Source organism: Methylovulum miyakonense HT12 (assembly GCF_000384075.1).
Classification (GTDB): Bacteria; Pseudomonadota; Gammaproteobacteria; order Methylococcales; family Methylomonadaceae; genus Methylovulum; species Methylovulum miyakonense.
The window spans coordinates 2,303,351-2,534,036 of the sequence record NZ_KB913025.1 but is presented as its reverse complement, the minus strand read 5'-3'; the positions used below and the strand labels follow the sequence as shown (position 1 = coordinate 2,534,036).

At 49.9% G+C, this 230,686-nt stretch carries 191 protein-coding genes, 1 tRNA gene and 6 pseudogenes (1 of these 198 only partly in view); 55 read left to right on the top strand and 143 right to left on the bottom strand.

All coding sequences use genetic code 11. The features are described 5' to 3' along the window. Together METMI_RS0112725 and METMI_RS23955 are read right to left on the bottom strand one after the other, a co-directional pair. Positions 1-46: the start of a hypothetical protein gene (locus tag METMI_RS0112725; protein ID WP_019866681.1), read on the bottom strand. It extends 1,277 nt beyond the left edge of the window; 46 of the gene's 1,323 nt are visible here — the first part of the coding sequence; it begins with the start codon at positions 44-46; its stop codon lies off the left edge, out of view. Between the two features lies 1 nt (position 47). Beyond that, on the bottom strand, positions 48-737 hold the full coding sequence (locus METMI_RS23955; protein WP_019866680.1) for a PspA/IM30 family protein: 690 nt from the start codon (positions 735-737) through the stop codon (positions 48-50). A gap of 282 nt (positions 738-1,019) precedes the next feature. Here METMI_RS23955 and METMI_RS0112715 point away from each other — a divergent pair, with 282 nt between their 5' ends. Next, positions 1,020-2,495, top strand: a complete 1,476-nt coding sequence (locus tag METMI_RS0112715; RefSeq protein ID WP_019866679.1) for a sigma 54-interacting transcriptional regulator — start codon at positions 1,020-1,022, stop codon at positions 2,493-2,495. A 151-nt stretch (positions 2,496-2,646) separates the two neighbouring features. Here the strand turns inward: METMI_RS0112715 and METMI_RS0112710 are convergent, their stop codons facing one another. From METMI_RS0112710 to METMI_RS0112645, 14 genes are all read right to left on the bottom strand, one after another. Continuing rightward, positions 2,647-3,162, bottom strand: coding sequence for an ArsI/CadI family heavy metal resistance metalloenzyme (locus tag METMI_RS0112710; protein WP_019866678.1), 516 nt, complete (start codon positions 3,160-3,162; stop codon positions 2,647-2,649). Between the two features lie 271 nt (positions 3,163-3,433). After that, positions 3,434-3,718 (bottom strand): hypothetical protein, encoded by a 285-nt coding sequence (locus METMI_RS0112705; RefSeq protein WP_019866677.1) that lies wholly within the window; start codon positions 3,716-3,718, stop codon positions 3,434-3,436. Positions 3,719-3,772: 54 nt separating this feature from the next. Beyond that, positions 3,773-4,162 (bottom strand): type II toxin-antitoxin system tRNA(fMet)-specific endonuclease VapC, encoded by a 390-nt coding sequence (vapC, locus tag METMI_RS0112700; RefSeq protein WP_198007921.1) that lies wholly within the window; start codon positions 4,160-4,162, stop codon positions 3,773-3,775. 5 nt (positions 4,163-4,167) lie between these two features. Beyond that, positions 4,168-4,392: an AbrB/MazE/SpoVT family DNA-binding domain-containing protein gene (locus tag METMI_RS23950; RefSeq protein WP_019866675.1), complete on the bottom strand. Its 225-nt coding sequence runs from the start codon at positions 4,390-4,392 to the stop codon at positions 4,168-4,170. Positions 4,393-4,401: 9 nt separating this feature from the next. Further along, the gene (locus METMI_RS23945; RefSeq protein ID WP_198007920.1) at positions 4,402-4,710 is read right to left on the bottom strand and encodes a type II toxin-antitoxin system VapB family antitoxin; all 309 of its coding nucleotides are present in this window, start codon (positions 4,708-4,710) and stop codon (positions 4,402-4,404) included. A 99-nt stretch (positions 4,711-4,809) separates the two neighbouring features. Further along, a complete protein-coding gene (locus METMI_RS0112685) occupies positions 4,810-6,108 on the bottom strand; it encodes a three-Cys-motif partner protein TcmP (protein ID WP_019866673.1) in 1,299 nt (432 codons plus the stop codon). Continuing rightward, positions 6,108-6,854 carry a DUF5131 family protein gene (locus METMI_RS0112680; RefSeq protein ID WP_019866672.1) on the bottom strand — a complete coding sequence of 249 codons (747 nt, stop codon included), beginning with the start codon at positions 6,852-6,854 and terminating at the stop codon, positions 6,108-6,110. Before METMI_RS0112680 ends, METMI_RS0112685 begins: the two co-directional genes overlap by 1 nt. A 118-nt stretch (positions 6,855-6,972) precedes the next feature. Next, on the bottom strand, positions 6,973-7,305 hold the full coding sequence (locus METMI_RS0112675) for a helix-turn-helix domain-containing protein (RefSeq protein ID WP_019866671.1): 333 nt from the start codon (positions 7,303-7,305) through the stop codon (positions 6,973-6,975). Next, on the bottom strand, positions 7,289-7,549 hold the full coding sequence (locus METMI_RS0112670; RefSeq protein ID WP_019866670.1) for a type II toxin-antitoxin system RelE family toxin: 261 nt from the start codon (positions 7,547-7,549) through the stop codon (positions 7,289-7,291). The genes METMI_RS0112675 and METMI_RS0112670 overlap by 17 nt, the downstream gene beginning before the upstream one ends. Positions 7,550-7,636: 87 nt before the next feature. Beyond that, entirely contained in the window at positions 7,637-8,053 is a 417-nt protein-coding gene (locus tag METMI_RS23940; RefSeq protein WP_019866669.1) for a PIN domain-containing protein, read from the bottom strand. Beyond that, positions 8,040-8,294: an AbrB/MazE/SpoVT family DNA-binding domain-containing protein gene (locus tag METMI_RS26975; protein WP_019866668.1), complete on the bottom strand. Its 255-nt coding sequence runs from the start codon at positions 8,292-8,294 to the stop codon at positions 8,040-8,042. Before METMI_RS26975 ends, METMI_RS23940 begins: the two co-directional genes overlap by 14 nt. Before the next feature lie 112 nt (positions 8,295-8,406). Continuing rightward, positions 8,407-8,976 (bottom strand): class I SAM-dependent methyltransferase, encoded by a 570-nt coding sequence (locus METMI_RS0112655; RefSeq protein WP_019866667.1) that lies wholly within the window; start codon positions 8,974-8,976, stop codon positions 8,407-8,409. Then, positions 8,954-10,012: an NAD(P)/FAD-dependent oxidoreductase gene (locus tag METMI_RS27875; protein ID WP_019866666.1), complete on the bottom strand. Its 1,059-nt coding sequence runs from the start codon at positions 10,010-10,012 to the stop codon at positions 8,954-8,956. The genes METMI_RS0112655 and METMI_RS27875 overlap by 23 nt, the downstream gene beginning before the upstream one ends. Before the next feature lie 352 nt (positions 10,013-10,364). Next, the gene (locus METMI_RS0112645) at positions 10,365-11,201 is read right to left on the bottom strand and encodes a hypothetical protein (protein ID WP_019866665.1); all 837 of its coding nucleotides are present in this window, start codon (positions 11,199-11,201) and stop codon (positions 10,365-10,367) included. Positions 11,202-11,398: 197 nt separating this feature from the next. Here METMI_RS0112645 and METMI_RS0112640 point away from each other — a divergent pair, with 197 nt between their 5' ends. From METMI_RS0112640 to METMI_RS0112615, 5 genes are all read left to right on the top strand, one after another. Beyond that, a complete protein-coding gene (locus METMI_RS0112640) occupies positions 11,399-12,298 on the top strand; it encodes a LysR substrate-binding domain-containing protein (RefSeq protein ID WP_029151672.1) in 900 nt (299 codons plus the stop codon). A gap of 421 nt (positions 12,299-12,719) precedes the next feature. Beyond that, complete coding sequence (locus tag METMI_RS0112630; RefSeq protein WP_019866663.1) at positions 12,720-14,111, top strand: CmpA/NrtA family ABC transporter substrate-binding protein; 1,392 nt, start codon at positions 12,720-12,722, stop codon at positions 14,109-14,111. A gap of 211 nt (positions 14,112-14,322) precedes the next feature. Continuing rightward, positions 14,323-15,339 (top strand): ABC transporter permease, encoded by a 1,017-nt coding sequence (locus METMI_RS0112625; RefSeq protein ID WP_019866662.1) that lies wholly within the window; start codon positions 14,323-14,325, stop codon positions 15,337-15,339. A gap of 52 nt (positions 15,340-15,391) precedes the next feature. After that, positions 15,392-17,107 (top strand): ABC transporter ATP-binding protein, encoded by a 1,716-nt coding sequence (locus tag METMI_RS0112620; RefSeq protein ID WP_051102418.1) that lies wholly within the window; start codon positions 15,392-15,394, stop codon positions 17,105-17,107. 132 nt (positions 17,108-17,239) lie between these two features. Beyond that, on the top strand, positions 17,240-18,574 hold the full coding sequence (locus tag METMI_RS0112615; protein ID WP_029151671.1) for an alginate export family protein: 1,335 nt from the start codon (positions 17,240-17,242) through the stop codon (positions 18,572-18,574). A gap of 198 nt (positions 18,575-18,772) precedes the next feature. Here METMI_RS0112615 and METMI_RS0112610 read toward each other — a convergent pair whose 3' ends face one another. The 10 genes from METMI_RS0112610 to METMI_RS0112560 all read right to left on the bottom strand — a co-directional run bounded on the left by METMI_RS0112610 (position 18,773) and on the right by METMI_RS0112560 (position 30,692). Continuing rightward, positions 18,773-19,384: a TetR/AcrR family transcriptional regulator gene (locus METMI_RS0112610; RefSeq protein WP_019866659.1), complete on the bottom strand. Its 612-nt coding sequence runs from the start codon at positions 19,382-19,384 to the stop codon at positions 18,773-18,775. Between the two features lie 82 nt (positions 19,385-19,466). After that, the gene (gene pgsA, locus METMI_RS0112605) at positions 19,467-20,030 is read right to left on the bottom strand and encodes a CDP-diacylglycerol--glycerol-3-phosphate 3-phosphatidyltransferase (RefSeq protein WP_019866658.1); all 564 of its coding nucleotides are present in this window, start codon (positions 20,028-20,030) and stop codon (positions 19,467-19,469) included. Then, positions 20,020-21,858: an excinuclease ABC subunit UvrC gene (uvrC, locus tag METMI_RS0112600; protein WP_019866657.1), complete on the bottom strand. Its 1,839-nt coding sequence runs from the start codon at positions 21,856-21,858 to the stop codon at positions 20,020-20,022. Before uvrC ends, pgsA begins: the two co-directional genes overlap by 11 nt. A 26-nt stretch (positions 21,859-21,884) precedes the next feature. Next, entirely contained in the window at positions 21,885-22,793 is a 909-nt protein-coding gene (locus METMI_RS0112595; RefSeq protein ID WP_019866656.1) for an Rpn family recombination-promoting nuclease/putative transposase, read from the bottom strand. A 26-nt stretch (positions 22,794-22,819) separates the two neighbouring features. Beyond that, positions 22,820-24,067: a diaminopimelate decarboxylase gene (lysA, locus tag METMI_RS0112590; RefSeq protein ID WP_019866655.1), complete on the bottom strand. Its 1,248-nt coding sequence runs from the start codon at positions 24,065-24,067 to the stop codon at positions 22,820-22,822. Between the two features lie 5 nt (positions 24,068-24,072). Beyond that, positions 24,073-24,198, bottom strand: a complete 126-nt coding sequence (lptM, locus tag METMI_RS27870) for an LPS translocon maturation chaperone LptM (RefSeq protein ID WP_156829846.1) — start codon at positions 24,196-24,198, stop codon at positions 24,073-24,075. A gap of 88 nt (positions 24,199-24,286) precedes the next feature. Then, positions 24,287-25,636, bottom strand: coding sequence for an adenosylmethionine--8-amino-7-oxononanoate transaminase (locus METMI_RS0112580; RefSeq protein WP_019866653.1), 1,350 nt, complete (start codon positions 25,634-25,636; stop codon positions 24,287-24,289). Positions 25,637-25,763: 127 nt separating this feature from the next. Continuing rightward, positions 25,764-26,843 carry a fatty acid desaturase gene (locus METMI_RS0112575; protein WP_019866652.1) on the bottom strand — a complete coding sequence of 360 codons (1,080 nt, stop codon included), beginning with the start codon at positions 26,841-26,843 and terminating at the stop codon, positions 25,764-25,766. A gap of 958 nt (positions 26,844-27,801) precedes the next feature. After that, positions 27,802-29,298, bottom strand: coding sequence for a lysine--tRNA ligase (lysS, locus tag METMI_RS0112565; RefSeq protein WP_019866650.1), 1,497 nt, complete (start codon positions 29,296-29,298; stop codon positions 27,802-27,804). A gap of 41 nt (positions 29,299-29,339) precedes the next feature. Next, positions 29,340-30,692: a cryptochrome/photolyase family protein gene (locus METMI_RS0112560; RefSeq protein WP_019866649.1), complete on the bottom strand. Its 1,353-nt coding sequence runs from the start codon at positions 30,690-30,692 to the stop codon at positions 29,340-29,342. A 230-nt stretch (positions 30,693-30,922) separates the two neighbouring features. On the opposite strand from METMI_RS0112560, the pseudogene METMI_RS27865 reads away from it, so the two are divergent. Next, positions 30,923-31,300 (top strand): annotated as a pseudogene (locus METMI_RS27865) (helix-turn-helix domain-containing protein); the annotation flags it as partial. Beyond that, complete coding sequence (locus tag METMI_RS26965; protein ID WP_232215281.1) at positions 31,216-31,950, top strand: IS630 family transposase; 735 nt, start codon at positions 31,216-31,218, stop codon at positions 31,948-31,950. The pseudogene METMI_RS27865 and the gene METMI_RS26965, both read left to right, overlap by 85 nt. On the opposite strand, the gene METMI_RS0112540 is transcribed toward METMI_RS26965, so the two are convergent. The 11 genes from METMI_RS0112540 to METMI_RS0112485 all read right to left on the bottom strand — a co-directional run bounded on the left by METMI_RS0112540 (position 31,951) and on the right by METMI_RS0112485 (position 44,356). Continuing rightward, positions 31,951-32,370 (bottom strand): hypothetical protein, encoded by a 420-nt coding sequence (locus tag METMI_RS0112540; protein WP_019866646.1) that lies wholly within the window; start codon positions 32,368-32,370, stop codon positions 31,951-31,953. It lies immediately after the preceding gene. Next, a complete protein-coding gene (locus METMI_RS0112535) occupies positions 32,349-32,765 on the bottom strand; it encodes a HEPN domain-containing protein (protein ID WP_019866645.1) in 417 nt (138 codons plus the stop codon). The genes METMI_RS0112540 and METMI_RS0112535 overlap by 22 nt, the downstream gene beginning before the upstream one ends. Positions 32,766-32,810: 45 nt before the next feature. Then, a protein-coding gene (prfB, locus tag METMI_RS0112530; protein WP_156829844.1) for a peptide chain release factor 2 occupies positions 32,811-33,909 on the bottom strand; the annotation gives its coding sequence in 2 pieces (ribosomal slippage) (positions 32,811-33,833 and positions 33,835-33,909; 1,098 coding nt in all). A gap of 148 nt (positions 33,910-34,057) precedes the next feature. Next, positions 34,058-34,237: a hypothetical protein gene (locus METMI_RS0112525; RefSeq protein ID WP_019866643.1), complete on the bottom strand. Its 180-nt coding sequence runs from the start codon at positions 34,235-34,237 to the stop codon at positions 34,058-34,060. A 262-nt stretch (positions 34,238-34,499) separates the two neighbouring features. Continuing rightward, positions 34,500-35,255 carry a proteasome-type protease gene (locus tag METMI_RS0112515; protein WP_019866641.1) on the bottom strand — a complete coding sequence of 252 codons (756 nt, stop codon included), beginning with the start codon at positions 35,253-35,255 and terminating at the stop codon, positions 34,500-34,502. A 68-nt stretch (positions 35,256-35,323) separates the two neighbouring features. Continuing rightward, positions 35,324-36,127: a transglutaminase-like domain-containing protein gene (locus tag METMI_RS0112510; RefSeq protein WP_019866640.1), complete on the bottom strand. Its 804-nt coding sequence runs from the start codon at positions 36,125-36,127 to the stop codon at positions 35,324-35,326. 59 nt (positions 36,128-36,186) lie between these two features. Continuing rightward, positions 36,187-36,882 carry a P-loop NTPase family protein gene (locus METMI_RS0112505; RefSeq protein ID WP_019866639.1) on the bottom strand — a complete coding sequence of 232 codons (696 nt, stop codon included), beginning with the start codon at positions 36,880-36,882 and terminating at the stop codon, positions 36,187-36,189. A 126-nt stretch (positions 36,883-37,008) separates the two neighbouring features. Continuing rightward, positions 37,009-37,908: a transglutaminase family protein gene (locus METMI_RS0112500; RefSeq protein ID WP_019866638.1), complete on the bottom strand. Its 900-nt coding sequence runs from the start codon at positions 37,906-37,908 to the stop codon at positions 37,009-37,011. Beyond that, entirely contained in the window at positions 37,905-40,466 is a 2,562-nt protein-coding gene (locus METMI_RS0112495; protein ID WP_019866637.1) for a circularly permuted type 2 ATP-grasp protein, read from the bottom strand. The genes METMI_RS0112500 and METMI_RS0112495 overlap by 4 nt, the downstream gene beginning before the upstream one ends. 126 nt (positions 40,467-40,592) lie before the next feature. Beyond that, complete coding sequence (locus METMI_RS0112490) at positions 40,593-40,895, bottom strand: putative quinol monooxygenase (protein WP_019866636.1); 303 nt, start codon at positions 40,893-40,895, stop codon at positions 40,593-40,595. 62 nt (positions 40,896-40,957) lie between these two features. Continuing rightward, on the bottom strand, positions 40,958-44,356 hold the full coding sequence (locus METMI_RS0112485; protein ID WP_029151668.1) for a transglutaminase family protein: 3,399 nt from the start codon (positions 44,354-44,356) through the stop codon (positions 40,958-40,960). An 835-nt stretch (positions 44,357-45,191) separates the two neighbouring features. Between METMI_RS0112485 and METMI_RS0112465 the strand changes: the two genes are divergently transcribed. The 4 genes from METMI_RS0112465 (at position 45,192) to METMI_RS0112450 (ending at position 51,066) form a co-directional block, all read left to right on the top strand. Then, entirely contained in the window at positions 45,192-46,832 is a 1,641-nt protein-coding gene (locus METMI_RS0112465; RefSeq protein ID WP_019866631.1) for an OFA family MFS transporter, read from the top strand. Between the two features lie 931 nt (positions 46,833-47,763). Next, positions 47,764-47,907: a hypothetical protein gene (locus METMI_RS26960; protein WP_198007919.1), complete on the top strand. Its 144-nt coding sequence runs from the start codon at positions 47,764-47,766 to the stop codon at positions 47,905-47,907. 508 nt (positions 47,908-48,415) lie between these two features. Further along, positions 48,416-49,882, top strand: a complete 1,467-nt coding sequence (locus METMI_RS0112455; protein ID WP_019866629.1) for a choice-of-anchor Q domain-containing protein — start codon at positions 48,416-48,418, stop codon at positions 49,880-49,882. 149 nt (positions 49,883-50,031) lie between these two features. Next, a complete protein-coding gene (locus METMI_RS0112450; protein WP_019866628.1) occupies positions 50,032-51,066 on the top strand; it encodes a Gfo/Idh/MocA family protein in 1,035 nt (344 codons plus the stop codon). A 156-nt stretch (positions 51,067-51,222) separates the two neighbouring features. Here the strand turns inward: METMI_RS0112450 and METMI_RS25490 are convergent, their stop codons facing one another. From METMI_RS25490 to METMI_RS0112320, 24 genes are all read right to left on the bottom strand, one after another. Continuing rightward, a complete protein-coding gene (locus METMI_RS25490; protein WP_019866627.1) occupies positions 51,223-53,394 on the bottom strand; it encodes a M4 family metallopeptidase in 2,172 nt (723 codons plus the stop codon). 144 nt (positions 53,395-53,538) lie between these two features. Further along, positions 53,539-54,099, bottom strand: coding sequence for a hypothetical protein (locus METMI_RS0112440; protein ID WP_019866626.1), 561 nt, complete (start codon positions 54,097-54,099; stop codon positions 53,539-53,541). A 172-nt stretch (positions 54,100-54,271) separates the two neighbouring features. Continuing rightward, a complete protein-coding gene (locus METMI_RS0112435) occupies positions 54,272-56,161 on the bottom strand; it encodes an XrtA/PEP-CTERM system amidotransferase (RefSeq protein ID WP_019866625.1) in 1,890 nt (629 codons plus the stop codon). A 13-nt stretch (positions 56,162-56,174) separates the two neighbouring features. Next, positions 56,175-57,311 carry a TIGR03088 family PEP-CTERM/XrtA system glycosyltransferase gene (locus METMI_RS0112430; protein WP_019866624.1) on the bottom strand — a complete coding sequence of 379 codons (1,137 nt, stop codon included), beginning with the start codon at positions 57,309-57,311 and terminating at the stop codon, positions 56,175-56,177. Positions 57,312-57,314: 3 nt separating this feature from the next. After that, positions 57,315-58,517, bottom strand: coding sequence for a TIGR03087 family PEP-CTERM/XrtA system glycosyltransferase (locus METMI_RS0112425; RefSeq protein ID WP_019866623.1), 1,203 nt, complete (start codon positions 58,515-58,517; stop codon positions 57,315-57,317). A 4-nt stretch (positions 58,518-58,521) separates the two neighbouring features. Further along, a complete protein-coding gene (locus tag METMI_RS0112420; protein ID WP_019866622.1) occupies positions 58,522-59,541 on the bottom strand; it encodes a FemAB family XrtA/PEP-CTERM system-associated protein in 1,020 nt (339 codons plus the stop codon). A gap of 14 nt (positions 59,542-59,555) precedes the next feature. Then, positions 59,556-60,389 (bottom strand): XrtA system polysaccharide deacetylase, encoded by an 834-nt coding sequence (locus tag METMI_RS0112415; RefSeq protein ID WP_019866621.1) that lies wholly within the window; start codon positions 60,387-60,389, stop codon positions 59,556-59,558. Between the two features lie 328 nt (positions 60,390-60,717). Continuing rightward, entirely contained in the window at positions 60,718-61,680 is a 963-nt protein-coding gene (locus tag METMI_RS0112410) for an XrtA/PEP-CTERM system-associated ATPase (protein WP_019866620.1), read from the bottom strand. Positions 61,681-61,682: 2 nt separating this feature from the next. Continuing rightward, positions 61,683-63,209 carry a TIGR03016 family PEP-CTERM system-associated outer membrane protein gene (locus METMI_RS0112405; RefSeq protein ID WP_198007918.1) on the bottom strand — a complete coding sequence of 509 codons (1,527 nt, stop codon included), beginning with the start codon at positions 63,207-63,209 and terminating at the stop codon, positions 61,683-61,685. 140 nt (positions 63,210-63,349) lie between these two features. Then, entirely contained in the window at positions 63,350-64,510 is a 1,161-nt protein-coding gene (locus tag METMI_RS25485) for an XrtA-associated tyrosine autokinase (RefSeq protein WP_019866618.1), read from the bottom strand. A gap of 19 nt (positions 64,511-64,529) precedes the next feature. Beyond that, positions 64,530-66,104: an XrtA system polysaccharide chain length determinant gene (locus METMI_RS23910; protein WP_019866617.1), complete on the bottom strand. Its 1,575-nt coding sequence runs from the start codon at positions 66,102-66,104 to the stop codon at positions 64,530-64,532. Positions 66,105-66,134: 30 nt separating this feature from the next. Further along, positions 66,135-66,857 (bottom strand): polysaccharide export protein, encoded by a 723-nt coding sequence (locus tag METMI_RS0112390; protein WP_019866616.1) that lies wholly within the window; start codon positions 66,855-66,857, stop codon positions 66,135-66,137. A 113-nt stretch (positions 66,858-66,970) separates the two neighbouring features. Continuing rightward, positions 66,971-68,263 (bottom strand): nucleotide sugar dehydrogenase, encoded by a 1,293-nt coding sequence (locus METMI_RS0112385; RefSeq protein WP_019866615.1) that lies wholly within the window; start codon positions 68,261-68,263, stop codon positions 66,971-66,973. Beyond that, the gene (locus METMI_RS0112380) at positions 68,263-69,276 is read right to left on the bottom strand and encodes an NAD-dependent epimerase (protein WP_019866614.1); all 1,014 of its coding nucleotides are present in this window, start codon (positions 69,274-69,276) and stop codon (positions 68,263-68,265) included. Before METMI_RS0112380 ends, METMI_RS0112385 begins: the two co-directional genes overlap by 1 nt. Positions 69,277-69,323: 47 nt before the next feature. Continuing rightward, complete coding sequence (locus tag METMI_RS0112375) at positions 69,324-71,747, bottom strand: tetratricopeptide repeat protein (protein WP_019866613.1); 2,424 nt, start codon at positions 71,745-71,747, stop codon at positions 69,324-69,326. A gap of 291 nt (positions 71,748-72,038) precedes the next feature. Then, positions 72,039-74,810, bottom strand: a complete 2,772-nt coding sequence (locus METMI_RS0112370; RefSeq protein ID WP_029151665.1) for a FimV/HubP family polar landmark protein — start codon at positions 74,808-74,810, stop codon at positions 72,039-72,041. A 47-nt stretch (positions 74,811-74,857) separates the two neighbouring features. Then, positions 74,858-75,880 carry an aspartate-semialdehyde dehydrogenase gene (locus METMI_RS0112365; RefSeq protein ID WP_019866611.1) on the bottom strand — a complete coding sequence of 341 codons (1,023 nt, stop codon included), beginning with the start codon at positions 75,878-75,880 and terminating at the stop codon, positions 74,858-74,860. Beyond that, entirely contained in the window at positions 75,880-76,965 is a 1,086-nt protein-coding gene (gene leuB, locus METMI_RS0112360; protein ID WP_019866610.1) for a 3-isopropylmalate dehydrogenase, read from the bottom strand. The genes METMI_RS0112365 and leuB overlap by 1 nt, the downstream gene beginning before the upstream one ends. A 38-nt stretch (positions 76,966-77,003) precedes the next feature. After that, on the bottom strand, positions 77,004-77,642 hold the full coding sequence (leuD, locus tag METMI_RS0112355) for a 3-isopropylmalate dehydratase small subunit (RefSeq protein ID WP_019866609.1): 639 nt from the start codon (positions 77,640-77,642) through the stop codon (positions 77,004-77,006). Between the two features lie 170 nt (positions 77,643-77,812). Next, positions 77,813-79,222 (bottom strand): 3-isopropylmalate dehydratase large subunit, encoded by a 1,410-nt coding sequence (leuC, locus tag METMI_RS0112345; RefSeq protein WP_019866607.1) that lies wholly within the window; start codon positions 79,220-79,222, stop codon positions 77,813-77,815. A gap of 67 nt (positions 79,223-79,289) precedes the next feature. After that, positions 79,290-79,928, bottom strand: a complete 639-nt coding sequence (gene adk / locus METMI_RS0112340) for an adenylate kinase (RefSeq protein WP_019866606.1) — start codon at positions 79,926-79,928, stop codon at positions 79,290-79,292. A 156-nt stretch (positions 79,929-80,084) separates the two neighbouring features. Further along, a complete protein-coding gene (thiE, locus tag METMI_RS0112335; RefSeq protein ID WP_019866605.1) occupies positions 80,085-80,726 on the bottom strand; it encodes a thiamine phosphate synthase in 642 nt (213 codons plus the stop codon). Further along, positions 80,723-81,514, bottom strand: a complete 792-nt coding sequence (thiD, locus tag METMI_RS0112330; protein ID WP_019866604.1) for a bifunctional hydroxymethylpyrimidine kinase/phosphomethylpyrimidine kinase — start codon at positions 81,512-81,514, stop codon at positions 80,723-80,725. Before thiD ends, thiE begins: the two co-directional genes overlap by 4 nt. A 272-nt stretch (positions 81,515-81,786) precedes the next feature. Then, entirely contained in the window at positions 81,787-82,536 is a 750-nt protein-coding gene (locus METMI_RS0112320) for a hypothetical protein (protein WP_019866602.1), read from the bottom strand. Between the two features lie 495 nt (positions 82,537-83,031). On the opposite strand from METMI_RS0112320, the gene METMI_RS0112310 reads away from it, so the two are divergent. Both METMI_RS0112310 and METMI_RS0112300 read left to right on the top strand, forming a co-directional pair. Continuing rightward, entirely contained in the window at positions 83,032-84,246 is a 1,215-nt protein-coding gene (locus tag METMI_RS0112310; RefSeq protein WP_019866600.1) for a PepSY-associated TM helix domain-containing protein, read from the top strand. A 511-nt stretch (positions 84,247-84,757) separates the two neighbouring features. Beyond that, the gene (locus tag METMI_RS0112300; protein ID WP_019866598.1) at positions 84,758-85,084 is read left to right on the top strand and encodes an antibiotic biosynthesis monooxygenase family protein; all 327 of its coding nucleotides are present in this window, start codon (positions 84,758-84,760) and stop codon (positions 85,082-85,084) included. 61 nt (positions 85,085-85,145) lie between these two features. Here METMI_RS0112300 and METMI_RS0112295 read toward each other — a convergent pair whose 3' ends face one another. The 3 genes from METMI_RS0112295 to METMI_RS0112280 form a co-directional block, all read right to left on the bottom strand. After that, positions 85,146-87,065 (bottom strand): ABC transporter substrate-binding protein, encoded by a 1,920-nt coding sequence (locus METMI_RS0112295; RefSeq protein WP_019866597.1) that lies wholly within the window; start codon positions 87,063-87,065, stop codon positions 85,146-85,148. Between the two features lie 299 nt (positions 87,066-87,364). After that, on the bottom strand, positions 87,365-89,137 hold the full coding sequence (locus tag METMI_RS25480) for a sigma 54-interacting transcriptional regulator (RefSeq protein ID WP_269634424.1): 1,773 nt from the start codon (positions 89,135-89,137) through the stop codon (positions 87,365-87,367). A gap of 213 nt (positions 89,138-89,350) precedes the next feature. Then, positions 89,351-89,740: a hypothetical protein gene (locus tag METMI_RS0112280; RefSeq protein WP_019866594.1), complete on the bottom strand. Its 390-nt coding sequence runs from the start codon at positions 89,738-89,740 to the stop codon at positions 89,351-89,353. Between the two features lie 390 nt (positions 89,741-90,130). Here METMI_RS0112280 and METMI_RS0112275 point away from each other — a divergent pair, with 390 nt between their 5' ends. Continuing rightward, entirely contained in the window at positions 90,131-90,589 is a 459-nt protein-coding gene (locus METMI_RS0112275; RefSeq protein WP_040572788.1) for a MarR family winged helix-turn-helix transcriptional regulator, read from the top strand. Positions 90,590-90,780: 191 nt separating this feature from the next. Here METMI_RS0112275 and METMI_RS0112270 read toward each other — a convergent pair whose 3' ends face one another. The 8 genes from METMI_RS0112270 to METMI_RS0112235 all read right to left on the bottom strand — a co-directional run bounded on the left by METMI_RS0112270 (position 90,781) and on the right by METMI_RS0112235 (position 100,163). Further along, a complete protein-coding gene (locus METMI_RS0112270; protein ID WP_019866592.1) occupies positions 90,781-91,101 on the bottom strand; it encodes a Rieske 2Fe-2S domain-containing protein in 321 nt (106 codons plus the stop codon). Between the two features lie 86 nt (positions 91,102-91,187). After that, on the bottom strand, positions 91,188-91,973 hold the full coding sequence (locus METMI_RS0112265) for a class I SAM-dependent methyltransferase (RefSeq protein WP_029151663.1): 786 nt from the start codon (positions 91,971-91,973) through the stop codon (positions 91,188-91,190). 21 nt (positions 91,974-91,994) lie between these two features. After that, positions 91,995-92,795 carry a hypothetical protein gene (locus METMI_RS23900; protein WP_019866590.1) on the bottom strand — a complete coding sequence of 267 codons (801 nt, stop codon included), beginning with the start codon at positions 92,793-92,795 and terminating at the stop codon, positions 91,995-91,997. Positions 92,796-92,823: 28 nt separating this feature from the next. After that, complete coding sequence (gene sufU, locus METMI_RS0112255; RefSeq protein WP_019866589.1) at positions 92,824-93,276, bottom strand: Fe-S cluster assembly sulfur transfer protein SufU; 453 nt, start codon at positions 93,274-93,276, stop codon at positions 92,824-92,826. 265 nt (positions 93,277-93,541) lie between these two features. Continuing rightward, a complete protein-coding gene (locus METMI_RS0112250) occupies positions 93,542-94,543 on the bottom strand; it encodes a CobW family GTP-binding protein (RefSeq protein ID WP_019866588.1) in 1,002 nt (333 codons plus the stop codon). Positions 94,544-94,675: 132 nt separating this feature from the next. Then, complete coding sequence (locus METMI_RS0112245; protein ID WP_019866587.1) at positions 94,676-95,833, bottom strand: M20 aminoacylase family protein; 1,158 nt, start codon at positions 95,831-95,833, stop codon at positions 94,676-94,678. Between the two features lie 107 nt (positions 95,834-95,940). Next, complete coding sequence (gene glk / locus METMI_RS0112240) at positions 95,941-96,921, bottom strand: glucokinase (protein ID WP_019866586.1); 981 nt, start codon at positions 96,919-96,921, stop codon at positions 95,941-95,943. Further along, positions 96,918-100,163 carry a glycoside hydrolase family 15 protein gene (locus METMI_RS0112235; protein WP_019866585.1) on the bottom strand — a complete coding sequence of 1,082 codons (3,246 nt, stop codon included), beginning with the start codon at positions 100,161-100,163 and terminating at the stop codon, positions 96,918-96,920. Before METMI_RS0112235 ends, glk begins: the two co-directional genes overlap by 4 nt. Before the next feature lie 471 nt (positions 100,164-100,634). On the opposite strand from METMI_RS0112235, the gene METMI_RS0112230 reads away from it, so the two are divergent. The 4 genes from METMI_RS0112230 to METMI_RS0112215 all read left to right on the top strand — a co-directional run bounded on the left by METMI_RS0112230 (position 100,635) and on the right by METMI_RS0112215 (position 106,398). Beyond that, positions 100,635-102,809, top strand: a complete 2,175-nt coding sequence (locus tag METMI_RS0112230; RefSeq protein WP_029151661.1) for a glutamine synthetase III family protein — start codon at positions 100,635-100,637, stop codon at positions 102,807-102,809. A gap of 264 nt (positions 102,810-103,073) precedes the next feature. Then, complete coding sequence (locus tag METMI_RS0112225) at positions 103,074-103,871, top strand: SHOCT domain-containing protein (protein ID WP_019866583.1); 798 nt, start codon at positions 103,074-103,076, stop codon at positions 103,869-103,871. Between the two features lie 351 nt (positions 103,872-104,222). Beyond that, on the top strand, positions 104,223-105,287 hold the full coding sequence (locus tag METMI_RS23895; RefSeq protein ID WP_232215218.1) for a M23 family metallopeptidase: 1,065 nt from the start codon (positions 104,223-104,225) through the stop codon (positions 105,285-105,287). A 1-nt stretch (position 105,288) separates the two neighbouring features. Then, positions 105,289-106,398: an anhydro-N-acetylmuramic acid kinase gene (locus METMI_RS0112215; RefSeq protein WP_019866581.1), complete on the top strand. Its 1,110-nt coding sequence runs from the start codon at positions 105,289-105,291 to the stop codon at positions 106,396-106,398. Between the two features lie 75 nt (positions 106,399-106,473). Here METMI_RS0112215 and erpA read toward each other — a convergent pair whose 3' ends face one another. Then, positions 106,474-106,806, bottom strand: coding sequence for an iron-sulfur cluster insertion protein ErpA (erpA, locus tag METMI_RS0112210; RefSeq protein WP_019866580.1), 333 nt, complete (start codon positions 106,804-106,806; stop codon positions 106,474-106,476). Positions 106,807-107,020: 214 nt separating this feature from the next. Here erpA and METMI_RS0112205 point away from each other — a divergent pair, with 214 nt between their 5' ends. The 4 genes from METMI_RS0112205 (at position 107,021) to METMI_RS28300 (ending at position 110,083) form a co-directional block, all read left to right on the top strand. Continuing rightward, positions 107,021-108,694, top strand: a complete 1,674-nt coding sequence (locus METMI_RS0112205; protein ID WP_019866579.1) for a formate--tetrahydrofolate ligase — start codon at positions 107,021-107,023, stop codon at positions 108,692-108,694. 251 nt (positions 108,695-108,945) lie between these two features. Further along, a tRNA-Leu gene (locus tag METMI_RS0112195) sits at positions 108,946-109,032 on the top strand. 89 nt (positions 109,033-109,121) lie between these two features. Then, positions 109,122-109,928 carry a tyrosine-type recombinase/integrase gene (locus METMI_RS23890; RefSeq protein ID WP_198007917.1) on the top strand — a complete coding sequence of 269 codons (807 nt, stop codon included), beginning with the start codon at positions 109,122-109,124 and terminating at the stop codon, positions 109,926-109,928. Further along, on the top strand, positions 109,925-110,083 hold the full coding sequence (locus tag METMI_RS28300) for a tyrosine-type recombinase/integrase (protein ID WP_019866576.1): 159 nt from the start codon (positions 109,925-109,927) through the stop codon (positions 110,081-110,083). The genes METMI_RS23890 and METMI_RS28300 overlap by 4 nt, the downstream gene beginning before the upstream one ends. A 471-nt stretch (positions 110,084-110,554) precedes the next feature. On the opposite strand, the gene METMI_RS0112180 is transcribed toward METMI_RS28300, so the two are convergent. The 10 genes from METMI_RS0112180 to METMI_RS0112120 all read right to left on the bottom strand — a co-directional run bounded on the left by METMI_RS0112180 (position 110,555) and on the right by METMI_RS0112120 (position 129,891). Next, positions 110,555-111,034: a FlhC family transcriptional regulator gene (locus tag METMI_RS0112180; protein WP_019866574.1), complete on the bottom strand. Its 480-nt coding sequence runs from the start codon at positions 111,032-111,034 to the stop codon at positions 110,555-110,557. Between the two features lie 16 nt (positions 111,035-111,050). Further along, a complete protein-coding gene (locus tag METMI_RS0112175; RefSeq protein ID WP_019866573.1) occupies positions 111,051-111,647 on the bottom strand; it encodes an STAS-like domain-containing protein in 597 nt (198 codons plus the stop codon). Positions 111,648-111,719: 72 nt separating this feature from the next. Then, a complete protein-coding gene (locus METMI_RS0112170) occupies positions 111,720-112,313 on the bottom strand; it encodes a FlhC family transcriptional regulator (RefSeq protein WP_019866572.1) in 594 nt (197 codons plus the stop codon). Then, positions 112,291-112,596 carry a flagellar transcriptional regulator FlhD gene (locus tag METMI_RS0112165; RefSeq protein ID WP_019866571.1) on the bottom strand — a complete coding sequence of 102 codons (306 nt, stop codon included), beginning with the start codon at positions 112,594-112,596 and terminating at the stop codon, positions 112,291-112,293. The genes METMI_RS0112170 and METMI_RS0112165 overlap by 23 nt, the downstream gene beginning before the upstream one ends. 793 nt (positions 112,597-113,389) lie before the next feature. Then, positions 113,390-114,064, bottom strand: a complete 675-nt coding sequence (locus METMI_RS0112150; protein ID WP_156829842.1) for a hypothetical protein — start codon at positions 114,062-114,064, stop codon at positions 113,390-113,392. A gap of 204 nt (positions 114,065-114,268) precedes the next feature. Further along, complete coding sequence (locus tag METMI_RS0112145; protein WP_198007916.1) at positions 114,269-116,170, bottom strand: autotransporter family protein; 1,902 nt, start codon at positions 116,168-116,170, stop codon at positions 114,269-114,271. A 504-nt stretch (positions 116,171-116,674) separates the two neighbouring features. Further along, positions 116,675-126,154: a PKD domain-containing protein gene (locus METMI_RS0112140; RefSeq protein ID WP_019866566.1), complete on the bottom strand. Its 9,480-nt coding sequence runs from the start codon at positions 126,152-126,154 to the stop codon at positions 116,675-116,677. Positions 126,155-126,798: 644 nt separating this feature from the next. Continuing rightward, complete coding sequence (locus METMI_RS27480; RefSeq protein ID WP_019866564.1) at positions 126,799-128,400, bottom strand: ATP-binding protein; 1,602 nt, start codon at positions 128,398-128,400, stop codon at positions 126,799-126,801. Between the two features lie 170 nt (positions 128,401-128,570). Further along, complete coding sequence (locus METMI_RS0112125) at positions 128,571-129,071, bottom strand: hypothetical protein (RefSeq protein ID WP_019866563.1); 501 nt, start codon at positions 129,069-129,071, stop codon at positions 128,571-128,573. A 184-nt stretch (positions 129,072-129,255) separates the two neighbouring features. Then, positions 129,256-129,891 carry a hypothetical protein gene (locus METMI_RS0112120; RefSeq protein WP_156829841.1) on the bottom strand — a complete coding sequence of 212 codons (636 nt, stop codon included), beginning with the start codon at positions 129,889-129,891 and terminating at the stop codon, positions 129,256-129,258. A gap of 243 nt (positions 129,892-130,134) precedes the next feature. Here METMI_RS0112120 and METMI_RS0112115 point away from each other — a divergent pair, with 243 nt between their 5' ends. Then, the gene (locus METMI_RS0112115) at positions 130,135-130,434 is read left to right on the top strand and encodes a hypothetical protein (RefSeq protein ID WP_019866561.1); all 300 of its coding nucleotides are present in this window, start codon (positions 130,135-130,137) and stop codon (positions 130,432-130,434) included. On the opposite strand, the gene METMI_RS0112110 is transcribed toward METMI_RS0112115, so the two are convergent. The 3 genes from METMI_RS0112110 to METMI_RS0112100 all read right to left on the bottom strand — a co-directional run bounded on the left by METMI_RS0112110 (position 130,412) and on the right by METMI_RS0112100 (position 132,117). Then, on the bottom strand, positions 130,412-130,948 hold the full coding sequence (locus tag METMI_RS0112110) for a BAR domain-containing protein (RefSeq protein WP_019866560.1): 537 nt from the start codon (positions 130,946-130,948) through the stop codon (positions 130,412-130,414). The genes METMI_RS0112115 and METMI_RS0112110 overlap by 23 nt on opposite strands. Before the next feature lie 330 nt (positions 130,949-131,278). Then, entirely contained in the window at positions 131,279-131,434 is a 156-nt protein-coding gene (locus METMI_RS26955; protein ID WP_198008003.1) for a hypothetical protein, read from the bottom strand. A 191-nt stretch (positions 131,435-131,625) separates the two neighbouring features. Beyond that, positions 131,626-132,117 carry a vWA domain-containing protein gene (locus METMI_RS0112100; RefSeq protein ID WP_232215217.1) on the bottom strand — a complete coding sequence of 164 codons (492 nt, stop codon included), beginning with the start codon at positions 132,115-132,117 and terminating at the stop codon, positions 131,626-131,628. Between the two features lie 104 nt (positions 132,118-132,221). Here METMI_RS0112100 and METMI_RS26210 point away from each other — a divergent pair. Continuing rightward, positions 132,222-133,390, top strand: a protein-coding gene (locus METMI_RS26210) for an IS630 family transposase (protein ID WP_198007987.1) whose coding sequence is annotated in 2 segments (ribosomal slippage) — positions 132,222-132,684 and positions 132,684-133,390 — 1,170 coding nt in all. Because the reading frame shifts where the segments join, the coding sequence is not laid out codon by codon here. A gap of 566 nt (positions 133,391-133,956) precedes the next feature. Here the strand turns inward: METMI_RS26210 and METMI_RS0112085 are convergent. The 7 genes and pseudogenes from METMI_RS0112085 to bet all read right to left on the bottom strand — a co-directional run bounded on the left by METMI_RS0112085 (position 133,957) and on the right by bet (position 141,603). Next, on the bottom strand, positions 133,957-135,798 hold the full coding sequence (locus METMI_RS0112085; protein WP_156829839.1) for a hypothetical protein: 1,842 nt from the start codon (positions 135,796-135,798) through the stop codon (positions 133,957-133,959). 186 nt (positions 135,799-135,984) lie between these two features. Then, positions 135,985-136,719: an IS630 family transposase gene (locus METMI_RS26950; protein ID WP_232215307.1), complete on the bottom strand. Its 735-nt coding sequence runs from the start codon at positions 136,717-136,719 to the stop codon at positions 135,985-135,987. Next, positions 136,635-137,012: pseudogene (locus METMI_RS27860) on the bottom strand (helix-turn-helix domain-containing protein); the annotation flags it as partial. The pseudogene METMI_RS27860 and the gene METMI_RS26950, both read right to left, overlap by 85 nt. Positions 137,013-137,064: 52 nt before the next feature. Next, positions 137,065-139,194, bottom strand: a complete 2,130-nt coding sequence (locus tag METMI_RS0112070; protein ID WP_019866552.1) for a P-loop NTPase family protein — start codon at positions 139,192-139,194, stop codon at positions 137,065-137,067. After that, positions 139,191-140,096, bottom strand: a complete 906-nt coding sequence (locus tag METMI_RS0112065) for a YqaJ viral recombinase family nuclease (protein ID WP_019866551.1) — start codon at positions 140,094-140,096, stop codon at positions 139,191-139,193. Before METMI_RS0112065 ends, METMI_RS0112070 begins: the two co-directional genes overlap by 4 nt. Continuing rightward, on the bottom strand, positions 140,096-140,428 hold the full coding sequence (locus tag METMI_RS0112060; protein WP_019866550.1) for a hypothetical protein: 333 nt from the start codon (positions 140,426-140,428) through the stop codon (positions 140,096-140,098). The genes METMI_RS0112065 and METMI_RS0112060 overlap by 1 nt, the downstream gene beginning before the upstream one ends. Positions 140,429-140,550: 122 nt before the next feature. Then, the gene (gene bet / locus METMI_RS0112055) at positions 140,551-141,603 is read right to left on the bottom strand and encodes a phage recombination protein Bet (RefSeq protein WP_019866549.1); all 1,053 of its coding nucleotides are present in this window, start codon (positions 141,601-141,603) and stop codon (positions 140,551-140,553) included. Positions 141,604-141,637: 34 nt separating this feature from the next. On the opposite strand from bet, the gene METMI_RS0112050 reads away from it, so the two are divergent. From METMI_RS0112050 to mcrC, 13 genes are all read left to right on the top strand, one after another. Continuing rightward, positions 141,638-141,829, top strand: coding sequence for a hypothetical protein (locus METMI_RS0112050; RefSeq protein WP_198007915.1), 192 nt, complete (start codon positions 141,638-141,640; stop codon positions 141,827-141,829). Between the two features lie 210 nt (positions 141,830-142,039). Next, positions 142,040-142,696 (top strand): hypothetical protein, encoded by a 657-nt coding sequence (locus tag METMI_RS0112045; RefSeq protein WP_019866547.1) that lies wholly within the window; start codon positions 142,040-142,042, stop codon positions 142,694-142,696. 320 nt (positions 142,697-143,016) lie between these two features. Continuing rightward, positions 143,017-143,280, top strand: coding sequence for a UPF0175 family protein (locus METMI_RS0112040; RefSeq protein ID WP_019866546.1), 264 nt, complete (start codon positions 143,017-143,019; stop codon positions 143,278-143,280). Between the two features lie 73 nt (positions 143,281-143,353). Further along, positions 143,354-145,771: an EcoAI/FtnUII family type I restriction enzme subunit R gene (gene hsdR, locus METMI_RS0112035; RefSeq protein ID WP_019866545.1), complete on the top strand. Its 2,418-nt coding sequence runs from the start codon at positions 143,354-143,356 to the stop codon at positions 145,769-145,771. A 48-nt stretch (positions 145,772-145,819) separates the two neighbouring features. After that, the gene (locus METMI_RS0112030; RefSeq protein ID WP_019866544.1) at positions 145,820-147,574 is read left to right on the top strand and encodes a class I SAM-dependent DNA methyltransferase; all 1,755 of its coding nucleotides are present in this window, start codon (positions 145,820-145,822) and stop codon (positions 147,572-147,574) included. Next, entirely contained in the window at positions 147,571-148,626 is a 1,056-nt protein-coding gene (locus tag METMI_RS0112025) for a PDDEXK nuclease domain-containing protein (protein ID WP_019866543.1), read from the top strand. Before METMI_RS0112030 ends, METMI_RS0112025 begins: the two co-directional genes overlap by 4 nt. Next, positions 148,626-150,608, top strand: a complete 1,983-nt coding sequence (locus METMI_RS0112020) for a restriction endonuclease subunit S (RefSeq protein ID WP_019866542.1) — start codon at positions 148,626-148,628, stop codon at positions 150,606-150,608. Before METMI_RS0112025 ends, METMI_RS0112020 begins: the two co-directional genes overlap by 1 nt. Continuing rightward, positions 150,608-151,180, top strand: coding sequence for a zeta toxin family protein (locus tag METMI_RS0112015; protein ID WP_019866541.1), 573 nt, complete (start codon positions 150,608-150,610; stop codon positions 151,178-151,180). The genes METMI_RS0112020 and METMI_RS0112015 overlap by 1 nt, the downstream gene beginning before the upstream one ends. After that, on the top strand, positions 151,177-151,368 hold the full coding sequence (locus METMI_RS0112010; protein ID WP_019866540.1) for a hypothetical protein: 192 nt from the start codon (positions 151,177-151,179) through the stop codon (positions 151,366-151,368). Before METMI_RS0112015 ends, METMI_RS0112010 begins: the two co-directional genes overlap by 4 nt. 13 nt (positions 151,369-151,381) lie before the next feature. Beyond that, positions 151,382-153,001, top strand: coding sequence for an AAA family ATPase (locus tag METMI_RS0112005; RefSeq protein WP_019866539.1), 1,620 nt, complete (start codon positions 151,382-151,384; stop codon positions 152,999-153,001). Continuing rightward, positions 152,998-153,852, top strand: a complete 855-nt coding sequence (locus tag METMI_RS0112000; protein ID WP_019866538.1) for an HNH endonuclease family protein — start codon at positions 152,998-153,000, stop codon at positions 153,850-153,852. Before METMI_RS0112005 ends, METMI_RS0112000 begins: the two co-directional genes overlap by 4 nt. A 42-nt stretch (positions 153,853-153,894) precedes the next feature. Beyond that, complete coding sequence (locus METMI_RS0111995) at positions 153,895-155,343, top strand: McrB family protein (protein WP_019866537.1); 1,449 nt, start codon at positions 153,895-153,897, stop codon at positions 155,341-155,343. Between the two features lie 20 nt (positions 155,344-155,363). Then, complete coding sequence (mcrC, locus tag METMI_RS0111990; RefSeq protein WP_029151656.1) at positions 155,364-156,503, top strand: 5-methylcytosine-specific restriction endonuclease system specificity protein McrC; 1,140 nt, start codon at positions 155,364-155,366, stop codon at positions 156,501-156,503. Positions 156,504-156,610: 107 nt separating this feature from the next. Here mcrC and METMI_RS0111985 read toward each other — a convergent pair whose 3' ends face one another. Continuing rightward, entirely contained in the window at positions 156,611-156,808 is a 198-nt protein-coding gene (locus METMI_RS0111985) for a hypothetical protein (protein ID WP_019866535.1), read from the bottom strand. A gap of 192 nt (positions 156,809-157,000) precedes the next feature. On the opposite strand from METMI_RS0111985, the gene METMI_RS0111980 reads away from it, so the two are divergent. After that, the gene (locus METMI_RS0111980; RefSeq protein ID WP_269634488.1) at positions 157,001-157,291 is read left to right on the top strand and encodes an HU family DNA-binding protein; all 291 of its coding nucleotides are present in this window, start codon (positions 157,001-157,003) and stop codon (positions 157,289-157,291) included. 17 nt (positions 157,292-157,308) lie between these two features. Here METMI_RS0111980 and traN read toward each other — a convergent pair whose 3' ends face one another. The 25 genes and pseudogenes from traN to mobH form a co-directional block, all read right to left on the bottom strand. Continuing rightward, complete coding sequence (traN, locus tag METMI_RS0111975) at positions 157,309-160,080, bottom strand: conjugal transfer mating pair stabilization protein TraN (RefSeq protein WP_232215216.1); 2,772 nt, start codon at positions 160,078-160,080, stop codon at positions 157,309-157,311. Between the two features lie 12 nt (positions 160,081-160,092). Continuing rightward, positions 160,093-161,124 (bottom strand): TraU family protein, encoded by a 1,032-nt coding sequence (locus tag METMI_RS0111970; protein WP_019866532.1) that lies wholly within the window; start codon positions 161,122-161,124, stop codon positions 160,093-160,095. A gap of 2 nt (positions 161,125-161,126) precedes the next feature. Then, complete coding sequence (locus METMI_RS0111965) at positions 161,127-162,296, bottom strand: TrbC family F-type conjugative pilus assembly protein (RefSeq protein ID WP_156829836.1); 1,170 nt, start codon at positions 162,294-162,296, stop codon at positions 161,127-161,129. A gap of 73 nt (positions 162,297-162,369) precedes the next feature. Then, on the bottom strand, positions 162,370-162,927 hold the full coding sequence (locus tag METMI_RS0111960; protein WP_156829835.1) for a S26 family signal peptidase: 558 nt from the start codon (positions 162,925-162,927) through the stop codon (positions 162,370-162,372). Next, positions 162,905-163,222 (bottom strand): hypothetical protein, encoded by a 318-nt coding sequence (locus tag METMI_RS0111955; protein ID WP_019866529.1) that lies wholly within the window; start codon positions 163,220-163,222, stop codon positions 162,905-162,907. The genes METMI_RS0111960 and METMI_RS0111955 overlap by 23 nt, the downstream gene beginning before the upstream one ends. After that, entirely contained in the window at positions 163,212-165,626 is a 2,415-nt protein-coding gene (gene traC, locus METMI_RS23875) for a type IV secretion system protein TraC (RefSeq protein WP_019866528.1), read from the bottom strand. Before traC ends, METMI_RS0111955 begins: the two co-directional genes overlap by 11 nt. Beyond that, positions 165,623-165,805, bottom strand: coding sequence for an RRXRR domain-containing protein (locus METMI_RS26205; protein ID WP_232215215.1), 183 nt, complete (start codon positions 165,803-165,805; stop codon positions 165,623-165,625). Before METMI_RS26205 ends, traC begins: the two co-directional genes overlap by 4 nt. Positions 165,806-165,905: 100 nt before the next feature. Then, a complete protein-coding gene (traA, locus tag METMI_RS0111945) occupies positions 165,906-166,205 on the bottom strand; it encodes a TraA family conjugative transfer protein (protein WP_029151653.1) in 300 nt (99 codons plus the stop codon). 129 nt (positions 166,206-166,334) lie between these two features. Further along, positions 166,335-166,832 carry a TraV family lipoprotein gene (locus METMI_RS23870; protein WP_232215214.1) on the bottom strand — a complete coding sequence of 166 codons (498 nt, stop codon included), beginning with the start codon at positions 166,830-166,832 and terminating at the stop codon, positions 166,335-166,337. Between the two features lie 35 nt (positions 166,833-166,867). Beyond that, positions 166,868-167,689 (bottom strand): DsbC family protein, encoded by an 822-nt coding sequence (locus METMI_RS0111935; protein WP_019866525.1) that lies wholly within the window; start codon positions 167,687-167,689, stop codon positions 166,868-166,870. A gap of 92 nt (positions 167,690-167,781) precedes the next feature. Next, positions 167,782-168,405, bottom strand: a complete 624-nt coding sequence (locus METMI_RS23865; protein ID WP_232215213.1) for a TraB/VirB10 family protein — start codon at positions 168,403-168,405, stop codon at positions 167,782-167,784. Between the two features lie 115 nt (positions 168,406-168,520). Further along, positions 168,521-169,535 (bottom strand): annotated as a pseudogene (locus tag METMI_RS23860) (IS5 family transposase). 57 nt (positions 169,536-169,592) lie between these two features. Then, complete coding sequence (locus tag METMI_RS23855; RefSeq protein WP_051102342.1) at positions 169,593-170,354, bottom strand: hypothetical protein; 762 nt, start codon at positions 170,352-170,354, stop codon at positions 169,593-169,595. Continuing rightward, on the bottom strand, positions 170,354-171,322 hold the full coding sequence (locus METMI_RS0111915; RefSeq protein WP_029151652.1) for a TraK domain-containing protein: 969 nt from the start codon (positions 171,320-171,322) through the stop codon (positions 170,354-170,356). The genes METMI_RS23855 and METMI_RS0111915 overlap by 1 nt, the downstream gene beginning before the upstream one ends. After that, positions 171,319-171,930 (bottom strand): TraE/TraK family type IV conjugative transfer system protein, encoded by a 612-nt coding sequence (locus tag METMI_RS0111910; protein ID WP_019866523.1) that lies wholly within the window; start codon positions 171,928-171,930, stop codon positions 171,319-171,321. The genes METMI_RS0111915 and METMI_RS0111910 overlap by 4 nt, the downstream gene beginning before the upstream one ends. Beyond that, a complete protein-coding gene (gene traL, locus METMI_RS0111905) occupies positions 171,927-172,208 on the bottom strand; it encodes a type IV conjugative transfer system protein TraL (RefSeq protein WP_019866522.1) in 282 nt (93 codons plus the stop codon). Before traL ends, METMI_RS0111910 begins: the two co-directional genes overlap by 4 nt. A 236-nt stretch (positions 172,209-172,444) precedes the next feature. Next, positions 172,445-173,200 carry an ABC transporter permease gene (locus tag METMI_RS0111900; RefSeq protein ID WP_019866521.1) on the bottom strand — a complete coding sequence of 252 codons (756 nt, stop codon included), beginning with the start codon at positions 173,198-173,200 and terminating at the stop codon, positions 172,445-172,447. Then, positions 173,197-173,958, bottom strand: coding sequence for an ABC transporter ATP-binding protein (locus METMI_RS0111895; RefSeq protein WP_019866520.1), 762 nt, complete (start codon positions 173,956-173,958; stop codon positions 173,197-173,199). The genes METMI_RS0111900 and METMI_RS0111895 overlap by 4 nt, the downstream gene beginning before the upstream one ends. Then, on the bottom strand, positions 173,955-175,541 hold the full coding sequence (locus METMI_RS0111890) for an asparagine synthetase B family protein (RefSeq protein WP_083930282.1): 1,587 nt from the start codon (positions 175,539-175,541) through the stop codon (positions 173,955-173,957). The genes METMI_RS0111895 and METMI_RS0111890 overlap by 4 nt, the downstream gene beginning before the upstream one ends. A gap of 12 nt (positions 175,542-175,553) precedes the next feature. Then, a complete protein-coding gene (locus tag METMI_RS0111885) occupies positions 175,554-176,897 on the bottom strand; it encodes an ABC transporter substrate-binding protein (RefSeq protein WP_019866518.1) in 1,344 nt (447 codons plus the stop codon). Next, complete coding sequence (locus METMI_RS0111880; RefSeq protein WP_019866517.1) at positions 176,894-177,913, bottom strand: ABC transporter substrate-binding protein; 1,020 nt, start codon at positions 177,911-177,913, stop codon at positions 176,894-176,896. The genes METMI_RS0111885 and METMI_RS0111880 overlap by 4 nt, the downstream gene beginning before the upstream one ends. Before the next feature lie 469 nt (positions 177,914-178,382). Next, a complete protein-coding gene (locus METMI_RS0111875) occupies positions 178,383-179,492 on the bottom strand; it encodes a Fic family protein (RefSeq protein WP_019866516.1) in 1,110 nt (369 codons plus the stop codon). 111 nt (positions 179,493-179,603) lie between these two features. Next, positions 179,604-180,236: a DUF4400 domain-containing protein gene (locus METMI_RS0111870; RefSeq protein WP_029151651.1), complete on the bottom strand. Its 633-nt coding sequence runs from the start codon at positions 180,234-180,236 to the stop codon at positions 179,604-179,606. Positions 180,237-180,238: 2 nt separating this feature from the next. Next, positions 180,239-182,065, bottom strand: coding sequence for a conjugative transfer system coupling protein TraD (gene traD, locus METMI_RS0111865; RefSeq protein WP_019866514.1), 1,827 nt, complete (start codon positions 182,063-182,065; stop codon positions 180,239-180,241). Beyond that, the gene (mobH, locus tag METMI_RS23850; protein WP_232215212.1) at positions 182,062-184,371 is read right to left on the bottom strand and encodes a MobH family relaxase; all 2,310 of its coding nucleotides are present in this window, start codon (positions 184,369-184,371) and stop codon (positions 182,062-182,064) included. Before mobH ends, traD begins: the two co-directional genes overlap by 4 nt. Here mobH and trfA point away from each other — a divergent pair. The 4 genes from trfA to METMI_RS0111840 all read left to right on the top strand — a co-directional run bounded on the left by trfA (position 184,349) and on the right by METMI_RS0111840 (position 190,741). Then, positions 184,349-185,203, top strand: a complete 855-nt coding sequence (gene trfA, locus METMI_RS0111855) for a plasmid replication initiator TrfA (RefSeq protein WP_029151650.1) — start codon at positions 184,349-184,351, stop codon at positions 185,201-185,203. The genes mobH and trfA overlap by 23 nt on opposite strands. A gap of 942 nt (positions 185,204-186,145) precedes the next feature. Beyond that, entirely contained in the window at positions 186,146-187,267 is a 1,122-nt protein-coding gene (locus METMI_RS0111850) for a hypothetical protein (RefSeq protein ID WP_156829834.1), read from the top strand. Positions 187,268-187,478: 211 nt separating this feature from the next. Further along, the gene (locus METMI_RS0111845; protein WP_019866509.1) at positions 187,479-188,426 is read left to right on the top strand and encodes a trypsin-like serine protease; all 948 of its coding nucleotides are present in this window, start codon (positions 187,479-187,481) and stop codon (positions 188,424-188,426) included. A 14-nt stretch (positions 188,427-188,440) separates the two neighbouring features. Continuing rightward, positions 188,441-190,741, top strand: coding sequence for a S8 family serine peptidase (locus METMI_RS0111840; RefSeq protein WP_083930276.1), 2,301 nt, complete (start codon positions 188,441-188,443; stop codon positions 190,739-190,741). Positions 190,742-191,139: 398 nt separating this feature from the next. Here the strand turns inward: METMI_RS0111840 and METMI_RS23845 are convergent, their stop codons facing one another. From METMI_RS23845 to mobI, 3 genes are all read right to left on the bottom strand, one after another. After that, positions 191,140-192,477, bottom strand: coding sequence for a HipA domain-containing protein (locus tag METMI_RS23845; RefSeq protein WP_019866507.1), 1,338 nt, complete (start codon positions 192,475-192,477; stop codon positions 191,140-191,142). Continuing rightward, positions 192,474-192,773: a helix-turn-helix transcriptional regulator gene (locus METMI_RS23840; RefSeq protein ID WP_019866506.1), complete on the bottom strand. Its 300-nt coding sequence runs from the start codon at positions 192,771-192,773 to the stop codon at positions 192,474-192,476. The genes METMI_RS23845 and METMI_RS23840 overlap by 4 nt, the downstream gene beginning before the upstream one ends. A 208-nt stretch (positions 192,774-192,981) precedes the next feature. Continuing rightward, positions 192,982-193,443, bottom strand: coding sequence for a conjugative transfer protein MobI(A/C) (gene mobI, locus METMI_RS0111825; RefSeq protein ID WP_019866505.1), 462 nt, complete (start codon positions 193,441-193,443; stop codon positions 192,982-192,984). 449 nt (positions 193,444-193,892) lie between these two features. On the opposite strand from mobI, the gene METMI_RS0111820 reads away from it, so the two are divergent. From METMI_RS0111820 to METMI_RS0111810, 3 genes are all read left to right on the top strand, one after another. Continuing rightward, positions 193,893-194,885: a conjugal transfer protein TraF gene (locus METMI_RS0111820; RefSeq protein ID WP_019866504.1), complete on the top strand. Its 993-nt coding sequence runs from the start codon at positions 193,893-193,895 to the stop codon at positions 194,883-194,885. Continuing rightward, the gene (locus tag METMI_RS23835) at positions 194,882-196,345 is read left to right on the top strand and encodes a conjugal transfer protein TraH (RefSeq protein ID WP_019866503.1); all 1,464 of its coding nucleotides are present in this window, start codon (positions 194,882-194,884) and stop codon (positions 196,343-196,345) included. The genes METMI_RS0111820 and METMI_RS23835 overlap by 4 nt, the downstream gene beginning before the upstream one ends. An 84-nt stretch (positions 196,346-196,429) precedes the next feature. Beyond that, positions 196,430-199,627 (top strand): conjugal transfer protein TraG N-terminal domain-containing protein, encoded by a 3,198-nt coding sequence (locus METMI_RS0111810; protein ID WP_019866502.1) that lies wholly within the window; start codon positions 196,430-196,432, stop codon positions 199,625-199,627. 3 nt (positions 199,628-199,630) lie between these two features. Here the strand turns inward: METMI_RS0111810 and METMI_RS23830 are convergent, their stop codons facing one another. From METMI_RS23830 to METMI_RS28405, 6 genes and pseudogenes are all read right to left on the bottom strand, one after another. After that, positions 199,631-200,047, bottom strand: a complete 417-nt coding sequence (locus tag METMI_RS23830; RefSeq protein WP_019866501.1) for a hypothetical protein — start codon at positions 200,045-200,047, stop codon at positions 199,631-199,633. Between the two features lie 241 nt (positions 200,048-200,288). Continuing rightward, the gene (locus METMI_RS0111800; protein WP_019866500.1) at positions 200,289-200,894 is read right to left on the bottom strand and encodes a FlhC family transcriptional regulator; all 606 of its coding nucleotides are present in this window, start codon (positions 200,892-200,894) and stop codon (positions 200,289-200,291) included. Beyond that, a complete protein-coding gene (locus tag METMI_RS0111795; protein WP_019866499.1) occupies positions 200,884-201,198 on the bottom strand; it encodes a flagellar transcriptional regulator FlhD in 315 nt (104 codons plus the stop codon). The genes METMI_RS0111800 and METMI_RS0111795 overlap by 11 nt, the downstream gene beginning before the upstream one ends. A gap of 13 nt (positions 201,199-201,211) precedes the next feature. Next, on the bottom strand, positions 201,212-201,841 hold the full coding sequence (locus tag METMI_RS0111790; protein WP_019866498.1) for a lytic transglycosylase domain-containing protein: 630 nt from the start codon (positions 201,839-201,841) through the stop codon (positions 201,212-201,214). A gap of 250 nt (positions 201,842-202,091) precedes the next feature. After that, positions 202,092-202,823: an IS5 family transposase gene (locus tag METMI_RS23825; protein WP_083930274.1), complete on the bottom strand. Its 732-nt coding sequence runs from the start codon at positions 202,821-202,823 to the stop codon at positions 202,092-202,094. Between the two features lie 307 nt (positions 202,824-203,130). Further along, a pseudogene (locus METMI_RS28405) lies at positions 203,131-203,533 on the bottom strand (transposase); the annotation flags it as partial. On the opposite strand from METMI_RS28405, the pseudogene METMI_RS0111770 reads away from it, so the two are divergent. From METMI_RS0111770 to METMI_RS23820, 5 genes and pseudogenes are all read left to right on the top strand, one after another. Continuing rightward, positions 203,525-203,809: pseudogene (locus METMI_RS0111770) on the top strand (efflux RND transporter permease subunit); the annotation flags it as partial. The pseudogenes METMI_RS28405 and METMI_RS0111770 sit on opposite strands and share 9 nt — an antisense overlap. Before the next feature lie 248 nt (positions 203,810-204,057). Further along, positions 204,058-204,486 carry a hypothetical protein gene (locus tag METMI_RS0111765; protein WP_156829833.1) on the top strand — a complete coding sequence of 143 codons (429 nt, stop codon included), beginning with the start codon at positions 204,058-204,060 and terminating at the stop codon, positions 204,484-204,486. 507 nt (positions 204,487-204,993) lie between these two features. Further along, positions 204,994-205,503 (top strand): RNA polymerase sigma factor, encoded by a 510-nt coding sequence (locus METMI_RS0111750; RefSeq protein ID WP_019866493.1) that lies wholly within the window; start codon positions 204,994-204,996, stop codon positions 205,501-205,503. A 64-nt stretch (positions 205,504-205,567) separates the two neighbouring features. Continuing rightward, complete coding sequence (locus METMI_RS0111745; RefSeq protein WP_019866492.1) at positions 205,568-206,545, top strand: FecR family protein; 978 nt, start codon at positions 205,568-205,570, stop codon at positions 206,543-206,545. A 106-nt stretch (positions 206,546-206,651) separates the two neighbouring features. Then, entirely contained in the window at positions 206,652-207,596 is a 945-nt protein-coding gene (locus METMI_RS23820; protein WP_029151647.1) for an IS1595 family transposase, read from the top strand. A gap of 12 nt (positions 207,597-207,608) precedes the next feature. On the opposite strand, the gene METMI_RS0111735 is transcribed toward METMI_RS23820, so the two are convergent. Next, positions 207,609-208,778 (bottom strand): IS4 family transposase, encoded by a 1,170-nt coding sequence (locus METMI_RS0111735; RefSeq protein ID WP_198007914.1) that lies wholly within the window; start codon positions 208,776-208,778, stop codon positions 207,609-207,611. A gap of 80 nt (positions 208,779-208,858) precedes the next feature. Between METMI_RS0111735 and METMI_RS23815 the strand changes: the two are divergent. After that, positions 208,859-209,233: pseudogene (locus METMI_RS23815) on the top strand (transposase); the annotation flags it as partial. 16 nt (positions 209,234-209,249) lie between these two features. Beyond that, positions 209,250-209,915 (top strand): IS1595 family transposase, encoded by a 666-nt coding sequence (locus METMI_RS23810; protein ID WP_019866489.1) that lies wholly within the window; start codon positions 209,250-209,252, stop codon positions 209,913-209,915. Positions 209,916-210,008: 93 nt separating this feature from the next. Here the strand turns inward: METMI_RS23810 and METMI_RS0111720 are convergent, their stop codons facing one another. The 9 genes from METMI_RS0111720 to METMI_RS26195 form a co-directional block, all read right to left on the bottom strand. After that, the gene (locus tag METMI_RS0111720; protein ID WP_019866488.1) at positions 210,009-210,980 is read right to left on the bottom strand and encodes an IS1595 family transposase; all 972 of its coding nucleotides are present in this window, start codon (positions 210,978-210,980) and stop codon (positions 210,009-210,011) included. Between the two features lie 270 nt (positions 210,981-211,250). Next, entirely contained in the window at positions 211,251-211,994 is a 744-nt protein-coding gene (locus tag METMI_RS0111715) for a hypothetical protein (RefSeq protein ID WP_156829832.1), read from the bottom strand. A 184-nt stretch (positions 211,995-212,178) separates the two neighbouring features. After that, entirely contained in the window at positions 212,179-213,033 is an 855-nt protein-coding gene (locus METMI_RS0111710; protein WP_019866486.1) for a DUF1566 domain-containing protein, read from the bottom strand. 59 nt (positions 213,034-213,092) lie between these two features. Beyond that, the gene (locus METMI_RS23805; RefSeq protein ID WP_019866485.1) at positions 213,093-213,608 is read right to left on the bottom strand and encodes an Lcl C-terminal domain-containing protein; all 516 of its coding nucleotides are present in this window, start codon (positions 213,606-213,608) and stop codon (positions 213,093-213,095) included. A gap of 49 nt (positions 213,609-213,657) precedes the next feature. Next, positions 213,658-214,773 (bottom strand): Lcl C-terminal domain-containing protein, encoded by a 1,116-nt coding sequence (locus METMI_RS0111700; RefSeq protein ID WP_019866484.1) that lies wholly within the window; start codon positions 214,771-214,773, stop codon positions 213,658-213,660. Between the two features lie 74 nt (positions 214,774-214,847). Continuing rightward, a complete protein-coding gene (locus METMI_RS23800) occupies positions 214,848-217,451 on the bottom strand; it encodes a TonB-dependent receptor (RefSeq protein WP_156829831.1) in 2,604 nt (867 codons plus the stop codon). Between the two features lie 113 nt (positions 217,452-217,564). Further along, positions 217,565-218,509 (bottom strand): FecR family protein, encoded by a 945-nt coding sequence (locus METMI_RS0111690; RefSeq protein ID WP_051102334.1) that lies wholly within the window; start codon positions 218,507-218,509, stop codon positions 217,565-217,567. 74 nt (positions 218,510-218,583) lie between these two features. Next, positions 218,584-219,099 (bottom strand): RNA polymerase sigma factor, encoded by a 516-nt coding sequence (locus tag METMI_RS0111685; RefSeq protein WP_019866481.1) that lies wholly within the window; start codon positions 219,097-219,099, stop codon positions 218,584-218,586. 346 nt (positions 219,100-219,445) lie between these two features. Beyond that, positions 219,446-219,898, bottom strand: coding sequence for a TonB-dependent receptor domain-containing protein (locus METMI_RS26195; RefSeq protein ID WP_198007912.1), 453 nt, complete (start codon positions 219,896-219,898; stop codon positions 219,446-219,448). A 64-nt stretch (positions 219,899-219,962) separates the two neighbouring features. Here METMI_RS26195 and METMI_RS0111670 point away from each other — a divergent pair, with 64 nt between their 5' ends. Continuing rightward, positions 219,963-221,093 (top strand): ISAs1 family transposase, encoded by a 1,131-nt coding sequence (locus METMI_RS0111670; RefSeq protein WP_019866478.1) that lies wholly within the window; start codon positions 219,963-219,965, stop codon positions 221,091-221,093. Between the two features lie 393 nt (positions 221,094-221,486). Here the strand turns inward: METMI_RS0111670 and METMI_RS0111665 are convergent, their stop codons facing one another. From METMI_RS0111665 to METMI_RS0111650, 4 genes are all read right to left on the bottom strand, one after another. Beyond that, positions 221,487-223,946: a TonB-dependent siderophore receptor gene (locus METMI_RS0111665; RefSeq protein ID WP_019866477.1), complete on the bottom strand. Its 2,460-nt coding sequence runs from the start codon at positions 223,944-223,946 to the stop codon at positions 221,487-221,489. A gap of 114 nt (positions 223,947-224,060) precedes the next feature. Then, entirely contained in the window at positions 224,061-225,029 is a 969-nt protein-coding gene (locus METMI_RS0111660; protein WP_019866476.1) for a FecR family protein, read from the bottom strand. Positions 225,030-225,131: 102 nt separating this feature from the next. Continuing rightward, positions 225,132-225,686 carry an RNA polymerase sigma factor gene (locus METMI_RS0111655; protein WP_019866475.1) on the bottom strand — a complete coding sequence of 185 codons (555 nt, stop codon included), beginning with the start codon at positions 225,684-225,686 and terminating at the stop codon, positions 225,132-225,134. Positions 225,687-225,864: 178 nt separating this feature from the next. Then, complete coding sequence (locus tag METMI_RS0111650; protein WP_019866474.1) at positions 225,865-227,100, bottom strand: PepSY-associated TM helix domain-containing protein; 1,236 nt, start codon at positions 227,098-227,100, stop codon at positions 225,865-225,867. A gap of 353 nt (positions 227,101-227,453) precedes the next feature. On the opposite strand from METMI_RS0111650, the gene METMI_RS0111645 reads away from it, so the two are divergent. Next, complete coding sequence (locus tag METMI_RS0111645) at positions 227,454-228,200, top strand: IS5 family transposase (protein ID WP_232215211.1); 747 nt, start codon at positions 227,454-227,456, stop codon at positions 228,198-228,200. Positions 228,201-228,322: 122 nt separating this feature from the next. On the opposite strand, the gene METMI_RS23795 is transcribed toward METMI_RS0111645, so the two are convergent. Continuing rightward, positions 228,323-230,686 (bottom strand): TonB-dependent siderophore receptor (locus METMI_RS23795; RefSeq protein WP_019866472.1); only part of this gene is annotated, 2,364 nt, incomplete at its 5' end.

Sequence of the window (230,686 nt, the reverse complement as noted above, 5' to 3'; positions counted from 1 at the left end):
CGGGTTGCCAAGCGGTTGGCTGGCTATCAAATTTATAAGCGGACATATCAATTCTCCTGTTCAGGATCAGTTTTAACGGCGACGTTTTTTGCCGGACTGGCCTTAGCCGTCAATTCATCCAACAGTATTTTCAACGCCAACGCATCTTCTTCTTGGGCAAAACTGTCGGCGAACGGATCGGTGTTGATGGGTTCGGGGCTGGTCAATTCCGCCCCGGCAATGGCTTCTTCCCAACGGCTGAATATTTTCTGCGCTTGCTCCACGGGATTGTCGCGCCCGCCCTTTAAGCCAGATTGCAACTGGATACGGTTTTGCCGCGCTGCAAACACCGCTTTTTGGGTGCTTAAGGTGTGCAACTGGTTTTGGATATTGGCCAGATCAGACTCCATCTTCGCGTATTGTTGTTGCGTGGCTTGCAATTGCGTGGCGACCAACTTGCTTTGCTGCTGCGCCCGCACCATGCGCTTGACACATTCCAAGGCCTTTTGCTCGTCGGCCTCCCTGACTTTCACGGCACGCGCCGACCACGTTGCCGCCTCGTCCGCCAATTCCGCCAGTTGGCTTTCAAATTGCCCCATCATTTTTTGCAGGCGGTGTTGGTGGATGCGGGTATTGCTGCGCCAAGTTTCCAAATCTTTAATCGCCACGCCCGCGACGGCTTCGTGGTTTTCAAAATCATCGACGATGCCGTCCAATTGGGTTTTTACGGTGATAAATAAGCGTTTTAAACTGTGCATGTCTTGCTCCTGTTCGGTTAAAGTACTATTGACTAAAGCAAAACAGATGCCAGCTTACGAATGCTTTAAAAACAAATAGTTAGCAATTATTTTTTATAATATCTATAATTTATGTACAAAAATTGCCGACATAAAAAACAAAAAACGCACACATGGTAGGGTGGGCACGCTGTTTTGCCCACCATTTAATATTGTCAGCCGAGTTAAACCTATGATCTTGTTAAGGTGGGCAAAACAGCGTGCCCACCCTACAACCACCCACTCGCCTATACCGCCTAAACTATGTACACACTCACTGCTGAACAAAACCGTTTCTTCGCCCAAATTGCCGATTTGGCCTTTCTCAACCCATTCAGCGTGGGGCGGGAACAAGCCGACTGGCAGGCGCTGGATTTGGCACCTGAGGCAATGGACTTTGCCGACAGGCTGGCATTAATCGAAGCCAAATTGGAAAACATCTTCCAAGAACTGGAGCGGCAACGCGGTTTTAACATCCGCGATTACCCAGAAAAAAACCAAGACAATATGCGCTTGGCGTGGCTGTTTTATATCTTCCACCGCTATCGCCAGCCGTTTAACGAGCACATCAAGGCGCAACAACAAGCAGGCGACAAAACCGTGGAACTAGCCTTTGCCCGCGCCCTCATCAGCCAGTTTGAACAAGCCGGATTCACGCCGCCCGAAACCGCACACTATATTGCGCTGTTGTTCCAAGTGCAGCGGGCGTTTTCGTTTATTGACGAAGCGGTTTCCGGCGATTGCCCGGCGATTTACGAACTGCGGATGCGGCTCTGGAACAATATTTTTACGTTCAATCCGGCCTGGTATCTCAACCATTTGTTTGAGCGCATGGAGGATTTTTCCCTACTGTTGCTGGGCGAAACCGGAACGGGCAAAAGTTTGGTGGCCAAAGCGGTGGGCTGTTCCGGCTACATCCCGTTTGATCTCAGTACGCGGCGCTTTGTCGAAAGCTTCACCGCCTCGTTCCGGGCGATTAACCTGTCCGAATATTCCACCAGCTTGCTGGAATCGGAATTGTTCGGGCATAAAAAAGGCGCGTTTACCGGCGCGATAGACAACCATCCGGGTTTGTTCGCCAAATGCAGCCGCCACGGCTCGGTGTTTATTGATGAAATCGGCGATGTCGACGTGACTATCCAAGTGAAATTGCTCAACGTCATCCAAGACCGCGTCTACAGCCCCGTCGGCAGCCACGAAAAACACCGCTTCGAAGGCCGCGTCATCAGCGCCACCAACCGCCCGATTGCGCAATTGCTCGAACAAGGCTTGTTCCGCGCCGATTTGTATTACCGCCTATGCTCCGATGTCATCACCCTGCCCAGCTTACGGCAACGTATCCGCGAAAACCCTAACGAATTGCATAGCCTAATCGCCCGCCTGCTGCACCGCGTCATCCCAACACCCGACGAGGATTTGCTAAGCCGCATCGAAACCAAAATCCGCGCCACCGTACCGCCCGACTACCACTGGCCCGGCAACGTGCGCGAATTGGAGCAATGTATCCGCCGCATCTGCCTGACCGGAAGCTATCAGGCCAAACCCTTGGCGGTTGTGGTTCAAGATGATTTTGCCTTGTACCGCGCAGAAAATGGTGGCTACCTTTCGTCACAACAGCTCATGCAAAACTATTGCCGGTTTTTGTATGGGGAATTAGGCGGGTTTGAGGCGGTGGCTAGGGTGGCGGGGGTGGATAGGCGGACGGTTAAGAAATATATGGATTGGGATAGCCCAGATTAACCTGCGTCCAATCGGCTGTATTCCCAAGGATTAGCCTGGTGGGCAGAACCGCGTTGCCCACCCTACGACTTGTTTACGCAAATACCCCACCAAGCCCTGCCGCAAGCTGACGAATGCCGCACCTAATAGCTCGGCATCGGCGGATGGGTACTTAGTTGCAACAGGCATCTGGATCGCTGGCTTCAGGATTAGGAACGCAGCAGGCCGATTTGCTTTTGCCGATGCTGGTGATGGGGATATGCACAGGCACGCAACACGCGGTTGTGGCTTCAGGTACGGGGATATTGTCTTCGCCAAAGGTGGGCGCGTCGGATAAGGTCAGGAAATGTTCCCAAGCCAGCCCTTGTGGGTCTATCGTCCAATGCTTTTCGCTATTGGCGTAACAACACGCAGTTTCGCCTTCATCCAGCAGATTACCCGCTGATGCGCTTTGCGCGTGTTGTTTCAGTTCCGCCAATTCTTCGCTGGTTTCCACCTGAAACCCCAAATGGTTTAAGCCCAGCGCGTGGCCTCGGGCGGAAATGGCAAAATTCACTTTCGGGTCTTCCAGCATCCATTTGGCATAATCGTCCTGTTGCTTACTAGGCGGCTGACCGAACAGTTTGCTGTAAAAATCGACACTTTCTTGGATGTTGTTAACGGTAATGTGGACGTGGAAACGTTTCATGGGGTGTTCCTGTAGGTAAGAAAAGGGATTATCTCAAGGAGATGTAGATAAGACGGAGAAATGAGGAAAAGGTCGCAAGCGGGGAGGTTACATTTAGCAAAGTTTTGCTGAGTTGCCGTTCGTCCGCTCGTTCCCAAACTGCGGCTCACCCATAGGGCATAAATGGGAATGCAGTATCGGAAGCTCCTGCTTCCAGTCATTCTCGAAGCTAGAGCCTCTGAGACCTGGGGTTACCAAGCTGGAGCTTGGTAACCAGCGTAAGCCCATCCGGTCAATTCAAGTCAACAATCCCAAAAATCTGATGTTTTTGGTTCTCACTTTCCATACCGACATACATAAACCCAGCTGGCAAAGCCACAGTTCTGGTGTGCATTTCGACAATATGGATCACATCATCCGCTGAAAAATCGCCATCATCTTCCAGTTGGTTTAAATCTTGCCGATAGCCTTCATCGAGTAAATCTAAAGACGTGGCTACGGTAAAAGCCGTATAGGTTTCAGCAACGCCTAATTGTTGGGCGGCGGATTGGTTTTGTGTGGGGGTTAGTATGCTCATTATTCTTCTAAATTAGGTTTCGATTCAGATTTACGGTGTCGCAATAATTAAAAATTAAACCCAATTTTCAGTCTGCAAATTTTTTACTCGATTAAATTCGCGTAGATTATTTGAAATCAAAATACACTTTTCACTGAGTGCGTGAGCGGCAATTAAAAAATCATTGGAGCCAATGACTAAACCTTGCTTTTCTAAATCAGCCCGAATTTCGCCATACTTTTCTGCGGCTGGCTCATCAAAATTTAAAACAGGGATAGCATTTTTCAAGGCAATAATTTGTTCGATATTTTTAATGGGCTGTTGGCTTTTCATTGCACCGTAAAATAGTTCTGCATAAGTAATAGATGATATACAAACTTGATCGGCATTCAGGGATTGCAGTTTTTCCAATACGCACGGTGGTTTGTTATTTTTAATGTAAATGCAAATATTGGTATCGAGCATGTACATTAAAAGTCTTCCCGCATTTGTAAGGGTAATTGATTCCTGCCTTCGTTCATAAAATCATCAGATAATTGGCTGAGTATTTTAAAAACGCTATCGGCTTTAGGTTCTGCATCAATTTTATCTGGCGTTAAATTTAAACGAAAATTATGAAGAATATCATATATTTCTGGGTATTTTTCAACAGGGATCAATTCGATTTCTTCTAACAACTGTTCTTGTAGAATCATGGTGGTTTCCTATGGTTTATTCTGAAATGCCGCATTCGTAGGCGCACTTTGAAATAAGACAAAATCCGCCAAACGCGGTGGCTCAAAATCAAATTCAGCGGCATCCGACATTGCCAATAATTCGGCAATATTGGCTTGTTTTTTCTGAGCTAAATAATCCGCCAAAATTTTAACCACCGCTTCTTGGGCATTTTGATAATGGCTAACGGCTATCACTTCATTAATTAATAAGTCATCTATGCTAATGGTAGCCATGGCTTGCTCTGCTTGGTTGTTAGATTGGTTTGAAAATGGTGATCCGTGAAGTGGGGTAGGCACATGCTGTTTGTGCCTACGCGGAACAAATCAGCTCAATAAATGTGCCTATAAAACTGCCTGGCCCTCTACTGGGCTTCGTTCTTAAGTAAGTCCTATGTACTAATTTTCATCTGGAAAACAGAAATATATGCTCGTTTGTTTTGAAGGCTCGATAACGTCGCTGAGTTGGTAGGCTTTATTTATCCTTTTTAATTTATTGTCTTTCGATGTGACAATTACTTTTTTTGATTGGTGATCTAATCTTAACGAATCCATTAAAAGTGCCTCGTTAGCCGTAGTGTTTGTTATTACTTGTTTAAACAAATCACGAACCATTACAGGCTGATTGAGCTTAAAAAGCACTTCTCCAAGATGCTCAGCTACTCCACTAACGCAAGACTCTTTGGACGCTTCGCTACCAAACTCAAACGTTTCTTGACCTGTATATGAAAAATCATGGTTAGCGTCATAGCCCAGTAGGAAATGGCCTGGCTCCAATTCGTGGGCAAATTCTGTTGAGTGTTTCCAATGCAATGTTTTCATAACGTCATGTGCGCGGTAGTTGTTTGATAAATGGATAAGCCAGTATGACCAAGTATTGTCACCAAACGGCTTAACAAAAAACAATGTCATATTGTCAGCACAAGTTTCTTTCTTTATTCCATCAGCCAAATATTTCTGTAATATTTGCCGCCATTCTCTTTTATGGGTCGCTTTGAGCAACTTAATGTCTTGCCATGGGATATATTTATCCAAACCAATTTCATTGATTGGCTTACGGTTGGCCGCCCTATCAGCCAAATAGGTTGTAAGGTTATCTACACCAAAAGTCATTAGCACTTCGGCACTCTTTAGATTGGCTAAGATGCCCTTAATTTGCGGAAGAGGTATATCTTTATAGCAATATTGATCGAGTAAAAATAGTGCGTGTTCTCCACCTTTACGCTGCTTTATTTTTTGAACAATCGAAGGTAGTTGTTCAAAAAAACTACTTGTGACAACATTTGTCCTATCGAAATCTTCTTTGTCGATTTTGCTTTCGTCTAATTTCGCCTGCAAAAAATTTTTCAGGTAAGCTGTTGTGTCGGGAGAGATGTCTACAAAATGATAATCCACGTTGATGGTTCTTGGGTTATTCCTTGTTAAATTAAGCTCCGCTCTCGATTCCCTGACAGCTCTCATAACCAGAAGAGGTGAGCCATCAGTCAATTCGTTATCTTCCGTGAGATAGCAACCACCGCCACAAAAACCATCAACAATGGTCAGTTTTAGCTCAGGAATATTTGCTGGCTTCATTAAAGTCAACACATAACGCCTAACATACTCTTCTATAATGGTATGTTTAGTTAAGCTATGTCTGTCAATATCTGGTGGGGGGAAGCCAATTCGCCATTGGTATTTTTCTTCTTTTTTAGCCATTAGATACCTTGTTCTGAAAGAGGCATTTCATCCCAAACCCGTCCATGTAATTCTCGTCCATTATCTTTTTTCGTGCGTTTTTTTCCGTCCGCACCCCAGCCCCCCCATTGCTTAAAGAAAAAAGCAATGTTGGCGGACTCACATTGATCTCTGATTCTATCAACCCATTCTTGTTGCATTGGCCTAGCTTTAGGGCCAGATTCCCCGCCCACAATAACCCAATGGATGCCTTTCAAGTCTATTTCACCTAAGTCTTCTAATAAAGGTTCGATAGATAGAAAGCGAATTTGAGTATTAACTTGCCGCAAGTGGGCTATTCTTGGCAGCCCGTATTTTTGATCTTCAACAGAAACCCCCAGCCAAGCGTTTACCGGACACTTTCGGGTGGAAAAATAATCGGGCAACCGCTCTGATCTTTTGGAAAGGATTTGGTAGGTATGTTGTGGTGTTTGTCTAATGATAGAGAAAACTTCGTCCAAGTAGCTGTCAGGTATGGCTTCATGAAACAAGTCGCTCATTGAGTTAACAAAATAAAGTGTAGGTTTTTTTCTTTTTAAGGGCTGCATTAGCCTATGATCCTGCAATGTAAGCTCAAATCCCTTTTCATAGCCTTTGGTTTTCATTGCTTTGAGTCTTGTGGACATTATTTCAGCATAACAAAACTTGCAGCCAGGAGAAATTTTGCTACATCCCGAAGTCGGATTCCAAGTTTGTTCAGTCCATTCAATGCGTGACTTGCCGCCCATACACCCTCCAATATTTCATTAGGTCAAAATTTATTGTTTTTTAATTATAATCGGCTATTGTTAAACCCGTAATTTTCAATAACCAACTGGCATTGCTCCGCACGTTGGATATTTCAAATCAATACCCCAACTGCTCCAACGAAATCCCCAGCGCATCGGCAGCTTTTTGCAATGTCGCTTTCCGTGGGCGTTTGGCGGCTTCTATTTGGGCGTATCCGGCTTGGCTGATGCCCATGCGTTCCGCCATTTCGGTTTGCGTCAGCATCAGGTGTTCGCGCCATGCTTGTAGCATACTGACTTCATCCATGATACGCCTGCCAACTACAGCGTTAGGAATCGTGCCCGATGCTACCGCACCAGGTAGTTTGATAAAATCGGCATAGGGCAATACGACAAAGGCGGGTTTGCCGTCGCTGCCTAAGATGGTTTGGTAATTAGTAAGTGCGTTCATCTCGTTTTTTTACCTCTTCAATGCTGACAATGTGGACTTCGCCATTAAATTCAAAAAACACACGGTAATCGCCAATCCGCAAACGGTAGCTGTAGTCGTGATTGACCAGTTTTTTAACGTTTGGGCAATTCGGGAAATCAGCTAAAGATTGGGCTTCGCTATAAATCCGTTTGCGCTTGACCGCATCTTTAATTTTTTCAAGCTGTTTTAAGGCTTTAGGCTGCCAAGTGAGTGTGTTTGCCATAAAATATAAGTTTTTTATAAGTATTGTCAAGACACAAAGGCGCAATAACCAAGGGGCATTGCACTATCGCTACAAGAGCAAATCCGACTACGGCTTTTTAATACTTGTAACAATCGGCAAAGCTCCCAACTTTTTTTCGCTTTCAAAGGTAAACAAAGTTGTCGCGCCTGCTTTTTGTGCCACCCTTGCAATCAGGCAATCTGACAGGTCAACTGAAGCAAATTCCTGATAATCCAACAATGCACAGTTAAGCACAGCCCAATCTTCAAATTGGAATTGAGTGTTGCTTGCCAGTTCGTGCAACACGGTATGGATTTCTTGGCGGGTGCAGCTAAACACGCTTTCCAACACCCATTCCATTTCGGCAATGACAATAGTAGAAACAAATACCTTATCGGCTTGATTGATGATGGCTTGGGCACGCGCCACTTGCCACTCTGGATTTTTGGTGTCGATGGGCTGGAATAAAAAGCGCAGCAAGACATGGGTGTCAACTGCAATCATGGCTGAGGAATTTGTTGGCGGTGCGTTTTTTGATGGCGGTGCTGATGTCTTCGTCTGACGGGAAGTCATTGCCTTTGAGCAGGTGGCTGAATTTGCCCGCAAGATTGTCTGTTTTCATCTTGACGATATGTGCCACACCGTCACGGGCGAAGACTTCGACATAATCGCCGGGTTGTAGGTTTATCGCCTGACAAACGGCTTGCGGCAATGTCACTTGCCTTTTGCTGGTTATTTTGTGCATGGGCTGTCTCCTTGGTATTACTATTGTAAAAATAGTAATACCAAAGTGAGGGTAGGTCAATTTTAGCGGGGTTTGTTGGGGCTTATGTGTTTTGCGCCCCAACCACCTCTTATTAAGCGCAAATCTTGTCAACCAACCACAAGCGTGGAGCTGCTGGATTTTTCGTATCGCTGTCAAACACTCGGCAATTAAATTGTTCTTGCGGCAGCCCCGTGCACCATTTAGCAACTTGTGCGGTTTCTTGGTCGCCATCGGGATGGCCAGGATAAGCCAGCACCGTTAAGATGCCGCCGACCATCAATACTTCACACGCCGCATCCAAAGCCTGCAAAGTCGATTTGGTTTGGGTGATGATGGCTTTGTCGCCGCCTGGCAAATAGCCCAGATTAAACAGGCAGGCTTTGATTTTACCGATCTGTTGGGCAGGGATGTAGTCGGCGAGTTTGGCGTGGCTATCGGGTATTAAAGTAAGGTTTTCGGCGTTGGCGCAGTGTTGGCGCGTTGATTCGATAGCCGAGGCTTGGATGTCAAAACCGTAGACATGGCCTTTTTTACCTACTTTTGCCAGTAAAAATGCGGTGTCGTGACCATTGCCGACGGTGGCGTCAATGGCGACGTCACCTTTTTTTAAATACGCGCTTAACCGTTCGTGGGCTAACTTAGGTAGGGAAATGCGTGGCATAGTGGCGTTGGATAGTAGCGGGTGGTGGTGAGTTGTGCAATAAGGTATCGGCGAAGCGTTGGCTATACCACGGGATTTGTAAACTGCCTTTTGCCCCAAAACCATTAAAAATCGCCAATGGCGGATGGGTTGGATGGAAACCCAAGAACGGCTGTTTATCCAAGGTGCAAGGGCGGACGTTGGCGTGGTGGGCGGTCACTTCGGCTTGTGCTAAGGCAGGGGAAAATGCCGCCAGTCCGCTTAGCAATTGGGTACGCGCGGCAGCGGTGGGGATATTATCCAGCGGGTCATGGCTGAAGGTTGCACCGATGCGGCTTTGTTGCCGGGCCAACGGAATCAGCCAGTTGCCGTAATTTAACAGAGCGTCCGGCAAGGTTTGTTGATGTGCTAAGGTCAGGATTTCACCTTTCGCGGCTTGGAACGGCAGCCAGGAAAACCACGGGTTGTGTATCGCCTGATAGCCTTCGCAAAAGATAATCCGTTTGGGCGTGACATCTTGCCAGCGTAATAACGGACCCAATTCTATGGCTTCGGGGTGAAAATCCGCCAGTCGGTAGCTGTTTCGGGCGATAAAAAAATCTTTCAGACGCGTGAGCAAGGCCCGCGTCAGCAAATAGCCCGTTTGTTGTTGCAGCACCGAACCGTAAGGCATGGGGATATTATAAGGATGTGCCCCAGGTAAATGCGGTTCATCCAGATAAGCCTGGTACGCCACATCGTGCCGCCGTTTTTGCGCCTGGCGGAATTCCGCATCGCTACGCATGGCCCGCAACATCGGTTTTTCGATGTAAAACGCTTGCCCGAAAACAGCGGCGAGTTGCTGGTAACAGCGTTTGGCGGCGGGCAGCAGAATATCCACGTCGGATGATTTGACCCAACGCATTCCGGTGATGGGGTTAACCAATCCCGCCGCGATTTGCGAGGCATTTTCTGTGCCGTTGTCGATGATCAGGATGGACGCGCCACGTTGGCTTAGTTCCCAAGCCAATAAGCTGCCGGCTAGGCCTTGGCCTATGATGAGGAAGTCGACGTGCATTCAAATGCCAGTAATTGCTGTAATTCTTGTGTTGACAACGTCAGTCCCCACCACTTTAAAACCGAAAAAGTATCTGGACTGATTTATTTCAACTTCGGTTAAAAAATGCCCGTCCATATTGATAGCCCCAGTTTATTGGACGTACAGCATACCTTATTGCTGGTTTAGGGTTAACCCCAATGTCCTCTTTTAAGACGGATCAAAGACATGTCATCTGTTAGGCAGTTGGCACTGATGGGCCACACACAGCAATAAGATGGGACGGAACATCCCGAAAAATAGCGGGGAACCCATCAACGAATGTAGATGGGATTGATTTTAGAAAACTTCGAATGCCCTGCCAAGCCAAGCATCATGCGCAACGTAAAGCATCCGCCGCCAACTGCTCGCAGTATTCACCATGCACCAGCTCAAAGCCCAATTTTTCAGCCCATTCAAACTGCGCCTGCCGCCCGATATGTTGCAAGAAAGCCTTCCCATTTACCATTTCGGCCAGATTTTTCAACAAATTCAAACCGATGATGTTATCGGCGTAACGTTCGTCCGGGGCGTTAATGCATAAATAATCAGGGGCCAATTCGGTGATCAGTTGCGGCAGATTTTTCGTGCCGTAACGCAGGCCTATATTCAAAGCAAGCTGATAACCGCGCTGGCGGTAATTGCGTAAACCGTGGATGATCTGGTTATGGTAGGGCGCATAAAAATCGTTGACGACCATGGCAATGGCTATATTGTTAACCGCCAACCCGCATTTCAAAATGGCTTCCTCAAAATAAACCCCGTGATTACGGTCAACCCCAAGGATATGGCGGGGGTCAACGTCTAGGAACAACACACGATTGCTTGGGGTGGCCGTTAAATAATTCAGGATATGCACAATACGGCATAAGCGGTCGAGATTGACGATGGAGGCAGCTTCGGCATTATGCCGATCGGCATCGGCCAGCAACTGCCCGGTTTCTACGGCTTGGATGGGCATAAATTGGGGATCCATCAGCGCTATTTGGGCAATATAAGCAGGTATCGTATGGTAATTGAAGGTTTGCCGCACTGGCGTAATCAGGCTGCCAACATTTACCCCACCCAAACTCCCTGTGATGAAACCATTATTTTGGAAAGCGAGCCGGCTGCCCGAAGCTTCTTGCTCGAACCGCTCATTGAAGTATTCCACTAAGTGCTGTAAAGACATGTTTATCCTCTAGTTTTTTCGTAAAAAACCATCCCGCCTTCCAAAGGCCACATCATTGAAATATTTTGTCCTTATCGGCGCATCCTAAATCTGTTATTATTTTTAATAAAGCGATATTATTAGATTTAATTATCCAAATAACTGATATTTACATTTGGGCGCCCCACTACACAGAAAAGAGGGTAAACAAACGCATTATGAATTTAAGCCAAATTGAACTGCTGCGGATTTTGCAGGAAACCCAACTGAACCTGTCCAAAGCCGCCGAGAAAATGCATGTCGTGCAATCGGCGGTCAGCCGCCAATTGCAACTGTTCGAGGAAGAATTGGGCTCGCCGCTGTTCGAGCGCAGCGGCAAAAAGCTGGTGGCGTTGACGCCCTTAGGGCAACGGGTGATGACGGAAGTGGCGTCGATCTGCCAGGCCAAGCTGAACATCCAATCCATTGCCGCCGATTTCCTCGACAGCAACCAAGGCACGATCCACATCGCCACCACGCACACCCAGGCGAAATATTTCCTGCCCAAACCCATCCAACGCTTCCGGCTCAAATACCCCGGGGTGCGGATTTACATGGTGCAGGCCTCGCCTGAACAGCTGATCCATCAGCTGCATGTGCAAAAAGCCGACATCGCCATCTGCACCGAAAAAGTGGATGCCGATTTTGACCTGGTCACCATGCAATGCTACGAATGGCATCACAGCGTGGTCATGCCCAAAGGCCACCCCTTGTGTGACGGCGAACTCAGCTATGAACGGCTGGCGGCTTACCCGATACTCACCTACAATTTTGGTTTTACTGGCCGTTCAAACATTGAAACGGCTTTTAACCAATCAGGCTGTGAATTGGATATTATCCTCGCCGCCGCAGACACCGACGTGATCAAAACCTATGTCCGTATGGGCTTGGGAGTCGGCCTGATTGCGGGCATGGCCTATGACCCGGTGATAGACCAAGACTTGGTTGCGCGTGACTTATCGCACTTGATCCCCCGTTCAAGCACTAAAATCGCGTACCTGAAGAAAAATTACCTGCCCTTGTACAGCCAACATTTTATTGAAGAGCTACTGTTGGCAGCGAAGGATTTTGAAGGTTAAGCACAACCAGGCAAAGATTTAAAACATCTTCCCTAAAACCCAATGGCCTTAGCCATTGCCGTATGCTGGATTGCCGAAACAAATAGTTCAGATTTGGTGCAAAAAATTGTGGCAACCGCACGTAAGTGAAGCATTAATGTCACATTCCCATCACTACCGGCAATTTTGCCAACCCTAATATCCATCCGATAACTATCTGTAACACCTTGTTTTAATTAATATCCAGCAAGTAACAAATAAACGGTCTAAATACTGGCACAACTTCTGCTTTAAGTTCCACAGTGGTTCTAAAGACGGAACCAAAACCTTAAGCTCACTGTTGAGTATTTGACAAAGGCGTCGACAAACCGAATGGTCATTCTGACCTTCGGTTTCGAGACGCCTTTTTTTTTGCCCTAAATTCCATACAGGAACAGCCACCATGAAACAAACCGGAATGACACTTAAAAAATGGGTGACGGCAATCTCCGCCGTCGCCACCATAACCACCTTGACTTTTGCCACGACTGCGGGCGCGGTTGCCAATCTTGAAAAGGAAAACCTCAAATTCGGCTTCATTAAACTGACCGACATGGCCCCGTTGGCGGTCGCGTTTGAAAAAGGTTTTTTTGAAGACGAAGGGTTGTATGTGCAATTGGAAGCGCAAGCCAATTGGAAAGTGGTCATGGACCGCGTGGTCAGCGGCGAATTGGACGGCTCGCACATGCTCGCCCCCGCCCCCCTAGGCATGAGCATCGGTTTTGGTGCCCAAGCCGACATCGTCACCGCGTTCAGCATGGGGTTTAACGGCAACGCGATCACTGTTTCCAATGAGGTTTGGAAACAAATGAAACCGAATGTGCCGATGGAAGGCGGCAAACCTGCCCATCCCATCAAAGCCGACGCGCTGAAACCTGTCGTGGACAAATTCAAAAGCGAAGGCAAGCCGTTCAATATGGCGATGACTTTCCCCATCGGTAGCCACAACTTGAAACTGCGTTATTGGTTGGCGGCAGGCGGCATCAAACCAGGGTTTTATGCACCGCCACAAGACACGTCCGGGCAATTGGACGCTGACGCCCTGCTCTCGGTCACGCCACCGCCACAAATGCCAGCTACCTTGGAATCCGGCACCATCCACGGCTATTGCGTGGGGGAGCCGTGGAACCAACAAGCCGTGTTTAAAGGCATCGGCATTCCAGTCGTCACCGATGACGAATTATGGCGCGACACGCCAGAGAAAGTGTTTGGTGTGACTAAGGCGTGGGCGGACAAAAACCCCAACACCCACAAAGCGGTCATCAAGGCCTTGATCCGCGCCGCAATCTGGTTGGATGAAGAAAACAACAAAAACCGCAAGGAAGCCATCGAGATGTTGTCACAAAAACAATATGTCGGCGCGGACTATGAGGTGTTGGCGAACAGCATGAATGGCACTTATGAATATGAAAAAGGCGATGTCCGCAAACTGCCGGACTTCAACACTTTCTTCCGTGGCGGTGCGAGCTATCCGTCTTACAGCAGCGCGGTCTGGTACCTGACGCAACTGCGCCGCTGGGGCATGGTCACTGAAGCCAAACCGGACGGCTGGTATATGGAAACCGCGAAAAAAGTCTATCGCCCTGACATTTATCTGGAAGCGGCAAAAGAATTGGTCGCTGACGGCAAAGCCAAAGCCGCTGATTTTCCGGCTGACACCAGCATCAAACCCTCACAAAACTTCTTTATCGACAAGGTCACGTTTGACGCCACCAAACCCAATGCGTATCTGGAGCAATTCCCGATTGGCCTGAAAGGCCAGCAAAAAGTGGTCGGCGGCAAGGTGGTTGATTAAGCTTAATCCGTAGGGTGGGCAACGCGGCCCTGCCCACCTTTTGTTCAAATAATGGTGGGCAGGGCCGCGTTGCCCACCCTACAAAATATTTTCATCAAACTCGTAAGTGAGTGTTCCTGGTTAGATAAGGCTGTCGTTTTGGTGCATGGACGCGCTTTTTTTACGAAATACATTTTTAATCGGTGCGGAAGCACCACGCTAGGAGGCCAGTATGAGCCATCAACTGATCAAATTTTTAAACATCACCGGGCTGACGTGGTTCGTCCCGCTGGTAAAACTGGCGACAGGTGAAAACCCTAGCCAACAATTGCGCGAGTTATGGCTGATTATGGGCATACCGATCATCGCCTTCATGCTGTTTTTGGGGCTTTGGAGCTTCTCGGCATCCAAGGTCAACACCAGCTTGGGGGCGATCCCCGGCCCATCAGCGGTTTGGGAAGAAGCCCACGGCTTAGTGGAAGCGCATTACGCCGAACGCCAGAAAGAAGTGGAGTTTTACCAACGCCAACAAGTGCGTGACGACAAAATGTTAGCGGAAAACCCCAACGCCGAAGTCAAGCATCGCCCTTACACAGGCAAACCGACGTATCTGGACCAAATCCTCACCAGCCTTTACACCGTGTTTGCAGGCTTTGTCATTGCGACCTTGGTGGCTGTGCCGCTGGGGATCCTGTGCGGTATGAGCAGCACCATCAACACCGCGCTCAACCCGATGATCCAAATTTTTAAACCGGTGTCGCCGCTAGCTTGGTTGCCCATCGTCACGCTGATTGTCAGCTCGGTGTATGTGACCACCGATGATTCCTGGTTTGAAAAATCCTTCCTGACTTCCGCCATCACCGTGACGCTGTGTTCGCTATGGCCTACGCTGATCAACACCGCCGTGGGCGTGTCGTCCATCGACAAAGATTTAGTCAATGTCGGTAAAGTCTTGCGTTTGAACTACGCCACGCAGATCCAGAAAATTATCTTACCCTCAGCCCTGCCCTATATTTTCACGGGTATGCGGCTGTCATTGGGCGTGGGCTGGATGGTGCTGATCGCCGCCGAAATGCTCGCGCAAAACCCAGGGCTGGGCAAATTCGTCTGGGATGAGTTCCAAAACGGCAGTTCCAACTCGCTAGGCCGCATCATGGTGGCCGTGTTCACCATCGGCATCATCGGCTTTATCCTCGACCGCATTATGCAGTCTTTCCAAAAAGTCTTCTCTTTCGGACGCGCACTGTAATTAGGAGCTAGCTATGACCGCAGCCACCAAACTTAAACTTGTCCATCCAGCCATGACTGAACAGCCCAAGTCCCCTTCTAATGATCCAGAACTGCCCTTGGTGGAGCTGGTCAATGTCTGCAAATCGTATGGCGAAGGCAAAAATAAGGCCTCGATTTTAAAAAACATCAACTTGTCGATTAAGGACGGCGAGTTTATTGCGATTGTCGGCTTTTCCGGCAGCGGCAAAACCACGTTGATTTCGACGCTTGCCGGCCTGATCCAAGCCGACAGCGGCGCCGTCCTGAAACAAGGCAAGCCGATCACCGCACCCGGCCCTGACCGTGGCGTGGTGTTCCAAAACTATTCGCTGATGCCGTGGTTGACTGTTTTTGAAAACGTCGCGTTGGCGGTGGATGAAATTTTCAAAGACTGGCCTGCCGACAAACGCCGCGCCCATACCGAAAAATATGTGCGCATGGTGAACCTGGGCGCGGCGATGGACAAAATGCCCGCCGAATTGTCCGGCGGGATGCGCCAACGGGTGAATGTGGCACGGGCCTTGGCGGCGAACCCGGACATTTTACTGCTGGACGAACCACTCAGCGCGTTAGATGCTTTGACCCGTGGCAACCTGCAAGACGAGATTTTGTCGATCTGGGAGCAGGAGAAAAAAACCGTGATTTTAATCACCAATGATGTCGATGAAGCCATTTACATGGCGGACCGCGTCATCCCGCTCAACCCTGGCCCCGACGCCACCTTCGGGCCTGATTTTCCGGTGACGATAGCCCGTCCGCGTGACCGCACCGCATTGAACCATAACGAAGAATTCAAACGTTTGCGGGCTGAAATCACCCAATATTTGATGGCCATCGGCATGGAAAAAGCCCAGGACACGCTGGGCGACAAGGTCATCCTACCCAATGTCCGTCCGAACACCAGCAATGATTGGAAAAATGACTCTTCGGCCTTAAAGCCGGAACAGGACAATTTGGGCAAGGCGCGTTATTTGGAATTTTCGCAATTGTCGAAAATTTATCCCAAACCCAGCGGCAACGGCACGGTAAAAGTCGTCGATGGCTTTGATTTGAAAATGAAAAAAGGCGAGTTCATTTCCATCATCGGGCATTCCGGTTGCGGCAAATCAACGGTGTTGTCGATGGCGGCTGGGCTGACTTCCATTTCTGAAGGCGGCATCATCCTTGACAACCGCGAAGTCGATAGCGCCGGGCCTGATAAAGGCGTGGTGTTCCAAGCCCCCAGCCTGTTCCCGTGGCTGACCGCGTTTGAAAATGTCATGCTCGGTGTCGATAAGGTCTATCCCCATGCGAAGAAATCCGAGCGCGAAGACATTGTGGAATATTACCTGACCCGTGTCGGTTTGGGCGATGCCTTACGCAAAAAAGCGGGCGACATGTCCAACGGGATGCGCCAACGCGTCGGCATTGCGCGGGCGTTTGCCTTGTCACCCAAATTGCTGTTGCTGGACGAACCGTTCGGGATGCTGGACTCTTTGACGCGCTGGGAATTGCAGGAAGTGCTGATGGAAGTTTGGGAACGCACGCATGTCACGGCGATTGTCGTGACCCATGACGTCGATGAGGCCATATTGCTCGCCGACCGCGTGGTGATGATGACCAACGGCCCGCACGCCAAAATCGGCAAGATCCAAGAAATTGACCTGCCCCGCCCACGCAGCCGTAAGGCCCTGTTGGCGCATGACGATTATTACCGGTACCGCGAAAGCATCCTGACGTTTCTGACCGAATGCGACCATACGCATTAACAAACGCAAACAGTCCTTCCGGTGAATTGCGCCCTTTATTCCCTGAAGGGCGCACGGGATAAGAAACCGGAAGGCAACATTCCACCCATCCAACACCTATCCATCTTTTTCATTGAAAACAAAGGGGGCTCTATGCCTAAGCAACAACGAAGGAACCTGTCCGGTCCGCTATCAGCCGCGTTATTGTCACTATCCGCTATCAGCCTTCCGGTGTCTGCCGGATTGACGCAACAAGTTGAAGATGCGCTTAATTTTTACCATTACGGGCATAACGGTGCGATCAAGTTTGACTTGAATTACCGTTATGAAAACGTCAACGAAGACAACCGCTTTGGCGCCACCGGGACGGTTCTGCCTACAGCAAAACAACCTGCCACCGCCAACGCCAACACCGCACGTTTGCGCTTAGGTTTCCTTTCACCTGTCTTTTATGGTTTCCAAGGCTATGCCGAATACGAAGGCAACTTGGCGATGCAGGACGATTATAATGACTTGCCACCGCCCTTTGTCGGCAACAACCCGGCTTTTTCCAGGGTGGTCGATCCCGACAAGAGTGAATTGAACCAATTTTGGTTAGCTTACACGGGGATAGCCGACAATATCTTTAAAATCGGGCGGCAACGCATCAAACTGGACGATGACCGCTTTATCGGTAACGTGGGTTGGCGGCAAATGGAACAAACGTATGATTCCATACTGATCACGCACAACAACCAAACCCTGTTCGGCCTAGTCGCCAACGTCGGTTATATCGCCAATGTCCAAACGTTTTTTGGCACCACCGAAAATATCCAAGCCCCGATTATTAACCTGAATTATAAAGCGGGGGATTACGGCAACCTGATCGGTTACGGTTATTTATTGGATTACTCCGAAGCTGAAAATTATGAAAAATCCAGCCAAACTTACGGTTTGCGTGCCACTTGCTGCGTAAAACCGTTGGATTCTTACAAAATTAGCGACAATTTTGGTGTGGTGTACACGGCGGAATGGGGGCATCAAAGCGATTATGGGCATGGCCCTACCCCGTATGACGCCGACCGTTATAACTTCATGGGGGGCTTGAGCGCCTACAACATCATGTTCCAAGGTGCCATGGAACAACTTGACGGTTCCGGTTTGAACAAACATTTTGACACGCCCTTAGGCACCAACCACGCGTTCCAAGGCTGGGCCGACCTGTTTTTGGTCACACCTAACAATGGTATCCGTGATGTTTTTGGTACGGTCATGGTGCCGTTCCAGCGCGGGGATTTGGTGCTGAGCGGCATTTACCATGAATATAGCGATGACACCGGACGCTTCAATTACGGCGACGAATGGAATTTCCAGGCGGTGAAAAAATTTGGCAAGCATTATTCGCTGCTGGCGAAATATGCTTATTACCACGCGGGTGATAATGCCGACCCGAGTTTTAAAAGCACGGACACTCAGAAAATCTGGATACAGGGCAATATCAATTTTTAGTTGAAGAAACCGTAAGATGGGCACAGGTTTTTGTGCCCATCCGAAATATGCAAAAACAGCATCAATAACCGGAAAGGGCAGGACAGCGGTGCTTTAAACGCCTGCTGTTAGTGTCCGCCCTTGGCTGGTTGGTCACCCAAGGCCTCTGGATCTCATACGGTTCCGGAGGCCTCCCCGAAAAATGTTAAAGCCGCGCCGCTAAAACAAAGCGGATTTTTTAGCAATCACATTCCAAGCCGCCAACCACGTTTGCGGACGATAGGCATCGGCTTTTTTATTTAATTCCCCAGATAAAACCATACGCAAGGTGCTATTGATAATGCCGAAAAAATAGGCATTCGCCAGCAAGGGGTCGATGTTGCGGATCTCCCCGGCGCGGATACCGGATTGGATGATTTTGAGGATTTTGACAAACGCGGAGGTTTCGAAAAGGGGTTTTTGTTCGGGGAGAAATTCATTGACAGGCATGACCAACAGGAACTGCATAATGGATGGTGCGTCATCGGTAAGCTTAAAAAACAAATCGACAACGCCGCGCAGCTGTTCTGAGGATTTTTGCGTCCTGCGCCGGATGTCATCAATGGAAACATTGAGGCTGTCGAGGATGTTCTCGTAAAGCTTATTGGCGATGCTTTGTTTGTTATTAAAATGTTGATAAATTGCACTGACGGCCGTTACACCTGACGCTTCGGCAATATCGGTTAATGACGTGTTGAAATAACCTTTTTCAGCAAACAGCTTCAATGCCGCAATAAGTATTTCATTCTGTATTTCAGATTTTGTCTGAGTAGTATTGAGTTCCAGTTCCATTTTCTTCTTTCACAGCCAATTCAATAGGCTGCATCTTATAATTTGAGTGAAATCAAAGTGAAAGCCTTTGATTCGAAATAGTTTATTCTTTTGATATGGCTATCAAAGCGGCTTTCAAATAATTGACCATAGACCAAAGGGTCAGGATAGCGGCAATGTACAACAAGACATAACCCATGCTATTGACGGGAATACCCAACAAATCCTCCCGATACAATAACAAACCGATTGAAATCATTTGCGAGGCGGTTTTCCATTTTGCCAACAAAGACACTTTAACTTTTGCCCGTTGGCCAATTTCCGCCATCCATTCGCGCAACGAAGCGATGGTGATTTCCCGCCCGATAATGACGGCGGCCGGAACCGCCAAATAAGGCGAGGCTTGTTGTTGAACTAAAATGACCAACACCATCGCCACCATCAGCTTATCGGCAACCGGATCTAAAAACGCACCGAATGGTGTTTCCATCTGCATTTTTCTAGCCAGATAACCATCCAACCAATCAGTAAACCCGGCTATGATAAAAATGATCGTACAGGCAATATTGGAATATTGCCACGGCAAGTAGAAAACCACCGTCAATAACGGGATCAAGGCGATCCGTAACAGGGTGATATTGGTAGGTAAATTAAATTCAATTGCCATCTTGATGATGAAAATGCTCGTAAATTCGTTGTGCCAATTGTCGACTTATACCATCTATACTGCAAAGCGCATCGGTCCCGGCTTGGGCGATTCCCTGCAAGCCGCCAAACTGCTTCAATAATTGTTGGCGCCGTTTTGGCCCTAATCCTGCAATGCTTTCTAAGCTCGATTGTTTTTTTGTTTTACCACGGCGTTGCCTATGCCCAGTGACCGCAAACCGGTGCGCTTCATCGCGGATGTGCTGGATTAACAACAAACCGCCCGCACCCGCCGTAATGTCCAGTGGCTGCTCCTGATCCACCAAAATCAGCTTTTCCATGCCGGGTTTCCGGTCTGGCCCTTTGGCAACGCCGACTATCATAACATTGTTTATCGCTAATTCCGCTAGTGCCTTTTGTGCGGCTTGCACCTGGCCTTTGCCGCCGTCAATAAACAAGATGTCCGGCGCGGGATGCTCGCCTTGTTGCAAGCGTTTATACCGCCGTGCCACCGCCTGGTTGATCGCCGCATAATCATCACCGCCCGTAATGCCCTCAATATTGAAACGCCGGTACGCCGATTTGACCGGGCCATTTTGGTCAAACACCACACAGGACGCCACCGTCTGGTCGCCTTGGGTATGGCTAATATCGAAACATTCCAGACGCTTAGGAATATCCGGGCAACGCAATTGCTGTTGCAAACTCAGGAAACGCCCGTACAGGCTTTGTTTATCGGCGAGTTTCGCGGCTAAGGACAATCCGGCATTGGTCATCGCCATTTGTAGCCATTTTGCCCGCTCACCGCGCACACGCGGCGAGATTGTCACCGCATGTTTGGCTTGGTTGCCCAGCACTTCGGCCAATAATTCGACTTCTTCCAATTCATGGCTGACGATCAGCTCTTGCGGTGCCGGCCTATCCAGATAATATTGCGCGATGAACGCCTGCAACACCGCGCCGGGGTCGTGCTCGTCCAACATGCTCGGAAAATACGCCTTATTGCCCAGTTGCTGGCCGTTGCGGATAAAAAACACCTGTACACAGGCCAGGTTCTGTTGGCTGGCACAGGCGATAATATCGACATTGCCTTTTTCGCCTTGCACATAATTTTTTTCCAACACCGTGCGCAAACGCCCGATTTGGTCACGGAAGGCCGCGGCCTGTTCAAATTCCAACGCCGCCGAGGCCTGTTCCATTTGCGTAATCAATTGGCCGATCAGTGCCCCGCCACGCCCGTCCAGGAACATCACGGTATGCGCGACATCTTGCGCATACACGGCTTTATCGACCAGCCCCACGCAGGGTGCGGTGCAACGGCCTATCTGGTGTTGCAAACAAGGCCGGGTACGGGTGTTATAAACCGTGTCTTCACACTGCCGGACCGGAAACAGTTTTTGCAGCAGCTTCAGGCTTTCCTTGGCGGCGGTGGAACTGGGGTAAGGCCCGAAATACTTGCCGGATTTTTTCTTCGCGCCACGATGCAAGGCAATCTGCGGAAATTCATGATCGCTGAGGTATATATAAGGAAAGGATTTATCATCACGCAGACAGATGTTATAGCGCGGCTTGTGGCGTTTGATTTGCTGGCATTCCAGCAACAAGGCCTCGCCTTCGGTATGCGTGACCGTCACCTCGATGCGGGCGACTTTGGCCATCATCACCTGTTGTTTGGGTGACGCCGATTGGTTTTTATAATAACTGGAAACGCGGTTTTTGAGGTTCTTCGCCTTACCGACGTAAATGATCTCATCCTGGGCATTGTACATTTTGTAAATGCCCGGCAAGGTGGTGAGGTTTTTTAAGAAAGTGGTGCTGTCGAACACCGGGGCTGGCGTATCAGAATCCACGCATTATTCCGGGCAAAAATAATATGCTATTGCTGGCCAAGCTGCGCCAGCACTGCGCAAACCTCGGCCACATCCAGTTGCACAATCTGTGCGATAGTGGCGGGGGGCACTCCGGCACGGTGGGCGTTGATGATGGTGTCGCGGCGGTTTTGTTCGACACCCTTTTCCATACCTTTCTCCATGCCTTCCTCAATGCCTTTTTCCATACCCTGCTTTAGCCCTTGTTCCTGGCCTTGTTTCAAGGCCAATTCAAAGGCTCCCCTCATTATCGTGATGTAATCCCGTTTACGGTGTTGCAACTCCAATTCTTCTGTACTCAAATTACTTTCGTTGGCAATGGCGAAGGCCTTTTCCTGCTCTTGCCCCAAATTCTTAGGGACATAATCCAATTTTCCGGCATTTTTTATGAAATAGAGCCACTTGTCCTGAACGGTCTCCAGATCCGCTTCGGTTTTGTTGAATTTCGGCAGCTCAATAAAGACAAGCTCGATGTCATCGCTGTATTCGATAAACCGCTTCTTTTCCAGCAACTTGAAGCAATTGGTTAAAGGTTGATCCGGAAACAGCACAAAATCGGCCAAAGTCAAAGCAATGACCGGATTGAGCAGCGTGAACGGCTGGCCTTGTTGCAATTGCAGCGAATAATTTTTTGCGGCATTGTACAAAACCCGTTGCTCAAAGCCTTCATGGTTCAACACCTGCATTTCGATAATCACGCGGCTACCATCACTAAGCTGGGCTTTGACATCGACAAAGGTGTCTTTCATGCCCTTGAGCATCGGGATGTTATACGGGTCAACAATGGTCAAATCACAGACGCTGCGGCCATTGAAATCGATCACGGCATTAAGGAAACTCAACAAAATGTCCTTGGAGCCTTCGCTACCAAAGACTTTTTTAAACGCAAAATCAGTTCTGATGTCGAGAAATTTCATAAAGCCCTTAAGAAAACAGAGACATTTTAAGGCAACAAACGCTCACCCGCCCAAAGCTGCGCCAAGGTTTCCCGCGCCCTGACCAAATGGCACTGGCCGCCATCAACCATCACCTCGGCGACACGCGGCCTGGAGTTGTAATTGGAACTCATGCTAAAACCATAAGCCCCCGCCGAACGTATCGCCAGCAAATCACCTTGCGCCAATTTCAAGACACGGCCCTTACCCAAAAAATCGCCTGTTTCGCACACCGGGCCGACAATGTCCCACTGTATTTCCGGGGCGTCATCATGCGGGCTGACCGGAATGATATTTTGCCACGCGCTGTACAAAGAAGGGCGCAGCAGATCGTTCATCGCCGCATCGACAATGGCAAAATTTTTGTTGGCGGTGGGCTTAAGGTACTCCACTTGCGTGACCAAAATCCCCGCATTGCCGACGATTGCCCTGCCTGGTTCCAATAAAATTTCATAATCATGCTGGCCTAAACGCGCCAGCACCGCTTGGATGTATTCTGAAGGTTCGGGGGGTTGTTCGTCTTTATAACAAATGCCCAAACCACCGCCCAAATCCAAATGCTGCAGACGGATGCCTTCTTTCTGCAAATTGGCAACCAACTCCAACAGTTTATCCAAAGCATCCAAAAACGGGCGGGTTTCTGTCAATTGCGAGCCGATATGGCAGTCGATGCCGACCACGTTAATATTCGGCATCGCGGCGGCGCGGCGGTATTCGGCGATAGCCGTATCAATATCAATGCCGAATTTATTTTCTTTCAGGCCCGTGGAGATATACGGATGGGTTTTGGCATCGACATCAGGATTGACGCGGAACGACACGGGTGCGGCCACGCCTAGCTGTCCGGCAAGCGTATTGATCCGGTCCAATTCGCCACTGACTTCGATATTAAAACAACGTATGCCCGTTTTTAAGGCCGCGAGGATTTCATCTTCGCGTTTACCGACACCTGAGAACACAATTTTCTTGGCATCGCCGCCCGCCGCCAGCACCCGCTCCATTTCCCCTAGCGAGACAATATCAAAACCCGAGCCCAAACGCGCCAGCACATTCAGCAAACCCAGATTGGAATTGGCCTTGACCGCATAGCAAACCAAGTGCGGCGTATTGCCAAACGCCCCATCAAACGCCTTCCAGTGCCGTTCCAAGGTGGCGCGCGAATAGATATAGCAAGGGCTGCCGAATTTATACACAATGTCCTGCACCGCCACGTCTTCGGCAAACAGTTCATTATCCCGATAATTAAAATAGTCCATGGTTATTATTTTTTTGGGGTTTCTATTGGGGCGGGCGGCGTTTTATCCGGCAGATAAAGCGGCCCCGGTTGACCGCAAGCGGCAAGCACTAAGTTTAACAGTAAAAATAGGGTTAATTTCGAAAGCTTCATTTTATTGGTATCGGAATGGGCCACATAAGCCCTTTATGTTATCGTAAAACGGCATGGCACCGGAAAAGTTTGGACGCGGGCCAAGCGCTCACCCTTTAAGCGCATATTGTATGCCGTGCCACGCCACTTCCGCGAGCAATTCCAATTCCGCTTCGGTAATCACATACGGCGGCATGAAATAAATGACATTGCCCAAAGGCCGCAGCAACACGCCTTGGGCCAAAGCATATTGGTAAACCTTCAGCCCGCGCCGTTCTTGCCACGCAAACGGTTCGCGGGTGGCTTTGTTTTTGACCAGCTCTATCGCCAAAATCATCCCCGTCTGCCGCACTTCGGCAACATTGGGATGGTCATGGAAGCGCACCGCCACCTCCGCCAGTTTGGCAATCAGCCGCTGGTTTTTGTTGATGACATTGTCTTGCTGGAAAATCCCTATCGTAGCCAACGCCGCCCGGCACGCCAGCGCATTGCCTGTGTAGCTGTGTGAATGCAGGAACGCGGTCAACTGGGTGTAATCCGCGTAAAACGCCTGATAAATATTGTCGGTCGTCAGCACCGCCGACAAGGGCAGATAACCTCCCGTCAAGCCCTTGGACAAACACAGGAAATCGGGGCTAATGCTGGCCTGTTCACAGGCGAACAGTGTCCCCGTGCGCCCAAATCCCACGGCGATTTCATCGGCGATCAGGTGCACGCCGTATTTATCACACGCTTGGCGCAGCAACTTTAAATACACCGGATCATACATGCGCATACTGCCAGCGCATTGCACCAGCGGCTCGATGATCACTGCGCAGACGGTGCCAGCGTGTTGCTGTAAGGCTTGTTCCATCAATGTGAAACGGCGTGTGGAATACTCCGCCCATGTCTCGCCCACTTCCCGGAAATAACAATCCGGCCCGGGCACGGTGATGACGTCCATCAACAAAGGCGCGTAAGTCTCCTTGTACAGCGCGACATTGCCCACCGCCAACGCGCCCAAGGTTTCTCCATGGTAACTGTTTTCCAAGGTGATAAATTTGGTTTTTTGCGTTTGCCCACCGTTGCGCCAGTAATGGAAACTCATTTTCAGCGCGACTTCCACCGCCGCCGAACCATTATCGGCATAAAAACAGCGGTTCAGGCCAGCGGGGGTGATGTCCACCAATTTTTCGGCAAGCTTAATCCCCGTTTCATGCGTGAAACCCGCAAAAATGACATGCTCCAAGGTGTCAAGCTGCTCTTTCAGTGCGGCATTGATAATCGGGTTGGCATGGCCGAACAAATTCACCCACCACGAACTGACCGCATCCAAATAACGCTTGCCGTCAAAATCTTCCAACCACACGCCCCGCCCTGTTTTTATGGGGATCATCGGCAGGTTTTCATGATCTTTCATTTGGGTGCAAGGATGCCATAACACGGCGAGGTCGCGGTTGGCTAAGATTTTGTTATTCATAACTTTTTATCTGTTTAATTTCAAGCGTCGGGTTTGCTCGATAGAGCGTAACCCGACAAATGCCGCTCAGGTGGTGTCGGGTTACGCTATCGCTTTTATGCCCTATGGGTAAACCCGACCTACCTAGTTATCCTGCTGAAAGACCATCCCTTCCTCCCGGCAAACCCTTAACCGAGCGGAAACTCACCAGTTTTTGCTTTTGTTCATCCCATAAATTCAGCCAAAGCGATTTCAGGCTCTTACGGATGGTCAGCGGAGCCACGGTTTGCAAAGCGGGCACTTCATCCAGGCAACGTTGCAAATTATAGTTGGGGATATTGGCTTTGACATGATGGATATGATGCAGGCCAATATTGCCGACCAGCCATTGCAGCACTTTAGGCAATTTGTAATACGAACTGCCTTCCAAGCCCGACTTGGTCAAATCCCAATTGGCATGGCGTACCCAATAAGCATCCTCGTACTGGTGCTGGACATAGAACAGCCACATACCCGCAGTGGCCGCCAGCAAAATGATCGGCAATTGGATCAGCAAATAATTCTGCAAACCCAAGGTAAACCCCATCACCGCGATGATTGCGGCGATGGCGGCATTGGTCAGCAGGACACTACGGCGCTCACGTTTTCCGGCCCCTGTATTGGCAAAGCGCTGGACAACCAGAAATAGGGTGATGGGGATGATGCCAAACAACACCAAAGGGCTACGGAACAGCCGGTAGCCTAAACGTTTTAATTTGGATGATGCCAAATATTCTTCCACCGTCATCGTCCAAATATCGCCTGTACCGCGCTGGTCGAGATCGCCTGAAGTCGCATGATGGACAACATGGGTATATTGCCAATTTTCAAACGGCGTGAATAGCATAATCCCGGTGATATAACCGAAAATCCGGTTGGCAATGCGGGAAGGGAAAAATGCGCTATGGCAGCAGTCATGGAAAAAAATAAAGATGCGCACCAACAGGGCGGATGCCGGGATAGCCAATAACAAAACTAACCAGTAGGAATAACCTTGCACGATGAAGTAAATCATCAATGCCCATAAACCTAGGTACGGAATGAGGGTGTTCGATATTTGCCAAGTCGCTTTCAGATAATCCGCTTGGGCATATTTTGCAACGGCTTGGATCAAGGCTTGCCGGTTGGGTTGGGGATTTGCGCAATCGCCAGTTAACGGCATTTCGCAAAAGGTAACGGGTTGTGGCATAAGTTTAACTCATAAAAAATTTTCGGGGGATGATTACGCTTTTGTGGGGCACTACAGCAACCATCATCTGGATGGTTTGACGCTGAAGTGATTAGAAAATAAAAGACTAGAGATACAGCTTTTAGTCGGGCTAGAAAAGGAAACCGTTGACGGTTTGGGAAACTGGCTGGAAAAAAACGATGGATGTCGGATGCTACGCTAAATCTTTTTTGACGTAATTGTCAGGCTATTGGGCCAGCAGCACTGTTTTAAAGGTTACTGTTAAATAGCTGGATACTAGATTGCGGAACTGTTAACGAAGTTCCCAATTGATAAAAAGTAGGGGATGGCGTTATCCCTTCAACGTTTCAAAATACCTATAGGCACTGTAAACGTTACGGAACGGGTCGCTTAATGCGCCTACGGTTGGTACAAACCCGTTCCAGCTGTAGACTCTACTTGAGTTCCACTTAGTAATTGATGTTACGCAGACATTTTCTGCAAATTGAAAATAAAAAATAGTGAGTCGCTATCGCGACGATTATTTAATCGGGTTCTCGCACCCGACGGCGAGACACTTTCTTTTGCGCCGCCTCGGCAACTGCTCCTGCGTTGCCCTACCTCTGTCCATAGACCACCCTTTAGTGGTGGCATCCATGCAGTCGAAAAGAAAGTGTCCAAAGAAAAGGCGGCCCGGTTGCCACTTCATCCTGCGCTCCTCGGTTTTGTCGGGGGTCGGTAGAAGGGCTTCCTGCCCTTTATGCCCTTTATGCCCTTTATGCCCTTTATGCCCTTTATGCCCTTTATGCCCTTTGGGTACTCTACCGACGAGCGGCATCCCTGCCGCTCCCCTTTATGCCCTGCGGGTATTCGGGCTGATCCCGACAAAACCTACGGTGCTCGGCGCGGCAAACGGGAGCAAAAACACGTTACTGCGTAACGTCAGTTAGTAAAATTTATACCCTACAATTTCGGCGACTTAAAGCTTGGGCCGCATGTGCGGGAACAACAGCACATCACGGATCGAAGGCGAATCGGTGAACAGCATCACCAAACGGTCAATACCAATCCCCTCACCTGCCGTCGGCGGCATCCCGTGCTCCAGCGCCACAATGTAATCGGCATCAAAGTGCATCGCCTCATCATCACCCGCTTCTTTTTCTTCCACTTGTTTTTGGAAACGCGCGGCTTGGTCTTCGGCATCGTTCAGCTCGGTGAAGCCGTTGGCGATTTCGCGGCCACCGACAAAAAACTCGAAGCGGTCGGTGACATGCGGGTCGTTGTCATTGCGCCGCGCCAACGGTGACACTTCCACCGGATAGGCGGTGATAAACGTCGGTTGCATCAAACGGCTTTCGACAGTTTTTTCAAAGATTTCAATCTGGATTTTACCTAAGCCGTACCCCTCCTTAACGGGGATATGCAGGTTTTCCGCCACTTTTACTGCGGCTTCACGGGTCGCCAAATCATCGGCGGTCAAGTCAGGATTGAAATGCAGGATGGACTCCACCACCGTCATGCGTTGGAACGGTTTACCAAAATCGTATTCTTCGCCTTGGTAATTGATGACGGTGTGCCCAACCACTTCCTCGGCAATGCCGCGCAACATGGCTTCAGTCAAGTCCATCAAATCCTGGTACTCGGCGTAGGCTTGGTAAAACTCCAGCATCGTGAATTCAGGGTTATGGCGGGTCGATAAGCCTTCGTTGCGGAAGTTGCGGTTGATTTCAAACACCCGCTCAAAACCACCGACCACTAAGCGTTTCAGATACAACTCCGGCGCGATACGCAGGAACATATCCATATCCAGCGCGTTGTGGTGGGTGGTGAACGGACGCGCCGTCGCGCCGCCGGGAATGACTTGCATCATCGGCGTTTCGACTTCCAAAAACTGGCGGTCAGTCAAAAATTGGCGGATGTAGGCGACGATTTTCGAACGGATGAAAAAGGTGTTGCGCGATTCCTCGCTCATGATCAAATCCAAATACCGTTGGCGGTATTTGATTTCCTGATCGGCAATGCCGTGGAATTTTTCCGGCAAGGGGCGCAGGGCTTTCGTCAACAAGCGGATGCTGTCGACTTTGATGCTCAATTCATCGGTTTGGGTTTTGAACAACACGCCTTCCGCACCAATGATGTCGCCGATGTCCCATTTTTTGAACTGCTCGTTATACAGGCCTTCGGGCAAGGCGTCACGGGTCACATACAACTGGATTTTGCCGGACATATCCTGGATATGGCAGAAACTCGCCTTGCCCATGACGCGGCGGGTCATCATCCGTCCGGCAATTTTGACTCGCAGCGGTTCGGCTTCGAGTTCTTCTTTGGTTTTGCTGGCATATTCAGCTAAAACCTCGCCAGCAATCACGTTGCGGCGGAAGTCGGTTGGAAAAGCAATACTGTGTTCGCGCAACTCGTTTAATTTGCTACGGCGTTGGCGGATTTGTTCTTGTTCGTCTTGTTGGATTTCGGACATGATTTTAGTGTTAAAGTAAAAATATAAATGTAATGTTGAATTTATTCGGCGGCTTTATAACGCGCCTTAGTAACCGCTACGGCTTCGCTATGTTTCACAATCGGTGCCGGATAAAAATCACCGTAATGTTTTTGTTCCCATTGATGGATGGTTTTAATCGGCACTTTGCGTAATTCGGGTAGCCATTGATAAAGGTAATCGCCTTGCGGGTCAAATTTTTGTTGCTGTAGCCACGGGTTAAAAATACGGAAATACGGTTGGGCATCGCAGCCTGTCGAAGCCGCCCATTGCCAATTGCCGTTGTTAACACACGGGTCGTAATCGACCAAGTGTTGGGCAAAATACCGCTCGCCCCACCGCCAACTGATGCGCAAATCCTTTACCAAAAACGACGCGGTGATCATGCGCACCCGATTGTGCATAAAACCCGTGGCGTTCAGCTCACGCATCCCGGCATCGACAATCGGAAAGCCCGTTTTGCCATCAGCCCAGGCTTGGAATTTGCCATGGTCATTATCCCAAACCAACGTATCGAATTTATCAATAAACGCGTGACCAAACACTTTGGGGAAGTGGTAAGCGATATGGGTGAGAAAATCCCGCCAGTACAATTGCCGCAATAAGGGATGCCCTTCACCCAATTGCCGCTTGATCGCATGATAAGCCTCGCGCACCGACACCGTACCAAATTTCAAATGCGCCGATAATTGGCTGGTGGCGGACAGAGCCGGAAAATCGCGTTGGACGGCATAATCAGTGCAATTAGCCAATTGCGCTAATCTAGCCAAACCTGCTGTGCGCCCACCTGGCACAACAGCTTTTTCTGCCCCACCTAATGTTTCTAGCGTGGCGTTCGTTTGAACCGTTAAAAACCGTCCTGCTACCAATGCCTCTGGCAAAACCACAGGGAGTTGTTTGGCATTGTTATAAAAAGCCGTGAACACTTTATAGGCACTGCCATCGTGTTTTACCGCTTGTTCGGGTTCGGTCAGCAAAGCATCCGGCAAGATGTGCAAGGTTATGCCTAGCTGTTGGCAAACTGTGCCTATTTCATAATCGCGTTGGCGGCTAAACGGGCTGTAATCGCGGTTGAAAAATACGGCTTGGATAGCGTGTTGTTTATGCAAATCTTCAATCACTTGGCTAGGCAAGCCTTGGAACAAACTCAATTCCGCACCGATTGCCTTGCACTGCACCGCTAACTCCGCAAGCGATTCACGCATAAATTGCAGCGCGGGTTGGCTTTGATAAGGATGCGGCTGGATTTGCCTTTCGTCCAATACAAATCCGGCGATCACTTGTGCACTAAAACGTAAGGCGGCGTTCAGGGCAGTGTTGTCAGCCAGGCGTAGGTCGCGGCGAAATAGAAAAAGACTGGTTTGGTATTCGGACATCAGAATAATACAAAATCACAGAGACTATTTGCCATCATCAAGCGGATTCAAGTAGTGGAAGAGATGTAGCCTATCAATTCAGTTGAGATGTCCAAAAACAATGTCCATGGAATTTAGCCAATTCAAAGGAGCAAGTTTAAATCACCTGCTCTATTGCTTTGGAGGTATTGTTAAGTAATTTGACATAAGTTTTATGGTATAAAATATAAGCTTTTTGAGCCACCGCCCCCATGCCACGTTTAAAATTTGTCCGGCCACTCAGCGACACAGACAAGCAAGAGTTGGATGCGCTTTACAAGACCCACCCAAACTTTAAGGTGCGAAGACGCGCCCACGCCTTGTTGCTGAGCGGCAGCGGGCATACGATAAACCAGCTACAAGCCATTTTCCAGGTTGACCGTGACCCTATCAGCCAGTGGATCNACCGCTTCAACGCGCAAGGCGTCGGCGGGCTTGGGGATTTGCCGCGCTCCGGGCGGCCACCGATTTACACGCCGGAAGAAATCGCACTGTTCCGGGCACAATTGGACGAAGAACCGCGCCAAATCAAGCAGGCCCAAGCCCTTCTGGAGGCCCGGACCCGGAAAAAGTCGGCGACCGGGACGTTAAGGCGCATTTTAAAAAAACCGGTTATTCATGGCGGCGGTGCAGGCGCTCCGTAAAAGGAAGGCGTTGTGCCAATGGCTTTGCCAAGGCCAAAGCCATCCAAACCGTCATGAAACAATGGGCCGATGAAGACAAAATCAGCCTGTACTATTTTGACGAGTCAGGCTTCAGCACCGCGTCCTCCGTGCCTTACGCCTGGCAACCCAAAGGCCGGACGTTGGAAATCCCCTGTTTCCATAGCCAGCGCCTCAATGTCCTGGGGTTTGTTTCCCGGGACAGCCGGTCTTTTTTCCACACCGTTGAAGGGCGCGTCAAAACAGAACAGGTGGCCGGGGCCTTCGACCTGTTTGCCGCACACTATGGCGACGGCTACGCCGTCCATAAAAAACCGTGCGTCGTCATTATTGACAACGCTTCCATGCACACCAGCCGTGCCTTTTTGGCACGCCGCGACGACTGGATGGCGCAAGGTGTCGTGTTGCATTATCTGCCGCCCTATAGCCCTGAGCTTAACCTGATCGAAATCGTCTGGCGCAAGATCAAGTATGAATGGCTGCCCCTATCGTGCTATGCCAGTTACGGGACATTGAAACAGGCCGTATTGGACATCCTTTCAAAATTCGGCGATGAATACCGGGTTACTTTTGTGTAATTACTTATCAAGTAATGCCCAATCCATCCGATAAATGTACATATCTTCAAAATAAACGCCACCTATAAAGTTTTTTCCAAGTCTGTTGTTTCCAAGGATAGCCGTCCCTAGAACACTACGCTTTAATGCTTTAACAATACGATTATTGGTGTCGGATACACGAATATCATGTAACGAAATCACTTCTTCTGAATTGGTAGATTCATTAATATCATTAATTCGCTTGTAGTAGTTTCTAGGCCCTTCGCTTTCAACTAGAGGTGAAACTATCGTCAACTCCCACGTTTTTTCTTTGTCATCCAATAACCAAAAGGCGGCTTGCACTTGCGCATCAGATTCATCTAATCGTTTGATTAAATTTTCACCCGCTACAACCATTTCTTTGGAAAACCATTGTGTCATAAATAGTTCTTTAGCCATGGTAACACTCCTGATTGACTGTCGGTGATTGCATTAAAAAGATCATGGGCATTTTGTTTGGTTATGGCGCAATCATAGCGGGATTCTTCTGACCACTTGCTGGCAACGGCCCAATTTAATTTAAACTCTTTATTTTGACTCTCTTGTTCGGATAGCTCTTGCTTCAAACCAGCTATATTAAATAGCTTAATAAAATCATGAGTGTAGCTATCATTGGCAAGCTTTTTATCTGGAAAATCAAATGCCTTAACTTGCTTGGCAACACACGCCTTTAATATGCATTCCAACGCATAACCTGCCAAATAGTAAGCCCCATGATAGCAATCGGCAGCTAAAAGAATTTCTGCTTCTTTTATTCTAATATCGGCTAAGTGTTCAAGTTCGGTTTTGTTCATAGTCGATGGATAAGGCGTTTATTGACAATAAAAAATGAGGGTAATTTACAACCCACTCTTCAAACTCGCCTCAATAAACTGATCCAAATCCCCGTCTAACACGGCTTGGGTGTTGCCGACTTCCACGCCGGTGCGCAAGTCTTTGATCCGTGATTGGTCCAGCACATAAGAACGGATTTGGCTGCCCCAGCCGATGTCGGATTTGGTGTCTTCCAAAGCTTGGGCGGTTTCGCTGCGTTTGCGCATTTCCAGCTCGTACAACTTGGCTTTCAATTGCTTCATCGCGGTGTCGCGGTTTTTATGTTGCGAGCGGTCGCTTTGGCATTGCACGACAATGCCGGTGGGGTTATGCGTCATACGCACGGCGGATTCGGTTTTGTTGATGTGCTGGCCGCCTGCACCACTGGCGCGGTAAACATCGACGCGTATATCGGCGGGGTTGATGTCGATGTCGATGTCATCGTCGATTTCGGGCGAGACGAACACGGACGCAAAGGAGGTGTGGCGGCGGTTGCCGGAATCAAAGGGGGATTTTCTGACCAAGCGGTGCACACCTGTTTCGGTGCGCAACCAACCAAACGCATATTCGCCTTCGAAACGGATGGTGGCGCTTTTGATGCCCGCGACATCACCGTCAGACTCTTCGATCAGCTCGGTTTTGAAACCTTTGCGCTCGCCCCAACGCAGGAACATACGCTCGATCATGGAAGCCCAATCTTGTGCTTCCGTGCCACCGGAGCCGGCTTGAATATCCAAAAAGGCGTTGTTGGCATCCATTTCACCGGAAAACATGCGCCTAAATTCCAAATCGGCGACACGTTTTTCAAAACCGTCCAAATCGTGGATGACGGTCTCGACCGTGTCTTCGTCGTCTTCTTCAACCGCCATCAGCAGCAGTTCTTCGGCATCGGCAAGGCCACGTTCCAGCTCGGTGATGGTGTTGACCACCAACTCCAATTGCCCGCGCTCTTTGCCTAGGGCTTGGGCTTGTTCAGGGTTGTCCCAGATTTTGGGGTTTTCCAGTTCGCGTAAGACTTCGACTAGGCGTTCAGATTTGTTATCGAAGTCAAAGATACCCCCTCAGCGCGTTACCACGGCTTTTGAGGTCGGCAATTTGGTTTTTGATCGGATTTATTTCTTGCATGGTGTGTTTTTTATCCTGACCGCCCCGTCAGTTACGGAAAGTAACGGCAGGCGGTTCATCCTAAGAATTTGAAAAAAGACGCCGATTATATCCTAAAACCAAACCACTGTTCATACCCAACTGACCTGCGTGGCCGTAGCTCACCCAATCAATCACGGAAATCCCAAAAACCGAAGGAATCCATTTTGTTTTGGTAGCTTGGGGGTGGCGTTTTTTCAAGCCACTCGTCCAATACATATTCCAGCCCATAAAACCCGTGGTTGCCAAACGCCTGATCCATGGATTCGATGATATTAGTGTCTGTATTAGCAGAATTTTGCAGAGTCATTATGCTTACCTTTTCTTTGCCGTTATCAGTCGCTTTCTTTGATAAAAAAAGCAGGTTCTTTGTCCTGATGCACAGGATGGGACACTACGGATGAACGGAAGCTGAAGGTAAACGTGAAAAGGAAATGGCGGGACAGTTTTGAGTTGTCCTGATAACCCGTATCCATCGCCGCGGATACGGGTCACAGGTGCTTAGGAGATTTGTGCCAGCTCAGTTTTGGCACAGTCCGCCGCCAGTAGGTGGAGATAGGCAAACGGAAGGGTTAAAGCTCAACCCGCATCGGTTTGATGGCGTCTTTGCTTAATGACGGTAAGGCGGCTATGGCTTCCCGAAGCTTGGTTTCCCAACTACGGCGCAGTTGTAGCATGTAATCGTCACCATCATCAAAGCAGTAATACTCCTGCAATTTGAAACTACCGGCCCGATAAATCAACATTTCCACTGGCGCACCGACACTGGCGTTACTGCGGATCGTCGAGTCCATAGACACCAGGCAACAACGGGCGGCTTCGTCTATGGAGGTGTCCAGCTTGAGAAAACGGTCAAGTATCGGTTTGCCGTATTTGCTTTCGCCTATTTGTAAAAATGGCGTGTTGGCCGACGAGGTGATGCTGTTGCCTTCGGCGTAAATCATGTACGCGCCATGCGGTTCATCGCCAATTTGTCCCGCCAAAATAAAGGTGGCGGACGGATTAAAGGCGGATTGGCCTTGGGTATTGAGATGTTGCTTTTGTTTTTCGACGCTGATATGCCCCAAGTAATCAGCCGCTTCAGACAAGCACTCAACGGTGTTGACATTCACTTTGGCGTCCTTAATCTTATCGCGATGCAATTGCTCCAAAACGGCCTGGGTGGTGGCGAGGTTGCCGGCTGAAAGCAAGACAATTTTTCGATCTGGAAGGGTATTGAATGCATGCATTTTTCCGTGCGTACTCACGTTATCAATGCCGGCATTGGTCCTTGAATCGGATACCAGGATAAGTCCTTCGTTGATTGAAGCTGCAATACAATAAGTCATAATTATTATTTTTTATGGAACATTCAAAATGGCCGACATTTTAATCTTTTTCAGCCAGAAATGCGCCATCAATTCATGGTATTACCCAGATTTTCGACGCGCACGGCCATGCTGGTCAGGATCGCCCCTGAACCGAACTGGTGGAAGACCGAAACATCAGCGGCATCCCGCCCAAAAGCGATAATGACGCGGCCTCCAAACAAGGTGTGCTGGGTCGAGTCAAACGCGTACCAGCGCCCGCCCACATACGCCTCAAACCAAGCGTGCAAGTCCATTGGTTGCAGGTTATGCAGATACCCGACAACGATACGCGCAGGGATGCTGATGCTCCGGCATAAGGCTATGCCCAGATGCGCCAGGTCACGGCAAACACCGTAACCACGCTGATGGATTTCGGTGGCGGATAAGGGGAAATCACTGGAGCCGGGCAAATACTGCACATTTTGGCGCACCCAGTCGGCAATACGGCTGACTTGGTCATACCCCGGTTGGGCGCCCGCCGTCAGTTCGCCCGCCAGTTCGCCAAAACGGTCAGATTCGCAATAGCGGCTAGGCAGCAGATACGGCAAGGCATCGTTAGGCAAATTTTGGATTTCAACAAAATATGCGCCTGGCGCCGTGTCTATGCTATTAGCAACAATCACCTCGGCGGAGGTGTAGATGAGGAAAACCCCTTGCGGGGCCACCAATCGTTGGCAGGAATTGCCATAGCTATCCGTGCTTTCGGTAACCGCCACGCCAGGTTTGATGATATAGGTTTCACGGATAATCCATTGCTGTATGCCGCGGAACGGGCGCAGCATCAGGATCAAAGCGACCGCGTCATCTATCTGGAAGCAAAGGTTACAATTGACTAAAAGCTTCATGGCCATTTTGTCCGCCGCCTTGGGCTGTTCACCGGCACATTAGGGGAGCCATCGCCACACCGCGCTTAAACACCAAGCACGTCAAGCTGGCTATAAGCATGGTTCAGCCACATTTTCACCCGTTGCCTGTCCAATAACCCGAGCGCGTTGAGGTTGTCGAGGTCACGGTTACGGGCGGCCCAAAAACTGGAGTTGTTGCCATCGATTTTGGTCATGATCGGCGTGTACAGGCGTCTCAAGGCCATCACTTTTGCGCCCATATCCAAGGCGCGGTCTTTAACGCCTGAGAATTCCAACAAAGTAAAATCTTCATCACGCAATTGGTTTTGGACAAGGACGTAATTCATTTTCACGCCGTAATGGTCGAGCAATTTGCTTAACAATTCCACGCTGTCCTTACCAGAATCCATAACATTCCAATACACCAAGGTAACGCCCAATTCTTCCGCCAATTCCAATACCCCGGCATCATCTATCCAAGTTGCCAAGGAATGATGGGTTTGCGCGGCAAGGTCAACCAAAATCCGTTGCTCAGGTTTGGCGACCGCCGTTTCCATGATGACATCCAGGCTTTGGTAATCGTCAATGACGGTGGGTGACGCATAATCGGCGTAAAAACGCAGCAATGCGCCATGCGAGCGGTCCGTGTCAAATCCGATGAACGGGATATTGCTGTCGATCATGTATTGGGCCAAGACCCGGGCAAGCACTGACTTGCCAACACCGCCTTTTTCACCGCCAATCAAATGTATAGTAGCCATAATTCCTCTTGATTAATTTAAGATGTAATGTTGTGCCGGATGGCGCCGCCGGGCCGCTAGCCTGATATGCCTAACCACCACGGCCTTATATTGGGGGACGGGTAACCTGAAACCCTTTTCCCTTGTTCAAATCCGCATCACATCCACGGACACAGAGAGGGTGTGCTGCCCGCCACCAAAAGCAATGCCCTTTAACGGTGTGACATCCGCATAATCGCGCCCCCAAGCTAAGGTGATATGTTGGTCATGCGGTATCTTATTGTTGGTAGGGTCAAAATCGAGCCAGCCAACATCAGGGACATAAACCGCAAACCAAGCATGTGAGGCGTCCGCACCGACCAAACGGGGTTTGCCGGGAGCCGGCACGGTTTCCATATAACCGCTGATGTAGCGGGCAGGAATACCGAAACTACGCAAGCAACCTATCGCCAGATGTGCAAAATCCTGGCAGACACCACGCCGGTGAGTAAGCACTTCTGACAATGGCGTCGCAATCGTGGTAAACGTCGGGTCGTAAATATAATCATGGTAAATGCGTTGCATCAGGTCAGTCACCACGTCCACAAGCGGCCGGTCAGGCTGGAATGAAGGTGCCGCATATTCCGCCAATTCCGCCGTCGTGACGACCATCGGCGAATCCAACACATACTGCTTGGCATCCAGCAAGGCTTGCATCTGCTGGCGGGTCAGGTCTTGGCTGTAGATGTTCTTAAACAAATCGCGCACCGCCTGCCAACTCAAGCCCATCAAATGGCCGCTGTTCGGAGGCTCAGGATACAGGCTGACTTCACTGATGGCGGTGACCACCAGCTGTTTGTGCGGTTGCTGGATGGCAAAATAAGCCAGCCGATTGCCAAAGAAATCCACCAATTCGCGGTAATCCATTGGTGTCGGGGTGATTTCAAAATAACTGGTTTCGCAATGTTGCCGCCAAAAATCACGCGGCTGCAAACGCGCCTCGTTCTGGCATAACCCGACCGCTTGGCTGTAATTGTAAACCGTCTTATGGGTAATGCGATATTTCACGGCTCCTCCTCGGGAGGCGCATTGGGGGTCATTAATTGCGAGGTTTGCGAATGGCTGAAATAGGCACGGGCTATCGTATCGCCAATCCGCCACAACAACTCCGTGAGGGCCGCCAGCAATTCCTCCAGGCCGCTATAAATGTTTTCATCATCGCTGATCCTGAGCAACTCGACCAAATTGCTTAAGCGCAGATCGGTGTACGCTTTGATGATTAAACGCTCTTCTTCGCTTAACTGCCGTTTGCCGCGGTCCCTTGGTAGGGCGCTGATGTGTTCGGACAACAAACGCAACTGGAAAGCGACTGAGCGGGGATGCGTTTCGTCGAGCAACAGCAACTGCAACACAGCCGACAATTCGATAAACGAACGGTAACGCCGCTGATAAATGGTCAAACTGTCCGTCGAAAACAGCACGGCCTCCAGTATCTGGTTTTGCATGGCGGGTTCTTGGCGGGACACCAAGGTCGCCCGCAGCAACGAAATCAGCGACAAGGCCCGTTCCAAACGCCGGCCACTGCCAAACATCAACCACCCCGCCTCACGCGTCATGCTTTCACCGGTCAAACCGGAAAAAGCCACGACCCCGGTGATTAGGTCATCCAGGCAACTTTGCAGGTGCCCAATGGTTATATCGCTGTTGACCACCCGTAATTGCCAACGGTATTGGATATTGTCGACACTGCGCCAAGTGTCTTGTGACCACAAGTCACGGATGTTGTAGGCGGATTGCACCAAGTTATGGATGTTTGTCGCCAACGAACCAGGCCGGTGCTTATCCTGGGCGAGCGACAACAATTCCTTTTGCGGATGTTCAAGGCAATCGGCATGGCAGTTGACGAAACCCGGATAGGTCATGGTCACATGCGTCAGGCTCCGCAACAACCCGGCCAGGACGGCGCTATCAACGGCATCCTTAAACTCCAGCATATCCTGGTGCTTCAGCAACACGGTGCGCATCAACCGCGCCACGGCTTCCGTACGTTCGAGATAACGGCCCACCCAAAACAGATGGTCGGCGGCGCGGCTGGTCAGCGGTTCGGTGACGGCGTCCAGCAGTTGCACACGGTTTGGCCGTACCCATATCGCTTGCGGCTTGGACGGTTCGGAAGCCAATATCCAGGTGTCTTTGCTGATGCCGCCCGTTTGGTTGGAGACGGCGAAATCATCCTTACCGTGGGCGACCCGGGTCAAACCGCCCGGCATGACCAGATAATCCTCACCATTGGCAACGACAAAATTACGTAGGACCGCCGTGCGCGGCTCAACGCGATGGTCGATGAAGGCCGGGACGGTTGCCAAGCTCACCTGTTCCTGGCCGACATACAAATGCGGTTTTTCCAATATCGCGGCCCGCAGGGCGGATTTTTGTTCCGTGCTTAAAGTGTTGCCGACCAGGTAACTGTTATCCTGGCCCCGGTTAACCTGCTTAATGACCAGATGTTCAAGATTTTGCAGGACAAAGTCCCGCTCCCGCTGCTGCCCACACCACCATGTCGCCACGGAGGGCAAGATCAGCTCTTCATCCAGAAAATACCGCGCCAGCTTGGGCAAAAACGCCAGCAACGCAGGATTTTCCAACACACTACTGCCTAAGGGGTTGGCAATCGCCACATTGCCACGGCGTACGGCTTCGAGCAGCCCGGCCACACCCAACCGCGAGTCGATGCGCAATTCCAAGGGGTCACAGAACGAATCATCAACCCGCCGTAAGATCACGTCAACATGCTGCAAACCTTCCAATGACTTCAGCCAAACATGCCCGTCACGCACCGTCAGGTCATCGCCCTGCACCAAGGTGTAGCCAAGATACGAAGCTAGGTAGGCATGTTCAAAATAAGTTTCATTGAACGGCCCCGGGGTCAGCACCACAATGCGCGGGTTTTCTTTATTATGCAAGGCGCTACTGGCCAAGCCTTTGCTGAAGCCCTTGAAGAAACCCGACAAACGGTGCACTTGGGTGTCCCGCAGAATATCCGGCAACACGCGGGTCATCACGGTACGGTTTTCCAACGCATAACCGGAACCGGAAGGCGCTTGGGTACGGTCATCAAGCACCCAGAAACGGCCTTTGGAACCCCGCACCAGGTTGGCGGAATAAATCGTCAGCTGCCTGGGTTGGTTTTGCAAAGTGCCAATACACGGATGCAGGAACCCCTGATGGGAAAAGACCAACTCAACCGGTAGCAGGCCTTTTTTCAATAGTGTCTGCCCGCCGTAAATATCCTTAAGGATCAGGTCCAACAAACCGGCGCGTTGTTTAAGCCCGGCTTCAATGACCGTCCATTCCTCATTGCTGATCAACAACGGGATAGGGTCTAAGCGCCAAGGACGGGTCAATTTATGGGAATCACCATAAACATTGTAGGTGACCCCATTTTCCCGCAACAGACGTTGGGCCTCGCGGCGGCGGCGTTCGATCTCTTCGCTGCCCATGGTTTCCAATGCCTTGATAAAATTCTGCCAGTACGGCAAAACCTTATGTTCAGTAGCCACCATTTCGTCATAGACACCTAGGCGGGTTTCGTAATACTGCACACCGATGTCGTGGGCTAAATCCATGGGGTTACGCACTCATTGGGCCTTTGGGTAATGGTTGACCCGTGGCATGGCTTTCCAGTCCATGCCAACGTGTTAGGGAGCCAAAAAAACTGTCTTTTGGCTTATGTTGCCACTCTCATAGCCTATTCACACTGGCCAGGAATGGCCTGCATCATAGGCGCTAAACTGGCGCCCATGCACACCGAACGCGGCGGCTTGCTCACGCCAAGGGGCGATATGGGGGGCTTGTAGATGCCGGGCAAGGGTATCGGCGTCAGGCCATATCTCGGAAAACCGCAACAACCCCTGGTCGAAAATGTCTTCTGCAACATCATAAGCGAGACAACCGTCATTCTCATAGGTGGCCCTAACCAATGCCTGCAAATGCGGCCTGACCGCCTCCAGATTATCAGGAGGAAAACGCATCGTGCCTAAAACCAATACCGTCATTCAACTATTCCCGCCATCATTTGGTATATGCACCCCATTTTAATCAATTGTCCACGGCTGGCCTACCGGTTCCGCAACCGCAAATCCAGGGTAAACGGATATTCCCCGTTCAACTCTTCCGGTGGCGGGGCCATAGGCCGTGGCGGTTTGTCGCTGACACTGAAACTCTCCATAAACGGCTTTTCAGAGGCTTTATCAAACGAGCCGGACAACGGCGGCCTGATGACCACCCCAGGCGTGTGCCCGTAATCCCAGAAACGGGTGATGCGGCGTGATTCGGCTTCAAAGCTGTTGACCGGGAAGGCATCGTAGCTACGCCCGCCAGGATGCGCGACATGGTAAGTGCAGCCACCTATCGCATGGCCGTTCCAAGTGTCTATCACATCAATCACTAGCGGCACATGCGGGGTAATCGTTGGATGCAAGGCTGATGGCGGCTGCCAAGCCCGGTAACGGACACCCGCCGTGTATTCGCCTTTGCGCCCGGTATTGCGCATCGGCAAACGCCGTCCGTTACAGGCCAGGATATACCGGCCTTCGGTAAAGCCAGTGACTTTCACCTGCAACCGCTCCACCGAGGAATCGACATAACGCGCCGTCCCCGTGCTGCTGACCTCTTCGCCCAGCACATGCCAAGGTTCGATGGCAAAACGCAGCTCCAGCTCCATGTCATCGATCATGGTCGTGCCATAACGCGGGAAGCGGAACTCAAAGAACGGGTCTAGCCATTCCAGTTCAAAGGGATAACCCGCCCGTTGCAGGTCTTTGACGATATGTTTCATATCTTCGCGGACATAATGCGGCAGCATGAAACGGTCATGCAGCTCAGTCCCCCAACGCACCAGCTCATGTTTGTATGGGTTACGCCAGAACCAAGCGATCAACGAACGCAACAACACCATTTGCACCAGCGACATGCGCGCATGGGGCGGCATTTCAAAGGCGCGCAATTCCAAAATGCCCAAGCGACCCGTCGAACTGTCGGGCGAATAAAGTTTGTCGATACAGAACTCGGAGCGGTGCGTGTTGCCGGTGATGTCGGTCAATAAATGCCGCAACAAGCGGTCCACCAGCCACGGTGCTGGCACTTCGCCTTCGGGCATTTGCTGGAAGGCGATTTCCAGTTCATACAACTTTTCGTCCCTGCCCTCATCCACACGCGGGGCTTGGCTAGTCGGGCCGATGAACATGCCGGAAAACAAATACGACAAGCCCGGATGGTGCTGCCAATACGTCACCAGACTCCGCAACAAATCAGGGCGGCGCAACAACGGGCTATCGGTGGGCGTTTCCGCACCCATCGTGATATGGTTGCCGCCGCCCGTACCGGTATGGCGGCCATCAATCATGAATTTTTCCGTTCCCAAACGCACTTGGAAGGCTTGCTCATACAAAATAGTGGTTTTTTCAACCAGCTCTTCCCAACTTTTTGATGGATGGATATTGACTTCAATGACCCCAGGATCAGGCGTGACCATCAAGCGTTCGATACGGTAATCACGCGGCGGCTCATAGCCCTCGATCACCACTGGCAACGCTAATTTTTCCGCCGTCGCCTCAATCGCGGCGACCAAATCCAGATAATGTTCCAACAACGACAATGGCGGCATAAAAATATGCAAACGGCCATCACGCGGCTGGATACAGATGGCGGTATGCGGCACTTCAACGTGGACGGTGGGTTCGTCGCCGGGTTCTTGTTCGACGATTTCAGGATGTTCGTTGACCTTTTCCTCAAAATGGCTGTAGCGCCGGGCCACTTCGCCATAGTAATCGCCTAGTTCCGGCAAATCACCAAACAGGCTTTGCGGCTCTTGCGTGTCGCGTTTGTCCGGTGCAACCCAGGGCAAACTATTGAGCGGCATCCGCATACCCATAGGCGAATTGCCCGGAATCAGGAACATATTGCCGCGCCGGAAATCCCACGGCCCGCTTTGCCAGGATTGGCCGTACCAATTCCATTTCAACGGCAAGGCGAAACCAACGGGGACGGCCAAATCCGCGTCCAACACCTTAGTGATGGTCTTGCGCTCAATCGAGTCTTTCAGGTCGTATTTGAGCGGGTTGACATTGGTCGGCAAGTTACCTTCCTGCCAAAGATAGTAAAAATTGTCTTCGAAGGCGGCGGTGATGTACTGGCTTTTAACCCCCAAATGCCGGGACATTTCCTGGACGAATTGTTCCGCGTCTTTGACGGTATGCTTATAATCCTTGTTAATGTCGGCCAGCAATTCAGGGTTACGCCACATGGGCACGTTGTCTTTACGCCAAAAAATGCCATATTGCCAACGCGGTATCGGCTCGCCCGGATACCATTTGCCTTGCCCGTAATGCAGCAATGCGCCTTTGGCAAACACATCACGCAGGCGCTTGGTCAATTCTTGTGCGCGCTCACGTTTATGCGCACCATCGGCGTGCGTGTTCCATTCCGCCCCTTCCATATCATCAACCGAGACAAACGTCGGTTCGCCGCCCATCGTCAAGCGCACATCGTCATCACTGAATTGCTGGTCGACTTGCTGACCCAGCGCGTTGATATAATGCCATTGCTCATCGGTGTAAGGCTTGGTGACACGCGGGTCTTCGTGCAGGCGCTCAACGGTGTTGCTGAACTCAAACTCCACCTCGCATTTGTCCGTACCGCCCGTCACAGGCGCGGCACTGGCCGGATTAGGCGTGCATGCCAACGGGATATGGCCTTCACCCGCCAACAAGCCCGAAGTCGGATCTAGGCCTATCCAACCTGCACCAGGAATGTACACTTCTGTCCACGCATGTAAATCGGTAAAGTCCTGTTCGGGCCCGGACGGGCCGTCCAGCGATTTGATGTCGGCGGTGAGCTGCACCAAATAACCGGAAACAAACCGGGCCGCCAAGCCCAAATGCCGCAGGATTTGCACCAACAACCACGCCGAATCGCGGCATGAGCCGCTACGGAGCGTCAGTGATTCCTCACAGCTTTGGATGCCCACTTCCATGCGGATGTTGTAGCCAATATCACCAAAAACTTTGCGGTTAACATCAACCAGAAAATCATTGATATTGCGTTGGGCCAAATCAAAGTCTTCCACCCATTGCGTCAGCAAAGGCCCGTCTTCAGTCACTTCCAAATACGGTTGCAGCTCTTTAAGCAGCTGCTCCTCGTATTTAAAAGGGAATTTTTCCGCATACTCTTCAACAAAAAAGTCGAAGGGGTTGATGACCGTCATATCGGCGATGACTTCCACCTCAACGCTGAGATGCCGGGTTTTGTTGGGGAACACGACCCGCGCCAAAATATTGCCGAACGGATCCTGCTGCCAATTGATAAAATGGTCTTTCGGTTCGATATTCAAGCTATAGCCTTTAATCGGCGTACGGCTATGCACTGCGGGGCGCAAGCGAAACACATGCGGTGACAATGATACCGCCCGGTCAAAGCTGTATTTGGTTTTGTGACTGATGGCCACTCGAATTGTCATGGTGATTTTTCCTATTGCCTATGTTGGGTGGTAATCAAATGTTCATTGCAAAATACAGTAAAATGGGCTTTGTTTTGCGGTATCGCTGCTTAAACCGCCATCTCCACAACTTCCTCAAAATTTGTAACGGCTTCCCCAAATTCCATCCCAAAGCCATTTAGCCACTTAATATATAATCCTTAAGCAAACGTTATACCAGAACCCTTGCAATAATAAACTTTATCCGCGCCTATTAAGGTTTCTTTTTGTTAGATTAAGGTGATAACCCATCCAAAAGCCCAGGGCATTAACCCTACGCCCTGTAAATGCCTTTGCCAAAGCATTGGCAACGCCTATTAGCTGCCCACTTATGGTGCAATGGGCGTCAAACAACGATTGTATGCATATCCTTTACTTATTTTGCCCGATATTGGCCAATTGTTTAATTATTTGCATAGCTTCGGTGCAACGGCAAAAAAACAAAAACTATTCTACAAGCCCGTAATTAAAAAACAAACCTATAACTATCAATAAGTTATTTAAAATAATGATAAATTTTAATATTGGCATCATAAATGCTTAAACTATTGTACGCAATCATCGGCGTGTTCTACCTCCTCGTGATAAACCTTGCTTTCCATAAAGCACTGCGCATTACTCCTGTCGTCGGTCTAATGCGCTTTTTTTTGCCCGCCGTTTTGTATCCGCAATTCCCCAAATAAATGCGCGGCCCTACAGCCACGGGCTAGGCATAACCAATCATGACCACCTGGCTACGCGCAAGGATTTTCCGATAATAGGCTGATTGGCATAAACTATCCCCCTAGATTTTACGTTTAATCAAGGCCTTCAAACTATGACGAACACACCCCTCCCCTTTTTAGACAAAAAACGCATTATTGCCACCCCGGGTTTTAACCGTTGGTTAGTCCCTCCCGCCGCCTTGGCCATCCATTTATGTATCGGCATGGCGTACGGTTTTTCGGTGTTTTGGCTACCGCTATCAAAAGCCATTGGCATCAAAGAAAGCATCCCCTGCCCTGCCGACATCGGCTTTTTCCAGGAATTGTTTGTCACCACCTGCGATTGGAAAATCTCCACATTGGGCTGGATGTACACCTTGTTTTTCGTGTTCCTGGGCTCATCGGCGGCGGTTTGGGGAGGGTGGTTGGAGCATGTCGGCCCGCGTAAGGCAGGCGTGGTCAGCGCGTTCTGCTGGTGCGGCGGGATGCTGCTGTCCGCATTGGGCATTTACCTGCACCAATTTTGGATCATGCTGCTAGGTTCCGGCGTCATTGGCGGCATGGGTTTGGGCTTGGGTTATATCTCGCCCGTTTCGACCCTGATCAAATGGTTTCCAGACCGGCGCGGCATGGCGACAGGCATGGCGATCATGGGTTTCGGCGGTGGCGCGATGATCGGCTCGCCGCTGGCCACCGAATTGATGAAGTTTTTTGCCAGCCCTAACGATGTCGGCGTGATGGCCACGTTCATCGTCATGGCGGCCATTTACTTTGTGTTTATGATGACGGGCGCGCTTAGTTACCGTATTCCGCCAGAAAACTGGCAACCCGCTGGCTGGACTCCGCCTAGCAACCCCAAAACCAAGCGCATGATCACCGAACACCATGTCCACGTCAAAAATGTCTTTAAGATTAAACAGTTCTGGCTATTGTGGGGCGTGTTGTGCATGAACGTCAGTGCAGGGATAGGCGTGATCGGCATGTCTTCGCCGATGCTGCAGGAAGTGTTCGGCGGGCAATTGATCGGCATCAGCAAAACTTACGGCGAACTCGACAAAACCCAACTCGCCGCCATTGCCAGCATTGCGGCAGGCTTTACCGCTTTGTTGAGTTTGTTCAACATTGGCGGACGGTTCTTCTGGGCGAGCTTATCCGACAAACTAGGCCGCAAACTGACCTTCATCGTATTTTTTGTCATCGGCGGCATGCTGTACCTGAGCATCCCGGAAAGCGCGGCCTCCGGCAACAAATTGCTGTTCGTCGGGGCATTTTGCCTGATCTTAAGCATGTACGGTGGCGGTTTCGCCACCATCCCCGCGTATCTCGCCGATTTGTTCGGCACCTTAAACGTCGGGGCGATCCATGGACGCTTATTGACCGCCTGGGCCACCGCCGGCATTTTAGGCCCGGTCATCGTCAATTACATGCGTGAATACCAACTCAGCCTAGGCTTGCCGCGCGAACAAATCTACAACCAAACCATGATGATTTTAGCCGGGATGCTGATGCTTGGCTTGCTCTGCAACCTGCTGGTGCGCCCGGTTGCGGACAAATGGTTTATGAAGGAAGAGGAATTGTTGGCCGAACAAACGCCTGGCGACAAAAAAAATCCGGCGGTGGCCCCAGAAAGCTTACCGTCAAAGCACAAAGCCGGAAGCCTGCTGCTCGCCGTGCTGGCTTGGGCCATCGTCATCATCCCCTTGTCTTGGGGGATTTATAAGACGGCATTGAATGTGAGCAAGTTTTTTTCTTGACCTTCACTGAATGAACGGACAAAGACAACTCGTAAGATGCATTCCGTAGGGTGCAATAAGCAATCGAGACCGTGAAAGAATTATTTTATGCCCACGAAAATCACGAAAGTGTAAAACCAGATTAAATAGAAGTTATTGAAAGTTATTATTTAATTGTTTCGTGTCAAAAAAGCCAGCGGCGCGGCATACGCCTATGGCTTCAACGCCCTATAGGCCAACGACCGACGCCACGCCCGCCAATAGCCGCCTATCCATCTACAACGGCCCGCTGGGTTTATATGAGGCCTTGAATTGTCCAACTGCCCAATGCACACAAATTGAGAAGGCAGCATTCAATTGCCAAGCGAGATAAAAAGGCCGGACTACATTAAAAAATGCGGCAGCCCTAATCGGAATGATTTTTTAAAAGTCAAGCCCATACAAATTGTAGTGGTGGACAAAATACCAGATGATGGCCCCGATGTGCTTGGCCAAGTGTGGGATGATGTAAGGAACCCCAGCACTTTTACAACACCTATTTGCCGGGATTACGCTATGCCATTGCTCTTTTGTCCAACTGCGTTTGTAGCGGATAACCACCTTAGACTTTTCTTTGACAGGCTGGACTATTTTGGGGGGAATAACTTGAAGTTGCGCTTGAAAGTAAGCACTGTAATTGGCAGATGGCGGCATTCGACTCTTTAATTTATTGAAATTGGATAGGATGTGTTAAAACCACCGACAAGAGTTGGCTGGCTTCATTAAAGGCTGGCAAATTTGAAATGACTAACTGAATAACAGTACGAGGGATCACAGAGGAAACATAGAGGTGGTAAACCAAGCGCAATCAGATTTTTTAGCTGTTGGGATTATAGGCCTATAACCGGGCTTGTCAATCTTATGGACATTGGCCCAATAGGAGCCAAATCGGCATTTACCCTAACAAAAACACATGAGGCTGTTTAATGCAGTGCCGGATTGGCTGTGCCGCTTGCCGTATCGCACCATCCATTTCTTCGGCGATGCCGCTGCATCCTTAGGCAAACCCGCCAATGTGAGATGCCTCTCTGTACATGACAAAAAAGAAGCCTGTTGAAACTGACGTATAATGGGCTAAGGTCCGGATACGGGCCATAAGACCCGTTCATGCTTCTGTCCTAAAGTTATCATCGCCTTTGAGCTCGACCCCACACGTTTGCCTAATCAGTTCACGAACTTTCAGTCCAACCTCTCCTTTCAACACCTTTTTAATTGTAAATAAACCTGGATTTTTTTAAGTATTTAGATAATAGTAGCAATTGCACATCATTAGGGACGCTAGAGCATCAAGCCCGGAATTAATATATCCGTCATTGCAATACCTTCCTTAACAACCTCATTTGACGGATTTATACAAAGCCTACAATCCTGCCGGAGCATCCCGAATGGGCTATGGACTTTGGTTTAATAATTATCGGTGGCATCCAAAGCATCCGATCCAGGTTTGGTCGTGTATCAAGCGAGCCAGGAGCCGCCACTGAAACCATCAGTTGACAGTTGGGCTTGAACGGCAAAGGTTTTGTTTTCCTTTGCATTTGGATAATTCGTCAATCGAGGTTTAAAACATGAACAACTCTAAATTACCTTTTAGACTGAATGCAATCGTCTTGGCTTTTATGATGGGCGCTTCAGAAGCCGCCACCATCAAAGTTAACCACAGTTGTAGCTTGACCGATGCCGTCACCGCCGCTAATACTGATACGGCCACGGGTGGCTGCCCCGCCGGTAACGGTGCGGATATTTTACAGCTTACCCTCAACCAATATGTATTTACTTCGCCTATCTTCACACAAGATGACCACGATCCCCACCGAGGCGACTATACTGCGCTACCCTTAATTTCCAGTGTCATTACGATAAATGGTGACCCAGATGGAGTGGGTAAACGGGCGGAAATCAGACGTGAAAGCACATCTGCGTTCCGTTTAATCCAAATCAAACCTTCAGGTAACCTGACCCTAAATGATACCGTGCTAAAAAACGGATGGGCGGATAAATACAATAATGTCGGCGGTGGCATTTTAAATGCTGGCGTATTGACCTTAAAAAACAGTACATTGACCAAAAATACTGCTCCGTGGAATCTTTACACTTATTCGGGTAGCCATTCAGGTTTAGGTGGAGCCATATTCAACTCGGCGGGTGGTAAAGTCACGCTATTAAACTCAACGATAAGCGGTAATACCGCCATTGCCTCCTGCTTTTTTTCAGACCTTATAAATAATAGTTACGAACCTGGTAGAGGGGGGGGAATTTTCAACAGAGGCATCCTTAATTTAAGAAACAGCACTGTTAGTAACAATATGGCACAAGATTCGAAAACTTGCATTAATGACTATTGCTATTGCTATATCGGAGCTGAGAACGGCGGGATAGGTATTGGCGGCGGAATCTTCAATACCACAACCGGAAAAACGACCCTGACCAACAGCGTGATCGCCAATAGCAGGAAAGGTGCTGACTGTGTTGGTACCATTATTTTTCAAGGGGTCAACTTGATTGAAGATGGCAGTTGCAATATACCCCCGCCCAGGGGGCTTAGCGGCGACCCTAAGCTCATGCCATTGACCTTTAATGGCGGTTCCACACCCACTCACGCACCGTCTCCCGACAGCATTGTTATTAATAGGGGAGGAGATTATCGTTGCACACCTACTGACCAACGGGGAGTTCTACGACCCGATGGAATGCACTGCGACTTGGGTGCCGTTGAATACATCACCTCAGTAAACGCTCCAGTCAAACCCATACTCGATTTTTTTGATGCCTCATTACAAAATAATGAGTTATCAGGAGTTGGCAAGTACAAAGCAATCCAAGTTATCCGCCTTAGCTCATTCCGGAACCAACTGGTCACCACGGGCAGCTTTTTAGACAATAAATCGAAAAATAAAGCTTGTTTTCAAATCAACATCCTTCTCAAAAGCATAGACCCTAACAACACGCCCGATCTCAACGATTTGGTTACAGGCAATGCGGGAAGCGGACTCACTGACAAAATCAACTCCCTGAAAATTTCTTCGGGATGCTAAATCACACCCAATTCAGCAATCTGTAGTTTTGAACTAGAATAGCTCCGCGACATCAGCGAACGCTTGCTCTTATAAGTTAAGAGCAAGCGTTCGCCATCTCAGATCACCACATCATAATAATTAAAACAATCTAACCTACCTAAAACACCATGAACAAACAACCCGTCAAACTCCGTTGGGGCATACTAGGCGCCGCCCGTATCAACGAACGCATGCTGCCTGCAATTATCGAAGCTCCCAACGCCGAACTGGCCGCCATTGCCAGCCGCCGCCCCGGCGCGGCGGCTGAAATCTTGGCCCGCTATGCGCCCGGCCATCAAGGGGTTAAAACCTATGGCTCGCCCGATGACTTGCTCAATGACGCCGATATCCAGGCCGTGTACATCCCGCTGGCCAACCATGAACATGCCGAATGGACATTACGCGCCATAGCCCACGGCAAACACGTCTTGTGCGAAAAACCCATGGCCTTGGCTGTCGATGACATCCTCGCCATCCAAACCGCCGCCCGCCGCTACAAGGTCACCGTCATGGAAGGCTTTATGTACCGTTTCCACCACCAACATGCACGGGTGCTGGAGCTGATCCAATCAGGGCTGTTCGGCGAGATCCGCTCGGTACGCTCCAATTTTTCGTTTATGATGCGCCCTGAGCGCATGTACCGCCTGGAAGAGCCTATCAGCCGTGGCGGCGGGGCAATGTGGGACATCGGCTGCTATGCCATCCACACCCTGCGGATGTTTTTCCAGCAAGACCCCATCGCCGTCACCGCCATGTCCCAAACTATTGCCAGCGGCGCCGACATTGCCGCCAGCGGCGTGTTGGATTTTGGTGAGGGCAAATATGCACACTTCGATTTCAGTTTTGCCTACGCCCGCCGTTGTGAATATGAAATCATCGGCACTAAAGGCGGCTTGAAATGCCATGTGGTTTGGCAACTGCCCGGCGATGTGCCAGTGTTGACGTGGTGGGCGGATGACGGACGCCAAGCGGAAGAACGCTTGCCTACGGCAAACCATTTCCGTCTGGAAGTTGAACATTTTAGCCAATGCGTGTTGTCAGGAACCGCGCCCGCATTGTCATTGGATGATGCCGAAAGCAACTGCAAAACAATCGTCGCGGCCCTGCAATCGGCGGAAACAGGACGTGTGGTCAGCTTAGATGGCATTGCGGGCCGGGAATAGGCATCCACCTGTTGGCTAACTCAAATTGGGTATTTTATTTCCGTTAGGGACGGGAACCTTCACCAGCAAACAGTCGGGCCACCCTTTCAGGTGACCCAACTGATCAAAATACCATTTACTTTGGCTATACGGATCCAAGCAAACCCTGAAACCCAATTATTTGCATTGATAAATCCGGATGTTATCAATAAACCAACCTAAAGATGCCCCCAAGTCATCAGAAGCCATCCGGAAGCGGAAACGCACATTCTTGCCCGCCAAAACACCTAGGTTCATTTGCGTTGCGCCATAACCGAAGCTGTCGGCCGTAAAGGCGCTTCTTCCTGCTAAAGGATTGCCGGTTCCGGAAATGATGGCCCCATTATATTGGTAACCGGCCGCCATCAACTTGCCTGCGTCAGCCCACGTTATGCCGTTATTGGTGCTGTATTCAACAACACCGCCGTCATAACGGCCCGCTGAATCACTCTCAAACTCAAAGGCATGGTCAAATTGCATTCTGGCGCCCGTAGGTAAGGCCACGCTCTTGGTCATTTTATAGTAAGAGTCACTGGAATTGTCCTGTGATTTACCGAATATGGACAATGAACCCGTTTTGGCAAAGCCCTGCACGATGCCCCAGATGGTGAAATCATTCGTGGCAAAATTACTGCCGCTCGCTTCCAAACCATCAAAAAATAGGCTGCTGGCACTGGTTCCGCTTGGGCACAATGCCGGTGCAGCGGGTTTGGCGCAGATCGGGCTGTCCATTTGTACGGCGGTGACGGCCTTTTTGACCTGGGTACAGTTAGCGGCGGTAATGCCTACGGTGCCGATCAAATCGGTACAGGCACTTTGCAGCGCGTTAAAGTCGTCAAGAAAATTCGACCCGGAAGTCAAATATTGGGTCAATGCCCGGTACTGGATTTTCCCCGCTTTGGTTAAGCCTATGCCCGTGATGGTTTGGCCGTTATACGAACCACCGTCCACCATTAATTGATAGGCATGGTTAGGCACCCCGCTGTTACTGTGCACGCCCCCTTGGTCACCATCACCAATATCACATTTGAAATTGCTATCCTTGACTTTGGCCGGATCACTAAAAGCGGCAGGGGTTTTCATATTACGGATTGCGCCTAATCCTGGCACGTCCTCGCCTATCAGCCAGCGCACGGCCGCCGTATCCGTCCCGGCTTTGTTACCCTGATCGACAGTTTCGCCGAAAATATCGGAAAATGATTCGTTCAACGCACCGGACTGTGAATAGTAGTAAAGGCCTGCCGAGTTCTCGGTTACGGCATGGGTCAGTTCGTGCGCATCCACATCATCTGCGGCGGAAAAACCATCCCCGTACACCATTTGCGTACCATCCCAAAAAGCATTTCCATAGGGACATTCGGCTAAGCTTGGGCAATAGTGCACCGTTGAAATAATGGGGGCGCCAAAGCCATCGAAACTGTCACGCCCGTGCTTATTTTTGAAATAATCGTAGGTATGGCCTGAAAACAGGTAAGCGGCATCGGCATCAGGGTCGCCTGTGGGCGTTTGGCCTTCGCTCTGGACTAAAGCCCCCGATAAGCTATCAGAACTATTGGCATCGTAAATTTTACGGCTGCGGGCATCGGGCAACTGGCTGAAAGCCAATAAAACCGCACTATTTTCCGCATCAACCCAGATATATTCGCGTACACCCAACCTTTTGGCTTCAATGAACCAAGCGAGATGCGTGGCTTGTTTATTGCCTTGCAATAGGCCTTTATTGAACACTTCCAGCTTGGGTGTACTGAGGATGGCGTTGCCGATACCGCGCTTTTTCAGCAATTCACGCACGATATCCTCAGCGTCGGCAGAAGTGATTTTCGGTGTCACATCGAGGGCGTCAAGTCCAGGTAAGGTTTTTGCCAATACCGACACCACACTGTTGCCACGCAGGTGTACGGTCATTTCCCCGCCAGTCACCGGGATGCCCTTGTGCAATTGCTGCAAACGCACATGCTCCATACCGACTTCGTCTTTACCGCCTACTTTAACGGTTTTTAGTTGTTTGGGTGCACCAATGCCAAAAGCCTTCCCATAGCTAGCGACAAATTCCAACGCACGGGTTTCCGCACTAGCATCCGGCCTGGAAAGCAGCGGGATCGGACGGGATTTGGCAGTGGCAACATAGTTTACCTGGCCGGTGTGTTCGGCAAGCGAATAGCCAATGTCCCCGCCGGCAGCGTCCCTTAATGCGGACACGGTAGGGTTTAACGGCAAAGGGGCTGACGCCGCAAACAACCCGGACGAAAACGCAAAAAAACTGATTGCGCTTATGAGGACGGGGCAACTCTTTCTTGAAAAGGTTTTCACTCGTAAAGATCCTATATCTATCAAGGCGGTATAAAGCCTGTTGGAATAAAGGGGCTAGCAGGCTAGCCCCCCGTTTAAGCCGCCTGCCCATCTCGAAACGCAGCAACTGGCCTCTTAATGGAACGGCGAAATTTATGGTAAAGATCAATTCGCCTGTCTGATGGACAGCAGCCACTGCAACAAGGCTTGTGCAGCAGCGGAGCTATTGATGGTTTTAATTTGCGTAACGCCGTATGAGCCCAATTCGACGGGTTGGTAAAGGTTTTTGTCGGCAATGAAGCGGTATGCAACACAACCGTTCTGGCCTGCATCCGCCACACGCTGGTTAAGGTGGGTGACCGTGCCCGAAGCGGCCCTGTCAATCAACGCGGTTTTTGCCGCCATCGTAGACGGGTCAATGAGGGCGATTAATGCCTTGTCCTTAAATTGATCAAGCAGTTCATCCGCCTGATAATACGCCTGCTTAATCGGGTCGGTTTTACTGGCAAGCCCCTTGCGGGCGTAACGGTAGACCTTTCCGTCATGGCCTATAAAAAAACCGGAAAACTGATGGCCCCAGGCATGGTTGATGGAGTAACAATTAAAAACGAAGTCCCCGACGGGATTTTGGTAGGCCAAGGCATTGCCCTGCCGCCCGATTGAGCAAGAAGCCAAGACCGAAGCGATTAAGCAACTGCCTATCCGCCTTGCATAAAAAATCTTCATATAGTCCAACCCTTAACATAAGTTGCTTGAGTGCCGACGTTGGGAAGGGTGCCTTTGCAAGCAACAGGCGCCATCAAGTTTTGCCCCATCCGATTAAGCGGCTGGATTTAGCTAAGCATTACGCCAAGCGTTACAGAACGGCCACTTTCCGCAGCATCACCATTAACAAGCCTCAGCCATTAGCCCGTAAAAATGCCTCAAACATCAATAATGACCAAATCGGCGCGCTGTAATCCCGCAAGCCATTTTGGTGCTGGACGACGATCTGTTCCAAAACGGCGGGGTCAAACCAGCCGCCTTGGTTCATGTTTGCGCCCAACAACGCATCACGCACCTTATCTTTTAGCGGGCCTTTAAACCACGCGTTCAGCGGTACGCCAAAACCCATTTTCGGGCGGTATAAAATATCGTCAGGCAGGTAATCTTCTAACGCTTTTTTGAAAATATATTTGCCTTCGCGGCCTTTGAGTTTTAACTCCGGTGGTATGCCAGCCAACCACTCCACCAGCTGATGGTCCAGCAACGGAACCCGCACTTCCAGCGCATGGGCCATACTGGCCCGATCCACCTTGGTCAATATATCCCCCGGCAAATAGGTTTTGATGTCCAGGTATTGGACTTGTGACAAAGGGTTGTCGGTGGGCGCATTGCGTAAATGCTGCCGAAACACCTCCACGGCTTGGTAACCTTGCAAATCGCGTTTGAATTGCGCACTGAACAATTTGCCGCGCAATTCATTGGACATGACTGAAACGCTATGGAAATAACCTTCCACTGAATCGCGGCCTATGGATTCCAAGGTGGATTTGGCACGGAAGATTTTCGGCGCCCAATCGGCTTTCGGATAGGCGCGGCCTAAAGTGCCGAACACGGGCTTCCTGATGCTATCCGGCAACCACGAACGCATCTGTTCTTCGTAAGTATGCCAACGGTGGCGGCGGTAGCCCGCGAGGTTTTCATCGCCGCCATCGCCGGACAATACCACCGTGACTTGTTTTTTGGCCAATTCACAGACACGGTAAGTCGGCAGCGCCGAGCTATCGGCATAAGGCTCATCGTATAGCCCGGCCAATTGGTCTATCAGGCTAAAATCATCAGGATCAACTTGCTCGACACGGTGCGCGGTGTGGTAACGCCCGGCGATTTGCGCGGCAAATTTTGATTCGTTGTAAGCGGGGTCGCCAAAAGAAATGGAACAGGTATTGACGGGATCAGACGACAAGCCCGCCATCATGGCAACAACCGCGCTAGAATCGACACCGCCAGACAGGAATGCGCCTAATGGCACATCGGCAACCATGCGGATTTTTACCGCTTCACGGAAACGTCCGATCAGTTCCTCACCGATTTCTTGTTCGCTACGCGGCGTCCCCACGGCGAATTTGACATTCCAATATTGGCGCGGCTGATATTGGCTTTGGCCATGTTTTAAGGTCAGGCAAAAACCAGGTTCCAGCTTATAAACATTTTTGTAAATGGTTTTGGGGTCGGGCACGTAGCCAAAACCAAAATATTCTTCGATGGCGCTAGGGTCGAGTTCCCTAGGCAAACCAGGATGTTCTTTCAGGGCTTTTAATTCCGAACTGAAAATAAACTGGCCATTGCCCAGTTGTGCGTAATACAGCGGCTTAACCCCCAAGCGGTCACGCGCCAGAAATAAGGTTTGCCGAGGCCTGTCCCAGATGGCAAACGCAAACATGCCACGGAAGCGGTCAACACAGGCTTCGCCCCACGCTTGCCAAGCGTATAAAATCACTTCGGTGTCGCAATGGGTCTGGAAATGGTAACCCAAGCCTTCCAGCTCTTTGCGCAAGTCCATAAAATTGTAGATTTCGCCGTTAAACGTCAGCACGACATTGTTGTCACGGCTAACCATCGGTTGTTGGCCGCTGCTTAGGTCGATGATGGACAAGCGCCTATGCCCAAAACCCAGCCCCGCTTCAATGTGGATGCCGCCTTCATTAGGGCCGCGATGAAACTGGCTTTCATTCATCCGCGACAGCAAATCCCGGTTGATTTCGCGCTTGGCTTGCAAGTCAAAAATGCCGACAATTCCGCACATAATGTTATTCCTTTTAAAAAAATGAGTCGTAGACCGCTTGGTAATTAGCCACCATCGCCGTCAACGAAAAGTTTTGCAGCACCCGCTGGTACCCTTGCTGGCCGTGCCGCCGCAAGGTCCCGCCGTCATGGATGTAGGCGAGGATATGCTTGGCCATCGACCCGGCATCGTTCGCAGGCGTCAGCCACCCAGTGACCCCGTCAATAACCAATTCGGGATTACCGCCCACCTCGGTGGCGATCACGGGCAAGCCGCTTGCCATCGCTTCCAAAATGGTGTTGGAAATGCCTTCGGCTTGCGAGGGCAGCACAAAAATATCCAAACGGCGCTGAATCTCAGCGACATCGTCACGCGCCCCTGGCAACCACGCTTGGGAAGACAAGCCCGCAGTCTCCAACAATGCCAACGCTTGTGCCCTGAGCGGGCCATCACCAATAATCACCAACTTGAAGCGGCGGCCCAGTTCCGGTTCGTGCTGGCAGGCCAAAATAAACGCCTTCACCAACGTGATTTGATCCTTGACGCCGTGCATGCGCCCAATCGTACCAATCACCCAATCCGTATCCATAAAAGGGAACGGGCAACCGCCCAGTGGCTGTTTCTGGCCTGAACGCGGGTAAAAAATGCGCGTGTCAACGCCGTTGGTGATGCGGGTGATTTTGCCGGGGGAGACATGGACCTTATCCAGCAAATAGCTCTCCAAATGCCGGGATAGCGGGATGAAACGCTGGATAAAGCAATCCAACACCCGCCTCACCCATTGGTATTTGACCTTAGTGCCGTCAGGGTCAAACACATCCCAGCCGTGTTCGCCGTGGACGCGACCACGGACCCCGGCACAAAATGCGGGGATCTGATATTCAATCGCCGCCAGATTGCGGGTATGCACGATGGCGGGCCGAAGTTCCCTCAGCAAGCGGTACATCGCCACAAATGAGCCCCAATCCTGCCCGTCCTTTTTGTGCAGCTCAAAAACGGCCACATCATCACGGCGAAGGCGACCCTTAAAATCCGTGCTGTCCTTAAGGCAGATAATGGCGTGGCGGTAGGCTTCAGGCGGCATAGTGTTGATCAGGTTAACCAAGCCGTTTTCCAAACCGCCCACACCCAAACGATAAATGATATGGACAACCAAAGGGGGTTGGTGCATGTCTTACTCCTGCAATAACCTGGCAAGCTGGTGGACATTTTGCTGCCAACTGAAGCGGGCGGCCACAAACTCACGGTTGGCATGGGCGGTAACTTCCGGTATCGGGCCGTGCAAGTGGCCACAGAGTTGCCCGGCCATAGCCACAGCTTCATCACTGACCGCAACCGCCAGCGGTTCAGGCCATTCGAGATATGGGATGCCTTCCATCGCGGCCGAAGTGGCGACCACAGCTTTGGCCATCGCCATGGCTTCCAGCACTTTATTTTGGATGCCCCGCGCGATGCGTAAAGGCGCGACCGCAAGCCGTGCAGAGGCGACATAAGGCCTGACATCATCAACCCGACCCGTAACAGTAATAGCCGGGTTAACGGCCAGCTCAAGCACGGCTTTGCTAGGGTTACTGCCGACGATATAAAACTTCACTTGCGGATAACGCGCTTGCACCAAGGGAAACACCTCCGTGGCAAACCAGATGACCGCATCAATGTTTGCCCAATAATCCATCGCCCCGGTGAACACCAAGACCTCTTCATCAGCCCGGTAAGGCGAGGCAAGCTCTTGGTAGGGCGAAAAATATCCGGTATCCACGCCGTTATTGACAAACATGGCCTTATCACCAGATTCAGGCGCAAGGGTTTTGAACAAAGCCGCTTCCTGTTCGGAAACAAACACACTGGTTTTAGACAAACTGGCTATCTCCCGTTCATACGCCAGCAGATACTTGGCTTCGCGCCGGTAAACCCAGCGGGCAACACCCTGTTTTTTTTCCGCATATTGCCGCCATTTGTCGGAATCGACATCGACATAATCCACCACCATTTCGACCTCCGGGCGGAATTGGACAAACTGCGCCATCACCGAGGAAAACACCAGGACTTTGCGGATGGCGTGGGTTTTAATGGCCGCATCCACCCATCTTTGCATGGCCGGATTCTGATAATACGGCAAGCTTAGGGCTTTGTCGGCCAGCAAGCCTTTCAAGCTTTTAATTTTGGCAGGCAAGGGTTTTAATCCCAAGTAACAGGTGTCCGCGCACAATGCGTCAACCTGCGGGGTATATTGCCAATCATGCGGGTCATCAATAAACGTCCCCAAATAAACATTAAATTCCGTTTGGAGATATTTTAAAAAATGGTAAGAACGGATCTTGTCGCCTTTATTGGGTGGGAAGGGTATACGGTGGACAAGGAACAACAGGTTATCCATCACCCTACCCTAAATCTCTCGACAACCAGGGGCCCACCGCCTGGCTGACCGCTAACGGCAAACGTTTCCAAGCGGCGATAAAAAACTGATATTTAGGGTTGAGCGGGTTGATGTCCGGCACTTCTGACGCTTTCACCAAATAATATTCATAAAAGAGTGGCTCTGGCGTGAAGCCCCAGTTTTTTTTAAAACTGTACGAACCCGTGCCGATTTTGCTGCGCCCATAATCGAAAATTTTTACGCCCTTCCCCACCGCACGGCGCATGACTTCCCAATACATAAAATCATTACCTTTCAATTCCCTGGCCAATTCCGTGCCTCCGCCGTAATAGGGCAACACTTCATCACGGAAATAAAAATTCATGACGCTGGCGATTAGCTTGCCATCGTGTTCAATGCTCAACACTTCGCATTGCTCACCAAACACCTGCTTCAGCGTCCGAAAATATTTTTTCGAAAAAACCGGCGTCCCTAAATTCCTGACACTTTCCGAATAAGCCAGATGCAAGCGCCCGACGTCATCATCTATCGTGCTGACCAATCCGGCTTCTATGCCTTTCCTGACCATTGCCCGTTGCTTCCTGGGGATCGCGAGCATGTTTTTTTCGGCATCCGCTTCCAGTTGTTTGCGGAAAGTCACATATAATTCTTTATATGGCCGTTCAGGGTGCTTGCGTTCGCGATTGCGCATTTCCAAGGCATCCACCCCCAATTCCTTTGCCAAGCGGCAGGCTTCGGCATCAAGCAAATCATAGCTGGCTTCATTATTGGCGATGATGCCACCGTATACACAAAATGCGGTTGACACGAGATTGTTGCCAAAGAGCAAGCTATTCACATGCACCAAGGGCAAAATCGCCGTGATTGCCCCGTCATGTTCGGTATAAAGGAAATGGGCCTTATGCCCGAATGCCGTTTCAATAACCGTTTTCCACCCTGAAAGATGGAAGAAAGTGCCATTGGGATGGTTGTTGACAAATTCGTCCCAACGGCCAAAATCAGCCTGATGCAAAGTTTTTATCATTGAACTTGCCTTTTTCATAAGAACACCTTTTCCATCGTATCCCATTCAAAATCTTCCAAAAGTTTCCTGATCCGGTTTTCCATACGGCCGAGGTTAAGGTAATGGCGGGTACGGGTTTTTAGATTTAACCCCGATTGCCTAGGTTGCCCAGGATCAATTTCCCAAGGATGGAAATAAAAAATGCCGGCTTGCTGTTCAAGCGTATTGACCCGTTTAAACGCCCATTTGGATACGGGATACGGGTAAAACCTGAAAAAACCGCCGCCGCCGCAAGGCAAGTTTTTTGAGCCTAGGCGCAAAGTGGTGATGGGTATTTCCTTAAAATCCAAATGACCTGCTAAAGGCGCATACAGGAAGCGCGGCGCATCGGGCATCCCATAAATGTCATGCTTGACCGGATAAATGCTGGAACTGTACCCGAAGCCTTCTTCCTGCAACACCTCCAACGCCCATAAATTGCTGGCGTTAATGGAATAACTGGCGGCACGGTAGCCTTTGACGGCCACCCCGCTTAAATCTTCCAATAATTGCTTGCTTTTGGCGACATCGGCACGAAATTGTCCAGGTGTTTGTTCGGTAACGCGGATATGTTCATAACCATGGCAGGCCAATTCATGGCCTTCCGCAATGATACGTCTGACCAACTCCGGATAACGTTCGGCGACCCAACCGAGGGTAAAAAACGTCGCGTTGACACCGTATCCAGCAAACAAATCGAGGATATGATGGGTATTCCTGGCCACCCGATGGGGCAACACATCCCATTGTGCCTTGGCGATATAAGGTTCAAATGCGGAAACCTGGAAATAATCCTCCACATCGACTGTCATGGCGTTTTTGATGGTCACGATAATTACCGTAGCAGTTTGGAAATCAATAAATTATATAAATCGGCAGCTTATACAGGCTATCCATCACTGCCATTAAGTTAAGGTTTTAATAAAAATAAAACAATTAGTTACGAACGAATTTGTAGGTCGGGTTAGCGATAGCGTAACCCGACGCATCAGCACCCAAATGTCGGGTTACGCTGACGCTAACCCGACCTACGATTGATATGCACCGCAAAAATACAACCGTAACCGCATGAATATTAATATTTATTCAACTTAATGGCAGTGAGGCTATCCATGGGTACACCCTGTCGGGCGAACGTCATTTGACGGCCATTATGGATTATGGCTTCAGCCCGTTATGATGGGTGCTTAAAACCTGATGAAGTTCGGCCAACAATTTTTCCAGCGCAACGACACGCTGCTCCAAATTACCCGAACCCGTGCGCCCTAAAGCCACAGCAGCATTATTTGGCATATCTTCCGCTTCAATGGCCTCTTCCTCATGAATATCATCAATGACCTTTTGGATGACCGTCCGGTCCAATACCTGCAATTCATCCAGGAACCCAAACATCATGACCCTTTCACACAGGGTGTTGATTTTTCTCGGAACCCCTCTCGAGTGGTGGAAAATCAATGGGAAAGCATCTTCTTCAAACTGCGGGGAATCTTGCCAGCCCGCCCTTTTCAAGCGGAACAAGATGTAATTTTTGGTTTGCTCTTCATTTAGGGATTTTAATTGATACGTTGCAACCACCCGTTGCCTAAGCTGCTCCATTTCAGGCAAGGCCAAGGTTTTGCTGAACTGCTTTTGCCCGACTAAAAATATTTGTAGCAGCGTTTTCCCCGACCTTTCAAAATTGGATAACATCCGTAATTCTTCCAATGAAGTCTTCGGTAAATTTTGTGCTTCATCAACAATCATCAACACACGCTTACCTTTCAGGGCTTGGTCGACCAGGAACCGTTCCAACCTATCTAACAAAGTGGCCTTGTCTTCCCCTTCATAAGGCACATTAAGGGTTGTTGCGACGACCCTTAACAAATCATCGGCCCCCACTTGGGATGACACTATCAACCCTAAGGTTACTTTTTCCCGGTTTATGCTGTTGACTAGCTGCTTGATCAGCATGGTCTTTCCGGTGCCCGGCTTACCGGTGATCACAATAAACCCTTCGCCTTGGGTTATGCCATAGCGCATATAAGCCAACGCCCGTTTGTGCACTTCACTTTTAAAAAAGAAATCACTATCGGAGTTTAGCTGAAAGGGTTTTCTGCTTAAATTATAAAAACCGTCATACATGCTCAGAATCTCAAAAACAAGCTTGCCGTTGCGCGGTTTTCTTCAAAATTATTCGTGCTAAACGCTGAGGTCTGATTGAGATGACGAAATTCCAAACTACCATTGAGGCGATTGGTAAGGGAATGGATTAAACCGATCCCCAAATCGTAGCGGTTGTCTTTGACTGGCAAGCCACGGTCTATTTGCTGCCATCTGGGGGTAAGATAAGCGCTGGTTTTATGGGCAAATTGCCAATTCCAACTGCCATTAAGGCCCGTGACTTTTTCATGGCCATCATTCAACTGGTATATCCGGTCTTGACTAAATGCACTTCCGGTAAGGGTGCTTTTACCGGTGAAAAATGAAACAGCAAAATTCCAAGTTTTAGTCACGATAACTTGATCGGTCTGGGTCGGGAAAAACGCAAGAATTTCTACAGGCTGGTTAACAAAGGGGTCGGGGTTGCCATCAACAATAATAACCCGTTCTTTTAATAACAACGCTTGTACTGTCGTAGTGTCATTAAGATGGGTTAATGACCAGTTGGAGCGCTGGGTGCGGTAATTCAGGGCTGTTTGCCACGTTTGCCCAGAATTTAAGCCAATCTGGTTATCCCTGAACGTGGTCACCCAGGTCAGGCGTTGCATGGGTGAAAGGCTTAACGTGACATGGGAGTTATTCCCATAACCCGCTTCTAGGCTATAACGCTGGCTGGGAATCCATTGCACACCTGCGGTATAAAAAAAGCCATTGTTATTGCTGCCCGAAAATGACTGAAAACTATTGTCACTAAACCCGCCTTGGGCGAAAACATTAACATGTTTATTGATATAAGTCCTTAGGGTTGCGTTTGAGTTTTGAAATGAAACATCATTTCCATTCGCACGGTAATTGTCGCGGTTATTAAACGACAGGTTCCAACCCACCCTCTTAAATTCTGTACCGCTATTCAATTGTATCTGCTCCCCAAAATTTTGGGTATCCGAAATGCCCGCCCTGCCGGAATTGGCAATGGTATCAGTAGTCACCGTATCATAGTTCACCACTGCCAAACCAGACGCGTAGTTACCAAATTGCGGCGTCCAACTGGGTGAAAGGCTGAAAGTGTTGACATTAGTCCTATTGCCAGATCCCGAAATATTGTCATTGGCTATCCGGGTATTGTCGATATTTTGCTGGCTTATGGAGCTATTTGCGTTAAGAAAAAATTTATTAGGTATCAATGCGTTGCTGGAACTAAACTGCAATTGGTTAAACGTAGTGGCGTCTTCATTACCGGAGGCATTATATAAATTCTGTAGCCGGTAATTTAAGTTCAGCGTATTTTTTCCCGACTGCCTAAAAATGGAAAGGCTAGGGTTGGCTTCCGTGACAAAGCCCGCACTTTCGTTCCCAGGCCGTGCCAACCTAAGATTATCGGAATAGGTTTCCCGAAACTGTATATAAGGGTTAACTGTCCAGTTAGCGGCATGGGCTTGATGGCAAGGGACACATAAAAACAGCCCCGCTAATTGGACTAGCGGAACAGTGCTGTTAAATAGTCTTGGCAAGATGATCCCTTGATAGCAACATCTCAAAACCCTAATGGGCTGCTTCATGTTTCAGTTGGCTTATAAAAGGGATATTGAAACTTTGTCGCAGACAGCAGCAAACAGCAAATCCGTAGGGATTATTGATTGCCATCCTGACACTAATGGGTAGCGTATTGCCCATAACCATAGCCATAATAATAACCGTCACTGAGGCTAATTAAGGTTTTGTTAAACACCAATAGCACCACATCACAAACCGACAATTTACTGACCGACTCCATGACCATGCTCTGCAAGGTTTTTTCGGCTTCCACGACCAAAACGACTTGGCCAACTAATTTTGCCAACACTTCACCCTGGGTAGCCGCAAGCAAAGGGGGGGAATCAAAAATGACAATGCGGTCAGGGTAACGGTTGCTTAACTCCTCCGCAAACAAGGCCATCTTATTGCTGGACAGCAACTCGGTGGAATATTTATGCAGCTTACCCGCCGGAATGATACGCAGCCCCTGCATATTGGTAGATAGCTCTATATCTGAATAGTCAATATTTTCCCCTTCAAGGTAATCTATCAGCCCGGGCCTTGAAGGGGAATAGATCCCTAACGTTTTTGATACCGAGGGGCGGGCGACATCCGCATCAATTAACAATACTTTTTTATCCCTTTCATTGGCAATGCTCAAAGCCAAATTGATTGCGGTGAAGGTTTTACCTTCACCTGGCACACTACTGGTCACCAAAATCAAATTTGACCGGGCAATGCCTACGCTGCCGGCACCAAATGCATTGTAAACAAGGGGCCGCTTAATATTACGGTATTCTTCTATGGTTTTGGTGTTCACATCACTGGGCGTCACGAAACCTAACTCGGCCAATCTGGCCCAATCAATTTCAACCCTATCTTGTGGCGCAGAATAATCATCCTTTTTCTTGTACACCTTCTCATTGTCCGTAGAGAAGGGCCCGCCTAAAGAAGGGGCTTTTCCATTGTACAAACCCGCTTCCATAGGTAAGCGGGCATTATGATTTAATTGCCCGGCTTGGTCGGCTTTCTTGACCAAGCCCTCAATTGTATTAGCTTGGCCTTTATTTATGGGGGCATTGTCCTGGTCAAATAAATCCGCTCCGGCATAAAGGCCTTCAGCATCAGCCTCCTCATAAACAGGGTTATCCAGCACTTGTTCCATTTTACCGGCGTTACCCTCGTTAATTGAAGCCTCGCCTTGGCCAAATAAACCGGGTTCTGTGGATAAATCAGCAGTGTTAGCAAGAAGCTCCGCATGCTCGGTTTTATTAACTGCCTTTTCAATAATACTCATAGTTAGCCTTTACAGATTTTTAGTTAATACGCTGCAATAACCTGACAAAACTGGATACGTCAATATGCAAGATATCAATCATCATGAAGCTGATATAAATTACAATGAGCCCAAATGTTGAAAAACTATATCTAAAGAGTTCCTTTTTGTGTTTCTTAGCCTCCAGGTCGTTGGTTTTCATCGACACGCTCCCCAGTACCGGCAACCCGGTCAGCTGCCTGAGTTGCGCCGTAGTCATCACGGTAGGCCTAATCAAATAAATTAAAAAAGCAGCACCGAAACCTACGCATATCCCTGCAACCAGGATAATAGAATCCATAATCGGCTTGGGCATTGAAGACGGTGTCAGCGGTTTGTCCGGAGCATCAGCGATTTTAAATTTCAGCGACTCTGCTTGGTCATCGACCTTTTTCGATAAATTCGCCTGTTCCCGGCTAGCCAGCAATTGGTCATAGTTTTTCTTTATGGCCGCATAATCCCTGTTTAAATTTTGCATTTCAGTTTCGACGGAAAGCCTTGTGTTCCATTCGCTCCGGGCCAATTCCAAACGTTTCTCCAGAATGTTGACGCGGGACTGGATAGACGCCACCGTCGCATCAGCCTCATTTAAGGCAATTTTTATAGACTGTGTATAGGGGTTCGTTATGACTGAACTATCAAGCCCGCCTGCATCTATTTGTTTGGCCCGCTTTTGGGCGCTAACTTTTTCCAATTCCTTTATTGTCTTATTCAAATGGGCAATTTCAGGATGGTTAACGGTGTACTTAATCAGTAAATCATCCCTGCGCAACTTAAGGTCAGCGATTTTTTCGTCTTCAACAGTCCCTTGATGGCCAGCCAGTTCCCCCCACTCTTCATCACCCGAAACTAACGCTTCATCCAATTGCTCTTTCAAGGCTTGTTTTCTCGAGATGGCCTCGTCCAAAAGCAATTTCCCGTCTTGTAAGGCAACCGTCATGGATTGCATTTGCTCAACCTGATTACTGCCTTGTCCAGGCAACATCCCTAGGTTAATGCGCATAAAATTTTCCCGGGCTTTTTCTGCATTACGCAGACGGACTTCATATTCCTGAATCTGGCGGTCTATAAAGTGGTGTGCCGTATCCGCACCAACCATCGTAGATAGTTGCGTTTGTTCAGAAAAAACGGTCAACACGGCTTGGACAACATTTTTTGCCAGATCCGGGCTATCTGATTGATATTTTATGGTGAAAATATCATCGCCCAAGGACGTGATCTTAATATTCTTTTTTAATTCGTCAGCAATTTGTTCTTGGTCGCGCGGGTTTTTTATTCTTTTCTCCAAATCTGACAAATGGATAATCTGTTCGACGTTATTCTTGGTGAACATCAATTGTTGCATCACCCTAAGCAGCGCCCTGACGTCAGATTCCACCGTCATCCCCCTCATCAGCGGCCTGAGCATGGTGCTGGTTTCAACATGCACTTTCGCCTCGGAAGTGTATTGTTTAGGCATGACAATCACCACCATCCATCCTGTCAGGCAGATTACCCAGGCCAGCACAATGGCGACCCATTTGTATCTTAAGGTCCCTCTTAAATAAAAGAGGATTTCTGTTAACTGCTGTTGCATAACTGTTCTGTAGAATTTTTTGCTAGATGGTTAAAAAAACGCTTCAGGGATTATGACAATATCTCCAGGTAAAATTTTAATGTTGGCCGACAAATCCGCATCTTCAATCAGATCGTCAATCCTAATGCCAAATTGTTGCATTTCCCCGTTGATATTACGGACAATGCTAGCCCTGTTACCATCTGCATATTGCCCCAAACCACCAACTTGTATCATTAGATCGAGCAAGGTCATGTCTTTCTTGTAAGGGAAAGAGCGTGCGGAAAAACGCGAACCGCCACCGGCCCCTGCTCCGCCACCCAAACCGGAACTTCCGAGGCCTGCGCCCATACCGCCACCGATCCCCCCGCCAACACCCCCGCCGCCACTCAATTGCCCGATAATCCGCACTTGCTGGCTATAGACGCCTTGAAAACCGCCTACCATAATGACAACTTGCGGATCACGTACATATTTTGCCAACGACTTTTCCATGACCCTGGCCAATTGGGCGGGGGTTTTACCACTGGCTATCAAATCTTCCGCCAGAGGGATGGTGATCTTACCATCAGGCCTAACGGTCGCGGTTGTGGATATGTCCGGATTTCCCCAAACGAAAATATTGATGCTATCGCCCGGGCCAATTATATAAGTGTAATCGGAAGGGATAACGGCATCGTCTTCCTGGGTCAATTGCGGATGCCCACAACCATATAGCAAAAAAACCAGTACCGGCAATAACCACTTAATGACCTGTAAAAAAAACACTTTCATTACCTCATCTTGGCCTTACGAAAGCCAATGAACAAAATTGCCAAACAAATAGCTATAATTTACCGAAACCGGATACGGGCAAGATGTGGGCCGGGTTATTTTTGATGCCATTATTAAAGCCGCCATAAAGTAACGCCATCAGGAATATCCCCCCTGTCCAATTTGGACTTGACATCAATGACAACCCCCTTTTGGCCTTCAAGCAATGCGGAAAGATAAGACCAGTTTTTTTCCATAAAGTACCGATGCGGGACGACAAGCAATACGGCATGGGCTGGCTGCAACCCGCTCTCCTCGGCGGCCACGGCAACCCCGTATTCTTCCATTATCTCGTGCGGATCCGCCATGGGGTCAAAAACTTGTACATCAATGCCATAGTCTTGTAACTCCCTGACAATATCAATCGCGCGGGTGTTTCTTATGTCAGGCACGTTTTCTTTAAACGTGAAACCTAAAAGGGTCACCGTGCTACCTTTCACGCACCGCCCCGATTTGATCAGCTCTTTTACGGTTTGGCTCGCGATAAAACCGCCCATGCTATCATTAATGCTGCGTCCGGATAAAATAACCTGGGGGGTATAACCTAAAATGGCCGCCTTGTAGGTCAAGTAATAAGGGTCGACCCCAATACAATGCCCGCCAACTAAGCCAGGTTCAAATGGCAAAAAATTCCATTTTGATGAAGCGGCCTTCAAAACATCTTGGGTATCAATACCCATTTTATTAAAAATCAGCGCCAGTTCATTCATCAAGGAAATATTCAAGTCCCTCTGGGTGTTTTCAATCACTTTTGCGGCCTCGGCAACTTTAATGGATGCCGCCTGATACACCCCAGCGCTCACCACTGACCCGTAGACAGCCGCGACAACGGCTAAGGTTTCAGCGCTGTCCCCAGACACCACTTTGGTTATGGTTTTGAAAGTATGCACTTTATCGCCAGGATTGATACGTTCAGGCGAATAGCCGACCGAAAAATCAAGCCCCCATTTTAAACCCGACTCCCGCTCCAAGACGGGAATGCATTCCTCTTCAGTAGCGCCCGGATAAACCGTTGATTCATAAACGACAATATCGCCCTTTTTTAGCTGCTGCCCGACTGTTTTCGAGGCATTTATCACCGGGGACAAATCAGGCTGCTTGGCCAAGTTAACCGGAGTGGGGACGGCGATAATATGGAAATCCGCTTTACGCAATTCGCGGGCATCGCAAGTGTATAAGATATTGGTGGCGGCCAGTTCAGCGGCAGGGACTTCGTTAGTCCGTTCAACCCCGGCTTTTAGCTCGGCGACCCTGACAGGATTGATGTCAAAACCAATCACTTGTTGGTTATTACCAAACTCCACCGCCACCGGTAAGCCCACATACCCCAAGCCTATTACAGAAATGTTCCTGCCATGCCGTTTCATCAGCTGTTAATCCTATAGAAGTCTTTGTACCATTCAACAAACCGTTGGATACCGTCCGCCAATAGGGTGTCCGGCTTATAATCCAAGTCATTGACCAAATCGGAGACATCGGCATAAGTATCCGGAACATCCCCCAACTGTAAAGGCAAAAGGTTTTTTATGGCTGTTTTACCGAGGCATTGTTCCAACGTTTCTATAAAGGTCAACAAATGCACGGGGCTGTTATTGCCGATATTGTAAACGCGGTAAGGGGCCGTACTGGTGCCTGGATCGGGGGTTTCACCTGCCCAGCCGATATTCGGCTGGGCAGGCTTATCAATCACCCTAATGACGCCTTCGACAATATCATCTATGTAGGTGAAATCGCGGCGGTGATTGCCAAAGTTAAAGACATCAATGGGCTTACCTTCAAGAATGCTGCGCGTAAACAAAAACAACGACATGTCCGGCCTGCCCCAGGGCCCGTAAACCGTAAAAAACCGCAGGCCAGTGGTCGGCAAACGGTATAAATGGCTGTAGGTGTGGGCCATCAATTCATTCGCCTTTTTACTGGCCGCATAAAGTGAGACCGGATGGTCTACATTATGGTGGATGGAAAAAGGCATATTGGTATTTGCGCCATAAATGGAGCTGGAAGAAGCATACGCCAAATGTTCCACGTTATGATGCCTGCAACCTTCAAGAACATTAAGGAAGCCGACAATATTGGAATCAATATAAGCATGCGGATGGGTTATTGAATACCTAACCCCGGCCTGCGCCGCAAGGTGCATGACCTTCTGGAACTTCTCTGTTGAAAAAAGCGCTTCCATAGCTGGCTTATCCGCTATATCAAGCTTCAAAAACCTGAAATTCTTATGCGCCCTCAATCGTTCCAAACGTGCCAGCTTCAAATTGACATCGTAATAATCGTTGAGGTTATCTATGCCAACGACCACATCACCACGCGCCAACAACTTAAGGCTAAGGGTAGAACCTATAAAACCTGCCGCACCTGTTACCAGTACTTTCAAAACGCCTCCTCGTTAAATCCTGCGCCACTGTTATTAGTTGATAGGGACTAATTTGCCGATTTGGCTATTTCCGCCAATAAAGACTCAACCGCCTGCTTTTCGGGGAAACGGCCTTTGGTCTTTGCCAGCTCAAGGGCTTGTTTAAGTTCCGTGGCGGCCAAAATGTTATCGCCGTTTTTATGGTAGGCAACCCCCAAATGGTACCTGAAACCAGGCTCTTCGGGTGACACCTTCACGATCTGTGCAAGGATGTTCACGGCTTCAGGTATCCGGCCCTGCTTAACCAAAACCCAAGCATAAGTGTCCCTAAAATAGCTCTGTTCAGAATCTTTAAATTTTTCCGCCAAATGCTCGGCTTTGTCCAATTGCTCCTTATTGGTTGAGTTTTCGCTGAGGATTGACGCCAAATTGTTTATGGCCACATCCAAGCGCGGATTTTTTTCGACCAATTGCTCATAAAACTTTATAGCCAAATCGTGCTGGCCTTGCCTTTCATAGAGTGACGCCAATGATAAGGACAACTCAACGCTTTCAGGATTCTTTTTCAGGCCTTCCTGAAAGGCAATGACGGCGCCTTGATTGTCATTTTCAGCTAATTTGGTGTTGGCTAATAACACATATAATTTCGGGATATTCGGGTCTTTTTGGATCAGCTGGTTTAATAACGACACCCCCTTGGCGTAATTTTTATCCAACCTATAAAGTTCGGCTAAAAGCACCCCTGCCGATATGTTTTTCTGGTTTTTGGCGAGGGCATCATTTAAATACCCAATCATTTCACTCCGCTTGCCCAAGCTTTCATAACAACGGCCAAGGCTCACCAAGGCGTCGGTATTTTCAGGGTATTTTGCCAATAAAGTTTTATATATCCCAATGGCTTTAGGGTAATCCCCCTGCCCTTGGACTATTTGCCCCTGCAAAAAGGCGGCAAGATCTTTTGCTAGCGGGTTGATGACATTGCCTATTTGTTGGACAACCACCTTGGCTTCGTCCCAATTGCGCTCTGACAAATGGATCTTGGTCAGTTTTTCCAATAAAATTAGATTGTCCGGTTTGTACCTTATCGCTTTTTTTAATATATCTTTGGCAAATTTAATATCATTGGTCGCCAAGGCCTTATCATAAACATACACTAATGCTTCATAATTGACTGGATTAAGCTCCAGTGCCTTTGCAAAGTTTTTATCGGCTTCTTGCTTATTGTCCTTAATCAAATAGGACTGCCCCAACAAATAGAGGATTTCATCGGAGTTAGGCCTTGAAAAGGCCAGTTTATTAAGGATTTCAATTGCCTCATCAGGCAACTGTTTGGCAATGAATAATCTTGCCTTCAAAATTTTTGCGCTAGCGTAATCAGGCTTTGCCTCCAATATTTCATCCACAATCTTACTGGCCATGTCATAATTTTTGTTGTCCAGTACATTTCTCGCCAGCAGGGCTTTTGCCGCATAAGCAATATCAGAATCTTTTTCAGATGCAATCACTTGGTTAAATATCTTATTCGCTTCTTCAAACTGTTTTCTTGCCGTCATCCAATTGGCGAGTTCCAATAATATTTTGGGCTGGTTTTTATACTGCTCAACATATTGGTGAAATTGCCCCGATACCTTCTCCGTTGAAAGCACTGATAAAAAATCAAGCAACAATATTTTGGCCCTAATATCATCAGGAACCTGGGCAATCAGTTGGCGCAGTAAATCTTCCGCTTCCTTTTTCTTATCGAGTTGGGCGTAGATTTTGGCTAACATGACTTTAAAGTCTTTATTTTCAGGGTATAAGACAATAAGCTGCCGGTAATCGGCGATCACTGCATCGAAATCTTTTTCTTTGGCATGGATCTGGATTTTCAACAATTGTAGGGCGAGATTCTTTTGATCGGTTTTAATGGCGGCCTCTATTAACTCCTTGGCCATCGGCAAATCATTTTTTTGCATACTTACCAAGGCTTTCAATGATAGGGCATCAGTGTCAAGCGGGTTTTTTACTAAAATATCGTCAAGAATTGCCAATGCTTCGGGGACTTTCTTTTGGCTGATGAATGCAGAAGCTTTTAAAATTCTGGCCTTCATATTTTGACCGTCTTCTTTTAACACATAGTCAGCCTGCTCTTGTGCCTTAACTGGCTCGCTGAGAAGCAGTAAAACATTGCCTAATTTAATCCTGGCCTCCATATGTTTGGGCGCCAATTCAACCGTTTTTATGAGATTTTCCTTCATCTCCTTATACTTTAGGTTTTTTTCATCCAACAACGCGAGATAGTAATAAGTTTGGGCGGTATCCTTATCAGATTGGCTTGAAGTCTCTAGTTCCAGCTTAGCTTTTTCATATTCACCTTTGTTAAGGTATTCAATACCCTTTTCAAGATGCTTTTTACCGTCTTCCTTGTTATCACATCCCTCGGCTAAAAATAACGCTATAAAAATAGCACTGGCTATTACTTTTCTTTTACTTCCATAACGAATATCGCTCATTTTGCTAGCCTACTTAAATGTTATTTGCAAATAAATTCTGCAACAAATTATATAAAAAGAATCGTTTTTACATAATTTATTTTCGATTGGTCAAATTCTAACAGAGTTAGCAGCCTAACCCTGGGCCTTATTCAAAAAGGCTACGGCTTATATAATTGTGAAACAGAGGAATTGGGTGATACTTGGCACAGGCAAGAATTCCTGATATTGATGGAACCCGGAACCATACTATCTGATAAACAATAAAAAAGCCCGATAAAGGGCTTCTTTAATGGCTTGCAGGCACTTAATTTAGTGCTTATTTTCGAGCAACGCCTTAGCGATTAGCTGTTGTTCGGGGCTGCCTTTTTCCAATACTTCACGGGCTATTTCATGGGCGGCTTCGCGGTCGCCCATATCAATATAAGCCATCGCCAGATCTAATTTTGTCTCCATCTCGTCCATTTCAGACAAGTTGGCAACCCCAAAACCTTCAATCCGTTGTTCGCTAAAACCTAGCGGTTGCTTATCAAAAGAAAAATCAACACTTAACGAGTCTTCATTAAATAAATTTGTCTTAGGGGCATTATCCGTTGAAAAATCAAGCGTCCTGAGGCTTTCGTCAGTATTTTTAGAAGGGCTTAACGTTAGCCCTTCGAATTCAAGCCCGCGATTGTCATTTGTATCCGCTTCAATTGGGCTAAAATCAAAATCTAACGTACTGAGCTCGCTATTCGCCTGAGCTACAGGCGCGCCAGAATTGGTGCTTGCCAGATCCGATCCGGCCTTAGGGGGGCTTAAATCAAAATCAAACGTTTCGAATTCATCATTATTTTTTAATGATGGGGACTTATCTAACTGCACACCCACCTTTTCATTCGCCCGTTCCAAGACAGGTGTTTCAAAAGACAAGTCGTCAAAATCGAAATCTATGCTGTCATTTTTGTTATCGGATTCTTCTTTTACATTAACGGCTTGCGTTATGTTTTTATCATGTTCGAGATCAAATAGGCGCTCTGCCGGATTTCCCGAATCCTCGCTATAAAACAACTCTTCAAATGACGCTAAATCAAAATCCATTTCATCTATCTTACCTTCCTCTTTGCCCACGTCATCGTTAGTCGCCAACAAGCCAGCGCCCGCAGCATTTTTCTTCAAATCAACAGGCTGGGCTGCTGTTTTGACTGAGAAAAATATCGAATCCGGGCAGATTTCACTGCCCATTTCCGTCACTTTGGCCCAAAAGCCCGCATCGTCTATTTTACCTTCGTCAATAAGCTCAGCGGTGTATTTTTCAAACGCTTGCTTATTCTCGTTAGCATAAAAAATTTCCAACAATTTCAGCTTAAACTCATCACGGCTTGGCTGCTCATCTATAGCATGCCGCATTAAATCTTCAGCTTGTTGGTATCGGCCATAAGCCAAGTACACATCAGCTTCAGAAATTGGGTCAATTTCTGTTTGCTCCATGTCGAAGACATCGAATTCCCCACTATTGATATCGCTTACGAAAAGATTATCACTCGTGGTGGCTTCGTTATTGCTGTCCTCAAGTTCCGGTCCAAGCAATTCTTTTTCTGATTTCGACCGGCTTGCTGGCTCGAACAAATCGTCATAGTCAGTTTTTCTTCTTTGTTGCCAAAACCAGCCCAACCCTCCTAACAAACCGATACCTGCAACGCCAAGACCAAGGTAAGTCCAGATTGATGTGCCTTCTTCCGCCACAGGCGTGGCGACGCGGCGTACGGGCGGCTTCTCTGCCGGTACTGGCGTTTGTGCCTTATTGGGCAATTCCCCTCCGGGAACTGGGGCGGGGATTGCCGCTGGTGTGGCAGCTTCCTTAGATGCTGGGACAGTCTGGACATCACCCGAAGGTGCCTGCGGTGGAATGGGCTTGACTGGCTCCGCTATCGGTGTAGCCGGGGTTTGCGCAGGCGGGGCCGCCTGGGCAGGGAGCGTAGCTTGGGCCTGGTTTTGCAATGCCGCAAGTTGTTGATCCTTTAATGCAATCAATTCTTGCATGGTGGACAGTTGCTTTTCTAAAGCAGCGATTTTCGCTTGTATAGCTTCGTCTGCGGAAGCCTGGCCAAGCTTATTTTTTTGATCACTTCCTGAAGTGGCCTGGGCGGTGGCCGCGCCACTACCCACCTGATCCGGCGATGCAACGGAAGCTGCCCCATTGACACTATCCTGGGTGGGGGCGCTCAACGTCAACTGATTTTCAACCGCCTGCCCTTGCTCTTGAACGGCTTCCTCACGGATACGGGCGACTGCCGAAGGGTTTTTCCAAGCCTGCATTTGCCGGTTGAATTCATACAAGGCATCGCTTTTGGAAAGTTTTAAAATATCGTCCTTCGTCGGGATCTTTAATGTTTTTTCCGGCAATAATGCGTTTACATTAGCCTTATAAAAGGCGCCATGGTTGGCATCGTACAATGCCACCATGAGCTGCTCCATCGACACGCCCGAATCATTGCCGATACGCCCGGCTATTTTCCAAAGGGTATCATTTTTCGCTGTTGGCCCGTATCGTTCGCTATTTAGACTGGCGGTAACCAGGGCACGGGGTTTGCGTGCCCGTTGCGCAGGGGCAGCATATGCCGACCGGGATTCAGGCCCATAGCTGTAGGGAGCTTCGGATACGGGGACGGCACTTTGGGCATATTCAGTAGGCGGATCGACCAATAGGGTAAATTCACGATACAAATCCCCTTTAGGCCAACTGACTTGCAATAGGAAGTCTAAGAAAGGTTCTTTCAACACTTCCCTAGAAGAAATTTTAATGACAACCCGCTTGTTATCCGACTCAATGGTCTGAAACTTAAGCTTCGAAAGGAAAGAACTCCAAGGTATGCCCGTTTCGTCAAATTTATCTGGGGACGCCAGATTGACTTTAATATCCGCGACCTTTTCCCCAGCCGAAAGGACCAAAGCAATTTCTGCATCCAGATTTTGATTTAGGGCCGAATGCAATTTAATCTCGCCTATCCCTAAAGGATGGGCGCTAGCTGGTACCAAAAGCGATACAACTGCTAAAGTTTTAGTTAAATTGCGCACACCGCTCTCCTTCAAAATAGTTTCCACAGTTTCATTACCATGAATAGTCAGTCAAATGTTAAACTAATCTTAGACTAGATGTGATTTTTTACCAGCACTTCTGCAATTTGCACACTGTTTAAAGCGGCCCCTTTGCGGACATTATCGCTAACCACCCACAAATCAATCCCCCTAGGATGGGAAATATCTTCCCGGATACGCCCTACAAACACATCATCGTGACCGGATGATTCTGTGACGGCTGTCGGATACCCGCCGTCCTGACGGTCATCAATGACGGTCACGCCAGGAGCCTTTTGAAGCAACGCCCGAACAGCAGAAATGTCGATTTTTTCACGCGTTTCAATATGCACCGCTTCGGAATGGCCGTAAAAAACCGGAACCCTTACCGCCGTGGCATTGACCTTAACCCTGTCATCGCCGAGAATTTTTTGCGTTTCCCAAACCATTTTCATTTCCTCTTTAGTGTAGCCATTATCCATAAACACATCAATCTGCGGCAATACATTAAAAGCAATTTGTTTAGGGTATACCCGGCTCGTAATCGGCTGCATGTTCAACAACCCCATCGTTTGTTTAGCCAACTCCTCAATCGCCTCTTTACCTGTCCCTGAAACCGCCTGGTAAGTGCAAACATTGATGCGCTCTATACCCACGGCATCGTAAATTGGCTTTAATGCCACCAACATCTGAATCGTGGAGCAATTCGGGTTGGCGATTATCCCCCGATTTTTGTAGTCGGCGATCTTATCCGGGTTTACTTCAGGCACAACCAACGGGATGTCATCGTCATAACGGAACTGTGAAGTATTATCTATGACAACACATCCGGCCGCTGCGGCTTTGGGGGCATATTCCGCAGACACAGAAGCGCCCGGTGAAAACAGGCCAATTTGAACCTTGGAGAAATCAAAACCAGCCAAGTCTTGCACGCTTAACGAACCGCCTTTAAAGGGAATCCTTTTACCCACAGACTGGCTGCTTGCCAAAGCATAGACTTCACCAACCGGAAAACCCCTCTCTTCCAAAATAGCAAGCATGGCTTCACCAACCGCGCCGGTTGCGCCAACAACGGCGACATTATAAGTTTTGGTCATCATGCACCTTCTTTTAAAGCAGAAATTACCGCATCACCCATTGCTGCGGAACCCACTTTTTGCATTCCCTCAGAATAAATGTCTGCAGTACGGATATTGGAATTTAACGCCTTGTTGACAGCGTCCTCAATGCGTCCTGCCGCATCACTGCGGTTAAACGTATAACGCAACATCATCGCCGCCGATAAAATCGTCGCCAATGGATTAGCGACCCCCTTCCCGGCTATATCGGGCGCCGAACCATGGATGGGCTCGTACATGCCTTTGTTATTGGCATCCAAGGATGCTGAGGGCAACATGCCAATGGAACCGGTTAACATGGCTGATATATCCGAAAGGATGTCGCCAAACATATTAGTGGTCACCAGCACGTCAAACTGCTTGGGCGCGCGGACCAGTTGCATGGCCGCATTATCAACATACATGTGGCTGAGCTCAACATCGGGATATTGCCTACCGATTTCGGTCACAACTTGGCGCCACAATTCGGTGCACTCTAACACGTTAGCTTTATCAACCGAACAAAGGCGACGATTTCTTTTCTGCGCCACCTGAAACGCAGAATGGGCGATCCGGCGTATTTCGGATTCGCTATAGACGAGGGTGTTGTAACCTTGCTTTTCCCCATTATCAAGCAACCTTACACCACGCGGCTGCCCGAAATAAATACCGCCAGTCAATTCACGCACAATCAAAATATCAAGGCCGGAAACGACCTCAGCCTTTAGGGTGGAGGCGCTGATCAATTGCGGATATAAAATGGCCGGACGCAAATTGGCAAAAAGCTGCAATTCCGAACGCAGCCCTAACAGGCCTTTTTCGGGGCGCACGGCAATATCCAGCGATTCCCATTTGTAGCCGCCAACCGCACCCAGCAAAACAGCATCCGCTTGTTTTGCCAAAACCAGGGTCTGCTCCGGAAAGGGCGTGCCATGCGCATCATAAGCCGCACCACCAATCAAGCCATATTCAAGGCTTAGGTCAAGACTCATATCGGCATTCAAATAGTCAAGGACTTTCACCGCCTCGGCAACAATTTCCGGCCCTATACCGTCACCAGGTAGAACTGCAATTTTTTTTGTCATTACGCTTTTAACCTTCCCTTTATCCTTATCAATTATATTTACTGCTTAACGAACAGCCACGGGGCCCTTTTAGCCCGTTCGATTTCGTATGCGGCAATCTTGTCGGCATGTTGCAAAGACAGGCCAATATCATCCAGGCCATTCAACAACCGGTATTTACGGTTCCCATCAATATCAAACCTGATGGTTTTCCCATCAGGCGTGATAATTTGCTGGGCGTTCAAATCAATGCGGAGCCGGTAACCTTCAGATAAGCCTTGAAACAAGCCGTCAACAATTTCAGCAGCCAACACTATTGGCAACAGGCCATTTTTAAAGCAGTTATTATAGAAAATGTCAGCAAAACTCGGTGCAATAATAGCCCTGAACCCAAAATCTTCCAGTGCCCAAGGCGCATGTTCACGGGACGAACCGCAACCAAAATTTTCCCTGGCCAATAAAATTTCTGCGCCCTTATACGCTGGCTTATTTAAAAAGAAATCGGGGTTTAATGGCCGGCCGGCACAATCCATCCCAGGTTCGCCATGATCCAGATACCGCCATTCATCAAATAGGTAAGGCCCGAATCCGGCCCGCCGGATTGACTTGAGGAATTGTTTGGGAATAATGGCGTCCGTGTCAACATTGGCACGGTCTAGCGGCGCGACCAAGCCATCCAATAAAGTAAATGCTTGCATATTTTTAGTGTTTGAAAGTTAAAAAGCAAATGGATTGGGGCTTTTGGACAGGCCACGGCCTTGCCATGGCCCCATCCGCTTTTTCCAAATCTTTACTGATACCCGAATGGTGTTGCAAACAGGCATCAAGCTGATAGAAAACGGCCAACCGTTTCATAATCAAAGGGCTATCAGTCAATATATTGCCGGACATCGACAAAATGACCGGCAATCGCGGCAGCGGCCGCCATGGACGGGCTCACTAAATGGGTCCTTCCACCATAGCCTTGCCGGCCTTCAAAATTCCGGTTGGAAGTTGACGCACAACGCTCGCCTTCCTCCAAACGGTCGGCATTCATCGCCAAGCACATGGAGCACCCAGGTTCACGCCATTCAAAACCGGCGTCCAGGAATATTTTGTCCAAACCTTCCGTTTCGGCCTGACGCTTGACAAGGCCGGAACCCGGCACAACCAACGCCAACTTAATGTTATTGGCAATTTTTTTGCCTTTTGCAACATTGGCCGCCGCCCTTAAATCTTCTATCCTGGAATTTGTGCAGGAACCGATGAAAACTTTATCAATGGAAATATCAGTGATGGCTTGGCCGGCGCTTAAGCCCATATATTGCAATGCCCTAACCATGCTTTGTTGTTTGACGGGATTTATCTCTAATGCCGGGTCAGGTACGCACCCGTCAACGGCGACCACCAGTTCAGGCGATGTCCCCCAAGTCACTTGAGGAACAATCATGCTGGCGTCAATCTCGACCACTTTATCAAAAGTGGCATCCGCATCAGAGTGAAGGTTCCGCCATAACCGTTCCGCCATATACCAGTCACCATTTTTAGGCGAATAAGGCCGGTCACGGTAATAGTCAATCGTGACGTCATCAACGGCGATAAGCCCGGCCCGTGCGCCCGCCTCTATCGCCATATTGCATACCGTCATCCGCCCTTCCATCGACAAGGCACGGATGGCTTCACCGGCGAACTCAATGGTGTGGCCGTTCCCGCCTGCCGTGCCGATTGTGCCGATGATGGCGAGGACAATGTCTTTCGCGGTCACGCCCAACCCAACCTGCCCGTTGACTTTGATCAACAGGTTTTTCGCCTTTTTCTGCACCAGGCACTGGGTTGCCAATACGTGCTCAACTTCCGATGTGCCTATACCAAAGGCCAAGGCGCCGGATGCGCCATGCGTGGAAGTATGGGAATCCCCGCACACCACCGTCATACCAGGCAATGTCGCGCCCTGTTCCGGGCCTATCACATGCACGATACCTTGGCGCCCATCATTCATCGCAAATTCAGTGATGCCAAATTCCGCGCAATTGCTGTCAAGCGTTTCAACTTGCAGGCGGGAAACCGGATCGGCTATGCCTTTGTCACGGTCGGTCGTCGGCACATTATGGTCAGCCACCGCCAAATTCCTGTCCGCCCGCCACGGCTTACGCCCTGCTAGCCGCAAACCTTCAAAAGCTTGGGGAGAGGTGACCTCATGCACCAAATGGCGGTCTATATAAATGAGTGAAGAACCGTCGTCTTCAGTATAGACGACATGGTCTTCCCATAATTTGTCATAAAGTGTTTTACCCGACATAGTTCATCTTAAATGATCGTGCCGCACCAGCGGCTAATTTATTTTAAAAGGCGGCCTATCCTAAGCATCAACCTAAGATAGCAAAAACCTTCTGGGAAATGGCGTCAACTGACCCAACGCCCGTTATGGAACTAAATTTGACACCTTTACCAGGGGCCGCATAGTAACTGACTAACGGCTTGGTTTGCTCATGGTAAACACTTAGCCGTTTACGGACGGTCTCTTCTTTGTCGTCATCGCGTTGGATCAACGTTTCCCCAGTCACATCGTCAACACCATCGGTCTTGGGCGGGTTAAATTGCACATGGTAACTACGTCCTGACGCCAAATGCACCCATCTGCCCGCCATGCGTTTTACAATTTCTTCATCTTCAACGACTATTTCAACCACAGTGTCAATAGTGACGCCCATGGCGTCCAATCCTTCAGCCTGGGCAATAGTACGCGGGAAACCGTCCAGCAAGAAACCATTCTTGCAATCGTCTTGGGCAATACGCTCCTTAATAAGGCCTAAAATTATGTCATCGGAAACCAACCCGCCCGCATCCATGACTTTTTTAGCTTCAACACCCAGCGGAGTTCCTGCACGCACGGCCGCCCTCAACATATCCCCGGTTGAAATTTGGGGAATACCGTATTTTTCGGTAATAAACTGGGCTTGGGTCCCTTTTCCAGAACCAGGGCTCCCTAACAGGATGATGCGCATGAAATAACTCCGTCGTGTTTTTATAATAACTTGCTAAGAATGTTTACCCGTCCAAAATGCTTATAAACGGATAAAAGTATAACTGGATATTTTATAACACTTCTTCGTTAATCTGTTTTAAAAATATGCTTATTTGCCAGGATGGGGAAGAATTTTTCATTCAAACGGATTCGCTTTATCTGTTGGCCCAAATAATGCGCCATAGGCACGGGCGGCGGATTCTGGCTGATGGTCAAATAACCCGCCTATAATTGCCAGCAAATCGGCACCTGCCGCCAGCAATTGCCCCCCATTCTCTGGCAGGATACCCCCTATCGCCACAATGGGTATGTCTAAAACCCGCCGGGCTTGGGACAATGTCCCGATGCTTGCCGGAGCCGCCAAGGGCTTGGATGACGACGGGAAAAACCGGCCAAAAGCCACGTAGCTGGCGCCTTGCCGCTGGGCTGCCAATGCCCTTTCAATACTGTCATAACAAGACACCCCGATAATGGCATCCCCCCCCAAGCGTTCCCTGGCATAACTAATCTGCCCGTCGTCTTTGCCAAGATGCACGCCGTCGGCGGCAACCGCAGCGGCAAGCTCAATATGGTCATTGATGATGAGCGGCACCTGGTATTGATGGCAAACTTGCACCAAATCAGCCGCCAAGGCCAACGCATCGGTAGGATTTTTATCGCGGTATTGCACAATGGCCGCACCGCCACGGATGGCGGCCGTCACTTCTTCAATAATGGTGGCAGGGGATTTTTTCTCGGTTTGGGTGATCGCGTACAGGCCACGGACAGGCAATTTCATGCGTCGTCCTCCATCCAAAAAAAGCGGTTGGGGTTATGCTGCCCTTTGCCGGCCCGATATGCGGCGTTCAAGGAATTCCACGTATATTCCTGGGCTTCCAACACCGCCTGCACCGGTGATAAACCATGTGCTATCAAGGCCGCAATACTGGTTGCCAACGTGCAACCAGAGCCATGATAACTTTCCGGCAAGCGCTCCCAGGTATAAGTTTCCCAGCAACGCTCATCATGAAAAAGCTGGTTTTGGACACTAGGCGTCGTTTCGTGGGCCCCCGTGACCAACACATATTCACAACCCGCTTCCAACAACGATAAACCACATTCTTCCAGATCATCAAGATTGGCCAGGATCCGGGCTTCATTGCTATTGGGCGTCAATACCGTGGTGCACGGTAACAACAAATCCACTATCGTGGCAACCAAGCGGTCATTGGTCAAATCCGCACCGCCACCCGCCGCCAAGACAGGGTCTAAGATCACCGGAATATGCGGATATTGCTTGAGTATCGCGTAAATCGCCAGGGCGGTTTCGTGCTGGCCAATTAAACCAATCTTAAAAGCGTCCACCTCCATGTCATCCAGCAAGGTTTGCGCTTGGCTGATGATGTTTTCGGAAGCTTGCGGTATCAGCCGTTTGACATTATGGCTATCCTGTTCGGTCAGGGCGGTGATGACACTGGCGGAATGGCATTGATGGCTGGCCAAGGTTTCAATATCCGCTTGGATACCCGCGCCACCACTCGGGTCGTGGCCGGAAAACGACAGGACAATAGGGCGATGGGGGTTCATGTTGCTTCCTTCTACAAAAAATTCAGGGAATACTGGCGATTGGTTGGCAATTTAGCATGGCTCAAACATTAACTCTATATCGCCATCAGCACCTTCGCCAAAAATCATGCGGCTTCCCACAGGGCCCATGCCATTTTTATGGCCCGAAAAAGCCTATCGCCATCATCAAACGCCCTTGCATTTTTGCCGTCTGCCGTAAAAACCAGATGTCCATAGCCACGGCAAGCCGTGGCCAAGAAGCCCCCAACCGCCGGGCTTCGGTACGACGCCTTTTATTGCAGGGCGCCAGCAACCAAATGGCGGTCGGATTGGCTGTAGTAAATGGAGTTACTGTAAGTGCTCCAGGTATAGCCAACAATTTCATCACTGGACTCATCGGCATAAATCCTGAAAACACCAGCACCGACGCCAGTATCCCAGTTGCCATCCGCCATTTTACGGGTGTCGTCGGCACCGTGGCCGCTTTGTGACGAATCGTAAACCGCAACCGTGTACTGGCGGGTGCCGGGCACTATGGGCGCAGTTGCGGCCACTTCTTCAGGCAGGCCACGCACCAGCATGACATGGCCGGTGCTGCCTTGGCCGCTTGGATATTTGATGGCGACCACATCGCCCACTGCGATATTTTGCACAAGATTGGTCGCGGTAAAACCGTTACCGGACACAATGGCGTCGTGATACTGCGCCGCAGTTGGGCTAGTGCTTCCGAACCAATCTTTAAAAACGGTATTGTCCCAACCGTAAGCTTGTTTTAATAAGTTGGTCAGGAACGAGCCACATTGGGTCCGGTTTTCATACGTTGTGGCGCCGTTCACACCCGCCCAGTATATATAGCTGGGGCTGCTGCCATAATCATTGTTTGCTGGTTGGATATGGCTGACCAAATCAGCCGCCCACAGCACATGGCTAGGGTCATTGGCAAACGATGGCCGGGCTATCGCCGCAAACCCTAAGCCAAGCAACACGATGGCCAATTTACGTATGCGTAAGGGTGGGAAAATTGTACTGACGCGGGTTTTCATAGTATTTCTCCAAATTTAAAAGTTGTTAAGATCGTGTTTTTCTAATTGCTAATGGAATAACCACCTCCGTGCGGCGGGCATGCCATTCACCGCCCCACATCAGGGTCGGAATGGCCATTTATTGGCTGTTGCCTATAGCGCACCATGATCCTTGCCTCGTGCCATCAATCCTGAAAAGCTCCCCCTAACCCGCCTGTCTAGCTTAGGCCTATGGCCATCCAACTAACGCAGGCATAGGCAAATGTCCTTGGAAGAGGGCACTAGTATGACAGGACTTTGTATCAATAGAACTTCATGATTGTTTCAATTGTTGCCGGCAAACAACACGGGGAAACCGTCCGCCCTATTGCCTGTCCGCCAAAGCTTCAATCCAGCGGCCGCATGGATGTAAATGCGGTTTTTATCACTTATTAAGTGTGGATTATCCGCCCCCATACGTCTTAAGTCGATGACAGGCCAAAACCTTTTATCAACCGGATGACTGGATAAACCATTATGAGCCGAACCTACCCATTATCTAACATAAGCGATAAAGCAATAGCACGCCAACGCCTGAAAGCCCGCCGCAAACTCTGGCTACAAGCCCATTTGTGGCTGGGTTTGGGGCTTGGGTTATTCTTGGCGGTCATTGGCCTGACAGGTTCGGTGCTGGTGTTCTGGCATGAACTCGACGCAGCGATCAACCCGGGCCTTTACCAAGCGGCACCGGCACCAGGCGCAACCCGGAAACCGCTGGATGAACTGATCGCCGCCGCCAGCCTAGCCGCACCGGCAGGTTGGAATTCGGCATGGGTGGATGCCTCCCACGAAAACGGTAACGCTGTCTTCGGTTTCTATTACCCGGAAGCCAGCCCCGCACCTGAGCAGGCGCAATCCCTGAATATTTTCATCAACCCCACTACCGCCGACGTTGTTGGCCAGCGGGTCTTTTACCATGCCTGGAACCCGCTTAAGCATTCTTTAGCCGGGTTTTTCTTTAAACTGCATTACGCGCTGTTGTTGGGTGAAACAGGTGTTACCTTGGTCGGCGTCCTTGCCGTGCTATTTTTTATTTCGGTGATGAGCGGGCTAATTTTATGGTGGCCGTTAACGGGTAATTGGCGGCGCGTGCTGACGGTCAAACGCAAAGCCAGCAAAGAGCGGCTCAATCACGATGTACATCAGACCGCTGGTTTTTATAGCCTAGTTGTGATGCTGGCCTTGTTGATGTCCGGTATTTATTTTAATTTGCCTGAACAATTCCGCTGGTTGGTCGGACAGTTTTCGCCCTTGACGCCGGACATAAAAGCTACCCCGCAACCCCTGCCGCCGACGTCCGCCGCTGTGCTGGAACAGGCCTTACAAAAAATAACCCACGGATTGCCGCAAGCCCAACCCCAGTATTATTCGTTTTCGGCAGACCCGAGTGTCCCTTTTAGCGCTTGTTTCCGCAACGTGCCGGAATTACGCCCGTATGTGCTGGACACGCGCTGTTACCAACTTAACCGTAGCACGGGCGAAGTGCTGGAGATCAATGACCCTGCGCACGGCAGCAGCGGGGACGTGTTCATGCAATGGCAATGGCCTTTGCATTCGGGGCAGGCTTTTGGTTGGACAGGGAGGATCTTGGTGTGTATCGCAGGTTTGCTATGCCCGCTGTTGTTTGTCACAGGCGTGATCCGTTGGTTGCAAAAACGCAAGGCCAAACAGCATAGGCTTGCTGCCAGATAATTAATGCACCCGTAAGGAAACCAGATTAAGGCATTGGTTTATCATTTAATTTGGCTATGTCACCGTTAGTTGTTGAAAAAATTTTATGTTCGGCGCAAAGCCTTATTTAATGCGGATTGCGGCTTTCGCTCAAAGCCGTGTCATTTAAGGCTTCCACAATTAACGGTGACATAGCCTTTAATTTTAAAACCCTACGGTGCTGCGTAACCAACCCCAAACCCAATCGCCAGGCGGTTTCGTTTTTTATTAAAGTTTGGCGGTTTCGCTTAAGCTCCCTGGGCGACGCCACCCTTTGAATTTAAAGATGCTAGCCCCCTTTGTTCAATTTTGCCCTAAGGGTCTGGATGCCCTCCGGGAATATTCCGGCATTCTGCAACAGATGCCGGGCGCTTTAACCTCAACGGGTGTTAAGATACAAAGGATGCACCAGTTTTGAAGCCCGGCCTTACCAGAGGGTGGCTTTAGTTAAACAATGGGCGGCACCCCTTAACGTTAGAATTTCGGAAAACCTATGCTTGAAATGGCAGTCCTTAATATTATCCCTGGCAAAGAGGCTGAGTTTGAGGCCGCATTCCGTACCGCGTCAGCCATCATCTCCAGCATGCCGGGCTATGTCTCACATCAGCTTCAACATTGCGTGGAAAATGAAAGCCGCTATATCCTGCTAGTTCATTGGCAGACCCTTGAAGCGCACACCATTGGCTTCCGCACATCACCCCGGTATCAGGAATGGAAAAAGTTGCTCCACCATTTCTATAGCCCATTTCCCACAGTGGAGCATTATGAGTTGGTTTTTGAGCAAAAAGCCCGGCTCCAGCCCATTGGGGCGGATTCCTGAGCACCCGTGGTACCGGCGCGGGTGGCGTCTTGGTTACTCCGACGGTGAAGCGGCTTCCGGGTTATTGCACCCCATGTTTGGCTTGGTACATTTCTTGGTCGGCTTTGTGGATCAGTTGGTTGATTTCGGTCGCGTCGTCGGGATAAAGGCTAATGCCGATGCTGGCGCCGATGGTGGCCACTTGGCCCTTGATCATATAAGGTTGGCAAATCAGGCCCTGCAATTGATCAGCAACCATCTGCGCATTTTCAAGCGAGCCGATGTCTTGCAAAATGATCAAAAATTCATCGCCGCCCAACCTGCCGGCATAGTCGCTCTCGCGGATGGCTTGCGGGAAACGTTGGGCGACATTGACCAACAGCATGTCCCCCGATTCGTGGCCCAAATTATCGTTAACCGCTTTAAAATCATTTAAATCGAGGAACAGGATCGCCAATTTGGTTTTTTGGCGTGCGGCAATCGCCAATGAGCGTTTCAGCTCGTTAAAAACCAGTGTCCGGTTGGGTAACAAGGTTAGGCTGTCATAATGGGCGGCATGTTCCAGCCTTTGCTCCAAGTGCTTGGCTTCCGTTATGTCGCGGGCCATACAGATGATAAAACTGGATTGGTCATGCTTGCCTTTAAAAGGGGCGTTCAACCATTCGCAAAGGATCTCGGTGCCGTCCCGCTTGATATTGGTGTTTTCGTGGCGGACGATGGTGCGTTCGGTATGCACCGCTGCCAGGACTTCCTCGACCTCGGGGCGTACGGGCGGGGGAATGATTACCGTGATGTTCTTCCCCAGAATATCCTCGGCACTCCAAAGAAAAGTCTTTTCGGCTTCGGCATTCCAACTTTGGATCCGGTTTTGGTCATCCAATACGATCAAGCTAAGCGGGGCATGGTCGAACATGGTTTTGAGCCTGGATTCATTGATACGCACAGAGCGATAGAAACGCAACAGAACCATGGACAGTAGCGCCAGCAGGGACAGCCCCCCCGCCGTGTAGTAAAGCGTCGTCTGGAGTTTTTTCAGGTCGAGTTTGTTGCTAGGAAAATACAGCATCGCATCGACATTGAAATGCTCAGGCAATAGCCCTAGCTGGTAATAGGTTTGGGCAATATGTTGCCACCGCCCCACATTCATATAGCCGGGATCGATGAGTTCCGGCTGCATCAATTCATACATCGCTTTCGCTTCAAACTGCAAATGCCCTATGCTGTGCCGTTGCGAATACCGCCCGTAAATCAGCCGCACCATTTCGTCCGGATTTTGCATGGCGTAACGCCAACCACGCAAGGTCGCTTCCCTGAATGCCTTCACCCGTTGCGGATGCTCTTCCAATTGGGATTCCAGCGTAAAGAAGTTGTCGCCATAAAAATCGATGCCGCTCATCCGTGGGCTGAACTGGTTGTAAGCCAGCCGCTGCTGGTCAAGCAGATAAAGTTCATCGGTGACATACACCGACATGGCATCAATTTTACCCGACAGCAAATCGTTCAAGTCGAGGCTATGATGCTGTAAGTTGAAGGCTTTTTGGGTGAAGCCTTCCTGGAACAGATAGGCAAACAGCTCTGACGACCCTGGTTCAATCATCACTTTGCGGTCCACCAGCTTATGGATGTTGTCGATCCCCGATTTAGCCAGGGTGATCAGGCTCAGCGGTGAATGCTGGAAAATGACGCCCAACACGACAACCGGATCGCCGCGATAACGGCGCAAAACCAGCTCGCTGGTGCCGACGCCAAACTGCGCACGGCCTGCGAGCACTTCTTGGGTAGGGTCTACACCGGGCGCCGCTTCAATAATGGCGACATCAAGCCCCGCTTCTTGGTAAAAGCCTTTTTCCTTAGCCGCATAGTATCCGGCAAATTGAAATTGATGCTTCCATTTCAATTGCAGGGTAACCGCATCCAATTCAACTGCCCATGCCGGATTGATGCCCAGCAGCAAAACGGCTAGCGACAAGGTATAGATAAGATGTTTGCGCCCGTTAACCATATTCACGTCCGCCAATGCCTTTATTCCAAAAAAGTTGTCATGACCCTATTCCAAACGGAAGGCGGCAAGCAAAACACGTAGAGCCCATACCCTGGAAAATCCATCATTTTTTAATGCCTAAAAGGATACACGGCGAATATCCACACACGCCGCAAAACACGAAAGTATTCAGCGGGACGGGTTTTACAAAGCCGCCCGCCAATAGGCTTAAGCACTTAACATCCTGCGGGGCGGCCTATTCCGAATCTTTCGTGCTGTTCGTGGACACCACTTGGAGCCCATTTTTGAAGGGATGGCGCTCAACCCTGCCGCGTTATCCCCAGTTTCTGCATACGTGAACGCAAGGTGTTAGGGTTCATACCTAGTATAGCAGCGGCCCCCTTGGCACCGGAAATAGTCCAGCCAGTTTCTTCCAGTACATGCAGAATATGGTCACGCTCCACGTCTTCCAGGGTACCCAACCGGACATTCTTGGCCGGGGGGCCGGCGTGTAAGTTTATCAGGGCACTGACATCAAGCGCCGCCCCCTGGGAAAGTATCACGGCCCGTTCGATGACGTTTTGCAATTCGCGCACATTGCCGGGCCAGGGGTAATTCAGCAGCTGTTCCATGGCGGCGGGGTCGATATGGCCGATGCGCTTGCCGAATTTTTGCGCGTATTTAGCCAGGAAAAATCTCGCCAGCAACGGGATGTCGGTTTGGCGTTCGCGTAGGGCGGGCACTTCGATGGGAAACACATTCAGGCGATAGTACAAATCCGCCCGGAACCGTCCCTGCGTGACCTCGCCGGCAAGATTGCGGTTGGTGGCGGCGATCACGCGGACATTCACTTTCAAGGTCTCGCTGCCGCCGACCCGCTCGAACTCCTGTTCCTGCAAGACGCGCAGCAGTTTGGCTTGCGCCGCCGGGGGCAATTCGCCCAGTTCGTCCAGCAGCAGGCTGCCGCCGTTGGCGAGTTCAAAACGGCCTTTGCGTTGCTGGGTGGCGCCGGTGAACGCGCCTTTTTCATGGCCGAACAGTTCGCTTTCGATCAATTCGCCGGGCAGCGCGGCGCAATTGACCTTGACCAGGATGGCTTTGCTGCGGTCGCTCAGCTCATGGATGCCGCGGGCCAGCAGTTCCTTGCCGGTGCCGGTTTCGCCGAGCAGCAGCACCGGCGTGTCGGTGCGGGCGACCATCCTGGCCTGTTCGAAGACTGCGCGCATTTCCCTGGAGCCGCTGACGATCTCGCCGAAGTTGTGCTCGTAGTCGATCACTTCCTGCAAGTAGCCTTTTTCCAGTTGCAGACGGTCGAGTTGTTGTTCGGCCTGGCGGCGGTCGTTAACGTCGCGCAGGATCATCGTGTACAGCCGCTGCCCGCCGGTGTCCAGAGGCGAGAAGGTGACTTCAATGGCGAATTCTTCGCCATCGGCGCGGCGGGCGGTCAAGCCTTCCGGCACCCAGGTCGGCGTTTTTGCGGCGTGGTCTTCGAAAGACAAAAAGCGTTTGAACAAGCTGCGGCAATCCGGCGCGATGAAACGCTCCACGGGCTGGCCGATGGCAAGGTCGGCGGCGCAACGGAAGATGCGCTCCGAGGCGGCGTTGAATAGGGTGATGCGCTGCTGCTGGTCGATCGCGATAATGGCATCCATCGCCGAGCCGAGTATCGCGGCAAAGCGTTGCTCGCTTTCTTCCAGCGCCTGCATCATCAACCTTTGCTCGGTACGGTCACGCTGGGTTTCGACGACGGCCACCACCTCGCCGTTGTCGCCGGTGATGGCTGCGGCGTCAATGACCAGGTACAGCCTGCGGCCATCCGGCATCGGGCACCAGTTTTCGGTGTGCAGGGTGAGTGCATCGGCGTCAAAATCGCCGGCTTTTTCGTAAAAGCTGGACAGCTTGCCTAGCGAGCGGTCTAGCAGCAGATCAGCAAGGCAAGGGCGCGGTTCACTATAAAAGCCCCGCCAATGCTGGTCGGTGCCAAGCATGCCCTCGGCCTCCAGCCCGGTCAATTGCCCGCAGGCGCTGTTCCAAATCACCACCCGATGGCGGGTGTCCAGGACAAATGCCGCCACTGGCATGTAGTGCAGCAAATGCTCGGCGAAAGTGTCGTTGGTTAGGTTTTTCAGGATCGCCTCCCTGGTAGCAGCCTGATGTTTGTTTTTGCGATGGCCTTCTTCTTAAGGTTTAGGCAACACCTTAAGCCCTGCAATTATTCTACACGCATAAAAAACCCTTACCCAGAGTTTCCAGGTAAGGGCTTAGTTTACGCAAACCGCTAAAGTGGCTTACCGCCACCCGTTAAATCAATGGGTGGAAGCGTAGAGCTGTTGGATTTCTTTATACCGGTTAACCGCATCGGCCAAAGCCGCTTTGGCCGTATCCACCTCATTTTTCTGGAGCGCCGTACGCGCTTGTTTCAACACATTGCTGGCTTGGTTACGTTTTACATCCAGCACGTTGTTGGCAATGTCCTTTTGCAACTGGCGGGCATCGCTGACCATATCAATCAACGCTTCATTGTTGGCGCCATTGTCCAGGGCGGTTTGGGCTTCTTCCACTTTAGCCAAGGTATGGGTGATCGCCGCTTTGACCTCTTCATACGAGGGGTTGGCGACAGCAAAGGCATTGGACGATATGGCAGCCAAAGAGACCGCCATAACCAAAGGGACTAAAATTTTTTTGGATGTGTTCATGGGATAAACCTCACGGTAGATAAATAAAAATTGCTGGCACCTAACAACTAACTACGTCCTTTAGCACAGGGCGATTTAGGCTAATGGCTAGGATGGCCAAATCATAGCATATTTAGTTCTAATTAAAACTATTTATTGTTCTAATCAGAACTATTTTTCAGGATTTGCCTGGCCTGCCAGCATTTTTATACACATTTATTTAAATACGTTTTATTTATCAGTTGATTACATGTTTACCCAGATGGATTTTCCAAATGCCTACCGCATGCCGATGGCGACACCGTACCCGCAAGCGTTGCGTAATGGGTCAATTTATAAACAGTTTTGATAGCCAAGCATCAAAAATAGCGGTATTGTTTTGTCCTAACTAAAACTATTGACCCTAATCCAATGGATATACCTGCAACATTCCCTACGGTGCTCCGTGAGCTGTTACGGACACACCAGGCGTTTTTGGCTTATGCCGCCAGCCATGTCCACAAGCTTGACCTGACCTTGCCGCAATTTGACGTCATCATCACCTTAGGCAACACACCCGGCATGCCCTATAAAAAACTAGGCGAAAAGACCTTGATCACCAAAGGGACATTAACAGGCGTCATCAGCCGCTTGGAAGATAAAGGCCTAGTCCAACGCGTTGCGTCAGAAACCGACGGGCGCAGCCAGAGCATCCGCTTGACTGAAGCAGGCAATGACTTGTACGAACGCACGTTCTCAGAGCACTTGCTGTTTATTGGGCGACTATTTGCCAGTTATTCGCCGGAAGACATCCATGCGCTTGAAGGCCATTTAAGACGCCTGCATGAGGCCATCCTATCAACGCAGAAAAAAACGCAATTGCCACAATAGGGGATGATTATGGTTGCCGCCCATGGCGTGGTAGCGACACTGGGATAAAATGGGGGAGGCGGAAAATGTAAGGCGATGCGGTGGCCATGCCGGACACGCCCATTTTGGCAAGCACCGGAGTGTGGGGCCTGCGAAAAACCTAGAAACCACTGCGTAAAGCGCCCAGTTTCCCACGCCGTACTCCTAAAGGGTCAATCCCAACGGTCATCCCTAACCTGTATTTTGCCGTTTTCCATCCGTACCGGAAAACAGGCGATAGCTTCATAAGCCGGGGCGGATTTGACCGCCCCGGTCTTCACACAAAACCGCGCGCCGTGCCGTGGACAGACAATTTCATCGCCGTCAAGCACGCCGCTGGCGATTTCTGCCCCGTCATGGGTGCACACGTCTTCAATCGCATAACACAGCCCGTCAATCTTAAACACCGCGACATCCGTACCATCAACATCAACGACGACGTGTTCGCCATCCGCCAAGGCTTCCCCGTTAATGGCATCCACCCAACCTGACATAATTGATCCTCCACATTCTTTGTATTACAGGCCATCCAACAAACCCGCGCAGGATGGTTCCGGACGAAAAGAAGCCCGTCCTAAAGTCAATTCTTCAAAAAAACATCATACCGCAACAGCTTACCGTGAAAACTGTCGCTCGGCTTACCCCCTAACGGTTCGGCATAATCAGGGCTTTTCACCACCACCCGCTTGCCCGTGGCTTGCATCGCCGCAGCAAATAGCCCGGCTTTGTCCTCATCATCGCCTAACAAATCCCGCAGCACTACCATGGATTTTTTCGCCAGGGCCGATTTTTTGCGTTTGGGCGGGAACATCGGGTCGAGATAAATGCAATCCGGCGGTTCCGGCAGCCCAGCCAGCAATTCAACCGCATTGCCCACCAGCAAACGTGGCGGCTCCAACTGCAAGCGTTGCATCCACTCCTCCTGCGCCAACCGCTTGAAGCCATCGGCAAGCAGAACCGCCATCAGCGGCGAGCGTTCCATACACAACAACTCATAACCCATGCGGAAAATATGCAGGCTGTCCTGCCCCCAGCCCGTGGTCGCGTCCACCACGGTTTTGGTTTTGCGCCCCAAGGCTTTCGCCAACGCCCCGTCTTTAGGTGCTGGCCAAGAGCGTTGCTCACCTTGGCGCGGCCCGATTTCAACCGCCATACCGCCTTTTTTCAACAACTCTTTATCGAGCAGTTTTAGGCAGCCATCGCGCCAGCTTAAAAAAAACGCCTCATGCTGGTCAAAGCCTGCTTCTGATGAGTTTCTTAACGGCACAGCAAGCCTTTCTGCAAGCTGTTGAAATGGCGAAATATCACCATGCCCATCATAAAGTACCGCCAGTTTTCCCACGTATCCAGGCTGCGTAATAGTCATTTGCAATAAGGTAACCCTGGCTTAGCGGCGAGGTGGCGGCGGGGCATAACCACCGTTATTGGGCCAGAAACGGTTGTCATCCGTGCCCCCGACACTTCTCCGGCAGTCCGGCAAAATCCGTTTGGCACACAGGGTCTCGCGCCATTCGTATTTAAGAAACACTTTTTCTATCGGATCCGGGAGCGGCTCAAAATTCACCGTATAGCTGGGTGAAAACCTGGTTTCGCCAAAACCTGTCCCTGGCGCGGCTTGCCTGGCCAAGCCCCCTGAATCACCAGCCGCCCCCTCCGCCGCCCCTGACATCCGGCCATAGATTTCCGGACGTGGTAGCTCGGCATAGACCGCCATGGCAATGACACCCAGTGCAGAGGTGTCTCCCCAGGCCGCCGCATAAGAGTTGCCCGCCTCAGTAAAATAAAAACGGTTGACTTGGTCCGCCCCGGTGCGCCAGCCTTCATATTCAGCGCTGGTATACGGATCCAGAATGTACATGCGCTCATTATTGCGTAACCACGACTGCTGGCCGCTGATGATATTACGCCCATCCACGGCAATGACGACACCGACCCGCTGCCGGCTGTTATTGGCCACACGCAATTTATAACGCTCATTCGGCATGGCGGCTACATAAGCACGGTAATCCGCTGTATTGCCACTGACAGGCAGCTGTTGCAAGCCCCCGCCATTATCACTTTGCACACTGATGTCCACCGGTAAATAAGGGCGTGCAATAGGGTTATAACCACTGATGTCCTGATTATTGGCACAAGCGGTCATTGCCACTATCATGACGGCCATGGCGAAAAATTTACGATGAATCATTTTCAACGCCCCCCTAATGGTTTGCTGCTTATTCCGTAGAAATGGCTTGGGTTTCGTTCTTCAATGCCGCATCCAAGGTATGCCACGCCAAGGTCGCGCACTTCACCCGCGCCGGATACTCCCGCACGCCCGCCAACACCGCCAGCTTACCTACCGCTTCCAGTTGGATGTCTTCGCCTTTGCCCGTGGTCATGTCGTGGAAAGTCTTGAACAAAGCCTCCGCTTCCGCTTCAGTTTTGCCTTTGATGATTTCCGTCATCAAGGACACGGAAGCCGTGGAAATCGCACAACCGGAACCTTGGAAACTGGCGTCTTGTATGGTGCCGCCGTCCATTTTTAAATACAGCGTCAAACGGTCGCCGCATAAAGGGTTAAAACCTTCCACCTTACGGTCAGGATGGTCAATGACGCGGAAATTGCGCGGGTTGCGGTTATGGTCAAATATGACCTCTTGATAGAGGTCGCGTAGGTCTTCAAACATGGTTAGTCTCTGTAATTGTGTTCAGTTCCAAAATGACTGAGGATTGTGGGGCAACCTTGGCCATTTTCAAGTTCACCAGCGATTCCGGCTCTGTTTGCAGTTTCGCTTCTGCCGTTTTATAACCGCTTAGTTTAGGCTATTATCTTGCCACCCCCTATAGCCACGTCAATAATTAACCTTTTTAAATTCCCGCCACCCCACCTTATCGGACTGTAATCCCCCAAAGGTTTTGAAAAACCGGATTCCATGGCCCGACACAGCGCGCTCAGGCGCCAGCCCGTATCATCTCGATGACAATGTGAGGCAAGCCGGGGATCTCGCCATCGGTGATGAACACCAACCGCCCGCGCCCGTCATCAGCCGCCGTTGCAGGCAAGCGGACGGGCGGAAAAAGCGTTCCGGTAGCGCCCTGCACAACCAGGGGCCCGCTCCCATCAAGGGTATAAACCACGCCTTTTAAACGCACCAATTGCCCTGGGTATCGGTTTAGTAAACTTGCCAAGACCGGCCTTAACCGTCCCCAAACCAGCGGCTGGTCCAGTTGCACACAGACGCTATGAAAATTGTGGCCCGGAACCGGCGCCACCTTTCTCAGCCGGGGAGCTTCTGGCCTCACAAAAGCCATGAGGGATTCCAAGCCGATAACCCCTTGGTCTGCCCGCAAACACGGGGTTGCCGGAGCCAAGTGGCCCAATTGTTCCGTCAACGCCCCGATTTGCCCTGCCGTTGCCAAATCGGCTTGGGTGATGACCAGCACATCCGCCCAAACTACCTGCGCCTGCGCTTCGGGGAACCGGCATAGCGCCTCGGCGCCTTGAGCCGCCGACACCATCGTAATGATCCCGTCCAAACGGTAACGGGCGGCCAACCAACGTTCCCGCAACAATATGTCCAACACCGGTGCGGGATTGGCGACGCCGCTGGTTTCGATAAAGACCCGGTCAAATGGCTTGCCATGGCTGGAGCCGGACGGATGGGCATCCCACGCCATCCGCAAATTTTTTAACAACGGCGCCAGCGAGCCCATCACTTGGCAACACAGGCACCCGCCAGCCAAAGTGCTCAGCGGGATATTGTGCTCCCTAAGCAATTGCTGGTCTATCGGCGTGCTGCCAAACTCATTGATGATGACTGCCGAACGTGGCGCCTGGCTTAGCAGACGGTTGAGCAAAGTAGTTTTGCCGCTGCCTAGGAAGCCGCTGAGAAGAGTCACCGGGATGCGCGGGTCAATCTGCGGGGAGGAGCCCAAGCCAATGCCGTTAGCCATAAGTCATAAGTAACCGTCCAAAAGTCTTTTAACCTTCGTGTCGTAGGCTGGGATGAAGCGGTGGCGCAGTCCCAGCACCACAAGCCACTCTGCTGGGGTTCCTTGCGTCACCCCAGCCTACTTTGCTAAGTGTCATAATGAGAATTGCTTCTCGGCATCTGCACACACCGTCTCCACCAACTTAACCCAATACGCCGCCCCTATCGGCAATATCCCGTCATTAAAATCGTAATGCGGGTTGTGCAACAAGCAGCTGTTGGCGGACGGGCCATTGCCTATCCAAAGGTAGCAACCGGGTTTTTCCTGCAACATAAAGGCGAAATCTTCCGAGCCCATGCTGGGCACAGGATGCAAGTCCACACAGTCCATGCCCACCACGGCGGTGGCGGCTTGGCGGGCCAGGGCGGTTTCGGCCTCGCTGTTCCAAGTGACCGGATAACCTAGGTTTTCGGGGTTGAAAACGGCCTGCACACTGACCTTGAATGCCGCACAAATGCCCGTGGCAAGATGTTGGATGCGGTCTGCGATTTCGGTTTGCAGCGACGTTTTAAAGCAACGCAAGGTGCCGCGTAAGGTCACGGTGTCAGGGATGGCGTTCCAAGTGTCGCCCGCATGGATTTGGGTGATGCTGACCACGGCGGCATCAGCGGGGTTCAGGTTGCGGCTGACGATGGTCTGCAAGGCCGTGATAAGTTGCGCGGCGGCGACAATGGCGTCATTGCCCAAGTGCGGCATCGCGGCGTGGGTGGCTTCACCTTTGATGATGATTTCAAAACAGTCAAAGGAAGCCATCATCGCGCCGGATTTGACGGCAAAGTGCCCGGTGGGGATGTCGGGGAAGTTGTGCATCCCGAACACGCAATCCGCGGGGAAGTGGCTGAACAAACCGTCCTGGATCATTTCCTTAGCCCCGGCACGGCATTCTTCGGCGGGCTGGAAAATGAAATAGACCGTGCCGTTAAAATTAGGGTGTTTGGCCAGATGGCAAGCCGCCCCTAGCAGCATAGCGGTATGCCCGTCATGGCCACAGGCGTGCATTTTTCCATCGTGGCGGGATCTGTGGGCAAAACCGTTGTGTTCTTGGATGAACAAGGCGTCCATGTCGGCCCGCAGGGCGATTTTTTTGCCGGGGGTTCCGGCCCTTAGCGTCCCCACCACGCCCGTTTTACCTAATCCCCGGTGTACCTCCAGGCCAAATTCGGTGAGCCTATCGGCGACAAATTGTGCGGTTTGGGTTTCTTCGAAAGCGGTTTCCGGATATTGGTGCAGGTGGCGGCGCCATTCACGCATTCGGGGATGCAAGCCGTTTAGGGTTGGGTCATCGGTTGGCATAGGAAAAGGAGGCAATCAGCGTGGATAAGTGTGGCACATCCGCCCCACACGTTAAAGTTTGCCGCCTAGGCAAAATAATTAATCGCCCCGATCAAGGGCGTGCGGGCGTTCAAGGACAACTTCACGGACACTTTATCCAACAACCCGGCGAAACGGCCTTTGGCCTTAAACGCCGAAATGAACTTGCCGTCCTGCATCATCGGCAAAATTTTCGGGCCTATGCCACCCCCAATAAACACCCCCCCTATCGCCAAGGCTTTTAACGCCAGATTGCCGGCTTCCGCGCCATAAAGTTCGACAAACAAACGCACCGCTTCGGCACATAAGGCATCTTCGCCACTGACACCAAGCCTAGAAATGACCGCGTTCCTATCTATCCCATTGTCGATGTCATTGACCTCCGGCACGGCCAAACAGGCGGTGGCGAAATCGTGTTCACAGAGGAAATCATAGATATTGCTAAAGCCCATGCCGGAAACCAGCCGCTCGCAACTGACGTGTTCGGGGTATTTATTCCTCAGGTAAGCCAAAAGGGCGTCCTGTTGCTCGGTTTGCGGGGCAAAATCGCAATGGCCGCCTTCGGTGGCGATCGGGTGGTGCTGGTTGCCGTCCCAATATAAAATCGCCTCGCCCAACCCGGTTCCGGCGGCTATCACGGCGATATTGCCGGGCAGTTCTTGCGCGTTCGGGTTTAATTCCAGCAAGTCGTCTTCCGGCAAAAACAACATCCCCAACGCCATCGCTTCCAGGTCGTTCAGTAACTTTACCTTTTCCGTCCCTAATTGGGCTTTCAGCCGTTCGGCATCCAACAACCACGGCAGATTGGTGGTTTGGCAACGCTGGTTGACCACCGGCCCCGCCACGCCAAAGCAAGCCGAACTGATGTTGACATCAATGGGCAAAAACTCTTTCAGGATGTCTTCAAACTCTGGGTAGGCAAGGCTTGCAAACGCTTGTTCATACTGGACGCTCCGTGTGCCATCCGCCTCTTTGCTTAATAATGCCAATACCGTTTTGGTGCCGCCTATATCGCCTGCAAGTATCATACGTTTGCCTCTTCTGTCTGTAATTTATTGTTATTATTCAGTAAGTGTACGATTGCGTCCAAGATGCCGTTAGCGACCCGATGCGGCGGCAGTTGGTAAAACGCTTGCCAGGCAATCGAAACGTGTTCTTCATAACTGTCCTTATGCTGCGGATGGGCCTGTAGCCAACAAATCCGCACCGCATGCCCGATAATGACATCGGTGACTAGCGTATCATCAATCTGCAAAGAATTATTATGGAAAATTGACGCGATGGCCTTGATCGCCTCAACGGTCAGCTGCCGATAAACGGGCGATTGGATTTTGTTGAGCAAATGGCTGACGTGTATTTTGAAACTTTGTTCGCCGGAAGTCATTTGCGACAAGATCGTCTCGCTGTCCAAGCGGCGTTTGCTGTTGAGTTTTTCGCCTATCATCAGGCCATTGCAGTGATGCAGGATCGTCCAAACGCTGGCAAAAAAGGCATCGTTTTCGCGCCCGACACTGCCTTGCCGTTCGCGCCAGTCATACCAGTCCGCCGTCCCGGCATGGTCTTCGGCATCCATGGACTTGGAAAACCGTGCCTGCCCCAAATCCTTGCAATCGCCTTCATAATTAAGGGCTTCGACCTGGCTTAACTGGCTTTCGGTGTTGCTGTAATCCGCCAAAGTCTCACGGACTTTTTGCGACAACTGGTAGGGCGACAAAAACAGGATTTCATTAAAAGCCCCATCCAGCGTACAGCCCGTTTCGCGTTTTTGCCTGACCAAAATCAATTGCAGGATATGCCCTACCCTGACCGTGTGCATATCGGCAAACAGCTCAGGCGATGATTTCACCAACATGCCCAGATATAGGATCAGCTCTTGGATAATAATCAACTCGCTGGCGTTGTTGTTGTTGAAAGTGCGGATGGTCTGCAAAATTTCCCAGGAATCCGTAGGCCTGGTCAGCGTGGCCCGTCCGCTATAGGCGCGGCCAACGGTCAATAAATGCTGGCGCACCAGAATATCGGTCGCCGCCTGTTCCAGATTGATGTCATATTTGCCCAGCAAGCCGGCGCAACGCCTGACCACATACCAGGCATGTTGGTCGCCGGCCCGCTCGTAGATTTCTTCCAACAAATCACGCACCGTACAGGTTTGGGTGCCGGCGGACGCCAATTCCAGCGCGTAATCCAAACCATGGCGTTGCCCCAATTGGCCCAACACTTCCAGTTGCACATACAGATTGCTGTTGGTTTCCAACTGCTCCTGCAAGGCCTTGTCGTCGCTGATTTCCCAAACCGTCAAGAACAGCGTGTCCAAGGGTTTGGAAGGCCCGTCATCAAATGGCAGGACATGGAAAAAAGGCCGCTCGGTTTCCTGCCAAGTGGCTTTGGAAAACTCAAAATCATGCAGGTAATTGATTTTTTCCTCATTGGAAGTCCCCGTGAAATCGCTGATAAAACCCAGCTTTATCGGGACCTTATTGACAAAACCTCGTTGCAGCTCTTCGATGAACTCAACCAATACGGCGCGGTTATGGCTTTCCAGCATGTTTTGCTTGATGCTGATGACCACCAAAGGGTTACCCGCCTTGTCCCAATGTTTGTAGATATACGACAATTCCAAACGTAAGCGCTGTATCAGCAGGCGGTTGTCCATCGCCAGGTAAAAACCTTTTTGGTTGAGGAATTGCGGCAGGAACACCAATTGCGCGCCTGATAAAACATACAGCTTGGACGTTGACAAGGTGCGTAACTGCCGCAACGGACGGCCAGTCAATTCGTAACGGTCATTGCGGCCGACGTGGGTGTAGGCCGCCGCCAATTCGCTGGCGTCCCGGATCTGGACCGGCGACACCTCGGTCAAGGTTTGGGCCCGGACACCACAAGCCAGCAAATCTTTTTGCACGCTTTCATCTTGGGCCAGGACCGCAATCTGCAACGTGCAATCTTGCCGCTGGCTGGCCATCTTGTAACGGCCCAAGGGGTCAATATCATCAATGCCCAGCAAGCCGTCCTGGATCAGGCTACCGAGGATAAACAGGCTTTGCGCCCAAACCAGCGGGACGTTTTCATTCGGCACACGGGTTTGGCTGTTGGGCTTGGCCTTTTCAGCTTCGATGGCTTCTTTAGGGACAACGTACAGCTCAGGCAAGAGTTTTTGCCCGTTATGATCGACCAGCAAACCCTCCAATTTAGCGCGGTAATCGGCCGCGGCCACCGTATCCCCAGAAAACAGCTTATTGAGCAGCAAATAGCTGAAAAATAACGGCCATTCGCATTCTATGTGCATGAATTGCTTCAGTTCCTGAGGGTTGTAATGCAGGCGCTTGCTGTCTTCGATGACGGTTTGGTGGCCGTCCAGCAAAAAGCGCTTGCAGCCATAACGGCCTTGGAGCTTGTCACAAATCAGTTTCTCGGTCTTTTCCCTAATCGCCTGGTTTTCCACCGCAAACGCAGGAAATCCGGTGATGCTGAGCACCGCCGAATCGGCCTCTTTGGAGATGGACTCGCGCGGCAACAACGATTCCAAGGTAATCCGGGTACGGGCAATGTCATCACTGATCACATGCACCACCGAAGCTTGGCCGCCGTCTTTACCGAACAAATTAAACCCCGACATGACTTCCAAGGCCGCCTTCGCCATACCGATGGAACTGGCGTTCAGTTCCGCGATGCCGTGGTTGATCTTATTGCCGCGCTCCCAGATCCCATAGTCAGGCGTGCGGTAAGTGCGGCTGATGTAATGCACCAGGTTCTGGACAAAATTGACTTCATCAAGGGTAAAGACGATGCGCAAACCGGAGGCGGTCATTTGCGCCAACATCAACAAGAATATCGACGTCGCGTCCAGTTGCAAATGCCCCCATTCATGGTCGCCGACGACCACCGCCCCCGTTTTGGTGTCGTATTTGGCATGCAAAGCATCCAGCGGGTTTTGGGTGTGCTTGAATTTTTCCACTTTGGGCGATTGGCGCATCATTGCCGCCAACAGGCCACGCATCAGCTTGACCACGCTTTGTTCCAACAAGTAAGTGCGGCCTTTGTTGTTATTTTCGGGATGGCCTTCCACCCGGCGGTAAGCCAGGCCTAAGCCCCACACCGCCAAAATGCTATAGACATTATCCCTGACCCAGGCATCCGTGTAATTGCCATGCGCCGTCACGGCGGTGCTGGCAGGCAACAAGCCGCTGATCCAGTGCTGCCGGCTGAGGATAATGCCTTGCACTTGTTGGAAATAGCGTTCTAGCTGTTCAAGATCAACATTTTGCTTCATTGTTATTATTTATTGTTGGGTTATTGAAAGATTTACACGATAGAAACAGCAGATATTATGCCAAAGGCGGTGCAGGCTAAGGATCGGCGGTGGCTGGCGAAATCCGGGACGAAGCCGCCGCAAAGGATTTTAAGGTATGGGATATGCCCATCAAAAATACTGTGTGTATTGCAACGTCCCCATGCGGCCCGTAGGACGTAGGAAAGAAAACCCCCGTTATTAGGCTTAAGCTTACTGGCTGAACCCCGCAAAACCTTGAAAGGAACGGATCCACCAAACGCACCATTATCAATCAGGCCATCGCACTGAAACTGACCGAAGAACCAACGTTTTACCCAGAAAAATTCCCCACAATCCGGGACAAACCAGCATTTTCCGCGTGATTTTCCGGAAAACCTGACTCAACACTAAAGTTGGTTCGCTTATTGCTTTCTACCATAGTAAATTCAATAGCTGATCAGGAGCAAATTAATGAGTGGAAATGCAATGCGTATTCAGGCTATCCAGACCATCACCAACCGCCAACCAATGCCAGTTAAGCCACCTTCAACGCTTGACAGCTTATGGGCTAGCGATGTCTTCACCTTAAGCAAAATGAAGGAAAGCTTGCCTAAGGAAATTTTCAAATCGTTGAAAAAAACCATTGAAGCCAGTTCGGAATTGGATGTTTCCATCGCCGATGTCGTTGCCTTGGCGATGAAAGATTGGGCCTTATCAAAAGGCGCCCTGTATTACGCCCACGTTTTTTATCCCTTGACTAACGCCACCGCCGAAAAACACGATGGCTTCATTTCCGTGCAAAGCGACGGCTCGGTGATCTCCGAATTCAGCGGCAAAGTGTTGGTGCAAGGCGAGCCGGACGGCTCCTCTTTCCCCAACGGCGGCATCCGTTCGACCTTTGAAGCCCGTGGCTATACCGCCTGGGACGTGACCAGCCCCGCGTTCATCATGACCACCGATAACGGTGCGACACTGTGCATCCCCACGGTGTTCGTATCTTGGACCGGCGAGGCGCTGGACAAAAAAACCCCGTTGCTACGCGCCAATGCCGCCATGAACAAAGCCGCCCATCGGGTGTTGTCATTGCTGGGACACACCGACATCGCGCCCGTCAATTCCAGTTGCGGCGCAGAACAGGAATACTTCCTGGTCGATGCGAACTTTGTCAGCAGCCGCCCCGATTTGTTGTTGGCGGGCCGCACCTTGTTCGGCGCATCCCCCGCCAAAGGCCAGCAATTTGACGACCATTATTTCGGCGCCATCCCTGAACGCATCCAGGTGTTCATGCAGGATGTCGAAGAGCAGCTGTACAGGCTCGGCATCCCTGCAAAAACCCGCCATAACGAAGTCGCCCCAGGGCAATTTGAAATCGCGCCGTTTTTTGAATCCGCCAACGTGGCGACCGACCACCAGCAATTGCTGATGACGGTCTTGAGGAATACCGCAAAGAAGCACGGTTTGGTCTGCTTGCTGCATGAAAAACCCTTTAAAGGCATCAACGGCTCCGGCAAACACGTCAACTGGTCAGTCGGCAACGCCACCCAGGGCAATTTGCTCGACCCCGGTTCGACGCCCCATTCCAACTCGCAATTTTTGTTGTTTTGCGGCGCCGTGATCCGGGGCGTCCACAAGTTCGGCCCCTTGTTACGTGCCGCCATCGCCACCGCCAGCAACGACCACCGCTTAGGCGCGAACGAAGCGCCGCCAGCGATCATGTCGGTGTATCTGGGTACGCAACTGGATAACGTCTTTGAGCAAATCAGCAAAGGCGAAATCACGGGCTCCTTGAATGCCGGGGTCATGGATTTGGGCATCAAGACCCTACCGACATTTAACAAAGACGCAGGCGACCGCAACCGCACCTCCCCGTTTGCATTTACCGGCAACCGGTTTGAGTTCCGCGCCGTCGGTTCAGGCCAATCCGTCGCCGGCCCCTTGGTCGCCATGAACACGATGCTCGCCGATTCGCTGAACTGGGTCGCTGACGCCATGGAAAGCGAATTGGCTAAAGGCGGCACTTTGGACGCCACCATTCTGACGGTGTTGAAAGAAATCATCGACAACCACGGTGCCGTGGTTTTCGGCGGCAACGGCTATTCCGCCGAATGGCACAAAATGGCGGTTGAAGAACGCGGCTTGCGCAACCTGCGCACCGCCGCCGATGCCCTGCCCGTGTTGAAAGAAAAGGAAATTGAAGCCTTGTTTGACGGGCTCGGTGTCTTGTCACCCGTGGAACTTGCCAGCCGTTTCGATATCTATGCCGAGCAATATATTTTGGCGATAGAAGTGGAAGCCAAATTGGTCATCAGCATGGCGAAAACCGGCATTTATCCGGCAGTCGTAAAATACCTGTCTGATTTGTCCGGCACGATCAGTTGCCTGAAATCCAATGGCGTTGAACTCGGCAATGAAAACCTTATCAAGGTCTCAACCACCTTGAACACCATGATGGCGACGGTCGGCAAGCTCAGCAACGCGCTCGGCCAACACGATTTTGCCGACACCGAAGGGCACATGCAGTTTTGTGCCAAAACCATCCGCCCATTGATGGATGAAGTCCGCAGCTATGCCGATGCCCTTGAAAGTGAAGTTGCAGATGAATTGTGGCCATTCCCCACTTACCAAGAGATGTTGTTCATAAAATAACCGCTCTGGCGCAATGCCAGGAACCCCGCCCCCGTAGCGCATAGCCAAGGTTGTCCGACCACCTTCCTAGGCCATGACGCACTCAAAATGCCTTCATTTAAACGGATCCCCCAACTGCTCAGGTTGGGGGATCCACTTCAATGCCATTAAAAGCGTCATCTAACCCGTGCTTTTAACCGTCCGTTGCATTAAACTGGCTACCAATCCAAATCAGGTGACGCCCTGATAACCTCCCAATTTTAGTTTTTAACGTGGAATTTTATTATGACGCAGCTCACACCTGAAGGTCAGCAGATTATCAACAATATCGCGCAACGCTACCACTTCAGCGTTGACGCCGTGCTTAGCCTGTTGCAATCCGTCCAAAACGGCAACGGCTCCATGGCGCAATTTAGCCATCCTGAATTTGGCGGTTCCGGGCAATGGATGCGGGGCGGCATGATTATGATTGGCGATATGTTCAATAACGGCCTGAAAAACAGCATCGGCAATTTGTGCCAAGAACTGGCCAATTTGCTTGCCAACCAACCGAATGTATTGCAAAGCCATACCTTCCAAAGCCAAACCCAAGGCAACCCGAACACCGCCGGCCCAGTCAGTTTGTTCGTCCAACCCACTGGCGGCAACACTGGCAATTGGTGGCCCCAAGGCCTACAGTTCCCTAACAGCACGGGATCACAAAACAACATCAAATACGCTTACTTTGCGACGATCCGGCGATTGGCCATCGAAGCCAATGGGCATGTGACATTGTATGACACGCTAGACCATCAAATCGGCGGCTTTTCGCAACAACAATCTGGCGGCAGCTCGGTCACTTTTAACAGCCAATACGGGGTAGTGGATGTCCAAAGCCTACCTGTCATCTCAATTGACAATGTCCCTGTTGCACCCCAGGCAGCCAACACCTATGTTGCCCAACCATCCGGCAACGCCCTTTCGTCAAACCAGGAAGACGATATTTTTGGTGCGATCGAAAAATTGGCGATCCTGCGCGAAAAAGGCATCTTGACCGATGCTGAATTCAACAACAAAAAAGCGGAATTGTTAAGCCGCTTGTAACCCGCACCAACGGCAAAAAGCGGGCAAATTAAAACTTGGTAATATTTCACAAAACCCTTAAAATGTTTCCAAAGGACAGGTATTTTTGACGTTCTTCATTTTTTTCAACTACTTAACTAACGTTACGTGAAAAATAAATTTTATACATCCTTAATAATAGGTGTAGGTTTAGCCATTTTAACCACGTCTAGTTATGCAAAACCAGCTCATACTGCGCATAAAAGACAGTTATCTGTTGCCGCCAAATCGCCTAAAAAACATGGCCAAGCACCCGTTAAGCGGGCTGCGGCACGCCCGCTCGGCAAACACAAATTCATTGCCCGTTTGAAAAACGCGCACAAGCAACATGATGTGGCATTCGCGCAAAAACGGCTGTTCAGCAAGAAAAAAATCCATAAGGCAGGTAGGACTTATCTGGAAAAAATCCTGCCGCCGCTCACCGTGACCATCCCCCATCTGCCATCGCAAAACCAGTTTATCAAAACTGAGATGGAACCTACCGCAGCCACCCCCCGTATCCATTCGTTTATCCCAAGCGAACATCAGGCCGAGGCGATTGACCACTCAAATAACGCCGACATTTCCTACGATTACACAACCACGCATGGCACCATCACCTCTTCTTTAGAGGATGCCGGACAAGAAGCTGGTTTATCAGAAGGGCTGGTCACGCAACTTACCCATATTTTTGCATGGGACATTGATTTTGCGACCAATTTACATGTCGGCGATGAGTTTACCGTCATATACCAAAGCAACGGGACAGACGACGAACGTATTATTGCAGCCGAGTTTGTGACCGAAGGGAAAGTGTTGACGGCGGTACGTTATGAAGATGCCGAGGGTAATGTCAATTATTACACCCCGGAAGGTAAAGCCATGCGCAAGGCCTTCTTAAGTACGCCAGTCGATTATGCGCGCATCACCTCGCATTTTGATGCGCACCGCCGGCACCCTATCCTCAACCGTATCCGTGCGCACAAAGGGGTCGACTATGCGGCGAGGACTGGCACCCCCGTTAAGTCTACGGGTGACGGCACCATCGTTTTTATGGGCCGTAAAGGCGGTTACGGACAGGTCGTCATTATCCAGCACGGCGAACGCTTTGAAACGCTGTACGCGCATTTGTCCGGTTTTAGCCCGAATGTAACGGAAGGCGACAGCATTTCCCAGGGTGATGTCATTGGCTATGTAGGGCAAACCGGCTTGGCGACAGGCCCGCATCTGCATTATGAATTCCGGGTCGATGGCATGCACCGCAACCCCGAAACAACCGCTTCCGGTTCGCGTAACGCCATGGCTTTAAACAGGGAATCATTGCAAGACTTTAAAGCGCAAACCCGGACTATTGTCGCCCAGCTTTACTCGGCCAAAGCTAAGACTTTGTTCGCCAAAAACCAGCAAGCACCACGCTAATATGCCCGAATTGTATATCGGCCTAATTTCAGGGACCAGCATTGATGGCATAGACGCCGCACTGGTGGATTTTAGCGGTTCCCACATCCGATTGGTTGAGTTTGAATACCTGCCCTACCCCGCCGATTTGAAAGCGGCGATTGCGCATATCAGCGTCGCCGATGCCCTGATCCCCTTGAAAGATTACGGCACATTGGACATGCAACTAGGCTGCCTGTTTGCCAACGCCGCCAACAGCTTGCTCGACAAAGCCCGCTTTCCCGCCACGGCAATCCGCGCCATCGGCAGCCACGGGCAAACCGTCTACCACGCGCCAAATGGCGACTCCCCCTTTACCTTACAGATAGGTGACCCGAACCTGATTGCCGAACGCACAGGCATCACCACCATCGCCGATTTCCGCCGCCGCGACCTTGCCGTCAACGGGCAAGGCGCACCGCTCGTCCCCGCCTTCCATCAAGCCGTATTTAGCGAAATTGGCGTGGCGCGTTGCATCGCCAATATCGGCGGCATCGGCAACATCACCGTTTTGCCGGCCGACAACCAAAGCCCCGTCATTGGTTTCGACACCGGCCCTGGCAATATACTGATGGACCAGTGGATAGCCCGGCACCAAGGCAAACCCTATGACGCCGATGGCGCCTGGGCCAGAACCGGACAAATCCAAGCGGGTTTGCTGGAAAAATGGCGGGAAGACGCTTATTTCCAAGCCACCCCGCCAAAAAGCACGGGCAAGGAATATTTTTCCCTGCCGTGGCTGGAACAACAAACCCCGCTGGCGGCATACCGCACCGAAGATATCCAAGCTAGCTTATGTGCCTTGACCGCGCTCACGCTCGCCGACGCCATCAGGCACTACGCCCCTGGCACCGGGCAAGCGATCATCTGCGGCGGCGGGGCGCATAATGGCTATTTGCTGGAACTGCTCGCACAATACCTGCCCTGCCCTGTGCAGTCCAGCGAAGCATTTGGCATCCATCCAGACCATGTCGAAGCGATGGCGTTTGCGTGGTTGGCGCGGCAAACCTTACAGCATTTGCCTGGCAACCTGAAAGAAGTGACGGGAGCCGATAAGACGGTCGTGTTAGGCGGGATTTATCCGGCTTGTTGATTGAAGCTAAAAAGCCAACATCCTTTGAAAGGATGTTGGCTTTTTCATACCGCTTTTGCAGGCTTAGAAACGAAGTTATGTAGAAAAAGACGATCCACAACCGCAAGTCGTCGTCGCATTCGGGTTACGGATCACAAACTGCGCACCTGACAAATCTTCCTTATAATCCACTTGCGCACCCGCCAAATACTGGATGCTCATCGAGTCAATCAACACCGTCACGCCGCCATTCACCACTTGCGTGTCATCTTCATTGACTTCCTCATCAAACGTAAAACCGTATTGGAAGCCTGAACAGCCGCCCCCTGAAACATACACCCGTAATTTCAGGTTGTCATTACCCTCTTCGGCGATTAATTCACTGACTTTGCCGGCGGCGCTGTCGGTAAAAATAATTGGATCAGCCATAATTAAACCTCTTCTTTTTCAATAAAACTAACACTGATTATGACTATACCCAGTAGTTTAGTCAACAATTACCCCAAGCTCCTGAAAATTTCCACCTCCGCCCTACAGAAACAGTAAAATAGCGCTTGAACATTCAAATTATAACCGCCGCGACCCACCTCTTAGGGCTAGCCTCCACCCAGCAATCCGCATAAAAATTAACCCAGGAACCAGAATGTCTGACATAGAAATCGCCCAACAAGCCAAAATGCAGCCGATCATCGGTTTAGCCGAACGACGTTATGGCATTGCCGCCGAACATCTCGATCCCATCGGCCATTACAAAGCCAAAATATCGCTGGAATACATCAACAGCCTCGCCGACCAAGAAGACGGCAAACTGATTCTCGTGACCGCGATCAGCCCGACCCCTGCGGGCGAAGGCAAAACCACGACCACCGTTGGTTTGGGCGATGCGATGAACCGCATTGGCAAAAAGACCATCATGTGCTTGCGCGAGCCATCGCTGGGCCCATGTTTTGGCGTCAAAGGTGGTGCGGCGGGCGGCGGCTACGCGCAAGTCGTGCCAATGGAAGACATCAACCTGCATTTCACCGGCGATTTCCATGCCATTGGCGTGGCGCATAATTTGTTGTCAGCACTCATCGACAACCACATCAACCACGGCAATGATCTGGACATAGACCCACGCCGCATCCAATGGAAGCGCGTCGTGGACATGAACGACCGCGCCTTGCGCCATATCGTCGTCGGCATGGGAGGTGCGGCGAACGGCTATTTACGCGAAGACGGCTATGACATCGTCGTCGCGTCCGAAGTGATGGCAATCCTGTGCCTCGCCACCAGCCGCGCCGATTTGAAAGCGCGTTTAGGGCGTATCGTCATCGGCTATAAATCTGACAAAATCACGCCCGTTTACGCCAGCGACCTGAACGCCCACGGCGCGATGGCGGCATTGTTGAAAGACGCGATAAAACCAAACTTGGTGCAAACGCTGGAAAACAATATCGCCATCATCCACGGCGGCCCGTTCGCCAACATCGCCCATGGCTGCAACACCGTCACCGCCACGAAAACGGCCTTGAAACTGGCGGACTATGTCGTCACCGAAGCAGGCTTCGGCGCGGATTTGGGTGCGGAAAAATTCATCGACATCAAATGCCGCATGTCTGGCCTGAAACCCTCCGCCGTGGTGCTGGTCGCCACCGTCCGGGCATTAAAATTCCACGGCGGTGTTGCCAAAGAAGCCCTTAACCAAGAAAACCTTGCCGCATTAGGACAAGGGTTCGCCAACCTGGAACGCCATTACCATAACGTCACCGGACATTACGGCTTGCCTTGCGTCGTGTGCGTCAACCATTTCACCTTCGACACCGAAGCCGAAATTGCCTTGTTACAAGCCAAATGCGCGGCGCTAGGGGCTACTTGCATTGTGTCCAAACATTGGGCGGAAGGTGGTGCGGGCGCGGAAAGCTTGGCACAAGAAATCACCAAGATCGTCGATAACCGCGAACCGGAATTTACCTTTGTCTACGATGAAAATTTAAGCTTATGGGAAAAGATCGAAGCCATCGCCACTAAGTTATACGGGGCAGGGACAGTCAACGCCAACCCCAAAATTAAAGCCCAACTGGCCACTTGGCAAAAAGATTACGGCACCTTCCCGATATGCATGGCCAAAACCCAAATGTCCTTCTCCACCAACCCCAACGCCAAAGGCGCACCATCCGGGCATACCGTGGAAATCAGTGATGTACGCTTGGCCAATGGAGCGGGCTTTATCGTCGCCATCGCCGGTGACATGATGACCATGCCCGGCTTGCCCAAAGTCCCGGCGGCGGAACGCATTGATATTGATGATAATGGGAAAATCACCGGATTATTTTAAACACCTAACATTAATCAAAACTTTACTAATCACAAAGGCCACAAAGCATTGACCGTTACTTTATGGCCTTCGTCTTTTAAGGCTATACCGATTTTCTCTGGTCGCCATGGATGAAACATCAGCCCGCCCGACAACATCTAAACCTATGCCTTCCCGTTAACATTTTTACCCTCTTATGAAAAATAAGGCAACCGGGGCTAGTTTATTTTAATTCTTGCTATATAATACGTGGCTTACTGCAAGGTATAGATGCCTCGGTGGCGAAATTGGTAGACGCAAGGGACTTAAAATCCCTCGGTGGTAACACCGTGCCGGTTCGACTCCGGCCCGAGGCACCATAAAATTCAAACAGTTAGCACAACCATCTTGACAGATTAGAAAAATTCGTTACCATTTTATTACCAATAGTGAAAATTATAGGTACAAAATGGCAGCTTTTCGTAAACTATCTAACGGCAAGTGGTTCGTTCGCGTACGTCGAACAGGCTATCCTGAGAAATCACAAGCATTCTCAACTCGTCCAGAGGCTGAACTTTGGGCGACTGAGATTGAATCTTCAATGCTTCGCGGTTCCTTTATCTGTACTAAGGAATCTGAACGCACTACCCTTGCGGAAGCTTGGGATCGATATCTAACAGAAATCACCCCAACAAAGAAAGGTGCTAAACGCGAGCGCTCCCGCATTATGTTGCTTCAAAAAAGTACGCTTGGCTGTCGCTATTTAGCATCAGTTCGTGGCGTTGATATTGCCACATACCGTGACGCCAGGCTCAAGGAAGTTTCACCAAGAACCGTTCAAGTTGAGATGGCGACTATAAGCCATTTATTCACCATCTGCAGGAAAGAATGGGGTATGGAATATCTTACGAACCCAGTAATGTCTGTTCGATCACCCAAGGTTAACAACGCACGAGATCGCCGCTTTTGTTTTGGCGAAGAAGACGTCATCCGGGAACATCTCAATCCTGAAATGAACGCAGTCATAACAATCGCTATCGAAACAGCTATGCGCCGCAGCGAAATTGCATCCCTCCGTTGGGATATGATTCGAGGTGATGTGGTAACCCTTAAGGAAACCAAGAATGGAACGGTACGGCATGTCCCCCTATCCTCGGTTGCCAAAAAGACCCTTTCAGCGCTACCTCGCCGCGAAGACGGCCGGGTGTTTGGCTTATATATTGATGACATGACACATCGTTTCAAAGCAGCCTGCAATGCTGCGTGGAGGGGATGAGATTTCATGATTTACGGCATGAGGCGACAAGCCGGCTATTTGAACGGGGCTTTTCTATTATGGAAGTTGCCAGTATCACCGGACACAAATCTTTAGCCATGCTGCAACGCTATACCCATATTGCAGCTTCGGATCTTGCAAAACGCCTGGGCTAAATGCCTAAAGCCTTTCTCCCCTTGCAATCCATCTTTTTTATCCACGCATCTACAGTTTCTTGGCTCCAACAAATACGTCGACCCCGCTTGAAAAAAGGTGGTATTGCATCACTCTTCCGCTGGATGTGACCGCGTATAGCATCCGTGGTAGTACCCAACTCTTTTGCCAAATCATTAATGTACAGAATTTTGCTCATCAATACTCCTGTCTTATTTGATAGTTATGTCACCTTTAATTATGGTACCTGCATTTGAAGTGGCTTAGAGTGAAAACAAAAATCCGCATTAAATAAGACGTTTCTTGTAAATATAATAATTTTCAAGAAAAAACTCTGACATAGCCTATGATTGACATCCAAGATACCTATCATCCGAACCATACTCCCCTAAATTAAGCCTGTTTTGATCAACATTAGGTAATTGGGATGCTATCTCTATTCTAGAAATTATGGTTAACATAACGCCAGTTCTTTAAGATTCAATTGCTTTGTTACAAACATCGCAACGTTCTTTACTGCCATCTCGTCCATTTATCAAAACTGCCGATCCACAGTAAGGGCATCTAACGACCTCAATTTGTTTCGCCATCAGATCCCGTGCAACCACCCATGCCTCCGAAAAATCCAGTGGGCTGTCCGGGTAAAACTTTTTGAACAAGTCAAAAGCAACGAGTACCTTTTGGATTTGGTGGTTATCCTTCCGGTTATGTGATTCGACGGTTTGGAAGCACACGGCAAACAGCGTCACGGCCTTGCGTTTCCTCACGCTCCGTGTCAGCCCTTGGGTGGAGTATTTCAACGCGCCCGGACTTGGCGAGCGGCTATGCAATTCACGGTAGGCTTCTCTGAGCACTTGCTTGGGTATTGCGGTTTCCCTGTGGACGATTGAGATCCTGGCATGACGTTTCAGCAGTTCCAGTGCCAATGCTTGCCGGGCAGAATTCTTGAACATACCCTGTACCCACGGGTCAGTGCGGGCCACTCAAACCCAAAAGCACATCCACCACGTCATGAGGCCGGGTTAGCAAGTCCTGGAGGAAGTTGGCCGTAAATCGCGGCGCAAAACATAGCCAACCGGCTTGGGCAAGCTGCTGGATATCGTTGATGGACAACTGGCTGATCGCCAGACGGAGCGCTTCATCGCCTATCCCCATCATCAATTCGGCTAGTATCCCGTTTTCCCTGGCCAATTCACGGGCTTTGATCAGCCAGGCGAGGTTCAGCTCATAAATTTCCCCGTCACCGGCTTGATTGAGCAGGTTTTCTCGTTGGTCAAAGAAATGATTCAACGCACTGGTGTTGAAAGCCGACTTCATGGCCTCGTCAACATCCGGGCTGACGTTAGTAACCTGTAATTCGCTACGAAGAAAATCAGCGCCATATTCCGCCACCAAAGGCAAAAACAATTCCTGAAGAAAACCTTGGCTGATCGCACCGACACCGTCGAAATCGACAATTAAGGCCTGGTGACTGGTAAAGCATTCACGGGCTAACCTCGCCAAACTTTTACCATGGCAAGGTTGGGGAATTTTTAGGTCGGTCATGTTTTTAACAGCGATAAACATTTTCTTTCTCCCCCAGGCGATTGTCCAATCATTCCCGGTTTCAAAAAACTGTCCATGAACACAGATAGCCGGTCAGGTAATTTTCCTTGCGTTGACAGTAACCCATCGGCGCCGACCCGACTTGTCAGCCCAGACCTCACAGATCGGGCATTGTTGGAAAGGCTTGGGCATTTTAGTGAGCACCACATGCCTTGCCTGGCACTTCCCGCAAATGACCAGCCCTATTTCACCCGCCCGCAATTGCCCGGATAATTGCCATGCCCGGTTAATGTCCAACAAAATGGCTTGTGTCACCCCGGCTTCCAGTTTGCTGGGATGAGGATTATGTGCCACTACCCGGCAATACAGTTCATAGGCGGCAATGAATGTCTCCGCAGGACATCCGTCTTGGTTTTGCTGCCGGGTGAAATCCTGAAAAAGCCCCAGGAATATTGACGCATGGATATTGATCACCGAAGAACGGACAATCCAGTAGGGATCATAAGGCAACAGGCCTTGTTTGGGTGATTGCTGGTAGATGGTTTGGTAAAGGCGTATCGCGGTTTTTTTGCCGATAGGGCACAAAGAGCGCACGACGGGAGGTCTCGCGCCCAATCTGAACAGTTTATCGGCAACAACCCAGATATAGCCCATGTCAGACAGTTTATTGGCGGGTAAGCGGGGCATTTAGCCCCTCCATCTTATGCTTTTTAACGGGGATTAGTAATGCGCTATGGGATGCCAAAGAGACGTTTTGTGACGTGTTTAGCGGAATGAGCGTCACTACGGCTCTCGCGATGTCTGACAGTTCCCGTATCCTTTCCAAGGAATACCCGGCAATTTCCCCGATCTGCTCCGGGTCAACACCAAACCGCCAGGCGGCTTCCAAGGGATTGCTCCGGGCACATTCCCGTGCCAGCATCAGGTATTCAAAATTCAAGTGGGCAAGGTCTTGTTCGAGGGTCGACATCGGGAGTCCTCAGGCCAATTTACGATAGTGGGCACCATGTTAGGCGAGGATTATTGGCGTTGTCCTGTACGGAAGATAATGGTTTTGATGCACAAAACGTGGGAGGCTTTGCGGGGCGGGAGGTTGGGGATTTTTTTAAAAACCCCAAAAGGGAGCGTTTTCTTAGAGTTCGGTGATACCGGTCACAAAATCGGTCTAAAACGCGGACTAACAAAGATGGCTGCTTTTTTCCAGGCTGTGGCACTTGTGAGTCTTCTCGCGTCAAATGGCCAACCTTGAAATCAACGTTGACCAACCTATTTCATTACCGCAGCCCTCAGAAATATTTTCGCCACCTCAACTAATGCCAAAAGCAGCCGTCGGTAATATGGGGGGAGTGGTCGGCAACGGCCAATTGCTGACGACTAAGTTTCGAGTGTTAGTGACCGCAGTAGAATGGTTACCTGCCTTCCAGCTTAGATATGGATACTTGATTTGCAAGATCTTCCCGCCAAGGTTCCCTATAAACGCCTAATCCAAGATTCCAATGCTTTTCATCTTGGCCTTAATATCTGATGTAACGCAGCCCATAAGCCCTTACCAGAAACCGCCCCCTCATACGCTGGGCGTATTACGCCATTGCAAAATTGGGTGGCTTTTCCGACACAAAGCGCACAGGCCGCGTCGGTTGGGACACCCTGTGGCACGGTTGGTTCCGGTTACAAGAGCGGCTCCAGGGCTACCAGCTCAGTCAGGCTAAATTGTGATCAAGAGACAGGTTACGAAACCCCGTCCCGCTCAGTTGATCCATTTATTAACGCTGCATCGGATAGGTTTTAGGTGCAGCCAGTGATTCACCCGTTTTACCATCGTAAACATAAACAACCATATTGGCAGTGTCACGGACAGCACCAGTAAGTGAAAACTTATATGTCCACATTGTTACTGATAATTCGCCTATACCGTTACCATTTATATCTGGCAAAATGCCTGTTCCTATAAGGCCTTGGCCTGAAGTATAGGTTTTATACCAAGCTGTGTTACCCGCTACGGAAAGATCAACCGCGTATATATAAATCGCCCTGTTGCCACCAAAAGATTCATCAACATCGTAGGTTGCCGCAGATAATATTATCGTGTTGGCAATACGCTTTATATCTATGTTTAATGCGTTATTAAAATTATAACCACTAGCTATTATGCCTAAATCTTCAATATATGTTTTAAAAAATTGATCCGGAGTAGAAAACAATTTTTTAGTTGTTCCTAGTGCATAAACATCAAAATGAAATTTTTGTCCATCAAATTTACCATCCCCATCAGAGTCGGATGGATACCAATAAGGCACAACGGTTTCAAGACCTTTGTTACTGGTAACATAATCCCCAATTAGCGCACTGGTATTAATTTGCGCGCCATCTAATGCGTTGGCAATCTGGGTAACGAACCCTAGCATTACGGATGTTAGTAATCGTGTATGTATCTTCATGTCTATAACCTTTTTGTAAAATGTGGATTAAGATAATTGGAATGCTATACGCTTAATTAGGGTATGCCTTAAGCCTGGCTCTGATTGGCGGGCAAAACTAGCCTTCCAAATTCATAAATTGCTGGTAGACGGGAAGTGTCTTCCCGGCGAGTTGCCCCTTGCGGATCATAAGGGCGCATGGCTGTCTCATAAAAAATTAACCGTTTACCAACTCAATCTCACCCCACCAAAGATATTTTGTCCATTCGCGGCATTACGGTGTTCATAATTGTAATCTGCAAATAAGGCAATATTCTTGCCGACTTCCACCGTTACGCCCGCCCCCAGAGAAGCCGCATCGCGTCCCGCATTGGCGGCATTGATGCGCAGAGCCTGGCCTAGTAATGTTGCTTGTGATTGGCTGGCTATTGAATCGCCTTCATCATGTAACCAATAGGCACGAAGTTCCGGGGTGATACGTTTATTGATACCAAACACAATGCCACGGCTAAATTTAGCACCGAGACGGGTTTGGGCAGCAGAAAGCGTTGTCGAATTGGCTTTAAGTCCCACCACACCACCTTCGTTAAAAGCGTCTCGGCTGATAATGTCACCCCGCACTCCGAATGAGGGTTCAATAGTGTAACTGCCCATGCGTCTGCGGGTACCGGCTTCCACGTCTAAGGAACCGCTATTGCCGTCAACATCGGTTTTATAGCCGGAATTACCGCCCAAATTGACCGTGCGTTGGCTGGTGTAATTGTCCCGTCCATAACCGAATGCGAAATTCAGGAATTCGGTATTCCTTTGCCAAAGTCCATACCCCAAAAATTGAATGCTGTCGGTTGTGCCGCTACTCGCCTGGTTTGCATTCACCTGATTGTGGACATAGCCAATGGCCGCCCCCAATTGTAAATTGTCGGCGATGGCATAATCGGAACCCAGCATGACACCGTAGAGGCTTTCATTGAACCCATTGGCTTGCCTGTCAGCATAGGTGGACGTAAAGCCGCCCATGCCACGCACCCAGAGATTTTTATTGGCTTGCGCTTCCAAATTTTGTGCGGCGTTATTGGCGGCTTGTCCAACTAGGCTTTCGTTATTTGGGGCGGTGATACCCGTCATAGACGATGAACGTCCCAAGCGTACATCACTCAGACGACCAAAGACGGCTTGTCTGGTCAAACGGTGGGCATTGAAACTGGCGGCGAGCAGATCGGCGTGGATTTCTCCATCCATTTGTTGCAAGGTTGTGGCGACTTGCGGTTCTGACTGTGTCGCCAATGCTTGGAAGATCGGATTTTTGGCAGCAAAGCTGGCAGGACGTATGGCATCCAGGGTAGTTCCCACAGCGCCGGCATTACCTTTCAGATCGATATTAGGCAGATCACTGTAAAATTTAGGCGTTAGTGCCAAACGCACGGAATGGGCATCGTACAAAGCATCGAAGCGCGTTCCCGTGGGCAATCCCGCTGTGGGTTGCGTTAATGAATTGAATGTACCTTTTACTCCGCCTGTGGCAGTCACAATTTGGAAGTTTTGACCGATGACAGGGTTAAACGTATTCTTCGCATCACCCGTAATACCCCGCAACACAGGCTGCAAATCACCTGCCGCCGTAAACGTATTACCTGACCCTTGCACCAAAACTCTAGAATAATTGCCTGCACCGTTGCCGGTTCCAGTACCATCTATATCAATCTCAAGCTTGCTGGTAGAAGCCATAGACACAGAACCGTTCACAGTCAAAGTGCCTGGCGAATTGCCCGGTGCCAATCGGCCTGCAACGCTGGTATTGCCGTTCACCACCCCTATCCCACGTAGGGTTCCGTCGGTGTTGACGGTAACACCGGAAGCCAATGAGCCGTCTACTGCTAATGTGCCTTGGTTGATCGTTGTGCCGCCCAGGTATGTATTGGCGCCGGTCAACGTTAAAGTGCCCAGCCCGATTTTAGTTAACCCGCCAGCACCACTGATGACACCGCTTACCGTCCCGTTGATGCTGTTGGTGTCAATGAAACCACCTTTGCTACGGACATCAAGTGTCCCAGTAACATTTTGATCATTGACATCCACCGTCATCGTGCCATTTTCGATACATTTACCTGTGCCAATTTGGGAACCCAAATAAGAGCCGCAACTTGATACGAGCACTGAAAAAGGGACATACTGCAAAACAGCATTTTGTATAAAAGTGCCCCCTGACAGAGGGTCTCCGCTCCACCATTCCCCACGAATAGTAAAAATCCCGCTATCGGTTTGTCCTTCTTTAGCGGAATTATAAATTTTCAACCCATATAATCCGCTGGTACTGCTAAGGTCAAAATTGCTGGTCACCGTCTGGCCAGGTTTCAATATCGGAAAATCAAAATAATTCGCATCGGGAACACCGACGGTAAATGAACTTGAACTCAAATCAGTTGGTTCAAACCAGTTAACACTATCTTTATTTGACAATGTGTACCCCCATCCCACAAGTTGGTCAGGACTTCCTGTTACTTGCCCGGAAGAAGGCAATGTGGAAAACGAAAATGTAAACGGTGTCCCGTAAGCATGGTTTGCCAGCAAACAGGTTACAGTTACTAGAGCACTAAAATTTGTCAGCTTCATGTCAAGTTCTCCGGTTTAAAATTATTTTGGAATCACGGATTGCACTTCTGAGAATGTATAGATTCCACCTTTCAAATCGGCTACATTCCCTGATTCCGTTAAGCTAAATCGGAGGACACCAGAGGCAACATTAACAACTATTGGCACAGTGAATGATGAGCCTATGTCGACGCTCGGTGTTATCAGCGGCAAAGATGCCGTTAGTGTTGCATTAAGGCTTACCGTACCCGTACCGCTAAGCGTCCTAAATACCAGATTAGTAATGCGAACGTTTTTGGCTGTACCGGGGCCAGTATTAGTGAACTGGACATTTAGCTTGTAAACGCCTTTTGTAACAGTTGCTTGGCTAATGACACTGGCCAAGAAATTTGGCTTGCCCAGGACTAAGGCAGGCAAGACTTTTACTAAAATGTTATCCGTTGCTTCATCATTCCCGTCTGATACCTTGACTTGAAGGATATAGTCACCCTGCACTTCAGGGATAAAAGAAGCTTTAGACGGAACTTTGGGGTCAGCAACAATTGCCGCATTAGAAAGATGGCTGCTGGTTGGCATGGACACAAAACTCCAACTATAGGACAGCGGTTGTGGGCCATTATCGGGATCGTGGCTGCTGCTGGCGTTAAGGGCCGCTGCTTGACCCAGATGAATATCAAAGTCAGTTCCGGCATTGGCGACAGGCGGTACATTGTCGTACGTTACCGTAACGTTCATGGTGTCATTGCCAACATCTTTGCCGTCAAATACCCGTAAGGCCAAAGTGTATGCGCCCGGTACATCTGCACTGAAGCCGGCAATGGATTTGTTGGCATCTTTAAGAAAGCCATGCCCAGGTTCGGGCTCTGTTTTCAAGCTCCAAGCAAAACTTAGGGCGGCCGGCCCTTTATCAGGGTCATTGCTGGCACTGCCGTCCAAAATTACCGACTTGCCTAAAGCAACCGTTTTATCCGCACCCGCCAAAGCATTGGGAGGAATATTGGGCTTGGCTGCCGTAATCTTCACCACGTCCGGACTACTTGCCAATTGACCGTCAGAGACCACCAAATTCACTTGATAGATGCCAGCCAAATCAGGTTTAAATTTTGGTTTGGCGGCTTTTTTATTGTCAAAGGCCGTATCATTAATGGCACTACCCGCCGGGACGGAGACAAAATGCCATAAATAAGTGATCAAATCGCCGTCAGGATCACTGCTGGCGGAACCATCGAGGATTACATCGGATTGTGTAAAAACGTTTTTATCCACTCCGGCATTGGCGACTGGCGGTTTATTCGGGATGGGCACGTTAATTTGTGCCAAAACATCTTTAAAAATCGACGTGTTGGTCGTTGAACTGACACGCACCTTCACAATGCCTGTACCAGGCTGATTCAGGCGGGTTGACAGGTTTAAATTTCCTGAGGCCAGGCCAGGTAAGCGGAATAAGGGGATACTTTGTGCCGGACTACCATCCAGTCCGGTCAATGTCGCTGTTGCAGACCCGGTAACTTGAGTGATGAAGGCGGAATAGGCATCTTCGATATTCCCGGTATTCTTTACCTGCACAGTAAAATTGGCAGTCCCCGGTGTCGCCAAGGTTTGGGTTGCAGGGGACATGCTTGCACTCATAGACTTGAGCCCGGCAACATTGATGGTGGCATCATCACTGGCATTCACTGCCGTATTGGTATGGGATACTGCTTTTCCAACCAGCGTGACACTACCCGGTAGCGACCAGTCAAATTTGCCCAAGGTGATCTTAAAGTCAACAAATGCCCCTGCTGCCAAACTGACGCTTTTTTGGCTTAACGTCGCAGACAATGAAGCCGGCCCACCCAAAAATAGGTCAAACAGATCAGCTACAGTCCCCGTATTGGTGATTCGCAACGAGAACATACTGCCCACATTTCCTGTCGATTGATTGAAAGCAATGCTCACACCTAATTTCTGCACATTCAAAACGCCGGACGCCACATTCTTTATAGCGTTGTCCGATTTTTGGATGGCTGTGAAGCCAATATTATGGTTACCGGTGACCGTTCCCAAAGAAGGCATTGCCGTAACGGCCACATCCCGATAATTAATCATGCCTGGCGGCACAACAATTTCGGTTGTGTTTAAACGGACTCCAATTGAGCTTTCGCTGGTCGAAGACAATAGGAAGCTTTGGGTCTTGTCGCCCATGTTGTAAACCCGTAACGTGTATTGTGCGGATGTTCCTTGCCCTGCTTGGGCTAAAGCAGGCAACAACGACAGGCTGACGGCGGAGTCCCCCAAATTGACATCAGGCGGCGGGTTGTTTTTGCCTTCGGTGATGGAGAGTATGCCGGAAACCGTATCCGTTGTGCCTGATGTTGACTTAGCGTTTACAGCAAAATCAACATCTCCCCCCAAACTATTGACCGGAGCATAAACATTCAGCTCAAAGCTTTTCTTTTCACTTGGGAGTAAAGTAAGGGCCTTAGGCAATACATATTGGCCATCCGGCAAGCCATTGACCGACAAAGCAAAATCCGTGGCGGTGGCAAATGGGTTTTCAAGTGTCAAATTAAACGTTGCCGTGCTTCCGGCTGCTATCGTTTGCTTGAATGGGGTCAGTGCCAAGATATGTTTCGCATTGACCACAATGGGCGGTAAATTGACGACCCCCTTTCCGGCAATACTGTTAAAACTTACTTTGGTGGCATTGCTGATCTGCCGGACTTCACCGGGCCGCATGTTTTGTATGTCTGACAAGAACGAGAAGGTTTGCCCGTTTGCATCCGAGTTCAATAGGGAATCCCAGTGCGATGCCGTTGCAGTTTGCGATTTAGGTACGGGGTTAAACGAACCTGTTACAGGGAATACGTTGCTCGGAATGCTGTGGTCAACGCCCAGAGTGACCGATGCCAGATTCTCAAAAATGGTGGGCAAAGCGATTTCCACCCAAGTCGTTGATGCCAGCGCCCTTGCCAAGCCCGGTGGCGGAGCCCAAGAGCCTTGGCCTGATTGGGTCAATAAAAGATATTCCGCCCCTGCGATAACGCCAGGATCGACGCTATTGTTGGTCACCAACAATAAGGCTTCCAAAGCTTCGGCTGACGGCAACGCCTGTGAAAAGTCATTGCTGCCATCCGTAGAATCTTTCCACCCGCCGTCACTGCGTTGCTGGCTACGTAAATAATTAGCCACCTCTTTAATACGAATGTCCGCCGCTTGGGCGGAATCGGTACTTAAATACGGCATTGCCGATTTCAGTCCGATGATCGTTTGCGCGGCAGTGCGGATATTCCTTGTGTAAGGCCAATCAGACGCTATAAAAGTATTTGCGGCACGAATCAAGGCATCCCTATAATTGCTGACCCGATCAGCGGTTGAGTAACCCACTTGCAACTCGCTGACAGGCAAGAACTTACTGGACAACGTAGGGTTCGCATCGGTGGTGTACTCGATGGTGAATTGTTTCAGGCGATTACCGTCAGCCTGGGTGATACGCAGGTTATCTAAGTTTACTGGTGTGTTAAACACCCACAAACCTTGCGCAGGGGTGGTTTTGACACTTTGCGGGGCATAGGCCCAACCGTTTGCGGTATCGGCGACAATGCCGTCTATCGTTTGGTCAATGCCAGAACCTGTTTGCGAGAAATTTGCTTTGGCACTACTTGGCGTTTGTTTGGTTGTGCCAATGAAAGCCTGCAACTCTTCTATCAGAAAATTCCCGTCATCACGGAAGCCATCATTTACGGTGACTTTTATCCCAGTAATATTATCAATGGTCTTGAAACCGTATATCTCGGCTTTATTGCCTAAATCATGATCGAATGAGGCTTGTCCGTTTGTTGCCAACACTTGGTTTTCTGGCAAAGCGATGACGTTTTTGCCAACCATATAGCCTAATGCCTTAGACAGAGCCTGAATATTGCCGGCGGTGTGGGTGGCACTAATAACATTACCTCCGCCATCGCCATAAAGTTGCGAACTACCGTGATCGTCTATCCATCCTCCATCAGGATTTTGCTGTATCAACCAATCCAAAGCGGCGGTTAAGTTTCCTGCAAGTCGGTCAAACTGAACGCCATCAAAACGGGAAACCGCCCAAGCCCACAAAGAGGTTTGCGTTATCGCGTAACCACCACCATGAAAAGGGGATACCCAACCTGCATCCGGGTTTTGCCAAACCGCATAAGCATCAACAAATTTTTCTTGTAAATCCAAATCAATCGGTAATTCAGGCAATTTTTTCTTGGAAATTTGTAAGCCAGTGGATGCTTGGGTTTGCACATGGCAACCCGAACAGTAATAACCATTGTTTTGTTGTTGCGTCCATGGTTGACCCCCAAAGCCATTCCACCACGCCACATCTTCCTGCTCCCATAACACGCTTCGGGTCATGGCATCGCGTATCCGAACAGGCAACAGATCGTTAGGCCCTGAAATTTGCCGAATCTCGACTGTTTCTGAACCTCGATTATCTTCACGGACACTATCTGAAACCCATAGATACACATCGGCATGGACAGGAAGATAGAGCTTTATCGTTTGTCCTAAAACTGCCGTTTCTGCTTCCGCTTTGGTTTGATAATACAGTGTAGTCCCAGTCAGATAATCTTTATTAACAGCAGGTAGGCTCACCCTAATTTGGGAACCCCAAGTCAGCCCGTTGTTGTCAGTGTCAGCAGGATATAATGACACCGCTCCACTGGTCTGTTTAAGCTCATAAATCCCGGCATTCAGCGTGACTTTCTGGCCGACAGTGAAATCAGCCCCGCCATTGATAACCGCATCGACATCCACGGTTTGGGTAGGGACTGGCGTTGCCGCATCATCACCAATCGCTAAAATTTCGTCATAAAGGTAGAAAGACGATTCTTGGCTGTCAAAGAGTCCGGTGATACGGATATAACGAATATCCCTTGCGGTAAAAGCGACTTTTTGCACACCGCGATATTCCCCTGTAGAACGGTCGGCAAGCAAAAAGAAGGTTTTATTATCAAGCGAACCTTCAACTTTGAAGCGGGCATACCGATTATCACCATCCCAAACATGAAGTTGGACGGTATCAATATTGCGGGCTTGCCCTAAATCTACCAAATAGCTGCCAGAAGGTTTAGCCCACAATACGCCGATCCATTCATTGCTTGCTACGCCGGGTAGTTCATCAATCAGTGAAGACGGAACCCCATTTGCCGGCCCAGGATTGGTCACTTGTATTTTTGCCCCCCGACTTGCCGCCGCCCAGTTAATCCGGTCTTTATCCGCCGGAGTCGGCACCAAGCCAATCGCCCCGCCCAATCCAGAGAAAGCGGGTTTGACATTGATAGCCGTGGTCACTAGGCTATTGCCAGGTGGCACTTGGATAGGGCTGGCGGTTGCGCTGGCTTTGATCGGTGTGCCGACGCTCAAAATCCCGCTTCTTAATCCGCCAGTAATTTGCTGGTTATTCTGATCCAGCAACTGCAATTGCACGGTATAAGTGTCATTAGCCCAGTCTTTCGCCGTTATATTGTCGAGGTTAAACGGAATGCCCGCATCGCCTTCTGAAATGTCCAATAAGGTTGGCGACGGGCTTTGGTAACGCAACACGCCTTTCGAATCCTTAATGGTCACCACCGCCTTGGCTTGAATGGGTATCCCCGCCGTATTGGCGATGGAGGCTTGGATTTGCGTTGTGCCGCCTGCCAAAATAAACGGTGATGAGCTATTGACCGACATAATATTGACGGAAGCATTGGCACTTACCAATAAGCCATAAGCATTGGCGGTGGGTTTAAAGCCCGCCACTGTCGCCACAACCTTAAACGGGAAACGGCCTGATGCCGAAGGTGTTAAGGTAATCGGTACAGTTTTGCTTTCCCCAGCCGCCAAGGTAACGGTACTGGAAGATAACGCCGCCTTAACCGACGCAGATAACCCCGTTAGAGCAAGACTAACCGAAGCAGGCTGCTTGCCGCGATTTTTCAAGGTCAGGTTGACCGACTTGGCAAGCTTGGGTGGAGTAGCCGCCATATTGGGCGACAATTCTGCCACCACGCCCATCGCACTGGTTTGTGCCAGTTCCGTCACTACATTGGGTACTTGCGGGTACAACGTGGTGACATCACAGCTTTTCACTAGATTACGCAGTGTGGTGATGTCATTACCAAAATTGCTCAACAACGGATCGCCCGAAGCGACTTTATAAATATTATCCAACGCCAGACGGGCGCGTTCACACAAACTCTTGTTGTTAGGGTCGCCTTTCCATTGGTCTAGCGTATTGCGTAAATCCGTTAACACGCCAGGCAATTGGTTGTTACCACCAACTGATGCTTGGACAATAGAATTGTCGATAGCAACACCCTGAGCCGAGCGCACATCAACATGCAGCGTGGCGGTTTGCTGGATGGCGGGCGAAGTTCCTGCCAAGTCACCTGTTAACACCACATCGAATGATTGACCGATGGCAATCCCCGTATCAACCTTCACCGTCAGCGGCAACTGTTTAGTTTCGCCAGCGTTCAGGGCAAGGCTTGCAGGTAAGCCAGTGACATGCAAACCGCTGGGGATGGTGGCTTTTAAGGTGATTTGTTCACTGGCGTTGCCCGTTGAGCCAATGCTCAGCGTCGTATTAAAACTGCTGTTGGGTGTGGTGCTGACGGCAGCTTTGTCTAAATCGAAGCTAACCGAATGGATGTCCGGCACTGTAAAGCTTTGGTTACCGGTAGCCTTCACACTGGGTTTGCTGGTGCTAGAAACGTCTAGCGTAAAGGGTACGGGTGTGCCTTTTGGCGGCGTAGTACCATTGGTTGGGCTGACACAAACACCTACTTCAGCCGTGGCACCTGGCGGAATGGTTACAGTGGGAATACTGCTTTGCGCCTTAAAGCCCGCCGGAACATTGCTGAAAACCAGTTTAAAGGTGTCTTGGGTCGGGCCAGTGTTGCGGATTTGCGCTTTGAAAACAGAGGGGATTTCTGCTCCTCCGTGAACAGGGAAAGTAAACAGCGTATCTGTGGCGATATTTAGCGATAGCCCTGGTTTAGGGTTTGGTGTTATTAATGCAGGTACTGGTGCTAGGTCGCTAGAGAGATAGGGGAAAACAACAGGGTCTACGGGAAAATTTCGATCTATCCAGACAAGAGCCGCTCCCATACCAGCCAGCATACCTAAGTCGAAATACTCAACTAAATCATGAGCATCAATGCTAGGTATTCCTATCTCCTTGACAAGACATTGAATCACGCCGCCGACAGTAAGATCTCCTTGTGCCACACCAAATAATCCACAGGTTATAGCTTTAAGACCAAGATTCTTTAAGGATTTTACATCTGTTATTCGATCTATCCCTTTCCCTATACCAAATTGTATGATGGATGTAATTAAACTAACGCCGACATCATGCTTGGCTTTCTTGATTATTGTGCTGATTTCTGTATTCTCCGTAATATCGTTAATACCGTTAAGCAATGACCCAATAAAGGTGAACTGTGCTACCGCATAGCCTTGAGTTGCTCCAACAAAAGCGAATGCTACTTTATTTATTGCACTATTGAGTGTTGCAATATACTCAATAAACTCACTATGACCTCCATCTTCAGACACACTAATTGTATGACCAGTTACGGTGTCAGTTTCAAGCCACTTAACAATTTCTTGTCCGTTGATAGTGACATTATTAGTCGGTGTAGCGACTATTTTTCCTGAATTGACTGCCTTGGTTATCCTTGCTTTCGCATCTGCAGACAATTGAAGCAAAGCAATTTGCTCTTTGCTATCCGGCGTGATTAAAACAATACCGTTATCGCCTGTAACGTTAGAGAAAACATCCGCTATTGAAATGATAGATTGACCTAGGTTCGCGGCTAAGACCTTTCCTTCAAGCGAGCTTTCCATCAAACCGCGCATCATTTCAAACGGATATTCGACATTTTCAACTTGTCCTGGAAAACCGTGGGTACGAACATCGTTTTTCCGTAGGTCGATCGAAAATCTAAATTTATCTCCGTCCAATTTAGATTGAGCTAAGGTTATGCGAGGGGAAGCAAAATAGGCTTTCGTCATGTAGCCTTTTTCTAATTGGCCTAACGATACATCGGATGATAACGAAAAAGTCATACCGATATTTTCATTAGTAACCGAAGCCATAGACCTGCTTATGGACACGGCTTTATTTTGAGCTTGTTTCTGTGCGTCGGTTTCCGCTCCCGTAGATGGAATGCCATCCAGCACTGGCTTAATGACATTGTATTGATCCTGCAATTTTTTCAAACGATCCTGTTGTGGTTTCAATGCCAACGGCTCTTGCAAACCCGGCAAAATATTCGCCGTAACAATATCCATTTCGGTAACCAGCGTTTGGTCAGCAGTCAATGTTGTAGGAGTACTCGTGCCGCCATTTTGGCGTGCCGCGTAACCAATGCGGTCGGCGATGGTGCGTTCATAAAGCTGTGATTTGCCGTTAGCATCAAACACTTCAAATTCTAGGAAAACACCGGATAGGTAAGTGCTTGCCAGCGGAAAATTGGTGAGTTGTTCCTGATAGTCGGTGCCACGGATAATGGTGTCGTCGCTAATGTCGCTATCGCCTTGACCCAGCAGAAAATATGGGGAATAGGTGTTGGTGGTTGAACTTAAACCGAAGCCGCCCACCGAAGAGGAATTGACGAAATGCCCGATAGAGAGCGGCTTACCGACCAGTTCCACCGTCGTAAAAGTACGCTCCAGTGCGGTTTTCATGTCTTGGGCGTCGTTGTTTCCGAGTATGCCGGCAAACTGGCCGTATAATTCCCGTTTCAACCGTACTGTCACTTTATGGCGCAAACTATCCGGTATTTCCGCGAATGTGGTTGTCGTTGCGGTAAACGTTTTGCCTACTGTTGCGCTTGGAAAATTGGGATCAACCGCCTGAAAACCGCTGCCATTATTGTATTCAACCCAGAAATGCCCACGTGCTTCCGTTAGTAAACCGGCATTAGTGTCGGGTGTTGAGCGCGGGGCGTTTTCGTCAGGACAACCCACCACGTTCAATGGCATTTTGAACATGGAATTGATGATTTGCTTGCTCAGCGCATCTGCTAATGTGCCTTGGGCATATCGGGCTTGGATACCGGAAACCCGCAACAAAGCAACCAATAAGCTGGCCTTATCCAATGCATTACCCGCCTTGCTCCACAAGGTGCCGCGTGCGCCGCGCAATGAGCCTTTGTAGACTTCGTTGCCAATCTGGTCGCGGACGAACTGGAAGATTTTTGCCGGATCGTGGTTAAGCGCGGTGGCTTTTTGGATGATGTAGGGGTCGGAGGTGTTAGCTTCGGGGGTGGAGCCGAGGTAATCACCGGGGGCAAGCGTAGGGGCTATAACCGGGGCTTTGGTAGCGGACTTGACTGTTGCATTAGGTGAAACACCTGAATTTGGGGGTTCTGCCGCCGCTTCGCTAAAGCCGATAGGCCAGTCAAATCCTTGCGGGTGGTAGCCATAACTGACCGGATTGACGCTCTGAAAATAAAACGAGATCAACACCAACCGACAGATGATTTTGAAACATGTGGAATATTGCCAGCCCATACCAGATTCCCCTTATTTTGCCTGCCATGCCAAATGGATGCAGAACACATTGAAGTTTTTGTATTTATTATGGTTTGAGTCTAACGCGGAAAGTAAACTTTCAGCAACAAATATTTGGCTGGTTGAAGATAAGCGAATTGAGGTGTCCAGTTTAGTGTACCCATATCAGTTCTGTGGTAACGAAAAGACAGCTCTGGAGCTAAAATTGGAGCGCTCGTCTACCTTACGCTGGTGGGATATACAATTCAGTCTGAACCGGTATTTTAATAAATGCTGTCTCCCTAAACTGTATTTGACCGAATGGCCGATTTCAGTGGGTCTGCTGCCATTCGTAAATCTAGCTCAAATGTCTCTTGTGGGTCGATATCGGCCGACCAACATGGCATTAATCCATAACTTCCAGTGACTGCTTTGGGTGTCGTTTTGTCCTAGCCAGTTTGATTTCAATGGTCAGCGACATTGAAAATATTTGAAGCCAGTGCTAAAAAATCGAGGTTTATGCTGGCCTGAGAATGGTTCGATCAGATAATATCAGGGAGGACAGAGCTTAGGAATAGTCATTTCACCACCTACCAAACAAAAAAAGGGCGCACTTACCCAATGGATAAGTGCGCCCTTTGCCGTTTTATGATGAATGTTGCCGATTACCGGATTTCAACGACAGCGACAACCTGGCCACGCCCGTTCAATTCCAACTGGAACCGCTTGGCAAACAAGGCCGGGCATCCACTGAACGAGGGCAATAAGCGCAGCAAGGCTTGCGCCGGATCGGACGAGGTGTTGGCAATCACAAAATTCTGGAAAGCCCAGTCATCGGCTTCCTTGACCGCCTCGTTAAAACTGTCCCATTCGTCTTGATAAGATGACGCCTGCCCGATAACGGAACCGGAGGCATCCCCTTTCGGCACGATGAACACGCAGTGGCTCCCGTCGTAAAACGCGTCGTTTTCAATGACCACCGACGCCTCGCCAACACTTAGCCTGTATTGTTCACAGAATACCGCTTCGCCATCGACCCATTGCCCTTCGAATGCCGCACGATGGCTTTCGGTGATGATATCTATCCGCACCGGCAGTGCATTCAGGTCAACGAGCTGTTGAAACAGCCAATGGCCGCGATCTAATTCGGGCTGGTAGATTATCAATTCTTTCTGCCAGGCAAACATCCACCGCGCCGCCCCCGCACTGTCAAAATCGTCCAATTCAACGATACTGACTTTGCCAGTGAGCACATCCTCCTGAGTCACCGGCTGTTCATAGATGCCGAGATTAAATGAACCACAGCCTTCCATGACCGGATAGTCTTGAATGGTTGCCAGCACTTGCTTGGGCAACAGCGGCACATCGTTCAAGAGATCCAGGCAACGGTAAGCCCTGAGCGTGTCGTAACCTTCGACAAAATCGGCAGGCAGCAGTTGCTGTTTCAGCCGTTCCAGTTTCCGCCGCGCTTCGTCTTGTAACGCGAGTTTTACCTCGGCAACGACATCCGCCTCGTTAATCAGCTTGTCCCGATCCGGCAAGCGGGCACGAAACCGTAGCGTATCCAGATGCACGATATGCCCGGCATGACGCTCCAGATCACTGTGATAGACGGGCAAGCCTTGTAAGTACAGATGAAAACAGTCGCTGGTTTGCAACCAATTTTCACCGTCCGCCAAGCCACGAAGGTACACGGCACCTATCCCGGTATCGACAAACGCCAGGCCAGCATCCATTGCCCGCAGGCGACCCAGGGCTACGCCATTGAGCAGGACGCCAATCGGAAAGCCTTTGGCCAAACACAGCAAATGTTCTTCAATTTGATGTGCGACTGGCTTCAAGCCGTGTAAGGTAATTGTCGTTATGCCGTCCCAATCCGTCACCGGGCTGATCGTGACTGGCTTGAATGACAGGATGTCTTCGGTCTGTGCCGTAAAATAACCCCCTTTGCTTGCCACACTGATGGACTCACAGGAAAACAACGCCGACAGAAAGCCGAGCCCAAACGGGTGTTCGCGCTCGATAATATCGGCATTCCAGCCGGATTCGGCCACGGTCAACAAGGTTTTAAGGCACGATATACCACCGCCATTATCCTTCACTGTCAGTTGCCGTATGGCTTCAACATAATCGAAACTGACGGAAGTGGCGCCGGCACGGCGGGCATTTTGCATCAGCTCGCCCAATACCGTGGTGGCTTGGGTAAAGCTGAAACGTAGGTTCTTGACCAGGTTTTCCGGATTGACAGAAAGTTGTGTCATGTTCATGGTTTGGTTCCTCATGGTATGACCCCAAGGAAAACAAGACAGACGGATCCCCCAACGGGAGAAGACGGTCATCTCCCTGGGGCGGGTTAAACTGGCAGGGTCAGTCGGGTTAGTGATGTTTTAGGTTGCAAGTAACCATTGGCGGCTTTAGTAACCGTATGGCTATCCATTTATTCCAGCGCAAAACGCTTGCCCTGTAGAAAATCGATGTAGTGTTTGGCTTCCCGTTTTGCTGGGAAGCGGGCCTGTAAAGTCCAGTTGATTAACACCTCCCAAGGCAGTTGTTTCAGTTTGCCCTGAACCAGGGTGATATCGCCGACATGAAATTGCCCATGCTGGTAAAGCACCTTAGTCGGTGAATCAATACGGATAATACAATGGTCCAGCAACGCCGGGCCGCCGCTATCGCCGGGCGGAACCAGCAATGGCACTTTGACGATTCCGGTTGAACGGCCTATGTAACCGATGATATCGTGCTCATCGAGCCAGGATTGCCCGGTCTGTGTGTCACCGTAATACAACCGGATTTCGCATCGGTTCTGGCGGCATGCTTCCAGGATCGCCACCACTGTTTCCGGGGTGTCCGCGTGATAACAAGTGCCGGATGGCAAACGGCGGTAACGGATAGCCTGTCCAAGGCTAAAGGTATGTTCAAAAAATGTTTGGTTCATGGGAATCTCCTTTGGAAGCGGGAAAACCATGAACTCCCCCAAAGGGAATGGCTTTCCCGTCGGGTTAAGTGTGAGTGCCCATCAATGACGATTGGGCTAACTCGGATTGTGGTGGACGATGTGACGTTTCAAAAGGGTGTCTCAAAATTGCCTCCAACAATCGTCGTGTTCCAGATACCAGCGGTTAGCTGGCCACGGCTTTCATCGCCCAGGGAAGCCATTGGTCCAGGTCTTCCCCTCCGATGGAACCTCTGGCGGCTTCCCCCTGTTGATAAGCCTCAACCAGCCCCCGGCAAACCTTAAGGGCGGCCTGTTCTTTATGCAGTTGCCGCACCGAATAATCAGGCGCGGGGTAGTGTTCAACCGCTTCACATTCCCAGACCAGGCTTTCATCACCCGACTCATGGTAATCATCGGACAATAGCGGCATGGCTTCGGTGTCGTCCCAAATCGTGGCGTCATTGAAAGCCTGTTCGGCAAGTTGCTTGGCCTCCGTTTCATTCAACGCTGCTATGCCGACCACTACCCGGTGGACATAATCGATCTCATAGGCGACGACAAACTTTTTCTTGGTCGCCTGTGCTTCAGCCATAGGTAAAGGCCTCTGATCCAATTGGGCACAGCTTTCCGGGTTAAGACCCAACAAATCGCTATGATAAGGGACAATTTCCTTATCGCAGGACGGGCAACGGTCATTACAAGCGCAGTCCCATTCATCCTGCCAATCCTGTTGGCAAGTGGGGCAGCGGTAATGGTTTAAATACCGCACGGGCATAGTTTCACAATCTGATTGATTGGCATCAATCGGTGATGTTGTCATGATCTGTTCCTCCAAAAAGGCAGCAACACCCATCTGGCAGGATAAGGGTTCCTGCCGGTTAAATAACGCTGCTAAAGCCCTAAAAAAGCCTTCACCAGCACGCTTGTTTTTGCAATAAATTCGGTATATCGTAGCCAAATTCCTTGATTTTATTGAGAGAACGCCATGTTCCAGCGATTTGCCCGCATTTTTCAATGCCTCAGTCCAAACCGGACTCGGCAACACTCCCAACCACGAAAACCGATGGCAATCCCGGTCGCCTCAAACGCCCACAACCGCCACTTATGCCAGAAAATTTTCACCGAACTGGATGCGGCGGAAGCCGAGGTGCTCAACGACATTTATGATCCTGAAAAGGCCTGGCCGCTCTTGAGTAAAATCCGCCAACTGCGGCGCGAAACCCAACAAGAGTTCGCCACGCTGTCACCTATTGACCGGATATCCACGGCAAATAAACGGCAAACCGCCCTGAACCCCGTCCGAACCGTGATGACCCCTTCTGGGACAACACTTTCGGTTTTTAATGGCGGACAATCCCATTAGCGTTATCCACCTTTACAGCACCGCCCTTCAAGGCCGCCCGTAACTGGTGGACCTGATGCGGCACAGTGGAGACATTTTCCCCTGACACCACTGGTTCTGATGCTTTCGTGCGCTTGCGCTTTTTAGCTTCAGGCACCTGCACCAGCACAGCCGGCCTGACTTTTTGCAATTCCTGCTCCAGTTTGGCGATTTGAATGTCGGCCTTGATTAGCTCCAGGGTTTTCAATTTCGCCTGCAACTGGGCATCCAGCCGGTTGGCTTCCCGGTCTAGCCCCGTGTTGCGCCGCTGGATTTCATAGCGGACGCTCTCCGCCATGATGTCCCAGTCAGCCTGGGCTGGCAGGCAAGGCATCGTCACCGGTGAAATGGACTTCAGGTTCCGCTGCGCCATTTTCAATTGGATCCGGCGGATAGCCGATTTCAAAAAAGTGAGGGTTTGCCACAGGGTTGTCCAGATCACCCGGACGGCGATGATGGTCAACGCCAATACGATCATGCCAAAGATAAAGTTCATTGAAAGTCTCCTAATTGTGCAACTTCGAATGAACAATCCCTCCAACGGGTCTTGATCGCCCGAAGTGGGATTGAATAAGTGCCAAAGGCACGTTGAATTGACGGGCTTGACGCACCCGACCCGCGCATCGTTGCTGATGCACGCCGCCTAAAGACGGAACGCCGGCTGAAACCGGATCCTGCATTCCCGAAAGAACGCATGAAATGTTTGTTTTTCCCTTGGCCTCGGCTTATACAAAGCCAGGGGAAAAACCCCTTGAAAGATCAGTCATCAATAGCCACAACCACCTGGCTTGAGGCCAGGGATTGGGCTATTGATAACTGCAGGGCGTTAGGCTGCCAACAACACCGATTTCGAGAGTTCGAACAATTGCGTCCTCAGTTCCTGAAGCCCGTTAATAGTGATGGCGATGGGAAACAGATGGCTGACCTCTATCCCCAAACCGATACCCACGGTTTCGATGCCGCTGTCACGGCAACGCTGCAAAATGGGCGGGGAGTCGCTATTTTTGCGAAAGCTTGTTTTGGGTCTCCCAACCCAAGCAAGCGGCAAAAATCACGCGACCGCTAATGCCTGCGGCGCCCCAGCCGTCCTGAGTCTCTCGTTCGCCACCCAACGGGGGGTGGCTCACATCATCCCAATGACTCGACGCGATTTCGGGATGCTTTGCATTTTCACTACACAAAAAGCGCTTCGTGAAAACGCCCAGCCCTATCGCTTCTGGGGACTACTCGACTCCTGTCTCGCAGCGCCAGCGTGCTGACCATATCGTCCGGTTGGCCATCGGTCATCACCATCAGCACCTTGCGCGGTTCCCGGCAACGCAGCAGCGCGGCGGCACCGAACCAGATGGCTTCGGTCATCGGCGTGCCGCCATTGGCCAGCAGCGAAAAGGCCCCTGCCCGCTGCCGGATGCGTTGGCCGTGATCCAGCAAGCGGTAAACCGAGCCATCCTGGTCACCCGGAAAAGCGGTGATGCCGGGATTCACCCCGGACAGCCCTTCAAACGCCAAGGCCAATGCCAGAGTCGCTTCCAACGCCATCGGCAGGCGCGTGCCCATCGCCTGTCCCCGCGTATCGTTTACTTGATACCCCATGCTGTCGGACTTATCGAGCAACAGATGGATTGCGGTATTCGGCGAGGGTTTGACGGCACTGCGCTGGAACACCTTCGTTTCACCGAAACACACCCGATGCAAGCGCCTGCCATCCAGCCGTCCCCGCGTGCTAGTACTCAGTCATTATTGTTATGTCGAGTTACAGCCCCCATATGATGAGTTTATTCATTACCCCATGGAACTGGCAATTGGCGAAAAAATACATTGTACGACTGACAGAAGAAGAACGTACTGATTTGGAAAGTTTGATTCATAAAGGCAAAGTGGCTGCCCATAAAAGGCTTCACGCAGAAATCCTGCTCAAGACAGATAGTAGTGAATGGGGCGACCCGTGGCTGGATAGTCAAATCAGTGAAGCCTTTGGCATTTCCACACGCACCGTTGAACGAGTCCGGGAACGATGGGTTCAAGAAGGCTTGGAGTCCGCCTTAAACCGGGCTAAACCGATCCGGGTTAAAAGCCGTGTCATTGACGGCGAAAAGGAAGCGCATCTGCTCGCGTTAGCCTATGGTGATGCCCCTGATAGACGCAGTCGCTGGACACTGAGATTGCTTGGGCAGCACATGGTTGAACTGGGCCATGTGGAAAGCGTATCCCACGAAACTATCCGGCAAACGTTAAAAAAAATGAGTTGAAACCTTGGCAGAATAAAGAATGGTGTATTCCGGCTAAAGAGAATGCGGAATTTGTCTGCGCCATGGAAGATGTTCTGGAAGTTTATCAACGCGCGTATGATGAAACGCATCCCTTGATCTGTATGGACGAAAGCAGCAAGCAACACATTAAGGAAACACGTCAGCCGATACCGGCAAAACCAGGCACCGTCGAAAAGTATGACACGGAGTATGAACGTAATGGGGTGAGTAATCTGTTCCTATTTTTTGAACCGTTAGAGGGGAAACGGCATGTGGTGGTAACGGATCAACGGACGGCGGTGGATTGGGCGCATCAAATCCGCAACCTGGTTGATGTCGGGTACCCTCGTGCTGAGCGCATCACACTGGTTATGGATAATTTGAACACCCACACGGGAGCATCGCTGTATAAGGCGTTCGCCCCTGAGGAAGCGCGAAGAATTCTGGATAAATTGGAAATCCACTACACGCCCAAACATGGCAGTTGGTTAAATATGGCGGAAATAGAATTGAGCATCTTGTCCCGCCAATGTCTGGATCGGCGCATTCCGGACCAAGAAACATTAAGGATGGAAATCGCAGCTTGGCAAGAACAAAGAAATGCTATTGCCCAGCCTATGGAATGGCGGTTTACCAGTGAAGATGCCCGGGTAAAATTGAAAAAACTTTACCCGACAATAAAAAAATGACTGAGTACTAGGCTGCGGACGGGTCAGGCTTTGCGATTGCACCAGGCCTTGCAATGCGGCCCGGATTTTCACCGATTCGCCTTGCACCTTGCGGAACAATGCCAACCCCGCCTGTTCATCCAGCGTGGGCTCATCGCCGATGGGCAGAATCACCTCTGAAACGCTATCCTGTGCCAACGCCAGTGCCGACTTGACGGTGTCGAAAATATCAGGGTCAATGTCGCCATCCCCGGCATTCCATAACGCGTCCAACATCGGGTTGGGTTCCGTGATGCCGGTGTCGCAGTCATTACCGTGAGGTTGTGATGATGCGGCCTTAGGTGGATGCGTGAGGTCATTGTCTGGCCTTCCCTGATCCGGTAAGTCTGGGTTGCCCACCGTTTCATCTTCACTTTCAGCGTGACTGTCATCAGCACGCTCAACTTGCGGGGACTGGGCACTGTTTGCATCCTGTCTATATTGACTCTCTCAATTCGACCTAGGGATTTAACGCCACCTGACCGAGCACCCCCGCACGCAGGCTTTCAATGCATAGCCATACAAAATATCAGCAAGATAATTTGTTCTTAAAATTCAACCCATTCCATTATTTGTAAAAAAGCCAACGCTTGATGAATAAGTAATGACCATTCTTTGCAATCGTTCAAATTAACTATTATTTGGTCATCATCTGGCTTGCCATAAGGGTATATGGCGTTTTCGCATTGTCTCAATGCTTCTAATCTAGGGTCATCATCGTTTTTTATTCCATTTTTTAAATCCGTTATGATGGAGTCAGCAGTTGATATATTTTCAGCAAGCCTGTTATAAAATTTTGATAAATAATCTTGCAGTATATCCAGACCTACACTGTTCAATTTTTTCGATATTTCAATAAAATTCGATAAATGTGAAGTCGCTGCATACAACTCAGCTAACTCTTTACCAAGAGATTGCGTCTTCTCAAAGTTATCAACCTTGATTTGTTCAAATTGAAAGTGATTTACAGCGTTTTCGGGAAGGGCTTGCGGGATGTTTTTCCAAGATTTCTCGTCGGACAGGATAGGTTCATCACCCGCAAATGAACTGGTTAATATTCGCCAAGCAATATGATTTGAAGTCAATCCCTGTAGCATTGGAATAATAACAACATGCTGCCAATAGTTAGTCAGCACAAAATACTTTAAATCTTTATATGCAAGAGGACGAATTGCATTAATCAGTACATCAACAACTTCGGCATACGCCCTTTCCAATGAAGTTAAATCCTTTAATTCCAAATTGATCCACAAAGCAGGTTGTTCTTCATAGCAATAGGTGTCACTAAGCAGCTTGGCTTGCCATTCAGAATCCTGGGGATTAGCTAGCGCTTTTTTGATAGCGTTTATTAAACCAACCTGTACCTTTCTGGTAATCGCCGCCGCACGCACATCAGGTGCTTCTTTCCAGTATTGCTCGGGATGATGGGCAAATTGATACCAAAGATGCCAGACTTTTTCGAGGCTAACCGCCTCTTGTTTTTCGAGTTTTATTAACGCAGATATATTAACTAAGTCTTTAAATCTATTACTGAATTCCGTTTGAAAGCTCTTAAGCTCACATTTGGCATTATTCAGATTCACTACGGTTAGATGAATATGTTGCGGAGAACAGGAATGACCAAGTTCTTCAGCTTTTTGATATACCAGCGCATGTTCAGATTTTGGTCGATGTCCGATAAAACCATTAACGGTTAAAATAAGATGGGATTGTGTAATAAAATTGATAATACTGTGTAAATAGTCACTCCATGCTTTTTGATAATTTTTATATTCGGCTAACATCACAGAGGCATTTATTTGAGTTGGGCGATTTGATTGTATGTTTTCTGAGTTATTTTCAGTACCTTCGCTAGTATATCCCCAATGATCAACAGCTAACTTGGGGAGCATGGAAGACATCATATTGATTCTCGACAACTCTTCCCAATAACGTTCGTCTATTTTCCAACCCATGATTGACGGTGGCTTGCGATTTTTAAAAAAGGCGATTAACGCTTTATTAAGGCAAGTTAAACCGTCAACAATTTGCTGCCGATTTAATATGATATTTTCTGCATATATTTTCCAATCGTCAGGGCGATACAGATAGTCCGATAAGTTGGAGTAAGTCGAATTGATACTTACCAACCGATTTATTGGCAAAGATGATTTTAAAATACCCGGTTTGTTTGCTTCGTCGTAGGGTAACTCCATAAAGGCAACATGATGCCCATAGCCTTTCCCACCAAATTTTTCGGCATCAGGAAATAGTCTTCTAAGAATTTCAGCACGGTAAACAGTTTGCTTATTGAGTCGCGATGAAAAGTCTTCATTATCGTTCTCATGAGTCGATGCCATCGGCACAATGTAATGAGCAATTGGATTTCCTGGTTTCTGCTCTAGCCACAAGGTATTGGTTTGTCTTTGAAATAGCTTTTCAATTTCTGATTTATTGAAATGGATAAAGCCGTGGTAGATTTGCTTATCGTAATAATAAAGGGCTAACGTTAATTCTGATAAACAGGCGATGCTGGAAATTTTTGAAACTACGTCACTTTTTAGCAGCCATTTTGCACCATAACGTTCAGTAAGTAATTACACAAAAGTAACCCGGTATTCATCGCCGAATTTTGAAAGGATGTCCAATACGGCCTGTTTCAATGTCCCGTAACTGGCATAGCACGATAGGGGCAGCCATTCATACTTGATCTTGCGCCAGACGATTTCGATCAGGTCGGGCTCAGGGCTATAGGGCGGCAGATAATGCAACACGACACCTTGCGCCATCCAGTCGTCGCGGCGTGCCAAAAAGGCGCGGCTGGTGTGCATGGAAGCGTTGTCAATAATGACGACGCACGGTTTTTTATGGACGGCGTAGCCGTCGCCATAGTGTGCGGCAAACAGGTCGAAGGCCCCGGCCACCTGTTCAGTTTTGACGCTCCCTTCAACGGTGTGGAAAAAAGACCGGCTGTCCCGGGAAACAAACCCCAGGACATTGAGGCGCTGGCTATGGAAACAGGGGATTTCCAACGTCTGGCCTTTGGGTTGCCAGGCGTAAGGCACGGAGGACGTGGTGCTGAAGCCGGATTCGTCAAAATAGAACAGGCTGATTTTGTCTTCATCGGCCCATTGTTTCATGACGGTTTGGATGTCCTTGGCCTTGGCAAAGCCCTCGGCACAACGCCTGCTTTTTACGGAGCGCCTGCACCGCCGCCATGAATAACCGGTTTTTTTAAAATGCGCCTTAACGTCCCGGTCGCCGACTTTTTCCGGGTCCGGGCCTCCAGAAGGGCTTGGGCCTGCTTGATTTGGCGCGGTTCTTCGTCCAATTGGGCCCGGAACAGTGCGATTTCTTCGGGCGTGTAAATCGGTGGACGCCCGGGGCGCGGTAAATCCCCAAGCCCGCCGACACCTTGCGCGTTGAAGCGGTTGATCCACTGGCTGATAGGGTCACGGTCAACCTGGAAAATGGCTTGTAGCTGGTTTATCGTATGCCCGCTGCCGCTCAGCAACAAGGCGTGGGCGCGTCTTCGCACCTTAAAGTTTGGGTGGGTCTTGTAAAGCGCATCCAACTCTTGCTTGTCTGTGTCGCTGAGTGGCCGGACAAATTTTAAACGTGGCATGGGGGCGGTGGCTCAAAAAGCTTATATTTTATACCATAAAACTTATGTCAAATTACTTAATTTTTAACCACCCAAGCCAAAATAGGATTTCACTCAAACCAAGCCAATCGGTTTCATTTTCTGGCTTAGCTAGGTCAAATGACTTGTTATTTAGCCACGTTTTCAAACCTTGATAAATAATGTCTGGTGACGATACTTGATTTCTAAGACGCTTGGTCTCAGCCAGTTTTTCTGGATTATTTTTACCCAACATTTCTAAGATGGATTCGGTAGGGTCTTCATCCAACACATTCGTGAGATCAGGTCTTAGCAGAAATTTCCAGCCGCTATTGCCTGCCATCAAACGGGCTTGCTCGATTACATCTTTATTGGTTTCGACATAAGCGTAAATGCCATACCAGATTAAAGCCTTACATACGCCTGCATAACCTTGCCAGCTATGAAGTGTTAGCCCTGCAAGCTTTTGGTAAATGGCGGGATATTCCCGTGGATGCTCAACAAAGGCGTACAACAAAAAACTTTCCAAATCTGCTTCCATTATGCAGGGAAGCACCGCTGTTGCAGCGTTTATCCACGGGTTGAACGCGGGATCGCTCATAACCTCGACCAGCAATTTTGAGCGTAAGGGGTGCAATGGCTCAATGTATCTTTTGTCGTCCGAGCAGCGAATTAAATATTCCTCTTCAAACAACCCGAACGTACCTGTTGGATCGGATAAATTGATAATCTTAACCAATTCAAGCAGTTGTATACGAGATTCATACGCGGTTGCTACCGCGCAGTAAAACAACGCTTTTAAAGTGGCGGCTTCTAATGTTGATTGTCTTGTTTCTTCTCGTAGGCGATTGACCTGAAATCCCAATCGGTCTTTGAGCGACTCAGTTTGGGTAAGAAAGTAAACGTATTCGAGTAACGCCCCATTGCCGCCAAACCGATGCCAAGCATCACTAAAAGATGGGTATGAATTAGCCACTTTTTTATCCAGCAGGTTTTGGTAGATTTTTTCTGCTTCTGATTGATTGAAATGCAACGGCACACCCAAAGGAAAGCCCAACTCAACATTTGGCATATTTTGCCGAGCCAGGTCTTCCTCCCGGATCGTGACAAGAATTTTGATGTTCGGTTTATCCAATAACGTTTTGACCAGGGCTGTCCAATCCAAATCTCGCGGCGACACATCGATATAAAGGTACAAGTCGGCTTTAAAAACTGACAAATGATCAGCTATCGCCGAAGCAATACTTTCGGCATGGCTTCGGCTGTCGATAAAACTGATTTGAAAACGCCACTCTTCGGGAACAAAATCATGCAAGTAACGATAGACCAGCGTTGTTTTACCTTGCCCCGAAGCACCATGCACAATGACCGTTCGGTTCCCGTTTAGGAATGCCTGCTCAATCTTGCCGATTTGTTCTGAACGGGATATATCCAAGCCCGCTTGAATGTGGCTAAAACGGGAGGAAACACCCTTATAAAATTCGCTTGCAAGATGCTCTTGTTGATAGGTTTGATCTTCTTCAATTAAAGGCTTTATTGATTTGAACCATTCCTGATGGTGCGCGGCTCTTTCTGATAGATATTTACCAACGGCATAAATCTTATTGATTAAATCCTGTTTGGTGATTTTTTCTTGATGTTCAGCCGCATAATAAAGCCAAGCCAATAATAAAGAAAAAGCACTGCTAGGGTCGCCAGCGGTCATTGTTTTAGTTAAATGGTTTTGCAGCCTGCTTTGCAAATCCTGTTCCGATACAACAAGCCATTGTATTTTCTCAAATAAACTTTCAATTCTTTCTTTATCAATACCATGCTTTTTAAGTTTTTCAGTGATTGAATAACGGTTCTTCTCATCTCCTGACCACGCTTTTTCTATTTCAGTGCCGATTTCCCCAAAGCTGACAACTTCAATGGATAAACCAGGATGTGTGCTTAGTAAATCGGATACCCTGTGGAAAAATGAATCTTTCTTTTCGGGGCTAAAACTGGATAACGTCAACTTTTCATTTCTGGCTTTTACTTGAATTACACGAGTTAATTCGCCACTTCTTTGAATTGCTAAGTCTTCTTCTCCTTCAGGTTGAAATACGTTATCACTGTCATTGGATTCAAGGATTTCAACTAAAGTGTATAACGTTTGGAACCGGTAGCCTTTTAATGCAGCTTTTGCGCCTGAGTTATTCATAGGATGATTTTGTTATTTTTAAGGACGAAGGCTTTATATAGTAGCAAATTAAATGATCGTTCCTGTTTGGCTAGAATAACGACGACACTGCCTTGCACCAGGAAACGGCTGACCCGCACACCGGAATGTTCGGCGGCCAGGTAATCGCCCATCAAACCCACCAAGGTGTGTTCGATGCTGGCTTGCTGTACTTCCAGGGCTTTAAGCTCGGTTTTTATGCTGTCCATCTTCGCCGCATTTTGGCGATAGCTTGCCGCCAAGGCTTGCCATTGCTGTTCGGCAGCACCCTCGGGCAGATACAAATCGCGTCCGGGGTCTTTGGGCGGCTCTTTGCCGGTTTTGATGGCCGACCAGAAATCCATGGCGGTATCGATCAGTTGCATGAGAAAGGCTTCATCCCGCTCAACCACAAACTCCAGGTCTTGGCCTTGGTGATAAAAATACAAAAAGCCCCGCCCGGCGTCAGCGACCAACAGTTGCTGTTGCACTTGGCACCAGTGCAGTTGGTACACAGGCGATTGCTCGCGGTGTAACAGCACCTCCAGGAAGGTGGTTTCATGCGGGCATTTCACCTCCACGGGTTCGTTGCTGTCCGACAAACCGTCAAACGAAGCCCGCATCAAGGGATAACGCTCAGACTCGCCACAGAGCGGCAGCAACAGAACCTCGTGTTTGTCTTCAAAGCATTGCAAGGCTTTGGCTTCCTCCTCAATACCAATGCGCACCAAGGGGTTGTTGTCCAGGGTTTGCTCCAGCACCCATCCGGTTTTCTCGGCCCATAACCGCCACGGGGTCTTATGCGGGGAGCGGTTCATAATGACCGCCGCCTCACTAGCGCTGACCCCTTGTTCCCGCCAGTGCCGCCATTCCGGTGACCGCTGCGAAACGTTGACGACTTTCATCACGCCACCCCAAACAGTTGGATGTGGCAGCCCCAACGCTGTGTCGACAGTCCCAGCTTGATCAATTGGCTGTCACAACGTCTGGCACGATGATGGTCATCAAACAGTAGCAGTTGATAGTCGACGGTTGCCACACAGTGGCCGCCATAACTGTCAACCAAGGTGTGAAGTTCGGTTAGGGATAAGTTGACCGGGTTTTTGGTTGCCCAGGCCGGTTTCCAGGAACGTTCCAGAAAACTGCGGCCATGCCGGCGAATCACGGTGGGTGAATCGTAGCGGTGCCAATCGGTATGGCAGGGTATCCGGTTCAATGATTGATCAATGGCATTCATGACCTCTCCTTTTATTAAAGGGCGTCAAGAATGACCCCTAGGGCGCTTCATGACGCCCTGGTGGGGTTGATAATGGTGAATGGCGGCTGCCAGCCGTAAGAACGGAATGGGTAATGGATTAACTACGGAGTAACCAACATCTCACGGGCTTTATGCAAGGCTTCCGACGCGGGTGTGGCCACTGGCGGCATTGACGCGTAGTCGATGGTCTGGTTGCCCAGGGTATTGGCCAACGAGGCTTTGGCCGCTTCCGAAGCTTTGTCCAATTCAGTGATGGCATAGGTCAAATCCAGCCCGCTAAATTTGTGGTTGGCATAGTCGTAAGCGGCTTTCCAGGCTTGGGCTTCGACCGTGCGCCTGACCAGTTCCTTGACGGCTTTCTGGACTTTTACGCTGATCATGGTCAAGTCAATCACGACTGGTGCTTCCGCAAGGCTGGCGGCATTATTACCAGCACCTGGGGCATCATCGATGCGGCTGGTACTGCCATTGATCACGGTGGCTTCGGTCATATCGTCCAAGCTTTTACCGTCCATCTCCTCGGCGGCATATCCGCATTCTTCCGGAAAGGCCGCCCGTAGCGATGCCGCTTTGCCGCATTTGCCCAATTGGCCTTTGGGGCGTTTGATCCACATGGCAGTCGGCAGCTGGGAGTATTTGCCGCCCATCGTGCTGTAGGCTTCCAGCCAGTACACTTCTTCAGTGAAGGCACAACGGCAGCCACCGACCAGACGGTAGACCGTCACCGCCACCCATTCAGGAAAGGTCACCGTGACGGTGCTTTCCTGCCAGATGTCATTGTCGTCCTTGAATTTGCCGGTGAACGTTCGGGTAATATCAGGCCCCCAGACTGGCCGGTCCATGCCCGCCCACAGTCCCGTCCGGGATGCGGTGGTCTGGATTTCCATAATGGATGGCCAGACCGTTTCGACACTGCGCCCCAAGCTGGCATTCCACATCGGCACCACATGCACGGGCTTTTTGAAAATATCCAGTTTGCGGGCTTTGCAGTAATCCAGCGCCATCAGGATGGCTTCCGGGGTTTTGGCGGTGGGGAACGTGACGTCGGTCAGGACTTTCCAGGATTGCTCCGACAAGCCGTAAACCTGATGGGCGTCAACCGGCATCGGCAGGTTACGGGTGTTTGGGGAGTTGTTTTTGGCTGTATGGCTCATGGCGTTTCTCCTTATCAATAAATCAGAGGACGCCATGCCCCAATGGGGAGCGTCCCCAGTGGGTAAAACCGCAACAGCACTGGCTGCGCGGCGGGTTAATCAAGGCTTGGTATGCCTTCAGATCATCGGGCTTAACGCACCCGACACGTCGATGGAAACCATCCACGCCGCCTGCAAGCGGAACGCCGACCAACGCCGGATCAAGCCGTCCCGAAAGGCGGCATGAAGTGTTGGGAGCTCAGAGATAAGTTAAACAGATCACTGAAAAAGGTTGCTGATTAAAAATTTAGATTTCAGCGCAATCGCTGGACATTGAAGCGGAAAACACGCGATCAACCGCTACAAAAAACCGCCCCATCACCCATCTTTTGCAACTCGGATAAGAAAAATGCCACTTACCATCGGGTGTGAACCACCAACCTCCCAAGGAACACGCATGGCAGACAATACAGCACCCGAAAAAACCATCCGCCCGGCGATCAGCCGCCCGGTTTTTGAACGCAGCATCAAGATCCACAGCGAACAGGCGATCCGGGTGATCCGCCGCAGCTATGGCCGTCTGATCCGCTCGCTCTATGCGATTGATGTCATCTTGCGGATCGTCGGACAAGAGCAGGCGATTGACGACATCGAAGCGGTGGTCAGTAAAATGATCGGCGACTGTGCCTTACAGCTTCAACAGGAAAAAGCCCGGCTCGATAAACTATGCGCCGATAACGGCATTGCCGAATCGCCGAAATATACCAACCCAACGGATTTCAAAGCCAAAATCACCTCACCGCAAATTGCCCAGTTTGTCGAACTGATCAAATTACTGGATCTGTTGATGATTGCCATGGACACCCTTTGGCTGTGCCAGATTTTAACCAGCAAGCAATGTTCAACCGCAAGATACCAGTGGCAACAGCGGTTACATCGGCTGGCACGGCGTATTGTGACGATAGAGCAACGGGCACATCAGGCGGCTTATGCGCAGGGACGTGGGGAGGAAGTGCGAATGGCTAGGGAGGAATCGGGGTTGATGGCTGAGCCAGAAGATCCATCGGAAAATGACAACGGGAGCGAGCCTGATGAAGCGGAGATTGAAAACTGATAGGATGAAGGGGTTGTCCACCATACTAAAATACCAATAATTTTAGCGGCTAACCCTATTAACAAGATGAAAACGCTAATCCAGGATTATCCGCCACCTTTCGGTAACACAATTTTGCAAGCGTTTTGCTAAATTTTCAGGCGTCATACCATCATCAAGAATTATCCAAGTTATAAAAAGATTTGGACGAATGCCTTGCTTCCTACAATAATGGACAAGCAAGCTTCAGGATGAGCCATTTCCAAAGCGGCTTTTCCCCACAGGTTTATCTAAACGCCAGTTACCGAGTCCATAATTGATCGGCCAAACATAAGGAAAAGATGTACATACAATTCCCGCCTGAATTTGATGACATACTACAGGCACTGGGTAGCCATGCGGCGGAATTTTTTCTAGCAGCAAGTCTGTATCACGCCAGAAAAATAAGCTTTGCCAGTGCTGCGCATATGGCAGGTCTGGACTTTGATAGTTTTAAAACGCGACTAACAGAACATTTTAACCAAGGCTTTATCATGGCTGATGAAGGTGTTTTAGAGGACATGGATACTGTAGAAAAGTGGGTAGACCTGCAATGCAAATTCTAAAAAGTCATCAAGGACATTGGCCTAACAGAGAAGCAATGATTACCTTTCGATATTTATTAGGTTAGGGAATTGTGTGGACAAACGAATCCTCAGTGAACGCGACATTTGCACAAAATTCATCACCCCGGCTATCCAACAGGCCGGTTGGCAGCAACAGGATTTTCGTGAAGAAGTAAGGCTCACGGATGGTCGCGTCATGGTGCGCGGCAATCTGGCTGCCCGTATCAAAAACCCGGATGTCAAAGGCGGCCCCAAGCGCGCCGATTATGTCCTTTACGCCTGCTCCAGTATTCCCATCGCTATCGTCGAAGCCAAACAGAACAAATTTTCGGTGGGACATGGCATGCAGCAAGCCTTGGCTTATGCCGAACTGCTGGATGCGCCTTTTGCCATCAGCAGTAACGGCGACGGGTTTTTACTGCATGACCGCACGGGTTTATCGCAACCTGTAGAACGTGAACTATCGCTCAGCGAATTCCCCAGTCAGGCGACACTGTGGGCAATTTACCAGAAATGGAAAGACCTCACCGATCCTAACGCCGTTAAGCTAGTCGAGCAACCTTACTACAGCGACGGAAGCGGTCGTGCGCCGCGCTACTACCAACGGGTCGCGATCAACCGTGCCATTGAGGCTATCGCCAAAAACCAACAACGGGTACTTTTGGTCATGGCGACCGGCACTGGTAAAACCTACACCGCTTTCCAGATTATCTGGCGTTTGTGGAAAGCCAAAGCCAAAAAGCGCACGCTGTTTCTCGCCGACCGTAATATCCTGGTTGACCAAACCATGCAACAAGACTTTGCCCCTTTTGGCGAGGTCATGCACAAGATCACCAACCGGGAAGTTAAAAAGAATTACGAAGTCTATCTTGCGCTTTATCAGGCAGTCACGGGCAAGGAAGAATGGCAGCAGATTTACCGCCAGTTTCCCGCTGATTTTTTTGATCTGGTGGTCGTTGATGAATGCCACCGTGGCAGTGCCGCCGATGATTCGGCATGGCGCGAAGTCCTCGATTATTTCAGCTCAGCCACGCACTTGGGTTTAACTGCAACCCCAAAAGAAACCAAAGAAGTCAGCAACATCACCTACTTTGGCGATCCGGTTTATACCTATTCCCTCAAACAAGGTATCGAAGATGGATTTCTCGCGCCCTACAAAGTTATCCGTATCGTCACCGATGCCGACGCGCTAGGCTACACGCCTGAAATAGGTAAAATCGACAAGCACGGGCAAGCTGTCGAACAACGCCACTACAACACCAAGAATTTTGACCGCAACCTTGTCCTGGAAAAACGCACCAAACTGGTAGCAAGCAGGGTCTGGGAATACCTGAAAAACACCGACCCGATGGCGAAGACCATCGTGTTTTGCGACGACCAGGATCATGCCGAGCGTATGCGCCAGGAATTGGTCCGGCTCATCCCCGCCGCCGCAAGTAATCGCCGCTATGTCATGCGTATCACGGGCGACGATAACGAAGGCAAAGCCCAGCTTTCCTATTTTATCGACAACGATGAGCCCTACCCCGTCATAGCCACCACCTCCAAGCTGCTGACCACAGGCGTCGATGCCAAAACCTGCAAGCTCATCGTGCTGGATCAAAACATCAACTCGATGACCGAATTCAAACAGATCATCGGTCGCGGCACCCGTTTGCGCGAGGATTATCAAAAACTCTACTTCACCATCATGGATTTCAAAGGCGCGACGCGTTTGTTCGCAGACCCTGATTTCGACGGCGAGCCGGTGATTATCTACGAACCCAAACCGGATGAGCCTGTGGTTCCACCTGACGATCAACCCACAACCACAGGCAATCCCACGCCTCCACCGGATGAAGGTACTTACGACGTAGGTAGCGAGGGAACTGCTGGCGTCGGCGAAGGCCGCACCAAATATGTGTTGGACGATGTCGATGTGCGTGTCGCCGTCGAGCGTTCGCAATACCTGGATGCAGACGGAAAACTTATCACCGAAGACTACCGCGTCTTACTGAAAGACGACATCAAAAAATCGCTGCAAGCCCAATTCGGTTCGCTCACCGATTTCTTGCGGCGCTGGTCGGAGTCCGAACGCAAGCAAGCCATACTAGACGAACTCAAAGATCAGGGCATACCGCTGGAAGTTTTGCAGCAAGCCGTTGCTAACGGTGCTGAGTTGGATATGTTCGACCTGGTCGCTCATGTCGCCTTTAACCAAAAACCGCTGACGCGCCGCGAACGCGCCAACCAAGTCAAAAAGCGCGATATATTCGGCAAATACGGCGAGCAGGCGCGAATGGTATTGGAAGCCCTGCTCGATAAATTCGCCGATCACGGTGTGCAGGACATCGAAGACAGCAAAGTGCTGGAGTTACCGCCCTTCGACCAAATCGGCACCAAAACCCAAATCCGGCGCGGCATTTTCGGTAGCACCGAGAACTACGCACAGGCCATACACGAGCTGGAGCAAGCCCTCTACGACGAAACCTTGCAACAAAAATCGGCCTGAGCCGCAAAACTTAAACCCATCCCGCTATAAAACAAAAGAACGGAAAACATGAATATCAGCAGTACCATAAAATCCATCCAGGACATCATGCGTAAAGACGATGGTGTCGATGGCGACGCCCAGCGCATCGGTCAGTTGACCTGGATGTTGTTCCTCAAAGTCTTCGACCAGCGCGAAGAGGAATGGGAGGATGATAACTCAGCCTATCAATCACCGATCCCGGAACGGTTCCGTTGGCGCAACTGGGCGGCCTACAAAGCTGACAGCGAAGGCAAGAAAAAACCGCAAATCCAAGGCAGCGAGCTGACCCCGTTCATCAATAACGAACTCTTTCCAGCATTAAAAGACATCGACGCGTCGGACAGCCCTACCCAAAAAGTTATCAAGCAGGTCTTCGAAGACTCCAACAACTACATGAAAAACGGTTCGCTGATGCTGGCGGTGATCGAAAAACTGGAAGACGCGATTAACTTCCACGATTTCAAAACCCGCGCCCATCTCGGCGATGTTTACGAACAATTGCTGAACGACTTGCGCGGTGCGGGCAATGCGGGCGAGTTTTATACGCCCCGCGCCATCACCCAATTCATGGTCGAGCGTATCAACCCGAATCTAGCCAAACGCGAAACCGTCATGGATCCGGCCTGTGGCACTGGTGGTTTTTTAACGGCAGCCATCGACCACTTCCGCCATCAACTCAGCGACAAATCCAGCGCCGACGATAAACGCGCGATTGAACAACTGATCCACGGCATCGAGAAAAAGCAACTGCCGCATTTACTCTGCACCACCAATATGCTGCTGCACGGCATCGACGTGCCTAGCCAGATTGACCACAGTAATACGCTGGGCCGCCCGTGGAACGATTGGCGAGCCGATGAGAAAGTCGCTTGCCTGATTACCAATCCGCCGTTTGGCGGCTACGAAGATGATGGTGTCGGCATCGACTACCCCAGCGACCTGAAAACTCGCGAAACCGCCGACATGTTCATGGCGCTGATTATCAAAAAATTGCTCAAAGACGATGGCGGACGCGGTGCGGTGGTATTGCCGGACGGCACGATGTTTGGCGACGGTATCAAAGGCAAACTGAAAGAACTGTTGCTGCGCGAGTGCAATTTGCACACCGTCATCCGCTTGCCCAAAGGCGTTTTCGCGCCGTACACCACCATCAAAACTAACTTGCTGTTTTTTACCAAAGGCAAACCGACCGAAACCATCTGGTTTTACGAACACCCTTATCCGGCAGGCTACAAAAGTTACTCCAAAACCAAGCCGATAGACTACCGCGAATTTAAAGCCGAACAGGATTGGTGGGGCAACGAAGAAAACGGCTTTGCCGAACGCGTGGAGAGCGAAAACGCCTGGAAAATTGACTTCAAAACCAAAAAACTCGAAGCCGAAGCCGCCGCCAAACCGCATTGGGACAAAGCCGAGCAACTGAACAACCAAGCCGCCGCACTGGACAACCAGAGCAAAGACTTAAAAAGCTCCCTCACCGGAGTCACCGATGCCGTTCAACGCAAACAAGTGGACGAGCAAATCCTAGTGCTACGCGAACAAGCGGACACCCTGCGCTTAGCCGCCCGCGATGCGCAAACCGCGGGCGACCGCCTGTACTGGCCTATCTACAACCTCGACATCAAAAACCCCAATGCAGCGGCGGACGAAATCCACGACCCCGATGTGCTGCTGCAAAAATACAAAGAATTGCTGGGGCAAATTGAAGACACGCAAAACCAGTTGAAGGGCGAGCTGGCGGCGGCATTGGCGCATCACTTTAGCACGGAGGCTGAAGCATGAAACCCATCGCTACCGACCCTGCCGCCGCGCAAGCCCTGCTAAGCGATATTCGTCAGCTCATCAGCCAAAGCCGTGCGCAACTTGCCACCGTTGTCAATAGCGCGTTGACCGTACTTTACTGGCATATCGGTCGGCGCATCCAAAGCGAAGTGCTCAAAGGCGAGCGTGCAGAATACGGCGAGCAAATCATTGCCAGCCTGTCCAAGCAACTGGAACGCGACTATGGGCGCGGTTTTTCCAACAAAAACCTGCGCCACATGTTGCGTTTTGCCGATGTCTTTCCGGTCGAAGAGATTGTCTACGCACTGAGTAGACAATTAAGCTGGACTCACTTGCGTAGCCTGATTTATATCAACGATCCACTGAAACGCGAATTCTATATTGAAATGTGCCAGGCCGAACGTTGGAGCACCCGCACCCTGCAAGGGCGATTGGATTCCATGCTGTTTGAACGCACCGCACTGTCGCGCAAACCCGATGAGGTATTGACTGCCGAACTGGCGGCATTGCGCGAAACGGGCGAAGTTACGCCCAATCTTGTACTCAAAGACCCCTATGTGCTGGACTTTCTACAGCTCAATGACCGCTATCTGGAAAAAGACCTGGAAGACGCCATTCTGCGGGAACTGGAAAACTTCCTGCTGGAATTGGGTGCGGGCTTTAGCTTTGTCGCCCGACAAAAACGCTTGCAAATCGACAACGACGATTTTTATATCGACCTGTTATTTTACAACCGCCGCTTGAAACGGCTGGTGGCTATCGACCTGAAACTGGGCGACTTCAAAGCCGCCGACAAAGGCCAAATGGAGCTTTACCTGCGCTGGTTAGCCAAATACGAACAAGAACCCGGCGAAGCCTCGCCGCTGGGTATTATTCTGTGCAGCGGCAAAAAACAGGAACAAATCGAATTACTGGAACTGGATCAGACCAGCATCCATGTCGCCGAATACCTGACCGAACTGCCGCCCAAGGCCGTATTGCAACAAAAACTGCATGAGGCCATTCGTAACTCTCGGCAGCGGTTGGGCGATAGGCAAGTGGAGGAAGATTGATGGATGCGCAGCGGTTTTTGGCTGAGTTTGGGCATATTGCGAATGCGCCGGGGGGCGTTTCTCAACTTCGGGCTTTGATATTAAATCTAGCTGTTTCTGGGAAACTTGTTCCTCAACAGTTAGGAGAATCGTCAAACAGTTTCATTGAAAAAGTTGAACGAGAACGCGCTAAGCAAATTCAACTTGGCGCTTTCAAAAAAAATAAGAAATTGCTCGAAGACGTAATTAATCCTCCGTGGCAGATTCCTTCAAGTTGGAAATGGGTGAGGTTGGCTGAACTTTGCTCTTTCTCTGCGGGGCGCACCCCATCTCGCAAAGAAGGTAAGTACTGGAACACGGGAAATTATCCGTGGTTTTCAATTGCAGACCTCGTTCATGGGGCAGTGATTCACCATTCCAGTGAGTCTATTTCGCAAGTAGCAAGGGACGAGGTTTTTAAGAGCGCCCCTGTTGAAGCGGGGACTCTTCTCATGAGTTTCAAACTTTCGATTGGCAAACTTTCAGTCTTGGGAGTAGATGCCTACCACAATGAGGCAATCATCGCCATTTACCCATTTGCTACGATTTTAAAAGATTATTTTTTTAAGTGTCTCAATGGCTTTGATCTCAATGCTGGCAATAAAGCTGCCATCAAGGGCAATACGCTTAACCAAGATTCTATATCGAATATTTTGGTGGCACTGCCACCGGAAGAAGAGATTCCACGCATCGTCGCCAAAGTCGATGAACTGATGGCCTTGTGCGACCAGATGGAAGCGCAACAGAAGGATCAACAAACACTGCGTTCACTTACCCGAACCACTGTATTTCGCTCACTGTCCGAAGCGCAGTCACCTAAAGAGCTTTCAGATGCTTGGCTTAGAGTACAACGCGAAGCAACTGAATTGTTGGATAGTCCAGAGAGCATTACTTCCTATAAAGGAGCCATCTTAGATTTAGCAATGTCTGGACAGCTTTTGAAACCACAGGATAAAGCTTCGACTACAGGTAAAGCCCTGCTGGAAACAATATTGTCAGCACGTATTGCATGGTCGAAAAAAGTGGAAGGGCAAGAACAAAAAGAAACTCAGACCATGCTAAAAAAGATTCGGACGCAGAAGCTAAATCTTCCAGAATCAACATTGCCGGAGCATTGGACGTGGGGCTCTTTTCTTCAAATCGCGCAAGCAGTGGTGGATTGCCACAATAAGACAGCGCCTTATGTAAGCAACGGAATTCACCTGATTCGTACAACCGATATTCGTAACGGACGTATGGATTTGAAAAACACCAGGAAAATTTCTGAAGAAACTTATGCATTCTGGTCTCGACGAATGCCTCCAAAGTCTGGCGATGTTTTCTTCACAAGGGAAGCACCGATGGGTGAAGCGGCAATCGTTCCTGAAGGAGATAAAGTTTGTCTTGGGCAAAGAACAATGTTGGTTCGCCTATTCCCGGAATACTTCAACAATCAGTTTCTTCTCTATGCTATTCAAAGCCCAAGCTTCCAATTACGCATGGTCGAAGGAGCTATTGGAATGACAGTGAAACATCTACGAGTCGGCGGAGTTGAGGACTTGTTAGTACCGGTTCCGCCGAAGTCCGAGCAAGACCGCATTGTAGAGCTCATTGATCAGTTATTCGAACGCTGTGATCAGTTGGCTATGCAGCTAGAAAAAAAACTAACTTTGGCAAGCAACCTTGCCAAAGCGGGTGTAGAGGCCATCACCGGCATTCGTAACGAAGAAGAGGAAGAAGCATTGAAACCCCCAAAAACCGAACTGATCGCCAAGCTGCGCCTAGCCAACAGCCCCAACAACAAAGAGCAAGCGCCGCTGGCGGCTATCTTGGCGCGGCATCAGGGTGAAATGTCCGCTGGTGATTTATGGCAACGCTACGGCGGTGAAATTGACGCTTTCTACGCCCAGCTCAAACAGGAAGTCGGCAAGGGCTGGATTGCAGAGCCTGCAATCGCGGAAATGCGGGAAACGGAGGCGGGCTAATGCCGACTTGCTGGATCATCGCCGGCCCAAATGGCGCGGGCAAGACCACGTTTGCTTTGGAATATCTACCAACAGTGTCGCGCTGTCGGCGCTTCATCAACGCCGACCTCATCGCCGCCGGACTTTCGCCATTGGCACCGGAACAACAATTACTGGCAGCCAGCCGTTTGTTCTTGCAGGAAATTGAGGATTGTCTATCCGCCAAACAGGATTTTGCTTTTGAAACCACGCTCGCCGGACGCAGTTATCTTAAGTTGGTTCACCGCTTACAGGCGGATGGCTGGCGGGTGGAATTGATCTATTTGGCATTGCCCAGTGCCGAAATTTCGCGCTTGCGTGTTGCCGAACGGGTCGCTCATGGTGGTCATGACATACCCTCGGAGGATATTATTCGCCGTTTCCCGCGTAGTCTACATAATCTATTCCATCTGTTTGCCCCGTTAGTCGATCAGACGCGTTGCTTTATAAACAGTGGCGAACAACCCGAACTGGTGTTTCAACAAATCCAAACACAGCAGACAGTATTTCAAACCGAACTTTTTGAACAATTGCAACAGGCCGCACGATCATGACACCTTCCATCACCCCGACACCCGATGCCGATACCCAAGCCATGCTGGATAGCTTGCGCCATGCCGTGGCTAAGACCTTAGACCGTAAACGCCGATTAGGCCATTACGCGGTTCTGTGGGACGGCAATAAACCCGTCTTGGTTGGCGAAGATGCGCCCGCCGAGTGCAAACCCAATCCAGACTGTTAAGGTAAGTAAAACGATGTTTTTGCAACGGATCAAAATCGAGGCGTTTAAAAATCTGAAGGATATTGAGCTTAGCTTCAGCGAGTTTTTTGAGCCGTCGGCTGGCGATAAGCCTAACCAGCCTATCCGAAGCCATGCTGTAATCGGTCAGAACGGCACGGGTAAGTCGAATCTGATTGAAGCCATCATTACCATTTTCCGCGATGTAGACTTGAATCATGATGCCGGCTTCGATTATGAACTGGATTACCAGGTTCGCGGACATGCCATCACGCTCAAAGCCGACCGCGCATTGGGCAATCGCCCTGTCGTGACAATTAACGGCAAGCCATCATCGCAAAGCCATCTGAGCGAACATGCCAAAGAATATCTGCCGTCGCATGTGTTCGCTTATTATTCTGGCAAGAACGAGCGGCTTGAAGCCTTGTTTCAGGCGCACCAGGAGCGCTTTAAAAATTTGCTCAAACGCGATGGCGATGATTTGGTGCGGCGTTTGTTTTATTGCCGTGGCGGTCACAGCCAATTGGTGTTGCTGGCTTGTTTGCTGTCGGATGATCCCGTCTTCGCCCAATTGCTGGAAAATCTGGATATTCAGGCGTTGGAGTCGGCGCTGTTTATCCTCAAGCAACCGCACACGCTACGCGACTTAAAGGAAAAAGACATTCTCGAAGGCGATCCACGTTTTTGGTATGCACGTGGCACGGTGGTAACGGATTTGCTGGATAAGCTGTGGCAAGTCGCTTGGGCACCGATTGAAGAAACCAAGGATGTGCAAATCGATTTCCGGCGGCGGCCTGAGAAGCAAAAACGGCTGTACCTGTTTGTGCCTAACCGTCAGAAGCTAAATGAACTCGGCGCGTTAGTCGGCACGCCGGATCGCTTCTTCCGTTATGCCGAAGGCGCTTACATCGGCGATTTGCTGGAAGAAGTCCGCATCACCATTAAAAAACGCGAAGAAAACGCAGGCAACGTGAGCTTTACCCAGCTTTCCGAAGGCGAACTGCAAATGCTCACCGTGCTGGGTTTGATGCGCATCACCCACGAAGACCATTGTTTGTTCCTGCTCGACGAACCCGACACGCATTTGAACCCCATCTGGAAGCTGCGCTATTTCGACGACATCAACCGGATGATTGAACCCCGCGAAGGCGCGACGCTGCAAGGCGAATCGCAAATTATTGTCACCACGCATGATCCGATCATGGTGGGCAGCCTTAAACGTGAGCAAGTGCGGATTTTGCGCAAGCAGGGGAACAGGTCGGTGGTGGATATTCCTGACGTAAACCCGCAAGGCATGGGCTTGACCGGCTTACTCAAAAGCGACTTGTTTGGGCTGGCTTCTACCTTAGATACCGAAACCGAACGCCGATTGCACCGCCGTAACTATTTGTATGCGCTGGATAAACTGCGCAGCCCAGACGAAGACGCTGAAATGACTCGCTTGAGCGAAGAACTCGCCGACTTGGGTTTTTCTAATTCTGATTTTAAAGACCCGTATTACGCGATGTTTGTGCGCAAAATGGCATTGCACACCCGTTTTCACAAACAGGTTTTGTCGCCAGAAGAACAGCAGGCACAGGATGAGATTGCCGATGAAATCATCAACGAGTTGCTTCGTAAAGGCGGTGGCGAATGATTTGGATTGATCTGGAAAATCGCCGCCCCACCGACACTGATATTCCGAAATGGTCGGCGTGGCCTGATGCAACATGGCAAGCATGGCTTACCGAGTCGGAAAGACTATCGACTGAGCTGGTGCGCTTACAAAAAACGGGCGATATTCTTACGCGCAATGCCCTGATTGACGCCAATAGTGCCCATTGGGGAAAACTTAAACCTTGGCTTTTGGCACTTTCGGCTGGGAAATGCTGGTTTTCTGAAGCTAGGGATATTTACTCACACCTAGATGTTGAACATTTTCGCCCGAAAAAAGAGGCGAAGGCTTTTGATGGAACTGTTCGCGATGGCTATTGGTGGCTGGCTTTTGATTATATGAATTTCCGCGCCTGCGGCAATGTCGGCAATCGCAAGAAAGGCGGTTGGTTTCCGTTAAATACAGGTTCTCAGCATTCAACCTACGACTTGCGTTGCGAAGAATCTGAAAGCCATTATTTGCTTGACCCTATCGACATTGACGATGTTAATCTGCTAGCTTTTGACGAGGAAGGCAAAGCAATTGCTGCGCCGGGCGTATCGGCGTGGGATGGAAGCCGGGTTGATGAAACGATCAAGCGTTTAAAGCTCAACGAACATCTGGCATTAACCGAAGAACGCAAAAAGGTTTGGCAAAAGATGTCCAGAACCATTGAACAGTACAAAACTGCAAAAGCACGATGTAATGGCGTTAATCCGGCAGCAAAACAAAAGGTGTGCGACTGCTTGCAGGAAATTAAATCCATGACCCGCCACGATGCCGAGCTTTCTGCCGTCGCAAAATGGTGCGTGCTGTTTCGGAACGATCCCCAACTAGCGAGGTTGGTCGCTTGAATCTAAGAGTCAATTATCCCTTACCTATTTGAGAACTGCATTATGAATGAAGATACAAATACTACCGCAACACCGTCCTACTGGTTTGTTGGTGCCAGTTATGGAGGTACTGAGGATCAGACGCAGCGTTTCCTCGATGAAGGTATTTGGGAGAATGGTTACGATGATCAGTACCTTGATGTGGTGCGATCGATGCGACCAGGCGAGCGTATCGCAATTAAAGCAGCCTACACGCGCAAACATGGTTTACCGTTCGACAACAAAGAACACACTGTATCGGTGATGGCTATCAAGGCTATTGGGACAATCATAGAGAATCTGAACGATGGCAAACGAGTACGAGTCAACTGGACGAAAGTGGAGCCTATTCGCGAATGGTACTTTTATACCTACCAGCCAACAATCTGGCGTGTACTTCCTGGAGAATGGAAGGCGGATAGTTTGATTGCCTTCGCTTTCGACAACCAGGTTCAAGACATAAATCGCTTCTGTAATGAGCCTAATTGGCAGAAAAAAATCAGTTCGCCAACAGAAATTAGTAGCGTGCCTGAAGATGCTGACGAAAACCAAGAAGTTAAAAATGATAACAGTCTCTCAAACGAGGTATATACCGTTGAGGATATTCTGAAAGACGGCTGCTTTCTTAAGCCTGAAGAAATCAGTCGTCTGCTTGACCGTCTGAGTGACAAAAAGAATCTAATCCTTCAAGGCCCGCCTGGAACCGGTAAAACATGGTTGGCAAAACGTCTGGCCTTTGCATTGATTGGGCAGAAGGATGAGAGCAAAATCCGTGCTGTGCAGTTTCACCCGAACTTATCCTATGAAGACTTCGTAAGGGGTTGGCGTCCCACAGGCGAGGGCAAATTATCGTTGGCTGATGGCGTTTTTATGGAAGCCATTAAAGCGGCATTGAAGAATCCATCGTCAAAGTTCGTCGTGGTGATTGAGGAGATTAACAGGGGTAACCCGGCGCAGATTTTCGGTGAACTTCTTACTTTATTGGAGTCTGGTAAACGCAATCCCAATGAAGCTCTGGAGCTTTGCTACCCAGATGAAAATGGCGAGCGGCGGGTTCATGTGCCAGAGAATCTTTATGTGATCGGGACAATGAACATCGCTGATCGATCATTGGCCTTGGTTGATCTGGCGCTACGCCGTCGATTCGCATTTGTCGGACTGGAACCCAAATTGGGTAAAACCTGGCAAGATTGGGTGGTCAATAAGTGCAACATCGATTCGACCTTGGTAGTCGACATTGAACGTAGGATCAACGAGTTGAATAAGCAGATTATTGCTGATCCCCGCTTGGGCAAACAATTTCAGGTCGGCCACAGTTATGTGACGCCTTCCGATGAAAAACAAGAGCGAGACACTAAAAAGTGGTTTAAGCAGGTGGTGGAAACCGAAATAGGCCCTTTACTTGACGAATACTGGTTTGATGCACCCAATGATGCGAAAAAGGCGTGTGAATTGTTGTTGGAAAATTGGTGACAGTGTTGGCATCAGAACAAATGAATAAACCAGAGTTGGATACAGAGGGATACATCGGACGTATTCCAGTGCGCAATCTTTGGCTTATGATGCTTTACGCGTCGGATCTTTTTAGTACTCGTAACATCGGTAATATTGGTTTGGAAGACAGCCCTGATGATCTTCCCGATCTTGTTGCTGAAATTCTCGCTCATGCTGTGGAAACTCGGCAACATCGTCAACTTAGTTTTGGGTACCGATCCCGTGATGCCGTGCTCAACCGAATTCGTGGGAAAATCGATATATTGACTACTGAGCGCCGCCAGTTGCTAGCGCATGGACTTGTCGCTTGTCGATTCGATGAATTGACGATTGATACACCCCGCAACCGTTTTGTTCGGTCTGCTCTGGAAAAAATCGCCAAAGTTGTAAAACGACCCAAAATTGCCCATCGCTGCCGATCTCTGGCTAATGGCATGAAAGCGATGGGCGTATCAGGTAAACCACCCACGCGTACCGAGATGAGTTCAGACAGGTTTGGTCGCCACGATACAGACGACCAATTCATGGTTGCTGCTGCCAAGCTGGCTTTTGACCTATCGTTGCCTACCGAAGCGACAGGAACAAATGTGCTTTCATTACCGGATCGAGAGGTGATGTGGGTGCGTCGACTTTTCGAAAAAGCTGTTGGCGGATTTTACAAAGTGGTGCTGAGTCCTGAAGGATGGCGTGTGCAGAGTGGTAAAACGATAAGCTGGCAAATCGAGCAGAAGACTTCGGGTATTGACAAGATTCTACCAACGATGCGTACTGATGTAGTTCTTGATCATGTTCCATCAGGACAGAGGATTGTTATAGATACCAAGTTCACATCTATTGTAACCAGAGGACAGTATCGGGAAGAAACATTGCGCAGTGGGTACATTTATCAGATTTACGCCTACCTTCGATCACAAGTTGGCAGCGGTGATTCTCTGGACGATAATGCTAGCGGCTTGCTCCTACATCCCTCAGTTGGAAAAATGGTAGATGAAACGGTTATGATTCAGGGACATCGTATATGTTTTGCTACTGTAGATTTGACTGCATCAGCAGCCGATATAAGATCGCAATTGCTGAAATTGCCAAAGCGCTTTAAAGACGCTGGGATAACAGACACTTTCCCTTTTGATACAAATTGACAGAGTAAAAACTGTCAGGAAAACTAACTTTGACCTTGACCAGAGATATTGGTGCCCAATAAATAACGGCTCATTCTAACGAAGCTCTGGGTACGTCTTGACCTAAATCAGATATCGTCTGGAAAATCGTCACTGAGCGACCCCGCGACGGCTAACACGCGAGCCGCCCAGGTTTCGGGGCTGTTTTGGGTGGACATTATCGGTAACACGATGATTTCGGCTTCCTGGCAATCCGCAAATTCGGAAGGAAGTTCCAGTTGAACGTGCAGGCCGTTAAGATGCTGAATGGTTCTATGGGCATACATGGTTTTATCTCCTGAGAAAATTGATGCGTCAACTTACCACTAAGCATAAATATTAACTTAAATTTATGACTTTATATCAATTTCTGGCTGCTGCTCTGAAGATTTGCCTGAATTAGGCTGATATGGAGATTTTTTTATTGGCCTTTGGGGAAATTAAGCTATAAATACTGGCTCACCACTTATTCCACAACAATTCAGGATACACCCATGAACAAATCCGAACTCATCGACGCCATTGCCCAACATGCCAATCTGACCAAAGCCGACGCCGGACGTGCTTTGGAAGGTTTGACGAAAACTATAGAAACCACTTTAAAAGCCGGGGACTCCATTACCTTGGTAGGCTTTGGTACCTTTGAAGTCAAGGAAAGGGCGGAGCGTCAAGGCCGTAACCCACAAAGCGGAGCGGCGATCACGATTGCCGCAGCGAAAGTACCGTCTTTTAAAGCGGGTAAAAATTTAAAAGATACCGTTAATTCTTGATGGTTTTCGGGGCCGTGTCACTGCGGCCCCATGCCCCAGCCCTCCAGTTCCGATTGCCGTTTGACGGTGGGTACATCCAGATCGCCCATACGGCCTTGGCTGCGGCTCAAGGTATCCTGCCGATTGCCGGTGGCTGCGCCATATTTTTGCGGGTTCAGTCGGCTGCCTGATCCCGTCAGCTGATCCAGGTTGAGCATTGAAGCGGCGTTGCTGGCGGTCGGTAAATGATGGGTTTGTGCCAGTATGGCCAGCCATTCATCCAGATTGACTTGGCTCCAATCGACTTTGTCCAAGTCCTTGACTTTGACGCCCGAACACACCGGGTTTTGGGGTGAACCAAAATCCATCCCCAATTGCGGCTTGATTTGTTCGTTTAAGATACGGGCGAGCGGCGAGTTGTAGCAGCAATAGCTTTCCTTGCGGATCAGGCACAGCCCGGTGAGCGGATCTTTAGTGTCGCAATAAACGCCTAATGCCTTGCAGACTTTCAGTTGTTTCTTGGCGGCCAGTTCATATTCCGGCACCTCGCACGACCAAACGATTTGGATAATCATGACCACGATCATGACGATGGTGTAAGCCATCATCAGGGTGCTGAGCATTTGCCCGGCAAACGCCGCGCCGCCGCCCAGTTGGACACCACCCGATTCAGCGGCCGGCGTCAGGTTGCCCAGCGAATCAAACGCCGCCTCCCCGCCAGCACTGAACAGCGCATTGCCGGCGGCCTCGCCAAAGGTGCTGCCGATCCATTCGGCCACCGACTTCAACAATTCGCCTTTCAGCGAATCCAGCAAGCCTTGTTCGGCGACGTCGGTGACGCTCATCAGATCAGATCCTACCAAATTATTCACCCCCGAGGCAAAATTAGCCTGCACACTATTCCAGGCATCGCCCGCCGCTGTAAACGGCAGGCGCAGTGTTTCCCAAGCACCGCGCACCGCGGATGTGGCGTCCATGCGCATCACGGTATTATCCAGTTGGCTGGTGGCCAACAACAAGTCGATATATTGCCCCAGCCCCATGCTGCCGGAGGGTGTTTGGCAGCAATCAACCAGCGTCACCAAGCCGCCGACGATTTTACAGTTGGCATCTTTGCCTTTGAACACCTGGCAGGAGTTGGGGTCTTTCTGGTGCAGTTCGGCATTGGCATCCTCGCAACTCAAATCCATCGCCATTTGTTGGGCGCTATTCAGTAACGCCACCGCCTTGGTGAACTCCTGGCTTTGGGTGCGCCTCACGGTGATGCAATCCTCACCCATACAGCGGATAGGGCCGGAACATTGCTGTTGGGTATGGCTTTGAATGCCGGGTATCGTGACAGGCTGGCCACAGTCGTAGGTATCGACACTGTCCCAGCAAGTGCCCGACGCCAAGGTGTCCAGGCATTGGCTTTTAATGAACGCGCAGCCCTGGCTTTCCAAAGCCCTGCAAGTGGTGGTCGGCATTCCTGTAGTCGGGGCTGTCAGGCAATGCGTCCCCGCGCTGTCCGTCCAGCATTGCCCGGTGCTGTTGAGATCGCACTGGCCCGCCGCCGTGATGGCCATACAGGTGTTGCGGATACCCGCCGAACCCGCTACCGGTGCGGGAGCCAGGTTGTTCGCACAGACCATGACCTGTGACACCGTATCTACATAACAGCCCGCCGCATTGGCCGGATCGTTGCTGCAACTGAGCTGGCTGCCCGCTTGGCAAATGCCGTCGGTGATGGCATTGGCAAGGTTTTGGCAGTTCGGCCCGCTCCAGCTCCACTGGTTTTGGCTAATCAGTTTCGAGACATCATAACGGACACGGATACGCGAATAGCCTTCACCATTGCCGCCGACTTTCGTGTCCTGTTTGAAAATTTTGTTGCCAGTGCTGTTGAACGCCGAGGTGACATCCTGATTAGGATGATCCACCCAGCTATTTTTCAGTTCGCACGATCCTTCCCAACCGGTCGAGCCGGTATAAATCAGTTGGCCGCCATAATACACCTGGGCATGGTCGTCGAACTCGACATCTTCCAGAGTGGCGCTGACAATGGCTTCAGGATGCAGCATCTGATAAGCGACCTCCCAAGTGAACACCGCACAGTCGGCCGACCAGTAGTTATCACCCACTTTGCCGACATACAGATCCAGACACCCCGGCCCGCAACTGGACAGTCCGCCCGTACCCGAGACATAGCGGAGCAGCGGTTCGACTTTGACCGTATGGGTCGCGGTGCAATTCTGTGGCACGTCCGGTTGGCGCAGGCACAGTTGATAGTCAGGTACTTGGACAGTATGGCCAGTCTCGGTTTGGGTCGTGGTGGTCGTGCAGTCCGAGAACGACTGTGCCCACGGGGTGAAGTTGGCAAGCACCTGATCGCCTGTCTTCCAGAGCGCATCATGCTGTAAATCTGGATGGGAGTGGTGGGCATTGTTGATTAGCGTGCGATAAGCATTGCCCGTAGCGCTGCTTTCAGTGTTTAAGGTAGTTTGGGCATCAAGACCCGCGGCAACCGTGCCGGTATCATTCCCGTACAGTCGGGAGATGTCAGCTGAGTTACCACTACCCGCATCCGGAAACAGCGTGCCGATAGTGACCGTGCTTTCCTGCGCCGTGCCAGGATTCAGGGTCATGCTGCCGCTGCCGGTGTCAGCAGGAAACTGAAAGCCGCCGACAAGCTGTTGTCCGGTTTGCTGGCCTTGGCGTCCCGCAGTTTGTAGGGCATCCGCCCAAACCACAGCGAACGGTGTCCAGGCCATCGTGACACTTAAGACTAAAGCCAGCGAGCGGGTTAACCCGCTATGACCATCAAAAAACATCCTAACGCCCATCTACAGACCGGCACAACAGTCAGTCCAGGACCATTGGACATAGACATGGTCTTCACCAGGGCCAGGATAAGTACGTCCTGCCCCCCAGGTAAAAGTGGTCTCGCCAATGGCGTGATTGGACTCGGTTTCCGCGACCGGATAGAACATGCTGAGCCGGTATTGCGACTTGGGGATGAAGGGGTAAATCATCCCCCCGCACAAAGCCTCGTTCCCCGCCGTTTTCCAGGCCAAGCCCCGGCGATGCAGGGCGGCGGTCGCGCGGGTGGCCAGCAAACTGGAGATACGCGGATCGGTGCCGTAACTGGTCGGTGAAATGCCGGACAAGGGATACAAATGCCCCCAGGCACCGGCACACCAGAACAAGGCATCCAGCGGATGGCCAGTCGCTGCGGCCATTGCATCGGCTAAACACGCGGCCACCGCCACCGGGTTAGCAAACAAGGCCGTTTCCGGGCTGGTGAAAAACGCCAGCAAATCGCTGTTCCAGGTGGGATCCAGTTCCGAGACATACAATAGGTCAAAATCCCGGTAGCCGTCGGCGTTGCAACGGTCATCCCAGAACAAGTCCAGCAAAATGGTCAGCGGAAAGGCAAAATAATGGTAATTAAAGAACGACATCTCGCTGGCATCAAAATCGGCCTTGCCGGTGGTGGCGACCAAACGAACTTTGGAGGCGCTAAAGGTGTGCCCGCCTAATGCCGGTGAGCACCAGGGATTCCTGACGATTTCTATCAGCCGTGACGGGTTCCACAAACCCAGCGTCATGCCCAATTGCGGTAGCCCCAGCGAATCGGTGCAAAAACAGAATTTCTGGTCGGTGGCGATGCTCGGCACATGACCGCCACCCAGCGACGCACCGGCGGCTCGGATCGGAAACAAACAGCTCCAGCAAATATCGCTGATCAGTTTCCCCGACCACAGTTCGGCATCGGCACACAGTGGGTCGGTGGCTTTGCTGGTGGTATCGGCATGACAATTTGCAGCCAGACCCAGTAATACGCACAACAGCCAAGAGGCAATCGACCGTTTCAACCCTATCCTCCAGCCGCCGTAGGTTGATGGTTCGCCGCCGGCATAGCCACTTTCCTTTCCCGTACCACCACCCGGTTACCGGACTGTTCGACCAAGGCTGGCACCTGTTGCAACTGAAAACGCTGGCGGACATCCGGGGTCAACAGATACACCGGCGATTGCAGAGAATTCTCCAGGGTTTTCAATCCGTCCCAACCGTCCTGACGGGAGAGCTGCGTTACCAAATACAGCACCCGCGCGTTCTTGTCGCGGCAGGACAACTGGCGGGCGATGGCGATCTGGGTTTGCTCGGTGGCATCGAAAATTATCAGGCACAGGCCAAACGCCAACTTATCCAGGGGATTGACGGTTTGTCCGGCACGGATGATCAGCTGGCCATTGGGTGTTATCAGATCACGCGGAGCCGTGACGGTCAGGTCAACCTCGCGGTCACGATCTTCTTGGGCAACGGGCAACACCTCGAACCGGCGCTGTCCCCAAAAGCGGGCGATGGCCTGCTGTTGTTTCCGTGGCCAATCCATGGCCGCCAGTCGGTGTTTGATGGCTTCAAGCAAATCTATTTCGGCAATCTGATAAACTTCGCCGAACTGCCCCAAATCGCCTTGCCGACCGGCAGCCTGACGCGACTTTAACCACCCCAGGCTGGTCACGCCCTTGACACGAAGCCTGGCCTTGCCTTGGTCTTCCACCACGATTTCAGGCACGGTTGCCACGCCCCATTTCTGAAAACGGGTCGGGTCGATGACGATATTGGGCAAGGGTTCAATGTCCTTCAACAGCGCTTTCAGCTCGGCGAACAACCCTGTCAGCTTTTGCTTCGGTTTAGGACCGCGCAAAACCAGTAATACGTCATCTTGGCCTGAAGCTTCTTCAAAAATCCCTTTCAGCACCGATTCGCCCAGCGAGAAGGAAATAAACACGACTCGCAACGGTTTTTCAGGCTGAACCTCAGAGGTTGGCTTAGACGGATGCGACATTGCCTTCAAGGCAATCAGTTTTGAGCCGTTGATAATGTCCAGTGCTTGCCGCTGGGCATCGGGGTGATGGGGATTGCTGTCCAACCAGGAAGGCCGTGGCTGCCCTTCGAGGTCATTCAGGATAGTCTGTGAGCGGGTCAGCCAGTCTTCTTCGGCGTGGGCGGCACTATGCCCAATCAGGATTGACAGCAACATCGACATCGACAGCAAGAGTACAAATAAGCAGCTTCGATTCCACACCCTCCGGTATCTGAAACGTTGGCTACTGTTAAAAAACCGCATAAGCCCGGCCAATGACTTGATGGTCATAGACATACCCCCAATACCGCGAATCAAAACTGTTCGGGGTTTTGCCGGTCACCCAATAGGATGCCGGAGGGATGGTTTCATCACGCTTGAATGCAGATGACGGTAGCTTCAGTTTCCCGATCAACGGTAGCCCTTCAATAATCACCGAATCGTTGACCGTGGTTTGCTGGCTGTCCTCCTTGACGTGGTCACCGGTAACTCCGGCGGCGATTTTGACAACGATTTGGCCGTCCTTAAAATACGGTGCCATGCGTTCGGCACGAAAGGCGATCAGGTCACCCCGCCAGATGTCCTTATTGGCGGTGTCGATGATATAAATACTTTTGCCCGGCAAGCAGCGGTCAACCTGGTCATCGCCGCCGATCAGAAAGCGTTGGCCAATGGTGTATTCAATGGCCAACACCCCGATTAAAATTGGCGTAGCCCTTAGCAAAAACCGCACGGGCGAGGTTTTCGGCTTATTTTTTTGAAGTGTGGCAGTTTGCATCATGGCCTCAGTTTCCTTCAGGTCTGACATAGACATCGGCCGGTGCCGCGACCACGGCGCTGGAATCAATCACCAGATAGCCGGCGGCACTTAATTTCCTGCCCAGATTTGTCCAAGCTTCAACCGTTTGGCTCATTTGCTCCTGAGTGGCATCCGGCGGCAAGCTTTGGATCAGCCGGGCACGATCCAGCACAAAGACGGGCGTGGTCAGGTTCAAGCGTGCTAGAGGTGTTTTCAACATCAGGTAAGCGGCCAACGAGCCGCCGGCCATGCCCAACACCAGAGCCGCCAAGCCCATAGCCAACCCCTGGGGCTTACCGGCCATCCTTCACCTCCCGTGCTTTAAGTTGGCGGTTGGCCAGCAGTTTCTGGATGGCATCGCCTAAACTCAAGCCTTGCCGCCTGAGTTGCTTTAAAGCCTGGACATCGTCCGGCTTGGTGGAGAATAAAATCCGTTTGAAGGGGTCGACTATCAAGCGGCCTATCCCGGAGCCCATTTCGGTGATGAAAAAGATTTCGGAATACGCCCCCGGCAAGGTATGGACGGTTTTGAGCAATTCATAACCGCCGTCCGACAAGGGCAGCCGCCGATCCTGTTTCATGCCTTCGATGACTTCGGCTTTCTGGCCGAGCAGATACATATTCGCCGAGTTCTCGACAATCGCCCGACCAGCGGCATTGCGGTACAAGTCATTTACCGACTGAGTGATGGTGACCGCCGCGCCGCCGTATTTTCGGAAACGCCGGTAGCCATGCTCCATGAATTTGGCGACATCGCCTTCGGTGAGCAAGTCCCAGGCTTCGTCGATAATCACGATCTTGGGGCGGTTGCGTTCGCCCAGATACATCTCCTGCTGGATTTGGTAGATCAGTTGCAGCAACACCACCTGTTGCAAATGTTTGCGGCCTTTCAGCTCCTCCAATTCCAATACCGTAAAATCATTGCTGAAGCGGGCATTGTTATGGCCGTTGAAATAGCGGCCATATTCACCGCGGGTGGTAAACGGAAACAGTTGCTCGCCGACATCTTTCAGGCGCTGATCGTCCTCGGCGCCTAATTCCCCGGCAATGTCATCGACCGACATGGCTTGGGCTTTGCCTGTCCACAGGCTTTTCAGGATGCGTTTAAGACCGGCGGTTTGAAAATCGCTGAGCTTTTCCGTGGGAGCCGCCATTTGGCTGACCAAACCGGCCAGCATGTCGGCTTCTTCCTCAAAGTTCTGGACGATTTCAAAGGGGTTCATGCAAATGCCCGAACTATGGGTAAATTTGACAAAATCACCTTCCAGCACTTCACAGAGATTTTCATAAGAGCGGCCGACATCAATCGCCCAGATTTGTGCGCCTTCGGTGAGATAGCTGACGATGATCTCGTTGGTCAGAAACGACTTGCCTTTGCCGGATTCGGCGGCAATGCACAGATTGTAGTTGCCGGTGGTGTCGAACAAGGACACCGCCATGTGTTCGCCATTCCGCGAAACAAAATTCAACGTCGGTGTGCCAGTACCGGCCCAATCCCCGAACAGCGGTAGCAAGGGAATCGCATGGCGGGTGGCCAGGGTGCGGTAACGTTTCAGATCGCTGATCGCCGCGCGATCGGCACCGAACGGCAGGCAATTGAGGAAAAACGGCAAACAAAAATACTTGTCTTCCAACAATTGAAAACCCAGTTCCCGGAAGTAGACACGGGCATTGGAGATGGCGGCGGCTTCCTCCTGGCCGTCGCAGAACAGCACCACGCCGAAATAACTGCGTATCGGCCTATCGCCATCGCCGTAGGCGTCGAACAGCACATCAAAATGGTGTTTGCGTTGCACCAAGACCGGTAGGAAGCGGGCAATCGGGGTGTTGACCTGGTTGGTGATGAACTGCCGGGTGCCTTCCTGACGGGCACGGGTGGATTCGGCATCCGGGTAATGCAGGGTCAGGCTAATCAAGGCGTTCTGGCGGATGCCACGGGTGCCGGACAAAATGTCGCCCAGGTAGCTTTTGGCGCTACCAAAATAAAAATAATCGGGGGTGCGTTTGGCGGACATGGTTTTGATGCGCTTTTGGCTTAGCCACAGGCCTTTCTCGTCAGTCTGGATCGCATTGTCATAATCCAATAACTGGTCGCGGATCAGCCGTGTCGGATCGCATTCGGGGACGACGCGGTCTTTCCAACCAGCATCCGGGCTCCAGTTCAATAGCGTATTGAGCAGGCGCACATACTGGTCGGCATCGAGAATGGCCGGATTCAGGCCAATGGTCGCCAACGATTGTCGGGTCGCCATCTGCAATTCAGTGGCACGGCGCAGGTCATTGTCGCCAGGGCGTGGCTGCGCCATAGGCAGTTTGACGGTGACAACCACCTGGCTACGCCTAAGCCGCGCCCCTGAAATCGCTTCCGGCGCTTTGCTGGTGCCTTGCCGCAAAAACGCGATGCTGGCCTGGGTCATGGCTTTATAGGTGGGCTTTTGCTGTTTCAGACGGCGGGTTTGCATCACTGCCAGGGCTTCTTCAATATCCGGCGATGTCCACAGGCTGACTTGCAGCAAAGTACCGGTCGGCCAATCCTGGTTCAGCAAGACGTTGACCCGAGCCGAAACGCTGGTATCGGCGCCGGTCAAGGGTCGGCAGATAAAGCCAAAGCCGACACTGGCGTCCGCAAGCAGGAACACATGCTGTTCGGGATCGTAAGCAAGGGCGGAAAACAGGGTATCGGCGGTAGGGGCACGGGCGGATTTCATGAGTAATCCTGCTGACTAGGAACCGTTTCCGCGTCATCGCTGTGAGGTGGCAGCAAGCGTATCGTATAAGGCTGGCGGCCAATGCAGATAGCCCGTTGCTTGCGGATCAGTTCACGAGCGCGTGCCGGATGGCAGGGGTTAAGCAACTGTCCATCGCTGGCCACGACCTGGACGGCCACGCCGTTTGTTCTTCGGGATGGAACCCGACAGGAAGCTGGACGGTTGCCCGCCGCCTTCTCAGTATCCAGATGGAGTCCGGTAGCTTCGCTCATGACGGGCTCACAGCGTGGCGGTGACGATATTGGTGATGATCGTCGGTGCGGCGAACAAACCGACGCCACTGGCGATACCCAGGACAAAGCCCATAATGCTGCCCCGCACCACGCCTGCAACCAGTCCCACCACGACAAAAACGATGGCGATAATTCGGCCAAGCAAGCCTTCGATCCAGCCGGTAAGCAGCGTCCAGACGTTTTTGAACTCGGTGCCACCCGTGCCGGCCATGGCATCGGGCGCTAGCATCACCAACAATACAGCAACCAGGGCCACTAACGCCCCAGTTCGATGTGACAATCTCATAACAGATGACCTCATGGATCAACGGAAAGACGGTTGCCCGTCCTGTCTCGGACATCACGTCCGGCTCTATTACGGTTTCCCGCGTAGGCTCACCAATCCCGATAAGGTGTTGGCGGTAGGTTTAAGTCGTCAGTTGTTGTCCCCTGCGTCGGTTTTACCTGGCGGAAAACGGCGAAACTCCGGCTCCGAGGCATCCCTATCCCCGTGTTTACCGGATGGGCGTTGCTCGATTTGCAGCGGCACCAGTGACGGGTTCAGCACCGGTGCGCTTTTACCGATCATCCAGCGCCGGGGTTCCAGTTCGGTATAGACGTAGTTGGAGACCATCAGGTCGCCGTCGCTATCTTCCCAGGGCGCGATCCAGATCCGCATGACTTGAGCCGGAGTCCGGATCGGCGTGGGGTCGTCGATTTTGGGCACAGGCTGCCTGATAGGGGGCGGCATAGCGGCGGGTACAATGGATTGATGGGTAGTTGCCGCTATGGATTCCACTTTACCCGGTGCTGGCAAGGCTTTATCCGTCACTTGATACGCTTCGGTGGTCGAGAGGCATTGCGGGTCGTCGGGCATGCCCTTGCAGCCATAGTGCGTTGCGCAACCACTACTGAGCAGAGTGGTCAATCCCACGAGAGATAGCCGAATCAATAGGCGAGGGTCAGATTTCACGGTTTTTTCTCCGTTTTAACTTCGTTATCTTTTTTGGGTTGCGCTGATAGAACAGCTGGTTTGTTGTCCAGCCAATCGGCAAGGGCTTCCGGCGCACCGCTGTGGGTGCGGCCATCCGGAGCAATCAGGAACGGCACACCGGGCAGGCCAAACAGCTTGGCGGTGACAATAGCCTTTTGCAGCGGCGCTTTGTTGCAGTGCGCGGGGTTATCAGTGGGAAGACCCGTATAATCCTGGGTCAATAAGCGTTGGCGCACAGTATCATGAATGATTTGATCGCCCGAAGCCAGCTGGCAGGACAGTTGCACGACAAGCGTTTGCGATTCCTGACCCAGGATCGGCACCATGACCAGCTTAAAGGTATAACGGGCCTGCAAGGCTTGCAGGTCTTTCATGACTTTGGCGCAATACGGGCAGCGCGGGTCAATGAAGACCAGCACGATGTCTTTGCCGTGACCGACAGTGACAGCCCCCAAGTCGTCGATATTGAGTTTCATCCGGGACAGGTCAATGCGTTTGGCGATGCGGTCTATGTCGGGAAGATCCTTGATTTCCTGCTGCGTCCAGACATCGAGCAATTTGCCGCCATAAAAGGCAAAGCGGCCATTGCCGGACATAAACACCACCTTGTCACCGGTCTTGACCATTTTGAGGCCGGTGATCGGCAAATCCTGCATGCCGTCGATATTGACCGACAGTAAACTCGCGGCGATGTTGGCTGGGGAAAGCAGCGGCGCATCATCGGCTCGCACGTCCACCAAAGAGCAAAGCAGTGGCAGTAGGGCTAAGCGGCTGGGGATAGGACGGGGACATTTCATGGTGCTGACCGAGGTGAAAGTGTTACCAACAGCTTACGGATTATGGCAACGCCAGCACGGGCAATAAATTGCGCAAACGGCCATTTTTTGTATTAACTCTGGGTTTTCAGTTTGAGTGCAGTGCCTTTTTGCACGATGAAGTTGACCTGCCGGGTGGCGTCGACTTCGATCACCGGATAAATCTCTTCGGCCATATCCATGTAAAAGTTCGCCAGCCGCTCCATGGCATAACCCGCGCCTTTCAACGCACCGCCTTCCATGGACTGGGAGGAAAAGGCGCTTTGGAAGGGTGTCGTGCCGGACAGGGCTCCGGCGCCGCCGGTCATCAACACCGGAATCTGGGTGCGGCCAAAAGCATCGGAAAATCCGCGCAGGAAACCCGCCATCATCGCCTGCGCCAGCAACGCGCCCTGCTTGGAGACGACCCGACCCCGGACGCCGTTCTTACCATCCTCACCAGTGGCATAAGCGTTCATCGGCACTTCAATGACGCCACCATCTTGGCGGACACAGGAAAAGGTCTCGCCGCGAAAATAAGCGCGTTCGGCACTGAGGTCGCCAAAGCCGGCAGCCAGCAGAAAACATTCACGGACATCGGCGTGGAAGCGGTTGGGCAGGATGGCTTCTTTTTTAATCCGGAACAGCACCGGCATCGGTTCCTTCATGGCTTTCTTGCCGGTCGGCGCATCCAGGCCATTTAAGGAATAGCTGAACAAATCGCCGATTCCCAGATTGGCCGATGGTTTTCACCTTTTTTAAAATCCGTATGCCATTTGACGTGCCGTTTTAAACAGCTTCACGGTTTCCAGCCCACTTTGGGCGGATTTGCCCCTAGGCGGCGACCAATGGCCTCCTGAGCAGGTACAGGTTGGCTAGGCCGACCAGCAGGTTGACCTGCGAGGCGTTCTTCGCCAAGCCCCGGTAGCGGGTCTTGCGGAAGCCGAACTGGCACTTGATGATGCGGAAAATATGCTCGACCCGCGCCCGCACCGCCGATTGATGTACACCAGCGGTCATAATTTTGCCCAGTACGCTCGACCCGCGCCCGCACCGCCGATTGCTTGCGGTTGCGCTTTTTCTGTTTCGATGACAAGCTCTTGTTCGGCTTGCGCTTGTCGTTGACGCACCAGCGGACACCTAAGTGGCGGGCGCCGCGCTTGTATTCGTCGCTGTTGTAGCCGGCATCGCCGAACACCGCTTGGTCGTCTTCGCGCAGCAGGTTGGGCAACTCGCTGATGTCGGCGGTGTTGGCCGAGGTCACGGTGACGCTGTGCACCGCGCCGGAGTTGACGTCTGCGCCGATGTGGATTTTCATCCCAAAATACCACTGCTTGCCCTTTTGGGTGGAGTGCATGTCGGGGTCACGGGCTTTGTCCTTGTTCTTGGTGGAACTGGGGGCATGGATGAGGGTCGCGTCCACCATCGTGCCTTTGGACACCAGCAGGCCGTTGGCCTTGAGGTGGTTGTTGATGGTTTCCAGCAGCACGGCGGTGAGCTTGTTTTCTTCAAGGAAATGCCGAAAGTTCAGGATGGTGGTCTCGTCCGGCAAGGCATCAGTGGCACCGGCAAAGCCCGCGAAGCGGCGCACGCTCTCGATTTCGTAGAGCGCGTCCTCCATTTGGCGGTCGGAGAAGCTGAACCATTGCTGCATGCAATGGATGCGCAGCATCGCCAGCAGGGGCATCGGCTGGCGGCCACGGCGGCCTGACGTGGGGTAATGCGGGGCCAACTGTTCCAGCAGCAACGCCCATGGCACGGCCTTTTCCATCTCCGCGAGGAACAGCTCCCGGCGGGTCTGGCGTTTTTTGTGGTCGTAGTCGAGGTCGGCGAAACTGGTCTGGCGCATGGGCGGCTATCTGTCAGGAGGAGGGATGGCGCTATTATCTCATTTTAGGGGATTTGTTCAGCGTTTCCTTAACAGCACGCCGGTCAAAATACTGCCTGCGGGGATGAACACCTCGCTAGGTTGGGCGGACCGCCCGGATGAGGGTTTAACATCCTGGGCGGCCGGTGGTTTATCCGCCTTGATGACGCGAATCTGCAAGGCAGCTGGTGGCTGGGGGTTCTGGGCAGAATAGCCACCGGAAATACCCGGATTACCCAGAGCCGGGCTGGTTACGGCGGCTTGGTCGAAGACACTGGCCAGGTCATTGGTGTCCGGTGTTTTACGGAGGTTGCCGGGGCGGCGCCCAGTAGAACTGACCGAGGGTGATCCCGAAGCCGCTGTCGGGGCATTATCCGGGGGCAATAACGGGGAAGACGCCGGTTTGTTTTTGAGCGATTCCAGCTCACCGGACACCGCTTTTATTTTGTTATCGTAGGCTTCCCGCTCGGAAGCCGTCCATTGTTGGAAACGCGCGTCATCGGATTGTTGCTCGCGCTTTTGCTGTTCTTCCAGCGCGGCCAGACGACGGCTTTGCTCTTCATTTTTTTGCAACAAGTCGCGAAGCTGGGCGGAGATACCGTCGATGCCTAAGGAGCGGGGGTCGCTGTCGGTGAGGATGTGCTGGATGACCGCCTGTTTGCTGGAGGTTTTGGCCACTTCCGGGGAAACCGAAGCCAAGGCGATGATAGCGACGACCAGCACCGTACCGATACTGCCAACGGCCACTGTCCGTTTGGCGGTCGGGCTGAGTACAGACCACCAGCCATCGACACTGGCCATCAGGGCAGGCTCCTGTCCAGCAAGGACGGCCTGAGCGTGATGGTTTCATCGGCTGGCCGCCTGACGACAACATACAGCTCGGTGGCTTCCTTCGGCCATACCACTTTCGGCCAGGCGGCAACGGCCAGCACCTCGTCTTGCGTGGTGGCGCAGGCACGTTCATCGAATTCAACGGGCGATAAGCCAGTGTTACCGGCAACCCCAACTAAAATCAGCATGTCCTGGCCTTCCAGGACTTGGCCGGTGCGGATCTGAACCCGGTCTTGTTGGCAGTGGATGCTTTCCGCTTGGCCGGGATCGCGCAAGGAAAAGCCGGCGGGTGTTTTTTGCAGCCCCAAATCGCGGAACAGTTTTTTCAGCGTGGTGATGTACTCCTGTTCTCTATCCGTGGGCTTGCCGGACGCAGCAGTGGCCTGTTGTTGCAGCTTGGCCAGCACTTGATAGGTGTCCTTATCCAGGCTCAGATGAATTTCACGGGCGGGAATACGTTTGGGGATCAGCGTCAGCGACAAGGCGATGTCCTGGTTGTCGCCGGGCGTGATGTACAAAGTGACCGGGGTTTCATCGGCGGCGGCGACATAAACGATCTTGCCTTGGGTACGGGTGGTTGCTTGGCTGGTCGTGGTCACCACCGGATTGTCGAACGGTGTCACCAGCCGGTTCAAATGCCCGAGCGCAATCGGCATCAGTTCGTTGATGCCGGGTCTGACCTGAAGATATTGTGGGGCGACTGACGTGGCTGGCTGGTTGGCGGCTTTCAGGACACTGGCATCAACGGGTGGCAATTCGACTTGCATTGTCGATGGTGAAGTTGCCGGATTAGGCGATTCCGGTAATGGCAGGGTTTCCTGGGTGTTAGTGGCTGTTGGGGACATGGTAGATAAGCCGCCGTTTGCCGGTAATTCCTCGGCGGACAAGGGCGTACTAATGATCAGCAGAAATACGAAGGGTCGGCAGGATTTTCTCATGGCTGGGAGGCTCCCTGTTGTGGCGGCGCGGATTTCAGGCGATCCAGTGTCCGAGGTTCGTCAGGATAGACATCAATAAACTCCAGGCGCGGGCGGTAGTTTTTGATGGCGATGATGAATTCGTAAGTGCGGGGTTTGATGTCGGCTTGGGAACTGGGGCCTTGGCTGTTGAGTTCGCCGCTGACAAACACTTTGTTGGTTTCGGCTTCGTAATCGACATGCCGGGGCGTAAAGCTGATCGCGACCCGATCCATCTTGATGGCCTTGATCTGGTCGGTCATCGCATCCAGCACGGTGCGGTAGATTTCGGGCGCCAATAACGGCTCGATGGCGGTTTTCAGGAAATCGGCGTTGGCGGGCGTAGTGTTACCCAACAACTCGGCCAGAAACAAGCCCCAGGACTCTTTGAACTCGCTGGAGGCGGCCGTCCGGGTGACTTCGACTTCCTTCGTCAATGTCGGCGGCACCAGGATAATGCTACGCTCGGTGCGCCAGGCGGCCAGCGAGATGATCACGCACACCACCAGCAAGCCCAGGATAATGATCCGGCTGAACCGGTTCTCGGCCTCATGGCCTTCCCAAGTGCGCAGAAACTCCGACAGCCTCACGGATAAAACCGTCGGATAAAGGGATTGGGAATGGTGATTGCTTTGCTGGGCAGCAAACCCAGCCAATAGACCGCGTGCAAGGTATAACCATCCGGACGGTTGTCACGAAAGCGTCGGTAGCACTTAACGACAATGACCCCAATCGCCAAGGCGGGAATGAAATGATCGATCAACATGCCGGTGAGCATGCACACCATAAATGGCACGATCTCATCGGCACTCCACAGCAAAATGTGGATCGGGTCGTCAATGGATTTGGGGATGGCTATGGCTTCCATACTGATCTCCGGTAGGGATGATCAATATTTTGAAGATTCAAAGAACCTCACGGGATGCAATAAATTCAGTTATTGCAGATTTTTTGTTATAGAGTAGAGCGGTTTATGTGGTGTGAAACCAAAATTCCCCCTATGGTTCACTATTTAGACTTGATTTGGATGGCTTAATTTGAAATAGATAAGTCGCTATCGCCCCTTCCGTCGCGGTACTTAACTTGTAATGCAATATCTACATTCTAAAAATTATATTTAGATAGTTTGCGTTCAACAAAAGTAAGTCCAAGATTAAAAATCAATGCTATTGCGATAAAAATTATCAAACCGACAAACACTCTTGAAACATCATATAAAGAGACTGCCTTCAAGATATATTGACCAATCCCTTCCCGTGAACTTATCCATTCGGCGACATAAACACCTACAAGTGCGAAACCAATATTAATTTTTAACACAGAAAATGATCTATAGAGCGTTCCTGCAAAAACTACATGTTGAAAAAGATCATATCGTTTACCACCAAATCCCTTGATTAACTCCTCATACTCTTGCCCAATTTCAAGAGCTGTAGTGTAGGCGTAAAATAATGCTACAAAGAAGGTAGACAATATAACGATTACTACTTTACTCGTAAAACCAATGCCAAACCATAAAATCAATAAAGGAGTAATTGCAAATACTGGCACACTTCCTAATGCCACAACATATGGCCGTGCAATGGTTCCCAATAAAGGAAATAGCCAAAGGACTAACCCCAAAAATATACCAAGGACATTTCCACAAACAAAACCAACGACAAGTTCCGAAAGAGTGATTGTTACGTTCCACCAGAATGTATACTCAACAAAATCCTTAGTTAATGTCAAAAAAATCTCGTAGGGTGTTGAATAAAAAAAACGTGCTTTTTCCGAGCTCGCACCAATAATTTGCCAAAAGAAAAGTACGAGAACAAACATAAGAATTTGCAAACAAAATACCTTATTTCGATTCATCATCGGTATAACCTCTTGTATTTTTTCAATAAACTAGATAACGACGTTGACATTTCTGGTGAAACTCTAGCTTGAGATGGTAATAACGCCTTTAATGTGGGGGAGATACTAAATTTTTCAGATTTGATATGATTTTCAATTGCTGGCATTAACAGAATCTCATCGCCTAGTGCCAATGCCATTTCAAGGTCATGCGTCACAATCACGCAACAAGCTTTACATTTGCGAACATAATTAAAAATATAGTCCTCCACCTCAAGTCTGTGCATATAATCGGTACTATCTAAAGGCTCATCCAACATTAACACATTTGGCGCATTAATTAAGGCTCTAGCGATAGCCGTCCTCTCTCGCAGCCCTCCAGAAAGTTGCGCCGGATAAGCTGTTAAATGATTTCTCAACCGAAGTACATCAACTAAATTATCGAAATTTATTACAGAATTATTATTTAATGATTGGATTTTATTTGGCAAGCATATATTTTCTTTAATATTTAACCAGGGGATTAGTCGTGGGTCTTGGTACAAAATACCTAACATACCTCTCTTCATCTCAGGTGCAAATCCATCAATTAAAATATTCCCAATATCTGGCGTGAGGTGACCACTCAATAACCTCAATAATGTAGTCTTACCGCAGCCACTAGACCCTAAAAGCACTAATATTTCATTTTCATTAACAGAAAACGAAATATCTGATAAAACAAAGCTCACTCCATTTTGAACAGGAAATGTATAGGATAAGTTCGTTACAGTTATCATTTTTCAGTTTCAAACCCACTCAAGCATGATAACTCGACAGTAGCTACAACAGGAGGCCGATAATCCTCAGGCACAAAGAAATACTTAAGATACTCTGATAGATATAAAGCTTGTTCGTATGTTTTAATATCAATGACCGGATATTTGCTTTGCATAGAAATAAACTCATTACTTGATATACGACTTTGCGCAATTTTCTCTATCGGACCACCAACCATAGATAAATCTCCTAGCCCTGCTCCTGAAGAAAAAGTCTCTTTTTGTCTTAATAAAATTTCTGTTGGGATCTGGGTATTTGCAAAAGCATGACGGAGTGGTAGTTTACTTAGCCACCTACCAAAATCTTTCCCACATTTTTTTTCAATAGGGATATTACAAGCATATTCGATAACGTTATCATCTAAAAAAGGGACACGAGTTTCCACATTGAAGGCCATAGATGTTCTATCAACCCTCTGAAGCTGTGTTTTAAATAAATCATCTAAAAGCAATTTCATAAACTTTTGCTTTTCTATAATCGAACTTAGTAATCTAAAATCTCCATAGCCAGCAAATAATTCATCTGCTCCTTCTCCGCAAATTGCAACTCGAAAACCATCCTTACGAATTTCACGGAACACTAAATAACTAAGAATACTATTTCGTATTAGGTTTGATTCAAATGATTCGACATGATAAATCACTTCAGGAAGCACTTTAATAATTTCTTCCATGGAAATTCGAATTTCCTTTAAGTTTACATCGAGATGGTGGCAGGCTAATCTTGCCGCTTTGACATCCGCTGAGTTTTCATTACCAATTACATATGCTTGAACGTTATGCTTATGATATTTCTTTGCCAAATAAGTGAGAATCACACTGTCGATTCCACCACTACAGAGTACTGCGACAGGCCATTCGCTTGGTAGTTGCTGTATAAGTGAATTGGTAATTTCATCCCTTAGTCCGGTATAATCAACACTTTGATAATTTCCTTTCACTAAGCTTTTATTCCAAGGCTTAACAATATTGGCTCGTGATGTTATTAGCCCATGTTTAAGGCGAAGCAACTCCCCCGGCATAACCTCTGATACTTTGCCATGATTTAAATAGGAAAATGCTTTCTTTTCTGATGCAAAAGCAATAAAAAAGTTATTCTCAAATATGTAAAGAGGCTTAATTCCAATTAAATCACGCATGAGTACTGTTTCATTTGAGACAGTATCGTGTACGCACAAAGCATACATACCAGATAATTTGCGTAGTGATAATTCGCCTTCTTCATAAAGATGCGGCAATATAACAGTATCGCAATCACCTTTTATGGTATGTTTTAATTTTAAACTATCAATTAACTCGTTATAGTTATATATTTCCCCATTTAAAACAGCAAAAATGCTTTTCAATTCATTTGAAACAGGTTGTTCTCCCCCATTAGTGAGAACAGGGAGGCGATAGCATCCTAATGAGTAATTATTACCTGTTTTAATTCCTAATTCCCCACGTCCTCTATGAGAAATTAGTTCTAACATTTCATTAACTAATTTTGAAATATTAATATCAGCGTTATTTGGCTTACTGATAATGCCTGCAATTCCACACATTTTCACTTAAAATTAATTTAAAAATAATGATTTACATTTCTCGTGTGAATCAAAATTTGCAAGTTTGCAAGTAGTGCCCCCATCTTCAATACCCAATCTCAAATCAACATTATTAAATAATTGATGTCCCCATGGCTCAATATGGTCAAAGTCAACATAGGGTAAGACATTGCTATTTACAATTTCTGTATGCAAATTTTCAATTGAATCATCATTAATATAATTATTAAGCCAATTTCCAGTTCGTTTTATATGTTTATTAAAGCATCTTTTATAATCTTCCTTACCCTTTGCAGAATGTATCGCAATAGTTGCTCTACTTACCGCTTTATAAATCTTGGATGCAAGCATTGAATCAGCGTTATTTTTTACTAAACATATAATCGCCGAATACATTACTAAATGCTCATTTGGATTATCTTTATTTTGTTCAATAAAATTAGATTTCTTTGTTTCAAAGTCATTCCATTTTTCAACTTTACCTATACCTTTTACTTCCAAAACTTTTGTATATGGCTCCCATAGTAAAACTAGATCATATTGTACAAATGACTTTAAAAGGTTTGGAAAAGAGCTAAACATAGCATCATTGTATTTAAATTCTTCTAGAATAATTAGATTGGGGGAATAACCACCATCTTCCAAAGTCTTTTTATATTTATGCGCTAAAACATAAGATGTACTTGGTTTTGGATATGTTGCTATTGTTATAGATTCATGCTTATTAATTTTATCCTGCAATTTTTGTACGGAAGTTGTCCACATGCTCGCTGCTACTTCTAAACAAACAGGCATGATAATTTTTAAGTCTTTTTCTTGTGCCTCCATTGCTACAGTAGGATCACAAACGCCAATATCAGCACTGCCGTTTTTTACCGCATCAACAACCAGTGAATCATTTCCAAATGGAATAAAGTTAACAGACAAGCCTTCTTGTTTAAAATATGATTGGGTGTCTGCAAAAAAAATTGGCATATAAATAACCAATCTATCAAATATCGCAATATTTATAGTCGATGTTATGTTGATATTCATAGGCAATAATGCGTTTAATTCTTTAGATATTTTTTTTTCAGATAAGCCTATTTTGTCATTAATACTTACGGTAATATTAGATAATTTTATAATAACCCATAATGAAAGAGTGAAGGCTATTCCAATATATGAAAATTCAGGATATTTGAATGAAAATGCGGTAAATATACAAGTTATTACTGTTGCTAATAGATCAAGAAATCCAGAATTATTTATAACCTTTTTTAATTCTTCAATTTTTTTATTTAAATCATTAATACAATAAAGACCAATAAATAATATTATGGTACAAATAATTGAAATCTCACCTAAATAATTCATTTTGAACTGTCCTTAAAAATACAAACTTCGCAATTATTTCCGATTTGGAGATCACCCACTGATTGCCTCACCGAAACTGCTTTTGACCAAGATTCAGGCAAAATATCTATATGTTGCGGCACAGTACCATCAACCACCATGCGTCTGACTGCTGAATCTACTACTTTTGCATCTAAAGTTGGAAATAATGCTTTCGCTACTTCGACTGCCCCGTCAGTATCATCATGAAGTAAATTAAGAGCTTCTTCTAATGCTTGTCTTACCGCTAATAATGCTGAATTGTGGTCTTTTATCCATGACTCTGTTGTAGAAAGTCCAGTAAATGCAAATGATCCCCATAGTTTAGGAAAGCTTGTAACAACATGATACCCTCGTGATTCGGCAATAGAGGCTGCTGGCTCAAGCATCATTACAACATCGGCTTGCCCTGCTTCCAAAAGCGCAAGTTCATTTCCAATAGGTGTTTCAACAATTTTTGCCTCAGAAACCTTATTTTTTTCAATCATTTCTTTCATTAAGGTATATGTTGTCGATGGACGGGGGAATGTGCCTACCGCAGTATTTACAAAATCCTTTGGAATATCGTATTTTTTAGCATTTGATTTCGCTACTCCCCATAAAGCTACATGATCAACAATTGAGGCAACTACAACGCCATCTAATCCGCGCTGACGGCTAATCGCAGTAAATATTGGATCTCCAACACCAAATTGAGCATCACCTCTAATAACAGTTGCAAATACTTGGTCATCGTTCCCACTAAAAATTAGCGAAACGTCAAGGCCATGTTTAGCAAACAATCCTTTCTCTTGAGCGATATATATAGGCAAATAAATCAAATACTTTTCCTTACCCCACTGTGCAAAAGTAATTTTTATTATTCCTTTATCATTTTCTATCTGCTTGGTTGCTACAGAAAAACCCGATAACCCTAGGTTGAGTTTTTTCCAATAGAAACATGTAGCAAAACCAATTAAAACCCCAGTTAACAAAATAGCAATTAGCTTATATTTCATAAATATTTCCTATCTTTCTGACAGAGCCAAAATAAATTTGCCTTTAATTTGATGACAACAAGAATAACGGTAAACTTGGGCAAAGCAGCAAAACCGAATCAAGTTTTGGAATATCCCTTATGCTGTAATGCCGTCTTGGAGGTTTATGCGGTCACACCCTTGTTTAGCCAAAGAACCCTTGTGGACGGCGTAGCATACTCGATTCACCTTATAATTGCTCGGACTGCTGTAGGATTGTAAAACCGTGGATTCGCGCTAGCAACCCCTCAGATTGAGGCAGCGATAACGAGACCTCTCTCGGAAAGTTCAAAAAGTGTTTATTGTCTGGTTAATTAATCGTTTTAATACTTAATTTTGCAATAGCAGCTTGCTACGGTCATAAGACTGAACCAGTCACGAATTCATTATAGATGAAAACCGAGCCGTAACTGCGGACATAACGACATTGCTATGCAATGAAACATCCAGTTCAGTTGTTTTCGAGATTAAGCAAATAACGCGTATGTTTCCGTTCACCTTGCCGAAGCAAAGCCCCTTTCGCCACCAAATCCTGCAAATCACGGGTAGCCGTCGCTCTAGGCGCACCGGTAATGCCGATGTATTTTTCCGCACTCAAGCCGCCGATGAAACCCTCCGGGCCTTCGCGGAATAGTCTGGCCAGCACTTTTTCCTGGCGTGGGTTCAGTTGCCCGCGCAAGCGGTCATAGAGTTTGGCTTTACTGATCAGAAATTCAATCCACGTTGCCGTGTAACCTTGGGCAGCTAACACCATGTCCGCGAAATAAATTAGCCAAGGCGTTATCTCATTGCGCCTGTTGGCTTGTTCAAGGGCTGTGTAATAGGCTTTTTTATTGCGTTCAATGGTGTAGGCAATGGCCATCAGCGTCGGTTGCCCCACGCATTGGGCAAGGGCTTTTTCGGCAAGCGCCCGGCCAATCCGGCCATTGCCATCTTCGAAAGGGTGGATGCTGACAAAATAGAGGTGGGCAATGCCCGCACGCAGCAAAGCGGGCAGCGGACTTTTTCCGGTCGGCGCCGTGTCGTTAAACCAAGCAATGAACCGCTCCATTTCCGCCATCATTTGTGATGAGGGCGGCGCTTCAAAATGCACTTTCGGGGCATAGATGGCGCCGGAGACGATTTGCATAGGGTCAGTATGTGTGCGGTATTGGCCAATGTCGTTTAAATCACGCCGACCGTTAGTCAGCATGTTGTGCCACTCGAACAGCAGGGTATGGGACAGGGGCGCATCAAAACCCCGGTATAAATCCACCATAACCTCAGCAATGCCTTGTTCGGCGGCGGAGACCTTGCGGTTATCCGTGACCAAGCCGAATTGACGTTGAATAGAGGATTGCAGGCTGTCACGATCCAGGTATTCGCCTTCAATTTCCGAGGTTTTTAAGGCTTCGTTGCTGATGAGTTCGATGGTCAGTTGCTGCTTGTCTTCATCACCCAAATGCTTGAAGGCGCCGAACAACAGCCCGGCACCGAGCAGCAACCGTTTTTCGCTGTCGTCAATTTTGGTCGGGTCGTAGCTAAAATGCGGCCAATCTGTTTGTTGCCAGTTCCACTTCATGAGTTATAGCCCCTGTTTCTATAACTCATAATATGAGAAATAATGGGCTATAGGAAGGGCTTTTATGCATCAGTACCCATCAAATGCGGTGCTGATGCAGAGGGAGCGTATTCAAACCCGCTTCTGGGTATTCGCCAACAACACGTTCAAGGCCAAAGCTACGATAAACACACTCACCGGGATCGCTTGCGGCGGCACCGGAAACGGCAGCGTCAAGCCCATCAACAGCAAATACACTGCACCCAACATGACGTACAGGCTGTAGCGATGCGCCATCGGGCTGGGGTAATCAAAGTTGGTCTGGCTGACTTTGCGCCGGATCAGTCCATCGATTGCAAAAGGCACCAGGGTAACCGCCAAAAAGGGCCACCAAACCCACGCCACGATAAAGCGTTTGATCATTTGGTAGACAGTGTCCCAAAGCACATCCAACCGGCTTTGGATAAAGGGAAACAAATCATGGCGGCCGACGTCTTCAAAGCCTTTTGATAGTTGCCGCTCGCGCTCGGTCGGAATGAAGTAGCGGTAGACACTCTCCCTGATGCCAGTGTTGACGAATAACCGGTCAAACCATTGTTGGCTGGTCTGGCGGATTTCCGCCTCTTTTTCGACACCGAAATAAGCGATGAGGCTATTATCTTCCAAAGCCTGAACGTCTCTCGCCCAGTCATCCGACACAAACCCCGCCACCAGGATGATTTCCAACAACCAAACCAACAGGCTGAATAGCAAATTTCGTTGCATGGTCACCTCTTCGCCGTATCAGTTGCTGAACGCAATATGGGCAAGCGGCCTTTGACAATGCGCCCGCCGGACAATTTGGCGATGTAATGCAGGTCAGGCAGTTGCCCCAATAACTGCGGCGCAAACAAATCGCCTTCCTCTTCCATCAGGCGTTCACCGACGTTGCCGGAAAACACGCTGGGATTAGTGGCACTGGTCGCGACACCCTGGGTGCGCATGATGTATTTCAGCCGGGTTTTCGGCAGGTTGTCCGTGATGTACTGCTGGGTCTCGCTGTCCATGATGCGCAGGGCGATCAGGTTGTTGACGTTACCGAGCACTTGCCGGGCTTTATCCTGGGAACCGGTGCGGGCGGCAAAATCGGCGAAAGTCTGGGTGGCAATAAACAAGCGCATCTTGGCGCCACGACCTTTGTTCAATACCTGGATAAAGGGATCGTTGATCACCTCGGCGGCTTCATCGACAAACACATTCACCGGCCTGTCCGAAACGCCGTAGTTATAGCGATCCCCCGCCACTGCGGCAAGATCGGCCAGCAAGATCGAACCGATGGCGCTGCCGACCAGACCATCCGACAACGAATCCAAGCCGATATATGCCACTTGGGCTTTTTCGATGATATGGCCAGTATTGGTGATCGGGCGATGGTCATCCAGATCAAGCGGATTGGGTGACAGCAAAGGCCCCAAGGGGCCAGACGTCAGCATGTTCATGATCGGAATCAAGGAAGCGACCATCTTGCTGAAATGGGTGCGGTCGTGTTCGAACAGCGATAACAAGCCTTCCAGATCGAGATTGGGGGCTTGCTGTTGCACCACGTCCCGATAAAAGCGCACCAAGCCAGCGGCTTTGGCATCGATGTCTTTGGCGGTCTTCAAATAGGGCCTAGCATCTTGCCGCCAATGACCCAGGCAGTTATCGTAATAACGCTCCAAAGCCTGGACGACCAAGGTCGATGGCCCACCTTCCAGATAGCGGCGCAGCTTAGCCAAGGTCGGCCGTTCCTCAATCACCATCAGCCCCTGGATGACGTTATCCAGGGATTTCTGGCCAAAGGCTTTGAACGGGTCATTGGTGGTTTCACCCGGTGAAATGGCGGTGATGCGGCTGGCAATCTCCGACGGACGGTTAAAATTGTGCAAAGGATCCAAGCGCACGCTGTCTTCGGGAAAAGCCGGATGGAAATAAACAAATCGGTCAGGACGCTGTGCCAAGTGACACGCCCGCTTGGCCGACGCCATCAGATCCTTGTCGCCTTTGGGGTCGATGATGATCACCGCCTCACCGCGCAGCACCGCCTGGGTGACCAGCACATCAAACGCCCGCGTCTTGCCCGCCCCGGTGGTGCCGACAATCAGGGTATGCCCGGCAGTATGTTGGATCGGTTGCCGGACATCACTTTCCGAAATTTCCAGGCCATGGATCCAGGCGGAGCCCATACGCTGATGGTCGGTCGGGATCAGCAAGGAGACATCGCGTTTGAGGATTTCATAAGCCAGTTGCGCATGTTTTTGCACCCAATCAAAACCCCAGCCAAACCATAGTTCCTCCGGGTGGCGTTGCACGAATTGTTTGAGCTTGTCGGCCTCCAGATACTGGAACCGGAATTGCCGCAGCCGTCTTTTCCGAACCCAAAGGCTAAGTGCAGGCGGCAACCGCCATAACACCATCACGCCGCAGGCAATCATCAGCCAGTCGAAGGGTTCCCGCGGCAAGCCTGACGATTGGCTGGTCAAATAGGCTAAGGCGGCGCCCACAAGCCATCCGGCAATTGCGATTACTTCAAATATCGGCCGCCAGGGAAACTGGTAATCGTAATCGGACTTCATGGCTGGATTCTGACCTTGAAACCACCCTCATCCATGCGGCAATTTGGGTGGCTGGCCATCTCCCGTAACAAGGCGCTGCGCTTGAGGCTGGGATGCTGTTGCAAGCACTGGGCTATGTCGGACTCTTCCACGTTACACCAAGCATAGTCTGTTGCAACTGCTGATGAGGAGGAAGCTTTGGCTTTTCGTAGTTGGTCGATTAATGCCATGACCGCTTGGCTACCCGATGGCGTGTTGAGGTTTGAATGCTGACCGGTAGTAGGTTTAGATGATAAGGCTTCCACTGCGGCATATTGCTTAACGGGGTTTTCCGTCATGTCTGACTTAGCTACAGGCTGAGGTTTGGCTTGGGTAATAGCCTGGGTTTTGCTGGGTGCTGATTTAGCCGAGATTGGTTTGGCTGGCAGTGTCCCGGTCGGATCAACTTTTTCAGTTGCCGTCACAGCCGTTTGGGTACGATCCTGCGTTTTGCCGGATTTTTCAGGCTTGCTCGGCGAGGTTTTTTTATTGCCCTTGGCGGTAGTTGGTTTAGCCAGTTTGGGTAACTGCTCGGGTAGTGCCGGGGTTACAGGCAAGTTGGAAACCGTAAACAATTGTTTCAAAAACCCACTGGGTTCCGTTGCCAAGAGCACACCACGCACCTGATGGATCACCTGCACCTTGCGCATTGGCGAAAGAATGTCGGTGACCAGCCAACCTTTTTCCTCCAAGGTTTTGATGAAGAGATTGGGTTCAATAGCCAGCTGTTGGGCGATGCCCGGAAACGCCAGCAAGCACTTGCCTTGGGACTCCAAGACGTCGGTTCCCAGTCTTAACCGTCCGGTGTTAAGTTCATGGCTAATCTGAATGAGCCACTCTCCCACCAGACCTTGGGCTTGTAGCCGGTTGCGGGCGATGTCGATGGGATCGGCTTCGGGCTGGGGGTTGTTGATGGGTAGTACGCTCTTTTCCTCAAGCTGGGACGGACTGCTTAGCCTTTTGGATTTTTTGGCTGTGCCAATGATTTCGGCGGACAGCTTATCCTGTCGGGGAGCTTCAGTATCTGCACTTGTTTCCGGTTCGTCCAGGCCTGCCGGAAGCAACGCAGTGTCAACCGATTGGCGAATAGCCGATTGGTTGGGATTATCCTGACGGTTTTCCTTATCGGGTGGTGTTGCAAAAATAGGGTCGGTAATAGCATGGTCAATCTGCCCATCCGGTTGGGATTCCAGTCTTGTAGCGTCTTGCCCCGACGTAGCGATAATAGTTGTCTCAGCCTCATCAGAAGCTTCAACCCCCTCAACGATAACGGGCGGTTCGTTACTAAACACCAATTCCGTGGATGCCAAACGTAGCATGTACAAGGTCACCTCCAAGCCTTGTGGCTGCATCCGCCAATAGCGGTATTGCCGGCCATCGGGCAAGATTTTCGGGATGGCCAAGCCCCGCTCGATCAGGATATCGGCCAAAGTGTCTTCATCCCGTGGGATGCCGGGGACTTTGTCTTTCGCAAGTAGCTCAACAATGTCCTGGGCGCCGGTGCGCCAGACAATATGAAGGCCTTCCTTGAAGCGCCAGAGGCGAGCGCCTTTATCATTGGCCAGCCAATGCCCGGATTTGATCAAACGCCGCATGGCATCGAACAGGTATTTTTCCACCGGCATCCCCATGGCCGGATCGGCGCTATGGTGATGGGCTTTCAGGTCACGTTCGACGCTTTTACAATCCGCCGCCATGACCAGTTCAGACAATTTTGCGCCACGATCCAGGCCATGGATCGTTTCCAGCATGGCCTGCATGATGTCGGGGCCTGGAGCCAGTATGTAAGATCGGGATGCCCGGGTCAGTACACGTTCGATCACCAACGCCGAGAACTGTTCATGGCGTTTGTGGCGGTTTTCCCGCCAGCGCAAGAAATAACGGTCGATGCCGTTTTGGTTTGCCCAATCAGTCAGGTTTTCATCACAAGGGTTCCAGGTATATTCACCGTGCCTGTCCACAACCGCCATATCTGAAACGGGTTTGCCGATGTCATGCAGCAATCCGGCAAAACACACCGCCAAACGCCAGCGCAGTTCTTGCTCTTTACGTTCGCGCGGTGTCGCATGGGTGGCAAACAAACAGCCTTGCGCCGCTTGGGTGGCCCAGTGGGCGACTTCCAGTCCATGCCGGAACAAACCGCCCGCACCGCGATGATGATGCGACTCCGATGCCGGCAACAGATGGCTGAAGGCGGCATAGCGTTCAATGACCGGTGCGGCGATGGTGTGGTAGAGGTCATCCGGCAAGGATAAGGCGTGCTCGATGGCGTTGATCAGTAATCTCACCGACAGATTCGAACAATTAGTCAAACGCAAAAAAACGCAATCACGCGTTGTCGAACCGCTGGCCGCGATCCCCAATTGGCCAGCAACCATGCGTGGCACGCCAAACGCCTGTCTGCGTAGCGCTTTATTTGCCGGCATCCAGGGCAATGAACGCATCGCCTACAAAAAACGCACATTATTGGCTTCGGTGGACGGTATCGAAGTCCGGTATTTGGGTGTACAACTGAACCAGTCGGATCTGGATGTCTGGCTGCACATCGTGCATCTGTCCAGACAACAGTTGCCGGGTTTCAGTGTCACCTTCAGTGCCTACGCCCTGCTGACCGCACTCGGCAAAGGTACCGGCAAAAGCCAACACGAATGGCTCAAGGAAGTCATGGCGCGATTGGGTGGTGCTTTTGTCGAAATGACGTTTCATGGCCGGGATAGCTTTGGTGAAAAAGGCTTTCTTCGGTATTACCGCGACGAAGCCACCCAGCGTTATGTGGTCGAGCTTACCGAGTCGATGCTACGGTTGTTTGAGGAGGGTTATACGCACATTGAATTTGCCCAGCGGCAAAAATTGCGCAAACAACCCTTGGCGTTGTGGCTGCACGGTTTTTTATCTTCCCATGCAGCGCCTTATCCGCTGAAGATCAGCACCATCTATCGTCTGAGCGGCAGCGTCACCCAAAACTTGCGTGATTTTAAACTTAGGCTTCGTAAAGCGCTGGACACGCTGGCTGCTATCGGTATAGTCGAACATTTTGTGATCGACGGAGACATCGTAAAGATCAAAAAGCCCCCCACCCCCAGCCAGCAACGCCATCTGGACAACAAACAATCCGGTTAAAAATAACGGCATTCGGCTGACGCAATTTTAGGTACGCCTATACCACTAAGACACGGCATCCGACCGACGCTGACACGGCATTCGACTGACGAAGTAACGGCATTGGGCTGACACCCCACGGCATTCGACTGACAAAAAGCACGGCATTCGGCTGACATTTGACACGGCATTCGACCGACCCCAGGGTGATTTATTAAGATCTCTGTAGATCATGATTAGCGTGGCTTACAGCGATTTTAATAACGGCAAAAAACCGCCTGCTAATCTATATATAATCTTTTTTTAATCTTAACATAGGGATGACGAGATTGTGAATAATCTGGATAGGCTTTGATCGTGGGTATTTCAGTCAAACTTGCCATCAAAAATTGTGGCAGGAACCCCAGAAGTTAATCGAAAGCAGTCGCTGGAAATTATCCATTTAAAAGGAAGCTGATCGTCAGTAATCGACCCAAACCTGACTGTGAATGAATACATATTATCTTGGATAATCTTGTGGGTAAGCAGACCCCCAGGCATAGCTTTTAATAATCGCTATGTGAATAGTAAATGCTCGTTGCCTAAACAATTTACAACCTTCAGCCCGCTAGGAATCTTACTTGCGCTTGTTTCCATAGCCAACCGCTGCAATTACAGACTGTCAGCGAATACCAAATTCCCAAAACACCATGAAGTCCATAAACAAATCCATTTTTCGATTTTTTGGACAGTATTAACTTATCATCTAAATCATCTCAAAGTTATAGCAAAATTATATGTTGTAAAAAAACAATTTAAGTTATTATTTCAATTGGTCATCAGTTTCAATAGTCCTAATGTGCCATTGCAAAAGTCAGATTTTCTTACAGACCTATCATTGACATTCAAGGATGTATATTTTTTTGAGATTTGATGGCCATAATTAGTAGCTAAGCAATTAAAAAAATAATCTTGGAGTGGTTCATGACAACAATCAATTTTAACCGTTTTCTGTTTATCACCTTTCTATCTGCATTAGCTAGTGGTTGTACTATTTTTCTTCCTGCACATACCAGTTCAAATAAGAAAACAGGAGAAAAAGTATCTTTAACGCCACTAAAATGCAATAGTTTGCCCGCTATATGCGATTCATCAACTAAATTAGATAAAATGTGCAGTTTTATTGATAATTATAAAAAGACATATCATAAAGATGCAAAACTATCGTGTGACGCTATATTCTTACAAACGAAAACTGTGGATGAATGCAAACCTCCTAAACCTTCTGGACCGACTGTTGATGTTGCTGCGCCGCTTGCACTTCTAGCAAGCGCGGCTGTCGGTTTGGCTACCGATTTTGTCAAGAAAAAATTCGAAGAAGAAAAAACATTATATACCGCTCAATATACCGGCAGGCTCATTGATGACAAATATTGGCAGTCTGTCACTCCCGCTACACGACAAAAAGTAAATTGCATTCTTACAGGAGGGGAGAAAGGAGAGCAAACGGCAGAAGGTTTCACATTAAAGCCTAATTACATAGGGTTCGAACTAAAACGTGAAATTACAGGATCAAACACAGCAGCACTTACCCAATACGGGCTAATGCATTCATCAGATGGACGATTTTTTCAAGTTAAACCTCTATATTTTGAAATGCCTTATGCAAAGGCAAAGGTGTTGAGCAACCAATTGGGTACTTGGTTTTTTCCACCAACATTATTAATGAAATTGTTCAATATCTCTAATAATACAGTTGATGTAGAGCTTGATTTTAATATGGAAGCTTACTGGACAGATAAAGGGAAAGAATTTAATGGACCGAAAACTATCGCTTCGTTTAAAACTAATATATCTGGTTACGATTTGAGCGATGCAAAAAAACTGGATTCTGACAATCTTCAGAATGATTCAGGTTGGATGCTCGCACCGCCAATTTCGGACGCAGTAGAGAGATATGTCGGTACTCCAGCAGGAAATTTTAAAGTGACTGTCAAAGTTACCGAAAGAGATACTTCAGAAGCGATCAAGATTATTGAAACGAGTGAAGAGTGGGTATCAAAGGGCGGACAAAAACTGCAAGATATAATTGAGGAAAAGAAATAAATTTAATGATACATAGAATCATTCCATGAGGGAATGATTAAATTTTTCGAACTGATTGTCAAATCGAAAAAATACCACTCATGTCTTTTTTAAAGTAAAGCGGTAGACCAATATGAACAAATTTATTTCTTTCATAATCCTGTTCTGTTTTTTTATTTTTCAAGCCTGTAGCTCGTCTACAACGACGACCACTGAATTTTCGGAATCAAGGATGATAGCACTGACTACTGGGGTAGTATCGCAATCAAGCAACCAGAATGTTATTGTAGCCCCTAACTATCGACCTGATAGTGGTGTCGTTTATAAGGCAGTACTTGACCTTAAGCAAACACCGACAGGATTCATGCCGCAACTTCGTGGTGGACGTGAAGCCGTTTCCAACGATTGGCCGGCTTCGCTCTATGCAACGTTCAAGACACCAGAAGGAACGGCCGCTTGCACCGCAGCACTAATCGGCCCAATGGTTATTCTCACGGCAGCGCATTGCGTTCCGGATGATCGAACAGTCAGTTTTACTTATCAAGGAACAAATTATAATACTTCATGCAAACAGCATCACCGCTACCAAGACAAAAGCGATGTCTCAGCAGATTTCGCCTTATGTAAAATTGATAAACCTTTTAAAGAACCTGTAGGTTTTAAATACGAAACGATTGACACTTCTGAAATGAGCCGTTTTGTCAATAAAACATTAATATTAACCGGTTATGGTTGTGTCAGTGACATAGTTGAAAATAAACAAACCGATGGAAAATACCGTATCGGCGAAACGATTATTGATGAAACATCAAAATCTGCCACGAAGCTTCGTTTAAAATATGGCAAAGATTACATCAAATTCTACAGTGACATAGAAAATAATAATTTCTTTACCATTGACGATCCCGATAAGGCCAATCTTTGTCCGGGCGATAGTGGTGGGCCAGCATTTGTTCGTAGGGCAAGTGCGAGCGGATTTGCTCAACGAATGATTGTAGGGGTTAATTCCCGTGTCTTTTACAAGAATGCTTCCACAAAAATTTACGGATCGTCATTAGTCTCCGCAATTGGAGGGCCGGATTTTCTTACATGGGCAGAAAAGTGGATTGAAGATCAAAAAGTAGCAGCTTGTGGTATAAACTCGCGGCACTTCACGCGAATCCAAAATTGCCGATTCTGAAAAGGTAATAATTTATGTTGGTAAATTCGATATGTTTGCGAATCGTATTAGTGATTATAATTTCATCGACATCGCAATTAAGCTCTTCCAAAGAATCAACAGGAAAAAATCATTCAATTAACCCGCTTTCAACTAAATTTACATTACGTGTCAATCCAAAGTGGGCCGCACAAGTGAACGCTGTTCTTGCACGAATTTCAAAACCAGTTGAGGGTATTATTGCCTCTGGCGAAACAGCTCAAGAATATCTCACAAAACGTTGCGGAGGTTATCATTTACCAAATTTAGTATCATCAGAGCCACTACCAAATGGCGCAGGCACAAAAATAAGTTTTGCACCTTGTATACAAATAAAGAACAACTCGAAAATCAAAGTAAAAAAAGGAAATACTTTGGAAGGAATTGTTGTTAGCAGAGGTCTTAAGCCAGATGCAGTCAAGAAAGTATTGTTAAATTCAGATCAAAAAGCCACTGATTTGCAGATAGGTGATATTGTCAAATTACCTGAAATGCCTTTGTGGACTGATATATCTACGATACCAGAAAGTGTTACCAACAGAGATGATTTAATATCTAAAATTGCTGAAGCAATTGATTGTATAAAAGAAAATGAAGAAGCATGTTTATTAAAGCATGGCGTGTATGTCCTTGACAATACACCTGCATCTAATGCTGGAAATTCGGAATCTAAACTCGAGGTTATTGAACCAAGAATTGATACGCAAACTAATTTTAATCATTCTGAAGAAGTATTTGATTATTTAAACTCTATTAAAATGCCGTCCGCATCTGTATCAACCGAATCATGGGAGAATAATGAGGTTTTTGCTGATCATGATATTCACTACCGGGCAAATATTCAAATTCAAGGCGAAACGGCCACAATACCTTTGGTTAAGCAGAATGTTCCAGTAGCACTAGAGCAATGGCCTTACGATGTGGATCTTCTCGTAGCAATTCTGAATAATGAAAGCAGACATATCCATACCACCGTAATTGGTGTAGCAGATAACGGTTTAGCTGATGCAAAAGGAGCGCCTATTTTGCCGACAGCCTTTGATGAAAAAATTGAACAAGAGCCGCCTGCTTCGGAACCGGAGCCAACCGAGAGAGATGAAGATGAAAACGGATTTATTGATGACTTTTTAGGTGCCGGTATTGTACGTGGAAATGAACTACAACCAACTGGCGATATTAGTCTCTGTAAAGACCAAAACTTATATTCATCTTGGAATGTTGAATCGCTAATGCAGGCTAGTCATGGCTCTATTGTATCGTCTATTGCTTCAGGAATGGGAGCGCGTAAAGTTAATATAGATACCAATCACCTCTTACCACGGATTGTTTTTTTCAGGATGCTTGACATGTGTTCACCGTCTTCAAATACTAATCCGGCTGATGGTGATATTGTGAAAGCATACGAGTATTTAGATACAAGAGTAAATATAATAAACTTTAGTTACATTCCAATCAGTAGCGGTTCTAATACATTTGTGTCAATTATGAAAGAAACATTGGGTGATCGCGAAAAATTGATAGTTCTTCCATCTGGAAATAGCCCTATTGATCTTGATGAAACCTCAACTTTTCCAGCTTCTCTAGGTGATATTGAAATAGTCGGCGATAAGCGAACCGCATTACGCACATTAGTCGTTGGCGCAGCAACAAGAGAACTCATAAGATCAAGTTACTCCGCTTATGGGGATCGCACTGTTAAATTTTACGCTCCAGGCGAAGCAACGTATGCCATAGACATCTTAGGAAGAGATGCTTCATCAATAGAACCAGCTACTTCATTTGCATCCCCCTATGCCGCTTTAGCGGCTGGTATTCTGTGGTCTTTTGGCATTAATAAGATTGCCGATATAAGAGACCGTCTCGGGGCAGCAACATGGCCATTATACGATCCGACAAGCCAAACCGAAAAGGCCGGAACTGGGGTGATTGACCTTGTTAAAGTTGCTGCCGTTCGGAATTACGCCATTGAAGTTAAAGAAGCTGATCAAAATGGTACTCTTATACGTCGGACATATGTAGGGAAATTGACTCAACCACTGAACAACTTGAATTTGTGTACAGTACCTTTATCCGGAACGGCTATTCAGGCGATAAGACTTGGCGATCCCAAACCTAATGGAGAACGTGAACTACGCATTTTTCCGAAGCAGAAAAATCCCAACACTAGACTTCGGAGAGCTTACACTCTTCAATGTAAACCTGAAGGTGAAATTAAGCTGGAATCCTTACTTAAGGGGGAGAAAACATTTCCAATATCTATGGTCACACAAATTCAATTACCTTGGTTCTACATATAATCTGATAAATGATTTACTTAGCGAAACCAAAGCTGAAAGTGTTTTAATAAATTTTAAACTTATTATTAATCCGAACAGGGCTTAGTTAGGTGCTAGCCTTCCTAAAGTCGTTTTGTTAGGGAGTGCCGCTCCTTTGGCCATGCTTAAATTTTTAATTAAGGACAAAATTCATATGACTGTCCGCTCATGGAAGTCGCTAAAACCCATTATTGTAAACAGCGAACGTCTGCAGTTGGCCGTTCTGAAGCATTAGGCTATCCCACGTTTGCTAATTTCCATAGGCTGCTTTGGTTATTTTGCATTTCAGCATCTTAGCGGAATATGCAAGCTGAACGGAACGTTAGTTCAGTATGCCATCAGCATAAAAAACCTCTGTCTAAACTCGCGAAACCTATTTTTCACTTCAGCACGTCATGAGAAACCTTAGGGATTTCAGCCGCAAGCTTTTGGGCTTTGCCACATTGCTGTAAGAAAATACCTCCTATCCCTTCCAATACTGACGGATCGGCACCCAGTTCCAACAGTCCATCCCGTACTCCCGGCCAGACGCTGCAAATCTTGTCTGCCAGTTGTTTTAATTCGCGACTGACCAGTTTGGGATTGAGCTGGCATTCGTAGGCCATCAACGCCCAGTCATAGGCTGTCAACGTGGTGGGGTTAAAATTGTCGCCAATGGCCATCGCCAAGGTATCGGAAATGCCATCCCCGGCATAAAGCAGGCAACACACCAGATCATAAGCCGGTGCCAAGCTCAAGCCACCCGCGTCCATGAAGAACGACAGGTTTTTGCCATGGGCATCGGTGTTACCGATCAACACCTGAAAGATCGCCCAACGCAACAAGGCCAAACGGTCGACGGCTGGTTTTGAGCTGGCCCCAGCCAACAAGGCAAACAGCTTGGGTAAAGACGCACCATCACGCAGATGTTGCACATCCCGGCTATCGCCATAAGGGCGTTCATATTTCATGCTGACGCCCAAACCCAAGGCTTGGCAACCATCAATGCAGTGTAGCCGCTGCACGCTGTCAGCCTTGATGATCCGGTCAAAGCGGCGGATCAATACCACGGGTTCGGGTAGCCATTCCAAGCGGATGTCCGCCGTTGGCAAACCCACGGCCTGAGCCAGGCGCATACAGGCCAGTTCATTGCTGGTCATGCCTTGCAGGCGGGTGCGTAGCGGTTCGGGTTTGAGGATATGGGTGGAAGCCAAGCCTTCGCCATCGACCAGATACCAGTGCCGGTTTTCTTCCAGCACGGCAATTTTATCCTGGTGGCCGGCAATCGACAGCCGGACTTTGCCGTCCCAAACAGTGAACGCCTCTTGCGGGCGTGAGCGGATGCGGCGGGATAATTCATCCCGGCTGAGCAAGCGTTTCGTGGTTTCCCCGTGAGAAAATGATGGCGGATCAGCCAAACTGAGCGACAACGCCCCGGCGGTTTCTTGACCCAAGGCGATCAGCAAACCCATCAGGTTGGATTTCGACACTTTGTTGGCTTGTGCCGCATCGTCCAATGCCTGGCCTTCCGGCAACAGGTTCTGGAAAAACTGCCGGACAGTAGCGCTGTGTTGTACGGGTGTGATTACTCCGGCATCCAGGGGCAAGGCCGGGCTTAACGGGAAGCGGTTGTCTTTTGCCAGCCAGTCCGGTGCATAGTCAAAAGCAAACAGGCCGCTGCCGCTATCCAGACTGAGCCAGCCGAGCAACTCCCCGTTGGCTTTCACGTCCAGCTTCATAGCGGCGGCTGGGTCAGGTCAGCCAAACGCCGTCGGGCATTATCGCGTTGTGACGGCGGCAGGACGAACAACGACACCCCCAAGCCTTGCGCCACTTGCAGGATTTTGCCGATACTGACACCCGGTTGGCCCGTTTCAATATCAATCAAAGTCTGCAAGGCAACGCCAATGCTTAAGGCGGCATCGACCTGGCGCATGCCCGCTTGGGTTCGCGCGGCACGGATCGCCGCACCCAAGGTGGCCGGGTTATCAAGGCAAGGGTCGGCAGGAAAGGCGGTAGGGATGACACGCTTCATATAATTCTCCAATACTGGATTTATAGAGGTAATGCCTTGGCGTGTCAATTAAAATCTATATTAATAGATTTTATTGGTTATGATAGGTAGTCATTTATTAAAATCCATTATAGTGGATTTTATTGATTGCCGGATAATCCGCCTAGGGTTGTGATCTGAACATTGGCTGTACAAGCGTTAGAGGAAACAAAGACTGACACAAAAAACCTCACGACTGGAGACTCTTACGGTAATCCTGCACGGCATCGCGGATCTTCCCCAGCAAACCGAGCTGTTTTCGGATGTCGGCAAATTCCGTTTCCAGTTCTTCCACCAACTCGGCCTCCCATTGGGGTTCGCCTTTCAGGAAATTCCCCAATGGATAGCGGTAGCCCGCCCCTTTTTTGAGGTACTGGGCGATGGGTTTGGCCTGGCCGTTCTGACGGATCATCGCCATACGGAACCATTCGATGCTGAACGAGAGGCTGGCCTCGCGGCGGCGGATACGCACCCCGATCCGGACTTTACCGTTTGACGCCTGCTGTTTCTGTCCGCCCTTGAGCCGCCGCCAATAATCGTCAACCAAGACCCTGGCTTCGGCATGGAGCTGGTCTACTTTCGCCTCGACCCAGGACAACATATCCGCTTCCGTCAAGGTGCATGGCAAGTTTTCCGTTGATTCGTTTTTCATGGACAATCCCTAATACTTATCTATAGGGATTGGGGTGCCCGATACCTATACGATTTTATCGTTGAAAATGGCGTTTTAATCCGTCAGCCAGATCAATATCGGCAACTTACCTATTCGGTTTTCGAGGCCTAAATCCCTATTGCATTAGGGGTTTAGGGGGATAAACATAAAGGAATTTTTCACCCGCCATCCCTAAGCACCATCAACACCCCGAATCCCTATTTAGGGAATTTCCCTTTGACCGCATCCGCATTTGTGACATGCACATCCCTAATCCATAGGGATTCGGGCTGACAATTCCTATTTGTAATTAAGCGCTGTCGTCCCAGGGCGCACGCTGGGACTAACCGGCATTCTATGAATCCGCGTCAAACCACCCGCTACAAAAAATCACGGTTTCGCCCATTTTTTGCCACCAGGCTAGGCTTGCCTTGGGACAGAATGCCGCTATGAACCGATACTGCGCCTTCTTCGCTGTCTTGTTGACCCTGTGGCTCCAGGCTGTTGTTGCTTGGAGTGCGGATACTGATGCGCCAGCTGTTTCGTATTTCACGGACAAGCAGCGGGGCTGGTTCTGGTACGAAGTCCAACCGGAACCGGTGGTGAAAAAGCCATCGGAAGCACCGAAACCCAAGTCGGTGCCACCCGCTGATAGCGTCAAAGCTCAGCCAAAGCCGCCCACGGTGGTGCCTGCCGAACCCGCACCGCTGAGCTCCGCCTGGCTGCGCAAAAACTTGGAAATCTATCTCAACAAGGCCATTGACGAGCCTACCCATGAAAACGTCGCGGCGTTTTATTACCTGCAACGGGCGATGATGGACAAGGCCGAACGCTTCACCCACGCCGCCCGTTATGTGGTGATGTCCGACCCGCGGTTGGATGAAACTGTCCGCCGTCCGGTGGCGACCTATGCGGTCAATGAAGCCAACCGTCAGGCCAGTATGATGGCGGATAAGGCCTTGAAAGACATTGCCGGGCTTGCGGGGATTTTGTTTTTCTTCCGCTCCGATTGCCGCTATTGCCATGTCCAGGCACCGATCCTGGACATGTTGGCAAACGCTTACGGATTTAATATCTATCCGGTGTCGTTGGATGGCCTACCGATGCCGAACGGGCTGTTTAGCAGTTTCAAGACCGACCAAGGCCAAGCGGCTTTGTTAGGGGTTGAGCAGACCCCAGCGCTGTTCCTGATGAAACCACCGAAGCAAATCGTGCCTTTGTCACAAGGCGTGCTGTCGCTGGAAGAGCTGACCAGTCGGATTTTGCTCGCCGCCAAGGAATCGGGCTGGCTGGATGCCTCACAGTATCAGACTACCCAAGGCATCCGCTCCACGCCGATGTTGTTGCCAGCCACTGGCAGTATTAATTCAGCAACGGCACAAGACCCTCTGGCATTGATCCAAGCCTTACAACACAGTGCCCAAGTCGGAGGGATGCCATGAACCAACGCTCATTCAGGCTCTTCGCTATGGCGGTGGTAAACACGGCCATGATTGTCCTGCTACTGGCAGCAAGCCTGTCACCCGCCTATGCCGATTTACAACAGGAAATGGATGGCATGTTTGGCACCATGACCAACTTCACCGCGCCAACCGCGCATCTGGGGCAACGCCGGGGCATGATCACGGGCGGCAGTCTGGTGGAACGCAACGGCATTTCTAACACCAACCTGGTGTCATTTGTGCCACCGTCGTTTAGCGCCGGCTGTGGCGGCATTGATCTGTTCGCGGGCAGCTTCAGTTTTATCAACTTCAACCAGTTCGTGCAATTGCTGCGCAATGTCGCCGGGAATGCCTCGGGTTATGCCTTTCAACTGGCCATTGGGGCGATGTGCCCCTGGTGTGCGTCGGTGATGACCGACCTGCAAAAGAAGATCCAGGAGATGAACCAGCTGTTCAGCAATTCCTGCCGGTTATCGCAAGGACTGGTCAACGACACTGTCAAGGCTTTTGACCTGCAGAGCAAAGCCAACCTGTCAAATGCCTCATTTACCCAGGGCATCAGCGATGTGTTTTCCAGTTGGACGAACACCAGTACCTTGGGCGATCCGGTACAGCAAGTCAAACAGAATGCGCCGACTGACATGACCCAAAAAATCCAGGGCAACCTGGTCTGGCGGGCGTTGGTGAAGCAAAACGCGGGGGCGTGGTTCCGCTTTGGTGGCAATGGCCTGCTCGAAGCGGCGATGAGTGTTTCCGGCACAGTCATCGTCGATGCGCCGCAAGCCGCCCCTGACGGCAAAGGCGAAAACAATCCCATCAGTGCGCCACCGCCGATCCTGCGCATCAAGGATTTGCTATACGGCAACGATGCCGGTAACTCTTATCAGACCGTCAATGTGTATGAGTGCTCGGATGGCCATGAGGCTGACCAATGCCTCAAACCGGTGGTGAAAGCGATCAAGCTGGTCGGCCTTAAGCAACGGGTGATGGACATCCTGCTCGGTTCGGCCAAAAACGGTGATGGCCTGATCGTGAAGTTCTCGACCAACCAAGGCCAAATCACCGCCACCGAACAGGCCTTCATGCAAACCGTACCGGACGCCATCGGCGGCATGATCCATAACCTGGCCCGTGAGGATGCCGGTATCGCCAAGCTCTGGGCGGAAGAAGCCGCCCCGGTGATTGCCTTGGAATTGGCGCAATTGATCGTCAACGATTTGCTCGGTGCGGTGCAGGCCGCCGCGCAGATGAACGACCACGCCTATGCCAAGTTGCTGATGGAAGCCCTGAAAGGCGCCCGTGAACAGATTCAGGACGAGTACGTCACCATCGCTGGCCGTTATGGCAATCCGCAAACCTTGATGGCGTTTTATCAGCAGCTGATGAATACCGTCAAACCGCATCAATACGGCACGGTTGCCCAGTTACCCGCTTCAGCACCGGCTTGGCCAAGCCCCTAATGATGCGTTTTCAAGGGGTGGTTATTATTGTTGCTGTTGAAGGCCACTGTTTAACGGTTGTAACCTGTTTACCTTAGGAGTCCCATGTTCGAAATCTTCTCCGTCGGTGACTCGGCCTATTTGCAAGCGGTGCTCAATGCGGTCGCGATGGTTTCCGGTACCGGGGATTACCGGATGGCGGCGGGCGTGGGTGGTTTGATTGGCGTGATGATCATCATGTTGCGGGCGTTGATGCAATGGGATGGCCGGGGCATCCGTTATCAGGATTTGTTTTTGGCTTATGTGTTGTGGCTGATGCTGTATGCGCCATTGGTCAAGGTCTTTATTGAAGACGCCTATACCGGCAGCGTGGTGGCGGTCGACCATGTCCCTTTAGGCCCAGCAGTTGTAGGCAGCGTCATGTCCAATATGGGTTACCGCACCACCCGCTTGTTTGAACAGGCGTTTGCGATGCCGTCGATGACCGGCCACGGCTTTGCCGATAGCCTACAAACCTTGACGGCGGTGCGTAAGAACCTGTTGTCCCGCGTCAGCTTAGGGGCGGCCAATACGCCCAAGGCCGGCAGCGATATGGAAACCTCCTTTGCCAATTACGTCAAGGAATGTACCTTGACCGGCGTGGATCTGAACCTGAAATCGGTCGACGCCATCCTGCGCGATACCAACCCCCTCAATGCGATCCGCTTTGATTCCGACATTTACATGACCGAAATCTTTGTCGGTGGGCAGCCGCAAACCCAAACGTGTACCAATGCCTGGACAAGCTTGGGCGTCGTGGCGAATGGCGATTTCAGTGCCGCCCTGGAAAACCTGTTACAGCAGACCTTGGGAGTACAGGCCGCCGCCGACACCATCCCGAAAATCCAGGAGGCGTTTGACGCCCTGGCGGGGCCGGGTGTGATTAACGCCGCCGATTACATGTTGATGTCGGCCATCCTGCCGATGTTTGAAAAAGGTGTGGTTGGCCGTCATGAGGATGCCATGCACTGGAGCAAAGCGGCGATGGTCGAACAGGCCATCCAGCAACGCAATACCCAATGGGCGGCGGAACAGACCTTGTTCGCCAAGATTGTCCGGCCGATGATGGCGTTTATCGAAGGCTTGAGTTATGCGATTGCCCCTATCATGGCGTTTGTGGTGCTGTTCGGTAGTGTCGGCTTACGCATGAACATCGGTTACTTCTCCATGCTGTTATGGATACAGCTGTGGATGCCGATTCTGGCGGTGATCAACTTGTTCATCAACATGTCCGCCGCCGGCAAAATGGCTGCGTTGGCTTCCGCCAACTACAACCTGCCGTCGATGATGGGCATTTACCAGTTGGATATGGAATTGCAGCAATGGCTGTCAATGGGCGGCATGTTGGCCGCGTCGACACCGGCCATCACCTTGATGCTGACTTACCGGGGTGCGGTCACCGCCACGCATTTTCTGGGACGGATGGACGGCAGTGATTACGTCAACGAGAGAATCGCCACACCCGATGTGACCAGTCCGGCGCCGGTCTTGAACGCCCAAGCCCAGCATCAGTACAGCCCGTTGTCGGGCGTCACCCAAACCGGCAGCGACAAAGTCCTGCCCACCTTTTCAGCGGGGCGGGATATGAGTGCAGCGGTCGCTTCCGCCTATAGCGCCTCCGAACAAGCGACCCGCAGTTTCATGGACAACGTGTCGTCAAGCGCCGCCAAATCCAGCAGCATCACCAGCGATGCCTTTGACAGCCGGTCGTTGGGCCAGCAGATCGCCAGCAGTAGCAGCCATACCGATGCTTATAACCGGCAGTTCGGTGAAGCCTTTGCCAAGAAGCATAGCGACACCGGCATTTCTGCCGATCATTTTTCGGCCTTGGTGGCCGGCAGCGCCAATGCCGGCGCCAAGTTCGCGGATGACCGTTTGGGTGCGGCGATTTCAGGGCGGTTACAAAATGATTTTAAAGTCGGGCAGGATAAGGCCGATTCGATAGCCACGGACATTACCCAAACTGTTAATGACAGCCAGGGCTATCAGGCGGGGTTGGCAAAGAGCCTGGCGATGGATGCCCAATCCGGCACCCGTAACGTGGCTTCGATGGGTTTACAACACCAATCCCTGTCTTCGTTACAACACAGCGCCACTGATGCCATCTCGGCGTCGGAAAGCTACCAGCAAACCGTCTCGGCACAGCAACGTTTCGGTGCCCAAGCCAGCTTTGGTGCCGCAGAAACGGGTATGAAACTGGCGGGTGACAGCCAATTGATGGAACGGCTGGATCACACGCTGGATCAGTATGGGCTTCGCGGCGATGCCCAACGTCTGGCTTCTCAGTGGAAAGCGGCGGGTTGGATAGCGGATGGCCAGCTGGCCTATGCGGCGGCGGGCATGTCCTTGTTGACGGGGTTTTCCTCACCCAGCTATCGGTCCCTGGATAGCCAACAGTCACGGAGTGCGGAAATGGCGGGTTACCAGTTATTGGGCGATGCGTTTGATGCCCCCAAAGCGGATGCCAACTGGAACCCGGGTAACAACGAGGGGCTTAAAACCCAGTCGCCGGAAATCGGCACTGTCCGGTCGATGGTCGAACAGGCAAGGCTTGCTGATCCGCGTCATGAAACAGAATCAGCCACCCAGAGGGCGCAGGGCAAAATCAGTTCAACGCATGGCCAAATAGCGGCGGGTGAAAGAACCATTGCCGCACATCATGAGCAGAACTTGAGCAATTTAGCCCAAGAATCACAAGAAGGCTTTGCCGAGATGGGGCAAATCAAGGCCGAACATTTTAGGTCGGCGATTGCATCCGCCGCCAACAGCACCCCTTCTGCGGCTGAATGGTCTTACAATACTCTGGGAGGCAGTATTTATAATACGGCTAAGGATATTGAGGCGGCTGGTGCGGCTGGAAGCGAAGTTGTTAAACAATTTACCGGTAGTTTTCAAGAAGCCCGCACAAAAGGAGAAGATTTTTGGGAGGCACTTAAATTTGCAGCATCTCAGTCTTATCCAGGTTTCACCGAGGCAACAAAAGCTTGGGCGGATCTGCGCGTGGGTGAAGTGGCCAATAAACTAACGCCTAGCCAGCAAGCCTACTACCGTGCGGCTATGTTTGAAGCATTTGCTGGATTTGCTATCGGTGGTGATATGAATGGTGGTATGGGTGATGCTAAACAACAATTGTTCGCTGAAGAAGGTGAAACGGATGGCAACAACATCGCTAAGTTGTTGCGTAGCGCGGCTGGGCAAAATAGGAACGATCTGATAGAACAGGTTGGTAATTTCAATCGGGCTCGCGGGCTGATTAAAAATTAATCATTAAGCCCGATACGACTTGCTTCCACTGAGTGCCCGCACACTGCCTACAATTAACCCTCGTACCAGAAGAGCTAAGGAAAATAGCAACAGGTAATTGACCAGATCATGGTTTTGGTTGGCAGATATTATTGCTATTGCGGTGAATCCAGCCCAATAATAATTACTCTCATGGCACTGTTTTGCAGCCATGCGTTCCACGCATTGCACAAACAATTCAGCCAATGCCATCAGCCCAAAACCGATGGTTCCAAATGCCGCGTATAAACTAATGTTTACTGGCAGCTTGACCCAGTCACTGACAGCCCCAAGTAAACCAAAACATAGTGCAGCCAGTGTCAGCCATTTAAAAGCTGAAAACGACAAACTACGGGTTTGAAAATGCCGCAGTAATCGCTGTAAACCACTGCTGAACTTCATGAAGGTAGCGCCACAAAAAGGACAAACAGATCGTAGAGGTTGGCCATAATAAGTGACCACCCGAGGCACCATAGACCGGTTGCAGGCTTGGCAATTGACAGTGCTATGTCGGCCGGCAAAGCGGGATGCTATCGGTGTAAGCCGCCGAGGGCGGCTGGATGGGGCGTGGCGGCTTGAAGGGGATGAGGTTGAGGCCATTAGTGATCTCCAATCGAACTCAATAATGCCAATAGTACGTCGATCAAATGCAGTTGCCAAGCCCCTGTAACCTAAGTTTTTGAGTTAGATCACAGTTATGGACACTGTGTTTTTTATGTAGGCTGTCCAGCACACATATCTGGCAGCTTGGCGGAAACTTGCTGTGGTAAATGATCAGCGTGTCGCCGTGGCAGCCCCTGCAATAATGCAGATCAGCCAAGCCAATTTTAAGCGCTTGTGCAACAACCCAGGCTTCGCTGAAATTGGCGGGACGCACTTTTCCGTAAGGCCGGCGTTCACGGATGTGGTTAGGAAAAGTGCCGCAAAAAAAATCCCAGGCAACAATAATGGCAGGCACATCCATTTCGGTTTTGATGTCGGCTTGGCTGGCATGGCGGTACAGGGAGGCAAATAATGACATGTAAAGCATGGACTCCCGCACTTGAGGAATCGCTTCGATGGCAGGCAGCAACCCTGAGCTAGGGCTTTCGCCTTGGTGGATAGCCCGGTGCATATCACGAATTTCGGACAGGCTGATGCTTTTGATCAGTTGGCTGACATACGAGGTTCTGAGTTTGCGTTTGAGCAACTCGGTCGCCAACTGGTAATTTCGCAACCGCTCTTCATAGGACACGCCTTCAGCTATCATACTTGACCCCTGATTTGCCCAGAACCAGCCTCAACTGGCGGGTGCGTTGTTCAATCGCGCCGCCAACCACGGCTTCATTGTGTAAGAATGTCCGCCAGGCACTGACCGGGAACCGGGGCGCAAAACTGAGCACATCACTGCGTGCCAGGGCTTTAAGTTGGCCAACCGGCATTTCAGCCAAAATGCTGACAGCCTCCGGCGTTAAGCCGAGGCTCACCATCGCCTGTTGTTGCCGCCCAGATTGGATCAGCTCATGCGCGAGGATCAGATAGTCGAGATTCAGGTGGTAGATATTGTCATCCATCAGGGCACCCCGATCAGAGCACAGCCCGAATTTGGTCGGCAACGGCCAGTACCTTCCGGCCATAAGCGACGGCGGCAGAAACATTTTGCCAACTGTGATAGTGGCCTATCCCTAATACCAGATTATTGGGTGCCGACTGAATGGCTTCTGACAACAGCAAGGCACCGATTTGTAGATTAGTAACGGGGTTAAGCAGATGTTCCGGTTTGTCGACCCGGTGACCATGCCAGCGGAAATTGATTTGCATCAGCCCGACGTCAATATTCCGGCTGCCCTCGGCAAGGGCCTTAGTTAAAATGCTGCGGGCTTCCTGTTGCGAAGCGGGAATGATGGCCTTACCGGATTTATTGATCGCCCATGGCCATGGGGTGATATGGTTTGGATCATTGCGTTTGGCGGATTCAACCAGGGCAACCGCGTATAACACGTAGGGATCCAGTTGATGGCGGTTGGCGATTTGCCACCACACTGTATTTTGCAAGCGGCTGTTGAACCCGTTGATTTTCGTTTGGCGAACCACCACAGGCCATTTTTTGGGTGCAGCCTGTTTCTCCAGCGCCAAGCATGACGTGCTGGAAATGCTGAGCTCCAAACAGAGCAGCGCAGAAACAACGGCTTTAGTGGTCTGCCGCAGACAATGCATTCCCCCATCTCCGGCTAGATATTGGTTTGATGGTTGATAGCGATTTGGTAAGATTCTGATCAGCATGGCAACCCCGCATCATTGGCAATGATGCGAGTCTAATCAATAGCCGCTATTTTTGTATGCCCGAAAAACGACCGTTTAGTGCTTTTTTTGAAGTACACCTTGAATCGGCGTTAAAAAAATCCTAGATACCAGCGTTAATATTGACTTGGAAGAAAGGCAGTTTTAGAAGCTGTCTGGTAAAACATTAAACGCATTTTGCAGGGGTTATTTTTAACATGGCAATTCGGATCATGTTTTCAGCCGTTGCGGGAAGTATTTCGAAATCCTTTGATAAGCGGCGAAAGCCGCCAAGCCAGGAAAAAGTCCGCTCGACGACCCAGCGTTTGGGCAAAACAGCCCATTTCCCTTCGATCTTTTCTGAAATATGCAAGGTCATGCCGAGTTTTTTGTCGGTGTACTCAACGGCACTGCCTCGATAGCCAGCGTCCCCAGAAAAAGCCTTGATGGACGGATACTTACCGGCGGCCGCCTCCAAAACATCACACGCACTTTTGGTGTCGCTCAGGTTGGCGGCATGGACGCTGACGTGGAGCAGGTTGCCGAGAATATCCACCACGATGTGCCGCTTATGACCTTTGACTTTTTTGCCGCCATCAATGCCCCTTTCTTCGCTGGCATACTGGGTTTTCAAACTTTGTGCATCAATGATGCCGTAGCTAGGTTGGGCGCTTCGCCCTGCTTTTTGGCGATGGTAAACCGTCAGCCGATCCAAGCATTTTTCCCAGACACCCCATTTATTCCATTTGCTGAAATGATCATACACTGTTTTCCAGGGTGGGAAATCTTTCGGCAACAATCGCCATTGAATTCCCCCTTTTAAAACATACAAAATGGCGTCCACAATCAATTTCTTGCTGTGTTTATGCCCATTTCCCCGCTTACTGGGGGCTTCAAAGTCTTTTTTATGAACTCCCATTCCCTATCACTTAAGTCGCTGTCGTATGCCATTTTTCAGTTTTAAACAAAAAGCTTGATTTTAATCGAAATCGTTTTACAAGACAGCTTCTTAGGGTTTGGTTAAGGTAAGTTATTTTCAAAAGGGTAATAATCGCAATTGAAGGTGGTAAGTTTTCAACGCGGTTTTTATCCCTAAGGAATCACTGAACAAATCGGCGATCCCCAGATTGGCCGATAATTTTCACTTTTTTAAAATCAACACTCCATTTGACGTGCTATTTCAGGCGGTTTGTCTGGTTTTCCACCCACTTTGGGCGGATTTACCCCTAAACGGCCATCAAGGGCCTGCGCAGCAGGTATAAGTTGGCGAGGCCGACCAGCAGGCTGACCTGCGAGGCGTTCTTCGCCAAACCCCGGTAGCGGTTCTTGCGGAAGCCGAACTGGCATTTGATGATGCGGAAAATATGTTCAACCCGCGCCCACACCAAGGATTGCTTGCGGTTGCGCTTTTTCTGTTTCGATGACAGATTCTTGTTCGGTTTGCGTTTCTAGTGCCCCTTGTGGGTAGTCATTGACACACCAGCGGATCCCTAGTTGGCGGGCACCGCGCTTGTATTCGTCGCTGGTGTAGCCAGCGTCGCCGAACACCACTTCGTCGTCCCCGCGCAGCAGGTTGGGCAGTTCGGTGATGTCGGCGGTGTTGGCCGGGGTCACGGTGACGCTGTGCACGATAGCTTGGTATTGCTGGACAGTATCCGCGAACACGAAGGCTCGGACAAACCGATAACGGAACTCATCATAGAGGCCTGCACCTCGCGCTTTCGGCCGATTTTATTGGCGTTCTTAACTAACTTCGCAGGCTTCCTGCCGACTTTGCTGGAAACCAGCCCGCAAGCGCAATTTCTAATTCCGATGACTTTGTCACTGTCTGCTGGCTTATTGTTTGGTATGGCGGCGAGCTTGGTGTTGACGCCCGTTTGTTATGCGATGATGGGAGAAAAATAAGTCATCAATTCAGTAAAAAATACCACTAACAATGTCTACTTTATGGATTTTTGACTGGCACTCGTTGCCAGATACCTTCAGAAAAAATGTTTATGTGATGATTTTTATCACTTTACCGGGAAAATAGTAAATGCTCTGGCGTATATATACTTAAATTTTCCCTTCATATTCTCTACAACTTATTTCAAAATAAATCTTAATTAAACCATGTTATATAACATAGTTTAATTAAGATCATTTTCAATTTCTTGTTAGACTTTTATCTCAATTTACTTTCGGAGATGACTGTTATGAGCATTAAAAAAATTTTGATGACGTTTACCTTGTCTTTATCGCTGATTTCAAGCGGCGTAATGGCTGCCGACTTAAAACCCCAACATTGTGATATTCACAAAACCGATGCCACCCACGATTGTGCTAAGCATTGTGCTGAACACCCAGGTGCAAAAGATGCAGCCTGTGCCAAACATTGTGAAACGGACAAAGCCGCTAAAGCCCATACTTGCGACAGTAAGCATTGTGATAAGCATTTAGCCGTCGCTGCCAAAAATTGCAGCAGCTTAAGCTGTGCTACCCACACAGGCGCTTTAGCACATGACTGCAGCACCGAACATTGTGCCAAACATGCGGGCAATATGGCGGATTGCTGCGGCACAACCCAACGTTGTGATGTTTAACAGCTAGAATATATTCCTTCCTCTCACCTGATAGCCGCTCAGGCTATCAGGCTTTCTTCTTATTTTTTAACCATTAGCCGCTTCCTCGTTTTTGCCATACCAACATTTATCAGTCATTTGCCATAAACCATAAGGCAACAGCCGCATTTACAACTTAATTTTCTAATCAGATTACTCCGCTTTGCCATACCCATCCTGTTGATTAAGCAACATTAAAATAATCATTGCGTGAAACTGGCTAAATAATGGTGACTGATTTCGCCTTGCATAGCGGACAAGAGTTAGGCTTGGTTGATCTTGCTGTGTGGTTTTATAGCCACAAATAGGTGAAATGCCGCATCCCGCAATGGCATTTCCCACAGTTTTTTCTTCGCTTCCTACACAAAACTTTAGACATCCTCAGCAAAACCCAGTTTAGCCGCGCATTGCCCTACTCCTGCTTAGATTGGCACAATCCATGCCCTGTAGATAGCCACAACATGGCTACCCGCTTGTCCCTCTCCGCAGATGACGTTTACCGAAGACGATATTTACCTGATTTTTTTAGACACCCGCCCGCAAATCCAGCGCTTTGTTAGCCAGCGTATCCGTTGCCAAGACACCACGGCGGATTTGTTGCAAGATTTGTATTTGCGCTTGTGCTTGTTGACGCCGCCACCCCGTAGCGAGCCGGAAATCCGTGCGTGGTTGTTCACCGTCGCCTCGAACCTGTCGATTGATTATCTGCGCAGCCAAAAACGTCATGGCGAATTGCTTGCCCAATACGGCGATGATAAAACCGAAGCCGACCACCGCGCCGAACCGGAGCGCATCACCCAAGCCCAAGACCAACTTTTCCAAATCCAAGCCGCTTTGGCGGAATTGCCCGATGCGTGCGCGGATATTTTGTACTTAAGCCGCATCGAAGGCTTAAGCCATGCCGATATTGCTGCGCAACTGGGCATTTCCACCAGTTGGGTGGAAAAACAACTCGCCCGCGCCTTAAACCATTGCCGGCTATCACTTGATAAACATTGACAGTCTGGCGACTGCCACGCCGATTCGTTATAGTGATAAGTCTTTCTCACACGCCACGCCGCCAATGACCGAAACACCCCAACAATTCCGCGAACGCCTCAGCCAAGCCGCCGTTACATGGCAAGTGCGCTTGTCTTCCGGCGACGTGTCCGACGCTACCCGCGCCGAATTTGACCACTGGCGGCAACAAAGCGCGGCGCATGAACAGGCTTATCAAGAAGCCGTCCAGCTTTGGCAACAATTGTCTAGCCCTTTGCAAGCCGACCGCCAACGCAGGTTAGCCTTTGCCGCCACGCAACAACGTCGCCGTCAAACCCGCAGCAGGACGCTGGGGCTTGCCGTTGCCGCGTCGTTGGTATTGCTGGTGCTGGCAGGGCTATTCCCTGATTATCTCCACCACCCGCTCGCCGATTACCGCACCCATATCGGCGAGCAGACATCCATCCAACTGGCGGACGGCAGCGTTATTCATCTCAACACCGACACTGCTGTTAACGTCAGCCTAAGCGACAAGGAGCGGCGCATCGAACTGTTAGGCGGCGAAGCGGAATTTGAAGTCGCCCACGACCGCACCCGCCCGTTCCGCGTCTGCGCCGGACACACCACCACCGAAGCCTTAGGCACGCGCTTCATCGTCCGTTACGACGGCAACGGCGGCAACATCACCTTGCTGCAAGGCAAAATCCGCACCGCCGCGCCCAACACCACGGCAACCTTAAGCGCAGGCCAACAAATCGCTTTTCATGCCGATGATTTAGGAACCGTGCAAACTGCCGACGTAGATAGCGCCGAAGCCTGGCGGCACGGGCGTTTGCTGATGAATTTCGTACCGCTAAAACAAGCCATCGCCGAAATCAATCGCTATCGGCGCGGACAAATCCGCTTGCTGGACGATAAGTTAGGCGAGAAAGAAGTGAATATAGCCGTTGATATTCAGCATATCGACGCTTGGCTGGAGGCTTTGGAGAGGACTATGGGGGTTAAGGTAGAAAGGTTAGGGGGGGATGCAATACCGTTCGGCATGATTACTGAGTGGCATTAATAACCGCCGCAACATCAGGGGTTAAAGGCTCAAGCAAAAGATTTTGAATACCTCTTCCTGGGTATCCCCTTGACTGGAGTGACTACTATCGGTAGTGTTGTCATCCATGGACGACTACCCGAAGACGTTGGCTGAATTTGAGGAACGCTTCTCCACCGAAGAAGCGTGCTGGCATTATTTGTGTGAGTTGAGATGGCCTGATGGTTTTGTTTGTCCGCGTTGCGGTCATCGAAAAGCTTGGTTAATTGATCACGGGCTTCATTGGTGTAGATCGTGCGATTACAAAGCATCAGTGACGGCAGGAACAATTTTTGAACGGACAAAGAAGCCGTTGATGGTTTGGTTTCGGGTAATCTGGTGGGTCACAGGGCAGAAATATGGTGCGAGCGCCAAAGGACTGCAACGTATGCTTGGTATTGGTAGCTATGAAACTGCGTGGACATGGCTTCACAAATTGCGTCGCGCCATGGTTAGGCAAGGCCGTGATCGTTTATCTGGGAACGTTGAGATCGACGAAACCTTTGTGGGTGGTGTAAAACACGACGGAAAACGCGGACGTGGCGCCAGTGGTAAGGTATTGATTCTTATGGTTGTGCAACTTGACGGAAAAAAATTGGGGCGCATACGACTGAAACGAATAGAAGATGCTTCGGCAGAATCTTTAGAAAAAGCCATTCAGGATACGGTTGAACCAGGGAGCGTGATTCGAACGGATGGATGGGCTGGCTATAACCAAATTGGCAATCGTGGGTACATTCACGAAGTGGTTCGAACTGATGCTGAGGTTGGGGACAATCTGTTGCCTGCTTGTAATCTGGTTGCCAGCCTGATGAAACGATGGCTAGGTGGTACTTTGCAGGGGGCGGTTGCTCATGAGCATCTTGAGTATTATCTCGATGAATATACATTTCGATTCAATCGACGAACTTCACGGCACCGCGGAAAACTTTTTTATCGATTACTCCAACAAGCAGTGTTGACCGATGCCGTGACTTACGAAACTATCAAGAAAAATGTCCGTGGACGAAAACCAACTCACCACAACATATAGTGTTTACTCCAGTCAAGGGGATACCCAGGTACCTCTTATCCAGTGGATGCTCATTTTCCAAAGTTGTGAGAGTTTTTCACCCAAAAGCGTCACAATTCCACACCCCGGTGTCCGCGACGGGTATTTTTCCTGGCCTTGGCGTACGGCTTTATTGGCAGGCTCAATGGCCTTTTGCTCTTGCTTCAGGCCTTGTTTGAAATGGATCAGCAGCAAGTAAACGATAAGATAAAGGTAAAACTGGATTTCCACGCCGCGCCCGCTCTGCGACCACAGATGCAAGGCATTGAACGTCCGATTGATGCAGCGAAAAAACAATTCGATCTGCCGCCACCGGTACGCATAAAGCATGATGATTTCGCCAGTCGTCAAATCCAGGCGGTTGGTGGCAATACGATAAGTCTCATCGTCAATCACAAAGCTGACGAGGCGGTAAGTGGCCTGGTGCTTGTCATTTGAAAAGCAGATGAGCGAATCCGACACGTCCGAAAAAAAGGCGAGCCAATGTGCCGGGACAACCACGTCCAGGTTTTTTGAAACCGACACTTTTAGGTTGGCTTTGACACGGATGATGAAAAAGGCCTGCAAACTGACAATTTTCCTGAACACATCAAAAGAGACATAGCCCCTGTCGGCAATGTAGGTGACCCCGGCTTCAAGCAAAGCCAGCAGCGCCGCTTTTTCATTACTGTTGGCGTCGGTGCTGATAAACTGCACGGGAACCATCCGGTTCAGTTCAAAGGCAAGGTGCATTTTAAGCGCGTTGCTTGTTGATTGATACGAGGCCCAGGTCATCGTCCTGAGCGCAGGGAAGACCGAACCGTCCACCAGGATAAAACGCCCCAGCGACTTGATTTCCGGGATTTCCAAAAAATCCAGCTGCTCAAGCAAGGCCAAAAAAATCCGCCGGAACAGTTTCGGGTCATACCGGCCAAAGGCTTCCGAGTACATCGACTTAGAGGCATCAACCAGCCCCAGCTTCCGGGCATCGGGCGAGGTTTTGATGTCGGTGACCAAAAGGCTAATGGAGGCGGTTTTGTTGATGATGGCGTAAACCAGGTTCATCGTGAAAAAATACAGCGATAGCTTATACATTAAGCTGTCGCCATGAAGTTGGTCCGCCTCTTTTTTAAGCAACGTTTGCAAGGGAGCCGTTATGCGGGTAAATACCGTTTCTGCTGTCATTTTTACGCCGAATTTTACAGCATACCCCATTTTTTAATTGGCTCTATATGGGTTTCAAGGTCTTTTGATAAAATGGGCAGATGGAAAACTCAATCATCACCATTAAACAATTAGTCAGTGAAGCCCAGTGTTATGCCACCATCCGCCAGTTACGTTGGGCTGATGGTGTCACTTGCCCGCATTGCGACAGCGGCGACACGATCCGGCGCGGCTTCGGCAGCCCGCAACGCCTTTGCCAGCGTTACCAATGCAAAGCCTACGGCAAACGTTTCGACGACTTGACCGAAACCGTGCTGTCAGGGCATCGCCAGCCGCTGTCGGTCTGGGTGCTATGCCTGTATTTCATGGGGCCGGACCTGTCCAACCGGCAGATCGCCCAAGAACTGGACTTGAACAAGGACGATCTACAGTATATGACCGAACACCTGCGCACGGGCATCGCTAAAAAAAGAGCCCATAACCCTATCTGGGGTGGCCGGATGCGACGAAGTCTACATCGTTGCAGGCCACAAAGGCCAGCCTGACAAGGTCGCCCAATCCGGACGGAAGCCCCGTTGCCGCCGCCTGCAAGGGGCGCCGGGACGCGGCACCCTGGCGACGGAAAAGCCGCCCGTCTTCGGCATGATCCAGCGCACCGGGGAAGTTGTCATCAGGATGCCCGACAACGTCCAACAGGCCACCATCAAGCCCTTGATCTTACAAACCATTATGCCCGGCACACCAATCTATACCGACGAATACAACATCTATAGCCGCTTGGAAGCGTGGGGCTACCCGCACAAGACCGTCAACCATTCGGCGGGTGAATACGCCCGCGATGAAGATGGTGACGGCTTCTGCGAAGTCCATTCGAACACCCTGGAAGGCTTCTGGTCGCTGCTGCGCTCCTGGCTGCGCCCGCATCGCGGCATTTCACAAGCCAAGTTGCCACTGTACCTGAGCTTTTTTGAGTTTGTCCATAATGTCAGAAAACGCGGGAAGGCTTGCTGTCTTCGTTACTGGCTGTTTTGGTTAAAAAGACCCCAGAACCCATATAGAGCCAAAAAGAATTTGACGGGACTCGTTTTTACACGCGACCTGCTCAAGCAACTTCATAATAATTTTTATGATTTTTTGCAAAATGGGCTTGTGTTTTAAGAGAGTATCTACACAATTCTAACTTTTTAATTATTAACATTTATATCTTAGCTTAATGGCAGTGCTTTATGCCCTTGGGTGCTTTTTCAAAGGCTATGTTTGCGTTAATAGTTGGAAAGGTACGCAACGCCCCACAGCGGCTTGCAGGATGACGCCGGGGGTGATTTGTTCGCCCCATCGCTCCAGTCCGCGCCGCCAGCCCAGATAGTTATCAAGGTATTTGGTGGCGACCCCATGGAACCGCCGCATCCAAGTTTTGAGGCGGCTGTCATACGCATTGACATTTTGGATGTGGTAAACCCCGGCCAGCACACGAATCCCCGCCGATAGGTTCAATGCACGATGCGCAATACCCGCCTGACGCGCCGCGCCTTTGAGACTTGCGCCGCCATCGGTGCATAGCACGGCGTCCGCTGCGACGACGCGGCCAATAATGGGCGCCTCTTCGGCTTGCGTGGCCGCCGTCAGTTTGAAGTCGGTGGTGGTACCATGACGGTCACGTAGCACCAATACCGGCACTTGACCGTCCCCCGTCCCGCGTTGATGGGCCGCATGGCCACGGCGGTGCGGCGGCCTTGGTAACTGTCGTGAGCCTTTGAATGACAACGGAAAATAGGTTTCGTCCGCTTCGACAATGCCGGTCAAGCCAGTCGCCTTCAGCCCGGCCACCTCGGTGAGAAAACGGTGCCGCCAGCGAAAGCTCGTGGTTTTAGCCACGCCACAACGCTCGGCGGCTTTACGGACGGTGAGCCCTTCAATCAAGGCTTGGCTATAATCGAACCAGCGCTCTTTATGCCGCAACCGCGCAAGCGGGGTGCCCGTTAAAGCATTAAAACATTTTCCGCAGTCCCGGCAGCGGAACCGCTGTAACCCCGATTGCCTGCCCCAGCGGCCCAGTCGCCCGCTCTGGCAATGCGGGCACGGGCGCAGGTGTCCGCTCTCCAATTCACTGACGATGGCTTCACGGGATTCCGCCGCATTCAGCTGGACGAGCACGGCTGTCCGTTGCTTTCGGGTGAGGCGGCCCACCCCTTCCAACCACTCGCAATAGGCTTTTGTCTTCATTGTTCCACCCCCTGTCCCAATGAGACCAGGGTGAGTACAAAAGTTCAGATTCAACTATTAACGCAAACATAGCCTTTTCAAAGGGGGGGAGGTAATCACGGGCTACCCCTCATTTACCTGACAAAACAATGCTGACTGAGTACTAGCATTCAATGGATAAAAATTGGCTTTTAATAGTTGGAATTGCTTAATTGGGTAGGTAAACGCTATTCCTTTTCAGCCATCCAATTAAGCGTCAGAATTTAAAATGTGTTAGAAGCCTAAAACTATTTAGTAATGCCATCCAGGTATACCCAAATTAGCATCGACATCGGCTGCTGACGGCCTTACTGTTACAGTAAAACCCGCACCACATGAAGCGTCCGGCGGATTTTTGACTAAATTGCGTTTAACATGGATAACCGGAGGTTCGCCAATACCATCAACGTTTTGGGCTTTCCCTAATAGGGAATACTGGGAACCGTTATCTGGAATCCATAAATTCACCTTTGCCGCACGAATCGTTGGAGCGGCCAAAATACAAACATCCGCAACAGCGACTTCTATCCTTAAGGCCGTGGCGCAGGTGGTTTTGGTGAAATTAGGGGTAGCAAACTGAAACGGCACACGGCCTTGCAGGTTGGTTTGTAAATTGCCATTGGTGCTAAAGAAGCCGATGGTGTTACCTAAGGCATCATGCTTTTCGTCCTGATGCTGGAAGATATTTTTATCTTGGATCAAATCCGCCTGTCCGGCATATAAGCTCTCACCAATGATGTCGCTAAGATTGGCGATGGTATGCCCGTCAGAGGCGATCAATTCGGGATTAACGGTAGGGAAAACGACACTTTGTGCTTGTATGGGTTTTTCTTTTGCTTCACAGCCATGCCCAATAACAATCGCATTATCCCCACCCGTGCCTTCCCAAACAGGGCCTGTTTTAATGGCATCATGGGCAGATACCCATTGATTTGCCAACAATAAACAGGATACTACGGCACAGACACGATAGTTCTTGGAAAATTTTCTTTTCACGGCTAGCCCTCCTCAGGACAGTAAAATGTTTTGGCAAAATTGCTATGCCGCTTATGAAGCCAACCAACGTCATGGCTAACCCTAAACGGCATAGCTAACTGTAACCGAATAAAGAAGAATCCGCTAAAAATTTAGCTTTACCCTGTGCTTCAAATAAGGGAGGAAGCGACTTCTTAACGTATTTCTAAAATGACCGGACTGGACGCACGGCTAAGGCACCTGTCTTAAATGCGTCGTTTGCCAAAAAACCACTATATGCAGGATAAGGGGAATACCTAAAAATTTCTAGCCAAGCTAAAGTCTTATTGACTGAGGTGGATGACCAATAGAAGGTTCCCGTCGCTTTGACCAAGTCTTGATGCTGGTATACCACATTCAAGTCATGAATATTGGGAACCCGCCAATCACTGTATTTTTGGCCTTCGGCATCGAAATTCGCGCTGATTTTCACGGCCTGTTTTGCGTCATAAAACGTATATTTGCTTGGCAAATCTTGGTTGGCGGCGATCAGGCCATGCTGCCCATTGGAACTAACGGCAATGATGATGCCTCCTTGGAAAGCTTCGCCGATCCGTGGGTTTTCAAATAATACTGATCCTGTCGCCAATTTTTCTGTAGCAATGAGATTGCTGGCGTTAACCGTAACACTGCCATTAACGTAAGGGTTTTGGGTAAAATCCCATTGTGTTGCCGGATCACTGTCTGTCGTAAGCTGTACCCATTCACCCAAATGTTTAGTCGTATCAATTGGCACTTCAAAACACGGGTTGTTAGCGTCAGTGCCCGAACAATCGTTACCAGCGGGTAAGCCATTTGGGTAAACGTGATAGAGGGCGTTTGTCGCCGTACTGTCGGCAGGAACCCGCACATAGACACGATACGGCTGGGTAGCTGGGGCTGACCAACTGACAGACGAATCGCTTCCGCCCTGTAGAACAGCATTGGCCGATTTGACTTCGACGGCGTTTGCCGAGCCGGATAGGATTGCCGAAACAGCGAAAGGCAAAGTGAGGTAGCGGTTCGATAGCTTCAATTTCATTGTTTGTTCCTCGTGGTTTGTTAAAAAAGTTGTTATGTCGGTTTGCTAAAATTGGCCTATCAGGGGGCGTTTCTTACCAGCAATACCCCGTAAGCCTTGCTTTTAGGATATTCCCAATGATTTTGGTAGCCACTACCGCCAGCCCAAGCAGAGGAAGTGCTAGCCGCACTGGGTGTGGCGGTCCAAATAAAAACAGTGGGCATATTCGGAAAGACGCTGAGATTCATTTGCGGATTGACGCAGGCGCGTTCGGCGATGCTGGCCAGTTCTTTGGCGTTGGGCAAGCGCCAATCGGTTTTGCTTAAGAATGTACTGGCGGCGGCTTTCTTCAAGGCGTTTTGCCACAAGGCCAAGCTTGCTGAGCCCGTACAGCCACTGCCGTTCCAGTTATAGCCTTCTAAACAACGCTTCCAAAGCAAGCCGGTTTTCTTGTCCAAAGCTGTGCCGTCAGTTTTCAGCACAAAGCGGCTGGTTGGAGTGGTTTGATAGCTGCTGGCATTACAGGTTTGGGCGTATCCGTTGCCCGTCTGCAAACTTAATAATGCCGCTAGGGTCATCAATACAGGTTTTTTCATAAACTAAATTCCTAAAATGGTGAAATTTGGGCTAATGTCTTTAATCCATTTACTTGCCACTGACTAACCGGATCCTAAGTCCATAAGGATCGGCGATGTCATCGTTGACGTAGCCGCTGGTCGAATAAACACCCCACAAGCCTTTTTTAGGTTTGCCTGAATCCACAGGGCCAATGGTGGATGAGACGTACCAATAAGGTTTGGTATTGGGGAAATAAACGGGATTAATGGTGGGGTTGCGGCTGTAGTCGGTCAGTGACAAAAGCTCTTCTACCGTCGGCAAGCGCCAATCCGTTTTGCCACAAAGCTTGCTGGCATTGACCGCTTTGATATAGTTGAGCGTGTCGCAAGCAATACTGCCCGTACAATCACCATTGTCCTGATAACCGACAAAGCCGCCATTGGTTGCCGAATTGGGGTTATACCAACTATAAGTGTTCAGCACGTCGCGTATGCCACCATCGGTTGTTTTCACTTCCCAGAGCAGGCCGTTCAAATTGTCACGGGTACACGCCCAAGCCGTGCTGGCTTTACCTAAAGCGGCGGTTTCCGCCAAGACGCTGCCGTTGTTGGCAATTTTGGTGTAGTCAAACCCCGCACTGCCCTTGCCGATTTTGAGCAACTGCCCGCTACTTGCCAATTTATCCCGCCCATATTCACCATCTTGTCGGGGATAATCGGTCAAGGGGCAATTAAGGCCATTACCTGTATTCGTGCTGCACTTTTGCCAGCCCGTATCATTCACTTTGCCATAACAGGGTAAGGCCGTGTTGATGGGTGATCCGGTCAGCTCGGTTGCCGTGCCTTTATAACGGACGGACAATTTATGGGTTAGCGCATTACGGATGCTGGTTGGTGGCACATAGGCAAAGCCATACTGGCCATCGCCTTTCCCGGCATTTTTTAAATCCGTGCGCAACAGTTGCGCGGTCAGCGTGGTGAGCTTAGCAGTGCCATCATAAATATCGACTTGGATTCGGCTACTTGGGCTAGCGCTATTCCAAGCCCAGCCTTTGATGGCATCACAAGTCGCCGTTTCCAGTTTGCTTTCCAAGGCGGCGTGGACGGTACTAACGGCAAGTAACAGCGGAAAAAGCAACGCGATAAAAATGTTTTTGGTGGGTATGTCGCCGCCCGTTGGATGCGGCATTTCAGTTTTGGTCATGTTGGACTCCGTGGATTAAATACACTGCACTAAGCAGATGTTTGAATTTCAGCCAAATGAGGAAAATTACGCCGTCAATATTGAACACTGATCTGTCCCATGAAGGTTCGCGGCGTACCGTATACGCCGTATCCTTGGCCTTTGTCACCATACGACGTTTCCACCGTCAGCCCCGTGAAATAGCGTTCATCCAAGACATTCTCGATATTGAATTGCAGCGAGACTTTGGCATCGCCGACATCACGGCTGTAAGCAGTCATCAGGCCGACGGTTTGGTAGCCCGGCACCTTAAAACGTTGGTTTTGTTTTTTCGTATCATTTTCATCAATCAGTGCAAATTGGGAGCCTTGGAAAGTTACGCCCGCACCTATCGAAAAACCTTTCAGCCAGCCTGGCTGGAAGTTATAAGTGCTCCAGAACGAGGCGGTGTTAACGGGTATACCAAATAGCTGCTGGCCCGGTCTGCCTAATAGCCCTGAATCATCACTTTTGCCAATCTTGACGTGGGTGTTAGCGAAAGTGGTGATAACTTGCCAGCCCGGCAGGATTTCCCCTTGGATGTCGAGTTCAATACCCTTACTCTCCGCCTCACTGACTAAAATGTAGGAAGCCAAGCCATTAAAATTTGAGCTAGGTAACTTCACGGCGATATTGTTCTTAGTCAAATCAAAATAAGCCAAACTGACCCGAAAGCGTCCCTCAAAGAACTCGGTTTTAGTACCAATTTCGTATTGGGACGCACCAGTGGCCGGAATCGGTTTCTTGGTTGATTTGACCAAGCCCGGCACGTTAACGGTATTGGGGCCAAAACTTTCCACATAATTGCCATACAAACTTAACCAATGTTGCGGCTGCCATAGCAGGCCGACTCTGGGGGTTACGGCATCTTCTGAAGACACCAACCGGATGGTAGGGACTTGGTACTCCCTAACCCGTGAAGACTGGTGCAAGTATTGATAACGGATGCCTCCCATCACATAGACGTGATAAGGCAATTCGATTTGGTCTTGCACATACAAACCGAATTGATCTGTTGATTGGATATTTCTTTTTATTTCAAACGGTTGTATTTCGGGTGGAACAAACGGGTGATGCACCGGATTAAAATAATTGTTCCCTGGGCGCGTCCATTTTCCGGAGGAGCCACTTTTCACACGGTTATCCAAGCGATAATAATCACCACCTAGCAACAATGTATGCTTAAGCCCGAAAGTGGCGAAATGTCCGGTCAGATCCAGGTTGGTCGAATAAGTGTCGTTGCTATTTTGGTAGAGGGCATGGGTGCTGCGGACATTCTTTTGATCCAGGGACGGATACGGAATATAAAAATCGGCATCCCCCGTAGCTTGGTTGGCGGAAAACTGGTGCTTGATCGACCAATCCTCATTGAATTGGTGTGAGGTGGTGATATTGCCAAAAAAAGTTTCCTGTTTGACGGGCGACAATTCCCCCCAGTTATAGCTAAACGGGGTTTTGAGGATTTTGTGTTTGTAAATGGGGATGAACCCCGCATCAAAACCGTTGTTGTTACGATCATATTCCATTTCCACGCTGACCCACGTTTTCGGGCTGACGATCCATTTCAGCGAGGGCGCAACAAACACATCATCGGTATAAACAAAATCACGGAAGGAATTGCTGTTTTGATAGGAGATGTTTGTACGGTACAGTAGGCTTTCATCCTTGTTGACTGGGCCGGTGGCATCGACGCTGGTGCGGTATAAATCATAAGAGCCGAATTGTTGGGTTAAGGAATAATACGGCGTGGCCTGCGGCTTTTTGGTGACGATGTTAATCATCCCGCCAGGTTCAACTTGACCATATAAAATCGCCGCCGGGCCTTTTAGCACTTCGAGGCTTTCGACATTGGCAAACTGACGGTTTGCAGAACCGCTTTGTAACCGGAAGCCATTGCGGAAAAAAGTCTCCGAGGCGAAACCCCGGATCACTGGCGTCGGGTAATTAATGCCAAAATTAATGCCGTTATTTAGCGAGCTGATACCATGCGCCTTCATGGTTACGCCGCTGACATTGCGTAAGGCTTGGTCAAGGCTAATGACTTGTTGGTCTTTCAACACCTGCTTGGAAATCACCTGCACGTTCAGTGGCGTTTCCATAATCGGTGTATCGGTTTTCGTCCCCGCCGTTGCGCTGGGTAGAACATAATCGGTGTTGTAAGGATCATCCGCCTGATACTCGAATTTTCCGGAAACTTTCATGGTTTCCAGTGTCGGCGGCACAGCTACATCCGGCGCAGTGACCGGACTCAGTTTCGGTTTCGGGGGCGCGGGTTTTATTTCGGGTGCTTTGATCGGCTGCACGGCTGGCGCTGCTTGCAGTTTTATCGAGCCGGAATCGGTCAAGCTATAACGGATGCCGGATTTTTCCAGCAATTTGCGTAACGCTTGTTCGGAAGAATACTGCCCGTTAAGGCCAGGGCTATTGATGCCACGGGTAATAGTGGCATCAAAAAATATCTTCAGCTTAGCGGCTTGGGATAAAGCCAAGATTGCCGAAGACAAATTTTGCGGCGGGATACTAAAGTAATGGCTTGTCGATAAGGCATCGCCTGCCNCTNCCCCCGCCAATGCATGTGATAAGTTCAATCCATCACTGCAAAGACAGAGCAGCAACAGATAAAAAGCTGGCGATTTTAAGGATGAAGAATGGGCTGTCATTAAGGCTTCCGTCAATATCCGGCTCAAAAAAGCCAAATAGTTTGTCAATCAATGTTTATGACGAACGGAAACTGTGACACCTCCAGTAGTGGGGAAAATTTTTCTAAAAAATACTAAACACCACTCAAAACCACCAATCCCCCTGGCAATCTTCTGACTTTCACCGCCAAGGTTTCTTCAATGGTTTGCAAAGCCGTGTCGGTGTTATCGGTTTCGAATAAACCTGTGACCGCCAGGTTTTTGAGCGAACCATCAAAAATGACAATCGGTAAGCGGCGATAACGGTTCAAGGCTTTCACCACATCAGCAAGCGGCTGGTCTTCAAACACTAAGTGATGCCGCCGCCAACTATCGGCAATCGCCAGATTGGCTGTAGTCACTGCGCTGAACTGTTGATTTTGATAACGGACGGTTTTGCTTGTAAGCAATTTGTCGATACCTTGCCCACCCGCCGATACTCGGACACTGTGTTCATAGACAGTGACTTGCACATCATCACCGTCACGGTTGACATCAAAAGCCGTCCCTAGTGCGCGGGTTTCCGTGTCTCCGGCAATCACATCAAAAGGTCTTGCAGCATCAGCGGCTACGGTAAAAAACGCTTCGCCGTGATGCAAAATCAGCCGTCTATGACTTTTTGAATAATCAATTGAAACCGCGCTGTCGGTAGCCAGTTCGACATGTGAACCGTCACTCAAGGTGATGGTTTTAGCTTCTCCGGTTGCTGTGTAAAAATCGGCATACCAAAACGGTTGCCGGTATAGCACCGCCACGAGTAATAACGCCGACACAGCAAACGCATAACGCACTGGGCTGAAAAAATGCGCTTTAATGGCTGCTTTGGGCAAGGGAAAATCTGCGGCATCGAGTTGCTCGAAGCTTTGCCAGAGGTTTTGGGTTTGTAACCAGGCTTTTTGGTGGCTAGGTGATTGCGCCAGCCACTGGATAAACTCTTGCCGTTGTTGGGCGCTGGCTTGGCCGGAATTCATCAGCACAAACCATTCGGAGGCTTGTTGGGAAGCGTTTTGCGAAGCTTGCAAATCAGTCAATTTTGTCATCAAGATAAGGTAGGCTGGATTTGATGGTTCCATTAAAAATAAGACGGTTGGAACTAGCTTAACATCCAGTATCTTTAGAAGGAATCGTCAAACACCCTACGCTTGCAATGTTCCAAGGCTTTAATCATGTGTTTGGTGGCGGTGCTTTCGGCTATGCCTAAGTGCTGTGCGGCTTGCAGATACGTGTAGTGGTGAAATTTGCATAAGATGAAAACATCTCGGCATTTGGGGGGCAATTCTTGGATGGCCTGTTTCAGCACGGCAAGTTGTTGCTGGGATATGAGCGCCGTTTCCGGACTAGGCGTGTAATCGAGAAATTCGTCAATTTGTTCATCGGTGATCAGCGTTTCATTACGGCGTTGCTGGCTACGCAAATGGTCGGTCGCGAGATTTGCGGCAATTTTAAAGAGGAACGCACGGGGATTATCAACGCGGGTTTCAGTTTGATAAGCCGATAGCCGCAAAAACATTATCTGCAAAATATCTTCAACCGTCTCTGGACAAGCAATACGCCCTGCCAAAAAGCGTTGCAATTCGCCCCGATGCTTGTGCAGCAAGACGGCAATATCATTAATGGTAAATTCAAACATGGCAAAAAGATCGCAGATTAAACAGTTAAGCAAACAGCTTAAGCATTTTCTACGCCATGATAAAAATAAATTAGCGGAAAAACATGTGGTAATGAAAACGGACGGTTTTTCCTATTACGTTCTGGTTTTGTAGGGCTTATGGGTTCTAATAACAGCCGTTAAGCCATTACACGGTCATATGACAAGCGCATAGGCTTATGCAATATAACTCAAGGTGTGTCATATCACACAGTAGGTATGGCAAATGGCGTACTTTTAGAACAAGCTTTGCTCCACACCAATTACCGATTTCCCAATGGGGCTTTGACAGGGCGGATTGCCTAGCGGCGAATTCGCTTACCAATTTTTAATATTCTAACTTTACCGACCCTAGCACCGTCAATGGATCACCCGGCATATTCCAAGCACGATTGGCGTTATAAGGTTCTCCAGCCACATAGTAGTGTTTGTCGAAAATGTTGTAGATATTAAGCTGGGTAGTCAGTTTAGCCGCACCAATGTCCATCGCATAACCAACGGAGGTATCGACGCGCACATAGCCCGGCAATTGGTAACTGTTGGCATTGTCGCCTTCACGCTCTCCCGCCAAATACATGCCAACGCCTAAGTTTAAGCCGCGTAAAGCCTGCTGCTGGAAGGCGCATTTCAACCAAGTGCTTGCTGAATGTTCGGCAACATTAGGTAAGCGGTGGCCTAGGTTGTTATCGGGTGCGCTACCGTCGTTGGTGATACGGGCATCGGTAAAAGCGTAGCTGGTGATGAGGCTCACACTCTCAGTAAGTTGTCCGGCAATATTCACCAGGGCTACCTCATTAAAAACGGCACCCCTACCAACAGGATTTAGGATAATAGCAGCATAAACAATGTTCAAGGACGGGGAAGAAATGGATTTTTTAGATATTTTTGACCAGCTAGACGATCCCCGGATTGAACGAAAAAAGTTGCACCCGATGCCCGAAATACTGCTACTGACGTTATGCGCAGTGATCTGCGGGGCAGAAAGCTGGGATGACATAGAGGTGTTTGGTAAGGCTAAGCTGTTATTTTTACGCCAATATCTGCCGTATGAGTCCGGTATTCCGAGCGACGACACCTTGCGGCGATTTTTCCGCGCCATTGACACGACGCAGTTCCAGCGATTGTTTGTAGAGTGGATCCAGGTTTGGTTGAGTCCTGAAGTGGCGGGCAAGGTGGTGGCGATTGATGGCAAAACGTTACGCGGCAGCAATGATGGTGAGCAATCGCCCATACACTTAGTATCAGCCTTTGCCAGCGAAGCAGGGATTGTCTTAGGGCAGGTTAAAACCCGTGAGAAATCCAATGAAATCACCGCCATCCCTGAGCTATTGGAATGGTTGGATGTACGCGGCGCCATCGTCACCATTGACGCGATGGGTTGCCAAAAAGCCATCACCGAGAAGATCACCGATAAAGGTGGCGATTACCTGTTGGCGCTCAAAGGCAACCAAAGCAGCTTGCATGATGATGTGCGCCTGCATTTTGAACAGCCCGCCCCGGCGTCGTTGGCCCGGATGACTTCTGCTGAAACGATTGATAAAGGTCATGGGCGGATCGAAGTCCGCCAATGCCGGTTAAGTACAGACATCGACTGGCTCAGGGAGCGCCATCCTGAGTGGAAAAACTTAAGCAGCATTGTCGCGATTGGCAGTGAGCGGCTCATCGGCGGCACGACAACCCAGGAAACCCGATACTTTATCAGCAGTTCGCAGGTACCGGCAGCGCAGATGCTGGCTGCCGTTCGTTTGCACTGGGGTGTAGAAAACCAGCTACATTGGGTGTTGGACATGTCGTTCGGTGAAGACCAAAGCCGCATACGTAAGGACAATGCCCCGACAAATGTCGCCATTATCCGCCATGCCGCCTTGAACATGATCAGGCAAGCCCCAAAGAAACGCATGAGTGTCAAGCTTATGCGTAAGGCCGCTGGCTGGGATGACTTGCTTTTAACCGAGATTTTGGCTCAGGTATTTTAATGAGGTGGCCCTGATGTACGACTTTTACGATCTTGCCAATACCGTAAAACAGATACCCATTCAATAATGCCACAAATGGCTTCCCTCTAAATAGGTCGAAACTGGACACGTAATTCGTCAAATTAAGGATAGGCCTATATCTCTGACGGACGGGTTTTGCAAACCCGTCAACTAATTTTATTTTATAATTCAATGACATATATAATATATGCAGAAGGCTTTCAGCTTGGCAAGTTGCTATGATTTAGCATTTGGGCGATGGCTTGAGAAGGTCAATAAATCGTCTCATGGGATGTAAGTTATCAACCATTCACGCTTTTTCTATTCATTTCTTTATCAAGAAGGGCAAACGCAAATGCCATTTGCCCTTCCATTAACCATCTATCAAAACGCTTAAAACTCCAGCCTTACAGATCCCATAAAATTGCGTGGCGCACCCGGGATGTTTCCGTAATAACGTTGGCTGGCATCGAAGGTATCCGCGCTAGAAAAATAACGCTCATCCAGCAAGTTGTAGACGTTAAATTGGGTAGTCACTTTCGATTTGCCCACCTTAAGTTGATACGAAAGCAACGCGTCCCAAGTCGTGTAACCAGGCAATTGAAAACTGTTTTGTGGATCGCCTTGGCGTAAACTGACCACGCGGACTCCTGTTCCTAAACCTAAGCCTTTCAGCCCATAATCAGTGAAATCGTATTTCGCCCAAATATTGGCGGAATGTTCAGGTGCGTTCGGGAAGCGTTTACCTAAGAGACTGACACCGCCCCACACATCAGACGCTGTGAATTTGGTGATTTCCGTATCCAAATAGGCGTAATTGGCGATCACATTGAGGTTGTCAGTCAGTTGTCCGGCAATATCGAATTCAACACCACGGCTTTGTGCTTCACCAATGGTCACTGCATAACCTTGCATTGCCAGAGCGGGGTCTGGGTTACCAGCGGCAACATTGGATTTGGTGACTTCAAAATAAGCCAAACTTGCCGTCAAGCGTTTGTCGAAAAACTCGGTTTTGATACCCGCTTCGTATTGATTGGCTAGTTGCGGTTGCAAGGGTTTGCCATCTGCGTTACGGCCTGAATAGGAATTGCTGCCGCCCAAAGATTCCGTGTAATTGCCGTAAACGGACAGCCAAGGCCAAGCTTGGTAAAGGACACCTACCCTAGGGCTAAATTTCTCGGCATTGACTTGATTGGCATTTAACTGTTTCTCGGCACTTGAAAAGGAAACGCTGGAACTGCCCACACCGTAAGTCGCCCAATCATAGCGGCCTCCGCCCAAGACGTGTAGTCTGTCCCAAAATACCATTTGGTCTTGAAAATAAGCTCCGTTCCATTCTTGTTGATAGAAACCGTAATTCGGCGGCACGGGGGTAATGCTGCCAGTAAAATACTGCGGATTATAAATATCTATGCTGTCCACAAATGCGCAACAACGGCCTTTGGCCTGATCGGTAAGCTGGTAATAATCGTGCCCGACCAATACAGTGTGCTTGACGTTCCATGTATTCAGATGTCCAAGCAAGTTGGTGTTGAAAGAATAGGTATTGCTGTCAACGGTATTGTCCCAATTGTAGCGGTCTACCGTGCGTTGGTCGGCATGGAAACCATACGGAAAAATATCAAATTGGTGGCGGCCGCCTAGAAAAGATGAAAACTGTTGGCTAATTTTCCAATCATCATTGAAAGCATGTGACCAATTCAAATCAACGACATTACGTTCTTGGTTGGCATTCGCCAGCGGGTCATTTAAAGCCCGGTTGATCGGTAAATTGGCAGGACGATTAGCCCCGTCCAAAACCGGAAAGCCGTCATCCCAACGGAAATCATCGCGCTGATATTCCATACCGATACCGACTTCCGTACGGTCACTGATTTTCCAATTCAGTTGCGGCGCAAGAAATATCCGGTCGCGGAAAAATAAGTCCCGATAAGATTTGTTATTTTGATAGGCGAGGTTAAATCGGTAAGTCAGCGTACCGCTATCATTAATTGGGCCGGTGGCATCGGCGGTGGTGCGATAGAAATCGAAAGAACCGAATTGTTGTTGCGCTGAATAATAAGCGGTATCTAACGGTTTTTTGGTGACGCGGTTAACCATGCCGCCGGGTTCGATACGTCCATAAAGCATCGCACCGGGACCTTTCAAAACTTCCAAGCGTTCGACATTAGCGGTTTCAGCAGCCCATGACGCCTCACGGATACCGTTTCTATATGTCGCTCCATTGAGATCAAACCCGCGCACAGTAAAATTTTCATACGTCGGCGAAAAACTCAACTGCACACCACTGACGTTTTTTAGCGCATCGGTTAACGTCACGGCCTGTTGGTCTTTTAAAACTTGCTGTGGCACCACTTGGATTGACGCAGGCGTTTCCATCAACGGTGTATCGGTTTTGGTTGCCGTCGATGCTTCGGTACGATTGTACCTAGTATTTTCAGGATCGTCGGTAAAGTATTCGGCTTGGCTTTTCACTCGAACAGTAGGCAGCACTGCCGCTTCCGGCGAAATATTTGAATTTTGTGGTGGTGCTGAGGGTGTTTGTCGGCTGATAGTGACCGTACCGTTATCGGCAAGTTGATAGCCAAGTCCACTACCCTGTAAAAGCCGCTGTAACGCTTGGGTGGGCGTGTAATTCCCTATAATCGACTGATTTTTAATGTATTTTGTTATATCGGCATCGTAAACCATCTGCAAATCGCTGGCTTCCGCCAAGCGGTTCAGCGCAGTCGATAGCTGTCCTGCGGGTATTTGTATGTGACGGCTACTGCTTTCGGCATGGATGGCAGTCGATAGCATCAGTGCGGTTGGCACGGACAAGATCGTGGTAAGGTTTTTTTGGGTCAAGGTCATGAACTCTCCTTTGATTGGCTGGGGCTAATGTGAGTAAGACGCAGCCAGTCGGTAAAACAGGAGGTTGACGTTAAAAGTTTTTAGGCCAGTGGTGATGGCGGATGTTGAAAAGATTCACTGATGCAAGATTACCCAGTAGCCGCCAAGGCGGGTGGAATGCAGTTTTAGCGAGTGTTGCAAGGCATCAATCACCGCCAGCGGCTGGTCAGTGCGGAACACGCCGTTAACACGGCGTTGGGCGAGTGCGCTGTCGCAAATAGTGAAATAACCGTGATGGTAGCGGTTTAGCTCCGCCAACACGTCGCCTAACGGACGGTTTTCGAACACCAATTTGCCACGTTGCCAGGCGGTGGCAGCTTCGGTATCCACGGGTTCGGCGGGGCTAATAGCGTGGCGGTTGTAAACCACCCGCTCACCTTGTTGAAGATTAGTGGTTGTAGCGCCGCTGTCCAAATCGACAGCGACACGGTGTTCGGTGACGGTGATTTCGGTCTGCCCTTCCCCGACATGGATATTAAACGCCGTACCCAACGCTGTCACCGCACCCTCGCCCGCATGGACACGGAACGGGCGTTGCGGATCGGGGCTGACCTGAAACCAAGCCTCGCCCTTTAACAAGCTAAGCTCCCTTGTTTGAGCATTCATGCTGACCGCCAGCGCACTATCACTGTTGAGGATCACCGTAGAGCCATCGTTTAAATGGATACTACGGCTAGCACCAACCGGGCTTTGGTAATCGGCCTGTAACCAAACCCACAGCGGGCTAAAGCAAAACAACAACACGGCTGCCGCCATTGCCAAGGGCGCATATTTCCATATTGCTTGGCTTCGTCTGGTGCGAATTTTGGGGTTGGTCGCCACCCATCCCAACGGCGGGACTTGTGGTTTCAAGGCACCCAATTCCCCCCATAAATGGCTGATTTCAGCAAACGCCGCCTCATGCGCCAAGTCTTCGGCTAACCACTGTTGCCATGCCAGTTGTAGATCAGCATCGTCGCCATCGGCATCCAAACGCACCCACCAATTAATGGCGGCATTTCGGATAGCGGTGCGGCGGTTGGATTCTATAGGCTCGTTTTTCATGATGGCTTCCTAAAACAAGGCTTGCCATTATAAGACGTTCGGTAGGTAAGAAACAGGAGTGGATTGGCAGGATGAAAAGCTTGGCAACAACGGAGCTTGGAACTATTCGTCATTGAGTTGTTGCAAAACAGTTAAGGCATGGCGTAAATGTTTTTCGACCATGTTACGGGAGATGCCTTGCCGCTCGGCAATTTCCGCATGGCTTAACCCGTCGAATTTTCGCAGCAGAAATACGGTGCGGCATTTGGGTGGCAAGGCTTCGATGGCTCGACTAAGCTGTTGCAGCCGTTGTTGGTTAGCAAGCACAGTGTCCGGCTGACGGCTATCGGTTTCGGCAACCCAATCCGTTGCTACATTTTCACTGGTGATATGGCGGAGCCGGACAGCGGCACGGCGTTCGTAATCAACCGCCAAATTAGCAGCAATTCGATGCAGCAAAGCGCGTGGATTTTCGGCCTGCTGCCAAAGGTTGCCGCTTAACATGCGCTGGTAGGTTTCTTGGACAATATCGGCGGCGGTGTCGATGCAACCGCACCGCCGTGCCATAACGCGCCGCAATTCCTCATCATAAGCTTGAACAAATGCGGCGATTTCGATATTGGACGATGAATTCATTGGGGCAAAAAAAAATAACAAGATATTATTAGCCTTGAGCATTATTTGTACCAAATTAACTAAGCTATCCAATTGTTTATTTGCTGAGTTTCTTGTAAACCTTGATATACCGGGACGATACTTGGATAAGCAAGTTAAAAAAACAAAAAGCCCGCAGGTTGCATCGAATAATTAAACGCTGTTATTTAACCTAGTTGCTGTGTGAAATAACCTATTTCTATTAGGGTTCCTCTGCGTTGGCACGGGCGTGCACCCGATTTTTTGCTTTACGTTTTTGCCACCAGCGTATCACTCCCGTAACAAATAACAACGGGCACGCCAACCCCGACAAAAACACCAAAATCCGCCCAGTCCAACCAAACGCCTGCCCTGAATGCAAAGGCCATTGCCAATGGGTGAACACTTCGCCCGCCGTGCCGATGGCGGGATCGTCCACATCTAAAATTTTGCCGCTGTATTGGTCGATCACCACGCAACGGCGATGCAGCAAACTGCCCGGCTCCTTCACGCCGTCTTTGCATACCGTGTAAGTGCTGGTCGGCTGGGTTGCGCTATAAAGCCAATCGGGACGGCCTGTGGGATAACGTTGTTCGGCGATTGCCACTGCTTCAGGCAAGGTGATGGGTTTGGGATTGGCGGGAGGATGTGATTGGAACCAATAGCGGTAAGTGACGGGCGAGAATAGTTCCAACACAGGAACAACGCGCTCCGGTATGTCCATATACACACCGGAAAACAACACCGGAATCAGCACCACCGTAGTGTAAAAACCAGCCGTTTTGTGCAAATCAAAATTCAAGCGTTCCGCGCTGGCTTTACGTTTGATGGTCAACGCCTGTAACCATTTTCCGGTCAACGGCCACCAGAGGATCAAGCCCGTCAACGCCGAAATAATCAGCAAAACGCCCATGATGCCGACCACCGTATAGCCTAAATCCTCGCCCAGCAGCAAAGCGTAATGCAGTTCAAAAACCAAACCGATGAAGGTCTTTGGGATAACGCTGTCGGATGAGGTTTTCAGACGTTTGCCGATGACTTGCGCGGTGTAGGGGTTGACGTAAACTTCCCAGCTTTCGGTTACCGTGTCGGCTACGGGTAAGGCATACATCAACTTAAAAGCCGCCGCGTCATTGCGTGGATAATCGGCAAAGGTGTTGACAGCTTTTTCTGGCATCGCCGCCTGTCCGGCTTGGAAAATATCCGCTAAAGGGAGATAGGCCGGATGCGTTTCCGGCACGGTGACGGTCAATAATTGGGGGCTGAGCAATTCGTTGATTTCGACTTGGAACACCAGAATGCTGCCAGTAATGCCGAAAATGGATAAGAACAAACCTAAGGCCAAACCTAGCCAGAGATGCACCGCCAGCCAAGTTTTGCGGCGGGTTTTCAGTTTGGCAAGATGCTGTTGTTTAGTGTCGGGTTGATTCATCTTGGGTGGATCAAAAAATCGGTTCATAACGTGTCGTTAGCTATCCAAAATCGGTAGTGAGTTCAATAAAGTGGTTAAATTACAAGCCTAGTACTCAGTCAAGGCTTCTTTGTCGGGTTAATCCAACCGTAGGGGCGGACGGCTGTCCGCCTTTTTAAGAACCCATGCCAAATCCTGCTACGATAAGGCGAGCAGCCGCTCGCCCCTACGAAAACAATACCGATATATCAACATTGACTGAGTACTAAGCTTGTACTAGCGCAAACCAAGGCTTGCACTCCAAGTTACAAACCCAATTCCGCTTAGAAGCTGTCTGGCAAAAAAATAAATGTTAAAGTCAAGCATTTTTTGGGGTATGAAAAATGGGCTATCCAAGCGATTTGACCGATAAAGAATGGGGGCTGATAAAACGCCACTTTGAACCGGAAGACCCGCGTGGGAATGCCTGCAAGCATGACCGTAAACAGGTTGTCGACGCGATATTCTATTGGGCGAAATCCGGCGTGCAATGGCGGATGCTGCCCAACGACTTCCCGCCTTGGAAGACGGTGTACGACCATTACAGCCGCTGGAACAAGGGCGGCGTCTGGGAGGCGATGCTGAAAAGCCTGAACGGGCGATGCCGTAAGGAGGCCGGGCGGAACCCCGGGCCGAGCTACGGCATCATCGATTCGCAAAGCGCAAAGACCCAGTACAACAGCGAAGAGCGGGGGATTGACGGCAACAAGAAGGTCAAAGGCCGCAAGCGGCATATCGTCGTCGACATCCTGGGCAACCTGCTGCATGTCGGAGTCCATGCCGCCAACATCCACGACACGGTGGCGGCGGGCGAGGTGATGCGCCGTGCGAAGGAGATGTACCCCGGCATCGGAAACTTTTCCGGCGATGCGGGCTACCGTGGCACGGCGGTCAAGTATGCCGACGGGGAACTGGGTGTCACCCTGCACATCTCGGAAAAGATCAAGGACGGCTTCGCCGTCCTGCCCAAGCGCTGGGTGGTCGAACGCACCTTCGCCTGGCTAGGCGGATTCCGCCGTCTGGCCAAGGATTTTGAGGTGCTGGCCGCTTCCGCCGAAAATGTTGTCCGCATCGCCATGGTCAAAATAACGCTTGCAAAATGTGTTTAAACTTTTGCCAGACAGCTTCTTAAAGCCCATAAAATTCCGTAGGGTGGGCAACGCTTTTTTGCCCACCATGAAATTCGAAACATTCATTTTGGTGGGCAGAAAAATGTTGCCCACCCTACTTACTAAAACTCCAAACGCACCGACCCCATCGCCGTCAATGGCGCACCGGGATAAATCCCGACACGCGGTGGCGCATTTTGAAACGGGTCAGTGGATTCGTAGTAGACTTTATCCAGCAGATTGCGGATATTAAATTGCGTAATCAAACGGGCATCGCCGAGTTGGCAGGCGTAGCTGGTGAAGGCATCCAAGCGGGCATAACCGGGCAACACAAAAGTATTATCGTTATCGCCTTCCCGCTCTCCGGCGGCGAAAACACCCAAGCCAAAACTTAAGCCATTCAGCGGCATGTAGTGACGAATCTCATATTTGAGCCACAAACTGCCGGAATGCTCCGGCACGTTGTTCAAGCGATTGCCTTGCAGGCCGGAGTAATCCTTGGTGATACGCGCATCGGTAAAGGCATAGTTGCCGATAACACTGACTTCGTCTGTTATTTGCCCACTCATGTCCAACTCAATGCCTTGGCTGCGGGCTTCGCCAATCGCTGCAACGGCGAAAGGATCGGCGCTTTTAAAGTCGCGGGTCATCAGATTTGCCTTGGTCAAATGGTAGTAAGCCAAGGTGGTGGTCAAGCGTTTGGCGAACAATTCGGTTTTTAATCCCGCTTCAAATTGCTCGCCAATTTCTGGGTTTATGGTCGCGCCCGAATCCGTCACGCCATTGTTTGCGCCAAACGAAGTCGTCCAATTTCCGTAAAGGCTCGCCCATTGCCAAGGCTGGTAGAGAATCCCCACCCGTGGACTAAAGCCTTCATCTTGGCGTGACGGCAAAGCCGCTTCTGCACTAGTAAAATCAGTGCCTGTTCCCACCCCTGTCGTTGCCCAATCATAACGTCCACCGCCCAGAATATGGACTTTCTCCCAAAGCGTGATGTGGTCTTGAAAATAAGCGCCATACCAGTTATCCCTAAAAATATAATGGTTAGTACCGCCATCAGACGGCGTTACCAATGCGTTGGCATAATAAGAAGGGTCGATGCCGTAGCTTGGGTTATAAATGTCGATGTCCAGACCCTGTACCGGATCCATATAGTTGCCATAGAAATCATAATTACCGACCGCCCGTAAATAATCCATGCCAATCAAGGTTTGATGGCTGACCCCGCCCAACTTGAATTTTCCTGCTAAATCCAAATTGGTCGAATAGGTTTCATTGTCGGAAGTTTGCGAAAAAATATTCCGCGAATAAGTGCGGTTACCCGTGCTTGGATCAAGAAATTGCTCGACGGTAAAGCCATTGGCGGGTTTCACCGAGGTGTTTTTATCGTAAATGAACGAAGCCAAAAACCGATTCCGCAATGTCCAATTGTCATTGAAGGCATGGCTTAAATTAAAACCCAGATTAACCTTGGAATTGGTGTCAACCGGATCGTTAGGATCAATAAAAGAGCGGCTGACAGGAATGGGCGCTGGACGGTTGCCAATCGCAAACAAGCCCCTATCCACTTGATAATCTTCGTGCAAAGCATCCACCTCCAACGACATTTCCGTGGCATCGCTAGGCCGCCACGTTAAAGACGGATTCACCACAATCCGGTCATTGAAATTGAAATCCCGAAACGATTTATTATTTTGATACGCCCCCGTAAAACGGTAACTGAGCGATTTATCTTTGTTGACCGCATCGGTCGCATCCCATTCAGTCCGATAAAAATCGTAAGAACCAAAACGTTGTTCCACAGAATAAAACGGCTCAGTCCGAGGTTTTTTAGTCACCAAATTGACCAAACCGCCAGGCTCGATGCGACCAAACAACACCGCCGCCGGGCCTTTCAGCACCTCGATACGTTCCAGATTGGCAGAATCAAATTGCGCCCCTTCGCCAATCCCCAAACCATTCGCCACCAGCCCGTTACGGAAAACCCGACCATTCCTAAAGCCACGGGTAATAAACGCATTACTAAGCCCTAACGACGATTGCGGACGCACACTGCTGACGTTTTCCAGCGCATCTTTAATGGTGGTAGTTTTTTGGTCGCTCATCACGGATTTTGGTACGACCTGGATGGACACTGGCGTTTCCATAATCGGCGTGTCGGTCTTGGTAGCCGTACTTGTACTGGAACTGTGGTAAACCGGATTATAGGGATCTGCCGGATCATTATCATAAGCTTCGGCGTTCCCCGCCACTTTGACGGTCGGTAAATCTGTCGCCGCTTGCGGTATGACAGCCTTTACCGGAACGTTTTGCGCCACTTTCTGCAAAGTTACCATCCCGTTACGGCTGGATTGCACGGCTATCCTTGTTCCCGCCAACAGGCTTTGCAAAGCTTGTCTGGATGTATAACGGCCTGTCACACCAGACGACCTGATTCCTGCCGTCAGCTTGCCATCCGCAAGCACTTGCAGTCCCGATGTCAACGA

Coding starts and splice junctions, on each gene's coding strand:
- METMI_RS0112015 (WP_019866541.1), top strand. CDS start 150,608: ATGCCGACTTGCTGGATCATCGCCGGCCCAAATGGCGCGGGCAAGACC.
- lysS (WP_019866650.1), bottom strand. CDS start 29,298: ATGTCCGAAATCCAACAAGACGAACAAGAACAAATCCGCCAACGCCGT.
- METMI_RS0112490 (WP_019866636.1), bottom strand. CDS start 40,895: ATGACGGTATTGGTTTTAGGCACGATGCGTTTTCCTCCTGATAATCTG.
- METMI_RS0112245 (WP_019866587.1), bottom strand. CDS start 95,833: ATGCGTGAATGGCGCCGCCACCTGCACCAATATCCGGAAACCGCTTTC.
- METMI_RS0112115 (WP_019866561.1), top strand. CDS start 130,135: ATGGCAATCCCGGTCGCCTCAAACGCCCACAACCGCCACTTATGCCAG.
- METMI_RS0111870 (WP_029151651.1), bottom strand. CDS start 180,236: ATGCAACGAAATTTGCTATTCAGCCTGTTGGTTTGGTTGTTGGAAATC.
- METMI_RS0112430 (WP_019866624.1), bottom strand. CDS start 57,311: ATGCACCAACCCCCTTTGGTTGTCCATATCATTTATCGTTTGGGTGTG.
- METMI_RS23830 (WP_019866501.1), bottom strand. CDS start 200,047: ATGAAGTTCAGCAGTGGTTTACAGCGATTACTGCGGCATTTTCAAACC.
- METMI_RS23855 (WP_051102342.1), bottom strand. CDS start 170,354: ATGGCCAGTGTCGATGGCTGGTGGTCTGTACTCAGCCCGACCGCCAAA.
- METMI_RS0112390 (WP_019866616.1), bottom strand. CDS start 66,857: ATGAAAGTGTTTTTTTTACAGGTCATTAAGTGGTTATTGCCGGTACTG.
- METMI_RS0112110 (WP_019866560.1), bottom strand. CDS start 130,948: ATGAACTTTATCTTTGGCATGATCGTATTGGCGTTGACCATCATCGCC.
- METMI_RS0112265 (WP_029151663.1), bottom strand. CDS start 91,973: ATGACTATTACGCAGCCTGGATACGTGGGAAAACTGGCGGTACTTTAT.
- METMI_RS0112050 (WP_198007915.1), top strand. CDS start 141,638: ATGCCCCAATGGGGAGCGTCCCCAGTGGGTAAAACCGCAACAGCACTG.
- METMI_RS23955 (WP_019866680.1), bottom strand. CDS start 737: ATGCACAGTTTAAAACGCTTATTTATCACCGTAAAAACCCAATTGGAC.
- METMI_RS0112515 (WP_019866641.1), bottom strand. CDS start 35,255: ATGACTTATTGTATTGCAGCTTCAATCAACGAAGGACTTATCCTGGTA.
- METMI_RS23950 (WP_019866675.1), bottom strand. CDS start 4,392: ATGATTCTACAAGAACAGTTGTTAGAAGAAATCGAATTGATCCCTGTT.
- METMI_RS28300 (WP_019866576.1), top strand. CDS start 109,925: ATGAGATTTCATGATTTACGGCATGAGGCGACAAGCCGGCTATTTGAA.
- METMI_RS0112610 (WP_019866659.1), bottom strand. CDS start 19,384: ATGGAACTGGAACTCAATACTACTCAGACAAAATCTGAAATACAGAAT.
- METMI_RS0112300 (WP_019866598.1), top strand. CDS start 84,758: ATGCTTGAAATGGCAGTCCTTAATATTATCCCTGGCAAAGAGGCTGAG.
- METMI_RS0112065 (WP_019866551.1), bottom strand. CDS start 140,096: ATGAAAGTCGTCAACGTTTCGCAGCGGTCACCGGAATGGCGGCACTGG.
- METMI_RS0112575 (WP_019866652.1), bottom strand. CDS start 26,843: ATGCCACAACCCGTTACCTTTTGCGAAATGCCGTTAACTGGCGATTGC.
- METMI_RS0111670 (WP_019866478.1), top strand. CDS start 219,963: ATGTTCAAGGACGGGGAAGAAATGGATTTTTTAGATATTTTTGACCAG.
- METMI_RS0112425 (WP_019866623.1), bottom strand. CDS start 58,517: ATGGATAACCTGTTGTTCCTTGTCCACCGTATACCCTTCCCACCCAAT.
- METMI_RS0112180 (WP_019866574.1), bottom strand. CDS start 111,034: ATGTTCAAGAATTCTGCCCGGCAAGCATTGGCACTGGAACTGCTGAAA.
- METMI_RS0112630 (WP_019866663.1), top strand. CDS start 12,720: ATGAAACAAACCGGAATGACACTTAAAAAATGGGTGACGGCAATCTCC.
- METMI_RS0112310 (WP_019866600.1), top strand. CDS start 83,032: ATGAGCCGAACCTACCCATTATCTAACATAAGCGATAAAGCAATAGCA.
- METMI_RS0112420 (WP_019866622.1), bottom strand. CDS start 59,541: ATGATAAAAACTTTGCATCAGGCTGATTTTGGCCGTTGGGACGAATTT.
- METMI_RS0112120 (WP_156829841.1), bottom strand. CDS start 129,891: ATGACAACATCACCGATTGATGCCAATCAATCAGATTGTGAAACTATG.
- traN (WP_232215216.1), bottom strand. CDS start 160,080: ATGTTTTTTGATGGTCATAGCGGGTTAACCCGCTCGCTGGCTTTAGTC.
- METMI_RS27875 (WP_019866666.1), bottom strand. CDS start 10,012: ATGCACGTCGACTTCCTCATCATAGGCCAAGGCCTAGCCGGCAGCTTA.
- METMI_RS0111660 (WP_019866476.1), bottom strand. CDS start 225,029: ATGAAAAACGAGCCTATAGAATCCAACCGCCGCACCGCTATCCGAAAT.
- METMI_RS0112205 (WP_019866579.1), top strand. CDS start 107,021: ATGTCTGACATAGAAATCGCCCAACAAGCCAAAATGCAGCCGATCATC.
- METMI_RS0112175 (WP_019866573.1), bottom strand. CDS start 111,647: ATGTTTATCGCTGTTAAAAACATGACCGACCTAAAAATTCCCCAACCT.
- METMI_RS0111650 (WP_019866474.1), bottom strand. CDS start 227,100: ATGAACCGATTTTTTGATCCACCCAAGATGAATCAACCCGACACTAAA.
- METMI_RS0112705 (WP_019866677.1), bottom strand. CDS start 3,718: ATGAGCATACTAACCCCCACACAAAACCAATCCGCCGCCCAACAATTA.
- pgsA (WP_019866658.1), bottom strand. CDS start 20,030: ATGGCAATTGAATTTAATTTACCTACCAATATCACCCTGTTACGGATC.
- METMI_RS0112275 (WP_040572788.1), top strand. CDS start 90,131: ATGGATATACCTGCAACATTCCCTACGGTGCTCCGTGAGCTGTTACGG.
- METMI_RS23845 (WP_019866507.1), bottom strand. CDS start 192,477: ATGAAGCTGGACGTGAAAGCCAACGGGGAGTTGCTCGGCTGGCTCAGT.
- METMI_RS0112165 (WP_019866571.1), bottom strand. CDS start 112,596: ATGTCGACCCTCGAACAAGACCTTGCCCACTTGAATTTTGAATACCTG.
- METMI_RS0111665 (WP_019866477.1), bottom strand. CDS start 223,946: ATGACCTTGACCCAAAAAAACCTTACCACGATCTTGTCCGTGCCAACC.
- vapC (WP_198007921.1), bottom strand. CDS start 4,162: ATGCTCGATACCAATATTTGCATTTACATTAAAAATAACAAACCACCG.
- METMI_RS23910 (WP_019866617.1), bottom strand. CDS start 66,104: ATGCAACAGCAGTTAACAGAAATCCTCTTTTATTTAAGAGGGACCTTA.
- METMI_RS0112715 (WP_019866679.1), top strand. CDS start 1,020: ATGTACACACTCACTGCTGAACAAAACCGTTTCTTCGCCCAAATTGCC.
- METMI_RS0112670 (WP_019866670.1), bottom strand. CDS start 7,549: ATGGCAAACACACTCACTTGGCAGCCTAAAGCCTTAAAACAGCTTGAA.
- METMI_RS0111915 (WP_029151652.1), bottom strand. CDS start 171,322: ATGAGAAAATCCTGCCGACCCTTCGTATTTCTGCTGATCATTAGTACG.
- leuB (WP_019866610.1), bottom strand. CDS start 76,965: ATGACAAAAAAAATTGCAGTTCTACCTGGTGACGGTATAGGGCCGGAA.
- erpA (WP_019866580.1), bottom strand. CDS start 106,806: ATGGCTGATCCAATTATTTTTACCGACAGCGCCGCCGGCAAAGTCAGT.
- METMI_RS0112070 (WP_019866552.1), bottom strand. CDS start 139,194: ATGAATAACTCAGGCGCAAAAGCTGCATTAAAAGGCTACCGGTTCCAA.
- METMI_RS0112560 (WP_019866649.1), bottom strand. CDS start 30,692: ATGTCCGAATACCAAACCAGTCTTTTTCTATTTCGCCGCGACCTACGC.
- METMI_RS0111850 (WP_156829834.1), top strand. CDS start 186,146: ATGACAACAATCAATTTTAACCGTTTTCTGTTTATCACCTTTCTATCT.
- METMI_RS0112235 (WP_019866585.1), bottom strand. CDS start 100,163: ATGAAGCAAAATGTTGATCTTGAACAGCTAGAACGCTATTTCCAACAA.
- bet (WP_019866549.1), bottom strand. CDS start 141,603: ATGAGCCATACAGCCAAAAACAACTCCCCAAACACCCGTAACCTGCCG.
- METMI_RS0111995 (WP_019866537.1), top strand. CDS start 153,895: ATGAATGAAGATACAAATACTACCGCAACACCGTCCTACTGGTTTGTT.
- METMI_RS0112655 (WP_019866667.1), bottom strand. CDS start 8,976: ATGCCACGCATTTCCCTACCTAAGTTAGCCCACGAACGGTTAAGCGCG.
- mcrC (WP_029151656.1), top strand. CDS start 155,364: ATGAATAAACCAGAGTTGGATACAGAGGGATACATCGGACGTATTCCA.
- METMI_RS0112025 (WP_019866543.1), top strand. CDS start 147,571: ATGAAACCCATCGCTACCGACCCTGCCGCCGCGCAAGCCCTGCTAAGC.
- METMI_RS0111735 (WP_198007914.1), bottom strand. CDS start 208,778: ATGACAGCAGAAACGGTATTTACCCGCATAACGGCTCCCTTGCAAACG.
- METMI_RS0112215 (WP_019866581.1), top strand. CDS start 105,289: ATGCCCGAATTGTATATCGGCCTAATTTCAGGGACCAGCATTGATGGC.
- METMI_RS0112455 (WP_019866629.1), top strand. CDS start 48,416: ATGAACAACTCTAAATTACCTTTTAGACTGAATGCAATCGTCTTGGCT.
- METMI_RS25485 (WP_019866618.1), bottom strand. CDS start 64,510: ATGAGTATTATTGAAAAGGCAGTTAATAAAACCGAGCATGCGGAGCTT.
- METMI_RS0112030 (WP_019866544.1), top strand. CDS start 145,820: ATGAATATCAGCAGTACCATAAAATCCATCCAGGACATCATGCGTAAA.
- METMI_RS0111655 (WP_019866475.1), bottom strand. CDS start 225,686: ATGCTCAAGGCTAATAATATCTTGTTATTTTTTTTTGCCCCAATGAAT.
- METMI_RS0112365 (WP_019866611.1), bottom strand. CDS start 75,880: ATGACCAAAACTTATAATGTCGCCGTTGTTGGCGCAACCGGCGCGGTT.
- METMI_RS0112140 (WP_019866566.1), bottom strand. CDS start 126,154: ATGGGCTGGCAATATTCCACATGTTTCAAAATCATCTGTCGGTTGGTG.
- traL (WP_019866522.1), bottom strand. CDS start 172,208: ATGGAAGCCATAGCCATCCCCAAATCCATTGACGACCCGATCCACATT.
- lysA (WP_019866655.1), bottom strand. CDS start 24,067: ATGGACTATTTTAATTATCGGGATAATGAACTGTTTGCCGAAGACGTG.
- METMI_RS0112385 (WP_019866615.1), bottom strand. CDS start 68,263: ATGAAACGGCATGGCAGGAACATTTCTGTAATAGGCTTGGGGTATGTG.
- METMI_RS0112645 (WP_019866665.1), bottom strand. CDS start 11,201: ATGTCTTTACAGCACTTAGTGGAATACTTCAATGAGCGGTTCGAGCAA.
- glk (WP_019866586.1), bottom strand. CDS start 96,921: ATGATACTTGCAGGCGATATAGGCGGCACCAAAACGGTATTGGCATTA.
- METMI_RS0112465 (WP_019866631.1), top strand. CDS start 45,192: ATGACGAACACACCCCTCCCCTTTTTAGACAAAAAACGCATTATTGCC.
- METMI_RS0112535 (WP_019866645.1), bottom strand. CDS start 32,765: ATGAACAAAACCGAACTTGAACACTTAGCCGATATTAGAATAAAAGAA.
- METMI_RS0111745 (WP_019866492.1), top strand. CDS start 205,568: ATGACCGAAACACCCCAACAATTCCGCGAACGCCTCAGCCAAGCCGCC.
- METMI_RS0111690 (WP_051102334.1), bottom strand. CDS start 218,509: ATGACAAAATTGACTGATTTGCAAGCTTCGCAAAACGCTTCCCAACAA.
- METMI_RS0112685 (WP_019866673.1), bottom strand. CDS start 6,108: ATGGCTAAAAAAGAAGAAAAATACCAATGGCGAATTGGCTTCCCCCCA.
- traD (WP_019866514.1), bottom strand. CDS start 182,065: ATGAAGTCCGATTACGATTACCAGTTTCCCTGGCGGCCGATATTTGAA.
- leuC (WP_019866607.1), bottom strand. CDS start 79,222: ATGTCGGGTAAAACACTTTATGACAAATTATGGGAAGACCATGTCGTC.
- METMI_RS0111750 (WP_019866493.1), top strand. CDS start 204,994: ATGACGTTTACCGAAGACGATATTTACCTGATTTTTTTAGACACCCGC.
- METMI_RS0112440 (WP_019866626.1), bottom strand. CDS start 54,099: ATGAAGATTTTTTATGCAAGGCGGATAGGCAGTTGCTTAATCGCTTCG.
- METMI_RS0111810 (WP_019866502.1), top strand. CDS start 196,430: ATGTTCGAAATCTTCTCCGTCGGTGACTCGGCCTATTTGCAAGCGGTG.
- METMI_RS0111795 (WP_019866499.1), bottom strand. CDS start 201,198: ATGGATGACAATATCTACCACCTGAATCTCGACTATCTGATCCTCGCG.
- METMI_RS0112170 (WP_019866572.1), bottom strand. CDS start 112,313: ATGCCCCGCTTACCCGCCAATAAACTGTCTGACATGGGCTATATCTGG.
- METMI_RS0111710 (WP_019866486.1), bottom strand. CDS start 213,033: ATGAAATTGAAGCTATCGAACCGCTACCTCACTTTGCCTTTCGCTGTT.
- METMI_RS0112410 (WP_019866620.1), bottom strand. CDS start 61,680: ATGTATGACGGTTTTTATAATTTAAGCAGAAAACCCTTTCAGCTAAAC.
- METMI_RS0112675 (WP_019866671.1), bottom strand. CDS start 7,305: ATGAACGCACTTACTAATTACCAAACCATCTTAGGCAGCGACGGCAAA.
- METMI_RS26960 (WP_198007919.1), top strand. CDS start 47,764: ATGAGGCTGTTTAATGCAGTGCCGGATTGGCTGTGCCGCTTGCCGTAT.
- METMI_RS0112710 (WP_019866678.1), bottom strand. CDS start 3,162: ATGAAACGTTTCCACGTCCACATTACCGTTAACAACATCCAAGAAAGT.
- METMI_RS0111885 (WP_019866518.1), bottom strand. CDS start 176,897: ATGAATTATTTAGGTGAGATTTCAATTATTTGTACCATAATATTATTT.
- mobI (WP_019866505.1), bottom strand. CDS start 193,443: ATGAAAAACGAATCAACGGAAAACTTGCCATGCACCTTGACGGAAGCG.
- METMI_RS0112270 (WP_019866592.1), bottom strand. CDS start 91,101: ATGTCAGGTTGGGTGGATGCCATTAACGGGGAAGCCTTGGCGGATGGC.
- METMI_RS0111875 (WP_019866516.1), bottom strand. CDS start 179,492: ATGAAGTGGAACTGGCAACAAACAGATTGGCCGCATTTTAGCTACGAC.
- thiD (WP_019866604.1), bottom strand. CDS start 81,514: ATGAACCCCCATCGCCCTATTGTCCTGTCGTTTTCCGGCCACGACCCG.
- adk (WP_019866606.1), bottom strand. CDS start 79,928: ATGCGCATCATCCTGTTAGGGAGCCCTGGTTCTGGAAAAGGGACCCAA.
- METMI_RS0112580 (WP_019866653.1), bottom strand. CDS start 25,636: ATGAATAACAAAATCTTAGCCAACCGCGACCTCGCCGTGTTATGGCAT.
- METMI_RS0112540 (WP_019866646.1), bottom strand. CDS start 32,370: ATGGCTAAAGAACTATTTATGACACAATGGTTTTCCAAAGAAATGGTT.
- METMI_RS0111840 (WP_083930276.1), top strand. CDS start 188,441: ATGTTGGTAAATTCGATATGTTTGCGAATCGTATTAGTGATTATAATT.
- leuD (WP_019866609.1), bottom strand. CDS start 77,642: ATGCAAGCATTTACTTTATTGGATGGCTTGGTCGCGCCGCTAGACCGT.
- METMI_RS0112230 (WP_029151661.1), top strand. CDS start 100,635: ATGAGTGGAAATGCAATGCGTATTCAGGCTATCCAGACCATCACCAAC.
- METMI_RS27480 (WP_019866564.1), bottom strand. CDS start 128,400: ATGAACATGACACAACTTTCTGTCAATCCGGAAAACCTGGTCAAGAAC.
- METMI_RS26975 (WP_019866668.1), bottom strand. CDS start 8,294: ATGCACAAAATAACCAGCAAAAGGCAAGTGACATTGCCGCAAGCCGTT.
- METMI_RS0112510 (WP_019866640.1), bottom strand. CDS start 36,127: ATGGCCATGAAGCTTTTAGTCAATTGTAACCTTTGCTTCCAGATAGAT.
- METMI_RS0112250 (WP_019866588.1), bottom strand. CDS start 94,543: ATGGCTAACGGCATTGGCTTGGGCTCCTCCCCGCAGATTGACCCGCGC.
- METMI_RS0111720 (WP_019866488.1), bottom strand. CDS start 210,980: ATGAAGACAAAAGCCTATTGCGAGTGGTTGGAAGGGGTGGGCCGCCTC.
- METMI_RS23890 (WP_198007917.1), top strand. CDS start 109,122: ATGGCAGCTTTTCGTAAACTATCTAACGGCAAGTGGTTCGTTCGCGTA.
- METMI_RS0111895 (WP_019866520.1), bottom strand. CDS start 173,958: ATGATAACTGTAACGAACTTATCCTATACATTTCCTGTTCAAAATGGA.
- METMI_RS0111890 (WP_083930282.1), bottom strand. CDS start 175,541: ATGTGTGGAATTGCAGGCATTATCAGTAAGCCAAATAACGCTGATATT.
- METMI_RS0112005 (WP_019866539.1), top strand. CDS start 151,382: ATGTTTTTGCAACGGATCAAAATCGAGGCGTTTAAAAATCTGAAGGAT.
- METMI_RS0112525 (WP_019866643.1), bottom strand. CDS start 34,237: ATGACTCTGCAAAATTCTGCTAATACAGACACTAATATCATCGAATCC.
- METMI_RS0112375 (WP_019866613.1), bottom strand. CDS start 71,747: ATGAGCGATATTCGTTATGGAAGTAAAAGAAAAGTAATAGCCAGTGCT.
- METMI_RS0112045 (WP_019866547.1), top strand. CDS start 142,040: ATGGCAGACAATACAGCACCCGAAAAAACCATCCGCCCGGCGATCAGC.
- METMI_RS0111965 (WP_156829836.1), bottom strand. CDS start 162,296: ATGTTGCTGTCAATCCTGATTGGGCATAGTGCCGCCCACGCCGAAGAA.
- METMI_RS23940 (WP_019866669.1), bottom strand. CDS start 8,053: ATGATTGCAGTTGACACCCATGTCTTGCTGCGCTTTTTATTCCAGCCC.
- METMI_RS0111900 (WP_019866521.1), bottom strand. CDS start 173,200: ATGATGAATCGAAATAAGGTATTTTGTTTGCAAATTCTTATGTTTGTT.
- METMI_RS0111800 (WP_019866500.1), bottom strand. CDS start 200,894: ATGATAGCTGAAGGCGTGTCCTATGAAGAGCGGTTGCGAAATTACCAG.
- METMI_RS0111820 (WP_019866504.1), top strand. CDS start 193,893: ATGAACCGATACTGCGCCTTCTTCGCTGTCTTGTTGACCCTGTGGCTC.
- METMI_RS23820 (WP_029151647.1), top strand. CDS start 206,652: ATGGACGACTACCCGAAGACGTTGGCTGAATTTGAGGAACGCTTCTCC.
- METMI_RS0112625 (WP_019866662.1), top strand. CDS start 14,323: ATGAGCCATCAACTGATCAAATTTTTAAACATCACCGGGCTGACGTGG.
- METMI_RS0111935 (WP_019866525.1), bottom strand. CDS start 167,689: ATGAAATGTCCCCGTCCTATCCCCAGCCGCTTAGCCCTACTGCCACTG.
- thiE (WP_019866605.1), bottom strand. CDS start 80,726: ATGAAATTGCCTGTCCGTGGCCTGTACGCGATCACCCAAACCGAGAAA.
- METMI_RS0112000 (WP_019866538.1), top strand. CDS start 152,998: ATGATTTGGATTGATCTGGAAAATCGCCGCCCCACCGACACTGATATT.
- trfA (WP_029151650.1), top strand. CDS start 184,349: ATGGCGTTGATCAGTAATCTCACCGACAGATTCGAACAATTAGTCAAA.
- METMI_RS0112225 (WP_019866583.1), top strand. CDS start 103,074: ATGACGCAGCTCACACCTGAAGGTCAGCAGATTATCAACAATATCGCG.
- METMI_RS0112010 (WP_019866540.1), top strand. CDS start 151,177: ATGACACCTTCCATCACCCCGACACCCGATGCCGATACCCAAGCCATG.
- METMI_RS0112020 (WP_019866542.1), top strand. CDS start 148,626: ATGGATGCGCAGCGGTTTTTGGCTGAGTTTGGGCATATTGCGAATGCG.
- sufU (WP_019866589.1), bottom strand. CDS start 93,276: ATGTTTGAAGACCTACGCGACCTCTATCAAGAGGTCATATTTGACCAT.
- METMI_RS23825 (WP_083930274.1), bottom strand. CDS start 202,823: ATGGGAGTTCATAAAAAAGACTTTGAAGCCCCCAGTAAGCGGGGAAAT.
- METMI_RS0112125 (WP_019866563.1), bottom strand. CDS start 129,071: ATGAACCAAACATTTTTTGAACATACCTTTAGCCTTGGACAGGCTATC.
- METMI_RS0111700 (WP_019866484.1), bottom strand. CDS start 214,773: ATGACCAAAACTGAAATGCCGCATCCAACGGGCGGCGACATACCCACC.
- METMI_RS0112680 (WP_019866672.1), bottom strand. CDS start 6,854: ATGGGCGGCAAGTCACGCATTGAATGGACTGAACAAACTTGGAATCCG.
- METMI_RS0112280 (WP_019866594.1), bottom strand. CDS start 89,740: ATGAACACATCCAAAAAAATTTTAGTCCCTTTGGTTATGGCGGTCTCT.
- METMI_RS23900 (WP_019866590.1), bottom strand. CDS start 92,795: ATGATTCATCGTAAATTTTTCGCCATGGCCGTCATGATAGTGGCAATG.
- METMI_RS0112495 (WP_019866637.1), bottom strand. CDS start 40,466: ATGGATTTAGCCCACGACATCGGTGTGCAGTATTACGAAACCCGCCTA.
- METMI_RS0112435 (WP_019866625.1), bottom strand. CDS start 56,161: ATGTGCGGAATTGTCGGCATTTTTGACTTGCAAGCCAAGCGCGAAATC.
- METMI_RS23840 (WP_019866506.1), bottom strand. CDS start 192,773: ATGAAGCGTGTCATCCCTACCGCCTTTCCTGCCGACCCTTGCCTTGAT.
- METMI_RS23835 (WP_019866503.1), top strand. CDS start 194,882: ATGAACCAACGCTCATTCAGGCTCTTCGCTATGGCGGTGGTAAACACG.
- METMI_RS0112615 (WP_029151671.1), top strand. CDS start 17,240: ATGCCTAAGCAACAACGAAGGAACCTGTCCGGTCCGCTATCAGCCGCG.
- METMI_RS0112595 (WP_019866656.1), bottom strand. CDS start 22,793: ATGAAATTTCTCGACATCAGAACTGATTTTGCGTTTAAAAAAGTCTTT.
- METMI_RS0112620 (WP_051102418.1), top strand. CDS start 15,392: ATGACTGAACAGCCCAAGTCCCCTTCTAATGATCCAGAACTGCCCTTG.
- METMI_RS0111685 (WP_019866481.1), bottom strand. CDS start 219,099: ATGTTTGAATTTACCATTAATGATATTGCCGTCTTGCTGCACAAGCAT.
- METMI_RS0111985 (WP_019866535.1), bottom strand. CDS start 156,808: ATGTATGCCCATAGAACCATTCAGCATCTTAACGGCCTGCACGTTCAA.
- METMI_RS0112295 (WP_019866597.1), bottom strand. CDS start 87,065: ATGGTTAACGGGCGCAAACATCTTATCTATACCTTGTCGCTAGCCGTT.
- traC (WP_019866528.1), bottom strand. CDS start 165,626: ATGAAATCCGCCCGTGCCCCTACCGCCGATACCCTGTTTTCCGCCCTT.
- METMI_RS0112640 (WP_029151672.1), top strand. CDS start 11,399: ATGAATTTAAGCCAAATTGAACTGCTGCGGATTTTGCAGGAAACCCAA.
- METMI_RS0112485 (WP_029151668.1), bottom strand. CDS start 44,356: ATGACAATTCGAGTGGCCATCAGTCACAAAACCAAATACAGCTTTGAC.
- METMI_RS0111880 (WP_019866517.1), bottom strand. CDS start 177,913: ATGAAATATAAGCTAATTGCTATTTTGTTAACTGGGGTTTTAATTGGT.
- lptM (WP_156829846.1), bottom strand. CDS start 24,198: ATGAAGCTTTCGAAATTAACCCTATTTTTACTGTTAAACTTAGTGCTT.
- METMI_RS0111845 (WP_019866509.1), top strand. CDS start 187,479: ATGATAGCACTGACTACTGGGGTAGTATCGCAATCAAGCAACCAGAAT.
- METMI_RS0112450 (WP_019866628.1), top strand. CDS start 50,032: ATGAACAAACAACCCGTCAAACTCCGTTGGGGCATACTAGGCGCCGCC.
- traA (WP_029151653.1), bottom strand. CDS start 166,205: ATGAGATTGTCACATCGAACTGGGGCGTTAGTGGCCCTGGTTGCTGTA.
- METMI_RS0112150 (WP_156829842.1), bottom strand. CDS start 114,064: ATGAAGATACATACACGATTACTAACATCCGTAATGCTAGGGTTCGTT.
- METMI_RS0112060 (WP_019866550.1), bottom strand. CDS start 140,428: ATGAATGCCATTGATCAATCATTGAACCGGATACCCTGCCATACCGAT.
- METMI_RS0112320 (WP_019866602.1), bottom strand. CDS start 82,536: ATGAAAACCCGCGTCAGTACAATTTTCCCACCCTTACGCATACGTAAA.
- METMI_RS0111955 (WP_019866529.1), bottom strand. CDS start 163,222: ATGGCCGGTAAGCCCCAGGGGTTGGCTATGGGCTTGGCGGCTCTGGTG.
- METMI_RS23805 (WP_019866485.1), bottom strand. CDS start 213,608: ATGAAAAAACCTGTATTGATGACCCTAGCGGCATTATTAAGTTTGCAG.
- METMI_RS0112505 (WP_019866639.1), bottom strand. CDS start 36,882: ATGGCTACTATACATTTGATTGGCGGTGAAAAAGGCGGTGTTGGCAAG.
- METMI_RS0111960 (WP_156829835.1), bottom strand. CDS start 162,927: ATGTCAGACCTGAAGGAAACTGAGGCCATGATGCAAACTGCCACACTT.
- METMI_RS0111790 (WP_019866498.1), bottom strand. CDS start 201,841: ATGCATTGTCTGCGGCAGACCACTAAAGCCGTTGTTTCTGCGCTGCTC.
- METMI_RS0112040 (WP_019866546.1), top strand. CDS start 143,017: ATGTACATACAATTCCCGCCTGAATTTGATGACATACTACAGGCACTG.